Source organism: Streptomyces sp. NPDC045846 (assembly GCF_056431605.1).
This window is the reverse complement of sequence record NZ_JBWKKJ010000003.1, coordinates 168,819-396,415: the sequence shown is the minus strand read 5'-3', so window position 1 is coordinate 396,415 and position 227,597 is coordinate 168,819. Positions and strand designations below refer to the sequence as shown.

Genomic DNA, 227,597 nt, shown 5'->3' with positions numbered 1-227,597 from the left:
GAGGCGGAGGGCCAGCAGATCGGCCTGGTGCCGGGCGGCGCGGACCAGGGCATGACCGGTCCCGTGGCCTACTGGCACGTGCCCGACATCGAGGCGAAGCTGGCCGAGGTCACCGCCGCCGGCGCCAAGGTCAAGGAGCCCGCGCACGACGTGGGCGGCGGCCGCCTGGTGGCCACCTTCACCGACCCCGATGGCAACGTGCTCGGCCTGCTCCAGGACCGGTGAGCTCCGGCTCCGCTCCGGCCGCGGGAGTACCGATCCGCGGCCGGTCCCGCGGCACGCGCCGGACCGTTGCCGCGACCGTGCCGACGACGTAGAACCGTACCTACTGCTCGCAGCCGGGCCGATCCAGTCGGGCGCCCCCGGCAGGGAGCGCGATGACGCCCCCGCCCGAAAGATGGAGAACACGATCCGCATGGCCAAGAGGACGGGCCCGCAGCCGCCCGCAGCGCACGCCGCCGACCGTCACGACCTGATCCGGGTGCACGGCGCACGCGTGAACAATCTCAAGGACGTGAGCATCGAGATCCCCAAGCGCCGTTTGACGGTGTTCACGGGTGTCTCCGGCTCGGGCAAGAGCTCGCTGGTGTTCGACACCATCGCCGCCGAGTCGCAGCGGCTGATCAACGAGACGTACAGCGCCTTCGTGCAGGGCTTCATGCCGACGCTCGGGCGGCCCGAGGTCGACGTGCTCGACGGACTGACCACCGCGATCACCGTCGACCAGCAGCGGATGGGCGGCGACCCGCGCTCCACGGTCGGCACCGCCACCGACGTCAACGCCATGCTGCGGATCCTGTTCAGCCGACTCGGCAAGCCGCACATCGGCTCGCCCAAGGCGTTCTCCTTCAACGTCGCCTCGATCAGCGGGGCCGGCGCGGTCACCGTGCGGCGCGGCGGCCAGGAGGTGAAGGAGCGGCGCAGCTTCAGCATCACGGGCGGCATGTGCCCGCGCTGCGAGGGCCGCGGCGCGGTCAGCGACATCGACCTGACCCAGCTCTACGACGACAGCAAGTCGCTGAACGAGGGCGCGTTCACCATCCCCGGCTACACCGGCGGCGGCTGGAACTCCCGGCTCTACATCGAGTCCGGCTTCTTCGACCCGGACAAGCCGATCGCCAAGTTCACCAAGAAGGAGCTGCGGGACCTCCTGCACCGCGAACCGACCCGGATGAAGATCGCTGGCATCAACATGACGTACGAGGGCCTGATCCCGCGCGTCACGAAGTCGATGCTGTCCAAGGACACCGAGTCGATGCAGCCGCACGTCCGGGCGTTCGTCGAGCGGGCGGTCACCTTCACCACCTGCCCCGACTGCGAGGGCACCCGGCTGAACGAGGGCGCGCGCTCCTCGAAGATCAAGCGGAAGAACATCGCGGACCTGTGCGCCATGGAGATCAGGGACCTGGCCGAGTGGATCCGCGGCCTGAAGGAACCCTCGGTCGCGCCGCTCCTTACGACGCTCCTGGAGACGCTCGACTCGTTCGTCGAGATCGGCCTCGGCTACCTCTCGCTCGACCGGCCTTCGGGCACGCTGTCGGGCGGCGAGGCGCAGCGCGTCAAGATGATCCGCCACCTCGGGTCCTCACTCACCGATGTCACCTACGTCTTCGACGAACCCACCATCGGGCTGCACCCGCACGACATCCAGCGGATGAACGACCTGCTGCTCCGGCTGCGGGACAAGGGCAACACGGTGCTCGTCGTGGAGCACAAGCCGGAGACGATCGCGATCGCGGACCACGTCGTCGACCTCGGCCCCGGCGCCGGTTCCGGCGGCGGCACCGTCTGCTTCGAGGGCACCGTCGAGCAGCTGCGCACCGGAGGCACCATCACCGGCCGCCACTTCGACGACCGGGCCGCCGTCAAGGACAGCGTGCGCAAGCCCACCGGCACGCTGGAGATCCGGGGCGCGAAGGCGCACAACCTGAAGGACGTCGACGTCGACATCCCGCTCGGGGTGCTGACGGTCATCACCGGCGTGGCCGGCTCCGGCAAGAGCTCGCTCGTGCACGGATCGATCCCGGCGGGCGAGGGCGTGATCTCCGTCGACCAGGGCGCGATCCGCGGCTCGCGGCGCAGCAACCCGGCGACGTACACCGGACTGCTCGACCCGATCCGCAAGGCGTTCGCCAAGGCCAACGACGTGAAGCCCGCGCTGTTCAGCGCCAACTCCGAGGGCGCCTGCCCCACGTGCAACGGTGCGGGCGTCGTATACACCGACCTGGCGATGATGGCCGGGGTCGCCACGACCTGCGAGGAGTGCGACGGCAAGCGGTTCGAGGCGTCGGTGCTCGACTACCACCTCGCGGGCCGAGACATCAGCGAGGTGCTCGCGATGTCGGTGACCGAGGCGGAGGAGTTCTTCGCCCAGGGCGACGCGGCGACACCGGCCGCCCACCGCATCCTCACCCGGCTCGCCGACGTGGGCCTCGGCTACCTCAGCCTCGGCCAGCCCCTGACCACCCTGTCCGGCGGCGAGCGGCAGCGGCTCAAGCTGGCCACCCACATGGCGGAGAAGGGTGGCGTCTACGTCCTGGACGAGCCGACGGCGGGCCTCCACCTCGCCGACGTCGAGCAACTGCTCGGCCTGCTCGACCGGCTCGTCGACTCCGGGAAGTCGGTCATCGTCGTCGAGCACCACCAGGCGGTCATGGCCCATGCCGACTGGATCATCGACCTCGGGCCGGGCGCGGGTCACGACGGCGGCCGGATCGTCTTCGAGGGCACTCCGGCCGATCTGGTGGCGGCCCGGCCCACCCTCACGGGCGAGCACCTCGCGGCGTACGTGGGTCGCTGACCGCGCGCTCGCCCCACTCGCCGCGCCCCGCCGCCGACGAGCAGGCCGGGTGCGGGGCGAGTAGCGAGCGGTGGGCCGGGCTCCGATGGCAGAGCCGGTTGCCTACGCCGCCTTCTCGTGATGCCGCTCGATCACGAGGAAGGCATCGCTGTCGAGATCCATCACGACCGTGGCCGCCCGGCCCCGCCTCCTGAGCTGAGCCGCCAACTCCTCGGCCGGCCATGACCCGCGCGGTCCACCGGCAGGAAAACGCCCTAGCACCGACATGGAAGCTACCTCCCCTTCGAACCGTGGCCTGTAGTGTGCGCCTGCCCCGGCGCCACCGGATCATGCGCGTCGAGCGGGGAGGGACAGTGGGGCGGCTTCGTCAACCCGCCGTCGGCGCGCGGTAGTTGATCCCCGCTACGGCCCGCACGGGCGGCGTCGGCGCGGATCGGCTCGTGTCCTGTCGGCAGGGCCGAAACGCCGGGTGGCGGGCGCTCGCGCGGGAGGAACCCGACATACCTATACGATCTCGGCCGCATGGGATGTCCGGCAACCGGCCGCCTTCCTGCGCCGCCGCGGTCCGGCGGGTGAGAGAAGGGCTGCTCCACGATGAGAACCAGGCTCGCGCGTTCGGTGACCACTGCCGCCGTCACGGTGGCTCTGCTGATGGGGAGCGCGATGGGCGCGTGCGGCGAGCAGACGCGGACCGCGCCGGACACGGCCGGGGTGCGTGCCGCGCTCGGGCGGGTGCTGAGGGCCGGGGCGCCGGGCGCGTTCGCCGTGATCCGGGATCACCGGGACCCGGCGCTGACCTGGTCGCAGCCCGTCGGCGAGGCCGACCTGAGCGGCGTCCCCATGACGGTCGACGCGCGGTTCAGGGTCGGCAGCAACAGCAAGATGTTCACCTCGGTCCTCCTGATGCGCCTCGCGGAACAGGGCCGCGTCGACTTGGACCGGCCGCTGCGCGACTATCTGCCGGGCGGGACGATCCCGGAGGGCTGGCCGATCACCGCACGGCAGGTCCTCGAACACCGGGCGGGGGTGTACGACCACATCAACGACCTCTTGGAACAGGGGGGCGAGGAAACCACCGCCGCCTTCGAGCAGCGCATCCGCACCCGCGTGTACGACCCCCGGGAACTGGTGGCCCTGTCCGTTCGGCACGGGCTGCAGTACACCCCGGGAACTTCCTACGCGTACTCCAACACGGGTTTCGTGCTGCTGGCCCTGGCCGCCGAGCACGTCACCGGACGCCCCTACGCCGAGCTGCTGCGCGAGCAGATCTTCGGGCCGCTCAAGCTGCGCCGTACGTCGTTCACCGTGCCCCGCCAACGGATCGGGGGCCGTCACATCACCGGATACCTGACCCCCGACGACCGCCGCCGTCCGCTCCTCGACGCGACCGAGCAGACCGGGTCCTGGATCTGGAGCGCGGGAGGCATCGTCTCCTCGGCCCGGGATCTCGATCGCTTCCTGACCGCTCTGCTCGCCGGGAGCGCCGGAGGGCTGGTCTCCGACGACTCGTTGCGGCAGATGACGGCGGCGCTCCCCACCGGCGCGAGGAACGTCGGCTACGGGCTTGGCGTGCGGCAGATCGCCCTGTCCTGCGGGAAGGTGTTCGGGCACGGCGGCATCGTCCAGGGGTACCAGTCGCAGGCGTTCTCCACGCCGGGAGGCGAGCGCACGGTCGTCGTCTTCGCCAACGCGTCCAACAACGGGGCGGTCACGGAAGGCCTGATGGACGCGCTGGAACCGGCCTTCTGCGGCGCCGCCCCGTCAGGATCACGCGTGGCCCGCCCTGCCCTCCCGGCCGTCGAGGACCCGCGCGTCTGAGCGGTGGACGTGGCTGCGGCGACAGGGCCGGGCGGGCCGCTGCCCGGCCCGTCGTCGCTACCGGCCCAGGGGATCGATTCCGGCGGGGACTTCGTAGATCTTGCCGTCCACGCCGGACCGGTAGAGCCTGCCCGCCGAGAAGCCGCGTTCGCCGTGTCCGTACGTGATCTGCGTCGAGAGGTGCAGGCCCGACTGCACCGAGCACAGGGCGCCCCGTTCGGCCCGCCAGATCTGACCGGCGGCGTGGGTGGCGATCAGGGGTCGGCCCCGGCTGTCGAGCGTGAGCCCGTCGGGCAGGCCGAGGGTGTCGGCCAGGGCGGTGGGGATCCAGCGTTGAGGGTGCGTCGGGTCGCCGACGGGGATGCGGTAGAGCGCCGGGGCCACCGTGGTCTGGATGACGTAGACCTCATCGCCCTGGGGCGAGACGGCGATGCCGTTGGGCATGAGGACGTGGGCCCACGCGGGGTCGACCCGGCCGTCGGGTGTGACGCGGCCGATGTTCCGGCCGCCCACGGTGGTGGTGTACACGGTGCCGTCGGGCGCCAGGGCCACACCGTCGATGCCGCCGAGCCCCGAGGCGTACGTGCTGACCTCGCCGGAGTCGGGGTCCACCAGCAGGAGTTTTGAGACCGGCAGGACGTCGCCGGTGAGCGAGTGGCCGAGGTCGTTGCCGGTGCCGACGAGCAGCCGGCCGTCCTCGCGGACGACGACGCCGCCGTTGGCACCGATGTCGCCCGTGAGGGCGACCGGGGCGCTGCCCGGTGCGTCGATGCGGTAGACACGCCCCGTGAAGTAGGCGGTCGCGAACATCCGCCCCTTCTTGTCGACGACGATCGACTCGGCCCAGTCCGGTATTCGCGCGACCTGGACCGGCGGCGCGGTGGAGGTCGTTTCGCAGGCGGGGGCCGCGTGGGCGGGGGTCGGTGCCATCAGGGCCGTGGCCGCGGCCAGCACGACCGCGAGCAGGGCGCTCCCGCGTCGCCCTCGTGCCGTGGTGCGGGGCGTGTTCGTCGGCCTCATCAATTCCCTTCCCGGCGCGGTCAGTTGGTCGGTACGTCGGCTTGGGGATCTTCCAGTACTGCCGAGTACGCGTCAACAGGGCGCCGGGCGCGGGGAGTTCGAAGAGGTCGATGGTGGCTCGATGAGGTGGAGGACGGGGGGCGGCCCGCAAGCCTGGGGGCGGGCCGCCGCGCCCGGTCCTCAGCGGTTGCGGTTGCCGATGAGCAGGCGGTACAGGGCGAGCACGATGACCGAGCCGACGATGGCGGCGATCCACGTCGAGAGGTGGAAGAAGCCCTGGATGGAGTGGACGTGGAAGATGACCTTCCCGAGCCATCCGCCGAGGAGGCCTCCCACGATTCCGATCAGCATGGTGATGACGCAGCCGCCCGGGTCCCGGCCCGGCATGAGGGCTTTGGCGATGGCTCCGGCGAGAAGGCCGATCAGGATCCAGGCGATGATGCTCATGGTGTGTTTCCGTCCCGGGGTCGGTGTGCCCGCGCCATGGGCGGCGCGGGCACGGATGATGGGTTGTTCCAGGTGGCCGGGGGGCCTTGTCTGGAAGAGTGCCCAGGTCGGGGAGGGCTATGCCAGTCGCATCGGCCATTGGGGGGCCATCGGGAGCGCATGCGGAGCAGTCGCGCCCGCGGGAGGTCGCCGCTTCGGCGGTGCGTCCGCTCAGCCGTGCGCGACCGTGAGTTTGTAGAAGGCCACGCGGGCACCCCTGGTCGTGCTGTTGGAGGACGACTGATTGTACGAGCCCGCCTTGAAGTACTGCCGGTAGCCGTCGAAGGAGGACGGGATCGGATAGTGGGTCGTGCTTCCGTTGACCGTCAGGTCGATGGTGTGACCGCCCGAGACGCCGATCGTGTAGCTCCACTTCGTGCCGAGGGGCACATGGCCCACGGGGTGGCTCGTCTGGCCGCCCGAGGGAGAGTTCTCGGTACCCAGCACGATGTCGCCGTTGGCGCGGTAGTAGAGCTCCACCAGCGGTTTCGTGGACGATCCGCCCGTGCCGAGGTGGATCTGGCCGACGCAGACGTGGTCGGTCACCGACACCACGCGCAGGGCTGCGTCGAGCCGGTGGGTGCCCGCCAGCGGCCAGTTCGCGGTGCTGCCGTCGCGGTTCATCTCGCGCAGTTCCGAGCGGGCGTAGTTGGAGTTCGGCGTGGTCACGCCCTTCTCGGGGGCCCAGAACGTCATGGCGCCGTCGTGGGGGTCGCTGTAGAAGTACGTGTCCTGGAACCCGTTGGCCCCCTGGAGCCGGGACGAGGGGATGGTGGTCGGTGAGCCGGGGGATCCCACCGGCTCCTGGAGTTCCCACACCGACAGGTCGAAGGTGCCCCCGGGTGCGGCGGTCGCCGCCGCGAGGGGATCGAGGGCGACCGCGCTGTGGACGCCAACGTCCTTGCTGTGTGCGGAGGTTGAGAGGGAGGGGGCCACCAGGGCGAGGCTGGCGACGGTGGCGGCTGTCGTCGCGAGGGGGAGGAGCACGGTGCGTATGCGCATCAGCGGGACCTTCTCGTGGGGGGAGTCTCGACGGGCTGGGCACGGAACCGCTTCACATCGTTCATAATGGTGAACGATGTGCTCTGATGTGAACGGGGAAACCGTAGGACCCTGCCGTGGGCGCGTCAAGGGAGGCGTGCGCGGGAAGAGGCCGGGTACCCGGGGTGACATGGCATCAGGACCTCGGCTCCAACGCGGTACTTGGCAGGCGACGCTGGCCCGGGCCATCGTGCTGATCGTGGGGTTCGTCTGCATGGTGGCCTTCGCGGTGCTCCTCGCCCGCGCCACACTGGTCCCCTCACCGGCGTCCGTCCGGCTGATCCACACCAACCTTCACCCGGGCGCCTCGATACGCGCCTACTTCGCCCAGCCCGACTGGCGGGACACGGTGAAGCAGGTCGGCGGCAACATCGTCCTGGGCATGCCCTTCGGTGTGCTGCTGCCGGTGCTGTTCCCCAGAACACGCGGCCTGGTGCGCGTGGTGCTCATGACGGCTTTCGTGATGCTGACCGTGGAGACGGCCCAGGGCCTGCTGGTCACCGGCCGCGCCTTCGACATCGACGACGTCATCCTCAACTCCCTCGGCGCGTTCACCGGGTACCTGCTCCTGGGCCGTCGGCTCGGCCGCGCCCTGCACCCCCGGCGCCACCACTGGTGGCAGGGCCGTCCGGTCGAGGACGCGGAGGAGCCCCCTCCGGCCAGGACGCGGCCCCGGCTGCCCGCGATGCTGAGGGCGGCGCGCAAGCCCGGGTCGGCCAAGGGCGGGCCGGACGCGGCGCCGCCCTCAGCCTGAGAGCGCGTTCACTCCTTGGTGATGCCGGTGATGACGGCGTCGCCCAGCGGCGCCTCGTCCTCTGCGTAGCCCGCGGTGCGCAGGGCGGCGGCGACCGTCCGGCGCGCCTCCTGCTCCGCGGTCCCGGTGTCGTCGGCCTCCACCTCCAGGCGGACGCTGAAGGCCGACGACCCGCTGTAGAAGGTGAGCATCTCCAGGTGCTCGGCCTCGCCGAGGCGGGTTCCGCGCGGGTCGGCGGGGCGCAGCGCACGTTCGAGGGTCTGGGTCCTCTCCTCGGTGCGCTCGGCGAGGAGGGTTCCGGGGATCGTCACGACGTAGGTGGTCATAGAGCTACGGGGTGCCCACAGCGCTCCCTTCGTACACCCACCCGTGCAGCGAACGGGGTGCGTCGCCCGGTCTGAGGGGCGCCAAAGGAAGCGGCCCGGCCGCCATGGAGCGGTGCGGGAGTGCCGGTGCGGGGCTCGTCAGCCGCCGGAGGGCGGCGTCGCGGCGACCTCGGCGATGAGCAGGGCGATGTCGTCGTGGCCCTGGGGCGGGGGGAGTGCGGCCAGGAGCCGGTCGCAGGTCGCCTCCAGGGGCAGACGGTGGTGGGTGAGCGCGTCGAGCAGGGCGCGCAGCCGGTCGTCGATGGGCTGGTCGCGGGTCTCGACGAGGCCGTCGGTGTACAGGACCAGCCGGTCGCCGGGGGCGCAGTCGACCGTGGTGGCCCGGAAGGGGACCCCGCCGACGCCCAGCGGTGCTCCGGTGGGGAGTTGGAGGAAGCGCGGGGCGCGGCCCGGACGGTCCCAGATGGGCGGCAGGTGGCCCGCGAGGGCGATGCGGCAGTGCATGCGGTGCGGGTCGTACACGGCGTAGACGCAGGTGGCGGTGGTCTCGTCGAGCTCGGAGGTGATGCGGTCGAGGTGGTGCAGCACATCGGCGGGGTCGAGGTCGAGGCCGGCCAGCGTCCGCGTGGCGGTGCGCAACTGGCCCATCGTCGCGGCCGCGTTGATGCCGTGGCCCATGACGTCGCCGACGACGAGGGCGGTCTTGTCACCGGCCACGGGGATGGCGTCGAACCAGTCGCCGCCGGCCTCGCCGATCGCGGCGGCGGGCTGGTAGCGGTAGGCGACGTCGAGCCCGGTGGGCTGCGGCGGCTGGCGGGGCAGGAGGTGGCGCTGGAGCGCTAGGGCGGCGTGGCGCTGCTGCTGGAACCAGCGGGCGTTGTCGATGCAGACGGCGGCCCGGGTGGCGAGTTCGAGGGCCAGGACGGCGTCGTCGTGGGTGAAGGGCTGCGGGTTGCGGGCCCGCTTGAGGTCCAGGGCGCCCAGGACCTCGCCGCGCGCGATGAGCGGGACCGCCAGGTAGGAGTGCAGGCCCGCGCGGGCCAGGAGGGCTTCGGCCTCCTCGTCGCGCGCGATGTTCGCCAGGTCGGCGGGGCCGACCCGGCTGACCAGGACGGGTCTGGCGCTCGTGACGCACCGCGTGACCAGGCGTTCCGCGTTGTACTTCGCGATGTTTCCCGGGGGGTCGGCCGCCCGCAGGGCGTCGGTGGGGTAGGCCGCCGCGACGGCGAGGGCACGGATGACCACGGGCCCGGTCGCGGGCTCGTCCGTGGTGCCGCGGCCGTCGAGGACGGAGTCCAGGAGGTCGACGGCGGCGATGTCGGCGAGGTCGGTCACCACGAGGTCGGCCAGTTCGTGGGCGGTGCGGTTCAGGTCGAGCGTGGTGCCGATGCGCACCGAGGCGCGGGCGATGAGGTCGAGGCGTCTGCGGGCCTCGGCCGCCTCGTTCGCGGCGTGGTACTGCTCGCTGACGTCCACGATGGACGTCGCGACCCCCAGCACGCGGCCCGCCGGGTCCTCCAGGCGGTAGTACGACACGTTCCAGGCGTGCTCGGTCGGATCGCCCGGGGTGCGGCCGATGGCCGTCTGGTCGAGCAGCGGCACACCGGTCTCCAGGACGCGGCGCATCGCGGACTCGATGGGCACGGTGTCCAGGAACGGCAGGGCGTCACGGACGGTGCGCCCCATGTGTTCGGCGGCGGGCACGCCGTTGATGCGGGCCAGGGCGGGATTCACCAGGACGTAGCGCAGCTCGGTGTCGAGCACGGCGAGACCGATCGGGGACTGCGAGACCAGGCGCACCGACAGGGCCAGGTCGCGCTCCACGGCCCGCAGCGTCGGCTCGTCGGTCGCGATGCCCAGCGCGTACAGGCCGCCGTGCTCGTCCTGGAGCCGCATGTTGCGGAACTCCACCAGCCGCGTGCGCCCGTCCTTGTGCCGGACCGGGAAGACGCCCGCCCAGGTCCCCCCGCCACCCATCACCCGGGCGAACAGGTCGAGGACCAGCGGGCGGTCCTCCTCGGAGACCAGGAGCTTGGCGGCGGAGCGGCCGAGGGCCTCGTGGGCGGTCCAGCCGAACAGCTCCTGGGCCGGTGGGCTCCACAGCGCGATCCGCCCGGACTCGTCCAGCACTATGGCGGCGACGCCCAGCACGTCGAGCAGGCCGCCGGGCTCGGTCGCGGCGACCCGCTGGGGCCCGAGCCGCTCCTCGAATACCTCGGATGCGTTCATCGTCGGCCCTTCGTCAGCCTGACCGGTACCTCACTCCTGTCCCAGCGCCTTCCCCATCTTCTCCCCGTCCGGCCCGATCGGCAGACCAGGAGGGAGAAAGGGAAGCCGGGGGCGCACGGTGAGTGACCCCCGGGTTCCGGTTGGTGTCCGGGTCGAGGGCCCGGCTCAGCGGGACGGGCCGGTTTCCGCCTCGCGCTTGCGGGACGGCGAGGGGCGCCCCTGTGCGGGGGGCTCCTTGCCGCGCTGCTCGTCGTGCTGGGCGAGGACCGCGAGGAGGGTGGCCACGGTCAGGCCCGCCTCGGCGGGGTGCCGCAGGGGAGTGCTCGGTTCGATGCGGTAGGTGTTCGAGCGCCCCTGGCGGGTGTGGGAGAGGTAGCCCGCCTCCTCCAGATCGGAGATGATCCGCTGGACGGCGCGCTCGGTGAGTCTGCAGTGCGCGGCGATGTCGCGGATGCGGGTGGAGGGATTGTCGGCGATTGCGGCCAGCACGCGGGCATGGTTGGTCAGAAACGTCCAGCCCGCATGTGGTTCAGGTACGGCACCCATTCCCTCAGGGTAGGACGCCGCATTCACGCAAACAATCGGGCGAAACAATTTTCATGTATCGCCAGACGTTATTGGCCGCTCGCGGGGACCCCCATCACCCTCCGTCGCCGCTGTGAAGCGAATCACAGGGGTGCGGGGGTACGTTCTGCCGCGGCCGTGTGTCTCGATGGGGGTGCGTGGACAGGGAAGAGGGCGAAGGGGAGAGCGGGATGTCTCGCTGTGCCTGCGCATGCGTGAGGGAGGAGCGGCGTGGCCGAGGACGCCTTCAGCGAGCATCGCGCGCTGTTGTTCACCATCGCCTACGAGATGCTGGGCAGCGCCGCCGATGCCGAGGACGTGTTGCAGGAGAGCTATCTGCGGTGGAGCGCGGTCGACCGTGCCGAGGTGGAGCACCCGCGCGCCTACCTGGTGCGGGTGGTGACCCGGCAGGCGCTCAACCATCTGCGTACCGTCAAGGCGCGCCGCGAGGAGTACATCGGCACCTGGCTGCCCGAGCCGATCCGTACCGGGCCCGCGGTGGGCGACGACGCGATCCTGGCCGAGTCGGTGTCGATGGCCCTCATGCTGGTCCTGGAGACGCTGAACCCGACCGAGCGCGCGGTGTTCGTGCTGCACGACGTGTTCGGCTACAGCCACCGCGAGATCGCCGACTCGATCAGCAAGTCAGAGGTGACGGTCCGTCAAATCGCCCACCGGGCACGGCAGCACGTGCACGCCAGACGCCGCCGCTTCGATCCCGACTCCGAGGCCACCCGTGAGATCGTCGACCGTTTCCTGTTCGCCACGTCCACCGGTGAGATCCAGGCGCTGATGGATCTGATGGCCCCCGACGTCGTCCAGATCGCCGACGGCGGTGGGAAGGTGACCGCCGCCCGCCGTCCGGTCACCGGCAGCGAGGAGGTCGCCCGGTTCGTCCTCGGTGTGGCCCGCACCAGCATCACGCCCGCGACCCGGATCGAGCACGCCACGTACAACGGCATGCCCGCGGCGCGGTTCCTCACCGACGGTGTACTCGACTGGCTGGTGGCCTTCGAGATCCACGACGGGCGGATCACCGGCCTCTACGCCGTGCGCAACCCGGACAAGCTGCACCGCGCCGACACGGTGCGCCCGCTCGACAGAGGGGAGCACCGGGCTCCGGGGCTCTAGGGCTGGACGTTGGGGCTCGGTGAGCACTCCAGCTGCTTCTGGCTCGGGATGGCCCCGCAGATCGTCACGGACTCCGCCGGTGCGTCGGCGGTGACCGCGAGCATCTGCGTGTAGGTGTCCCGATCGGTCCGGATCGTGGCCTGGAGTTCCAGGCCGGTCCGGTCCTTGATCTTGACGACGTCGCCGACGGCGCCGTTCTCTATGCGCCCCCACACCGCGTGGCAGGCGGGGCTGTAGCGCAACTCGATGTGCATGCCGCGCAGCCAGGTGTCGTGGGACGTGGTCGCGTCCCACTGGCAGTCCATGGCCTGGGGGTCGCGGCGCAGGCAGGTGTCGCCGGAGCAGCGGACGTCCACCTTGCCGCCCGCGGGCACCGGGGCCCCTTGGGCCGTTCCGGTGCCCGACGCCTGGGCGCCGGAGGGCGTGTCGCCGCCGTGCGCGCCGGACGCGGTCCCCATGACCACCACGGTGGCGACCGTGCCCATGACCGCGCCGGACGCGATGTAGCCCACGGCCGCGAGGCGGCGCCGCCAGGGCCGGTGCCGCGCGAACAACGGGGGAAGCCACCTGCGCGTTCGGGACGCGACCGGTGCGGGCGCGGCGGGCTCAGCGGGCTCGGCCGTGGCCTGCAAAACCTCCGCCACCACGGTGGCCGCCCCGGACGTTTCGGGGCTCCGAGGCTCGGGCTCGGGTGTCAACGCCTCGTCCGCGGCCGGTTCCTGGATGGGAGGGAGCGGGGTCTGACCCACCGTGTCGAGCAGGGTGAGCAGCGGCCGCGGGTCCGCGCCCGTGGCGGCCGCGAACTGCTCGACGGCGACCTTGGAAGGGAGTTGCTTCCCGTTCAGGAAGCGCTCCCAGGAGGAGCGGCTGTAGTGGGTCCTGTCAGCCAGTTGCCCGTAGCTGAACCCGGACTCCTGCTTGATGTGGCGCAGTTCCACGAAGAGCTGTTCCTGCGCCCCCGCAGGTGCATCGGTCTGGTCCGACACGTGCTTCCCCCCGTCATCACTCGCGGCGTACGGCAACACCCTGGCCGTCGCGCGGACCACAGAGTAACCGGACCTTTGAACGGTTTCCGGACGCTCTTGGGGTCAGGCCTGCCGCGCCCCGCGCAGGGGCACTTCGGGGACGAGGCGCGGTCACCGGCCGGCGGTGACCCGTACCGGAATTCACCGTGTGTCCGGCGGAAATGCGTCCGTGCTCCGTTGCTCCGCACTGACCTGCGCGCCGGTTCGTGTGCGCCGTTCTCTCCGATTGGTCGGGTGAAGGTGATGGGTGGCTACCGCACCCTTCGTGTGGAATTTCCACGGAGACAGGCCTCGAATGGTCGGCTCCATGCTGCCGTTCAGGCCCGGAGGAGAGGGCGGGACGGGTCTGGGGATCACGTCGGGAGAGTTCTTCGCGGTGCGGGAATTGAGTTTCTCCGGTGTGCCCGGAAAGCCGACCGCCCGACCGGTCGGTGTGCTAGGGAATTCTTCGGCGGCGATCAGCCGAGGTCACGGGCGGGCCGATCGGTATTCGTTCGCGCCCGGCCCTGCGACCGCTTCCAGGAATACGCCTTCGCGCGCACCGCGCCGGAGGTTCCCGTACCGCCGGGCCGAATCATGTGTGGATCACCACACTCCTGCCTCACCCGGCGTTTCGCCGGAAGGCGGCACGGTAGTCCCGGGGGCGCCGTCCGGTGTGCCGGGCGAAGAGCGCGGCGAAGGTTCCGGGGTCGCGGTACCCGACCGCCGTGGAGATCGCGGCGACGGTGCGGTCCGTGGTCTCCAGGAGGTGGCGGGCGCGGCGCACGCGGGCCCCCTGGAGGTACTCCAGCGGACTGCGGCCGGTCTCGCCCGCGAAGCGCCGCAGCAGCGTTCGCGTGCTGACGTGGAAGGTGTCGGACAGTGCGGCGAGGTCGTACGGGGCGGCGAGGTTCTGGTCGAGCCACCGCATGACCCGGCGGGAGAACTCGTCCCCCGGCCGGGGCAGGAGGCGGAGGTCGACATAGGGGGTCTGTGAGGACCGGGCGTCGTCGAGGAGCGCCACCCGTGCGGTGGTCCGCGCCACGCGGGCGCCGCTGTGCTCGCGGATCAGGCCGAGGGCGAAGTCGTACATGGCGCTGAAGGCGGCCGTCGTCGTCACGCCCCGGTCGGTGATGACGAGGTGCTCCGGCCGGATCTCGGCGGCCGGGCAGCGCCGCGCCAGCTCGTCCGCCAGGAGCCAGGCGGTCGTCGCCCGGCGGGAGTCGAGCAGGCCGGCCTCGGCGAGCAGAAAGGCGCCCACACAGATCGAGACCACGACGTGGCCCGAGGCCGCGTGGGAGCGGATCACCTCGATTTCGGGGCCGAGGCGGGCGAGCCTTTCGTCCACGCCCCGGCCCGGCTCCGGCCCGGACCCCGGCATGAGCGCGAACCCGGGGACGACGAGGACGTCGACCTCGCGCGGTGGCGAGACGGCCAACCGCACGCCGCCCGACGCGGTCACGTGACGGCGGGGCGAGACGACGCAGACCTCGTATCCGGCACGGTCCGGACCCGCGACATGCGCGGCCATCGTCAACAGGTCCGGTACACCGAAGACTTCGGAGGCGAAGCAGCCCGGATAGGCCAGCACCCCCACGCGCAGTGCGGTCACGCTCGCTCCCCTCGCCGCCGGGTGCTGGCGAGATTACCCCTGTCTCTGGCGATCTCGCCCGTCGTGTTGTGGGTGATGCCGGTCCACGCTGCCGTCATGAGTGCTGACAACGGATGTCCCGACGACCCGGTCTCCGACTTCTCCCGCCAACTCGTCGACGTGGACGGGGTGGTGAAGACGGTGTACGTCTCCGGCGCCGGGCCGGCGGTGGTGCTGATGCCGGAGATGCCCGGCATCAGCCCCGACGTGCTCCGCCTGGCCCGCTGGGTGCGCGACGCGGGATTCACCGTCCACGTGCCCTCGCTGTTCGGGGTCGACGGCGCCTGGCCCACGGTCGAGAGCGGACAGGAGATCGTCCGCCGCGCGTGTGTGAGCGCCGAGTTCCGCGCGTTCGCCGGGGGTGGCACGAGTCCGGTGACGGCCTGGCTGCGGGGGCTGGCCCGCCAGGCGCACGCCGCCTGCGGCGGGGTGGGTGTCGGCGCGATCGGGCTGTGCTTCACCGGCAACTTCGCCCTCACCATGACGCTGGAGCCCGCCGTCGTCGCGCCGGTGCTCGGCCATCCGTCGCTGCCCCTCGACGACCCGGCGGGTCTCGAACTGGACGCCGAGGACGCGCACGCGGTCCGGGACCGTGTCACGCGTGACGGCCTGAAGGTGCTCGCCTACCGCTTCGAGGGCGACCGCTGGTGCACGGGGCAGCGCTTCGCCGCCTACCGGGCCCTGCTCGGCGACGCCTTCGACGGCCGCGTCCTGCCCGACGGCGCCGCGCACACGAGCCCGCCGCCGTTCTTCCGCGACGTGGTCGGGACCCCGCACAGCGTGGTCACCGCGCACCTCGTCGACGAGGAGGGGCACCCCACCGTGCGGGCCAGGGACGAGATCCTGGCCTTCCTCGCCGAACGGCTGGGGACGCGCGTCTGAGCTCCGCCGCGGGGGAGCGGCAGCCGCCGTTCCCCCGCCGACCCGGCCTTGCCCGCGGTCCGCCGCGGAGGACGGGTGGGGCCCTCCGCGGCGGCGCCGTACGACGTCAGCCGTCGATGCGGTGCTGGGTCCAGAACGAGGTCAGGTCCGTGCTGGTGACCGCCTGGGCGGCCGCCTTGAACTCGGCCGTGGTCGACACGCCGTACCAGTGCGCGGTGGCGTAGTCCTTGAGCAGCTTGGCCATGACGCTGTCACCGAGCACGCGGCGCAGGTCGTGCAGGGCGCACTTGCCGTAGCCGTACACGACGGTCGAGTACCGGGACGAGTGCGCGTCCCAGTAGGCCATCGAGTTGGTGATCTTCTCGGCCGACGAGGCCCACGAGACGCTGTTCCAGCAGCCCGTGCCGGTCTTGTTCTGCGCCAGGTCGGTGGCGTAGTCGGTGAACGCCTCGTCCAGCCAGGGGCTGTTGTACTCGTCGTCGCCCACGATGCCGTACCACCACTGGTGCCCGATCTCGTGGGTGAGCGCCGTGGTGGAGACCAGGTCGAGGACGAATCCCGGGTACTCCATGCCGCCGAACCAGTAGTTGTTGTCGATCACCGCGTCCAGTTCGCCGTACGGATAGGCGCCGAAGCGGGCCGCGTGCGTGTCCACGGCGGACTTGGCGGTGGCCAGCATCGACTGGGCGTCGGCGGAGCTGATGTCCGAGACGGAGTAGATGTTGACCGCGGTGCCGGCGGCCGAGTTGCCGGAGATCTTGTTGAACGGGCCGGCCGCCCAGGCGAAGTCGCGGACCTTGGAGGCGGTGGCGGTGGTGACGGTGCGTCCGCTGGAGCCGGGGGCGTCGACCGAGGTGCCGGTGGCCGGGACCAGCAGGCTGGTGGGGTGGTCGAGGGTCACCTTGAAGTCGGCGGCCAGCGAGTAGAACGACTCGCCGTTGTTGGTGTATGGGTCCAGGTGCCAGCCCGCGGCGTCGCGAATGGCCAGTACGGGCAGGGCGTTGCCGATGTTGCTGAAGGCACCGTCGTAGCCGAACCGGTCGGCACCGCTGGGCACCGTGATGCCGAGGTCGAAGCCGATGGTCGCGCTCTGCCCCTGGGCCAGCGGGGTGGGCAGGTCGATCCTGAGGGCGGTGCAGTCGACGGAGAGGTCTCCGGCGGTGCCGCCGGTGACGTTGCCGACCGTGATCGGCATGGCGGAGCAACTGCCGTGGTAGTTGTCCCACAGCCTCAGGTACACCTCGCTCAGCGGGGTGGGCGAGGCGTTGGTGAAGGTCGTGCTCTCGTGTCCGCTCCAGCTGGTGCCGCTCGTGTCGCTGGTCAGGTCGACGGTGTACGCGGGCGAGGCCGGGGTGCGGGTGGAGTCGCCGGGCGGGGTGGAGCCGCCGGAGGTGGCCAGCGCGATGTCGTCGACCACGAAGCTTGTCTGGAGGCTGGAGTCCTCCTTGCCGGTGAAGGCCACGGTGACGGTCTGCCCCGCGAAGCCGGAGACGTCGAACGACTTCTGCACGTACCCGGTGTTCTTGTCGAGGTTCGAGTACGTGGCCAGTGTCGTGCTGCCGATCTTCGCCGTCAGCTTGTCGTACGCGGTCGACGTGGTCGTCTCGTCGGTGTCGATGTGCAGCCAGAACGTGAGGGTGGCGGTGCTGCATCCGGAGGGGATGGTGACGCTCTGGGAGAGCGTGTCGGTGTGGGTGCTGCCCACACCGTTCAGCCAGGCGAAGTGGGTGCCGCCGTGGGCGTTCTCACCGGCGCGGTTGGTGATCACACTGGTCGACGACTGGCTCCAGGGTGAAGTGCCGTTCTCGAAGCCGCCGTTGGCGACCACCTGGGCCGGAGTGCAGGCGGCGGTGGGGGCCGCGGCCGACGCCGGGGTGGCGGGGAGGGAGAGGGCGGTCAGCGCGGCGGCGGCACACGCGGCCACCGCGAGGGACTTGTGGGGGGTGGATCTCACACGGAACTCCTTTGAAGCGGCCGCGATCGCGGCCTGCTCGGTGGCCGTCCGGCCCGGCCGGGGTGCGCCGGGGGACGGCCGCGGACTGTGTGCGGCACGTACACGATCACTGCGGTGGAGCAGCTGCCGCTGTCCTCATGGGATCGGGGCGGCAGTTGGGGGGAAGCTTCGCAGGTCTGACCGGGGCATGCCAAGGGAAGGGAGGCGCGGTCAGCGGGAAATTGACAGGCTCCCGCCAGGAAGACCATGATTCCACTAGTTGACTAGTGGAATCGGGCGGGAGGGGGAGCATGAACGGCACGGCCACTTCTGGTGGGAACGGCGGTCGGTGGGCCCTGGAGGCGTACGGACTCGGCAAGAAGTACCGCCGGGGGTGGGCGCTGCGGGAGGAGTCCTTCCGGATTCCGGCGGGCCGGGTCTGCGGCCTGGTCGGGCCCAACGGGGCTGGAAAGAGCACCCTGTTGGGGATGGCGGCGCGGCTCGTCGAGCCGACGCGGGGCGAGCTGCGGATCTTCGGACGACCGGTCGGCGACCCGTCCGTGATGCCCCGGTTCGCCTACCTCGGCCAGGACAAGCCGCTGTTCAAGAGGTTCACCGTGGCCGAGTGCCTGCGGATGGGCCAGGAGCTCAACCCCGGCTGGGACCAGGCGGCGGCCGAGCGGATCGTACGGGAGGGACGGCTGCCCCTGTCGGCCAGGATCGGCAGCCTGTCGGGCGGCCAGCGCACCCGGGTGGCGTTCGCGCTCGCCTTCGGCAAGCGGCCCGAACTGCTGCTCCTGGACGAGCCGATGTCCGACCTGGATCCGCTCGCCCGCGACGAGATCGGCTCGCTGCTCATGTCGGAGGTGGCCGAACGCGGCACCACCGTCCTGATGTCGTCCCACATGCTCTCCGAGCTGGAGCACATGTGTGACTACCTCCTGGTGATGGCCGAGGGGCGCGTCCGCATGGCCGGTGACGCCGACGAACTGGTGCCGCTGCACACCGTCGTCACCGGCCTCACCGTGGACGGCGCGCTGCCCGACGCCCTCGCCTCCCACACCGTCATCGATGTCCGCACCGCGGGACGGCAGTTCACCGCGCTCGTGCGGCACGAGGTGCCGCTCGACCCCGCGTGGCAGCTCGCCGAACCCAGCCTGGAGGAGGTGCTGCTCGGCTACCTCCGTCATCCGGAGGCGCCCGCGCTGCTCTCCCCGACCGCCGTCCCCGACCTCCGAGAGGAGCGCGTGGCATGAGCACCCTGACCCGCGTACCGCAGGAACGCTCGTCCGCCACCCGTCGGCGGCTGCGCGGGCTCGCATGGCTGATGGTGCGTCAGCACCGGGCCGCTCTCATCGCCTGCGCCGCCGTGACCGTCATCGGCGCCGCCTGGATGATCCACGAGCGCGGCACCATGCTGGACAGCCTGCACGCCGCGGGCTGGCCCGCGAAGCCGGTGGGCGCCCTCGACGGCGCCATGATCCAGCGCTTCGACAACTCCTTCGGCGACGCCGCGCGGTACCTCGGCTTTCTGCCCGTCCTGTTCGGCGTGTTCGTCGGCGCCCCGCTCATCTCCTCCGACCACGAGCAGGGCACCCTCCGCCTGGTCTCCACCCAGTCGGTGCCCCGCATGCGCTGGCTGCTCTGGAAGCTGGGATTCGCGCTGGGACTGACCGTGGTGACCGCCGCGGTCCTGGGAGGGGTGTTCGGCTGGTGGTGGCGCGGCGTACGTCCCGTGGTGTCCAGCAACTGGCTCGACGCCGCGGTCTTCGACAACACCCTGCCGGTACTGATCGCGCTGTCGCTGCTCACCACGTCGCTCGGCATCGCGATCGGCACGTTCGTACGGCGCGCGGTGTCCGCGATGACCCTCACGTTCTTCTCCTCGGCGGCCCTCCTGCTGGTCGCCGACCACTTCAGAAACCGGCTCGCCACCCCGCGCCGGGTCGCCTTCCCGCTGGACGGCGCCCATCCCGCGGTGCTCACCGGCGCGGCCGAGGTCGACCAGTGGGTCGGCACCGCGATTGGCAAGGTGTACGGGTGGGGTACGTGTGTGAGCGACGCCGTCCCCGATGCCTGCCGCGCCAGGCTGGGGATCGTCAACTCGGTGTGGGACTACTTCGGTTACGACCAGATGCCCGCACTCCAGTGGATCGCGGCGGGCTACCTGTTCGGCGCGACCGCCCTCCTGGTGGCCCTCGTCGTCTGGCGCACCCGGCGCCAGGCCTGCTAGCCGGTGCGGGGCTCCGTATGATCCAGGACGCGGGAGGCGGTCCGGGCGCGCCGGGTGCGGTGTGTGCTCGGCCGGTCGCCCCGACGAGACGGGGAAGGGGGCGGGTGTGATGGTGGTGTTCCGTATCGAGCGACGCGGAGGTGTGCCCGCGTACCTCCAGATCGTGCACCAGGTGGAGCAGGCGCTGCGCATGGGGGCGCTGGGCGAGGGGGACCGGCTGCCCACCGCGGCCCAGGTCGCGGCCGACACGAAGGTCAACCCCAACACCACGCTCAAGGCCTACCGGGAGTTGGAGCGGTCGGGCCTGGTCGAGGTGCGCCAGGGGGCGGGCACCTTCATCACCCGCTCCCTCGCGCCGGCGCAGGACGAGCCCGAGTCGCCCCTGAGGGCCCGGCTCGCCGACTGGATGCGGGAGGCCGTTGCCGCGGGGCTGACGGAGCAGGAGGTCAACCTCCTCTTCGAGACGGTCCGCGCGCTGACGTACGCCGCGCCGTCCGCCCCCTTCGAGCGGCCCCGACTCGTGACGGGGCCGGCCTAGCCGCTCGCGGTGCCGGCTTCCGCCGCCCTGGACGCGGTGCCGGTTTCGGCGACGGCGGCGGCCAGGTGTTCGCGGACGGATTCGGGCAGGGCGTGCCCGTCGCTGAGTCCACCACCTGCTCGGCGAGGCGACGGAGCTTGGTGTTCGTGTGCTGGGAGGTGGCGACCAGCACCCTCCAGGCGTCGTCCGGGGTGAGGGCGAAGGCGGCCATGAGGATGCCCCGGGCCAGGTCGATGGTGCCCCGGCTCAGCATGGCCTGGCGCAGCTGACCGAGTTCGAGGCGGAGGTCCGCGTCGGGATCCGGGTCCGTGGCCGGGGGCACGGTGTCGCCGTGGTCCGGGGCGAGGGTGGCCTGGGCCAGGGCCTGCTCCCTGACGTGCAGCAGGATGGTGACGGCGGAGCAGTCGCAGAATTCGACGCCGCTGACGTCGAGCCGGATGGGGCTCTGCGTCCCGGTCGGGCCGGGACGCAGGGCGTGGTGCAGCGGGTGGTCCGCGGTGAGGTCGAGGTCGCCGCACACGCTGACGACGGTCCGGTCGCCGTCGGGGCGGCCGAAGAGGGTCAGTCCGGACAGTCGCTGTGTGCCCGCGGTGCCCGTCAGTTTGGTGCACGTGCCGACCTGTCCGGAGCCGGACGGTTCACAGTGCGGCATGGCCATCTCCCCTGAGTGCCAAGGCAGTTCCTCCATCCCCAGATTCGCGCCTCCGGACAACACACGTCAAGTGATACATGAAGACAACTTCGCGTATTCTCCAACACGAACTGTGGGGCCTGCGATGCGTTCCTGGGCGGAGCGCCGAAGCCGGCGCCGCCGCCGTCCGGTCTCCGTGCTACGGCTGGTTCTAGCGGGTCACGCTGGCCGATTGCGCGCTGGCCGTGGGACCCGCGCGCCGCGAGGATGCTCCCCGGCCCGATGGGGCGATCGAGAGGGCGGGGAGCAGATGAGGTTACGACGAAGAGGCGTGCGGAGCCCTGGGGCGGGCGCGCTGATGCGGGGCGTGGTCGCGGTGGCGATCGCCTGTGCGGGGGTGGCGGGAGTGCCCGCCGCGGCACAGGCGGCACCGGCCGCGACGACGGCCGCGTGCAGTACGGACACGGGAGCCAAGGGGCTGGCGAGTTCGCCGGTCTCCGGCAGCCTGGTGTCCGTGGACCGTGCGGACGGCCGGATCGCGCAGTTCCAGCTTTTCTACGACACGACGGCGACCGGGGGCCTGCCCTTCGTCTGGCACCGTGAACAGGACGCGCCGGGCGGCGCCTACGGGGCCTGGCAGCGGGTGAGCGCGGCGACCGTCGGCCCGAAGAGCTACTACATCACCGCGATGGAGAACTCCGCGGGTGACCTGGAACTTCTGTTCTCCACGTACGGCACGTTCTGCCACGCCGTGGAGAGCGACACCGCGGGCGGCTGGAGCACTCCGGACGCGTTCGGGCTCGCCCCGACCCCGTACCACGGCGGAGTCGTGCTGTTCAAAGAGCGTGACGGCAGCATCGACGCCTTCGCGTCCGGGCAGAACAACGGCAACACCATGGAAGTGCGCCACCAGCAGGACGCGAACTCCGGCTGGGGCCCGGTGCAGAGCACGGGCCAGGTCCCCGATCCCAACGTGGGGCTGAGCCAGCCGAGCACCGTGGAGCAACTCCCCGACGGCAGGCTCCACTTGACGGCCCGCGAGTGGAACCGGAACCGCACGTGGGAGGTCTACCAGTCCCTTCCCGGGGGCGGCTGGGGCCCGTGGCAGCTGATGACCGCCGCAGCGGCACCGGCGGCGGCCGTGCCGGCCGTCGCCGCAGGCCCGCAGCTGAACGTGAGCCGCACCACCGGTCTCCGGGACGGCGACATCGTCAAGTTCACCATCGCGGGCGGCCCGCCGAAGGCCTACGTCTGGGTCAAGGAGTGCGGCCCCTCGGCGTCCACGACCACCTGTGACGAGGCCACGGGCCGCCAGTTCCGGGTATACCCGGACGGCACCTACCAGCTCTCGCCCAAGAAGCTGTACGCCCAACTGGCCACGACGGCGGGCGCGTTCGACTGCCGCACGGTGTCGCCGAGCAATCCGTGCTCGCTCGCGCTCACCGACAACACCGGGGCCCTGCTCACCACCGTCCCGCTGCGCTTCGAGGCGCACGGGCGCAGTGAGGCGCCGCCCACCTTGCACGTGGACCCGGACCAGGGCCTCGTGGACGGCCAGGCGGTGCGGGCGACCGGCAAGGGTTACGAACCGCAGTACCACGTGCTGATCATGGAGTGCGCCACCGGTTCCACCGACACGTTCGGCTGCCGCCCCCGCTCCAGGCCGCCGGCCACCAGCGACAGCGGGCGGGTGGACGAGACGGTCACCCTGTCGGCGACTTTCACCGCGATCGACGGCCGCACCGTCGACTGCCGCGCCGCGGCCGCGTGCGAGCTGGTGGTGTTCGGTACGAGGGTGCGCGGCCCGGAAACGGTCCGCCGTCCCCTCGGATTCGCCCCGGCGGCCACGCCGGGGAGCTGATCGCTCTCACGTGACCACCGCCGCCGAGCGGCGGGCGGCAGGGCCGGCCCGGGTGTGTGCACCCGGGCCGGCCGCTTGTCCGGCGGTCCCGATCGCGCGCGTCCGCGAGGGCGCCCGTCACCCGTTGGCGACGGGGCGCGGGGGCCGTCCCGGCGAGGCGCGCGGCCTCGTCCAGGAGCGCGTCGACGATCCCCGACTCCGTTACGGTGCGCACGACTTGACCGCGGACGGAGATCTGCCCCTTCCCGTTGCCGCACGGGACCCCGATGTCGGGTGCGTCTGCCCGGACAGGCCGGGCCCCGCCTCGCGGCCCGTGGGCTCAGTCGGCTCCCGGCAGGCCCGAGCGGTAGGGGCGGAAGAACGCGCGCAGCTCCGCCGCGTAGGACTCCGGCTCCTCGAACGCCGCGAAGTGACCACCGCGCACCGGTTCGGTCACGTACGCCACGTTCGCCGTGCGTTCGAGCCATGCCCGCGGCGGGCGGACGACATCGCCCTGGAAGAGCGAGAACCCGGACGGCACTTCGACCCGGCGGGCGAGCTGGGCGGGCGGGATCGCGGCGTTCGCCCGGTACATGCGCATCGACGAGCCGATCGTCCCGGTGAGCCAGTAGAGCGTGACGTTCGTGAGGATCTCGTCCTTGGTGAAGCTCCGCTCGATGTCGCCGCCGCAGTCGCTCCACGACCGGAGCTTCTCGACGATCCAGGCGGCGAGGCCGGCCGGTGAGTCGTTGAGCGCCGCGGCGGCCGTCTGCGGCTTCGTTCTGTGCATGGCGGCGTACGCCCCTTCCGCGCCGCCCCAGGCCGCGACGTCCGCCATCCACGCGCGTTCCTCCGGCGTCAGGTCGGCCGGGTCGCCGGAGTAGAGGGGCAGACCGGCGTCGGTGCGGTGGACCGCCACGATCCGGTCGGGGTGGTCGAGCGCGAGATAGCGGCTGACGTGGCTGCCCAGGTCCCCGCCCGAGGCGCCGAACCGCTCGTACCCCAGGACGCTCATGAGCTCGGCCCACAGACCGGCGACGGCGATCGAGTCCAGCGGCGGGCCGGTGGGGCGGTCGGAGTACCCGAAGCCCGGCAGGTCGGGGACGACCACGTCGAAGGCGTCGGCCGGATCGGCGCCGTGGGCACCGGGATCGGTGAGCATCGGGATGATCTTGGAGTAGCGCCAGAACGAGTCCGGCCAGCCGTGGCTGAGGAGCAGCGGCAGCACGGGCCCCCTCGGCGCGACGGCCCGGGCGTGCACGAAGTGGATGCCGAGGCCGCCGAGCGGGACGCGGAAGTGGGGGAGTCGGGCGAGCGCCGCCTCCTGCGCCGGCCAGTCGAACTCGTCGGCCCAGTACGCGACGAGTTCGCGCAGATACCCGATCTCGGTCCCCAACTCCCAGCCCGCGTCGGCGGGTTCGTCCGGCCAGCGCGTCGCGCGCAGTCGCGTGCGCAGGTCTTCGAGCGCGGTAGGGGCGGTTCGCGGAATGAACGACTCGGGGCGAGGCGACGCGTGTGGCATGAGAGGCACCCTACCTACCGTGGTGCCCGCGGGCGGAGGGCTCGGGACGGCTTCCGATCTGCTGGCTGTTGCCGCTGAGCACGTGGTGCTCGGCCAGCACCCCGCACAGCCCCACGTGGACACCGATCCCGGCGCAGTCGTCGTCGGCGGTCGGTGCGGCGGGCCCGGCGTGGGCGGCGCCGGCGAGTGCGAGGCCGGTGCAGGCGGCGAAGGCGACCAGGGCAACGGCGGTGCGAGTCAAGAACATGCGCTGCCCAACGACCGGCCCGGCACTCCGACACTCGGTACGTGGCCCGGGTTTGACGGGGCGCCGGGAGGCCGAGGGGTCACGCGTGGGCGGTCCACCCCGGGATGGTGGGGAGCACCTGCTCGGTGACGCGGAGCAGTACCGCGTCGTCCGGCACCAAACCGTCCGCGCGCCACAGCGTCACTTCGAACGATCCGCCGCTGTCCTTCGCGTCCTGGGCGACGCTGACGGTGCGGGCCGGGACGCCGGGACCGGTGTCGGCGTCGTGGCCGCCGAGCCGGAAGCGGATGCTGATGGTGTGGTCCGCGTAGATCACCGCGGGGCGGCCCAGGACCGTTTGCTGCTGAGCGCCGTTCCCCAGGAGTGCGGCCGACCCGGCCACCGGAAGCCGGTCGTAGGTGGCCGTGAGGGTGACGGTGTAGGTCTCGAACTCGACCCGGGCCGAGGGGGTGGTGATGTTCTTGCCCAGGAGGTTCATCGAGCCGTCGCCGCCACTGGCGGTCTTCGCGATCTGCCCCGGCGTGCCCAGGAGTTGGGCGAGGTCGGGCCGGTTCAGCGCCGCGCACAGACGTGCTCCGGAGACATGGTCCTGTTCGCTCTTGCCCGGGGTCTTGTCCGGTTTCCCGTCCGGACACGTGGCGGGCTTGGCGGCACTGCTGGAGGACGAGGTCTCCCCGGACGCCCACACCCCGGCGCAGAGCGCCGCCACGAGCGCCACCGCCGCGAGCGCCTGCCGCCACGGGCTGCCGCCCTCCGTGGGCGCGTCGAAGTCTTCTGCCATGTCCCCCGCCTGCGATGTTTCCCCCCGATACGTGCCCGCGGACCCTAACCCTTGGCCGCCCGGCGTACAAGGGGCGCCCTCCGTCCCGCCGGGGCAGATCCGACGCGGCGCCGCGTGGGCCCGCGTCCACGGGACGGACGAGCGCGTGCGGTTTCCGCGGTGCGGCTCGGCGGTCGCCCGCATGGTCCGCGGCGGGGCCGACTTGAACGGCGGCGGCCTCGCCGGGTTCGCCTGGAGCCTTGGGGAGGGCGCGGCTACAGCGGGCGCCGGTAGCGCAGTTCGGTGAGCGTCGCGTCACCGTAGGAGTCGCTCTGCTCGCCGCCGTCGGCCGTGTAGCCGGCCCGTTCGTAGAAGCGGCGGGCCGCTCTGTTGTCGTCGAGGACCCACAGCGCCGTCGAGCCGAACCCCGCGGCCCCGGCGCGCTCGTGCGCGGCGGCCAGCAGGGCGCGCCCGGCGCCCTGGCCGATCCGGTCCGGGTGGATGTAGAGGGCGAACACCTCGGCCACGCGTGCTCCGGGCTCCATGGCTTCCCCGCGGTACGGCCCGAGGCTCAGCCATCCGACGGGAGTGGCGTCGGCCTCAACCACCAGGTCCACTCCCTGCCGTCGGGGATCCGACAGCCGCTCCCTGTGCCGACGGGCGCCGTCCTCGATCGACATGGCGTCCAGATACGCCCGCGGGACGATGCCCGCGTACGCGCTCTGCCAGCCCCGGACCCGTATCGCGGACACGGCCTCGACATCGGCCTCGTTCATTTCTCGCACGCGCCACATCACGACACCGTAGGTGACCGAAGGGGCGCCGGGCACGGCCATTTCGGCGCGCGGCGACGCGTGCGCGGCCCCTGGTGCGACCATGGCGACGGATCTTTCTAAAGAACTTGCTGCAACTTTCAGAAGGTCTTTGCGCCAATCTCTTGACGCGGTATCGGCCAGGACGGGATCGTCTTCCTCGCGCAGCCCAGCCCGACCGCCCCGGCGGGCCGAGCGCCGAACACCGCTGTTCCCCGCGGGTGCTCGGCGCGGGACACTGGTGCGCCGGGTCCCGGGACGGATCCGGCACGGGTGGTGCCGGGGGCGGCCGACAGGTTGTGCCGCGCCGTGGTGTCGGCCGACGCCACGGAGCACCTCCCCGCAGCGCCACCGCGCCCGGCGGCCACCCTCCCCAGGGCCGCCACAGGGTGCGGATCAGCGCTGCCCCCACCAGCCCAGGGAGCCGCCATGACCGCGCCGTCCAACCCCAGAGCCTCCACCGCCCCGCCCCTCACCCGCCGCCGAGCCTCGGCCGGTCTCCTCGCGGCGGGCGCCCTGCTCGCAGGGGCCGTACTGCCCGTCGCCCTCCAGGGCACCGCGCAGGCGGCCGCCACCGCCAACGGCGGCGACGTCATCGCCAACCTCTTCGAGTGGAACTGGAAATCGGTCGGCCAGGAGTGCGCCACCGTGCTCGGCCCCAAGGGGTACGGAGCCGTCCAGGTCGCCCCGCCCGAGGACTCGATCCGGGTCGGCAACGGCGCCCACCCCTGGTGGGACGTCTACCAGCCGGTGGGCTACGACCTGAACAGCCGGATGGGCACGGAGGCGCAGTTCGCCGCCATGGTGACGGCCTGCCACAACGCGGGCGTCAAGGTCTACGCCGACGCGGTCGTCAACCACACCGCCGGAGCCAACCAGACCAGCACCGACTCCTACGGCGGCGCGAGTTTCAACCCGGCTGCCTACAGCTACGGCAGCATCGGCTACGACCGCTCCAGCTTCCACGACTACCCGGCCAACTGCCCCAACTCCGGGAACACCATCAACGACTGGAACAGCGTCCAGCAGGTCCAGGAGTGCCAGCTGGTGTCGCTGTCCGACCTGTACACCGAGAAGGACGACGTCCGCTCCAAGATCGCCGGGTACCTCAACAAACTGGAGGGGTACGGCGTCGACGGCTTCCGGGTGGACGCCGCCAAGCACATCGCCCAGGCCGACATGGCGGCCATCCTCGCCAAGGTCGACGACACCCAGTGGGGCGGGCGGCCCTACGTCTACCAGGAGGTCATCCCGGGCGGCAGCGGACAGCTCGCCCCCAGCGCGTTCGAGGGCAACGGCAGCGTCCTCGAGTTCACCTACGCCCACAAGCTCAAGGACCAGTTCAACGGCAACATCGCCAACTTGAGGACGTTCGGGCAGAGTTGGGGCTTCGAACCCAGCGACAAGTCCGCGGTCATGGTGACCAACCACGACCTGGAACGCGACAACAGCACGCTCACCTACAAGGACGGCTCCAAGTACACCCTGGCCCACATCTTCGAACTGGCCTGGGGCTACGGCACCCCGCAGGTCTACGCGGGATTCCGCTTCAACGGCAACGACGACTCCCCGCCCGCCGACGCCAACGGCTACGTCACCGACACCGACTGCTCCTCCGCCGCCTGGACCTGCGCCGACCGCGACCAGGGCATCGCCAACATGGTCGGCTGGCACAACGCCGCCAAGGGGCAGAACGCCGCCAACTGGTGGGACAACGGTGCCAACGCCATCGCGTTCAGCCGAGGCAACGCCGCCTGGGTGGCCCTCAACAACAGCGGCGCCGCCGTCACCCAGACCTTCACGACCGGTCTCGCGGCCGGCACGTACTGCGACGTCATCCACGGCGCCCCGCCCGCCAAGGGGGCCTGCTCCGGTCCCGCGGTGACGGTCAACTCCTCGGGCCAGGCCACCGTCACCGTCAAGGCGGGCGACGCGGTGGCCCTGTACGCGACGGGAGCCCCCTGTGCGGGCGGCTGCCCGACGGCCTCGCCCACGCCCACGACGTCCGGCACGGTCAGCGAGACGTTCCACGAGAACAAGACCACGGTATGGGGCCAGAACGTGTACGTGGTCGGCTCGATCCCGGCCCTCGGGAACTGGGACCCGAACGCCGCCGTGGCGCTGTCCTCGGCGTCCTACCCGGTGTGGTCGGCCACCGTCAGCACCCCGGCGAATACCCGCTTCGAGTACAAGTACATCGTGAAGGACGGGTCGGGGAACGTCACTTGGGAGTCCGGCGACAACCGCGTGCACACCAGCGCCGCGTCCGGCTCGGAGACCCTCGACGACACCTGGAAGTGACCGCGCCGCCCGGGCCGGTCCGGCTACTGGATCGGCACGGGCAGCGCCAGGTCCACCGTCACCCGCCCCTCGCCTCCATGGTGGGTGGCCGAGGAAGCCAGGGGCGCGTGGCCAGCGGCCGTCGCGGCCAGGACGTACGCGCCGCCCCGCGGGACCGGCACCGCGTAGTGGCCCGCCTCGTCGGTGTGGGCTGAGCCCGCCTGGCGGCCGTGGCGGTCGATCAGGGTGACCTTGGCGTGCGCCACCGGGGCGCCGGACGCGGCGAGGACCCGGCCGTGGAAGGCGGCCAGCGCCTCGGTGGCCCGCTCCAGCGCGGCGTCCTCCTCACTGCTGGCGCGCAGCTGCGGCTTGACGGCGGGGCGGCCCTTGGGCAGGAACACGGCGAGCAGCAGCCCACCGGCGACCGCGGCGGTCGCGATCAGGAACGAGACGCGGAAGCCGTGCATGGTCGGGACCTCGACCGGTCCCATCTTCTGCGCGGTGTTCGCGAGCACCATGCCGATGACGGCACTGGACACCGACGTACCGATAGAGCGCATCAGGGTGTTGAGGCCGTTGGCCGCGCCCGTCTCGGACGGGTCGACCGCGCCGATGATGAGCGCGGGCAGGGAGGAGTAGGCGAGGCCGATGCCCGCGCCGACGACTACCGAGATCACGATGGTCTGCCAGGCCGCGTCCATCAGGCCGAGCCCGGCCCCGTACCCGATCGCGATGACCAGCATGCCGAGGATGAGGGTGGTCTTCGGCCCGTACTTGGCCGAGAGGCGGGCGTACACGGGCGCGGTCAGCATCATCGTCAGGCCGAGCGGCGCGACGCACAGACCGGCGACGACCATCGACTGGCCGAGGCCGTACCCGGTGGCCTTCGGCAGCTGGAGGAGTTGCGGCAGCACGAGCGAGATGGCGTAGAAGGCGACGCCGACCATGGTCGAGGCGAGGTTGGTGAGCAGGACCTCGCGCCGGGCGGTGGTGCGCAGGTTCACCAGCGGAGCCTTGATGCGCAGCTCCATCACGCCCCACAGCAGGAGGACGAGCACCGCCGCGCCGAACAGGCTGAGCGTGGTGGTCGAGCCCCAGCCCCAGTCGCTGCCCTTGGTGATCGGAAGCAGCAGCAGGACCAGACCGGCCGAGAGGCCGATCGCGCCGAGCACGTCGAAGGTGCCCTCGGCCTTGACGGCGCTTTCCGGGACGAACAGGAGGGTGAGCGCGATGGCCACCACGCCCAGGCCCGCCGAGCCGAAGAAGAGGGCGTGCCAGTCGGCGTGCTGGGCGACCAGGGCGGCGAGCGGCAGGGCGAGTCCGCCGCCGACGCCGATGCTGGAGCTCATCAGGGCCATGGCCGAGCCGAGCTTCTCGCGGGGCAGCTCGTCGCGCATCAGGCCGATGCCGAGCGGGATCGCACCCATGGCGAAGCCCTGCAGGGCGCGTCCGGCGATCATCACGAGGAGCTGGCTGGTGAAGCCGGCGATCAGCGAGCCGACCACCATGATGGCGAGGCTGGTCAGGAGCATGCGGCGCTTGCCGTACAGATCGCCGAGCCGCCCCATGATCGGGGTGGCCACGGCGCCGGCGAGCAGGGTCGAGGTCATGACCCAGGTGGCGTTGGAGGGCGAGGTGCTGAGCAGCGTCGGCAGGTCCTTGATGACCGGGACGAGCAGCGTCTGCATCACCGCGACCGTGATGCCGGCGAAGGCGAGGACGGGGACGACACCGCGTATGCCGCGGGGTGCGGCCTGCTGGTGGGTCGTCGGCAGGGACATGGCGGGGCCTCCGGAGGCGGGAGAGGTCGGCGGCGGCACCCGTGCGGGGTACGTGCGGCATAAACCTGTTTCCCGAGGCGACTATTCCACCGGGGACCGTCCCGTCCCTTATGTGCGCCAGTCTTGACCTGGATGGGAAACGCTTGACCGTTTCATTGCCCGGCCCCCTGAGGGGCAGCCGCGGGTGAGCCGGTGATCACGGCCCCGGCGCCGCCGCCGGGGCCGTGATCCTGGAGGCGGGACGGTCAGTTAACCGTCCACGAGGCGGCTGCCGCGGGGTCCGTGATGCTCGGCGCGCCCGTCTCCAGGTGCCCGGCGAGGCGGCGCAGGAGGCCGTCGGTGGTGTTCGCCGTGACCGTCAGGTCGTACCAGCCGCCTGCCGTGGCGAAGGACGCGGTGACCGGCGCGGAGGTGTGAGCCGGGACCGAGTAGGTCCAGGGTCCACCGGTCGCGTACGCGTTGTCGGTGACCGTCACCGTGGCCGGGGCGCCGCCGGAGTTGGCGAGGTCCAGGATCACGTTGCCGCCGGTGGTGTCGTAACGGACGGCCGCCTCCACCGAGGCGGCGGATCCCGCGCAGGCGGTGACGCGGTTGCCCGCGAAGCGGCGGTGGAAGCCGTTGGGCCCGTACAGCGACAGGTCGTACGCCCCAGTGGGGGTGCCCGCGACCCAGTAGTCGGACACGGTGGCCCCGGCGCCGACGGTGTACAGCCAGGGGCCGTCCGTGCGATGGGCGTTGGGATGGACGGAGTACGTCACGCCCGCCGTACCGGTGTTGGTCATGTCGATCCAGAACCGGCCGCCCGCGCAGTCGGTCCTGCCGTTCGCGTTCGGCTGCCAGGGCAGCGCCCGTGCCGGTCTGGTCCCGGGCTCCTGCACGGGCAGGGACTGCTGGGCGGGGACCCGGGGCGCGGGCAGGGTGGAGCACTGGGTGTCGGCGCCCGAGACGTAGCCACTGGTGTCGGGCAGGGACGGCCAGGACGTGTCGGCCGCGGTGAAGGCGAAGGCTGACGTCAGGTCGCCGCTCACGGCCCGGCGCCAGGCGCTGATGTTGGGCTCGTGGACGCCGAACCGCTGCTCCAGGAAGCGGATCACCGAGGTGTGGTCGAAGACCTGGGAGCAGACGTAACCGCCACGCGACCACGGTGAGACGACGATGAGCGGGACGCGCGGGCCCATGCCGATCGCCTTGCCGCCGGAGATCTCGCCCGCCGTGCCGACGGAGCTGATGCCCTGGCCGGTGGAGGCGGGCGGGACGGGCGGCGGCATGTGGTCGAAGAAGCCGCCGTTCTCGTCGTAGTTGAGGATGAAGGCGGTCTTGGACCACACGCTCTGGTTGGCGGCCAGCACCGAAAGGAGCCGGGCCGACAGGTCCTCGCCCCACGCGGGCTTGTAGTTGGCGTGCTCGGACTGTGCCGCCGGGGCGATGATCCACGAGACCTGGGGCAGGGTGCCCGCCGCGATGTCGTTCCCGAAGGCCGTCACCAGGTCGGGGACGGTGGCCATGCCCTTGTCGTGCAGGGCCGAACCGGGCTTGGCGTTCTTGAAGTTGGCGAACCAGGCCAGGGCGTTGTCGTCGAAGTTGTCGCTCTGCTGGTAGATCTTCCAGCTGACTCCCGCCGCCTCCAGGCGTTCCGCGTACGTGGTCCAGGTGAACCCGGCGCTCGGCTCGGTGTTGTCGAGGACCGCGCTCTTGCCCACCGAGAGGCCGTTGGAACCGGTGAACAGGTGCAGCCGGTTCGGGTTGGTCTGGGTCAGCGTCGAGCAGAAGTAGTGGTCGCACAGGGTGAACGCGTCGGCGAGCGCGTAGTAGAAGGGCAGGTCCGCCCGCTGGAAGTAGCCCATGCCGAGGCCGGGCGTGCGGGCGGTGTTCCAGGCGTCGTACTTGCCGTTGTTCCAGATGGCCGTGTCCACCGGGTAGCTCATCGCCGGGGCGTCGGCGCAGATGGCGCTGGTCGTGGCGGTGTCCATGTGGAACGGCAGGATGTAACCGTCCGAGTTGGCGTACGGCTGGTGGAAGACGGACCTGCCGCCCGGCAGGTTGATGGCGTTGCGGTCGGCGAAGCCGCGGACGCCCCGCAGCGTCCCGTAGTAGTGGTCGAAGGCCCGGTTCTCCTGCATGAAGACGACCACGTGCTGGATGTCGCCGATGCTGCCGCCGGTGACGGGCGCGGCGAGCGCCTGCTGGAGGGCGTCCGGCAGGGCGGACAGCGCGGCGGCGGAGCCGGTGGCGCCCGCCGCCAGGCTGATGAATCTGCGTCGCGACACGGGACTCATGGGCACTCCTTGAGGTGAGGGCAGCCGACCCCGCCCTGCTTGAACGGGCAGGCGTGGGAAGGGAGTTGGCGAGTTGTTGGGGTGCCGGGCCCTGTGGCTCCCGGCCAGCCGAGCCTGGCGCCGCCGGGTGGCCGAGGGCTGCGGGTTGCCTGTCCGGCGCTCTAACAGGCCCTGAAATTTGGGCTAGTCCCGTTATTCGTTGGTTACTTTCCAGCGGGGGGAAGGCCGGCGAAGTGCCGTACGGCCTCATCTCATTGGGGGATAGCCGCGCGCTTCCTGTCATGGAAAGGATGGGTAAGTCAGACATGCGCTGGAGGGGTGCCGGCCGAGGTCGTGGCCCCTGTGGGAGGGAGATTCGTCATGCGCCGTCGTATCGCCGTGCTCGGCACGCTGGTCGCTGCCGGTGTGCTCGCGCTCGCCGTACCCGCTCAGGCGGCGACCGGATTCCTGGTCGTCAACGGGGTGCTTCACCAGAACCCGAGCCGGGGTTGCTACGCGACGTCGTCCCCGGTGTCCGTCCAGAACCACACGAACTCCGTGGTGCTGGTGCACGCCGCGGGGAACTGCCAGGGTCCGGTGACGGCGGAGGTGGACCCCGGACAGTCGGCGACGACGTTCGGGGCGAGCTACTTCGTCTTCTGAGGCGCGGTCGGCTTCCGGGCCGGGCCCGGACGGCCGGGCGTTCGCGGGCGGAGCGCTCGTCGTGGCGGTCCCGTCACGAGGGCGGGACCGGCACGGAGAGGTCCGTGGGGCCGGGGGCGCTTCGCTACTCGTCGTCCCAGGACATGGAGCTCATCCTCCAGCCGGCGGGTGTCCGCACGAACTGGGTGGTCTTGTGGCCGGAGCCCTCGAACCATGCGCCGTTGAGGCGGCCGGACTTGCGGTACGCGCTGAACCGCTGGGCGACCGACCCGAAGACCTCGGTCCGCTCGGCGACCTCCCACTCCGAGAACTCCGTCAGGGTCCCGTCGGTGAGGATCTTCTCCCGGGGCGCCACGAAGGAGTCGAGGTCGTACACCACGGGCTCGTCTCCGGCGTTGCTGATGATCAGCCCCTGCGGAATGAAGACCTCCCGGACGACGCCGACGTCGGGCCGACCACCCCCGGTGTTGGTGAACGCGCCGAGGAAGGTGGTCATCAGGCGGTCGAGCTCCGCCTTGACCTCGGGCGAGGGCGGGGCGAAGGCGGTGTCGGCCGACCGGTCCGCGCGGCCCCCGTCCGCGGGCGGCCACTCCTCGGCGAGGACCGCCCAGACCTCCGAGTCGTGCCGGACGTCCCGGTACGGGTAACGCCGGCGCAGCACGCCCTCGCGGGTCATTCCGAGTCGGCGTGCGGCCTGGATGCTGCGGGTGTTGTCGGACGTGACCCACCATTCGACGCGGCTCATGCCCCGCTCGGTGAACGCCCAGTCGATCAGTGCCCGGCACGCCCGTGTCACCAGGCCTCGGCCGGCGCCCTTCTCCTCGAGCCAGCAGCCGATCTCGCACACGCCCGACGCCGTGTCGAAGCTCGTGAACATGACCCCGCCGACCAGGGTGCCGTCGAGCCAGATCCCGTAGATCCGGCGGGAGTCCTCGGCCTGCCGGTCCGCGTAGCGCCGCAAGGTGGCCTCGGCGCCGGCGAGGTCGGTGCTGAACGTGGCCCACGGTATCCACGGGTCGACATAGGGACGGGCGCGGTCCATGTGTGCCAGGAACTCCGGCGCCTGCCAGGGTTCCAGGGGGCGAAGCTCGGCGTCGTCGCCGAGCGGCAGTGCGAACACGGGATACCTCATTCCATGGGTACGTAACAAGCGTTCGGTATGTAAGGTAGCAGCATGCCACCCGCTCCCGGAGACCGTGAAGCACGCCGCGAAGACGTATCCCAGGCGGTGTGGGAAGTGCTGGCCGACCGCGGGTTCGGCGGCCTCACCCTGCGGGCAGTCGCCTCCGCCATGGACGTGTCCACCGGCATGCTCATGCACTACTTCCCGACGAAGCGGGCCCTGGTCGCGCACGCCCTGCAACTGCTGGAGACCCGTACGGCGGAGCGGCCCCGGCGGGAGCGTCCCGCCGAGGGGATCGCCGCGCTGCGGGCGGTGCTCCTCGACATCCTGCCGCTGACCCCGGACGACACGGCCCGCAACCGGATCTGGGTCAGCTCCTGGGACCTCGCCCTCGCCGACGAGGCTCTGGGCGTGGAGCAGGCGGACCGCTATGCGCGGATGCGCTCGGCGATCAGCCCGCACCTGGAGGCGGCGCGCGCCGCGGGCGAGCTGCCGGCGTCGGCCGACCCCGAGCAACTGGCCGCCACCGCCGTGGCGTTCACCCACGGCCTCGTGGTCCAGGCCCTCTTCGACCCGGCCCGCTTCCCCGAGCAGGTGCAGATCGCCCTGCTCGACGACTTCCTCGCGTCGATCACGGAGCGGCCCGGCCGGGACCGGTAGGGGGCCGCGAGCCGCCGTCGGCCGGGTGGCGCCGCCGTAATTGGCTGGCGCGCTCCGGGCGCGCGGCGGATGATGCGCTGCGTACGGAGGCGGTGCGGCCTCCACCCTCGCGCAGGGGAGCCACGATGACTGGTGCCGGGTCCGAGCCGTTTGCCTCACGGCCCGAAGTGCGCTCCTCTCATGGGGTGTTGCGCGGCACCCGGGAGGCCGGGGTCGCGGTCTTCCGGGGCATCCCGTTCGCCGAGCCACCGGTCGGCGCGCTGCGCTTCGCCGCGCCGCGGCCCGTAGGTGGCTGGAGCGGCGTGCGGGAGGCGGTCTCCTACGGCCCGCCGCCACCACAGGCCGCCCACTTCGGCATGGATGCCCTGGCGCGCGACCCGGCGGACCACGACTGGCTCACGGTCAACGTCTGGTCACCCGTACCCGAGACCGGCGCGGGGCTCCCGGTGATGGTGTGGATCCACGGTGGTGCCTATGTGATCGGCATGTCCGGCCTGCCGGAGTACGACGGCACCCGGCTGGCCCGGGACGGCCAGGTCGTCGTGGTCACCTTCAACTACCGCGTGGGCATGGAGGGTTACGCGCAGATCGAGGGAGCCCCGGCCAATCGGGGCCTGCTCGACCAGGTGGCCGCCCTGGAGTGGGTGCGCGACCACATCGAGGCCTTCGGCGGCGATCCGGGGCGGGTGGCCGTCTTCGGCCAGTCGGCGGGCGGGGGATCGGTGGCCGCGCTCCTCGCCACGGACCGTGCGGCCGGGCTGTTCCGCCGTGCCGTCGCGCAGAGCGCACAGGGCACCTACTTCTCACCGGAGCTCGCGGCCGACATCGCGGCCGCCTGCGCCGCCGAGCTCGGACTGCGCCCGACGGCGGCCGACCTGGCGGACGTGGACCCGCGGCGGTTGTCCGCCGCCGCTGACGCGGTCGCCGCGAAGGCCGGTCAGAGGGGGCATCGCTGGGGCCGCGCCGCGCGACGGTCGGTGTTCTTCGCGCCCGTCGTGGACGGCGAGACGCTGAGGACCACGCCGTGGCAGGCGCTGGACGACGGCGCCGGGCGTGCCGTCGACCTCATGGCCGGCCACACCCGCGAGGAACAACGCCTGTTCACCGTGCTCGACGGGCTCCTCGGCCAGGTGACCGAGGAGCAGGCGGCGGCCGCCCTCGATGCCTTCGCCCCGGAACCGGACGGAGCACGCCGGTACCGCGACGCGTTCCCCGCCGCGAGCCCGGACGAGCTGTACGAACTGGTCCAGTCCGACTGGCTGTTCCGCATGCCGACCCTCCGCCTGGCCGAAGCCCAGGTGGCCGGGGGCGGCCGGGCGCACCTGTACGAACTGACCTGGCCCGCGCCCGGCATGGGCGGTGCCTTCGGCGCCTGCCACGGCCTGGACGTGCCCCTGGTCTTCGGCACCCTGGACCGCGGCCGGCCCGCCGCGCTGATCGGGGAAGCTCCGTATCCGCGGGCGGAAGCCCTGTCCGCGCGCATGCGCGCCGCGTGGACGGCCTTCGCCGCGCACGGAGACCCCGGCTGGCCCGCGTACGACACCCAGCGACGCCGGACCCGACTCTTCGACGCCGAGCCCACCGTCGTTTCGTACCCGGAGGAAGCCTCCCGCCGGATCTGGCGCGACCACACCTTTCCCGCGCTGCCGCTGACCGGTGGCTAGTGCCGCATCATGCAACGTTCGCCCCGCTGAACCCGGTCGGGGGTAGAGACGACATGCCGGAGCGAGATGCCCACTGTGTGCGGCAGTGAGCTCTGCCGGAGTTCCAGCCGTGGGCTCTCACTCGAAGTTACGGGCAGATGTAAGGCCTTCGATGAAGGACCGGAAGTCCGGGGCGAGGGCGAGATCGGTGTCGAAGTCCGCATCGAACTAGGCAACGGAGGGTTCCCGGTGTCGGCCACAGGCGCGGTAGTCGAGTCCGATCCAGCAGTGCCCGTCCCCCGAGAACAGCACGATTCCGGTTGGAAGTCCCCACTCCCCGACCAAATACGGACTGTCGAGCAGGGAGGTCGTTCCCCTGCGACGGCCGATGCCCAACATGGTGTCGAAGGGGACGTGGTCGGTGCTCCAGGAGGTCGGCTGACTGGTGGGGAAGGCATTCCATTCGTCGGCGACCTCGCCGCCATTCCGATGGCGCAAGAGATCGAGCAGGGAATTGGGAAGCGTGACATCGAGCAATCGCTGGGCCTCCACGACCGCCCGGTCGGTTAGCGCCGGCTGCACCGTGTACTCGCTACTCGTGTCCCACAGGGAGCGCTGGACATCTTCAAAGCGTGCCATGGCCAGCATCGTAGGAGCGGTGTCCCACAGGTTCCCTCCCGCCCGGTCGCGGACGACCAGAATGATCACGTGGCTGAACGCGTGCAGGTCCGGAAGATCGATGACAACGAGGGCAAACGGTTGGTACGGATCGTCCGCCGGTGCACCGGGTCGGTGGTGACCTGGCGCCGGGCCCAGATGGTGCTGCTGTCCGCCCAGCACATGCCGGTGGCGCAATGCCTCCCGAAGGCCTGTGGGCGGGGCTCAGGCGGAGCGGGGTTTGCGGTTGGTGGCCTTCGTGGTGGCGTGCTTCTTCGCGGCGTCCTTCTTGGGCGGCGCGCCGGCTTCTTCGCGGCCCGCTTCTTCGGCAGGTCGCGCACGGTGGCGACCGGGCCGCCCAGCTCGCCGCGGTCGGCTTTCGCGGAGGCCACGCTGGCGTTCAGTGTTGCCATCAGGTCGACCACCTCTCCGGGGCTCTCGCGGGTTGTGCCCACGCGCCGACGGCGAGGTTGCCGTTAAGACGACTTCGGGCTCGCCGTCCTCCGGTATGACAAGGTCGCGCACTCCGCGACCCCCAGCTCGGACAGCACCGCCCGAAGCCGATCCAGGGCCACAGCACGGTTCGAGCCCTCCGCGATTTCGAGGTCGAGATGACAGCTACCCATGCCGCTTCCCGCGCCGGTGACCTCGCCGTCGAGCTCGAACGCCGCCTCCAGTGCCTCCTCGACCTCGTCACGATCGATTGGCAGCCCCACGAACACGATCTCGACGAACACCCCGGTCCTCCTCCTCAAGCCGGCGAACCATAGCGGTCACAGCACTAGCGGCATGCCTTGCGCTGACAGCAGCACCATCTGGGACCGCCGCCAGGTCACCACCGACCCAGTGCCCCGGCGGATGATCCGCAGCAGCCGCCGACCCTCATCATCATCGATCTCACGTACACGTACTCGTTCAGCCACCCGGACACAATGACGATCACGCGCCGCCCGGCACAGCACCCCGAACGGCGCGGCACATCACAACAGGGCCGCCTGATCAAGCATCAGCTGTACCTCGGACGGGGCGTGGACAACCGCCACTACGGCACATTCCACCCGAGTACGACCGGCAGCCCATGCTCGTAACCCAGCGTATTGATCGTCCCCGGATACGGGTGCCCGAACTGCCGTGCGGCTGACGCGTCGAGCCCGAGTCAGCGCGCGGTGAGGATGCGTGACAGATGGCCGTGCGCGACAACGGCCACGTCACCCTTGTCCAGCACCGGCCGGACCCGGCCGAGAAAGGCGTCGACCCGCACAGTCACGTGCCCGAGGTCCTCGCCCGCGTCCACGCCGTCACGCCACAACTCCCAGCCGGGCTTGAGCTCCTGGATCTGCTCGGCGGTCAGCCCCTCGTAGCGGCCGTAGTCCCACTCGATCAGGTCGGCGTCGGGCTCCGCGCCGCTCAGCCCCGCCAGCTCGGCCGTCCGCACGGCCCGAGTCAGCGGGCTGCTGTAGACGGCGGCGAACTCCCGTCCGGCCAGCCGAGGCGCGAGCGCACGCGCCGCTTCCTCCCCCGCCTCGGTCAACAGCAGGTCGGTGCGGCCGGCATGCTGGCCGGTCCGGCTCCACGCAGTCTCACCGTGCCTGATCAATATCAACTCGCCCATGGCCGAGAAACGTATCTCACACCGCACACAGGGCGAACGTTGCCTGACCCGGTACTAGCGTCGTGGGCTCGGCACGGGGCGGAGGACGAACCGCGGTGAGGCGTCGCGACGGTCGCGGCTACAGCGGCGGGACCAGTTGGAAGTAGCGCTCCAAAAGGGCGCCGTCGCCCCGGACCTCCAGGCCGTCGGCGGGGATGCGGTGCCACAGGAAGAGCATCAGGTCCGATGCCGTGGCCGTCAGCTCGACGTCACAGCATTGGGTGCCCGTGTCCAGGCGGACGCCGTCCGGATCCAGCTGTGCGATCCAGACGCCGGAGCCGTCGGACTGCCGGAACCGGAGCCGTTCGCCCTGCCCCTCCGGGGCGTTGTGGCGGGCGCGGCGGGCGGGGGCCATGACGTCGAAGGTGTGGCGCACGGCGTCGGCGGCGAGCAGGCGGTCGACGGGCCGGGCCTCACCCAGGGCGTTCTGGAGGTCCCAGAGGTGTACGGCCGCCTCGATGGCCTGCATGCGCTGCCAGAAGCCCACGGACTGCTCCTGGGACCAGGACCACACCCGCTCGGTGGGATCGTGCTCGGTGAACAGGGTCGCCAGCCGGGAGGCCCCCTCGTGGAGCCACGCGAGGAGACCGGAGGGGAACGCGGCCTGGTTCGGGGCGTGTCGGGGATCGGGCCAGCCCTTCGGGTCCGCAGGGAGCGACAGGAACGTGAAGTCGGTGTCGTCGGGCTGGTCGAGGAGCCCTTCGCCGATCACCCGGCTCACATAGCGGTGCACGGCACCCAGATGGAACACGAGATCGGCGACCGACCAGCCCGGGCATGAGGGCACCAGCGGAATCCCGTCGGCCTCGGCCTTTCCCGCTGCGTCGAGCGCGGCGTTCTCGAAAGCCTCGATGTCACGACGGAACTGACTCACATGGTCCATGTCCCCGAGCACTCCTCACCCAGCAGGGGTCGACTGTGTCGCCAACGGGCCCGCGGTGAGCGGGGGTTGAGCGCGGACGGGACCGCGCTCCCCGCGTCCGTGGGGCGTCGCCCCAGTCCAGCACCGTGATCACCCGTTCCGCAAGGCGGCGCTCGGGAAGGCCGCCCCCGTCCGGGAAGGGCGGGGGCGGCGGTGCGTCACGGCGTGCGGGCCGTTCGGCGGGGGCGCGTGGGGCTCACCAGGTCACGGGGATCTCGGCGGCCATGATGGCCATGCGGTTGGGGTGCCAGGGGACCTCCGCGGGCGGGACGGCGAGACGGATGCCGGGCAGCCGGTCCAGGAGGGTGCGGAAGGCGACCTCGGACTGGCGCCGCACCAGGTGGGCGCCGGGGCAGTGATGGCGTCCGTAGCCGAAGCGGAGGTGCGGGTTGGGCGAGCGGGCGGGGTCGAAGGTCTCGGCGTCGGAAAACGCCGCCGGGTCGTAGTTCACCGCGTCCAGGGAGAGCAGGATCATCTCGCCCTCCGTCACCCGGGCGGAGCCGAGCTGGGCGTCGCGGGTGACGAAACGCGGGATGGCGTTGCCCAGGACGACACTGCAGCGCAGCAGCTCCTCCACGCACTGCGGCATGGTCTCCGGGCGTGCCCTGACCCTGCTCATGGCCTCGGGATGGCGCAGCAGATTCAGGGAGGCGACGCCCAGAAAGCTCGCGAAGTCCTCGTAGCCGCTCACGAAGAGGACGGACACGATGTTGGAGAGCTGACGCTCCGTAAGGCCCTGCTGGGGGGAGTTGAGGTCGGCCAGCCGGTCGGCCAGGCCACGGGGGCTGCCCGGGTCGCGGGCGGCCATGTGCTCCTGCATGTACTGGCGTATCTCCTCCCAGTTGCGGGCCAGTTCCTCGTGGGTGGGGGTGACCATGGTCAGGTCCAGGTCGGCCCGGTGGGCCAGCCACGCGTGGTCCTCGAAGGGCAGGCCGAGGAGGCGGCACATGCACTGGGCGGCGACCCACTCCGCGAAGTGGCGCTGGAGGTCGCCGGGGGCGCCGTCGCGGACCATCGCGTCCAGGCCCTCGCGGGTCACGCCTTCGACCCAGTCGGCGGGAAGGGCGGGCTGGTCGCGGCCGAGGGCCTTGAGGACCTCGTCGCGCAGGCCCGCCTTCTGGAGGTGGTTCATGGCGTCGAGCAGTTCGGGCGCCATGATCGGCGCGTCCTGTGCGGGGCTGGTCGCCTCCGCGAGCACGGAGCGTCCGAAGGCGCGGTCGCGCAGCACGTGCTGGGTGAGCTCGTATCCGGTAACCAGCCAGGCCTGATCGCCGGAGTTGGTGCGGACCCGCGCCACCGGGCAGCCGCCGCGCAGCTCGGTGAGTTCCGGGGCGAGCCGGTCGCCCCGGGTGCTGAACGGATAGTGCGGGAGGGAGCCGTCGTGCGGGGTCGCCCCGGTGGTGGGTGCGTGCGGTGCGGTCACGGGATGCGGGCCTTTCTCATCGGGTCGCGTACGGTTCGGCGGAGCGGGCGGAGTCACCACCGCACGGGCAATCGGGCCGGGGCGCGCAGCGGGGTGGACTCGTCCCAGGCGATGGCCTCGTGCGGCACGGCCAGCTCGATCCCGGGCAGCCGTTCCAGCAACACCTCGATGGCGGTGGCGAGTTGCAGGCGGGTCAGATGCCCGCCCAGGCACGCGTGCGGGCCGTGTCCGAACGCGAGGTGCGCGTTGGGGGACCGGGTGAGGTCGAGACGGTCGGCGGTGGCGAACGCCTCCGGGTCGCGGTTGGCGGACGCGGGCACCGGGACGACCGCGTCTCCGGCCCGGATGCGCTGCCCGTGCAGGGTGAGGTCCTCGGTCGCGACGAGGATGTTGATGGCGTTCATCAGCGGGACGTACCGCAGCAGCTCCTCCACCGCGGTGTCGATCCGCTCGGGTGCCTCGCGCAGGCCGCGTAGCTGGTCGGGGTGGGTGAGCAGCACGAGCAGGGCGTTGGCGGTGTGCTGGATGTTGGTCTTGTAGCCCGCCATGAGCATGGTGACGACGAAGCTGACGACGTCGTCCCGGCTCAGCCTGCCGCCCGGTCGCCTGGCCTCCGCCAGGAGTTCCCCGATGTAGTCGTCGCCCTTGCCGTTCTTCTCCCGGACGGAGATGAGTTCGTCGGCGTAGTCCTGGAGCGCCTGGAGCGCCGCGAGCACCTCCTCCATCGTGAGCCCCGCCGCGCCGAGGAGCGTGAGGGTGTGCGGCAGGTAGATGTCGCGGTCCTCGTAGGGCAGGCCGGTGGTCTCGCACAGCACGCGCAGCGGCAGCGGATCCGCGTAGGACGCGACGAGATCAGCCGTTCCGTGCGCACCCGCCCCGGCCACCATCGCGTCGACGAGTTCCCCGGCCATCGCCCGGATCCGGGGCCGCATGCCTGCGAGACGGCGCCGGCCGAACATCGGCAGGACGGCGCGGCGCACGCGCTCGTGGTGCTCGCCGGTCATCTCCAGGAAGGTCGGCAGGGCGGGCGGCGGCGCGTCGGCCCCCTCGCGAGGCGGCCAGGCCGACAGGAGGGGCCGGACGAGCCGGGAGTCGGCGAACGCGGCACGCGCGTCCTCGTACCGGCTGATCAGCCAGCCGCTCTCGCCGTTGGGCAACTCTGCTTTGACGACGGGCCGTTCGGCCCGCAACCGGGCGTACGCGCAGGGCGGGCCCGCCGTACCGGGTTCGGCCTCCGGTACCGGGATGAGGGCTTTGGGGCTGCTCATGCGGCGTTCTCCGATCCCGCATCGGGCGTGTACGGCGTGTCGTGGTGCGGCGGGTGGCCCGGGCGCGCGATGTAGCCGGACGTGAAGAAGTACTCCAGGTACCGGTCGAGGAGCTCCGCGTCGACCGGCGGGCAGTGCAGCCCGCTGCCGGCCAGTGCCCCCTCGGCGTTGCTTCGGCCGAGGACCGGGAAGGTGCCCTTGAGGTACATCTCCTTGACGGACATGTCGGCGTCGCGGCCGCGGTCCACACACAGGGACACGAAGGGTGCCGTGGCGCTCGTCGGGTTCTCGGCGACGTACCGGACCAGCTCGCCGACCCACTGTGCGTACGGCAGGGTCCGCAGGGTGATGCCCGTGGCGCGCATGCGGTCCAGGACGTCCGACAGCATCGCCGGGCGGGGGTTGGTGAGGTGGTAGACGCGGCCGTCGGCCGGCTGGTGGGTGGCGATGTGGACCACCGACTCGGCGAGGTGGTCCACGGGGACGAAGTCCATCGGCAGCTCGATGTCGGGGGCCAGGCCCGTCTCGGCGATGGTCTTGAACAGGGAGCAGATGGCCGTCTCGGTGTTGCACGCGCCGTGCTCGCGGTCGCCGGTCACCTCGTAGGGCCGGTACACGGCCACCGGCAGGCCCTGCTGGGCGGCCTTGCGCAGGACGCCCTCGGCGACCCACTTGCTCTCCGCGTAGCCCATGGTGAGCCGGTCGGCGTGGGCGAGCGGCAGGTCCTCGGGCACCTCGCGCACCCTGGCGGTGCCGAATCCGGCGGCGACGGCGACGGTCGAGACGAAGTGCACCGGCACCCGGCGCGGGGCCGCGAGCCGGATGACCTCCCGGGTCCCGTCGACGTTCGCCGGGCGCAACTGCTCGTATGGGTAGAGGAAGTTGACCCGGGCGCCGTTGTGCAGGATCAGGTCGAGGTGACGGCTCAGGGTGGCCGCGTGGGAGGCCGAGAGGCCCAGTCGCGGATGGGTCAGGTCCCCGGGGAAGCACGCCACGCGCCGCCACTCGGCCTCGTCCAGGCGCAGCCCGTAGCGGTCGAGAGCGGTGCGTACGCGCTGCTCGGCGTGGGCCGGGTCCGACGCCCGTACGGGGCAGTGGACGCGGGCGGCGGTCGTGCGCAGGAGGCGGTGCAACAGGAACACTCCGACGAACCCCGACGCTCCGGTGAGCAGCACCTCCTTGGGGTTCTGAGGGGTGGGCGCCGGACCTTCGGCGGGCGGCAGGGTGAAGCCGAGCCCGCTCTCGCGTACGAAGTCGACGACGGGCCCGGGACCCGCGCCGGCGCCGCCGCGGGCCTCGCGTACGGCGGTGGCGAAGCCCTCCAGCGTAGGGGTGGCCAGCAGGGCCCTGATCAAGGTCGAGCCGAGTGCGGCGTCCAGCCCCAGCACGGCCAGGGTGCGGGTGACGGCCTCCGAGGCGAGCAGGGAATCACCGCCGAGGAGGAAGAAGTCGTCCTGGGGCGCTGGACGTACGCGCAGGACCTGCTGCCACACCTCGGCGAGCGCGTCGAGCAGCCCCTCGATCTTCGGCCCGCCCCGCTCGGGAGCGATCACCGCGTCGGTGCCCGGGCCGGGCGGCGGGGTGACGGACTTGAGCCGGGCGCGGTCGACCTTGCCGCCGCTGGTCACCGGGAGGTGGTCCAGGGGCACCAGAGCCGGGACGGCCTGCGGGGGCAGCCACTGGGCGCAGTAGGCACGCAGGGCGGCGAGCGGCGGGGTGCGGCCGGGGGCCGTGGGGGTGACGTAGGCGGTCAAGGTGTCCGATCCGGCTTCGACGGCGGCCTCACCGACCTCGGGGTGGGCCCGCAACCGGGCCTCCACCTCGTCGAGTTCGATGCGGGCTCCGCGCAGCTTGACCTGGCGGTCCAGGCGGCCGCGGTATTCCAGGAGCCCGTCGGCGTCCCAGCGGGCCCGGTCACCGGTCCGGTACAGCAGTCCGCCGGGTTCGACGGCGGGCAGCGAGACGAACCGCTCGGCGGTCAGCCGGGCATCGCCGAGGTACCCCAGGGCCAGGCCGTCCCCGCCGACGTACAACTCCCCTTCCTCGCCCGGCCGCGCGACCGACCCGTCGGCGCGCAGGACGTGGCAGGTGGTGGCGCCGAAGGGGCGGCCGAGGGGGACGTGTGCGGCGTCGTGCGGAAGGGGGCTCAGGACGTGCGCGGTGGACACCACCGCGTTCTCGGTCGGGCCGTAGAAGTTCACCACCGTGGTGTCGGGGCAGGCCGCGAGGACGGCGTTCGCGAGGTGTGCGTCCATCGCCTCGCCGCCGGCGGAGACGAAACGCAGCGGGGCCAGCGCGGCGGGGCGGGTCCGGGCGACCAGGTGGAACACGCTCGTCGTCAGATAGGCCACCGTCACCTGGGCCGTGCGGAAGAGCCGTTCCAGCGCTGCGGGGGAGAGCAGTTCCGCGCGGTCGGCGATGACCAGGCAGGCGCCGGTGAGCAGCGCGCCCCAGATCTCGATCGTCGAGGCGTCGGAGGACAGTCCGTACGCGTGCAGTATCCCGTCGCCCGGCCCCGGCGGGGGGAGTTCGGGGTCGGACAGGACGAGGCGCACCACGCCACGGTGCGGCACGGCGACCGGCTTGGGGCGGCCGGTCGTCCCCGAGGTGAAGGCCACGTACGCGCAGTCCGTCGCGGAGCCGGTCCGCGCGAGGGCGGGCCGGTCGGCGGCGGCCACGGCCCGGTCGAGCGGGCCGACCTCGACCGACGCGCGTAGACCACGCACGCGGCGGGTGCTGCCGGGCAGGGTGACCGCGGCGCTCAGCCCCGCGTCCTCGGCCATGGCCCGCAGCCGGGCCGGTGGGAGGTCCTCGTCGAGCGGCACGTACGCGCAGCCCGCCTTGAGGATCCCGAGCAGTGCCACCAGTGCCTCGAGCGAGCGGCTGCCGCACACGCCTATCAGGTCGCCGGGGCGGACGCCGCGTGCGAGCAGGCGGTCCGCCAACGCGTCGGCGTGGGCGTCGAGTTGGCCATAGGTCACGACGCGCTCGCCGTGCCGGGCGGCCGGTGCGTCGGGCCGGGCCGCGGCCTGGGCCTCGAAGAGCTCAGGGATGAGGCTGTCCCGGGGGTAGGCGGGCGCGGGTGTCCCGGCCGCCCGGGGCGTGGACGCGGCTGAGGGTCGTGACGGGGATAACGGAACGTCGGTGTTGTTCATGAGGTCCTTCTTGCTCGAACGGTGTACGTGCGCGGGGCCGGCGCGGCCCGTGCGGGGATCTCGGGGCGGTGGCGCTCAGCCGCTGCTGCCGCCCGAGCCCTCCTCGGCGAAGTCGGCGGCGAACGCGGCGAAGTCCGCGCTGCGCCAGCGCTCGGGACGCATGCGGAACAGGACGTCGTCCGTGAGCTGGGCCGAGGTCGCCGCCAGATAGGCGCGTGCCTCCTCGGGATCCAGGTACCGGTGCGCCAGCGCGTCCCGGACGGCCGGGGCTATCGGGTCCTCGACCGCGGTGACCGGCCCTTCGACGCTGACGTACCGGTACGGCCGCGTCTCGTCCTGCACGCAGAGGCTGAACCGCCCCGCGGCGCGCAGGAGCCGCGCCTTGATGTTCTCCCGGCCGGTGCCGACGACGACGTCGCCGCCGGGCTCGTACCCGTACCAGACCGGTACGAGCAGGGGCGCGCGGTCGCCGCCCCGGGAGTCGGCGACGCCCAGGACGCCGACGCGTGGTTCGGCGAGGAAGTGTTCGCGGGCGTGGCGTGGCATGGAGGGCAGCATGGGTGGAGCTCCCGTCTGGGTGACTTGGCCGGGGTGACGCCGTCGGGGGCGCCACCACGGTGAGCGATCGTGCGAACGAGTGATCACTCCCCGACCAAATAGCCACTAAAACAGAGGGTTTAGGCCGTTTTGAGCCGGTTTTATGCGGAGTCTCGGTCCAGCCGTGAACGGCCCGGCGCGGGGCCTTCGGCGAAGCCGTCCGGTAGGCGGGAGAGCCCGGGAACCGGCACAGGGGCAGAGGTCACCCCACGGCTCGCACCCTAGGCGCGGGGATGTGCCGGGCGAATGGGCCGCTCCTCGGCGTCGGCTGAAAACACGGGGGTCACCGGCGTGACCCGCGGGTCCGGCCCGGCCCTGTCGCGAGAAGGCGCAGCAGCCCGCACCGACCCACCTCGCCCGCCCCTGCCCCCGCCCGAGTCCTGCCCGGAAAGTGTGCTGTGGAGGTGTGTCGTCAGCTCCCGGTGGCCCGCAGTGCTGTCGCGTCCTTCGGCAGGGGAGTTGTTCGTTCTTACCCTCCGGGCTATCCGGGGTTCATCGGCCATGGCTAATGTGGTGCGTTCATGTGTGGTGCGGCAGTGGGCTGACACCGACCAACCGGAGGGGGGCCGGAGTTGACCGATCAGGGGGCGTACGCGGAGGGGCCGGAGACCGCGCCGATACCGGAGGGGGTGGCCGAAGCGGCGGGCCGGGCGCGGCTCGGCGCCCATGTGGCCGCCTACGGGGGCCGTCAGGATCCCAGCGGGATGGGATGCATGACGATCCTGGCCATCCTGCTCGGCGTGGTCGCGTTGGTCCTGCTGGTGGCCGGCATGGCGGGCGGGGCGCTCGTGCTCGCTGTGCTGGCCGGTCTTTCGTTGCTCGGCCGCTCGTGGGAGCGGGCCGGGTCGCGGCGCAACGCGACTCTAAGGCTGGACCTCTACCGGGACGGCTGCGTCGTCTCGAGTGACGGGCGGCTGAGTGTCGTGCGCTACGACGCGACCTCTGTCTGGCAGAACAACGTGCGGCACACCGGTGCGTTCGGGCACACGGACTACGAGTACACCCTCCTCGACGTCGACGGGGCGAAGGTCGTGCTGCGCGGCCGCTCGGACCGGACGGTGGCGCGCGGGGTCCTGGAGGGCTTCGACGCCTGGGGCAAGGCGATACAACTGGGCGTCACCGACGCCCAGTTGCCGCGTGCCGTCGCGGCCGTCCAGGCGGGGGAGCGGCTCGACTTCGGCCACCTGTGGATGAGCGCCGAGCGGATCGGCTCCCAGAAGGAGTCCCTGTCCTGGCAGGAGATCCAGGCGGTCGAAGTCGTCAACGGGTACCTGAAGATCCAGGTCACCGGACGGTGGCGCACGCTGAGCAACCGTTCCGTGGCCGTCGTCCCAAACCTCTTCGTCTTCCTGACCCTCGCCGACCGTCTGCTGCGCAGGGCCCGCCGCTGACAGCCGCGGGCCGAGAAGTCCCGGGCACCGGTCCGGTCAGGACCGCGCGGGCAGCGTCCGTACCTCGACGTCCACCTGGGGAAGCTTCGCCCACCAATGTTGGTAGCGGCCGTACGGAGCCGACTCGCGCCCGGCGAGCAGAGTCGCCAGTGACCGGGCCTCGGAGGCCAGGCCGTCCCAGGCGGCGGTCGGCAGCGGGTGGAAGGCGGTGGCCTCGATGCCGCCGTCGACCGGCCGCCACACTCCGGCGACATAGCCGTCCACCAGCAGGGTGGGCAGCACGTCGCCGTTGTTCCGGATCACCGAAGACCGGTAGGGCGCCGGGATCAGACGCCCCCGGTCCGCGTAGGCGAGCAGGATGCTGTCCCACATCGCCATGAGCCGGGGTGGAGCAGGGGTGTCCGGCGGTGGCCGGTCGGCATCCGGAAGGTCGAACAGTGGGACACCTCCCGGCCCCTGGAGGCGTACGACGGCACCGTCCAGGGCGGCCAGCGCTTCGCTCACCAGGGGCCGCCGCACCAGCGCGAACTGCGCCACATCGGCCACGGAGGCGGGCCCGAACCCGGCCAGATAGCGCAGGATCAGGGTGCGCAGGGCTTTCGGGTCCCCCGCCCGCCCGGCGACAGGCGGCTCGATTCCGGAGCTGATGTAGGACGGCCGGACACCGAACGACCAGGGCGCGCCCGTCGGTACGTGCTGCAAGGGCGCGTAGGCCTTGAGCCCCCACCACCCCCCGTCCTTCTTCGCGGCCCCGAGCCGCTCCTCGACCCAGGCCTGCATCTCGGCCGCGCTGCGAGGCCGCTCCGCGAAGGCCAGCAGCCGCGGCACCAGCTCTTCGGCGTCCGCGGGCGTCAGCCCCGCGGCGGCGAAGCGGTAACCGAGCCGGGAGCTGTACAGCGTCGACTCCATCGCCGCACGGAAGACCGGATAGTCCTGCGCCGCCACGGCGTGCAGGGTGATGCGCATGAGCGTCGCCTTGACGACGGTGCGCCGGGCGAAGGCTTCGTCCAGCTCGGCCGGGGCGAAACCGGCGAGCCGGTTCCAGAGCGCGAGATACGGCGAGGCCGGCTGCTGTGCCTGGAGCGCGACAAGACGCCGAACGCCGTCCGGCACGGACAACGGCTCACGCGCCAGCAGTAGTTGCCGACTCAGGGTCGCCCGGTTGAGCCCGCGTTCGGTGATCTCCATGGCCCGGAATTCTGCCCCGCCCCACCGGCGCCCGCCAGCTTCCGGCCTCCCACGCGAACCGCGGCGGCCGGGCCGAGCCGACACCCTGTGACACGTGGCGCGTTCAGTGCTCCGCGATCAGCGGGAGCACCATGGCCGCGGACCAGCTGAAGTTGGGTGAGTTGAGGGGGGCTCCGGTCAGCGGGTCGTAGTTCTCCATCAGGGGTGCGTCGCCGCTGAGCCCGGCAGCACCGTCGAGCAGGCGCGCGGACAGGGCGTCCGCGTCGCCGCCGTATCCGTAGCGGCGCAGTGAGGCGAGGGCGAAGTACGCCTGGTCGAGCCACACGGGCCCGCGCCAGTACTGCCGCGCAGCGAAGTACGGCGAGCTTCTGGAGACCGTGGGCAGAGGCAGGGGAGTGGCGAACTCGGCCGGGTCCAGCAGCCGTTCGCGCACGGCTGCCGCCTGGTTCTGGGTGGCGGCCCCGGCCCACACCGGGATCGCGCCCTCGATCCCGCGCCCCCGCTCCGTCAGCCGGGTGCCCGTGCCGAGCGCGGTGTCATAGAACCAGCCGGTGGCCGGGTCGTACATCCTCTCCCGTACGGCCCGCGCGGTGGCGGCGGCCCTGGCCCGCCAGTCCCGCGCCGCCGCCCGGTCGCCCACCTCCGCGGCGATCCGGCCCAGGTACTCCTGGTCGGCGGAGAGATAGGCGTTGAGGTCCACGGACTCCTGGGTCAGCGAGTAGCCGGTCACCCGGCCCGCGCCGTCCCGGTTGGGGACGACCGAGGTGCCAAGGGCGGCGTCGAAGCGCGGCGCGTTGTCCATGCCGCTCTCCCATGCCGCCGCCTGCCGCTGGTGCTCGGCGGTGTCGTTGGCGGGGTCCACCGTCGCGCCGTACTCCGCGAGCCCGTTGTGATCGTGGTCCCGGTTGCGGTACCACCAGTTCTGGTAGGCGGCCAGCTTGGGGTACACCTCGCGCAGGAAGTCCTTGTCCCCGCTCCGGCGGTAGACCTGCCACACCGACCAGGCGCCCAACGGGGGCTTGCTGTGCCGCTCGTTCCAGTTCGTCCCGCCCCGCCGCGGGTCGTTGTAGAAGACGACGTCCGGGATCATCCCGGCGTCCTGCGGCCGGGTCGTGGAGCCGGGCGGTATCTGGTGGTCGAGCACCGAGCGGATCTGCGACTGGGCGAGCCCCGCGTCGAAGCGTGCCGTGCCGACCGCCTGTTTCCAGGTGTCCCAGGCCCAGAAGCCGCCCGCGAACCACTTGTACGAGAGGGACGGCGTGATCCCGTCGTGTGCGAGGCAGCCCGCGGCGCTGCGCCAGTTGGTCACCAGCGTCTCCAGCGCCTTGACGGCGAGGCGCCGCCGCGCGGCCGGGACCCCGGCGGTCACGCCGTCGACGTACCGCCGCCAGCGGGCCTCTGCGGCCCGGACGGTCCGTGCCGGGTCGGCGAGCGTCAGCCGGACCGCACCGGCCTCGGCGGCGCGCTCGGCCCCGGTGAAGGTGAAGCTCTCGGTCCAGTCCAGGAAGCGCTCCGCGCCGGGCGCGACGGTGAAGGGCCGGGTCAGTTCCGTACGGTAGGAGTCACCGGTCACGGCCGTGCGGACCGGGTCGGCGTGCCGCACCTCGAACCGCTCGGTGCCGTCGGTGAGGAAGTCGTCGGGTGCGCGCACCTTGGCGAAGTCGACGGCCACACCCCCGGGCGCGACGGCCAGGTGAGGGGCCTGGCGCATGGGGGCCTCGGCGGGCCGCAGCAGGGCCCCCGTCCAGTCGGCACCCAGGGTGCGGGCCGCCCGGCCGGTGTTGCGCACGGCGGCGCGGACCAGCGCGGTGCGATGGGTGGCGTACCGCAGTTCAAGGGTGAGCCGCAGGCCGCCGCCGATGTCGTACGTCTGGATCAGGGAGCCCGGGCGGGAGGTGAAGCGGGGCTCGGCGCCGCCTGCCAGGTCCAGCGTGCGGCCGCCTTCGCTCAGCCGGATGCGGCTGAAGGAGGTGCTGAGCCACCAGGGATACTCCTGGGCGATGTAGAGCGGGCCCGTGAAGCCGCCGTAGCCGCCCGGGGCTTCGGCCGAGGGCAGGGCGTAGGCATGCCAAGCCCCTTGATCGGCGAAGACGTTGACGGGGTTGTTGTCCCGCGCGTCGCCGGGCAGCGCCGTGACGGGAGTGCCGCGCAGGTCGAGCACGTCGTCGTAACGGGAGCCGTATCCGGCGGAGGCGCCGCGCGGGGCCGGGGCGGCGGCGGTGGGCTGGACGCAGGTGGCGGCCACGGCCAGGACGAGCGCGAGGACATACAGGGCGCGCGGGTACGGCCGCATCGGCGAACTCCGTTCTTCCGCGATCCGGGGGCGTGATCCGAAGAGTGCAGCATGGACCGGACCCCGCGCCGAGGCCAGACCTTCACCCGCTCCGGCCTGAACTCGCCGCAGGTGCACCGGAGTTCGGCGGCGAAGAGCGGCCCCGGGAACGTCATTCACCTGGCCGCCTGGTTCTCCGGCCGTCGCGGGTGTGTGACCATGCTGGGCATGACGCCTGGCAGGATCATCTTCCTCAATGGCACGTCGAGTTCAGGGAAGTCGAGCATCGCGCGGGAGCTCCTGGAGATCCTGGACGACGGTGTCTACTCCCACTTGGCGGTGGACGGCTTCAACGCGATGCGCACCAAGCGGGCGCTCGGACCGGCGGAGCTCGACCGGGCCTTGCGCAGGACCAGGATGGGCTTCCACCGGGCGGTCGCGGGCATGGCCCGGGCGGGCAACGACCTCGTGGTCGACCACGTGCTGAGCGAGCCGTGGCGGCTGCGGGACTGCCTGAGGGTGCTGCGCCCGCAGGACGTGCTGTTCGTCGGCGTGCACTGCCCGCCGGAGGAGCTGGCCCGGCGGGAACTGGCCCGGGGCGACCGGCCGCCGGGCCTCGCGGCGCACCAGTACAACCTGGTGCACACGCACGGCGACTACGACATGGAGTGCGACACCGGCACGGCGACCGCACGCCAATGCGCGCAGCGGATCAAGGAGTTCCTCCCGCACCGCCCCAGCCCCACGGCGTTCACACGCCTGCGCCTGCGCCATCTGGGGAGCGGCTCGGCGTCGGAGCTCTCAGACCACGCCGATGTCGGAGAAGAACTGGTACCGGACCGGATCGTCGGGCAGGAACCAGTGGAAGCCCTCCTCCAGGAAGACGGCGACCAGGTTCACGGCGATGATCAGTGCGACGAAGCCGATGGCCAGGTTCCCGAGCAGCCGGTTCGGTGACGCAGGAATCGTGGAGTCGGCGGTGATGTGCGCCAAGGCCATCACCACCCCGACGGCGGCCACGGACGCCACGAAGAGGATCCACGCCCAGACGTACATGTGCAGTCCGAGCACGGGGTCGCCGTAGCCCTTGTCGCCCGGCAGGATGTGCAGCATCGTCTGTCGCCAGGCCGTGAAACCGCCGCCGACGCAGGCGATCAGGGCGAGGCCCCAGCCGGTCATGTAGTCGCGTCCGGACACCGTGCCGGTCATGCCCCTGCGGACGACGGTCGCGGCGCCCAGCGCCGCGAGCAGCATGAACATCCGCTGGATCATGCACAACGGGCAGGGATAGTCCCAGCTGATGAACTGCACGCCGAGGCCCGCGCACACGACGCCGGTCCAGCCGACGGCGAAGAAGCAGGCGAACCAGAACTGCACCTGGCCGAGGACCGGGAGCCTTCGGCCCGCGTCGAGCGGGGGAGTCGTCGGGTCCGTCATGTCAGTAGCTCAGTCCCAGGCCGAGGCTGCTGGTGATGTGGTGGTTCAACAGCACGGCGACCAGCACGATCACGACCGCCCAGCCGCCGAGGACCACGGCTCTGGACCGCTGCTGCCAGATGGTCACGAGCGTGCCGAGCAGGCCCGCGAAGATGATGGTGTCCATGGGCGCGAACCGTACGTACGGATCCGGTGGGTTTCGAGCCGCCGCGCACGCGTGACCTGGCCGTACGTCCGTACGGCGCACCCGCGGGGCGGCAGTCCCTTCCTGCCGCCGTCAAGGCTTGGGCGGAGTTCCGCGGGGCCGCTGCTATCGGACGCCGTCGGCGCGGCCCGTCACCACGAAGGCGCCGTCGGGGGTGCGTCGCGCGAGGTGGCCGGTGTGGAAGTAGCCGTCGGCGGTGAAGGAGTTCGCGTGATGGTCCGGGGCCCGGTAGTAACCGCGCGGAGTGTAGGGGCCGCGGGCCAGCATCTCGCCGGATGCGCCGTCGGCCACGTCCTCGCCGTCGGAGTCGACCAGGCGGACCTCGTCGTCGGGGGAGAGCGGGCGGCCCTGTGTGGCGAGCACGGTCTCGTCCGGATCGGTGGGCCGGGTCAGGATGAGCGGACCCTCGGCCGGGGCGAAGACCTGCTGGAGGCGGCAGCCCAGCTCCGGGCCGACCCGTTCGGCGGTGGCCCGGGGCAGGGGTGGACCGCCGACCTGGAGCAGGCGCAGGCTGCTCAACTCGGCCGGGCGGGTGGCGAGTTCATCGAGCCAGCGCTGGAGGGTCGGGGGCGCCAGCGAGGTGAACGTGACTCCCTCCCGTTCGATCAACGGCAGGCATGCGGCGGGTTCCGGGTCCTTTGCCAGGACGACGGTGCCGCCGACGGAGAGGGTGCCGATGACGCCGGGACAGCCGAGGGCGAAGGCCGACGCGGCCGGGAGGGCGGCGAGGTACACGTCGTCCTCGGTGAGGGCGACCGCTTCGGCGGCGGCCTGTGCCTGGTAGCCGTAGTCGTTGTGGGTGCGCGGAACGAGCCGGGGAGCGGCGGTGCCGCCGTCGCCGGAGAGCAGGAGGAACGCCACCTGGTCCGCGCTCTGGGCGAGCGCCGGCTCGGGCGCGGCGTCGAGGGAGCCCAGCGGTGAGTACTGGCAGCCCGAAGGGTCGGTGGTGAGACCGCCGTAGGGGGACTCGGTGCCCGGCGCCTCCCATGTGAACACCCGTCGCAGGAACGGCCACCGGGCCGCGATGTCCGCCGCCATCGCCGTGTGGTCGACACCGCGGTGCGTCGCGGGACCGACGTACCCGACCGCCTGGGTGATCCGCACGAGCTCGGGCACCTCGGAGGCGGGGTGTGCCAGGGGGCAGAGCACGGGAATCGCCCCGGCGCGCATCAGCGCGAAAACGGTGGTGACGAACTCGGGGACGTTCGGCAGCTGGACGACGACCCGCTGGCGGGGCCGGATGCCGCGCAGCCGGAAACCGGCGGCCATGCGGTCCACCTGCCGGTTCAGCTTCGCGTAGGTGAGCCGTGTGGTGCCGTGCACGAGCGCGGTCCGCGGCCCGTGCTGGAGGGCCCAGCCGCGCAGCAGGTTGTCCAGTGTGTTGCCGCGCCAGTACCCGGCCGCCCAGTAGCGGTCGACGAACTCCTTGGGCCAGGGCGTGCACCCGTCGAGTAGGGATGTCATGCGCTTCCTTCTGTACCGGCGCGGGAACGGAGGCCGTGCGGATCGCGCCGCGCCCGCCGGGTGGTGGTCCCGACGGCGCGCGTCCCGACCCCGAGGTCGGGACCGGCCCCGCCGAGGCGATCTCGGCAATCCAATCCGTCGCCCTGCGCCCCGCACAAGGCGCCGTCCCGACCATGGACGCCGCCTGCCCTCGGCAGAAGGTCCAAGGAGTGAGGGCGACCAGGAGGGACGCCGGGGCCCGCGCCGGTCGACCAGGCCGACGGCCGGCCCCTCCCCGTGCGGAGGGAAGGGGCCGGCCGGTGAAAGCAGGTCCGTGCGGCCTCTGTTACCGCAGGAGGCCGCGCACGGCTTCCGGGTCGGTGGGGGTGAGCGGAGTGGCCGCAGCGGCGGTCTTGGCGGTGAGGGACGGCTCGCTCACGTACGTGGGAGTGGGATCGGGCTCCGGGGCGCAGGTCTTGGCGATGCGGCCGCGGGCCGTCGGCAGAGTCCCGTCGCGGAGGTAGTCGGCGAAGGTGTCGTCCAGGCAGGCGTTGCCGTGGAAGAGGATCTCGTGGAAGCTGCCGCCGTTCTGGACGACGAGCTTCGAGCCGGGCAGCGCGTCGTGCATGGCGAGCCCGCCCTGGTAGGGGGTGGCGGCGTCCTCGGTGGCCTGGAAGAGCAGCACGGGCGGCAGGCCCTTGCCCGTGATCTTCATGCGGCCCGCCGGGTTGCCCTGGTAGGGCCAGAACATGCAAGCCGCGTTGTACCACATGTTGTTGTACGTGTAGAAGGGTGCGACGGCGTTGACCTTGGCCTGGTCCTTCTTCCAGAACTCCCAGTCGCGCGGCCAGGCGTTCTCGGTGCACTGGGCCGCGTTGTACGCGGGGAAGGCGCCGTCGTCGCCGCTCGGCGCGGCGTACTTGTTGTAGGCGGTGTTCAGCGCCCGGGTGTCGTGGTGGGTGAGGTAGGCCGAGAGCACGGTGGCCATCCGGGGCCAGCGCAGGAAGTTGTAGCCACCCCCGTAGAAGGTGTCCTCGAACTCGGCCGGGCCGATCTTGCCGGGGGCGGGCGCCGCGTCCACCGGGTGCGTCCGCAGATCGGCTTCGACCTGCTGGTACGCCTTCTCGACCGCGGCGGCGTCGGTGCCCAGGTGGTACACGGAGTCGGCCTTCGCCGTCCAGGCCGCGAAGGCGTCGAACCGGCGCTGGTGCTCCTTGTCCTGGAGGATGTTGTGGTCGTACCAGCTGATGGTGGGGCCGACGATGCTGTCGAGGACCATGCGCCGCACGTGCGACGGGAAGAGCTGGCCGTAGGTGGAGCCCAGCGAGGTCCCCCAGGAGCCGCCGTAGAAGTTGATCTTCTGTGCTCCCAGGGCCCGCCGGATGCTGTCCATGTCGCGCGCGTTGTCGACGGTGGTCATGTGCGGCATCAGCCAGGACCAGTCGGCCGCACAGTCGGCGGCGTACCCGGCCGCCTTCGTCAGCCAGGCCTTCGAAGTGCCCTGGCCCACCTGGTAGTCCGGGCGCTCGCCGTCGAAGTAGTGCGCGTCGCACACGACATGGGGCTCGCTGCTGTTGGTGCCCCGCGGGTCGAAGCCGATCCAGTCGTAGGTCGACGCGACGTCCTTGGGGATCTGCCCGGCGATGTAGGCGGGCATCCAGAGCCCGGAGTCGCCGGGGCCGCCGGGGTTGAGCAGGATCGGCCCCTGCCGCTTGCTCTGCGGCGCGGTGGCGGGCAGGCGGTTCACCTTGATCTTGATCTTGCGGCCGTGCGGGTCGGCGTAGTCCACCGGCACGTCGAGCATCGCGCACTGGAGCGTGGGCGTGGTGGCGTCGTTGCAGGAGCTCCAGACGAGCTTTCCCTGCCCGGTGTCCTCGGGGGCGGCGGGCGCGGCGCCGGCGGACGTGCCGGTGAGGGCTGTGACGGCCGCGGCCGCCGAGAGCAGAGCCAGGACTTTTCTCATGCGGAGCAGCATGTGATATGTGAAATGTTACTGGCTAGAGGAGCGGCGGGACGTTATCAAGCTGTGACTCACCGGCCGAGTCGCCGGACCCGCCCGCCGTCGAGAGATCGCGGTACGGCGCGACCGGCCCCGGCTCGGAGCGCCGCCGCTACCCGTAAGGGTGGTTTACCGTCCCTCCCGGCCCCCGCCCCCGCTCGCGCAGGATGCTTGCCACCCGAGGTGTTCGTGCGACTGCGGGTGGAGATGGTCATGGCGAACGGAAGTGTCCTGCTGGCCCTGCGTGAGGACCCCCTGGGCGGCGGGATCGGGGCCGAGCAACTGCGCCGGATCGGCAAGGAGTTGGAGGAGCGCGGCCTGGAGGTGCGGTGGGCCCGGACGGCCGAGGGCGCCTGCGCGGCCCTGCGGACCGAAGCGGGCCTGAGCGCCGCCATGGTGGCGTGGGAACTGCCCGCCGAGAGCGGCCCCAAGCCCTCCGACGGGGCGGAGCCGGGCGGCGCGGCCGTCCTGCGGCAGCTCTACCGCCGGTTCAAGGACCTGCCGGTCTTCGTCGTCATGGCCGAGGACTCCGACCACGGACTGGACCAGCTGCCCCTGTGGGTCGCGGAGACCGTCGTCGGGTACGTCTGGCCGCTGGAGGACACTCCCTCCTTCATCGCCGGCCGGGTCGCGCACGCGGCGCTCGCCTACAAGGACGCGATCCTGCCGCCGTTCTTCAAGGCGCTCCGGCGCTTCGACGACGCCCACGAGTACTCCTGGCACACACCCGCCCACTCCGGCGGGGTGGCGTTCCTGAAGTCACCGGTCGGGCGGGCGTTCTTCGACTACTACGGTGAGCGCCTCTTCCGCACCGATCTCTCCATCTCCGTGGGGGAGTTGGGCTCGCTCTTCGAGCACAACGGTCCCATTGGCGACGCGGAGCGCAACGCCGCCAGGGTCTTCGGCGCCGAGCGCACCTACTTCGTCCTGCACGGCGACTCCACCGCGGACCGCATGGTCGGCCACTACTGTGTCACAACCGACGAGATCGCCCTGGTGGACCGCAACTGCCACAAGTCGGTGCTGCACGGCCTGGTGATCTCGGGCGCCCGCCCCGTCTACCTCGTGCCGACACGCAACGGCTACGGCCTCGCGGGCCCCCTGCCCGCCCGGGAGACCGCTCCCGACGCGGTCGCCGCGCGCATCGCCGCCCATCCCTTGACGCCCGGAGCGGTCTCCACCGACGCCCAGTACGCCGTCGTCACCAACTCCACCTACGACGGCCTGTGTTACGACACCGTGCAGACGGCGCGGGCCCTCGCCCCCAGCGCCCCGCGGCTCCACTTCGACGAGGCATGGTTCGCCTACGCGCGCTTCCACCCCCTGTACGCAGGGCGGTACGGCATGGCGGTGAACTCGGACACCTTCGAGGGCGAGGACCGTCCCACCGTCTTCGCCACCCAGTCCACCCACAAGCTGCTGGCCGCCCTGTCCCAGACCGCCATGGTCCACGTGAGGTCCTCACCCCGCGCCCCCGTCGAACACGCCCGGTTCAACGAGGCGTTCATGATGCACGGCACCACCTCCCCGCTGTACCCCGCCATCGCCTCCCTCGACGTGGCTGCGGCGATGATGGACGGCTCGCAGGGCGAGTGGCTGATCACCGAGGCCGTCACCGAGGCGATCCGGTTCCGGCAGGCGGTGGTGCGCACCGGCCGCCGCATCGCCGCCGCCGGTGACCGCCCGGCCTGGTTCTTCGGCGTGTGGCAGCCCGAGACCGTCGGTGACCCCGCCACCGGATCCCGCACACCGTTCGCGGACGCCGCCCCGGCCCTGCTGGCCACCGACCCGGCGTGCTGGGAGCTCGACCCCGACGCCGACTGGCACGGCTTCCCTGGCCTGAGCCGGGGCCAGTGCATGCTGGACCCCATCAAGGTGACCTTGACCTGCCCCGGCGTGACGGCGCAGGGCCGGAGCGAACCGTGGGGCATCCCCGCCCGCGTCCTCACGGCCTACCTCGCCGAGCGCGGCATCGTCGTGGAGAAGACCGACACCTACACCACGCTCATCCTCTTCTCCATGGGCATCACGAAGGGCAAGTGGGGCACGTTGATGGACGCCCTGATGGACTTCAAGGCCCTCCACGACGCCGAAACCCCACTGCGCCAGGTCCTGCCGCAACTGGTCGAGCGCCACCCCCGGCGCTACGGGCACACCACTCTGCGCGGCCTGTGCCAGGACATGCACGAACACCTCACCCACGCCGACCTGATCGACGCCCTGGACACCGCCTTCCAGCAACCGCCCCACCCCGTCGTGCCGCCCCAGCGCTGCTACCAGCAGCTGATCCGGGGCGGTACGGAACGCCTCCGCCTCGCGGAGGCCTCGGGCCGGGTGGCCGCCGCGATGGTCACGGTCACCCCGCCAGGCATCCCGGTCCTGATGCCCGGAGAGGCACTCGGCGCCCCCGACGGGCCGGTGCTCCGCTACCTCGGCGCCCTGGAGGCGTTCGACCGGGCCTTCCCCGGCTTCCACAGCGAGGCACACGGCGTGGTCGTCGACGCGGACACGGGTGAGTACCTCATCGAGTGCGTGCGGGAGGAGGCACCGCACCGAGGCTGACACGCAGGGCGGGCAGGGGCGATGATCCGTACTGCCCGCCCCCGAGCGGGTGTTGAGGTGGGCAGACCCTAGGCGCGCGGCAGCGCGAGCCAGGCCTCCCAGCTGATGTCCCGGCCCAGGCAGCGGGGCCGCCGGAAGGGCCAGTCGGTCGCGATCCACTGCGGCACGAGCGCGTCGAGCGCGCGCTCCGCCTCACCGCCGGCGAGTGCGTCCACCACCCACCAGGCCACCTCCCCGTCGGCACCGGTGCGCTCGGGCGGGTCGATGTAGACACAGCCGAGGAGTGACGTCTCCTGTTCGTCGAGGAGCGCGTAGTTGAACGACTGGTGCGCGGCGATCTCCTTCTCGTGCCGCAGCAGGTCGACGCGGTTCTCTTCGTACGTCATCGTCTCACTGGGCCACGCCCAAGCCGGACCGAAGACCTCCCACAGGCGCTCTCGGGAGCCCATGACCGCGGGGTAGTCGAGCGCGCAGTCCGCCTCCCGGATCGGCCGTAGGTGAAGCGTCGTACGGGGCACGGGCACATGCACGGGGTGGACGAAGTCGTCAGGCAGCCAATTCACAAGGGCCGAGGCTACAGCCGTCCTGCGCGTGACTCGCTGGCCGGTCGGCCGTCCAACTGCCCACGGCGCGGGCTCAGTACGAGTCGTGGGCCTGCCAGTACGTCCAGGCGCCGCAGGGGCTGCCGTAGCGCTCGTTCATGTAGTTGAGGCCCCACTTGATCTGGGTGGCCGGGTTGGTCTGCCAGTCGGATCCCACGGAGCTCATCTTGGAGCCGGGCAGTGCCTGGACGAGGCCGTAGGCGGTGCCGTTGGTGGCCCGGTAGTTCCAGCTCGACTCGTTGTCCACGATGTTGCTGAAGCACTGGAACTGGCCCGCGGGGATGATCTGGCGGGCGATCGCCTGGACCTCGGAGACCGAGTAGGAGCTCTGGACCTGGAAGGTGGTCCGACTGGTCGAACGGCTGGCGGTCTGGGTCTCCAGGTCGCGGGCCTTGGCATCCTTGTCGGCCTTGGTGGCTTTGTCCTTGTCGGCGGCGCTCTTCTTGGCCTTGGCGTCTTGGGCGGCCCTCAGGCGCGCGGCCTCCTCGGCGGACTTCTTCGCCGCGGCGTTGGCCTGGGCCGACTGAGCGTCCGCCTGCTGCGCGAGAGACGCGGTCTGCACCTGGGCCTGCTGGCCGGCGGGTATGTCGGCGAGGAGCGTCGTGTCGGCGGCGCCGGCCTCGACGTTGTCGTTCGAGGCGGCAGCGGGGCTCCCCGCGGCAACGCCGACCACGGCGCCAACGGCGGTGACCGCGGTGGCAGACGCCACCGCGAATCCCCGGATCGGGATCCGGCTCACACGAGTTCCTTCCAGGAGGATGCGCACGGGTGACCTCGCGGGCGCGATCGTGCCCCTTGCTTGTTCCTCCCAACTGCCGGTCACGGAGGACGGAACCCGATGGGCAACTTCCCGGGGGGAAGATCCGGGTGATGCGCGGGCGGCATACGGCTCGGCTATTGAGTTGTACGAGTACGAGGTACCCGGGGGACGGGGGTGGCCGTATGCGGGGCCTGACGGTTGTAGAACTCTGCGGGAAGCCGACACCGCCAGGCAATTCCCCGCAGCGTGTGAAACCTCACACCTCGTTCAGCCCTAGAATTTCTGCGATCACCCACCCAGGAGGGTGTCACGGGGTTAGGATGCCACGCTTCGGTGACCGTCCAACGGGGGCACCATGAACCGCAGTTGACGGCCGTTCAGCGCCCCGGCGCACGGAGTGAGCTGCGAAGACGTGGCCCGGCCAACAGCGGGGCGCCGACACGTTAGTGGAACGTTAGCGGCTGGTGCGAGACTCGGCGCAGGCGTTCTCCTGTTCAGGAGCTCAGGCCGGAGATCGGTCTGCCGAATGAACCGTACGGTGCAGCACTTTTCGCCTTCCGCCAACCCCGTGCCGGAGCGCTGTATTTCGACTGGCCTTTCCCGGAGGGCCTTTGATCGGCGTTCACTGTGTTGTGCACGGGAATTCCCCTCCGATTCGCCGGGAAGGGCCGCGCTCCCCGTCACCGGGCAGGGTGACGATGCTCATCTCCAGGGGATGGCGGGATGGGTGCATGGCTCATCAGCCCTGGTCGGGCCTTCACTGCGACCTGCTGGCGGCGCGGGCGCTGGTGTACGTCCCGAGCGGCTTCGACTGCTCGCACCCGGAGCCCGAAGCGGAAGGCGCGGAGTACGGGGCGCACCGGTTCACCCTCGACGGGCAGGCTGTCAGATTCCGTGTGGCCAAGACCACCTCGACGAAGGTGGGTCAGTTCGTCACGGTGTGGTGTTCTGCTCCGGCGGCCTCGTCCGGCTGCGAGTCACCTCGTGTCCGGCGGGCCTTGACTGCGTTGATCGCGCTCGGAGTTGACGACATGGACTGCGGCCGGGGTCGGCTTACGGACGTCGTTCCGGCGGTGGCTGGAGTGCGGGCCAATGGGCGAGCATGGCGGTCCGCATTGCCGTGGACAACTGTCCCAGACGGGTCAAGTCGCCGCCGTCGCCGGAGGCCATGCGGCCGATGACTCCGAGCCGATGGGCGAGCCGTTGCCGTGCCGTGACGGTGCCCCAGTGCCAGTCCTGGCGGGGAACTCTGGCCAGGTGATCCGTGGTGCCGCGCCGGGCCCGTTCGACCAGAGCGTCCCCGCGCAGGAGCCAGCCCGCACACGCGTCGGTGAGATCGCCCGTGATGTCGGTGCCCGTCGCCCGGCGCCAGGCGAGACGGTAGGCGGCCTCCGCCGTCTCCAGCAGCGGCTGGGCGGGGACGGTGACACACCAGCAGGTCGGAAACCCGATGCGCAGGTACGCCAGTTCCACCAACCCGTTGCCCAGCGCGGCCTGTTCGAAGTCGATGAAGCGGACACCACCGTCGGTGTGCAGGTCGTTGCCTGGACAGGGATCGCCGTGCAGCAGGGCGCGCCCGGGCAGGCGAGCCAGGCGGTCCACGAGGCCGTCCAGCTCGGCCCGGGCCGAGGAGGTCGTCGCGACGCCAAGTGCGGCGGCAAGTCCCAGGAAGGAGTCGACGTCGTCGTGTGTCGGACCCGACCAGAGGGGGAGGTCGCCCGTGGCGTCGGCGGAGGGCGCCGCATGGAGCCGGGCGAGCGCGGTGGCGTAGTCGATCACCCAGTCCTCGCGCGGCTTTTGGTGTGTCACGTACTCCAGGACCAGCATGCGCTCGTCCGGATCGGTGCCGAGGAGCGTCGGCACGACGGGTGGGGCGACACGTGAGGCGAGCGTCAGCGCGGCCACCTCGCGCGCGTACCTCTCCGCCGCTTCCGGGGCGTCGACGAGTTGCTTGACCACCACGGGGGTTCCGGCCAGCTCGGCCTGCCAGACCCGTGATCGAGGGCTGCTTTCGAGCCGCCGAGCGTTTCGGGGTGAGCCCAGCTCGGCCCGCAGTCTGTCCCCGAACGGAGGTTGTGCGCGCATGGCTCATCTTCGCATGAGGAGTGAACTGCCGTGTGCGTTGTGCAAGTTGGTGTGAAGTGTTGGCGTTGCGGAGGGGGGTGGCCGCGCGGTGGGCGCCGCGGCGGTGGTCTGCCCGGCCTGCGGCTGTACGCCCGGGGCACCGGCGGGTGTGCGGCACGGGGGACCGGTGGCCGGGCTCTCATCCAGCCGCGGAGAATCGCTCCACGGACGTCAGCTTGCTGGTGATGTCGCCGGTCGCCTGAGTGGGACTGCTGGCTGTGTCCTCGGCTGTCTCTCCTGGCGCCACATGTGTCTGCAACGTTCCGCCCTCGCCCACGCGTGTTCCGTTCGGGGCGAGGAACTCCACGGAGATGCTGTAGTCCGAGGGTTTCGTGCTGTGGTTGATGATCCTTAGCTTGGCGCTGGCGAAGGAAGTGGCGGGATCGAGTTCGCAGGACGTGATGGACACGTCCGCGGCGGGAGGGTGCGCCCCTCCGCTGGATCGGACGCCACTGTTCGTGGTGGGACTGGGCGGCCTGTTCTTGCCGCTGCTGCCGACGAAGACCAGGACGACGACCGCGCCGATCGCGATGAGCAGCACGACGGCGCTGAGGCAGCCGACCAGGACGCCTCGGCCGAAGCGGCGTCCGGGAGGGGCGGGAGGCTGTCGGCCCCAGGCGGGCGGGGGTGTCCCTCCGGGCGGCTGTCGCTGCCCCCACCTCGGGGCCGCGCCGCTCTGCCCGCCCGATGGGGTGCCCCCCTGGGGGTCCTGATCGGGCGGCCGCTGTTCGGTCATGGCTCGTCTCCCTGCGAAAGCGTGGCTCTCTCAGGTAAGCGCTGCGGGTCGCTCGCGCACGCCGGGCCGAGGGCCGGCTGCGCCGAATGGGCGGGGCGCTGGTCAGGACCCGGGATGCGACAGGCGGCTGAGCAGCGTCACGGCTTCGTCGAGCGGGACCGGCTGGAAGAACTCGGCGTCGACCCGCTCGACGGCGGCGATGGCGCGGGGGGCCAGTTCGGCGCCGAGGGCGGTGACGCGCAGGCGCTTGGCCCGGGTGTCGGACGGGTCCACCTCGCGTTCGACCAAGCCCTTGTTCTCCAGGGTGCGGAGCACCTGGGAGGTCATCTTGACGTCGGTTCCCGCCTGCCGTGCGAGCGCCAACTGGTTGGGACGGTGGCCCTGTTCGTTGAGCCACCAGGCGCAGGCGAGCAGCACGAACTGGACGTGGGTCAGGCCGAGGGGCGCCAAGGCGGTGGCGATGCCACGCTGCCAGCGCAGCGTGGCGTGCCACAGCAGGAACCCGGGGCTGGCTTCGGGGTTCACTGCCCTCAGCCCCGTGCGGCGAGGCCGACGAGCGCGGCCATGGTCTCGGGCCAGTCGGAGGTGATGCCGGGGCCGATCCGGGGGCCGAGCTCATCGGCTCCCTCGCCGGTGATCTCCATCCGGTACACCACCCGGGTACGCCCGTGGTCGAGCGGTACGAGCCGGTGGGTGGTGCGCAGGACCAGACCCTCGAAGCGGGCCTCGTCGACGAACATCGTGTCCTTCTCGGCCTCGGTCACCCACAGCTCCACCGGGTCCTGGCCGGGCGGGGTCATCGAGATCTCGGCGCCCGCGGCGAACGGGCCGCGGAGTTCGATCTTCTCGATCTCCGCGTTCCAGGCGGGCCAGTTCTCGACGTCGGCCCAGAGCCGCCAGATCGCCGCGCGTGCGACGTCGGTCTCGATGCTGTGCTCGTACACCCACATGATGGCCTCCTGGAAAGACGATGTGCCCACAGACTATCTACGCGCAGACTATCTGTCCAGAGGTGACGGCTCAGGTGATCCGGGGCGAGTGGTGAGGCCTCGGGGCCTGGGGGGGCGGGGGATTGTCAGACCCGGCCCTTACCGTCGATCGTGTGGGCCGGATCCAGCCGGCCGCGCAACGACGGGAGGCGATCACATGGGCACCATCAGCATCGACGCGAGCGCCCTGCCGAGGCTGCTGGCCGACAGCAGCGACCCCCACGGCTCCACATACCAGCGAGCCTTCACCGCTCTCGCCTCCACCCACCGCGGCCGGCCGCCCGCACAGATCGTCCCCCTGCTGCGCCGCGCGGCCGACCAGGCGCTGCTCGGCTTCACCGCGGCCGACCTGCGCGAGCAGGCCGAGGCGATCAGTGCGGGCCGCCTCTACGAACTGCGGATCACCCTGTCCTGACGGGGTCTGGGCCGGAGGAAATTGGTGTGACAGCCGGCCCACGCGGGCTCAGGCTGGCGGTGTGAGTACACACCCGCATGTGTTCGGTATCGACGTGATCCCTTCGGACCCGAGGAACGCTGATGACCACCCCGAAGTACGCCCGCTGATCGATGGCTCGGACTTCATCGCGCAGCAGTACCCCGGGGCGGTCTGCGGGGACGCGCGCAGGTGGCTGCTTCCTGACGGGCCGTTCTCCGTGGGGGAGGAACCGCACGAAGTGGAGATGGCGGCCTGGTGCTGTTGCCGCTCCGCGCTCGATGTCGCGATGCGGCGCGAAGGCGACACGGTGGTCTGGACGTGCATGGAGCCCGGCGTGCCCTCCGCGAACTCCCTCACGTACCGCTTCGACGCGGGGCAGTACGACACCGAGGTGGCGCGGGCCCTGCGGGAACGCGCGTGGGAATGGCCTTCCGCGGCCGTCGCGCGGGAGCTCGAGGGTGCCCTCCGCATGCACAGCGCATGGCTCGACACCTGGACGTGCGAAGTCGACCAGGTCTGGGCGACGCCAGGCGTCCTCGACGAAATCCGCCTGTCCCTGCGGAATTACGAGCTCCAGCCCGACGGCGCCTGGCGTTCCCTGGGACGTATGGGGCTCGTACGACCGGTGACCGACGAGCATCCCGTGGCGCAGGCCGAGCGGCTCGCGTGCGAGATCATGGCGGGTGATCCGCGGAAGGCGGACGGCATGCGCAGCGACACTCCCCAGGCGTCCCTCGCGGAATGGCTCGGCGGCCCACGGGAGTTCGGGCCCGACAGTTACAAGTGGCACTGAGAGCCGCACCCCGCCGGTGCCGCGGGGCCGCCCGGTGGACCGGCAGGGAAGCGGTCCGGAGGTGGCCCAGGGCAGTACTGGCGTGCGCCAGGCCCACGTCCTGGGCGAGGAATCCTTTTCGACGCAGGGTTATTGCGCGCTCGCGGCGGGGCGCACGATCACCTCGTTGACATCGACCTGGGGTGGCTGGGACACGGCGTAGGCGATGGCGTCCGCGATGGCCGAGGCCGGCAGGGCCACGGCCCGGTAGTCCCGCATGGCCGCTCTCGCCGCCGGGTCGGAAATGCTGTCGGCGAGTTCGGACTCGGTCACTCCCGGGGAGACCAGGGTGACCCGGATGTCCCCGGTCGACTCCTGGCGCAGGCCCTCGGAGATCGCCCGGACGGCGAACTTGGTGGCGCAGTACACGGCGGCGGTGGGGGAGACCTCGTACGCGCCGACGGAGGCGGTGTTCACGAAGTGCCCGCTGCCCTGCGCCCGCATCGTGGGCAGCGCGGCGGCGATGCCGTGCAGGACTCCGCGGACGTTCACGTCGATCATGCGGTCCCACTCCTCGATCCTGAGTGCCTCCAGCGGGGAGAGCGGCATCACCCCGGCGTTGTTGACCATCACGTCCAGGCGCCCGTAGCGCTCGCGAGCGGCGGAGACGAAGGCTTGGACGTCGGCGGCATCCGTGACGTCGAGCCGTTGGAACGAGGCGGTGCCGCCCGCGGCGGTGATCTCCTCGGTGAGCGCGGCGAGACGCTCGGTGCGCCGCGCTCCGAGCAGCAGACGGTGGCCGTCCGCCGCGAGCCTTCGTGCGGTCGCCTCACCGATTCCGCTGCTCGCTCCGGTGACCGCCACCACCTTCACTGCGGTCCGCCCGGCAACCTCCGCATGGGTGACGTTCGTGTTCCTCGGCATGGTGAAACCCTCTGTCCTCGGTCTGATCGTTGCTCGGAGCGAGTCTCGGACGGTTGAACTCCGCCTGCCAGGGCGTGTGTTGCCTGGGTGCACCACACCCGGGCAGCACGCGAGGCCGACGGCGGAGGCGATCCGGCAGGTGCCCGGGGGTGGGCGGGGAGGTGGGTCGTCACGCGCGGCCCACGGTGGACCCGGTGGCCGTCGCCGCGTGCACCGAGATTCCGCTCGTCCCGGAGGGCGCCGCGCGGGTGCTCCCGGTCGTCGACTCGACCGAGGCCCTGGTGGAGACCGCCCTGGCGCGGCTGTGGCGGCCCTCTCACCGGGCGTTCGTTCCTGGCGACGGAAAGCGTCACGTATTCTCGTTCGCACATACGGACGCGTGGGGCCGCACCGGTTCTAACCTGCGGAGATGATCAGGCACATGTCGGAGCACCCGGCCCGGAGTCTGGGCCGGGTCCTCGACGACCTCGGACCCACCCTTCTCGATCTGCTCTACGGCGACCCCGCCCGGGCGGGCGAGCTCGGCGGGGTCGGCATCCATGATCCGCACGACGAGCAGCACTACCCGGAGCACGCCATCGTGCTCGGCAACGGTGTCCACGGGCCGGAACGGATGGCCCGCCTGCTGCACGAGCTGGCGCGCGCGGGCGCGGCCGCACTGGTGGTCCGCGGACCGGTCGAGGAGTGCGCCGCACTCGAAGCCGCGGCCGCCGAGACGGGCGTCGTCCTGCTGGGGCTGACCCGTGGCGCCTCATGGGCGCAACTGGCCGCCATGCTGCGGACGTTGCTGTCCGAGGACGACGTGGGCGAGATCGGCGAGCAGACCCTGGGCGGCGTGCCCTCCGGTGATCTGTTCGCGCTGGCGAACGCGATCGCCACGCTCCTCGACGCACCCGTCACCATCGAAGACCGCCGCTCACGCATCCTGGCCTTCTCCGGACGCCAGGACGAGGCCGATCCGCCCCGGGTGGCCAGCATCCTGGCCCGACGGGTACCGGAGCGGTACCTGAGGATCCACGAGGAGCAGGGGGTCTTCAAGGAGCTGTACCGCCGCGAGGGCCCGCTGCACATTCCGCCGCCCACGCTGGGGGACGAGATCGCGCTGCCGCGCGTGGCGATCGCCGTGCGCGCCGGGGACGAGATCCTGGGGTCCGTGTGGGCGGCGCTGCGCGAGCCGCTCACCAAGGAGCGCGAGGAGGCGTTCCGGGAGGCGGCCAAGCTCGCCGCCCTCCACATGCTGCGCTTCCGCGCGGGCGCCGACGCGCAGAACCGGCTCCGGGCCGACCTGGTGACGACGGCGCTGGAGGGCGGCGTCGGCGCGGTCCCGGCGCTGGGCCGCCTGGGCCTCGCCGATGGTCCGCTGCTCGTCATGGCCCTCGGCCTCCAGCCGGCGGAGGGCGACCATGCCCAGGTCACGGCAGAGCGTCAGCGGCTGGCGAGTGCGCTGGGCGTGCATCTGACGGCGGTGCAGCCGAGGTCCGCGGTGGCGCTCCTCGGCGACGTGGCGTACGCACTGTTCCCGGTCTCGGACACCTCGGCATCGGCCCGGGAGCGTGCCGTGCAGGTGGCGTCGAACTTCCTGGAACGCACCGGCACGCGCACGGGGGCGGTCGTCGGGATCGGCTCCGTGGCGGACGACCCCGCCGCTCTCGCCCGGTCGCGGGTCAACGCCGACCGGGTGCTGCGCGTCCTGCTCAGCAGGCGAGGGTCGCGGCGGGTCGCCGCGATCGGGGACGTGCACATCGACGCCCTGCTGCTCGAAATGCGGGACCTGGTGGCCGCCAACCGGGACGAACTGGCCGGTCCCATCGCGCGGTTGGCGGACTACGACGCTCGTCACCATGCCCATCTGGTCGAGACCCTGCGGGCGTGGCTGGACGCCTTCGGCGACGTGATCGCGGCGTCGGCGAGCGTCTTCGTCCACCCCAACACCTTCCGCTACCGCATCCGCCGGGTGGCGGAGGTGGGAGGGATCGACTTGCAGGACCCGAACGCGCGGTTCGCGGCGATGCTGCAGCTGCGCCTGATGGGTCTCTACGACGGCGCGGACGACCCGGGGTGGCGCGCCGCCGCGCAGTGAGCGCGGCCCCGGCGCCCATGGGCGTGCGCGACGACCGGTTCAGAGGCGTACGCCGGGTGGCACCAGCTGGTCGGCGTGGGTGTCGTGGACGGTGTGCGCAGGCCCGGGGCCTCGCCGAAGTGGGCATCCTCAAGGTCCTCGGCGGCAACCTCAAGCGCGTCACGAGCACACACATGGGCTGACGCCCACCGCCGTACGCCATGGCGCGCGGGACCGGTTGGGGCCGCCGTACGAAAGCGGCCCCGATGTTGTCACTCGCGTACCAACTCCGGCTCCGGCGGCGTGCCTACCGTGGCGGTCATCCACTCAGGACACCCCCGCAGAAGCCCCCCAGGAGAACGCACTCGTGCAGGCCCAGCCCGTTTCCCGTCCCGCTCCGCCGCCGCTCGGCGCGATGCTCGAAGACCTCGAAGAGCTCGTGTCGTGCGAGTCGTACTCCGCCGACCACGAGGCGGTCGCCCGCAGTGCCCGCGTCGTCGCCGCTCAGGGCAGCCGACTGCTCGGTGGCACGCCGCGGATCCATGTGATCGACGGGGTGAGCCACCTCCAGTGGTCGTTCGGCACCCCGCGCGTCCTGCTTCTCGGTCATCACGACACCGTCTGGCCGATCGGCACGCTCACGTCGCACCCCTTCACGGTGCGGGACGGTGTCGTCCGCGGCCCCGGTGTCTTCGACATGAAGGCCGGACTGGTCCAGCTCTTCCACGCGCTGGCCGCGCTGCCTTCCCTGGACGGGCTGTGCGTGCTGGTCACCGGGGACGAGGAGGTCGGCTCGGACACCTCCCGCGCCCTCATCGAGGACACCGCACGATCCTGCCGGGCCGCGCTGGTCCTGGAGCCCTCGGCTCCCGGCGGCGCCCTGAAGACCAGCCGCAAGGGCGTGTCCAACTACCACCTCAGCGTCGAGGGCCGCGCCGCCCACTCCGGACTCGACCCGGAGAAGGGCATCAACGCGGCCACCGAACTCGCCCGCCACCTGCTCGCTCTGGAACGCGTCACCGAAGCGGTCACCGCCCGCACCGGACCGGGCACCACGATCACCCCGACCGTGATGCGGGCCGGTACCACCACCAACACCGTGCCGGCCCGCGCGGAACTGAGCATCGACGCCCGCGTCCCCACCCCGGCGGCGCAGGAAGCGGTGCACGAGCTCATCTCGGCCCTGCGACCGCACCACCCCGGAGCCCGACTGCGTCTCGACGGCGGCCCCAACCGGCCACCCCTGGACGCCGATCGCTCCGAGGAGCTGTTCAGACTGGCCGCGGACATCGCCTCCGGCCTGGGCATGGGTGAACTGCGCCGGGCGGCGGTCGGCGGCGCGTCCGACGGCAACTACACCGCGGGCGCCGGCTGCCCCACCCTCGACGGTCTCGGGGCGGTGGGCGACGGGGCGCACGCCGACCACGAACACGTGCTGGCCGCCACCATGCCGCCCCGCGCGCGGCTGCTGGCCGAGCTCGTCGGAGCGGTGCTGTGACCGGCCTCGACATCCGTGAGCTCCACACGATGGCGGAGTTCGAGGCCGTCGGCCGTCTCTATGCCGAGATCTGGGGGACGCGTCCCGACGCGCCGCCGATCTCCGCCGAGGTCATGCGCGCCTTGAGTCACGCGGGGAACTACGCGGTCGGGGCGTACGAGGACGGCCGACTCGCGGGGGCGTCGCTGGCGTTCTTCGGCGAACCCGCGGGCAGCACTCTGCACTCCCACATCACGGGCGCCGCCATGGGCCGGGGCATCGGTCTGGCGCTCAAACTGCACCAGCGCCAATGGGCCCTGGACCGCGGCCTCAAGCGCATCACCTGGACCTACGACCCGCTGGTCCGTCGCAACGCCCACTTCAACCTCACCAAACTGGGCGCCCGCCCCGAGGAGTACCTCCAGTCCTTCTACGGCGTCATGGACGACACCATCAACGGCGGCGACGAGTCGGACCGGATCCTGGCGGCCTGGGACATCACCGCGCCCCTGCCCGCCGCCGGAGAGGGCGACCGGGCGATGCCGGAAGGCGCCGTGTACGGCGTGCGCTGTGTCGACGGGCGCCCCGAACCGGGCCCCACCGACGCGGAGTTCGTCCTGATCGAACTGCCCGACGACATCGAGGCCCTGCGCCGCAGCGACGCCCCCGCCGCCCATGCGTGGCGGCTCGCCGTCCGCCACACCCTCGGCGGCCTGCTCGCCGACGGGGCCCAGGTGGTCGGCCTGTACGACCGCCGCGGCTACGTCGTCCGCCGCACACCCACCGCGATCCCCGCCCGACCCGCCTCCGGGAGCCACCTGTGACCACGATGAAGATCTCCGGCATCGAACTGCGCCGCATCGCGATGCCGCTCGTCGCCCCGTTCCGCACCTCCTTCGGCGTCGAGACCCGCCGGGACGTCCTTCTCGTGCGGGTCGTCACCGCGGACGGCGAGGGGTGGGCCGAGTGCGCCGCCATGTCCGAGCCCCGCTACTGCGGCGAGTACGTCGACGGCGCCCAGGACGTCCTGCGCAAGTTCCTCATCCCGGCCCTGCCCAAGGACGGCGTCGACGCCGAGAGCGTGGGCCGGGTGCTGGAACCCTTCACCGGCCACCACATGGCCAAGTCCGCCCTTCAGAGCGCGGTGCTCGACGCACAACTCCGGGTGAGCGGAGAGTCGTTCGGCTCGTACCTCGGTGCGGCCCGCGACCGCGTGCCGTGCGGGGTCTCGGTCGGCATCATGGACTCCGTGCCGCACCTCCTCGACGCGGTGGAGCGGTACGTGGCGGAAGGGTACGTCCGCATCAAGCTGAAGATCGAGCCCGGTTGGGACATCGAGCCGGTCCGCGCCGTGCGCGAGCGCTTCGGGGACGATCTGCTCCTCCAGGTCGACGCCAACGCCGCCTACACCCTGGTGGACGCCCAGCACCTCGCCAAGCTCGATGCCTTCGACCTGCTCCTGATCGAGCAGCCCCTGGCCAACGACGACCTGGTGCAGCACGCCAAGCTGGCCAGGATCCTGCGCACCCCGATCTGCCTCGACGAGTCCATCGAGTCGGCGGCGCACGCCGCGGCGGCCATCTCCCTGGGCGCCTGCTCCATCATCAACGTCAAACCGGCCCGCGTGGGCGGCTACCTGGAAGCCCGCCGCATCCACGACCTCGCCCGCGCCCACGGCGTACCCGTCTGGTGCGGCGGCATGCTCGAGACGGGCATCGGCCGCGCCGCCAACATCGCCCTGGCCGCGCTGCCCGGCTTCACCCTGCCCGGCGACACCTCGGGCTCCCACCGCTACTTCGCCACCGACATCACCACGCCGTTCGTCCTGGCGGACGGACACCTCGACGTGCCCACCGGCCCCGGCCTGGGTATCGAGCCGCTGCCCGACGTCCTCGACGAAGTGACCACGTCGAGTGAGTGGATAGCCCTCTAGGCCGGGGCCCGTCCGGCGCTCCCCATGTACTCAACCGCCGTACGGGCATGAGTCGTTCAGGCGCGGTACGCGGCCGTCGCGATCTCGGCGAAGGAGCGGATCAGCGGATTGGTGTCGCCCTCGTTCCACGCCACCACCACCCGGCTCGGTGGCATGTCCGACAGCGGCACGACGGCGAGCCCCCGCGTCGGCCGGTGGACCAGGGGCGCCAAGCCGATCGTGCCGTTCCACAGAACGGCCTGCTGGCACTCCTGAACGGCGCGCACCACCGGTCCCTCGCGGGTTTCCCCGCCGTTCCAGTACGCCTGCCAGTCGGGGTCGGTGCCCTGCGGAAACCGGAACCAGCGCCGGTCCGCCAGGTCGGCCAGCTTCAACTGCGCGCGGCCGGCCAGCGGATCGTCCGCGCGCAGCAGCGCCCCCACCGGGTCGCTGCGCACCTCGTGGACCTTCAGGCCGGTCTCGTCGAAGGGGGCGCGGGTGAGGGCGACGTCGACCAGTCCGGCGTGCAGTCCGCAGGTGGGATCCGTCAGGTCGGTCTCGCGGACGCGGACCTCCACGCGCGGGTGCCGCCGGCGGTAGGCGTCGGCGAGGAGGAGGGCGGCGCGGTCGCCGCCGTCGCCCAGGATGCCGACGGTGAGCGTCGCGGCTCCGGCGGCCGCGGCCACGCGGACGCGCAGCCGGTCGGCCCGGTCGAGCAGGGCCCGCGCCTCCTCAAGGAGTACCGCGCCCACCGGAGTCAGCGTGACACCGGCGGACGACCGGTCGAGCAGGGTGGCGCCGACCTCGCCCTCCAGCTGTCTGATCGCCCGGCTCAGGGGCGGCTGGCTCATGTGCAGCCGCGTTGCGGCCCGCCCGAAGTGGAGTTCCTCGGCGACCGCCACGAAGTAGCGCAGCGTCCGTAGCTCCATGTTGCGACGATACCCGGACGGTATCGAGGTCGGAGAACGGGTCTTGGACAGCCCCAGGGCCCCGGCCGTGGAATCGGGTCATGACTGACGCATCGAAAACCAGCGAACCCACCGCCGACCCCGTCGTCTCGGTGGTCGGGCCGGGCGACGGCGAGACGATCGTTCTCGGCACCACCCGCCTGCGCATCCTGGAAGACGGCAGCAACACCGGGCACCGCCTCGGGCTCGCGGAGTCCGTCCTCGCGCCGCACACGCCCGGCCCGCCGCAACACCGCCACGCCCAGCACGACGAGGGCTTCTACGTGATCTCCGGATCGGTGCGGTTCACCGTGGGCGACCAGGACCACGACGCCACGGCGGGCACGCTCGTCATGGTCCCGGCCGGCGCCCCGCACACGTTCGCCAACGTCACGGACCAACCCGCCGTCATGCTCAGCACGTTCACGCCCGACCTGTACGTGCAGTACTTCCGCGACCTTCAGGACATGATCGCCGGCGGACAGGCCCTGAGCCCGCGGGCCACCCTGCGCACGATGAGCCGGTACGCCACCGAGCCCGCCACCGACTTCACGCCGCGGCCGGCGTCCGGTGGCACCGTACGGGAATCGTGAACGCCGCACACACGTGCGGCGGGCCCCGCTCACCTCGGGCGGTGGGCCGGTCGGCCGGCGGCGGCCTCCATGAGGGAGAACGGGGCTGCTCCCTCAAGAGGGACCACCGAGGTGACGGCCAGGCCCGCACGGTGGCACACCTCCTCGAACTCCTCGCGGGTGCGCTCCCGGCCGCCCACGTTCACCAGCATGTTGAGGTCGCTGAGATAGGTGACTCCGTGGTCGCGGGCACGGTCGCCGTCCTGGGCGGCGACGGTCTCGGGCAGCACGGGCTCCACGATCAGGACACGGCCCTCGGGCGGCAGCACCTCGCGGCAGTGGCTCAGGATGGTGACCACCTGGTCGTCCGTCCAGTCGTGCAGGACGCTCTTGATCAGGAACAGGTCCGAGCCCTCGGGCACCGAGCAGAAGAAGTCTCCGGCGATCAGCGTGCAGCGTTCCGTGAGTCCCTGCCGCCGCAGCGTCTTCGGCGCCTCGGCCAGGCCCTGCGCCGTGTCGTGGACGACGCCGGTGAGGTGGGGGTGTGCGGCGAGGACGGCGGACAGGAGGGTCGCGTTCCCGCCGCCTATGTCCGTGACCGAGGTGAACCGGCCGAAGTCGAAGGCGTGGGGCAGCGCGGTGGCGGTCGCCATGGTGGCCTGACTCATCGCGGCGTTGAACTCCGTGGACAGTTCGGGGTGTTGGGCGAGGTGGCTGAAGAAGTCCGTGCCGAACACGGCGTCGAAGGCCACGTCACCAGTGCGGATGCCGGTGTCCAGGTGCTCCCAGGCGCGTAGGGCCACCGGGTCGGTGAACACCCGCACGAAGGCGGTGAGGGAGCCGGGCGCGCGGGAGTCGAGCAGGGTGCCCGCCCGGGTGACGGCGAACAAGCCGGGTGCCTGTTCCGCGAGGAGCCCGAGCCCGGCCAGGGCGCGCAGCAGCCGGGTCATGGACCGCGGGTCGGCCTCGGCGTCGGCCGCGATGTCGTCGGCCCGGCGGGGTGTGTCCCCGATCAACTCGATCACCCTCAACCGCACGGCGGCGCGCAGGGTTTGCGCGGCCATGCCGCCGAAGGCGGTCCGGAGGATCAGGCCACGATCGGCCAGGGTCGTTGTTCGGGCATCGGTAGTCGCCACGGGTGTTCCTTCCGTTGGAGGTCGGGGAGGTACGCGGACCTTCCCGGAGCGAGATGGGTGTTTCGGGGCGCCCGTCAGCCGCTGGTCGTCGCCTGTGCGGCCAGGGCGCCCGGCGTGCATCCGGCGAAGTCCAGGACGTCGCGATGCAGATGTGGCTGGTCGGCGTATCCGCAGGCCAGGGCGGTCTCGGTGGCGCTGTGACCCGCGCGCAGGGCACGGGCCGCGTGGTCGAAGCGGACCAGCATGGCCGCGCGTTTGGGGCTGAGGCCGATCTGCGCGCTGAACCTGGACCACAGCTGTTTGCGGCTCCAGCCGCAGGACGCGGCGAGTTCACTGATCCGCACCCGCCCCCGGCAGGCCACGATGTGGTCCCAGACCGCTCTCACCTCGGGCGCCATGACCGGCGCCCGGGAGGCCCGCCGCACGAGGAACGCGTCCACCAGGGCGAGGCGCTCCTGCCACGTCGCGGCTTCGGGGAGCTGCTCGCCCAGGCACTGTCCGTGCCGTCCCCACAGCTCTTCGAGGCTGATGACCGACCGGCCGAGTTCGCTCGGCGAGACGCCGAGCAGCGCGTACGCGGCCGGGGGTGACAGACGCATTTCGATGCACTCGACGTGTCGGCCGCGGATACGGGCCGGTCCGGGTGCCAGCGTGGCGGCGAAGCTCCTCAGGGACTGCCCTCCGCTGCCGCCCTCGACCGTGAACGGGTCGTCCCCGAGCCCGATGACGACGACCACGGCGGGTTGGGGGAGCACCTTCTTGTCGAGCCCGGCGGCGGTACGGTCGCGGAACCCCGCCATCCGTACGCCGCCGAGGGACGTGCCTCCGTGGGGGAGTGCGACCTCCCAGCCGGTCCCCGCGTCGCGTTCCAGGGCGTCCGGCCCCGCTTCGTCACTGCGCATGCCTCTACGGTCGCCGACTTCGGCCGCTCTGTCTTGGACGAAAGTTCCGCGGCCGGGCCGTCCGGCCGACGCGATGGGGGCCGTGTCCGGGTGGCGCCGCGGGCCGGGGAACGCGGCGCCACCCGGGAAGGGGTCCGCCGGGGGCGGTTCACACCTCCAGTTCTGCCTCGATCTTCTTCAACTGGTGGCGCGCCATCGCGAGGTTGGCCCGGGACTTGTCGAGGGCCAGATAGAGGAAGAGACCGGTGTGGCCCCGCCCCGTCAGGAGCCGGATCAGGTGGTACTGGGAGCCCAGGGTGATCAGGATGTCCTCGATCTCGTCCTTGAGGCCGAGCAGTTCCATGGTGCGCACCTTCGCGCGCACCACGTCGGTGTTCCCGGCGGCGGCCACCGAGAGGTCGAGGTCCTTGCTGCCGCCCAGGGTGCCGAGGGCCATGCCGCTGCTGTAGTCGACGAGCGCCACGCCGATGGTCCCCTCGATCGTGGTCATCGATTCCTTGAGCGCGGCTTCCGTGTTGGCCATGGGATTCGTGCTTCCTTTCCGCTGTTTTCCGGTGGGTGTGGTCCCGGGCCGGTCGGCCCGGGTGCGTGGGGGAGTCATGGGGTCTCCAGTCGGCCGAGGCTGCCGTCGACCAGGTCGCCGATCCGGGCGCTCGCCCGGCGGGCTTCGAGATGCAGCCGTCCCACGTTGATGCGGGGCTGGGCGAGGAGGGTGAGCACGGCGGAGGAGCCCGCCGCATAGGTGGCGACGTATCCTTCGTCGCCCCGCAGGAGCAGTTCGTGGAAGGCGCCCCGGCCGGCCGCGTGGGTCAGGCGCTGGGCCACGCCGAGGGCGGCCGCGGTGAGCGCGGCCAGTGGTTCCGCCTCGCCCGTGGCGTCCTGCGCGAGTACGAGCCCGTCGACGCTGGCCGCCAACGCTCCGTTCAGCTGCGGCAGTTGGACCCGGAGCCTGCGCAGCTCGGCGAGGACCTCGGCCTCGGCCGTCATCATCTGTCTCCTTTCGGCCCGCTGCCTGCGGACGCGGATCACAGCGCGGTCTCCAGACCGTCGCGCAGCCTGCGCAGCAGGGCCACGTCCGCGACCGTCTCCGCCTCGGCGGACGCCCGCGCCAGGGGGGCGGGCATGCCGAGCTGCGGTGCTGGCGCCAGTGGAGTCTCGATCGCGCCCGCGGCCGCCAGCCTGCGGACGTCGACCAGGGTGTGGAAGGCCGGACGCCCCAGCAGGCGCGCGATGTCCTGAGGGGTGCGGGCGCCGTCGGCCAGGGCGAGCAGGGCGCGTTGGCGGCCCGTGAGGGATGCCGCGGGCGGGCCCGGGGCGAGCGTCACCGGAGCGGTGTCGATCTCCGGGTGCGGCCAGAGCCGCCCGAGCAGCTCCCGGCGCCGCGCGGCCTCACGGGCCACCGCCTGGGCCGGAACGGGCGACACCGCGCCGATCCAGTGCGCCACCCCGTAGCGGAAGCGGGTGGGGCCGCTGCCGGGGGAGAGCGTGAAGAACGCGGCGTCGAACAGCGCGCCCAGGTGGCACAGTTCGAGTTCGCCGCCGGGGACCTGGCCGCTGTCCACGAGGAAGCGGCCCACCGAACCGTGCGCGCCCGCCTGGTCGACGGCCCACTGCCAGCTCTCGGGGCGCAGCCGTCCGCCCACCGTGAGCAGGATGTCGATGCCCGGCGCGGAGGGGCTCTCGGCGTGCACCACCTGGCCGTCGACGAGGTAGAGCGTGCCGCTGTGGCGGAGCAGCGCCCCGGTCGCGCGCTCGGCCACCAACCGGCGGAGCATCGGCGAGAGTTGGTGACCGCCGGCCGGTTGCGTGCCGCGGTTCACGCCAGCACCAGCCGCTCGGCCAGATCACCCAGCCGCAACCGGGCGAGCGCGAGATTGCCCTGATCGCGATCGAGCCAGAGGTAGAGGAAGATGCTGCTGTCGTAGCCGGTGCGTATGAAGCGCAGCAGATGGTAGCCGCCGTGCGCGGTGACGAGTACGTCCTCCACCGGCAGCGACCCGCCGAAGGCGTCGGCGGTGGCGGGTGCGAACGCCGGGTGCTCCGCGGCGCTCCTGGCGAACTCGGCGGCTTCCGCGGCCGCCGCCTCGTGGTCACCGCCTGGTGAGTCGCCGATGGTGCCGAGTGCGAGCCCGCTGGTCCAGTCGACGAGTGCCGCCCCGAGCGCGCCGGGCAGCCGCATCGTCTCCAGCAGGCACTCGTCGATTCCGGGCACGCGGAACTCCCCTCCCTGGGGGTCGCTTGAGGACTGGTCCCACGGCTCGACTCCGGTGCCGCGGTGACGGAGAAGTTACGCCCGGTGTAGCGAGAAGGGGGAAGTTATGGCAATTTCCAGTGGAACATGCCGTGGAAGGCTACGATCCGTCCGCACACGGCGCCGGTCAGGGCCGCTTCCCGTGCAGCCGGGCCGAGTTCGCGCCCGGCCTCGTCCGGGCCGGGCAGGCTACCGGCCGCGGTGGCAGACTGCCGTAGGCGGTGCGGTGTGCGAGGCGGGGGAGAGCGTGAGGGACGATCTGCGGGACGGGGCGGCCCGTGAGGCGGGAAAGGGCGGGCCGGGCCGGGCGAGCGACCGTGCGTCGATCCGGCGGACCAACCTCGGCGTCGTGCTGCGGCTGCTGCGCGACCGCGGCCCCCGCTCGCGCGCCCAGATCGCCACGGACACGGGACTGCCCCGCCCCACCGTCACCAACCTGGTCGCCGAACTCGTGGGCCTGCGCCTGGTCCGTGAGGGCCACTCCCAGCGCGACGGATCGGTCGGACGGCCGGGTCTCGCCGTCGAGATCGACGGCCGCGCGGTCTGCGGGCTCGGCCTGGAGATCACCGCCGACTACGTCACGGCGGTCGCCCTGTCCCTCGGCGGCGATGCCCTCTTCGAACGCCGGGTCCCGCTCGACGTCCGCGCCCTCGGGCCGACGGCCGTGCTGGACGCGACGGCGGAACTGATCCGCGAGGCCGACGCGGCGGTGACAGCCGCCGGTGCCCGCCTGGTGGGCGCCGCGCTGGGAGCGCCGGGACACGTGGACCTGGCCACCGGCCAGGTCGGCTACGCCCCGAACATCGGCTGGCGCGACATCGCGGCCCTGGGCGAACTCCGCCGACGCCTGGGCCGCGACGCGCCCCCGCTCCACCTGGAGAACGACGCGAAGCTGGCGGCCGTCGCCGAGTACGTCATCGCCTCCGCCGCCGACATCCACGACCTCATCTCCGTCACGGGCGGGACCGGCGTCGGCGGCGGCATCATCTCCGGCGGTCAACTGCTGCGCGGGGCACGGGGGTTCGCGGGCGAGATCGGTCACATGCCGCTCGCTCCGGGCGGTCGGCGCTGCAACTGCGGCCGACGGGGCTGCTGGGAGACCATGGTCGGGCTCGGCGCCCTGCTGCGCCACGCCGCCGACCCGCACGACCGCGTCCACGACGCCTCGCTCGACGTCGCCTCGCGCCTCGACGACCTGCGCGCACGCGCCGACGCCGGCGATGTCCGCACGCTGGCTGCGCTCAAGCGCCTTGCCTACGACCTGAGCCTCGGCATCGCCCTCCTCGCCGACGTCCTCAACCCCCGCGCGGTCGTGCTCGGCGGCTACTTCCCGGTCTTCGCGGACCACCTCCTCGACCGCGTCCGCGAGGGCGTCGCCCAGCGCGTCATGGCTCCCGACGCGGGCGGCTGCGACATCGTCCCCTCGACGCTGGGCCTGAACGCCCCGGCCCGCGGCGGCGCCCACCTCGCCCTGGACGCCGTCTACCAGGACCCGAGCGCCGTCGCCGGGTGAGGGCCCGCGCCCCGGGCGGCGGGGGAGCCCTCACGCCTCAGGGGCCGTACACCTGGAGCGACCAGAGGGAGTAGCCGTACCCCGTGGCGCGCTGCGTTCCGTAGACCCGCAGGTAACGCCCGCTGCCCGACAGCCCGTTGAGGTCGTCGACGCCTCCGTCCGAGGCGGCCGTCGCCCCGATGGTGGTCCACTGCTTGGCGTCGTCGGAGACCTGGACCCGATAGGCCCGCCCGTAGGCGGCCTCCCAGGTGAGCTTCACCTCGGACACGCCGCGGACCGCGCCCAGGTCGACCTGGATCCACTGCGGATCGGAGAACTGGCTGGACCACCGGGTGGCCCCGTCCCCGTCGACCGCGGCGCTCGCCGGGGTGGCCGCGGACTGGACGCTCGACGCGCTCGTCGGCCGGTTGAGGGCCAGGTCGGCGCGGGAGGTGGGAACGAGGCTCAGCAGCTGCCCGGCCGAGGGGCGGGTGTCGCCTCCGGTGCCGGGGTTGTCCCAGGCGCGGACCGGCGCGGTGCTCACCGCCTGGGCGCCCGATCCGAGGCTGAGCACCAGCCCGCTGTACCGGTTGACCAGCCGGTACGCTCCGGTGGGCGCGGACGGGCCGCTTCCGTTCGAGGCGTTGACGACGGGCTGCACGGACCACTGCAGGCCGGGCGCCGGCTTCGCGGCGGGTTTCGCGGCGGTCACGGCCGCTCCCCAGGCCCGGCCCGCGTCGCCGTCGGCCACGGCCAGCATCTGGTTCGAAGCGGCGTTGCTGACGGTGAAGAAGCCGTCGCCGGTGGGGTCGAACCGCCACTGCTGCGCGGGCGCCGAGGCGTCCGGGGCGGCCGTGGTCAGGCCCGACCCGCTCTGCGTGAGGGACAGGCCGCCGCCCGCGCCGATCCGGTAGGACGCACCGGGGCTCACCGGAGCCGGCAGGTCCGAGGGCGTCCTCGGGGTGATGGTGATGTCGGCGTACTCGCTGGTGTAGGTCGAGCAGTAGAACGCGCAGTACGAGCGGAAGGTCCTGCCGACGACGGTCGAGCTCGTCAGGTTGGCGGGATCCAGCATCCAGCGGTACCACGCCGCGTTCGGCTGGTCGGCGACCAGGCCCATATCGGTCCACTTCTGGGTGGCCAGGTCGTCGGTGACGTAGAAGTGCAGGGGTGTCCTGGTGTCGGTGGCCTGAGCGACGTTGTTCTGCGGGGTGCCGATGTACTTGCCCAGGTACGCGCTCCAGGCGACGTTCATCACCGCGAGCTGTGAGTGGTCCGGCATGGCTCCGCGGGCCACTTGGTCGGTGACGGTGCCGGAGGTGGCCGGTCGGTAGTCCTCGCCGGGCGCGAGGTAGCCGGACCCGAGGCCCTCGGACGGGATGATGTCGCTCTCGGCGCCGCCCACCCCCGGGGATTGCCAGGCGCCGTCGTACCACTTGCTCCAGGAGGCGGAGGCCATCTTCTGCGCCATGGGAGCCCGGGCGACGTGCTGGAGCCAGATGGTGCCGCCGCCGGACTTGTCCAGGACCCGCGTGGCGTAGAAGACGTAGAAGTAGCCGGAGGCGTTGTCGACGAAGAGGCGCTGGTCGCCGTCGCCGTAGTAGTACGTCTCGTGGGGGAAGGCGGTGGTGTCGCCGCGGGCCGTGCTGTAGGGCGAGGTGACCGCGTGCCCCTGGATCGTCCAGGTTGCTCCCCGGTCCTTGGAGAGCGCGTAGTCGATCGCGTCGTAGTGCAGGCCGTCGCCGAACGGCTGCGGGGTGAACTCGTTGTGCACCAGGCCGTACCACCAGCCGGTGTCCGGATCGACCCACACCCCGCTCAGGTCGCAGTAGTTGCGCTGCGAATAGCCGGAGGAGGCCGGGGCGTTGGTGGCGGTCCGGCCGGTCGGGCTGTTGTCGCAGCGCCAGGTGGTGTCGGCGTTGCTGTCGGCCGGGTTGGCGGGGTCGGAGGCGTTGCTGACCGGGGCGAGGCTGACGTGGTCGAAGTCCGTGCCGGTGTAGAAGTCCCACTGGCGGCTGTCCTTGGCGCCGTACAGGGCGTGGGACTGCTGGTAGTAGAACTGTCCGTTGCGGTCGGTGAACGGGACGGCGGGGATGTCGTCGGGGTTGGCGAACTCGACCGTCCTTCCGGACGACAGGGTGTATCCGGAGGTCGGCGCGGCCGGTGCGCCCCACACCTCCGCCGCCTTGGAAGGGTCGCAGGGTGCGAGGCCGACGCGGGCGAGTTGAGCCGTGGCCCCTTGGACGGCAAGGCACTTGCCGGACTTGACGCTGTAGATCGTCTTGTCCGGCAGGTACTTGAACTTCTGCTGCGGGGCCCCGCTCGCGCAGCCGTAGAGCTGCACCAGGGCGCCGCTGGCGTTGGAGGCGCCCGTCACGTCCAGACACTTGCCGAGGACGGTCACCGTGCCGTCGCCGCGCCAGGTGAACTGCTGGGCGGAGGTGCCGTTGCACCCGTACAGGCGGATCGGGTTGCCGTCGCCCGTCGCGGCGTCGGCGTCGTCCAGGCACCATCCGCCCGTCGTGATGGTGCCCGTGTCGGTGCTCGCCGCCGCGCCGCTCCCGGCGACGGCCGCAGCGGCCGACGCGGGAGCGAGCGGCAGCCCGGCGGCCGCGAGGACCGTGACCGCGCCGAGCACCAGCCGTGCGCCCCACGATCCGGGCCGTGATCCCCACCGTCTCATGGCTGTCGCCCTCCTCAATTAGTTTGATTAGGATCAGAACTAATCGAGGCTCCCGTCAACCCCCGTGCACAGCGGCCCTGTTCGGGGTGGTGGAACGCTGAACGGCCGAAGGCCGGCACCCCGAGCGGGTGCCGGCCTTCGCCTGCCGGGTGTTCCGGCGGCGGCATCGCGGCGGGGGAGCCCGGCCATCACGTCACGGAGTCCACCATCCCCGTGGCCGCCCCGCCGAGGACTACTTCCGGACGAGGGCGCGGGCCGCGTCGGCGATGTGGGTGGGGGAGATGCCCGCGGCGTCCATGAGTTCGTCGGTCGTGCCGGAGCCCGGCAGGCCGACGGCGGCGAGGTGAGTGACGGCGGGGGAGACGCCCGCCGCGCTCAGGGCCGACAGGACCGCCTCGCCGATACCGCCTTCGGGGTGGTGGTCCTCGACGACGACCAGCGCCCCGGTGTCCCGCGCGGCGCGGCTGAGGGCGTCGGTGTCGATGGGCTTGATGGAGTACAGGTCGATGACACGCGCCCGGACGCCGTCCGCCGCGAGGCGTTCGGCGGCGTCGAGGCAGGCGTGCAGGGTGACGCCGGCGCCGATGAGGGTGACCTGGTCGTCGTTGCCGTGGCGCAGGGTCTTGGAGCCGCCCACCGGGAACGTCTCCTCGCTGGCGTAGAGGACGGGGTAGGCGCCGCGGGTGGTGCGCAGGTAGGAGATGCCGTCGAGGTCGGCCATGGCGGCGGTGAGGGAGGCCGCCGAGGTGGCGTCGCTGGGGTACAGGACGGTGGAGCCGCGGACGGAGCGCATCATGGCGAGGTCTTCGAGGCCCATCTGGGAGGGGCCGTCCGCACCGATCTCGACACCGCTGTGGGTGCCGCACAGCGCCATGGTGATCTCGGAGACGGCCGCCATGCGGATGAAGTCGTGGGCCCGGGTGAGGAAGGCCGCGAACGTGGTGGCGTACGGCCGGTAGCCGCGGACGGCCATCCCCACGGCGTCGGCGATCATCTGCTGCTCGGCGATGTAGGTCTGGAAGTACCGCTCGGGGTGGGCCTTTTCGAAGTCCTCCGCGTGGGTGGAGTTGCCGACCTCCGCGTCCAGCGCCACCACCTCCGGGCGGACGCCGAGCGCGGCGAGGGCGCCTCCGAACGCGACGCGGGTGGCGACCTTGTCGCCGACGTCGAAGCGGGGCAGTTCCACGGGTCCGGCGGCCCGGGCGGGCGTGCGCTCGGCGGCGGGCGGCCGCGGGCCGCGCACGCTCAGGTCCCGGATGCCGCCCAGCTCCTCGATGGCCCGCTGAGCCATGTCCTCGGGCAGGGGCTTGCCGTGCCAGCCCTCCTTGTCGGCGACCTCGCTCACGCCCTGCCCCTTGACGGTCCTGGCCACGATGACGGTGGGGGCCTGCCCGTCGGCGGCGGTCGTCAAGGCCTGGTCGATCGCTTCGACGTCATGCCCGTCGATCACGATCGCGCGGCAGCCGAACGCCTCGACGCGGCGGGCATAGGTGTCGGTGTCCCATTCCAGCTCGGTCGGGCCGCTCTGCCCGAGGCGGTTGACGTCGATGAGCGCGATGAAGTTGGCCAGGCGGTGCTGGCCCGCCTTGTCCAGCGCCTCCCACACCGAGCCTTCGGCCATCTCGCTGTCCCCGCACAGCACCCACACCCGGTAGGGCTGCTTCTCCAGGTCCCGGCCGGCCAGCGCGATGCCGACGCCGTACGCGATGCCCTGGCCCAGGGAACCGGTCGCGACATCGACCCAGGGCAGGACCGGCGTGGGGTGGCCCTGGAGACGCGCGCCGAAGCGGCGGTAGGTCTTCATCAGCTCGTCGTCACTGACGGCGCCGACCGCCTTGAACATCGCGTACAGCAGGGGAGAGGCATGCCCCTTGGAGAAGATCAGGTGGTCGCCCGCCGGGTTGTCGGGCGCCTCCCAGTCGTAGCGCAGGTGCCGGGTCATGAGCACGGCCATCAGGTCGGCCGCGGACAGACTCGAGGTGGGGTGCCCGGACCCCGCCGACGTACTGGCGCGCACCGAGTCCACGCGCAGCTGCTGCGCGAGTTCGCGGACCTGGGGCAGGTCGGATTCGGGACCGAGGGTGGTGGTGTGCGCTGTGGTCATGGTGAGGGCCTTTCCTGGATGGCCGGTCAGTGCCGGGTGGCGGGTACCCGGTCAGGGCGGCCGATCACAACCCGGGGCAAGGTGTCCGCTGTGAACGGCGTGGTGTCGCGGGGTCACAGAGGTGCGCCCGCCGGGGCGGCGGCCCGGGGTCGAGCCGGGCGACCGCGTCACTTCTCGCCGAGCGCCCGCTTGAGCTGCGACTTGTCCATGCTGGAACGGCCATGGATGTTGCGGCGCTGGGCTTCCGCATAGAGCTGGTCGTACGTCGGACCCTGCGACCCGCTGTGCGAGCGCTGCCCGCCGCGCTTCGACGAGGACATGTCCTGGGTCGAACTCTTGCTGGCGGTCTTCGACTCGCCCGACCGGGCGCGCTCCTTGTTGACCGTCCTGGCGGCGATCTCCTTGGCGCGCTTGGTGCCCTCGCCGCGCTGCTCGGCGCTCTCCTTGATGTGCTCGTACTGGCGCTCCCGCTTGGGACTCGATCCCCTGGGCATCTCTTCCTCCTTGGCTCATGGTGATCACTCGGTCACTCTCAGACTCTGCCGCGTGCGGCCGCTCCGCAATCGGGGGAGGCGCGCGGAACGGGTGGCCGCTTCGGAAGGACCGGTTCGGAAGGACCGGCGCCGCCGCGAGGGCAATCACGGAGCGCGGGTACCCCGGGTCTGCGGCCCGATGCGGGGCGGCGTGCCCCCGGCCGATTTCTTTATGCCTCCGCATTCCTGTTCCGCCAAACAGTCCGGGTAAATGAATGGAGAGGTGCAATGGGGGAACACGAACACCTGGAGGTCGATTGCCATGGTTCCTTTGCTCCTCGTACTGCTTCTCGCGCTGATCCTTTTCGGCGTCGGGTTCGCGGTGAAAATCCTGTGGTGGGTCGCGATCGTGGTTCTGATCCTGTGGCTCATCGGATTCGTCGCACGGCCCAAGGGCGGAGGCGGACGCTGGTATCGCTGGTAGCCGGTAGGGGAATACCGGGCGGTACGGTTCCGTAAAGTCGCGAAGGCCCGACGGTACGGGTCGGGAAACTGCGGGGATCCGGTCCGTCGGTGACGAATGCGGGTTGACGGGGCTGCCCAGGACACGTTCTGGGCGGCCCCCTTCGTGTGTCACTCCCGCACGCTGCGGGGGATGTCGCACCAGGCGATGGCATCCTCCACGAGACTGCCCAGAACCAGCCGCCCCGCGTGCTCGGCCACGGCGGTCGTCATGCGGAACTGCCTTCCCGTACCGCGCAGTTGGCGTACCACCCGGCCGTACCCGTCCACCTCGACCACCCGCGCGGGGCTCGGCGGGACCGGCGGAAGGCGCCGGGCCGCGGCGGCCGCCGCGCGGCGCACGCGCGGAGCGGCGCGATGCAGCCAGGCGAGCGGCGGTGTCCGGGGCCCGGCGAGCGCCACCCAGAATCCCCCGCCCGGGCTGCGCGACGCGTTGTCGGGAAAGCCCGGAAGATCGTCGGCCAGGGTGTCGTGGCGTCCAGCGGCGGGGCCGGTCAGCCAGAGCCTGGTGAGGCGCCACGCCCCGGTCTCGGCGACCATCACGAACGACTCGTCGGGCGCGAGCGCCACCCCGTTCGCGAACTGGAGCCCGTCGAGCAGCACTTGGGGCTCGCCGCCCGGGGCCAGCCGCACCAGCAGGCCGGTGGGCTCGTGTTCCACGATGTCCGAGAGCCAGTCCTGGAGGCCGTGGCGGCGGCTGGACACCGTGAAGTACACCGTGCCGTCCGCAGCGGCCACCGCATTGCTGCAGAAGCGCAGGGGCGACCCGGCCACGGCATCGGCCAGGACCTCGACACCCTGCCCGCCGTCCGGGTCGAGCCGCAGCAGCCCGCGCTCCGCGTCGCACACCAACAGGCGCCCGTCGGCGAGGACTTCGAGCCCGAGCGGCCTGCCTCCGGTGCGTCCGACCTCCTGGACCTCGGCGGCCCGGCGGGAGCCCGGCAGGGTGATCCGCAGGACGCGGCCGTCCCCGACGCCGGTCACCACCCGTCCGGAGCCGTCGAAGACGACGTCCTCGGGGCCCGTGCCATCCACCGCGACGCGGTGGAGCTCGGGTAACGGCGCGGGGCGCGGGCGCGCTCCCGCGCGGCCCGGACTCACGCCGCGCGCCGCAGGCGGCGGGCCCGCAGGCAGCGCTTCATCTCCTCGGCGTAGGGAAGGCCCACGCCGAGGCCGATCGTGACGCCCAGCGCCGCGAGGTACCGCGCGGGCAGCGGCCTCTCCTTCGGCAGCAGCTTCCAGTCGTCGGCGCCGGGGCCGCCCCGCAGCGTCGCGCGGACGGCCTCGGGGTGCAGACAGGCCGCGAAGGCCATCGCGGTCAGGGGCAGCACTTCGAGGAAGCTGTGGATGTGCTGTTCGATCGGCCGGACCTCGCGGCGTCCGGTGGCGAAGCTGACGTCGTACAGGGCGGTGGCGCCATGGGCCAGCGCGGCGCCGCCCATGACGGACAGCACCAGCGGGTTGATCTTCGCCAGGAGGCCGACGGCGACGGGGATGCCCGCCTCGGTCATCATCAGCGCGTGCACGGCCGACTCATGGGCTCCCGAGGTGTCCTCGATCTTCGTCCGCCGGTGCATCCACCAGTCGGCCACGCCCGGCAGCACCCACATGGGCAGGACGCCGTACAGCAGGAACCGCCGGTTGGCGTCCTCGACCCCGGACGCGGACGAGGAGATCGGGAGATCGCTCCCCCGGCGCCAGCGGGCCCAGGCGCGGGCGGGCAGGCCCGCGGGTACGGGTGCGGTGGGAGTCGGCATGGCAACCCTTCTCGTCGCTGCTCGTGGTTGGTCGTACGCGCGCGCGTCCCTCGCGCGGTCCACGCGGACCGCCGGGACAAGCCTCTCCCCGTGTGACCGGCGCCGCCTTCCGAAAACGTGCGCGTGATCATCCGGGTCCCCCATGGCCTGAGTCTTCTCATCCGGTTCGGCGGGAGGGGGTCGGGGGACATGGTCGCTGTTTTGCTCGGGGGCTGAGGGGCACCCGGGCCTACGTGACACCGTCGGCCCCGAAAGCGGGCCGAGAGCGGTCAGGCGCCCCCGTCTGCCGGAAAAGGCCCACCGGGATCAGAAATCTTGCCCGGGCGCGGAAACGCGACGAGGCCGAAAATGACCGGAGACGGCGGTGACGCATACACAGGGCCGCGACCCACGCGGCGCATCGAAGAAGGGAGCGGAGCCATGCAGGTGGCATTTCTCGTGGCGACAGAGGGCATCGAACAGATCGAGCTGACGGAACCGTGGAAGGCCGTCACCGGCGCGGGTCACACCGCGAAGCTCGTGTCGACCGACTCCGGGAAGGTGCAGGCCTTCAACCACCTGGACAAGGCCGATACGTTCCCCGTCGACGTGACCGTGGCTCAGGCCCGGCCGGACGACTTCGCCGCTCTGGTCCTGCCCGGCGGCGTCGCCAACCCCGACGCGCTGCGCATGGACGAGGACGCGGTCGCCTTCGCGAAGGGGTTCTTCGACGCGGGCAAGCCGGTCGCCGCCATCTGCCACGCGCCCTGGACGCTCGTCGAGGCCGACGTACTGCGCGGTCGCACCCTGACCTCCTGGCCGAGCCTGCGGACCGACATCACCAACGCGGGCGGCACCTGGGTCGACGAGCCGGTGAAGGTCTGCACCAGCGGCCCCAACACCCTGATCACCAGCCGCAAGCCGGACGACCTCGAGGTCTTCTGCGACACCGTCCTCAAGACGCTGCGGGAGCTGGCGGGTTGACCCCTCGGGGGCCCGGCCCGTTCCCGGCGCATCGATGAGCCGGAGGCCGCAGCGGGGTGCCCGGCAACCAAGCGAAGGACCGGGCCCCGCCGTCCGACCGGGGCGGGAGCGGCAGAAAAGGAGACACCCGTGCCCAGCGCGGCCAAGGGAGAGGCGACGGACGCATGAGCAACCCCGAGCAGACACACCACGACGCCCTCCGCACGGGGGACCACGTGCGCGGCGACGGCGCGCTGCGCACCCGCCGGATCGCGGCCCTGGTCACCGACGGGGTGGACGCGGAGCGATTCACCGCCGTACGGGAGCGGCTGGCCGCCGAGGGCGCCATCGTCGAGGCCGTCGCCTCACACGGAGGCGAGGACGGGGGTGCCGGGCCCCTGGTGGACCGGGCAATGCCCACGCTCTCCTCGGACCTCTACGACGCGGTGCTGCTGCCGGACGGGGCGGACCCGGACGTCCTCACGGCCGATCCGTATGCCATGGGCTTCCTGCGGGACTGCTATCTGCACGGCAGGGCGGTGGGCGCGCTGGGCTCCGGCATCCTGGTCCTCGCGGCGCTCGGCGGCGTCGTGCCCGGCGCCGGCGCGGACCCCGAGGAATCGGGCAGCGGGCTCGCGGCGCAGCTCGACGGCGTGGTCACCGGATCGGCCCGGGGAGCGCACGGGACGGACGCCGAGTTCACCGACGCCTTCGCCGAGGCGGTAGCCGCCGACCGCCACTGGAACCGGCCGCCGCTGCCCTCCCCCTGAGCCCGGAGTACCCGGCCAGGGGGGCGCTCCGGCGGAGCCCACCTTTCACGGAAACGCGTTGCTCCAGCTGGCCGCACGCAGGACAGGGCCCCGTTTCCCACAGCGGACTCAGGGGCAGTGGGGGCGTCATGGATCAGTCGAAGGCGCCCGTCCTGGAGGCTCTTCAGGCCGCCCCCGGGACGCCTTCTTCGCCCGCACCGAACAGGTGCCGTGGCAGCAGGCGGAGGGGCGGGTCAGCGCGGAGATGCTCACTCCTTATCCGCCGGGGATCCCCGCGGCGCTGCCCGGCGAGCGGCTCAACGCCGAGGTTCTGAGGTATCTGCGGCAGCGGCATCGACGCGGGCATGGTCGTCCCGGACGCGGCGGACTCGAAGGTGTGCGGCGTGCGGGTCGTGGCGGAAGACTGGGCCTCGGCGGAGCACGCTCCGCACTGCCCGGTGGGCCCGCGGGCAGAGGCACGTCAACAGCTCCACCCGTCCCGTCGAACCGGTCCGGGTCTGAACGCAAGGGACCAGGGTGACCCGCACATCCGTATCGTCGAGCTCCGCGCACCCTCCCCCTCCGCAGACGCTGCGCGAGTACGCGCTGATCGCGGACGGGGAGCGGGGCGCCCTCATCGGCCCGCACGGGGACATCGCCTGGATGTGCATGCCGCGCTGGGACTCCGACGCCGTCTTCAGCACGCTCATCGGCGGGCCCGGCCACTATGCGCTCGGTCCCGTGGGCCGGTACGTGTGGGGCGGCTACTACGAGAACGGCAGCCTCATCTGGCGCAGCCGCTGGATCACCGAGAACGGCATCGTGGAGTGCCGCGAGGCCCTCGCCCTCCCCGCGGACCCGCACCGGGCGGTCCTGCTGCGCCGCATCCACGCCGTCACCGGGGAGGCCCGCCTCACCGTCAGCCTGGCCCCCGCCGCGGGCTTCGGCTCCGACCGGTCCCAGCAGCCGCACTGCGACGAGGACGGCACGTGGAGCGCCCGCACCGGAAGCCTTCGCTGGCGCTGGAGCGGCGTACCGCAGGCGCGCCCCGCCCGGTTCGGCCACCGCGGCGGCCTGACGGCGACGCTGACGCTCCAGCCGGGCGAGCGGCGCGACCTCGTCCTGGAGATGTCGGAGCACGCCCTGCCGGACCCCCCTGACGCGGGCGGCCTGTGGGACGCCACGAAAGAGGCCTGGGCCCGCGAGGTCCCCACACTCGAACACACCCTCGCCCCCGAGGACGCACGGCACGCCTACACCGTGATGCGCGGCCTCACCAGCGCCTCGGGCGGCATGGCCGCGGCCGTCACCACCAGCCTTCCCGAACGGGCCGAGGCCGGTCGCAACTACGACTACCGCTACGTCTGGATCCGCGACCAGTGCTATGCCGGGCAGGCGGCCGCCGCCGCGGGCGGCCACCCCCTGCTGGCCGGCGCCGTCCGGTTCGTCGCGGCCCGCCTGCACCAGGACGGGCCCACGATGGCGCCCGCCTACACGGTCGCCGGAGAGCCCGTGCCCGCCCAGCGCGAGCTCGGTCTGCCGGGCTACCCCGGCGGCGGCAGCCGGGTGGGCAACCGGGTCAACCGCCAGTTCCAGCTCGACGTCTTCGGCGAGGCGCTGCTCCTGTTCGCCGCCGCCCACCGGCACGGCCGCCTGGACGCCGACGGCTGGCGGGCGGTGGACATCGCGGCCGACGCCGTCGTCCGGCGCCGCGGCGAAGCCGACGCGGGCATCTGGGAACTCGATGAGCAGCACTGGACCCACAGCAGGCTGATCTGTGTGGCCGGGCTGCGGGCCGTCGCCCAGGTGGCCCCGTCCGCCGGCAAAGCCGCAGCGTGGGCGTCGCTCGCCGACACCATCCTCGCGGAGACGACGGCCGACAGCCTTCATCCGTCGGGCCGTTGGCAGCGCTCCACGAACGACGGCGCCCTGGACGCCGCGCTGCTCCTGCCGCCGCTGCGCGGAGCGCTGGCGGCCGACGACCCGCGGACCGTCAGCACCCTGCGGTCCTACGCCGAGGAGCTCACCCGCGACCACTACGCCTACCGCTTCCGCCATGACGAGCGCCCGCTGGAGGAGGCCGAAGGCGCCTTCCTGCTCTGCGGCCATCTGATGGCGCTCGCCGAACACCAACAGGGCAACCAGGTCGAGGCCGTGCGATGGTTCGAACGCAACCGTTCCGCCTGTGGTCCGCCCGGACTGTTCGCCGAGGAGTACGACATCAGCCAGCGCCAGCTCCGCGGCAACCTGCCCCAGGCCTTCGTGCACGCGATCATGCTGGAGAGCGCCGTCCGCCTCGCTGCCCCACCGGATCCCGGCCGATGACGAGGGAAGGTGTGGAGGGTGCCCGAGTTCGCTGACCCTCTCCTCGATTTCGCGCGCCGTCGCCGGGAACCGGCGGTGGTGCAGACGCTGCGCTCCACGGCGGCCGCGGTCATCTCCTATGTGGTGGCCCTCCATCTGAGCAGCGAACCCGCCCCGCTCACCGCCCCGCTGACGGCCCTGCTCGTCGTGCAGGTCACCCTCTTCACCACCCTGGTCACCGCCGTGCGCAGGGTGAACTCCGTGGTGGTGGGCGTGCTCCTGGCCATCGGCTTCAGTGCCCTGGTGGGCCTGACCTGGTGGAGCCTGGGGCTGATCATCCTGGTGGCGCTGGTGGTCGGGCGCTATGTGAAGGCGGGCGAGTTCGTCCCCGAGGTGGCGATCAGCGCGATGCTCGTCCTCGGTGTGACACGGGTGTCGGCGACCGCCTGGGACCGCGTCTTGGAGACGCTGATCGGCGCGGGCGTCGGCATGCTGTTCAACGTGCTGCTCGCGCCGCCCGTCTGGGTCGAGTCCGCGGCCGGAGCCATCGAGGAGCTCGCCGCGCGGATGCGGCGGCTGCTGCTGGACCTGGGGGAGGAGGTCGGCGGCCACACGCCGGTCGCCCAGGCGGCCGCCCGGCTGCACGAAGCGCGCCGGCTCGACCACGACATCGTGCGGGTGGACGCCTCGCTGCGGCAGGCCGAGGACAGCCTCCGGCTCAACCCGCGCGTCAAGGAAGGGCTGCTGTCACGGGTGGTGCTGCGCACCGGCCTGGACGCCCTGGAGATCTCGGCGGTGGTGCTGCGGGTGGTGTGCCGGTCGTTCACCGACCTCGCCAAGGAGCGTACGGGGGAACGGCTCTTCGAACCGGAGGTGGGGCACGCCCTGAAGGACGTCTTCGAGCATCTGGCCCGGGCCGTGGAGAGTTTCGCCGTACTGATCACCACGCAGGTCAGCGCGAACGCCGAGGAGGCGGAGGACCGGCTGGCGGCGGAGCTGACGGCGGGGCGCGTGAGCCGGGACCGCGTCGCCGACCTGCTGCTCGCCCAGGTGCAGCGGCACCCCCGGCAGTGGCAGCTGCACGGCGCGCTGCTCGCGGAGATCGACCGGATCCTCGACGAACTCGACGTCGAGAAGCGCTCCCAGCGCCTGGTCGAGGAGCTCGACCGGCAGTCGCGGGAACAGCGCGAGCGCTACCGTCTGGTCGGCCGCGTCCGCCAGCGCCTGCGGGCGCGGGAGCCCGAGGAGGAGCGGAGCGTGTGACCCCGCCGCGCCGCGCGAGCTATCGGGCGTACGGGTCGGGGACGGCGCCGGGACGGGCCAGGAAGGCGAGGTCGCAGCCGGTGTCGGCCTGGGTGACCTGATCGGCGTACAGGGCCGCGTACCCGCGCTCGAACCGGGCGGGCGGTGGCGCCCACGCGGCCCGGCGGTGGCTCAACTCCTCGTTCGCCACGAGTAGTTGGAGGCTTCTGGCCTCGATGTCGAGGGTGATGAGGTCGTCGGTGCGGACGAGGGCGAGTGGTCCGCCCACATGGGACTCGGGAGTTCGCGGTAGTCGTCGAAGACGACCGCCGGGCCGGTGTGTCTGAGCAGGCGCGGCTCGCAGGCGATGCGCTTGATCACCGCGCCGTCCGGGCACAGGTTTCCGCGCAGCACCGTGAGGCCGCCCTCGGCCGGTCTCGGGGCCGGATGACGTCGTCGTCGTGGACCTCGGCCGCGGCGAGCTGGGAGCGCAGGGTGTCGTGGGCTGGATCCGCGAGAGCAGCCCGGGCAGCCCGCCCGCGAGGGGGAAGTCCTCCATGAGGTGGGTGTCGCCGCCGGGCCGCACGTGGCGGGAGGGGTACTGCGTCCGGCGGGAGGGTGACGGACCATACTGGTCGGGCCCTGATCTCCGACAGAACGATTCCATGGCCAAGAACAGTTCTTTTGCGACCACTGTCCCTGATTCCGTGTGGCTGGGGCGCGGGCGTCATGTGGGGCCTGAGCCCGAGCGTGATGTGCGGCGCAACCTGATCGCTTTGAGGGCGGCGGGGGTGATTGATGATTTCGTGGAGCTGGATCCGGTGGAGGCGGCGGCTTCGTCGGTGTTGTATCCGCGGGGGGAGGAGGCGGATGCGGGTCCGTTGGCGCGGCGGGTGTTCGAGGCGCGGTGGCGGGCCGGCGGGGTGGTGGTGCGGGCGCAGCTGACCTTGTTCGGGGCGGAGGGGCGGCGGCGTGAGGACGAGGGTGTGGGCTGGGTGCTGGCCGCGGAGGCGGAGGGTGCGTGGCAGGAGGGCTGGGCCTCGCCTGCGACGGTGTTCTGGCCGGACAGTGATCAGGTCGCCTGGGATCATGATGTGGTGGCGGGGGTGCGGCTGCGGTCGGCCAATGCGCTGCCCCGGGATGATGACGCGTTGCGGCGCCGGGTGCGGGAGTGTGTGCGGGACAGCTGGTTTGTGCATGTGGTGGTGCATGAGGCGATGACGCCGGATGTGGTGGGGCAGCGGCCGGTGTCGGTGTTCTTGCCGCCGGGGTTGCGGCATCGGGTGGTGGAGCACCGGGCGTCGCCGGAGCTGGCGCAGATCGCGGATTTCGCGTTGAAGCGGGAGCTGGGGGTGCGGCTGCCGCGGGGTGGGGCGGTGGTGCTGCCGTCGGCGGGGCTGGGTGCGGATTATGATCCGGGGCGTTTTTCGGTGCGCAATGTGTTTCTGGATGGTTCGGAGCCGGTGGAGTTGGTGGGGCGGATCCGGGAGTTCGCGGTGTTGCCGCGGGCGTTGGGTGAGGAGGCGCAGGGGGCGCTGGGGCGGTTGCGGCGGGGCTGGCATCTTCTGACGGAGCAGGAGGAGCTGGTGCATGCGCGGGCGATGGTGGAGCGGTACGCGCAGGCGTTGGAGGCGATGACGGACTCGCGGGACCGTTATCGCGAGGCGGCCGAGGCCGCGCATGCCGCGCTCGCCGAGGCGAGCGGCGGGGAGGGGATGCCGCTGCTGGGCGGACCCAAGCCCCTCAAGGGCGAGGCGTCCCCGCTCGGCGCCCTCACCAAGGCACTGGGCCGCCTGCGAGGACCGAACAAGTAGAACGACGCCGAGCTGGGCACCGTACAGCGCTCATGGGGTGCGGTGGCCCAGTGTGAGCGCCAACTCCCGTTGGCCCGGGTCGAGATCAGCCCGAGCCGTGAGGACCACCGGGCCTCTGGGGGGTCGTCAGGCGCGGCAGGGCAGCATCTCCAGCAGGGGATTGCTGAGGCGGTCCGCCCGGAAGTCCGCGCCGACCTTCGCCACGCCGGCGCGGGGTCCCTTCAGTGAAACCCACGTCACTCTGCCGAGCCAACTACCCGCAGGGCAGTGCTGGCACGGGATGGACCGCCATCGGGCTCCCCGAGCGGTGCGGCCCTCGCGGACAAGGGCGGGCTAACCTGCCTGCCTCAGGGGGTGGGCGGCCAGGAAATCCAGGACGGCGCTGCCGGCTTCCGCGCGCCTCTCCAGGAAGTACGCGTGGCGTGCCCCGGTGAGCAGACGCAGGGTCGCGCCCGGGATGCGTCCGGCGAGCAGGGCGCCGTTGGCGGAAGGCGTCAGCCGGTCGTCGGTCCCGTGCAGGACCAGGGTCGGCGCGCTGACGCGCGGCAGCAGCGCCCATGCGTCGTGCTGGGCGCTGGCGCGGCGGTGCGCGCGTCGCGCACGGTCGCTCATGGCGGGGTCGCCGAGCACCGGGAGCGGGCCGGGATGGGACTGCCGCCACTGCGGGCCCACCATCAGATCCGTGAGCGTCTCGGCCGTGTCGTCCCTGGTCAGCGCGGTGGTCACCGCGGCATCACTGGCCACCGTGCCGTCTCCACCGCCGCTGGTGCAGCCCAGGACAAGGGCGCCGACCCGGTGGGGGTGGTCGACGGCGAGCCACTGCGCGACCCGCCCGCCCATCGACGTGCCGTACACGTGAGCGCGCTCGACTCCGAGTTCGTCGAGTACCGCGATCACGTCGCGGGCGAACCGGCGCGTGCTCCACTCGGCGTCGCGCGGGCTGTCGCTGGTCCCGGTGCCGAGGCAGTCGAGGGTGACCGTGGTGTAGGCGGACGAGAAGTCGGCCCGGACGGTGTCCCACCACCGGCGGGAGTTCGCCTGTCCCGCGAGCAGGACGAGCGGTTCGCCGGAGCCGCAGGAGTCGAAACCGATCCGGGCTCCGTCAGCGGCCGTCGCATGTCCGTCGCGGGTCGGGGGCTGGGTGGACACGTGGGGGTTCTCCTCGGTTGTTCGGGCCGGCTGGCGCGGACGGTCCGCCGTTGCAGCGGGGCCGAGCCCGGGTGTGTTGCTCCCGGCCGCGCGGGGTTTAGGCAGCAAAGCCCCGGGTGCGTACGGGAGTTGGGGCTCAGTCGATCCGCGCCGGAAGCGGGGCGAACGTCAGGTCGGCGGCACGGGCGATGACCTCGACGTCGCGGCCGAGGGCCCATTGGCAACGCGGGAGACGGTGGCGGCCGGGATCGCGTCGCTGATGCCGGGCGCCGCGGGGATGTTCTGCGTCGCGTGGGCGTCGTGCGGAAGGACCACGCGGTAGCCCCGTTCCAGCGCCGTCCGGGCGGTCGCCTGGACGCACATCTCGGACATCATTCCGCAGACGGCGAGCGCCTCGACCCGGGTCGCGGTCAACAGGCTCCCCAGCGATGTTCCGGCGAACCCGTCGTCCCTGGTCTTGCGGATCACGACTTCGGTGGGGCCGGTCTCGATCGGATGGTGGAGCTCCCAGCCGGGCGTCAGTGGTTCGTCGTCCGCCTCGGGCTGCCCGTCGTTCTGGAGGTGGACCACCAGCGCCCCGGCCTTACGGGCCCGGGCGATGAGGTCGGCCGTGCGGTCGAGCAGCCGGGCGGCGTCGGGCACCGCCCCTGGCCCGTCGACCGAAGCCGACTGGACATCCACCACGAGCAGGGCTTGGACGGGAACCACGTGATCACTCATGGCGTCATCATGTCCCGTCGGGGCGGCCGTCTCCACAGGGTTACGGTGGAGCGTGCGACCGCCCACGGGCGCCCGGCGGCTCGATGCGCGAGAGACACGGCTGTGTGACGCTGCATCAGCAAAAGGCGTTCGGCTCGGGCGGGATCAGCCGGCCTCGTCGGCGATCGGGCACATCGCCTCGTCGCGCAGTTGCTCGCAGCACTGTCTGAGCAGGCGGCACACCTGCATCTGGGAGATGCCGAGCTCGCGGCCGATGTTCTTCTGGGTCATGCCCTGGAAGTAGCGCAGGTACAGGATCCGCCGTTCGCGGGCGGGCAGTGCGTGGAGTCCGGGTTTGACGGACTCGCGCTCCACGAGGGTGTCGAGCGCCGGGTCGTCCGCGCCGATCGCGTCGCCCAGGGTGCAGGGCGCCTCGGTGGCGCTCTGCTCGGCATCGAGGGAGAGGGCGCTGAAACTGTGCAGGGCTTCCAGGCCCGTGCGCACCTCGCTCTCGGTCAGGCCGGTGTGCCGGGCGAGGTCCGGGGCGCTGGGCTCGTCGGTCCCCGCCGCCTGGAGCTCATGGCGGGCTTCGCGGACCTGGTTGCGGAGTTCCTGTACGCGGCGCGGCACGTGGAGCGTCCACATGTGGTCCCGGAAATGGCGCTTGATCTCGCCGGTGATGGTCGGTATCGCATAGCCGATGAACGCGGTGCCGTGCTCGGGATCGAACCCGTCGACGGCCTTGAGCAGGCCGACCGCCGCGATCTGGCACAGATCCTGCGGAGACTCGCCCCGGTTGCGGTAGCGTCCGGCGAGCCGCCGCGACAGGGGCAGCCACGCGGTGACCAACTCCTCGCGCAGAGCGGCCCGTTCATCTCCCTCGGGGAGGGCCGCGAGCCGTCCGAAAGCCTCATCGGTGTGCGGGGTGTCGTCGTACCTGCGGCGGGCGGCACAGCGAGTGGACATGGCTTCCGCTCCTCGGCGCGAGGTTTTCCGGAGGAAGGAACGTGGTGCGCGCAAAAGGTCCCGGCGCTGTTCATTCCGTCGGGGCGTATGTCCGCTGGAGCGGGCCTTATACATTCCGCGGGGCGCGACTCGCGGCGCGGCGGAACAATTAGCGGTGTGTGTGCGGCGGATTGCGTACGGTGTCTCGCGGAATTCCCCGTACAGGGCCGCCAGATGCGAGCGCTGGGGAGCTTGGTGCTTCAGGCGGTGTGGGTTCGGTCCGTGATCAGGTCGAGCACGGCGGGCATGCCGCCCTCGGCGAAGGCCTGGAGTTGCCGGTCCGCTCCGGTTCCTTCGCGCAGGAGCCGGTGCAGCAAGGAGTTGACTTCGCGGGCGTCGCCCGCCGCTTCCAGGGCGGGGCCGATGTGCGAGGCGAGCATGCACAGCACGTCGCCGCATCTGCGCAGCCGGCCGGTGGGATCGATGAGCTTGCCGCTGAGCCCGTCGCGGGCGGCGCGCCAGGTTGCCGCTTGGAGGAGTTCCTGCGGGATCTCCGGGACGGGCTCGCCGTCCTTCTGCTCGCGCATCGCCGTCGCCACCAGGGCCCGTACGACACCGGCGAGCATCACGGCCTCGTCCACCTTCAACTGGACGTCCAGACAGCGGATTTCGACGGTGGGGTAGCGCTCGGACAGCCGGGCATGCCAGTAGAGCTGGCCGTTGTCCAGGACCGCTCCGGCGGTGTTGAGCGCGTTCACGCGGGACTCGTAGTCGTCGATGTCGGCGAAGCGCGGCGGAGGGCCGCTCACCGGCCAGCGGCCGAAGACCAGGGTGCGCCAGCTGGCGAACCCGGTGGCGCGGCCGTCCCACAGCGGCGAGTTGGCCGACAGGGCGAGCAGGGTGGGCAGCCAGACCCGGATCCGGTTCAGCACGGCGACGCCCACCTCGCGGTCCGGGACCGCGACGTGGACGTGCATGCCGTTGATCAGCTGCTCGTCGACGAGCTGCGCGGCGCTGGTGTGCATGGCCTGGTAGCGCGGCCGATCGGTGACGGGCACCGGTGCCGCGCCGAGGTGGGGCGCGGCCGCGACCGGTGCCAACCGGCAGCCGAGTTCCTCGGCCGCGGCCGCAACGGCGTGCCGCAGCCGCAGCAGGTGGCCGCCGGCCTCCTCCAGCGCCATGCAGATGGGCGTGGCCACCTCCACCTGCGCCTGGAGCAGTTCCGGTTGCACCTCCTCCTCGTCGGCGACGGGGCCGAGGTCCGCGGCGGCGCGTACTTCTTCGGAGCGCGCGACGGGGAGGCCTGTGACGGGGTCCACCAGCAGATACTCTTCTTCGACCCCAAACGTGATCATGGTGTCCAGATACCCCGTGGGCACCGTGTGAACCGGATTCACCGTGTCAGCTCCGGCGTCGGTGGCTGGTGTCGCACCACGGGTAGCGGCGGCTGCGCCGACAGGTGCACAGCGCGACCACACAGCGCTCCGAGACGGCGGTGGTGCCGTCTTCGAGCACGACTTCCACGGGGCCCTCGACGAGGAGCGGCCCCTCGCGGCGCAGCTGGATGCGCCGGTTCTCGTCAGACGGGACGTTCGGCACGGATCACCACCAGCTCCTCTGTCGTCTCGCCGTCCTCGATCAGGCCCTGCCCCGCGAGCCACGCGCTGCGCGAGCGCAGCACCGGCCCGAACGGGATGGACCGGCGGGCCGCCACCGACGCCTTGAGCCCTTCCTCCCGCAGCTCGGCGAGCGTCGACTCGGCGCCGCTGAGCGCGGAGTGGACGAGCAGGAGCACGCCACCGGGCCGCAGCCGCAGGGGGGCCTCGCGGCAGATGCGGCGCAGCAGGAGGCGGCCGTCCCCTCCCGCGTCCCAGGCCTGGGCGGGGCCGTGCCTGGGGGCGGTGGGGCGGTCCGCCGGTACGTAGGGCGGGTTGCTCAGGATGAGGTCGTAGGAGCGTTCCGCCACCGGCGCCAGCAGGTTGCCCCGCAGCACGTTGACGGGCAGCCCGGCCAGTCGCGCGTTGAGACGGGTGCTGAGCACCGCGCGCCACGAGATGTCGACCGCCGTGACCCGGGCGCCGCGGCGGGCCGCCGCCAGGGCGAGCGCGCCGGTGCCGGTGCCGATGTCGAGGACTTCGGCGCCCTGCGGCACCGGCTCGTCGCGCAGCGTCTCCGCCAGCAGGGCGGTGTCGTCCTGCGGGCCGTACACACCAGGGAGAGCGATAAGATTCACCTTCCCCGCGTACCCGGCAATTCGGGATAGATCTATTGAATTCGATGTTTATTGCGCCGGGGTGCCTGCCGGGGCGGGAAGCGGGATCCGCAGCGAGGTGTTGCCGGCCCGCCAGCATGCGAGCAGGTGGTCGCCGAAACGGTCCTCGAGGAACACGGTGGCGTCGATGCCGAACACGATGTCCGCCGCGAGCCGCGGCTCCTCCTCCAGCAGACCGCCGACCACCTCGTGGCGCACGACCTGTTCGTGCACCGCGTCGGCCTCCACGTGCTCGGTGTAGAAGAACTCGGCGGCCGGGCCCGCGCCGGCCCGCTTCATGGCCAGCGCCAGCCGTCGCGAGGCGGGCGACGAGGTGACCTCCAGGGTGGCGAAGTGGCCGACGAGCGCGCCGCGCAGGGAGCGGCGCAGCCCGAACAGCGACATGAGGTTCACCGTGGCCAGCATCTGGGCCGACGCGGCCTCCAGGTAGTGGCCGTACTCGGTGTCCAGGCCGAGGTCGTCCATGAGGTCGGCGAAGAGCCGGGCGTGCACCCGCTCGGCGCGTCCGCCTCCGAACTCGTCGAACTCCACCGCGGCCATCCCCGCCTTCGCCCGGCCCCACAGCCGCGGGAGCACCCAGGCGTGTGGATCGGCCTCCTTCAGGTGGTACAGCGAACGCTGGGCGGCGTACTCGCGCAGCTGCCACAGCTCGCCCTCGTCCTGGAGGTGGTGCGAGACGCCGGTGCCGTGGACCGGCTCCACGAGCAGTTCGCCGAAGGCTTCGTCGACGTCGTCGTGCCCGCGTGCCGCGTCGTGGCGCAGCGCCGTGAGGAACCGATCCTCCAGCAGGCGGCGCGCCCCGATCAGGGCCGGATCCCACTCGCACTCCTCGTCCACCCCGGCGAAGCCGCGGTAGTGCGGCTCGTAGGAGACGTACAGGGCGAGCTGCAGATCGTCGCCGTAGGGCTGCGCCCGTGCGGCGGCTTTCTCGTCGGGGAGGGGGGTGACACCGCCGCGCAGGTGATCGATCAGTGCCGCGGAGAGTTCACCGCGGGCCTCTGGCAGGGCGGGGCCGTGTTGCTGGGTGGTCATGGTCTACGCCTACCCGGTGCGGGCCGCGCGCAACGCTCACCCGTCGGTCGGTCCCGCTGATTCAGAAGAGCCGCACCGGGTACTGATGCGGCACCGCCCGTGCACCCCGCGGGCGGCGCGGTGCGGAGTGCGGGAGGACGCCATGCGGACGGACGACGACGGGAACCGGCAGTTCGACGACGGGCGCGACGAGTCACCGGCCGGGCGCGCGGACCGCAAGTGGGGCGACCTCATCCAGGAGGTCAGGGTGGCGCAGACGGGCGTGCAGATCCTGTTCGGCTTCCTCCTCACTGTGGCGTTCACCCCCGTCTTCCACCAGCTGGGCCACACCGACCGGACCATCTACGTGTGCACGGTGGTGCTCGGCTCGGTGACCACCGGCGCCCTGGTCGCGCCGGTGTCCTTCCACCGTCTGCTGGCGGGGCGCCACATCAAACCGACCGCCGTGCGGTGGGCGTCCCGGCTCACGGTCACGGGCCTGGTGCTGCTCCTCGCCACGATGACCTCGGCGCTGATCCTGGTCCTGCGGGTCGCCTCCGAGGGCGACTACTGGGGCTGGCTGGTGGGCGCCGTCGTCGTTTGGTACCTGGTGTGCTGGTTCGCGCTGCCCCTGTGGGTGCGGCACCGGCACACGGATGAGGACCAGACCTGAGGGCTCTGCCGACCTGGGTTCTCGACACCCCGCAGCCGCGGGCTCCCTGCCTGGCAGCGTTTCCTACGGCTCGGTTTCCGGCAGGCGGATCTCGAACCAGACGGTCTTGCCCCGGCCGCGTGGCACCCAGCCCCAGGCAGCGGAGAGCCGCTGGAGCAGATACAGACCGTGGCCGGAGGCCCTGGCGGCACGGTGCCGGCCGTGCGGGCGCGGGCGTTCGGGGCTGTGGTCGCTGACCTGTACCCACACCCTGCTGCCGACGTGGTCCAGGCGCAGCTCATAGGGGGAGTCACCGTGCGTGCAGGCGTTGGTGACCAGTTCGGACACCAGCAGCAGCGCGTCCTCGGTCGCGGCGCTGTCCAGCGGGCCGCGTGGGCCGAACCACTCGTCGAGGACGCCGCGTGTGAGGTCCCGGCTCCGGGCCACCACACCGGGGCCGCCGTCAAGGCCGAACCGGCGGGTCGCCGAGAGCTCCTTCGTGACGTGTCCGCCATCCATGACAGGCGACTGCCCGAGAACCCGGAACCGAATCGCATTCGGTATGAAAGAGGCGTAAAACGGGCATCAAATGTGCAGGACCGCTCGGACGACGGACCTCCTGCCACCGGGCAGGGCGCCCCCGCCCCGTCGAAGGAGCCCCATGCGTACCGCCTCCGCAGGACCGATCCGTACCGCACCGCCGCAACCGCCCGCCTCCGACGTGCGGCGCCGGGCGCTGGACGGCATCGCCGAGGTGGAGCGCCCCCAGACGCTGAGCACCGGCGAGGCCCAGTCGCTCTCGGCGGCCCTGTTCGCGCGTCTCGGCGCACTGGAGGAGGGCACCCCGGAGCACGCCTACGTCCGCAACACCCTGGTAGAGCTCAACCTCAGCCTGGTGAGGTTCGCGGCGCGGCGCTTCCGCAACCGCGTGGAGCCGATGGACGACATCGTCCAGGTCGGCACGATCGGCCTGATCAAGGCGATCAACCGCTTCGAGGCGGAGCGCGGAGTGGAGTTCTCCTCGTTCGCGCTGCCGACCATCACCGGGGAGATGAAGCGGTTCTTCCGTGACACCAGCTGGGCGGTCCAGGTGCCGCGCAGGCTCCAGGAGCTGCGGCTGCGGCTGGCCGGAGCCCAGGCGGCGCTCGGGCAGGAACTCGGCCGGGCGCCCACCACGGCCGAGCTGGCGGCGCGCCTGGGTGTGCCCGAGGCCGAAGTCGTCGAGGGCGAGCAGGCCGCCAACGCCTACACCACGCGCTCGCTCGACATCGCGGACGACGTGGACGCGGGCGCCAGCGCGGTGATGCGTTCGCTCGGCCGGGAGGACGAGGCGTTCGACGTCGTCGAGTCCCTGGAGTCCCTCAAGCCGCTCATCGCGGCCCTCACCGACCGTGAGCGCACCCTGCTCTCGCTGCGTTTCGGCGAGGAGCTGACGCAGTCCGAGATCGGCGCCCGGGTGGGGCTCTCCCAGATGCACGTCTCGCGCCTGCTGGCGCAGATCCTGGACCGGCTGCGCTCGGGCCTCCTGGAGGACGCGAGCGACGAGGCCTGAGGGGCCTACGCCCCGCCCCGCGAGGGCAGGACGACCTCCACCCACACCACCTTGCCCGCCCCCGCGGACACCGTGCCCCAGCTCCCCGCGAGCCGGTCGAGCACCATCAGGCCGTGGCCGCCGGGCAGGGAGGGGGCGCGGGGGCGGCGGACGGGCACGGCGGGATTGTCGTCGAGCACCTCCACCCGCAGACGGCCGTCCGCGTGCCGCAGGACCAGCTCCCGGGGCCCGCCCGCGTGCAGACAGGCGTTGGTGACGACCTCGGACACCAGCAGGAGCACATCGTCGACCCGCTGCGCGTCGGCCATCTCGACGGCCGACGTCCAGCCCCAGTCGTTCAGGGCGCGGGCCGTGAAATCGCGGCAGCGGGTGACCGCGCCCTTGACGCCGAACAGCGCCAGGCGGCGGATCTGGCCGTGCCCGAGGGGTTGCGTGCCGCCCATGTCGCGCCCCGCTACGCCGCGGGCCCGGCCGCGAGCGCCGCGTCCAGGTCGGCGTGGGTGCGGAAGACGGCATGCGCCCCGGTGATCTCGAACATCCGGGCCACGGGGGGCTGGAGCGCGGCGAGCTCCACACTGCCGCCCGCCGTCTGTGCCGCCGCCCTGGCCCGCAACAGCGCGTTGAGGCCGGTCGAATCGCAGAACCGCAGGCCCAGGCAGTCGACCACGATCCGCTCCGGAGCCCCCGCGATCTGCTCGGCGAGGGCGGCGCGCAGCGGTTCGGCGGTGTCGTGGTCCAGCTCGCCGGACAGTGAGAGGACCGCGGCCTCGGGAAGGCGCCGCGTCACGACCGCGAAGCGCCCGCCGCCGGCGGTGCGCTCGCGGGGCGCGTCGGTCGATTCCGTCGGCATGGGTACACCCACCTCCTTCGCTGTCACTCGCCGCGCGCGGAGCGGTGTCCGGCTGTACACGGGAGAGACCCATGGGGAGAGTGCCCCGTCGAAGCCGCTCTACTTGCCCGGGCCGCCGGAAGTCAGTGACCCGGTGTCCCGCCCCGGGGTAGGACGCAGCGCGGCCCCGCCCAGATAGCGCTCGGCGGCGCGGATCGCCTGGTGCGCCGTGCGCTCGCCCATCAGCACGCACAGCGTGTATGCGGTGTCCTCGAAGGTCCTGCGCAGGCTCGGTGCGTGCGGATTGGCCAGTACCAGGCGTTCCTGCTCGCGATAGTGGGCGAGAAGACGGGCGAGGGTCACCTTGTCGGGCAGCAGCATCGAGTCCTCCTGGCCGTGGGCGCCGCGCCCAGCCCACCCATGGTGCCCGCACCTGGCGGGCTCCGCGATCCGGGCGGCTGCGGCGCGTGGGGCGGGCTGGGAGACCCGGCGCCGGTGAGGTGGAGCGAGGGATGTTTCCATCCAGGGAACGCGGCTAGTCATTACATATGGTGCAAATCGGCTACACAATGATGACCGAGCAGACCGGCCCGCGCGAACTCGTGACGGACCTGGTCGCCGCAGAGCGTGCGGGGTTCGACTTCTCCGTCACCTCCGACCACTACTTCCCCTGGCTCGACAGCCAGGGACACGCCTCGTACGCGTGGAGCGTGCTCGGCGCGGCGGCGCAGGCGACCACGCGCATCCCCCTCATGACGTACGTGACCTGTCCGACGGTGCGCTACCACCCCGTGGTCGTGGCCCAGAAGGCGGCGACCATGCAGATCCTGTCCGAGGGCAGGTTCCGCCTCGGGCTGGGGTCCGGGGAGAACCTCAACGAGCATGTGGTGGGCGCCGGTTGGCCCGCTCCCCAGGTGCGCCTGGAGATGCTCGACGAGGCCGTCGACATCATCCGCGCGCTCTTCGAGGGCGGCAACGTCAACCACGAGGGTGCGCACTTCGCCGTCTCCAACGCCCGGCTCTGGGACCTGCCCGACGAGCTCCCGCCGATCGGCGTCGCGGTGTCCGGGGAGCGCTCCTGCGCCCTGGCCGGGCGCAGCGCCGACCTCCTCATCGCCACCGAACCCAAGCGGGAGCTCGTCGAGTCCTTCGACCGGCACGGCGGCGCGGGCAAGCCCCGCGTGGGCCAGCTGCCGGTCTGCTTCGACACGGACCGCGACGCGGCGGTCGCCCGCGCCCACGACCAGTTCCGCTGGTTCGGCGGCGGCTGGCCGGTGAACTCGGAACTCCCGGGCCCGTCCGGCTTCGCCGGGGCGACGCAGTTCGTCACCCCGCAGGACGTGGCCGAAGCCATCCCGTGCGGCGACGACGTCAGCGCGTTCGTCGAGGCGGTGCGCCCCTTCGTCGACGCGGGCTTCACCGAGGTCGCCCTCGTGCAGATCGGCGGAGAACACCAACTGCCCTTCATCGACTGGGCCGAGAAGAAGCTGCTGCCGGCGCTCCGCGACCTGTGACCGGGCGTGGCCGGCGCGGCGGTCAGTGAGCGGCATCGAGCAGCGCCCGCTGCGGAACCACCGTGTACTGGGGGTCCTCGGCCGAGGCGATCCCGGCGGCGAACACACCGAAACGGGTGCACACCGAGCCCGCGAGCAGGGCGAGCCCGCCCGCCACGGCCACCGGACGGCGGTGCCCGGCCACCGCGCCGGCCACCGCCCCGGCCGCCGTGAGGATCTCGGCGGCCTTGAGCAGCCCGCCCGCCCGGCCCCGCTCGTACGTCTCGGCCACCATGCCCAGGCGGCGCCGCACGCACCGGTGGGCGGCCGTCTCGGCGAGGGCGGCGAGCGGCGCGGCGCAGCGGGCCGGGCCGTTCTCGTGCGGCGGCCCCACGGCCAGGGCCATCCCGGCGGCCGCGGCGGTGGCCGACGCCACGAAGAGGTAGGGCAGTTCGCGGTGGGCGCCGTGCCACGCGGGCACGGCGGTGTCGGCGGCGAGGACCGCCGTGTACGAGGCCACGGCGGGCCCCAGCAGCGCGGCCCCCGCCGTGGCGGCCGCGCCGACCCGGGGCAGTCGCCCCGTCGCGGCGGTGAGGGCGGCGGCGCCCGCGGCGGGGCCGTAGGCCGACAGCAGCCAGGAGCCGACGCTCATCGGCGAGGTCGGCTTGAACACCCGCAGCATGTTCGCGAAGCGGCTCGGCATGCCCAGGTCGTTGACGAGGGCGGCCGCGGAGAGCGACACGGCCGCGAGGGAGGACACCTTCATGGCGGTGGCCGTGGCCGGGCGCCCCGTCAGGTGGGCGCCCGCGGCGAGCACCGAGCCCGCCCCCGCGAGTCCGCCGAGGAAGAAGTACCCGGCGATGTCCCGCGCCGCCCACGACGGCGCCTTGACGACGGGCCTTCCGTAGTACGAGTCGAACTCGGCGCGCGGCACCATGAGTTGCTCGCCGCGCCGACCCCGCCGCCCCCCTGTCCCGCGCCCGCCGTCGGGGCGCGCGGTGCTCGCCTCACTCATCGTGACCTCCGTCGGGTGATCGCGGGCAGCGCGAAGGACGCGGCCATCCCGCCGAGCAGGGCGAGGGCGGCCGCGCCCGCGTGCTTCCACATGGCGGGAAGATCGCGGGTGGTGACCACTGGCGCGGGCGGCAGGCCGTAGACCTCGGGCTCGTCGAGCAGCAGGAAGAAGGCGCCGTCGCCGCCGACGCCGTTGTCGGGCTCGTGGCCGTAGAGCCGGGCCCCGGCCACGCCGGCGTCCTGCAACTGTCCGACGCGCAGCGCCGCGCGCTCGCGCAGCTCCTCCAGCGGCCCGAACTGGATGGAGTCCGTCGGGCAGGCCTTGGCGCACGCGGGCTCCTGCCCGGCGCCCAGCCGGTCGTAGCACAGCGTGCACTTGAACGCCCGTCCGTCGCCCGGGCGTTGCTCGATGACACCGTAGGGACAGGCGGGCACGCAGTAGCCGCAGCCGTTGCAGATGTCCTCCTGGACGACGACCGTGCCGAACTCGGTGCGGAACAGCGAGCCGGTGGGGCACACGTCCAGGCAGGCTGCGTGCGTGCAGTGCTTGCACACGTCGGACGACATCAGCCAGCGCAGCTCGGACGGCTCGGCCGGCTCCTTCGACTCACCTTCGACGAGGGGGAGTTGGGGCCTGCCGTCCGGTGCGGGCACCTTTTGTTCGATGAAGGCGACGTGCCGCCAGGTCGAGGCGCCCAGGCCTGCGGTGTTGTCATAGCTCATGCCGGTCAGCGACAGGCCGTCCTCGGGGATGGCGTTCCACTCCTTGCACGCCACTTCGCAGGCCTTGCAGCCGATGCACACGGAGGTGTCGGTGAAGAAGCCGACGCGTGGCGGCGGGTCGGCGTGCCCCGCGTCGAGGGCCGGGTCCGGCTCCGGACCACTCAAGAGATGACGGTCCGTCATGTACGTACCTCCGTGCCGGTCGAGCCGGTGATGCCCGCTCGCCTGCGGTAATCGGCCACGAGTTTCGGCAGGTCGGGGCCGCGCGGCCGACGTCCCGGGCGGATGTCGGCGGTGAGCGCCTTGTCCTCCTGGATGTGGGAGTTGGGGTCGAGCGCGATCGCCATCAGCTCGTTGGCGGCGTCCCCGGTGACCATGCCGTTGGGTCCCCAGTGGAAGGGCAGACCGATCTGGTGCACGGTGCGCTCGTGCACGGTCAGCGGCCGGATCCGGTCCGTGACCAGGACGCGGGCCTCGATCGCGTTGCGGGCCGTGACGATGGTGGCCCAGCCCGTGTGTTCCAGACCGCGCTCGGCGGCCAGCTGCGGGGAGACCTCGCAGAACAACTCGGGCTGGAGCTCGGCGAGATGAGAGGACCAGCGGCTCATCCCGCCCGCCGTGAAGTGCTCGGTGAGCCGGTAGGTGGTGACGATGTACGGGAAGACCTCGGCGCCCTTCTCCTCGCCGCTGGGGTGGTAGCGGTTTCCCTCCCGGGGCAGCAGCTGGCGGACGGGGGAGCGCGACACCGACGGGTAGAGCGCGTTGGTGAACGGCGAGTCCTGCGGCTCGTAGTGCGTGGGCAGCGGACCGTCCTCCAGGCCCGCGGGCGCGTACAGCCAGCCCTTGCCGTCGGCCTGCATGATGAACGGGTCGTCGCCGCGCAGCGCGTCGGGGCCCTTCGCGTCCTTGGGCGGCACGTGGTCGGGTGCCCGGTCGGGGACGAAGTCCGGAACGTCGCGGCCGGTCCACTTCCGCTCGGCCGCGTCCCACCACACGTACGCCTTGCGTTCGCTCCACGGGGCGCCGTCCGGTGCCGCCGAGGCGCGGTTGTAGAGGATGCGCCGGTTGGCGGGCCAGGCCCAGGCCCACTCGGCCGCCACCCAGTCCTGCTCGGCGCCGGGCTTGCGGCGGGCGGCCTGGTTGACGCCGTCGGCGTACACCCCGCAGTAGATCCAGCAGCCGCACCGCGTCGAGCCGTCGTCCTTGAGCTGGGTGTACGCGGACAGCGGGGCCCCGTCCGGGCCGTGCCCGTTGATCTCGGCGAGAACGTGGTCGGCGACCGGCTCCCGCAACGGCCCGTCCACGGGATAGTCCCAGGTCAGATCCTGAACGGGCCGGTCCATCGGGTCGGTGGAGCCGGCCAGTGCCGCCTTGATGCGCCGGCCCAGGTGGTACATGAACCACAGATCGCTGCGGGCGTCGCCCTCGGGCTCGACCGCGGCGTGGTGCCACTGGAGCCATCGGTTGGTGTTGGTGAAGGAGCCCGACTTCTCGGTGTGGGAGGCGGCCGGGAAGAAGAACACCTCGGTGGCGATGTCCCGCGTCCGCAGCTCGCCCGTCTCGATCTCGGGGCCGTCCTGCCACCAGGTCGCCGACTCGATGAGCGAGAAGTCACGCACGACCAGCCACTCCAACCGCGCCATGCCCAGCCGCTGCAGCCGGGTGTTGGCCGAGCCGACGGCGGGGTTCTCGCCCAGCAGGAAATACCCCTTGCACACGCCGTCGAGCTGCGCCATCACCGTGTCGTACGTCGAGTGCGAACCGGTCAGCCGCGGCAGGTGGTCGAAGCAGTAGTCGTTGTCCGCTGTGGCCGCGTCGCCGTAGTAGGCCTTGAGCAGGCTGACGAAGTACGCCCGCATCTCGGCCCAGAAGCCCTTCTCGGTGCGGCTGGCATCGACGAACGCGTCCAGCGTCTCGTGCGCGTGGGCGTGCGGCATCGGAAGGTAGCCCGGCAGCAGGTTGTAGAGGGTGGGGATGTCGCTGGAGCCCTGGATGGAGGCGTGGCCGCGCAGCGCCTGGATGCCGCCGCCGGGCCGGCCGATGTTGCCGAGCAGTAGTTGGAGCACGCTCGCCGCGCGGATGTACTGCGAGCCGACCGAATGCTGGGTCCAGCCCACCGCGTACACGAAGGCACTCGTCCGCTCGCGGCCCGAGTTCGAGGTGAGGTCCTCGCATACCCGCAGGAACGTCTCGCGCGGGACGCCGCAGGTGCGCTCCACCAACTCCGGTGTGTAGCGGGCGTAGTGGCGTTTGAGGATCTGGTACACGCAGCGCGGGTGGGTGAGCGTCTCGTCGCGCGGTGCCAGGTGCCCGGTGCGCGCGCCGCCCGAGCCGTGCGTCTCGGGGTCGCCGGATCCGCGCGTGCGCTCCTCGTACTGTTCGTCCACGTCACCGGCGGGCGCCTGCACCCGCGCCCCCTCGTACTGCCAGCTCGACGGGTCGTAGTGGTGCGCGTCCTCGTCGAGACCGGAGAAGACCCCGTCGAGGTCCTCGGTGTCGCGGAAGTCCTCGCCGACCAGCGTGGCCGCGTTGGTGTAGGCGAGGACGTACTCGCGGAAGTCCTTCTCCTCGGTCAGGACGTGGTTGATGATCCCGCCGAGGAACGCGATGTCACTGCCCGCACGGATCGGCACGTGCAGGTCGGCGAGCGCGCTGGTGCGGGTGTAGCGCGGGTCCACATGGATGATCCGGGCGCCGCGCGCCTTCGCCTCCATCACCCACTGGAAGCCGACCGGGTGCGCCTCGGCGAAGTTGGAGCCCTGGATGACGATGCAGTCGGAGTGCTGGAGGTCCTGCATGAACGTGGTCGCCCCACCGCGTCCGAAGGACGTGCCGAGCCCGCTGACCGTGGAGCTGTGGCAGACCCGCGCCTGGTTCTCCACCTGGACCACGCCGAGCCCCGTGAGGAGCTTCTTGATGAGGTAGTTCTCCTCGTTGTCCAGGGTCGCGCCGCCCAGGCTCGCGATGCCGAGGGTGCGGGCGGTCCGCTTCCCCTCGTGCTCCCACTCCCAGGTGCGGCGCCGCGTCTCGATCACCCGGTCGGCCACCATGTCCATGGCCGTCTCCAGATCCAGCGGCTCCCAGTCGGTGGCGTAGGGGCGGCGGTAGAGCACCTGGTGGCGGCGGGCGGAGCCGGTGGTGAGCTGGAGCGTCGCCGAGCCCTTGGGGCACAGCCGGCCCCGGCTGACCGGGGAGTCCGGGTCGCCCTCGACCTGGACGACCTTGTCGTCCTTGACGTAGACCTGCTGGCCGCAGCCGACCGCGCAGTACGGACAGATGGACGGGACCACACGGTCGGCGGTCTCGGTACGGGGCCTGAGCCGTTCGGTGTGCTCCGACATGGCGGCGCGGCCGCGGCCGAGCGGGTCGGCGCCGGTGAGCTGACGGTAGACCGGCCAGCGTCCGGCCCGCTTGCGCACACCCATGGAGCTTCCTCCTCGACGTCCCGCCCGTGACCGGTGCCCTCCCAGGCTCACCCGCCGCGCCCGCCACGGCGACCGGAGCGGCGCGGGGGCGCTCCCGGGGCGCGACGCAGGGCGGCGAAGTCCATGGCCGCGCCGCCGCGGACGCGGTCGGTTACTTGCCGCGGCCGGTGACGTGGTCGCGCACGCGGTCCACGAACCCGGTCCCGGGGGCCAGGAGCTTGTTGAGCGGGGGCGTGTTCGGCGCGCCGGGGTGCGGGCGGGTCGGCGCCGCCTTCTTCGCCGAGCGGATCTTGTCGCCCAGCTCCTCCAGGCGCTCGGCCGAGCAGGTCCGGCGGAGCTTCACGAACAGGTTCGTCTCCTCGTCGTGCACATGCGAGGTGACCTCGAACCTGAGCTCGGCCACGATCTTGTCGAAGTCGTGGGCGTCGGCGTCACGGTGTTCGAGCTGCTTGAGGAGCTGCTCCACCTTGGAGTGGTCGGTCAGCTCCTTGTCCGCGATCGCGTCGCCCTGGGGGAGGTACTCCCGTACCGCGGGATAGAGGTGCTCCTCCTCCGCGACGGAGTGCCGCACCAGCTCGATCGTGAGCCGGTCGGCGAGCTTCTTGCGTTCCTCGCTGCCGGCCGGGGCCTTCTCGATCTCGGCGAACAGGTCGTCGACCTCCCGGTGGTCGGTCGTCAGCTCCGCGATCACATCTCCGCCATGGCCCATGACGTACCTCGCTTCCGTGGCTTCGATCTCGGCGGCCGGTGTGTGTCCGGCCGGCCCCCGGGTGCCCGCTCGCCCGGGTCCCTAACCGGGCGCCGGGCTCAGAAGCGAAGGTCGGCGGCGACCGGGATGTGCGCCCCCATGTTGCGCTCCATCATGCGCAGGGCCGCCGCCGCGAGGTCCTCGTGGATGTGCGCGACGGCGTCGCTGGGCACGGTCACCTTCAGGTGCCGGATGTGGGCGTCGAGCGCCGAGTACAGCACGCACTGCTCGGTGACCTGGCCGCACAGCACCACGTGGTCGACATCCTGCTGGCTCAGCAGATAGCCGAGCGGTGTCTCGTAGAAGATGGAGTGGCGTGCCTTGACGACGAACATGGACGCCTTGTCGGGCGCGATGGGCCGCACCAGGTCGGCATGCGGCCCGCGCAGCGCCGTCTCGACGATCTCGCCGTGGTGCGAGCGCCACTCGCCGAAGTTGTCGTTGACGTAGATGACGGGGATGTCGCTCCGGCGCGCACGGTCGACCAGCTCCGCCACGGTCGGCAGGACCGCCTTCACCGAGGGCAGCAGCAACTGCGCGTCCTCGTGGTCATAGGTGTTGATCATGTCGATGACGATGAGCGCGGTCTTTGCCATGCGCCCATCCTGCGTCGCCGCCCCTCGGATCCGGACGCGGCATGCCTTGACGCGACGGAGTTCGTCCTGAGCAGTTGGGCGATCACTGCCGTCGGCCGATTCCGGGGCAGTGCCCGCCCCGCCGTCACGCCGACCTGGATGGACGGCGACCTCGGCGCGGGCGCACACTGCGGGCACCCGTCCGCGCAGGGTCCCATCGAGGCGGGGGTGCTCCGGCTGCTCGGCTGACGAGGAAGCCAGCAATCCCGCGGGTCGGAGGCCCGACGGGCTCGCGTGGTCCAAAGAGAATGAATCGCCATGAAGCGGATACGTTGCCGCTATGCGCTCTCATGACCTGATCGTTGTCGGAGCGGGGTCGGGCAACGCCCTCATCGACGACCGCTTTGCCCATCTGGACGTCGCCATCGTCTCCGAGGGGCCCTTCGGAGGAACCTGCCTGAACGCCGGCTGCATCCCGAGCAAGATGCTCGCCGCGACCGCCGACGTCGCCGACGCCGTAGGCGAGGCCGGGCGGCACAACGTGGACGCGGAGCTGCGGCGGATCCACTGGCCCGCCGTCCACGACCGTGTTTTCGGCCGCCTGGACAGCACCTCCACGGAGGGCGAACAGGGCCGGCGCGCCTCGGACCACATCACCGTGTACCGCGGGCGGGCCCGCTTCACCGGCGACCGCCGACTGCGCGTCGAGACCGCGACGGGGCCGGTGGACCTCTACGCCGACCGGGTCGTCCTCGCCGCCGGTGGCCGGCCCGTCGTCCCGCCGGTGATCGCCGGCTCCGGGCTGCCCTACGAGACGTCCGACACCGTCATGCGCGTCGCCACCCCGCCCGACCGTCTGGTCGTGGTCGGCGGCGGGTACATCGCAGCGGAACTGGCACACGTCTTCCACGCCGCGGGCAGCGACGTGACCGTGGTCGAACAGCAGGACCGGCTGCTGAGCCAGCAGGACGCATCGATCTCCGAGGCCTTCACCGAGGCGATGCGCGCTCACTGGGACCTGCGCCTCGGGCGCGAGGTGACCGGGCTGTCGGGCGAGCCGGGCGATCTCCTGGTCACGCTGGACGACGGCACCGAGCTGCGAACCGAGGCCCTGCTCGTGGCTGTCGGGCGCCGCCCCAACAGCGACCTGCTCGACCTGGACCGGAGCGGCGTCGAGGTGGGCGAGGACGGACGGATCACCGTCGACGCGCAGTTGCGCACCAGCGCCGAGGGCGTATGGGCGCTGGGCGACGTGTCCAGCCCGCAGCCGCTCAAACACGTCGCCAACCGTGAGGCCGAGGTGGTCGCCCACAATCTCCTGCACCCCGGCCGGGAGCGGACGATGAGCTACGAGGCGGTCCCCTCCGCCGTGTTCACCCGCCCCCAGATCGCGCAGGTCGGCCTCACCGAGCAGGAAGCACGCGACCAGGGTCTCGACTACGTCGTTGCGGTGCACCGCTACGCGGACGTGGCCTACGGCTGGGCCCTGGAGGAGACGGAGGGCTTCTGCAAGGTCCTCGCCGACCGGGGCACCGGCCGCCTGATCGGCGCCCACCTGCTCGGGCCGCAGGCCGCCACCCTCGTCCAGCCCCTCGTCCTCGCCCTGACCTTCAGGATGACCGCGCGGGAGCTCGCGGAGAAGCCGCTGTGGATCCACCCGGCCCTCACGGAGGTCGTGGAGAACGCGCTGCGCGACCTGGACACGCCGACGGAAGAGCCGTCGCCGAGCTGACCGGCCCGGTGTCTCCTCAGCCCGTGGCCAGCGCGCGCTCGAGGAGCGGAAGCAGCCGGTCCCAATGGCGGCGCAGCGCGGCGGAGTCGAAGGCATCGGTGTCGGCCATGGTGAAGCCGTGCACGGCGCCCGGGTAGACCTCGCAGGTGTGGCTGACACCCGCGGCGTCCAGAGCCCGGTCGAGTTCGGCGACGGCCTCGGGCGTCATGTCCTTCTCGGCGAGACCGAGGTGGATCTGCTGCCCCTTCAACTGGGGAGCGAGGCGGTGCGGGCTGTCGGGTGCGTCGGTGACCAGGGGGCCGGGGTGGAATCCGGCGACGGCGGTCACTTGGTCGGGGTGCGCCGCCGCGGTGCGCAGCGCGAGCGCCGCACCCATGCAGTAGCCGACCACCGCGACCGGGCCGGCCGCGACCTCGGGCTGGGTGGTGAGGAACTGGAGGTAGGCGTCCGCGTCGCGCAGCGCGTGCTCCGGGGTGTGCGCGTTGATCAGCGGCATCAGCTGCGCGAAGAGTGCGGGCCTGTCGTCATGGCCGATGTGCTCGGGGAGTTCGACGACCGGCGCCGGACCGTGCCGGTAGAAGACGTTCGGCACGAGCACGTAGTACCCGTGCCCGGCCAGCTCGCGGGCCATCTCCTCCAGTACGGGCCGCACGCCGAAGGCGTCCATGTACAAGAGCACCGCCGGGTGCCGCTCGCCGTCGTCGGGGAAGGCGGCGAAGGCGTCGGCCTGGCCGTCGGGGGTGGGGATGTGAAACGTCCTGCTGAGAATGGCGGATCTTCCTTCCACGGGCTGAGGCCAGGGCGCGGCGTCCAACGGGCCGCTGGCCATCCGGAGATCGACTTGGCGATCCCTACGATCACCCTCGCGGTCCGCGCGGTCAAGCCGCCACCGGCTCCGGCTCTGCCGCACCGCCCTACCTGACGGGGCATCACCAACGAGGGCTCCAGGCGCTCCAACTGTCGCGATCTCAACATGACTTCGGGATCAGGGTCGCTGGTAGCGCAGACTCACGGCCTGCGCGGGGTCCCCGTCGTGGATCAGGGCCCAGCGGACGGGATCGATGCCGGGACAGTCGAACAACCGCACCCCCGAGCCGAGCATGACGGGCGCGAGGTGGACGTAGAACTCGTCGATCAGGTCGCGCTCGACGCACTGCCGGGCGACGTCCTGTCCGTGGATCTCCAGGACCTTGCCTCCCGCGGCGGCGAGCCCGATCTCGACCGCCTCGGACACCTCGCAGTTCAGGAACGTGATGCCGGGATCGGGGGTGGCGTCCTCGGGATGGTGCGTCAGCACGAAGACCGGGCCGCTCCACGCCCCGCCGTACGGCTGCGCGCCGGCCCGGCCCGGGTGGCGTTCGGCGAGCGCGTCGTACCCGCGGCGACCACCCAGGACCGCGCCCAGGCCCGCGATGGATTCCTTGGGGACGGCCGGGTCCACCCGCACTCCCGACATCCAGCCCATCGCATGGCCGGGATCGGCCACATATCCGTCCAGCGACATCGTCACGTGCCACAGCACCTTGCCCATCGGGTTCTCCCTCCGGCCGACCCGCGTGCGGAACGCCCGGAGTGCGCTCTCGTCGGCGCGGCCTACCGAATAGACCGTCCGGCGTGCGCGAATTCATCGGGGGCGATCGAATCCCTGTGTATCGCGACCGGGTGCAGCGATGAGTTTCCGCGACCCGGCCGGTCCGTAACAGTGATGGCAGCGACTCAGGAGGAGCATGTGACTCAGCTGGTGAGGGTGCAGAACTTCACCGTCTCGCAGGACGGATTCGGCGCCGGTGAGGACCAGACCTTGGAGCACCCCTTCGGCCACGCCGATCCCGGGAGGCTGTTCTCCTGGGCCGGGGCTACGGCGAGCTGGCCCAATCGCACCGATCCCGGCGGGAGCCGGGGCCTGGACGACTACTTCACGCGGGACTTCGCCCGCAACATCGGTGCGGAGATCATGGGCCGCAACAAGTTCGGTCCGCAGCGCGGGCCCTGGAAGGACCACGACTGGCGGGGCTGGTGGGGGGAGGAGCCGCCCTTCCACACCCCGGTGTTCGTCATGACCCACCACCCTCGTCCTTCCTTCACGCTTTCCGACACCACGTTCCACTTCGTCGACGGCGACCCGGCCACCGTCCTCGGGCTGGCCAGGGAGGCGGCGCAGGGCAAGGACGTCCGCCTGGGCGGTGGTGCCAGCACGATCCGCGAGTTCCTCGACGCCGGTCTCGTCGACACCCTGCACGTGGTCGTGTCCCCGGAGAGACTCGGAACCGGCGTACGGCTGTGGGAGTCGCCCGACGATCTGCGCGACCGGTTCCACCTGGAGGTCGTGCCGAGCCCGAGCGGCGTGACGCACCACCTGTTCTGGCGGAAGTGAGGGCTGCCCGCCGCCGCCGTCGGCCGGTCGGGGCGCCGCTCGCCCGCGGCCTCCGCCCAGCCCGACGGCCCGGCGCCACCGCGGATGCTGTCGGTGCTGACCGAGATCTGTCGGCGTCCTGTCGACGACCTGTCGGTCGGACTTGCGACCTTGAGGGGGCCGGTGCTCGTCGTGAGCACACGGCCCGAGCACAAGGAGCCCTTCGCCGTGTCTTCCACATCCCAGAACCGACCGTGGGACGTCCACCGGCTGCCGTCCGCTGAGCACCAGAACATCCTGGTCACGGGCGGCAACGCCGGGATCGGCTACTTCGTCGCCGAGCAGCTCGCCGCCACCGGCGCCCTGGTCGTCCTGGGCAGCCGCGACGGCACCAAGGCCGAGGCGGCCATGGCGTCGATCCGCTCCCGGGTCCCCGAGGCCCGTCTGTGCCACCTTCCCCTGGACCTCGCCGACCTGACCTCCTTGAAGGCGGCCGCGGACGCACTGGAGCTCGGCCATCTGGACGCGGTAGTCCACAACGCCGGGGTCGCGCTCGACGATCCGCCGCGCAGGCAGACGGGCGACGGCCATGAGCTGATGTTCGCCACCAATCACCTCGGGCACTTCGCGCTCACGCGATGGCTGGCCCCGCTGCTGGCGGCGGCGCCGGCGGGGCGCGTCGTGACGGTGGGGAGCTTCGCGGCGCGGTCCGAACGGCTGGACCTGGACGATCTGCAGTCCACCCGGGACTACCGGCCCAAGCAGACCTACGGCCGGTCCAAGCTCGCCCAGATGTCCTTCGGCTTCGAGCTCGACCGCCGCCTGCGTGCCGTCGGCAGCACGGTGATCAGTGTGGTGGCCCATCCCGGCGGCGCGCTCGACGCCCTGACCCCCTCCCGCCCTCCGGTCCACGTGACCACCCCCGGCGACCGGTTGCGTGCCCTGCCCGCCGGACTGGTGATCCAGGGCAAGGACTCCGGGGCATGGCCCATCGTCCGTGCCGTGCTCGACCCGACGGTGCGGGGCGGCGACTTGTGGGGACCCCGGGTCTTCGGCCTGCGCGGCACCCCCAGGCGGGAGCCCGTGCACGCCCACATGGCCGACCCCGCGGTCGCCGCACGGCTGTGGGCCGCAGGCGTCGAACTGACCGGCACCGATCCGCAGCTGGGCTTCCGGTAGGCAGGGGCACCTTTCGGCCGGGTGGGAGGGGTTGCCGCAGCCGGGTGCGGCAACCCCTCCCCGAGGGACCTCGGCGGATGTCAGGTGGCCGTCGCCGGGGTGTCCCGCAGGGTGACGTTGGCGTGGCTCTCCTGGAAGCTCTGGTCCGAGACGAGCGTCAGGCGAGCCGTGGACTGGAACTCCGCCAGGTTGGCGGAACCGCAGGAGACCATGGTGGTCTTGAGCTTGGTGACGGTGAGGGCCAGCCCTTCGTCGAGGTCGCCCGCATAGGGGACGTAGCCGTCCACGCCCTCCTCGAAGACCAGCCCCTGACCGCCCTGGCCGTAGCGCTGCCAGTTGCGAGCCCGGTTCGAGCCCTCGCCCCAGTACTCCTTCACGAAGCCGTCGCGGGTGGGCAGCTTGGCGCCGGCCGCCTGGTCGAAGCGGGCGAAGTAGCGGCCCATCATGACGAAGTCGGCCCCCATCGCCAGTGCCAGCGCCACGTGGTAGTCGTGTACGAGCCCGCCGTCGGAGCAGATCGGCACGTACGCGCCGGTGCGTTCGCGGAACGCGTCGCGGGCCGCCGCGACGTCGAGCACGGCGCTGGCCTGGCCGCGGCCGATGCCCTTCTGGTCGCGGGTGATGCAGATGGACCCGCCGCCCACGCCGACCTTGACGAAGTCGGCTCCGGCCTCGGCGAGGAAGGTGAACGCCTCGCCGTCGACCACGTTGCCGCCGCCGACCGGGATCTCGGGATGGTGCTTCTTCACCCAGCTCAGCGCTCGCGCCTGCCAGTCGCTGTAGCCGTCGGACGAGTCGAAGCAGAGCGCGTCCACGCCCGCCTCCAGCAGGGCCGGGACGCGCTCCTCGTAGTCGTGGGTGTTGATGCCCGCACCCACCCGCAGGCGCTTGGCGGCGTCCACGAGTTGGTGCGGGAAGCGCTTGTTGTCGGTGTAGTCGGAGCGGAACACCAGATGTTGCAGGTGGCCCTCGCCGTCCAGCACCGGGAGGCAGTCCAGCCGCTCGTCCCACAGCCGCGCGTTGGCCTCCGAGAGCGTGATGTCGGGCCCGGCGTGGGCCAGTTCGGCGACGGCGGTCATCCGCCCGGCGACCGGCCCGTCCAGGCCGTGGCGGTGCGGGTGGAAGTCGCGGGAGGTCACGAGGCCCAGCAGGCGGCCCGTGGCGGTTCCGTCGTGGGTGACCGCGGCGGTGCTGTGGCCCGTGCGACGCATGACGTCGACCAGCACGCCGAGGCTGTCGTCGGGCCGGACGTTCGTGTCGCTGGTGACGAAACCGGCCTTGAAGTTCTTCACTTGACGGACCGCGGCGACCTGGTCCTGGATCGGCTGGTTGTGGTGCAGGAAGCTCAGTCCGCCGTTGCGGGCGAGCGCGATCGCGAGTTCCGGTGTGCTGACGGCCTGCATGATGGCGGACGTGAACGGGGTCTGCAGCTCGATCGCCGACGGCTCGCCCACGAGGTGCCGCACCAGGGGCGTGCGCAGTTCGACCGTCGCGGGTGAGCAGTCGGTCCTGGTCCGGTTCGGCAGAAGCAGAAACTCGTTGAACGTCCGTGAGACCTCGGCGATGATCTGTGCCACTCGTTCCTCCTGACCTGTCGGCCGGGCCCACTGCCCCGCCGTGAGATCGCCCCCGGTGTCCCGGGGCCAGGCAGGCAGAGGTCGGCACGGCAGTCGTGGAGGTGCCACCACTGCGGCAGAGCCCTGACCGGCCCGTGGATCGAACGGGGAGCGGTCGTGACCTGGCACCTTAGCGACTGCGCCGCCGTTGTACGAATCGGCGCCCGTCGCGGGGACGGGAAGGATCGGGCCGTGCCCCACCGTCGCCGGGGTGGTCGCCCGACAAGTACTGCGCCCTGTGAACGAGGCGCGATTCTCCGCCTGTTGGGATACGGCAGGAGCTGAGGGGGACGACTGTCGCGGACCGCGCGGCCAGGTGATCGTCATGCGCGCGGGCCTGCGAACCAGCGGGTGGCGGCCCGTATGAACCCCTCGACATCAGAGGCGTGTTCGTCTGCCCAGGCGACCGTGCCGTCGGGCCGGACCAGAACGGCGCCCAGCCCCAGGTCGTTCCTGGCGGCGCCCGCCGCGTACCGGATGCGGTCGGCCCAACCGCGCGCTGGACCGCGCAGGCGTTGGTCGGCGCTGAAATCGAGCACCACTCCCTGTCCGTCCCCCATCAGGTCGCCGAGGCGTGTGCCGTCCTCAAGGCGGAAGTCCGGTGCGCTGCGGCCTGTCAGGGGATGCCGACCGCCCAGGTCGTAGCGGATCGAGGCGCCTGACACCCGCTGGAACACGTAGGTCGTTCCGTCCCGGGTCCCGAGGAGATCGCGCACCACCGCCTGGAGCGCCTGGGAGTGCGGATCCGGTCGCATGGCCGCCACTTGGGCGCGTGACCAGTCGAGCACCCGCGCGCCGACCGGATGGCGCTCGCTGGTGTACGTGTCGAGAAGTCCGTCCGGTGCATGGCCGTGCACGGTTGCCGCGAGCTTCCATCCCAGGTTCATGACGTCGCCGATGCCGGTGTTGAGTCCCTGGCCGCCGAGGGGGGAGTGGATGTGGGCCGCGTCGCCCGCGAGCAGGACGCGCCCCCGCCGGTAGGTCGTCGCCTGCATCGCCCGATCGGTGAAGGTCGAGACGCGATGCACCTCGCTCAGCGTCACGCTCGTGCCGGACACCCGGCGCAGCACCGCCTGGAGGTGCTCGCGGGTCGGCAGCCGAGAGCGGTCGTACGCCCCGCCGTCGAAGTCCGCCATGCCCAGGTGCCCTTCCGAGAGCCAGAGGTACATGCCCGTCGGCGTCAGGGTGAACCCGGGACGCAGCTTCTCGGGATCGGCGACGGTGGCGTGCAGGGCGTACCCGGTGAACTGCGGCTCGGTGCCGACGAATTCGAACCCGGCGGCCTTGCGTACGGCGCTGCGTCCGCCGTCGCAGCCCACCACGTAGCGCGCCGTGTACGCGTGCTCCCCGGCCGCCAGGGTCACGCTCTCCCCGTTCTGCGTGACGGAGGAGACGGCGGCGCCGCGCCTTATGTCGACGCCGAGCTTGTCGGCTCGTTCGGACAACACGCGCTCGACAACATCGAGGTAGGTGAGCATGCTTCCCGGCACCGGGCTGGGCAGCCGGTAGGCCAGGGCGGTCGTGTCGAGCTGAGCCGGGTCGAGCATCATGCCCGCGAAATGGCCCACCGCGCGCGGAGGCGGATCGTGTGCCTCGCCCTCGGCGGCGGGTAAGTCGTGGGCGCCCGCTGCCGTCAGGAGCTCGCGCAGCATCCCGCGGCGGTAGAACGTCTCGAGGGACGCGTGGGACAGGCCCCGCGTTCCGAGCGGCCTCGCCTTGAACGGGGAGTGAGCCTCGGGCTCCCGTTCGAGCACCAGGACGGAGCAGCCCGCGAGGCCGAGCTCACAGGCGAGGAACAGACCGACCGGGCCGGCGCCCGCGATCGCTATGTCGTACAAGAGAGGTCCCTTCCCTGACCCCGGCCGGATGGGGCACCCGGCCGGACCTCTCCCACGGTGCCGCATGCCACCGACACCCGGCCGACAGCGGTGGCGCGCCACCGACACCGGGCCGACAAACTCCCGCCGTGCAGGCGGGAGTTCGACGATCGCGCGGCGGACTCAAAGCGGCCCGCTGTAGGACAACCAATCTGGGGAGCAGGCCGGTTGAGAGGGTTTGCTCAGGAGATGCCGAGCTTGGCGAGTGCGGTGGTCCAGTCGGTGGCGATGGCGCTCTGGGCGGCTTTCAGCTGCACCTTTCCGGAGCACACGGCCTTGGACAGCTTCGCTTCGACGGTGTCCTTGGGGTTGTTGGGGCCGCCCCCGGGCTTGTGGTCGGGCGACGGCGGTTCGACCCACAGGTTGCGGGGGTCGTCCGGGTCGCCGCCGAGGACGAGGGAGATGAGGTGGTCGTACTCGCCGTCACCCAAGGCGCCGGTGTAGTCGTACGACCGGGCGTTCGCGGCCTTCTCCGGGCCGGTGACGGACACGGGGGGCCGGATGGTGCCGGTGTAGCCGGACTTGCAGACCGTGGAGGCCAGGTTCTCCTGGGTGACCTTCGGGTTGAGGGCCCCCGGAGTGCACTTCGGGTCGGGCAGGGGCTGCTTGGCGGCGGTGTAGCGGTAATGGCACGTTCCGGGCGATGGCTGGGCCGCCACCGTGTACTTGGCCTGCGGTCCGGGACCGTATTGCAGGGCGCCCGGCGCGCCGGGCGCCGGTGGCGCGGAAGTGCCGCCGGCGGAGTGGCTCGCGGCGGGGGTTGTGGGGTGTTTGGTGTCGGAGGAGCCCTTGCCGCCGGAGCAGCTGGTGAGGGCGGCGGCGATCAGGCAGGTGGCGACGGCGGTGGTGGCGAGACTCGGACAACGGCGCATGGTCACGGCGGCTCCCGGCTGGGCGGCGGTGCTGGGCGATGTCGCAGCGTTTCTACCCATAATGTCCTCAAGTCGCCTTTCGTGTGGGGGAGTTGGCCCGAACGAGGGATGCCCGGGGGTATTACCACCAAAATGGCTTGAAGCTACGGTCATGCCTGTCCCAAGGGCAGGCAAGGATCGCGCAGGTCGCTCACTGTTTACCTCACGGTTCTACTCGCATAGAACCCGGGGGTGGTGTCATGCCGTCAGTCGCCCGGCGGATCCCGGCCGGGCCTGAATTCGACGGAGACCCCCACATGTCCGCGATACGCCGAATCGCCCCCACCCTGGGCGCGTTCACCCTCGCCTCCGGCGCTCTGGTCCTCGGCACGGGCAGCGCCCACGCCGCCCCCGCCGTCGTTTCCGCCGCCCCGGCGGCCGCCACGTCGTCCTGTTCGCAGTCGTTCCTGCCGCTGCCCGACCCGGTCTGCCAGCCCGGCGCGTACAACCCCTCCGTGACGCAGTCCACGATCGGCTCGACGATCTGTGTGTCGGGCTGGACGTCGACGGTGCGCCCGCCCACCAGCTACACCAACCCGCTCAAGGTCCAGCAGATCGCGGCGTACGGCTACAGCGACACCAGCACGGCCGACTACGAGGAGGACCACCTCGTGCCGCTGGAGCTGGGCGGTGCGCCGCGCGACCCGAAGAACCTGTGGCCCGAGCCGCGTTACAGCACCGGCGGCGAGACCGCGGGCAACAAGGACACCGTCGAGAACAAGCTCAAGACCGCGGTCTGCAACCACCAGGTCACCCTCGACGCCGCCCGCAGCGCGATCGCTTCCGACTGGACCACGGCGCTGGCCGCCGTCGGCCTGGGCTGACCCATCGAGGATGCCCGGCGGCCCGTACACCCACCGGGCCGCCGGGCGCCCTCCGCCGTCGCCCCGCGGCCCCACGGGTTGGTCAGATGGCGTAGTGCCAGGTGGTGAGCATGTAGGCGCCGTACCAGCAGCCGAACAGCGAGGCACCCGACAGGACGATGGCCGCGGTGCGGACTTGAGTGCGGCCGAGGGCCCGGGCGAGGGGGACGAGGAAGACCAGAGCGGGGACCACCAGGCGCAGTTTGGAGTGGTAGTAGTTGCTCTGGGCGAGGGTGAGCACGAGGATCCCGGTGCCGTAGACCAGGAGCGGCGGCCAGGCGCCGCGCTGCCAGGCGAGGGCGGTGGCGACGATGAGCGCGAGGAGCAGGACCGCCGTGCTGACGGGGACCCAGCCGTCGGCGTCGGTGAAGGTGTCGCCGAGGAAGCCCCAGAAGGCCCGGCCGTTGTCCCAGCGGGTGTCCCAGCCGGCCTGCTGTATCGCAAACCAGGCGTCCGGCTGGTGGAGCCGCTGACCGACCCACGCCAGGTAGGCGGGGGTTCCGGCGCAGGCCAGGACGACGGCGGTGATCGGCCGCCAGGCCAGGCGGCGTTCGCGTACGAGGTGCAACAGGACGGCCACACCCACGGCTAGGGCCACGGCCGCGGCCGCGGGCCGGGTCAGACCGGTGAGCAGAGCGAGGAACCCGGCGGTGAGCCATGCCTTGCGGTGCGCGGCGAGCAGCGAGGCGGCGGCCAGGGCCAGGAACAGGGACTCGCTGTAGGCCATGAAGAAGGCCAGGGCCATGGGCTGGGCGCAGGCCAGCAGGATGGCGGCGACCGTGGCCGTACGGCGGTCGTAGATCCGGCGCAGGAGGTGGTGCACGGCTACCAGCGCGGCGATCAACGAGAGGTGGGCGGCGACTATGGCGGCGGTGCCGTACCCGAGTCCCGTCAGGGTGTGGACGATGCGGATGAGAGCCGGATAGGCGGGAAAGAAGGCCAGGTTGTTGCCGGTCAGTTCGCCGCTCGGGGTGTGGGCGAAGCTGTCGGGGTAGCCGTCCTGGGCGATGTCGCGGTAGAGACCGCCGTCCCACGAGAGCAGCTTGGCGTGGACGCCCGGACCGTCTGCTGGGCTCATGACCGCCAGCAGGACGAGATGGAGGACGGCGGACGCGCCGTAGATCGCCAATGCGGGCCACGTCGCGTCCCAGGCTCGGCGCGGCCAGGTGGTCCGGCCCCGGCGTGGGTCGTCGGGGACCTCGGCCGACGGGCGTGGGGTGTCTGGAGCGGCGGGTTGGGCTTGCGCCGGTATTCGGCGGGGGCTGACGGCCGTGGTGGTCGAGGCGTTCATGGGTCTTTCTTGGTCGGCGGTCAGCGGGGTCCGGTGTCGGACGATGGCGGCGATCGGCTGTGTAGTGGGCCGGGGGACCGAGCGGGTGGGTCGGGCGGCGGACTTCTCCTCGGTCAACAACGGCTCCTCGCATGGTCGGTCCTTTGACACGTCTACGCCTGGGAGCGGGCGCCGGGTTGACATGCGAGACGCACGTCACACTCCGGTCGGTCGCCGTTGAGAAGGTCCGCATGGCCCGGTGTGCGGCATGTGTGGCTCAACCGGGCGGTGCCCGGCGGGAGATGTGGGTGTCGGTCGGTACGCCGCGGATCCGCTGTCCACACACCCGGGTGCGAAATCGTGCCCTCCACGCTGAGGAACCCCGATCGGCAGCCCGACTCCCGGTCGATCAGAGGGAGGTCACCCCGGAGCCGCCCCCTGTCTACGGCCATACGGGAGGTCATGGCGGCCTCGGCCAGGGCGCGGAGAAGTCCTCTCTTGGTGTGGCGGAGAAGTCTCCTCTTGGCGCGCAAGTGCCATGAGACCGGGGGTTGTTGAGCACCCGACCGTCGCGCGAGCCGCCTTGTACGCATGCCGCCGAGCCCGACCTCGTCGAGGAGGTCGAGCGCCTCGACGGTCTCACGCTTCGCTTGTGCCACCGCGACAACCTATCGCCGATAGGTGGATCTGACGAAGAGCCGGTTGCCGAGGGGCCCGGGGCCGGGCGGGAACCGGCCCGTTCAGGAGGGGGTCCGCGCCGACGGGAGCGCGAGCGCGCTCCCGTCGAAAGAGGCGCTGACCAGGCACTTCGGGTGCGTACGTAACGGTGGGTGATCTGGACGGGCGGGCGCCGGGAGGCGGACCTAGGATGTCTCGGGTTGAGCCATTGCCCGGACCGACATCAGTGGTCCGGATGCCGAAGTGGCCCTCACCCGGCCCACGGACACGTGGAGGTCTCATGCGTTTCACTCACACATGCGTGACAGCGGCTGCCGCCGCCGGAGTGCTCGCCCTCACGGGGACGGCGACCGCGTTCGGCGCGGCCAGCCCCGCAGCCGGTTCGGACGCCGTCTTTCTCCAGACGATCCACCAGGCCAACCTGGCGGAGATCGCCGCGGGCAAGGATGCCCGCACCCACGCCACCACCGACTGCGTGAAACAGGTCGCCGACATCATCGTGCGCGACCACACCACCCTTGACTCCAAGGGCGCGGACCTGGCCAAGACCAAGGGCATCACCATGGCGAAGGACCCCAGTGCCGCCCAGCAGAAGCAGCTGTCCGCGCTGAAGTCGAAGAACGGCACCGCGGCGTACGACAGCGCGTGGCTGAAGGACCAGAGCAGCGGCCACCAGCAGGCGCTCGCGCTGATCGACAAGGAGTTGAACTCCGGCAAGGACAGCCAGATCCGGGCGGCCGCCCAGGCGGCGAGGCCGGTGGTGGCGGCGCACCTGAAGATGGTGGAGGGCGGGGTGTGCCACGCGCCCATGGAGAGCGGCTCGCCGCAGCGGTGACGCGGTCGACTCGCCCGCGAGGCAGCCGACGGCCCGCGCCCACGGGTTGGGCGCGGGCCGCCGGTTGCCCGCGTGACGGGAGGCCGGGCGTGGGCGCCCGGGTGCGACCGCTGGCGCGCAACGGGGCGCGGCGCCCGCGGATGGGACGGCGTTCATCCGGTGTGCGGGAGACGGTCGGTCACGCGCCCGCGGTGGTCCGCAGTGTCGCGACGGCGATCTCCAGGAAGTCGCGCAGCGGCTTGGCGTGTGGGTCCCCGGCGACCGCCAGACATGTCTCGACCGGGGGCGCGTCGGTGACGGTGAGGTGGACGAGGCCGGGGCGGGAGTAGGAGACCGCGACGCTCAAGGGCAGGAGCGCGATGCCCTGTCCCGAGGCGATCAGCTCGATCTTCTCCTCGAGCGAGGCGGTCCGCCGCTGCGGCGAGCCGAGCATGGGCTCGCCGTCGAGGTCCGCGGAAGTGAGCGAGTCGCGGTGTGCCAGCGGGTGTGCCGCGGGCAGGCAGGCGACCCGGGGCTCCTGGCCGATGGGGATGGTGTGGAGCCCGGTGTCGGTGAACGGGCGCCGCAGGTAACCCACTTGGGCCCGGCCGTCCCGCAGGGATGCGTCCGGCTCCCACCAGCGGGCCGGAACGACGTCGGTCTCGACGTGGGGATGGCGCGCGGTGAAGGCCCGGATCACCTCGGAGACGCGCAACCCGGGGGAGAAGGCGACCACGAGTCGCTGGACCCCGCGATCGACGTCGTGCACGCGGCCCACGGACGCCGCGACGGTCGCGAGGATCCCCCGCGCCTCCTCGTGGAGCTGCCGACCCGCCGCTGTCAACTCCACGCTGCGGGTGGACCGCACGAGCAGCGAGCACCCCAACTCGCGCTCGAATGCCTTGATTTGGCGGCTGAGCACCGGTTGGGCGATGTAGAGCTGTTCCGCCGCCCGGCCGAAGTGCCGGTGCTCGGCCACGGCGACGAAGTAGCGGAGCTTGCGCAGGTCGAGATCCATGCCTTCAAGGTATCAATCGGCCGGAAGGGTATTGGACGCCCGCGGGCGGGCGCCCCGAGACTCGAAGCATGATCGTCATCACCGCTCCCACCGGCCAGATCGGCAGCCGAGTCCTGGACGTCCTGCTCAACGGGGCGCCCGCGCACGGCGAGGAACTGCGCGTCATCGTGCGCGACCCCGACAAACTCCCCGACGCCGTCCGCTCCCGCGTGGACGTCGTGACCGGCTCGCACGGCGACGCCGAGGTGGTCGACCGGGCCTTCGCGGGCGCGGACGCCGTCTTCTGGCTGGCCCCGCCGGACCCGCGCGCACCGAGCCTGGACGCCGTCTACCGCGACTTCACCCGCCCCGCGGCGAAGGCGCTCACCGCCCACGGCGTGGGACACGTCGTCGGAGTCTCGGCGCTCGGTCGCGGCACACCCGTCGCCGACCGCGCCGGACACGTGACGGCGTCCCTGGACATGGACGACCTCATCGCGGATACCGGCGTCGCCTTCCGTGCGCTCGCCAACCCCTCCTTCATGGACAACCTGCTGTGGCAGGTCGCCTCGATCCGCGACCACGGTGTGTTCACGGGCACCGACGCGGCCGACCGCCGGGCCCCGCTGGCCGCCGTCCAGGACATCGCCGAGGCCGCGGCCGGCCTGCTGCTCGACCGCTCCTGGACGGGGGTGGGCGAGGTCCCGGTGCTGGGCCCGGAGGACCTTTCCGGGAACGACATGGCCCGCATCATGTCCGACGTGCTCGGCCGCCCGGTCCGCTACGAGCGCCAGTCGCTCGACGATCTGTGTGCCCAGCTCGCCGGACGCGGCATGAGCGACGCGCTCGTGCAGGGCTACGTCGCCATGATGTGGGCCAAGGGCGAAGGCCTCGACGACGGCGTGCGGCGCACCCCGGAGACCGGGAGCCCGACGACGTTCCGCGAGTGGTGCGCACGGGTCCTCAAGCCGGCGGTCCAGGCTTGAGCGGACGTACGCACCGGGCCCGTTGACGTGACCGCCGTCCTCGCCGGGCGACGTGGGCGAGAGGTCGGGCGACGGATTCGGACAGATGTGACGCCTGCGCCGCCTTGACGCGTACCGCGTCCGAGGACGGCCGGGACCCTCCGGCCGGGTCCTGCCGGAGGAAGTTGCCGCCGGTATCCAGCCAGCGGCACTCCTGCCTCTCCGCCCGCATGCGGCAGGCTGGCACTTGCACCATTCGGCACGCATTACATCCAGTAAGCGAGGAATCATATGCAATTCATCGCCCGTACAGGACTTGCCACCGTTTTGGCCGTCGGGGCTTTCGCCGCCGCCGTCGCACCCGCCTCCGCCGCCGTCGCCGTTGACGGCGCGCATGCGGTGAACGCCGCGCACGCGGTGGCCGCCAACCCGAAGACCATCAAGCCCGCGGCGTACAACCAGGCGCGCAGCATCCTGGCCAACGCCGGGAGCCAGACCGCGGCCAAGTCCCACCCCGTTCACGGCAAGGACGACGTGCCCGTCAGCTACGGCACGAGCCTGCTGGCCGCCGCGCGGGACGAGTTCCGGCACGACGACCGGAACCTCCCCGCGAAGCAGAAGAAGTCGGACATGTCGATCCCGCACTACAACGCGGTGCACAGCGCCGCGAAGACGATGGGCATCGACCGCTGGTGAGCCGACGGGCGTCCCCCCGAACCGTCCGGCCCTGAGCGACAGAGCCCACCCGGGGGCCGCACGGCCACGACGCCGCCCGCACCACCCCGGCGCCCCCGCAGCCATCCGGCGGGGGCGCCGTGCCGTGGCCCGGAACGGTCGACCGGCAACTGCCCGACCTGGTCAGGACTCGGCCGCGCCGGGCGTGGGGGTGGCCGCATTGATCAGTTCCGTGAGCCGTACCGGATCACACAGCGTGCCGGGCGCCTCCATGGGCACGGCCCAGTAACTCGCGTGTGACTCGTCCGGCTCGGTGCAGTCCACCCGGGGCACACCCAGGTAGCTGCCGAGACCGAGATAGGCCGCGCCCGGTCCGAGACACAGCTTGGGCGGTGAGGGCGGCACGAGGGCGTAGAAGCGGCGCCCGTACGGGTCATGAATAACAGGCCCACCTAGGCCGCGCAGGACAGTGACAGGGAGCGCCGGTACCTGGTCTGCCGCCGCGGCGTACACCATCCCGTCGGTCAAGCGGACGGCTGAGAAGCGGCGGCCGAGTGCGAGGCACGCCAGGTGATGGCGCTGCCACTCCTGGTGTGCGTAGCTCGGCCTCTTGAGGTCGGCGGTGAGCCAAGCCCCGACGGCGGCGTCTCTGACGGCATTGGTGGCGGTGTGCACGGTGCGCTCCTCGGTCGGTGGGCGATGACCATCGACCGTAGGAGCGTTTGCCGGATGTAAGGGGCCGGGATTCGGCCCCCTGCCTCAGGCTGCCAACATGCCGATCTTGACGGCGAGTTCTGCTGCGCGACGTCGGCGCTCGGGCGTGCGAGAGTCCGTTTCCTCGAGTACCAGGCGCCGCGCATAGCCGTTGTACCTGATCGTCTCGGGAGCGGCGGCATGAGCCAGTTCCAGCGTGGCCAGCGCCGTCTCGTGCTGCCCGTCCAGGTAATACGCGCGGGCCTGCTCGATCCGGTGCCGAGCCCGTCGGGGCCGCGACGGAATCGTGTGTGCCTCGGCGCGCGTGGCCTGCCGCACCGACTCGCCGCCGGCCCGCAGCTCGACGGCCACCGTAACCGCGTGGGCACCCATGATGGCCTGCCCGAAAGACGTGACCGGGTGGTAGTAGTCCGGCGACAGGGTGCGAGCCGAGCGCATGGCCTTGTCCCACCACCCCCACGCCGACCCGGTTTCCGCGCGCCGGGCCGCGGTGTAGCCCGCTTCGAACTGCAACGCGCCGGCGATGGCACGCACGTTGTCCGGAGCGTCGGGGAGAAGTGGTGAGAGGTAGCGCAGGGTGGTGAGGGCGAGATCGTCCGCCGCGTCGAAATGCGCCGGACCGCTGTCGCGATGGGCTTGGACGGCCAGCCACGCGGCTACGCCGATCGCGTGCGGATCCTCGCTCTCCTGCGCGGCGACCATGCCTCGCTCGGCCACCCGCCAGAGCAGCGCGGAGTCGGGCTGGTAGGCGACGAAGAACTGGCTGAGGCTGTACACCTCGGACAGAACGGCTTGCGCGGCGCGGCGTGCCGGGACCGTCTCGCTCTGACGGACTGCCAGTTGAGCATCCTGAATCAACTCCGGTAGCAAGGTGCCCAGTACTTCACGATGGTTGGCCGCCTGGTGGCGTGCCGCCCACGCGGTTGTCAGACGTGCACGCAGGTGCGCGGGTCCGGGCGCGGCGCGGTCGCTGCCCAGGGGATAGGCGTTGATCGCCTTGGCCACCTCCGGCAGCTTGGGGTGCCCGGGGCCGACGAACAAGTCGATCTCAGGGCTGTTGTCCCCCCCGACCAGATCGTTGAGGGTGCGTACGCGGAGTACCTCCGCGATGCGCAGGATCTCGGGCAGTCGTGGCATCTTCAGCTGCCCGCCCTCGATCTTCTTCACCCATGAGGAGTGGTGGCCCAGGAGACCGGCCAACTGCTCGCGGGTCATACCGCGGCGGGTCCGGAAGATCTGGACCCGTTGACCGAAGCGCACAGGATCCTCGTACGGGTCCGGGGTGGCGTCAGGAGACATAACGCGTTGCCTCTCTCTGAGCAGCTCGTCACCGTCAGGGTAGGGGGCGAGGCCTGCCCTCTGCGCCTCTCTTCGCGCGGGACGCCTGCGATCCGTCAGGAGTGTCCGGTCAATGCCCTGCCGCAGCCTGGCGCGGGGCGTAACGCGCGCCGGCCGAGAAGGCCGGGATGGCGATGTACGGACCGCGCGGTGCTTGCGCGGGTGTCAGACGCCGCGGGCCCGCTCGAAACGGGCGCGGCCCTCGGCCAGGTCCACGATCGGGTCGGGGTAGTCGGTCCCGGCGCGGTCCGCCGCCTTCAATTTCCACGGCTCGTGGATGAACTTGCGGTCCAGGCCCGCGAGTTCGGGCACCCAGCGCGTTACGTAAGTGCCCTGCGGGTCGAAGCGCTTGCCTTGGACGACCGGGTTCAGGACCCGGTTGGGGCGGGTGTCGGTGCCGGTTCCGGCCACCCACTGCCAGTTGAGCTGGTTGTTGGCGATGTCCCCGTCGACCAGGAGGTCCAGGAAGTGGCGGGCCCCGATCCGCCAGTCGGCGTAGAGCGTCTTGGTGAGGAAGCTCGCCACCAGCATCCGGCCCCGGTTGTGCATCCACCCCTCGTGGGCGAGCTGCCGCATCGCCGCGTCCACCAGCGGGTAGCCGGTGCGCCCCTCGCGCCACGCGGTGACCTCCCGCTCGTCGGCACGCCACCGGTCACCGCGCGGCCGGTAGTCCTCCCGCGACGTGTCCGGGCGGGCCGCGAGCACCTGGTGGTGGAAGTCCCGCCAGGCCAACTGCCTGATGAACGCCTGCGCGCCCGGTGACCCCTCGCGCTTCGCGAGGTGGACGAGCTCGGTGGAGGACAGCGCGCCGAAGTGGAGGAAGGGGGACAGCCGGGACGTGGCGTCGCCCGCGAGGTCGTCGTGGCCGTCCTCGTATCCGGCGATGCCGCCGGACAGCCACTGCTCAAGCTGCCGCCTGCCCGCCGTCTCCCCGCCCTCCATGAGGCCGGGCGACACCCGGGCCGCCCCAGGGCGTCGGGGCAGGGTGCCCGCCGCGACCCGGGGAACGGCGATCTTTCGCGGCACCGTGACCACCTCGCGGACGCCCTCCTCGCTCCAGCGGCGCAGATACGGCGTGAACACGGCGTAGTGGTCGCTGCTGGCCGGGGTGACAGCTCCCGGCGCCACCGCGGTCACCACCGCGTCATGTGCGGACAGCTCACAGCCGATTCCCTCGAGCGCCGTGCGCAGGCGTTCCTCGCGGCGCGCAGCGTACCGGCTGACGCCTCCCGCGACATGCACCCGCACCGCGCGCGTCTGGGTCACCACGGCGCACACCTGCTCCACCACGTCGCCGGCTCGCACCACGAGATGACCGCCGCGGGCCCGGAGCGAGGCATCGAGGTCGGCCAGACAGTCGGCGAGGAACGCGCGTCGGTTGGGGGCGTCGAACCCGGCCGCCCGCACCCCGTCGTCATCCACGAACAGCGGCACCACCTGCTCGCCCTCACGTGCGGCCGCGGCCAGCACGGGATTGTCGTGCAGGCGCAGATCGGATGTGAACAGGGCTACGGACACCGGCACTTGGTGGCCTCCTCGGAGGTGCGCTCTTCTTCGACGGGGTGACTGCGGGGCTGGGGGAGGAGGGAGGGAAGCGGATGCGGTGATCCTCCTCGACGTGGGCTCGATCCTCCTGGATGGCGGGCTTCCCGGGGGTGATCCGGAGCGGGCGTGGCGAAGGATTGGTCCGACCGCCCGGGAGAGTGAGGGCGCGCCCGCACGGAGGTCCCGCCCCTTCAAAGGGCCACCGGGTGCGGAGCTGGATCGGGGGACGTGGCAGCCTTGGACGAAGCGCGTATGTTCGGCTCTGACGAATGTGGGCAGAAGCCCCTGCGCATCCACATCGAACGAGCACACCTCAGGGGGTTCCGAAATGGCTCGCCCGCTTGCCGGCACGCGTCCCGCGGCGGTCTCCGCCGTGCGGGACACGCGTCCGGCCACGGCCGCCGCGGCCCGCGACGCGGCCCGCGTCTTCCTTGCCGCACTGGCACCCCTGCCGTCCAGAGAATGTGCCGAGAACGTGGTACTCGTCGTCTCCGAGCTCGTCACGAACGCGCTGCGGCACGCGGGCGGGGTCACGGCGCTGCGGTTCGCCGCCGAGGCCGGCACGCTGCACGTCAGTGTGCGCGACCCCAGCCCCGTACCCCCGGGGGAGCGGCCGCCGGACCTCAGCGGGCGCGAGGGCGGCTTCGGCTGGCCGCTGGTGCGCCACCTCGCTCGCGAGGTGACTGTCACCCCTTCCAGTGACGGCGGTAAGGACGTCCGCGTCGCTCTCCCGCGCTAGACACCCCGCGCGGTGACCCTGCGGGCGGTGCCCTCGGCCAGCCGGTAGGCGAGGCCCGCGATGGCGGTGCGGCCGCTCGCCACCTGGTCGGCGAGGATCCGGGAGCGGTCGAGGAGCAGGTCGACGGTGTGCCGCAGATGGGCGTCCACGAGGTCGCTGTCGGATTCGAGCCCTTCGGCACGTGCCGCCAGCACGCTGGGCATGACGCGTTCGACGACGTCCCGCACATGTCCGGCCGCGGGCATCCCCCCTTCGACGGCGGCGCGAGCCGCGGCGACGGCGCCGCACGAGTCGTGCCCGAGCACCACCACGAGGCGGCAGTCCAGCACGCTCGTGCCGTATTCGATGCTGCCGAGCACTTCGGGGCCCAGTACGTGGCCCGCGGTGCGGACGACGAACAGGTCACCGAGGCCCTGGTCGAAGATGATCTCGGCGGCGAGGCGGGAGTCGGAACAGCCGAGCAGCACGGCGAACGGCTGCTGGCCCGGAGCCAGCTCCGCGCGCCGCGCGGCGTCCTGGTTCGGGTGTCCCGGCGTGCCCTCCACGAAGCGGCGGTTGCCCGCCAGCAGAGTGTCGAGAGCCTGGGCGGGAGTGGAAGGGCGATCAAGCATGAGCGCAGCATAGGAGCACGTCAGCGCCCCCTGTGCGCCGTCCCCGCACGAGGCGGCCGTCCCGGGCCTCTGACGTCGGGACCTTCGTCCCTTTGTCGAACGCGGATGCATGATTCGCGGCGACGGGGGCAGACGGAGGCTGCGATGCAGTTACGCGACTAGGGAGGACGTCTTCATGCCAGCGGCGCGGGTGACGGGACGAGAGCGGGCGGACCGGACGGCGACCTCGGCGGTGGGCCTCGGGGAGGGGGAACTGCCCTGGGTGGAGGATGCGGGGAAGGTCGCGCCGAAGGATGCGCGGGAGTTGTCGAAGGTTTTCTTCGAGCGGCTTCAGGTGCTGGAGGAGGGTACGTCCGAGTACCAGTACGCGCGGAACACGTTGATTGAGATGAATCTGTCGTTGGTGCGGTTTGCCGCGGGGCGGTTCCGTAATCGGGGCAGTGGTGAGATGGAGGACGTGGTCCAGGTCGGGACCATTGGTCTGATCAAGGCGATCGACCGGTTCGATCTGTCGCGTGAGGTGGAGTTCACCTCTTTCGCGGTGCCGTACATCGTGGGGGAGATCAAGCGGTTCTTCCGCGACACCACGTGGGCCGTGCACGTGCCGCGCCGTTTGCAGGAGCTGCGCGTGGACATCGCCAAGGCCAAGGAGAGCCTCGCCCTCGAACTCGACCGCGACCCCACCGTGCGCGAGGTCGCCGCCCACTTGGGGCTCGACGAGGAGCAGGTCGTCGAGGGTCTCGTCGCGGCCAACGGCTACACCGCCGGCTCCCTCGACACCTCCGCCGACTCCGACGACTCCGGCCCGGCCGCCGGCGGCAGGAGCCGTACCCTCGTCGACTTCATCGGCGAGGAGGATCCGGGCATGGAGAAGGTGGAGAACCTTCATGCGCTGGCTCCGCTGATGGGTGAGTTGTCCGAGCGGGAGCGGCGGATCGTGAGCATGCGGTTCGGGCGGGAGCTGACGCAGGCCGAGATCGGTGCGGAGCTCGGTGTCTCGCAGATGCAGGTCTCCCGGCTGCTGTCGCGCATCTTGACCAAGCTGCGTGCCGGAATGGCCGAGGAACCCGTCACCAGCGCCTGACCGCCGCAGGGGTCGCACTGGTCCCGGTCGTGGCGCCAGCGGTGTACGCGGCGCCCGTCCGTGGTCTCAACGGGCTTATGGGCGCGGCGTATTCAGCCTGCCCACAAGGGCTCGGCATTCGCGTCCCGGAAGGGCGTAGGGCCCGTTTGAAATCGGCCGGAGCGGCCAGGCGACCTTTCGTCCGCGCGATTGATCCATGCTGGAGGCGAAGCGAATGTCTGCTGACAAGAAGGCCCGGGCGAAGACCGAACAGGCCAAGGGCAAGGTCAAGGAAGCGCTCGGCCGCATGACGGGCAATGAACGGCTCACCGCCGAAGGGCGCATCGACCAGGTCAAGGGCGAAACGCGCGAGGCGAAGGAGAAGGCCAACGAGGCCTTCAAGCACTGATCTCCGAGGGCCCGGCCAGGTGACCGAGCGCGGCGGGAGCCGCGCGGACCGCCGGGCCGCAAACGCGGCGCGACACGAACGGAAAGGGGAAATCCCTCCGATGAACAAGGATCTCTGGGGTTACCAGGACACGAGCGGTCATCTCGCCGGTGCGGATCTGCGCGGGTGGAAGGTCGAAGCCGCCGACGGAAGCATCGGCAAGGTCGACGTCCACTCCGACGAGGTCGGCTCCGCCTACCTCGTGGTCGACACCGGGCCGTGGATCTTCGGCAAACGCGTTCTGCTGCCCGCGGGCACCGTCACCAGGCTCGACCAGGACGAGCAGAAGATTCATGTGGCCCTCACCCGGGACCAGGTCAAGGGCTCGCCGGAGTTCGAGCCGGCCACCCATCTCGACGATCCCACCTACCGCGACCTGATCGGCCGCTATTACGGCGGTCCGTTCGGCTGAGCGCGGACGCTCCCCCTTTCGGGTGGCCCGCCGGAATCCGGCGGGCCACCCGTTTTTCTGCCCGGAGTCGGGACCTTCGTCCGTTTCGGACGCGCATTTTGAGGAAGGCGACATACAGGTACCGATGAACGGTCCAGGCGGATAGCAGCCGCGTGCGAAATGGAGTGAAGAAGTGTCTGTCGTGAAGAGTTCGCTGTCCGACAAGCAGCTGAAGACGGTCGGCTCGGCCCTGCAAGGGGCCCTCGTCGATCTGGTCGATCTGTCGCTCGCGGCCAAGCAGGTGCACTGGAACGTGGTCGGCCCGCGCTTCCGCTCCGTACACCTCCAGCTCGACGACGTGGTGACCACGGCCCGCCAGCACTCGGACACCGTGGCGGAGCGTGCCGCGGCGCTCGGCGTCAACCCGGATGGCCGTGCCGCGCGCGTGGCCGCCGACAGCGCGATCGGCACCGTGCCCGAGGGCTGGATCAAGGACTCCGAGGCCGTGGAGGTCATGGTCGTGGCGCTGGGCAGGATCGTGGAGCGGATGCGTGAGCGCATCGCGGCCACCGACGAGCCCGACCCGGTGAGCCAGGACCTGCTCATCGCCCTGACCGCGGACCTGGAGAAGCACGCCTGGATGTTCCAGGCGGAGAACAGCTGAAGGCGCGAGACCACATGAGTGGGGCGGCCCGGGCGGGCCGCCCCACTCATGTCACGGGGCGCGGACGATGTCGAGATGCCGGGCGGGCCGAGCTGTATCAGGGTGGGTGTGCGGTCAGCCGCCGCCGACCATCCGGATCGAGGAACAGGCAACGATGGACAGCAGCGAGGAACCCCACGCCGGCGAATCGGGCCAGGCGGTGCGGCCTGAGCCCTGGCCCCGCCCCGCGGATGCGCCGCCCGGTCCCACCGCGTCACAGATGACCCTGCGGGTGAACGGGTCCGCCCACACCGTCGAGGTGGATCACCGAACCACCCTGCTCGACCTGCTGCGCGAGCGGCTCGTCCTGACCGGGTCGAAGAAGGGCTGCGACCACGGCCAGTGCGGGGCGTGCACGGTCCTCGTGGACGGTCGCCGGGTCAACAGCTGTCTGCTGCTGGCGGTGACGCTCGACGGCGCCGAGGTCGTGACCGTGGAGGGGCTCGCCGACCTGGCCGGCGAGGACGGCGACCTCCATCCGTTGCAGCGGGCGTTCCTGGACCGCGACGCGTTCCAGTGCGGGTACTGCACGCCCGGCCAGCTGTGTTCGGCCGTCGGCATGCTGGAGGAGGCCAAGGCGGGCGCGCCCTCCCTGGTCACCGACCCGCAGCAGGCGCCGGATGGTCCCGTGCGGCTGACCGGCGAGGAGATCCGGGAGCGGCTGAGCGGCAACCTGTGCCGGTGCGGCGCCTATCCCCACATCGTCGAGGCAGTGCGGGACGTGATCGCGTGAAGCCGGTGTCGTACGTGCGCGTCCGCAGCGTGGAGGAGGCCACCGCCGCCCACGCCGGCCGGGACGAGGCCCGCTACCTGGGCGGTGGAACCAACCTGGTCGACCTGATGAAGCTCGGGGTGGAGCGCCCCGAGGTCCTCGTCGACATCACACGTCTCCCTCTGGACGAGGTGGAGGAGCGGCCGGGCGGCGCTCTCCGGATCGGCGCGACCGTACGCAACAGCGACCTCGCCGCACACCCCTTGCTGCGGGAGCGGTATCCCGTGGTGTCGCAGGCCGTCCTCAGTGGCGCCTCCGGCCAGTTGCGCAACGCCGCGACCACCGGCGGGAACCTGCTTCAGCGCACCCGGTGCGCCTACTTCCAGGACGTGTCCAAGCCCTGCAACAAGCGTGTGCCGGGAAGCGGTTGCGCGGCGCTCGACGGCATCAACCACGACCACGCCGTCCTCGGCCACTCGCCGCACTGCGTGGCGACCCACCCCTCCGATCTCGCCGTGGCGCTCGCGGCGGTCGACGCCGTCGTCGAACTCTCCGGCCCCGGGGGCGGCCGTACGGTGCCGGTCGCGGACTTCCTGCGCCTGCCGGAGGACGCCCCCGAGCGTGACACCGTGATCAGCCACGGCGAGCTCATCACCGCCGTGGTGTTGCCGCCGCTTCCGCCCGGCTCGGTGTCCCACTACCGCAAGGCACGGGAGAGAGCCTCGTACGCCTTCGCGCTGGCCTCCGTGGCCGCCGTCCTCCAGCTGGAGGACGGAGAGGTGCGCCACATCGGCCTAGCCTTCGGCGGCCTCGCCCACCGCCCCTGGCGCGCCCGGCGTACCGAGGCCGCCCTCATGGGCTCTCGGCCGACCCCCGAAGCCGTCGCGCGGGCCCTCGACGCGGAGCTGGACCAGGCCGTGCCGCTGCGGGACAACGCGTACAAGGTGGCGCTCGCCCGCGATCTCGCCGCGCAGGTGCTCGGCTCGCTCACCGCTACGGCCTGAACCCCTCCGAGGAGGCATGCCGCGCCCGGTTCGACCCGCTAGGAGACCCGTCATGGCTTCGCAAGCGCACAACGCAGTCGGCTCGCCCATCGAGCGCCGTGAGGGCGGGGCGAAGGTGAGCGGAGGCGCCCGGTACGCCACGGAGTACACGCCGCCCGGCTGTGTGTACGCCTGGCTGGTGCCGGCCACCGTCCCCAAAGGCAGGGTCGTCTCCCTGGACACGGCCGCCGCGCTGAAGGTGCCCGGCGTGCTGGCCGTGCTCACCCCCGACTCGGCGCCCCGGCTCGCCGACACGGACGACGCCACTCTCGCCGTGCTGCAGGACTCCCGAGTGCCGCACCACGGATGGCCGGTGGCCCTGGCGGTCGCCGAAACCCTGGAAGCGGCCCGCGCCGCAGCCGAGTCGGTGGGCGTCGGATACGAGACCGAGCCCCACGAGTCCGTCCTGACCGAGGACCCGCCCGGCGCCTACACCCCCGAGGAGGCCAACGGCGGCCACCCCGCCGAGCGCCGGAGGGGCGATCCCGAGGGACAGTTCGCCGCGGCACCGGTCAAGGTCGACGTGCGCTACCGGGTGCCACCCCTGCACAACCACCCCATGGAGCCGCACGGGGCGACCGCGAGCTGGCAGGACGGCCGCCTCACGGTGTACGACACCAACCAGGGCTCCGACCCGGTGCGGGCCGTCCTGGCCGAGGTGTTCGAGCTGCCCGAGGAACGGGTGACCGTCGTATGCGAACACGTCGGCGGCGGGTTCGGCTCCAAGGGCACGCCCCGGCCGCACGTGGTGCTCGCCGCGATGGCGTCCCTGCACGTGGGGCGTCCCGTCAAACTCGCCCTGACCAGGCGGCAGTTGACGGAACTCGTCGGCCACCGCGCGCCGACCGACCACCGCCTGCGGCTCGGCGCGGAGCCGGACGGCACGCTCACCTCGCTGATCCACGAGGTGACCACGCACACCTCCCGGGTCAAGGAGTTCGTCGAGCAGGCGGCGGTGCCCGGGCGCGTGATGTACGCCGGAGCGAACAGTCTCACCGCCCACCGGGTGGCCGCGCTGGACGTGCCCACCCCGTCCTGGATGCGGGCGCCGGGGGAGGCCCCGGGCATGTACGCCCTGGAGTCCGCCATCGACGAACTCGCCTGCGCGCTCGACATGGACCCCATCGAGCTGCGGGCGCGCAACGAGCCGGGCGAAGAGCCCGACAGCGGCCGTCCGTTCAGCAGTCGGCACGTCGTGGAGTGTCTGCGCGAGGGCGCGCAGCGCTTCGGCTGGGTCGAGCGCGACCCCCGTGCCGGGGTGCGGCGTTCGGGAGCGTGGCTGACCGGCACCGGTGTGGCCTCCGCCACCTATCCGGTGATCGTCTCGCCCAGCCGCGCGACCGTCACCGCCCACCCCGACGGGCTCCACGTGGTGCGGATCAATGCCACCGACATCGGCACCGGCGCCCGTACCGTGCTGGCGCAGATCGCGGCCGACGCGCTCGGCGTCGGAGCCGAAACGGTCCGTACGGAGATCGGCACCACGGGGCTTCCCAAGGCTCCGCTCGCGGGAGGCTCGGCCGGCACGGCGTCCTGGGGCTGGGCCGTGCACGAGGCGTGCCGCTCCCTGGCCCGCCAACTCCGGGAGCGCTCCGGCCCGTTGCCCCCCGAGGGGCTGACGGCCTCCGCGGACACCGCGGGTACGGCGGACGCGGAGACCCCCTACGCGCGCCACGCCTTCGGTGCCCACTTCGCCGAGGTGGGCGTCGACACGGTCACGGGGGAGGTGCGGGTGCGGCGCCTGCTCGGGGTGTACGCGGCCGGACGCATCCTCAATCCGCGGACCGCCAGGTCGCAGTTCATCGGCGGCATGGTGATGGGGCTCGGTATGGCGCTCACCGAAGGAGGCCGTGTGGACCCGGCGTCGGGCGCGTTCCTCGGCAGTGACCTCGCGGGCTACCACGTCCCGGCACACGCCGACGTGCCCGAGGTCGAGGCCCACTGGATCGATGAGGAGGACGCCCACCTCAACCCGATGGGAAGCAAGGGCATCGGGGAGATCGGCATCGTCGGGACCGCGGCCGCGATCGGCAACGCGGTGCACCACGCCACCGGCGTCCGCTTCAGGGAACTGCCGCTCACGCCGGATCGGGTGCACGCCGCCGGGCGAGGACTGGTCTAGCGTGGCCGCCCCTGTCGGTCGGGCCGGCCCACGGGGAGGTGGACCGGCCCGACCTGGCACGAAGGCAGTGCCTAGTCCTTGAAGACGTCCTTGATCTTTTCCTTAGCCTGGCGCGCGTCGCCCTTGGCCTTCTCGGCGCGGCCTTCGGCTTCCTTGCTCTCGTTGCCGACCGCGCGTCCGGCCGTCTTCTTCACTTTGCCCTTCGCCTGCTCGACCTTGGACTTGGCCTTCTCATCGCCGGCCATGGGGTCAACTCCCTTGATCTGATGGGGAAATGTCCGTCCGGCTGGGGCGGGTCTCCCCGAAACGCGCCGCCAAACCGACGGCCTCGTATCCCCGCGCGCCCGGCGGCTCAGACCTGTGCGGTTCCGGCCACGTCGACGGCTTCGAAGCCCTCGCGGCGGATCCGCTCCACTCCCCAGGCGCCCAGGGAACGGAGCGCCTGGTTGAGCGTCTGTCCATGCTCCGTCAGGGAGTACTCCACCCGCGGCGGCACTTCGGCGTAGACCTCCCGGTGCACCAGGGCGTCGGCCTCCAACTCCCGCAGATGCTGGGTGAGCATCTTCTCGCTCACGCCCGGCAGAGCGCGCCTCAGCTCGGCGAAGCGGCGTACGCCATGCGTGGCCAGTTCCCACAGGATCAGGCCCTTCCACTTGCCGCTGACCACGTCGAGGGCGGCATCGATGCCGCAGATGTACGGGCCGCGTCTCGGCGCCTTGGACATCGAGATCCCCTTACGAAAAGGTAAGTACCGCAGAAAACAGTGGGTACTTCCGAGACTAGCGGCGCCCGCCCAGCATGGAGGTGTGAACCAACGACACGCCACCACCAGCCAGAACATCCCCGTCACCGTGATCGGCCTCGGCCCGATGGGCCAGGCGATGACACGCTCGCTCCTCACCGCCGGGCATCCGGTCACCGTCTGGAACCGCACCGCGAGCCGGGCCGACGGGGCCGTCGCCGCCGGAGCGGTGCTCGCGGCGACGCCCCGCGGGGCGATCGAGGCGAGCGACCTCGTGATCCTCAGCCTCACCGACTACCAGGCCATGTACGACGTCCTCGAAACCGCCGGGGAAGCACTGACCGGCCGCACGCTGGTCAACCTGAGCTCCGACACCCCCGACCGCACCCGTGAGGCCGCGGCATGGGCGGCGAGCCGGGGCGCGGCCTTCCTCACCGGAGGCGTCATGGTCCCCGCGCCGATGGTCGGCACGGCGGCGGCCCACGTCTACTACAGCGGGCCCGCCGAGGAGATGGACCGGCACCGCGCCACGCTGACGCTGCTCGGCGAGCCCCGGTACCTGGGCGCGGACCCGGGCCTCGCCCAGATGATGTACCAAGCCCAACTCGCGGTGTTCCTCACCACGTTGTCCGCCCTGATGCACGCCACCGCGATGCTGGGCACCGCGGGGATGAAGGCCGCTGACGCGCTTCCGGAACTGTTGGCCGCTGCCGACTCGATCGGCACCATCCTGAGGGCCGGGGAGGAGAGCCCCGGCGCGGCGCTCGACGCGGGCCAGCACCCGGGCGACCTCAGCACGGTCACCATGATGGGCGCGACGGCCGACCACATCGTCGAGACCAGCACCTCACTCGGCCTCGACCTCGCGCTGCCGCTGGCCGTGCGGGCCCACTACCGGCGCGCGATCGGGGACGGCCACGGCGGCGACAACTGGACGCGCATCATCGACGGCATCCGCGCACCGCGCTGACGGGATGTCGGGCGTTCTACGACCGCGCCCGGCCCTGTGGCCCGACACGGGGAGCGGGTCGGGACACAGAGCCGGGCGATGAAGGGTGGCCTCCGCTTCCCGCAGCGAAGGCCGGGCCGCGCGGCGGCCTCAGGGGGCGACCGCTTCCAGCACGGAGTCGTCGAAGGTGCGGGCCCCGGGCAGCCCGTGCCGGGCCGCGATCACGGCGGCGTCGATGTCCCGGGTCCCGGTGGCCACGCACAGGGTGTACGCCACGTCGTCCAGGCGCTGGCGGGTGGCCTCGCTCCCTTCGCCCGCGTCCAGCGCGTGAAGGACGTCGTACTCGTCGAGGAGTTCGCGAAGCACCGCGGGGTGAGCCATCAACATGAGTAGGTTTCCTCCAGTCGACACCGTTACGGCTTGAAGGCTCTGCTGCCCCCGTTCCGCAGTCCTACACGCCGGGCGGAACCACCGCGTCCCGCGCCCCGTATGGCCCAGGCGGGCGCGGCTCGTCCCCGGTGTGCCCGGCGCTGCGCAGGCCGGGGGCCGGGGCTGCGTCGGCCGGGCCAGGGGGTGGCACCCGCGCCGACGGGGGAGTGTTCGCGGGGGCGGGACAGGGGACGGGGTGTGAGACTGCCTGGTAGGAGGTGGCCGGCCATGGGCAAGGACGCGGACGAGGGCTCCGATTGCGGCGAGCGATTGCTGGAGGACCTGCTGGCCCAGGCGCACACCGCGACGCCGATGGACCTCCCGGCGCTGGTGAACCGCTGCGCCGAGGCGTTCGGCCTGGGGGAGGTCGTCATCTACCTGACCGATCTTCAGCAGCGCCGACTGGTCTCGCTCACCGAGGGGCTGCCGACCCTGGACGTCGACTCGTCCATCGCGGGCTGGTGCTACCGGACGGTTTCGCTCCGCATGGAGGACGTGGACACCGGCATCCTGTGCGTCTGGCTCCCCGTCGTGGACGGCGCCGAGCGGCTGGGGGTGCTGGGCGTGCGGACACGGAGCGTGGACGCCGCGCGGCTGCGCCGCTGCCGCATGCTGACGCAGGTCGTGGCGATGGCCATCACCTCGAAGCGCGCCTACAGCGACAGCTTCGCCCGCAAGGCCCGGGCCGAGCGCATGCAACTGCCCGCGGAGATGCTCCGCGCCTTCCTTCCGCCGCGCACCATCGGCAACACCCACGTCGTGTCCACCGCCGTACTGGAGCCGGCGTACGAGATCGGCGGCGATGCCTTCGATCACTCGCTCACCCAGTCCACCCTGCACGCGACGATCCTCGACGCCATGGGCCACGACCTCGCCTCGGGCCTGACGACCTCGGTCGCCCTGGCCGGCTGCCGCAACGCCCGGCGGGCCGGTGCGGGACTGCTCGACCTCGTCGAGACCATCGACCAGGCACTCGCCCAATGGCTGCCCGACAAGTTCTGCACCGGCATCCTCACCCAGCTCGACCTGTCCACGGGAGTGTTCAGCTGGTGCAACTGCGGGCACCCCCCGCCCGTGCTGATCCGGGACGGACGGGTGGTGGCGGGGGCCCTCGAACGCAGCGCCCAGCCGCCCATGGGGCTGCCCGCCCGGTTCAGCGACGAACCGAGGGCCATCCACGAGATGACGCTGGAACCCGGCGACCGCGTCCTGCTCTACACCGACGGCGTGACCGAGGCGCGGACCGCCGGGGGCGGCGAGTTCGGCATGGATCGCTTCACGGACTCCATCATCCTCGCCACCGCCGCGGGCGAACTGGCCGCCGAGACACTGCGCCGTCTCATCCACTCCATCCTCGACAGCGAGGACAGCGACCTGCGCGACGACGCCACCCTGCTCCTCATCGAGTGGTGGGCGCCCGAGACGAAGCCGACGCCCCGCAGGGGATGAGACGGGCGGGGCATGTCCTCCGGATGGCCGTGGCCCGGGCCGGACTTCCTCGGCAGTCGTGTGCCGTGCGATGGCGTACGGGTGACACCGCGTTTCCTGTGTACAGAAGGCCGGGGAGAGCTGAGGTGTCCCCCCACCTCTTTCATCGGGAGCGTTCATGCGTATGCGAACCACTCTGGCCGCCGGTCTTCTCGCCGTGGCGGCGGTCCTGGGCGGCGCCGGCTCGGCCCTGGCGCACGACCACTACGACGACCACCGTTCCGAGGGCGACATGAAGGCCTGCGGCACGTTCGCCGGAGCCATCAAGGGCAACGCCTTCTACGGCGACGGGTGTGCCCAGGGTCACTGGCAGGGCAACCACCAGAACAGCCGCTTCCCGTTCTGACCGGCGGCTGAGCACAGCCCCGCCACGCGTACCGGCCCCACCTCGTGGGGCCGGTACGCGCGCGTCCGCCCGGCGGGCGAGTGCGGGTTGACCCTCCCCCTACGTCAGGCTTGAGGCTGTCTGCAGACGAGAGGGCGGGAGCGATGAGTTACTCCGTGGGTCAGGTCGCGGCTTTTGCCGGGGTGACGGTGCGTACGCTGCACCACTACGACAAGGCGGGACTGCTCGCGCCCAGCGGCCGCAGTCACGCCGGCTACCGGCTCTACAGCGACGCAGACCTGGCCCGCCTCCAGCAGATCCTGTTCTACCGCGAACTCGGCTTCTCGGTGGAGGAGACCGCCGCCGTGCTGAAGGACCCGCACGTCGACGTGCTGGAACTGCTGCAGGCCCGGCAGCGGCAGCTGCACGAGGAGATCGCCCGGCTGCAACGCCTGGCCGAGGTGACCCAACAAGCCATCGACGTACAGCAGAACGGGGTGGCCCTGACACCCCAGGAGCGCTTCGACGTCTTCGGCGAGGTCACCTTCGACCTCAGCTATGCCACCGAGGCGCAACTGAAGTGGCAACGGTCGGAAGGTCAGCGCGAGTCGATGGCGCGCGCCGCGGCCCACACCAAGGAGGACTGGCGCCGCCTCATGGCGGAAGCCGCCGCCTGGCGTGCAGAGCTGCTCGCGGCCTTCGACGAGGGGGAGCCGTGCGACGGCGAACGGGCCATGGGCATCGCCGAGGAGCACCGTCGGCACATCGAGCGCTGGTTCACCGCCTGCCCGCCCGATCGGCATCGGCGCATCGCGGACGACTTCGCCGCCGATCCGCGCGCTTTCGCTCTCGTCGTCCCCCCGTCCGAGCAGCGACCGGACCTCGACGCCTACTTGAGCAAGGCGGTGCACGCCAACGCCTCCCGCATCGAGGCCCTGCCCACCGACCTTGAGGAAGAACGATGAAAATCCTGATAGCCGCGGCCGGTTCGCGCGGCGACGTCGCGCCCTACACCGGCCTGGGTGCCGAACTGCGGCGCGCCGGACACGAGGTGGCCATCGCCGCCACGGACGCCTTCGCACCCCTCATACGCGGGGCGGGGCTTGAGTTCCGCAACCTGCCCGCCGAGACGCGAGGGCGCGGAGCCGTCACGAACAAGCGCGAACTGATGCGCCGGGCCGGGGAGTTCATGACCCAACTGGGCCAGGGGTTCGCCGACGCGGCGGCCGACGGAGCCGATCTGCTGCTGCTTTCGGCGACCACCGCCCCGCTGGGCTGGCACATCACCGAAGCGACCGGCACCCCGAGCCTGGGCGTGTACCTCCAACCCACCGCGCCCACGGGCGACTTCCCTCCGGTCATCACCGGCGCCCGTTCACTGGGCCGGGTCGGCAACCGCGCCGCGGCCCACTTCTCCCTCCGCATGGCTGACCGCATCAGCGAGCAGGCGGTCACCGACCTGCGCCGCCGCCTCCAGCTGCCCCCGGTCTCCGCCTCCACCACGCGTCGGCTCCAGGAGCAGGCCAACTGGCCCATCCTGCACGGTTTCAGTACGGCTCTGGTGCCCCGTCCGGCCGACTGGCGCTCCGGTCTGGAGGTCGTGGGCACCTGGTGGCCGCACGTCGATCCCGGCGACCGGCTGCCGGACCTCGTGGAGGATTTCCTCCAGGCAGGCTCCCGGCCCGTCTTCATCGGCTTCGGAAGCATGGCCTCCGGGCACGGGGAACGATTGAGCGAGCTCGCCGTACGGGCCCTGCGCCGGGCGGGGCTGCGCGGCATCCTTCAGTCCGGCAGCGCCGAACTGGCCGCCGACGCGGACGACGTCCTCACCGTGGGGGACCTGCCTCATTCCCTGCTCTTTCCGCGGATGGCCGCGGTGGTCCACCACGCCGGGGCGGGCACCACGGCGGCGGCGCTGCGTGCCGCGGTGCCCGCGGTCACCGTGCCGGTGACGGCCGACCAGCCCTTCTGGGCGGCCCGCCTCGCGGCCATCGGCGCCGCCGCCGATCCCGTCCCGTTCCGGTCCCTGAGCGCCGAACGCCTCGCCGACGCGCTCGTCCGCGTCGTCGAGCAGCCGATGTACGGCCAGGCCGCGGAGGCCGCCGCGAAACACCTGGCTGCCGAGGACGGAGCGGGCCGGGTCATCGACGCGATCGAGCGGATGACCGGCCACTGACCCGAGAAGGCGGCGTCAGACCGTGCTTTCCGGGCCCGCCTGAAGCGAGTCGTTGGCGCAGCCTGGCACGCGGGGTTCGCCGGTGCGGCCTCCGGTCCGAAGGCTGGTGCCGGAAGTCGGCTCCGGGCAGGCCCAGTTGGCCCCTGGCACACGCGGGCCCCGCGCGCAGCGGAATCCCCGAATCCAGGACGGGGACACCCGGGGCCCGGCCAGGATGGGGTCATGGATTCTGGGGACGCGGGGCTGGGTGGGGCGCGGCGCATCGTGGTGCGGGTACCGGTGGATCCCGTGGAGGCCGCCGTTGAGGCCGACGCCGTCGACGCGGCGGCGCGGACGGGCGGGTTCGTGGTGCGGGGCCCGCTGTTCGGGGTGGCGACGCGGGACGACAGGGACGGACCCGGGTGGCGGGTCGTTGTCGCGGTCACGGCGGGGTGTCCGCAGCAGGCCCGCGACAGCCTGAACTCGAAGCTGTGGTTCCGCGCGAAGGACGAAGCCCGCAGCAGAGCGGAACGACGGGCGCTGCTCGCGGCCGTCGCCCGGCTGGAGACCGAGCGGGTCGACGAACTCGCCGTGGACGGCACCCGCTACCGCGTGGTGCGTGCCGAGGAGTACGCGATGTCCGGCCCCGAAGGGCTGGAAGGGCCGCGCCCCACCGACCCGGAACCCCTGGTGCCCGACTGGTCCCGCGGGGTCCGCGGCCCGGAGATCGACGACGGTCTGGTCCTGGACGTGGAGGCGCCGGTCACCCCGACCCAGGCCCTGGAGCAACTCGCCTTGCGGGACCTGCGGTACAGCGGCGACCGGTACCCCGACGCGGTGCGGGCCGACTCGCGCCGGGCCCTCGATCTGCATCCGGATGTGGTCCTGCTGCCCCCGACGTTCACGGTCGTGGAGCGGACGACGGGCGCCTGGACGCCGGCCAGTGGGCAGCACGCGACCGTGCACGCCGCCCGCCGGTCGCTGGACTTCTCCCTGACCTGGCTGTGGCCGCGTACCCAGGGCCTCATCCCGACCGACGCCGAGATGGACGTCGATGCCCGCAGCGTGAGCACCGGCGGCAAGGACGTACCGCATGCCGCGGTCCTCGCCGAGCACGCGGAGGCCGCCGACGCGCTCCGCGCGGGCCGCGTCAACCGCCTGGAGTTCCGCGACACGGTCTACCAGATCGCCCGCATCCGCCGCCTGATGCGGTGGGGACCGGACGGACCCGAGGGCCCGCGCCCGTCCGACGTCAACACGCAGGACCCCGTTCGCCTTCACCCGCCGCTCGACGAGGACGGGACCATCGGCCGCGAGACCTGAGACCCGGTGCTCCCGCCTCTGTTCCATCGGGATTTCATCGCTCCGCCCTACCGTGTCCGCGTTCAGACAAGGGTCTGGGTCCGAGGGGAAGGACGGCTCGATGGCGCGGAGGAGACTGAGAGCGCGGCTGCCGATGGCGGTCATGGCCGCGGTGGCGGTGATGGGCACCATGGTGGCCGCCGGGCCACCGGCCGACGGGCAGGCGCCGGACAAGCCGACGATCCGCTACACGGAATACGGGATCCCCCACATCATCGCCTCCGACTGGGCGGGGCTGGGCACGGGCTACGGCTACGCCGCGGCCAAGGACAACATCTGCACCCTGGCCGACACGTACCTGATGGTCGACGCCCAGCGCTCCCGCTATCTGGGGCCCGACGGCAAGGCCAGCCCCGGCGAGAACCAGAACACCACCACCAACCTCAACAGCGACCTGTACTTCCAGCGGATCAACGACAACCGCGTGGTGGAGCGACTCGTCGACCAGCCCGCCCCCAACGGTCCTGAGCCGGAGGTCAAGGACGCCATCCGCGGCTATGTCCAGGGCTACAACCGGTACCTGGCCGAGACGGGCGTGAACAACATCTCGGACCCCACCTGCCGCGGCAAGGCCTGGGTGCGCCCCATCACGGAGCTGGACGTCTACCGGCACGCCCACGCCGAGATCATCATGGGCAGCGCCGATGCCCTGCTGGACGGCGAGGTCAACGTCGCGCCCCCGGGGGCGTCGAAGGCCGCGCCGCCCGCGGCCTCACCCGAGGAGACCGCGAAGAAGATCCGCGACGCGATGGCGGTCAGCCGTCAGCAGAGCATGGGCAGCAATGCCCTCGCCGTCGGTTCGCAGGGCGTGTCCGGAGGCACCGGAATGCTGCTGGCCAACCCGCACTTTCCCTGGCAGGGCAAGAACCGGATGTGGCAGAGCCAGCTGACGATCCCGGGGAAGGTCAACGTCTCCGGGGCCAGCCTGCTCGGCTTCCCCGCGGTGAACATCGGCCACAACGACGACGTGGCCTGGAGCCACACGATCGCCACGGTGGCCCCGTTCGGACTGTTCGACGTGCAGGTGGACCCGCTCAACCCGACCAACTACCTGGTGGACGGCGCCTGGCAGAAGATGACCTCGCAGCAGGTCGGCGTCGACGTGCTCAACGCCGACGGCTCTGTCGGCAAGGTCACCCGGACGATGTGGTCCACCCGGTACGGACCGATCACCACGTCCTTGCAGGGTGTCCCGCTGCCGTGGGTGGTCAGCGCGCACGCGGTGCGCGATGTGAACATGGACAACCTGCGGGCCTTGAACACCTGGTTCCACCTGGATCAGGCCAAGGACGTCAACGGTGTCGTGGACACCCTGGAGTCCACGGAAGGCGTGCCCTTCTTCAACACCATCGCCTCCGACCGCAAGGGCAATGCCCTGTACGCGGACATCCAGGCCACCCCCAACATCACCGACGACCACGCCCAGTCGTGTCTCACCCTGACCGGTCAGCAGCTGTTCAACCAGAACCTCAGGCTGCCGAACGTGCCACCGATCTCCATCTTCGACGGCAAGCGCAGCGAGTGCGACTGGCCCGACGATCCGAACGCGGTCGCGCCGGGCCTCCTCGACCCGCACAAGCAGCCGCGCCTGATCCGCTCCGACTTCGTGGGCAACGCCAACGACAGCGCCTGGCTGGCCAACCCCGACCAGCCGCTGAGCTTCCCCCGGGTCATGGGCGACGCGGCCCAGCCCCGGTCGCTGCGTACCCAGGAGCTGATCCTGACCGCGCAGAACCGGATCAACGGCACCGACGGCCTGCCCGGCCGGGGATTCACGCCGGACACCATGCGGCAGTCGCTGTTCGCCGACAACAGCAGGGCCGCCGATCTGGCCCTGGACGCCACGGTCCGGGCATGCCAGGGCGTCCCCTTCGGACTCGTCCTGGTGGACGGCAATCTGGTCAATGTGAGCGAGGCATGCCCGATCCTGGCCGCGTGGAAGGACCACAAGTACAGCTCCGGCAGCCGGGGTTCGTGGCTGTTCGAGAACTACTGGGCCTATCTGCAGAACGGTCAGGCGATCGAGAAGCTGCCGTGGAAGGTGCCCTTCGACCCCAAGGACCCGGTACACACGCCGAATTCACTGGACCCGGGGAACTCGGCCGTCCGTGATGCGTTGGCCCGCGCGGTGCTCGCACTGCGCAATGCGGGAATTCCGCTGAACGCACAGCTGTCGGACGTCCAGAAGATCACGCGGAACGGCGAGCAGATCCCGATCCATGGCGCGATCAGCGAACTGGGGGTGCTGAACGTGGTCACGCCCGGCATGGTCGACGGAAAGCTGGACATCGTCTTCGGGTCGAGCTTCATCCAGCAGGTGCTCTTCACCGCCGACGGCCCGCCCCAGGCGTCCTCGGTCCTGACCTACTCCCAGTCGGCCGACCCGAGTTCACCGCACTTCGCCGATCAGACGAAGCTGTTCTCGGCGGGCCAGTGGGTGACCGAGCGGTACACCGAGGCGCAGATCGCCGCCTCACCGGAACTGCAGATCAAGGTCCTGTCCTGAGCCTGCCGCACCGGCACGCCGGAGCGTCGACGACGGCATCCGGCGTGCCCCTTCACCGGTATTTCACCGCCTTCCGATACCTTTCGCGCCGCGCAACGGCCGAACTCCCCAGGGGTAAAATCATGTTGAGCACGATGAGCAGATGGCGAACAGTGCTGGCCTTGATGGTCGCCGTCGTAGGAATCGCCCTGCCGACTGGTTCGGCACAAGCGGCTGACGCCACCACGCCGCCGCCGATGACGGACGGATTCGGCCTGACCCAGGTCGAGCGGGCGACCGGCGGCCCCACCAACTTCTACCTCACCGTGACCACCCCCGAGGTCGCGGGCAGCCACCACATCAAAATCATTCTGCCGAGCGGCTATTACGACGACCCGGCCAAGCGCTATCCCGTGCTGTATTTCCTGCACGGTTCCCCGGACGACCCGATTCAGCAGAACTATCCCGCGCTGACCACCTCCAACGCGATGATCACCGTCATTCCGGACGGCGGCGCACGGGGCTGGTATGCCAACTGGCTCAACCAGAAGACCCCGGCCGGAGCCCAGAACTGGGAGAACTTCCACCTCAAGCAGGTGATCCCCTTCATCGACGCGAACCTGCGCACCATCGCCACGAAGAAGGCCAGGGCCATCGCCGGTGTGTCCATGGGCGGGTTCGGCGCCTTCCACTACGCCCAGGACCACCCCGAGCTGTTCAGCCAGACCGCGTCCCTGTCGGGGGACATCGACCTGTCGGCCGACTCCATGGACCTGCGGCTGGCGGTCGTCGCCTCCCTCATCGACGCGCAGGGCGTGATCTGCGGCTCGTCGTCCGGTGCCTGCGACCCCAACAATGATCCCTACAAGCCCGCCGTGGACAGCGACGCCCTGTTCGGCTCGCCCTACCCCGTGTTCAACGCGGACTGGCGGTGGAACGAGGTCGACCCCTCCCAGCACATGGACAAACTCAAGGCGGGCGGGGTCGGGGTCTCGGTCTACGTGGGCAACGGACGCGGAGTGGCCACCGAGCCGGAATTCTGGCTCGAAGGCGCGTCCAAGCACGTCAAGGACAGGATGGACGCCCTGGGCATGTCCTACACGTACGTCGACTACGGCGACGGCGCCGCCTGGGGCACCCAGTGCAACGGCGGCCACAACGGGGGCTGCTGGGAACAGGACCTCCGGGACCTGATCCCCAGGCTGGAAAGGGCCTTCGCCTCCTGACGTTCCGCACAGTCGGGGGAGGTGGGTGGCACGGCCTCGAAAGCAGGCCGTGCCACCCACAGTCGCGTTCCGGGAATCTGCTGCGGAGCCGCTGCCCGCAACGGCCAGGCGGTCAACTCCCTTGATCAGCAAGCTCCTTGGAAGGCCGCAGAGGTCGTCGATCCGGTCCCTTCGGGTTCGATCCCGCTGTCACTCCCGATCGTTCCGGATGTCCCACCCGGCGCTCCCGCCGCTACTTTGTCGGCGGCGTCCGCCAAGACGAACACCGGGGAGTTGCGATGCCGACGTCCGCCGCCATGTGCCGGCCACCCGCCCCGCTCGGGGACCTGGAGCGCAGGGTGCTCTACGGGGTCGGGTGCGGCCTGCGGGACGAGGAGATAGCGGCCGCGCTGGCCGTGCCCGAGGGCGCGGTGGCCGGGCACCTCGCCCGCGTCCTCGCGAAGCTCGGGTTGCGTGACCGGGCCGCCGCCATCGCCCATGCCTTCGACTGCGGCCTCGTCGTGGCCGGCCGTGGCCCTCGCCCGCAGCCCGGGAGCCCGGCCCGCTCGGGCGCCTCCGGCCGGACTGCCGGGCCACGAGTGCGGATCTCCCTGCTGGGGCCGCCGCAGGCGTGGCGGGACGGGCGGCCTCTGAACCTGGGGCATCTGCGTCAGCAGGCCGTACTGGCGGCGCTGGCGTTGTGCCCGGGACGGACCGTCAGCAGACAGGAACTCCTGGACGGGGTGTGGGGGATGGAGCCGCCCACCACGAACGTGGTGCCGGTGTACGTCTACCGCCTGCGCAAGACCCTGCGCATGGGGGACCGGCCGGACTCGGTGATCGAGCACGACCGGGGCGGCTACCGCCTGGCCTCCGACGCCGTCGACGTGGACGTGGCCCGCATGGAGCAGCTGGCCGCCGACGCCGCGGCAGCCAGCCGCGCGAACGAACCGGCCGAGGCGGTACGGCTGTGTGCTCAGGCCCTGGACCTGTTTGGCGGAGAGCTGTTGGCCGGTCTGCCCGGACCGCTCGCGGAGCTGGAGCGGTTGCGCCTCACCGAACGCAGGACCGCCCTCGTGCAGCGGAAGGTGGAGTGGCAGCTGCGGCTGGGCCGTCATACCGAGGCGATCGCGGAACTGTTCGCGCTGTCGAGGGAGCAGCCCCTGAACGAACCGGTGGCCGGGACCTTGATGCGCGTGCTGTACCGCAGCGGCAGGCAGGCCGACGCGCTGGCCGTGTTCCACCGGGTCCGCCACCGTCTGGCGGAAGACCTGGGGGTCTCGCCGAGTGCGCTGCTGCGGCAGACCCACCAGATGATGCTGCGCGGGGACGAGGCCGGTCTGGGCCTCGCCGTAACCTCGCATGGACCCGGGACGAGCCGCCGAGGCCACGGTCACGACAGCCGGGTGTGACACAGGCTTCGCGGCAGGCGAACTCACCCGCCGGCTGGGGTTCAGGGGTGATGACGATCGGGCCGCCGTCGTCGGAGTGCTGGCACTTGGCGGCCACCGAGACGAGCTGGTCGTCGGGGGGAGCGCCATAGGTCTGCGTCGATGCCGTACCTGGCGTCCTCGATTGCCGTCAAGGTGCGTTCCAGCGCGGCGGCGTTGAACCGGCCGGGGTCGGGCCGTTCGGGAAGGTGGCGCACGAACCCGCCGAGCCGGGCGCACAGGTACCGTGAGGATGCGTGCCGCGAGGTCGGGCTCCATGCCCGGGTTGTCGGTGGGAAGGTGCTTGCTTGACCCTGTCCTGGTCGCGGTCCTGCCAGCGGGGTGTTCGGCCGGGACGGGGAGTCAGTGGGGGCTGCGGTGGCAGGAGCAGGCGCACGTAAGCACTTCGAGAACGCCTGATCCTGACGATGGCCGTACGTCGAGCGGGCCGGGGCAGTGACGGTGTCCGACCGCCCATCGGAGTTTGTTGGCCTCGCGGCATTCGGGAGTCACGTATCCCTGCTGGGTCTGCGTCGAGGTCACGAGTCGGCCGCCTTCTCCTGGTTCAGCAGCCCAGTACCACCGGTGATCATGCTGTGCACGCGGCCGGGGTCGCACAGATCGCCGGGGGCACGCATGGGGACGGCCCAGTAGCTGGCGTGGGTGCCGTTCGGCTCGTGGTCGCCCACGCGCGGAACGCCCACGTAGTGGCCAAGCCCCAAGTGCTTGGCGTACGGGCCGAGGTCCGAGCCCGGTGAGGACGGAACCAGGGCATAGAACCGGTGCCCGTACGGGTCGTGGATGACGGGGCCGTTCAGCGTGCGGAGGACCGTGATCGCGGTCGCGCCCTCGGCCGCAGCCATGGCCTGGACCAGCTCCTCAGTCAAGCGGACGGCTGAGAAGCGGCGTCCGAGGGCGAGGACCGCGACATGGCTCTCCTGCCACTCCTGGCGGGCGTTGCCGGGGCGGTTCAGGCTCTCGGCGAGCCAAGCTGTCACGGCTTCTCTCTGTGCGGCGTCGGTCGCGCTGCTCACGACGCCTTCTCTCGCGGACCGGTCTGGACGGGTACGGCGAGGATGTGGGCGATGCCCTCGGCGCAGCTGGCCTCGTGGCCGCGCTCGCCGATTTCGTAGCCGGACGATGTGACGTAGCACCTGTCGGTCGTGGCAATCTGCTCGGTGAGGTGTGCACTGAGGGGGTTGGCCGCCCGCAGGGTGGTCTCGCTGTCGTCGAGGACGGCATGGAGTCCGCGTTTCTGCAGGTGGCCTGCGAGTTTCTGCAGGTCGGTGTCCATGCAGAGACGATCTCAACGGGGCAGGCTGGGCGGGATATGACACCCTATGACACGGAGTTGATCATGCGGACGGTGGCGATTACCGGGACCCGGGCGACCGGGCACCGCAGCCTGAACGAGTACGCGGCCCTGTTCACGGCGTACCTCCAGCCGTTCGCCGACAGCCACTTCTACATCGGCGGCGCCAAGGGCATCGACAGCCTGACCCTGGTTTGGCTCGCCGGGAACACTTCGGCGGAGCTCACCGTCGTCGTGCCGGGCACTGTCGACCAGCAGCCTGCCGACGCACGGCAGGCCATCGCCCAAACGAGGGACCGCATCAAGGAGATCGTCGAGCTGGGAGCGGTCGAGCTGTGCACCCCCGCCTACCACGCCCGGAACCGGTGGATGGTCGACCATGCTTCCATGACCATCGGCTTCCCGCACGCCGACGAGTCGACAGGAGGGACGTGGCAGGCCCTCAACTACACGGCAGAGCAGGGGAAACCGCGGCTGATCGTGCCCGTGTAGCCGGGTTTTGCGCCACGATGGCGTGATGGACGATGGAGCGACGGGCGGGGCGATGCTGAAAGCGCTGCGAAAACGCCGCGGCCTGTCGCTCGCGGAGACGGCCCGCGCCCTGATCTCCATCGCAGAGCGCCTCGGTCAGCCCCGCATGTCCCTGCCCGTCCATCGCCGGGCTGCAACGCTCCGTCGCCCGTTGGGAGTCCGCGCGTCGCACCCGTCCCGACGAGCGCCACCAACTGCTCCTCGCCCACCTGTATGGCCGCACCCCCGCCGGGACGGTCGCGCTCGGCGCGGGATCGGACTTCGCCGAACTCATCGACGCGCTCGCTCATCTCGGCGAGAACAAAGCCCAGTTGGCGATGCTGCGCTCGGCACTCGCGCGGTCGGCAACGGAGCAGGGCGGTGGCATGCTGGCCCTGCTCTCCACCGGCGTCCAGGCCGGGCTCGCCGCGGCCATGGCCGACCCGTCCCGCACCGACGACAACCTTGTGACGGGCCTGGCGGGCGTGGTGTCCGACGTCAACGCGCAGGTGAGCTCGCTTCCGTTCGTGCGGCTCCAGTTGATGCTCGCCCCCGCCCTGGAAGCATGCCGCCAGCTCCTGGCCGGCCCGCTGCCCGACGAATTGGCCCCCCAACTGCGGGGTGTGTCCGTCGCCGCCCACACCCTCGCCGGACGGCTGGCGTTCGAGACCCGTGACGACACCGCCTCCCGTGGCCTGTACGCGGCAGCGACCCGCGAGGCAGGGCTGCTTCCGGACCCATGGCGGCGGGCGACCGTCCACATGAGCCACGCCCTGACCACCCTGTATTCGACCCAAGGTCTCGACGGGGCGCGCCAGTTGGTGGACGCGGCCGTGCGAGATGCTCGGACCGGGGGCAGCGTTGTCGTGCGGGCCCGCGCTCACGCTCTCCAAGCGGAGATCGCCGCCCGCGCCGGCCAGCAGAGACAGGCGGAGGCCGCCCTCGGGCTGGCCTGGTTCGACATGGAGCGCGACCACAGCGGCGACCCGTCGGTGACGTCGTTCGCGGCCGGGCATCTGCGGGGTTTCGAGGGCGTCTGTCAGCTGTGGGTGGGCGACCCTGCTCTGGCGCATGACCGTTTCGCCGCATCGGCCGCCGTGTTGTCGGCGCCGCGGGAGCAGGTGCAGCGGGCGATCGTGCGTACCGATCAGGCGTTGGCGCGGATCCGTATGGGCGAGCCGCGTTCGGCGGCGGAGCTGCTACACGAGTGCGTGCTGGCCGCTGCGTCGACGGGCGGCAGGGTTCCGGCGATCCGGTTGCGGCGGGCCCGGCAGGAGTTGCGGCCGTGGCGGCGGGCGGACTGGGTCGCCGACCTCGATGATCACTTGACGGACGTTCTAGGTTCCTGAAGCGGCAGCTTCATTGTCAGTGCCCAGCGGTAATCTTGATCCATGTCTCCCACTCCCTCGCCTTATGGCTTCGTGCGCCCCGCGTCGGTGATCAATGAGGAGATTCGTGCCCTGATCGAGGGCGGTGGGCTCGGCTCGGACGCGTACCTGGAGCTGCTGGTGGAGTGGGCTGCGGCAATGCGCGGCGAGGCGACCCGGGACGATCTCAGTCCCGCCGCTTAAGATCCCGGCCGAGGAGCCGGACGAAAACTGATCAGAGCGCGGACTGGAACGCGGACGCAGACGGCACGTTGTCGGCGGCCGTGGTGATGCGGTCGAGGGCGGTCGGTGCGCGTCTGGCACGCTGGGCTGCGGCCCGGTCGGCGAGCGCCGGTCGGCGGGTGGTCGCGGCCGGAGTGGCTGGTCGCGCGGCGGCGGAGACGAGCGTGGTGGTCATGGCTCATTGTGCATGGCTGACGCTCGGGGTGCGGTCGTATGTGCCTTGGCGCAGGCTGGGTCCGTGGCCAAGGTGATCGTCGTCTATCCGCCGGACCAGACCGGCGCCCGCCGTGTGCGCGTCGACGGGAAGATCCTCGGCCGCGCCGTCGACCTGCGTGATCTCACGGAGTACCTCCGCCGAGCCGGACTCGAAGGGATCGACGACCTTGACGTTGTCAGGTCGCCGCTCATCGAATGGCGCGGCGGTGGCCCGGAGGACTGGGACCCCAGGTGACGCCGGGCGTAGTCCGGCGTCTGAAACAGGCCCGGGATGCGGGCGACTTCCAGGCCCCGGATCACCTTGGTGTCCGCCGTCTCCGCAATGGCCAACTCCTGTCGGGCGCGGTGCCCGGTTGCCAACTGCCGACGCCAGGAACGGTACTTGGTTTCGGCGCCCGACAGGTGCCCCGTCAGCTCGCCCGCGAGCTCCGGTCGGCCGACGGCCTGCGCCCATGCGCCGAGGTCGTCTGGGGTGGGGGTCTGCTTTCCGAGCTCCAAGCGGGACACCTTGGAGCGCTGCCAGCCGAGTCGTTCCGCGATCCCTTTTCCATCGAAGCCCGCTGCAGTACGCAGCTCGCGCAGCCGCGAGCCCAAGGCGATCCTGGCGTTCTGAAAGTCCGTGCTCACATGGTGGAACGTACCTGCCTCTGGAACTCCTCGGTACGGATCGCGTAGTGCCATGCCTTGTCTCGTGCCTGGCAGGCGGCCACGACTTCGGCAGGATCTTCACTGACGACCACTCCGAGGGTGTTGTCTTGGTCGTCGAAGACGAAGCGGACCAGAGTGCGGGAGTCGAAGAGCCAGAAGTCCCAGTCGGGCAGGCCCAGCTTTTCGGCGTCCGCGCGGGAAAGGTTACGGATGTCCTCGCCCGCGGCCACGTTGCCGAGCCCAGAGGCGAGGAGGTACCGCTGCCCCTCCGTCGGCGGGGCGTCGACCAAGCGTACTCGCTCGAACCGCTTACCTTGTCCGGTCTGCTCGCGGACGTTGGTCCGCCAGTCGTCGAACGGCTCGGCGGCGATGTCCCCGCCTGCCTGCCAGCGCTGCCACTTGGTGCCCTCGCGGTCCGAGGCGTACCCGCGGCGCGTCTCCAGGCGCCAGGCCGTGTGCTTGAAGTCCGAGAACATGTGGGCCACGTCGGAGAACGGGATGAGGCCCTTCGCCTCAGCTCGGGGAGCGAACCGGGCGAGCAGGTCCCGGGGCACGGTGACGAGGGATTCGGACTCCTTCACGTCGCGCAATTGGGCCAGGTGCTCTGGGTCCGTGACTCGCTCCCCTTGTACGAGGACGTTTTCGGTCCCTTCGACCTCGTACAGCGTGGAGCAGTCGCCGTCGTCGCTGGTCGTGCCGATGAACCGGAGCGTCATATCGCCCTCCATCCAATCGTGTTGGGGAACCAGGATGTGATGTTCGGCCCCGTGCGCGCTCGACGATTGCGAAAGATTGCGAATGACCCGCGTAACACGCTCGGATTGCTGGCAATGTCGCCGCAGGATGCGCCCCTGCACGAACCGAAGGCCAGCTACGGGGCTCGTGGGGCTACAGGGCGGACTGGAACGCCGAAGTGCTCGGCACGGTGGCGGCGGCCGTGGTGACGCGGTCGAAGACGGCGGGCGTGCGGCCGGCGTGCTGGGCTGTGGCCCGGGCGGCGAGCGATGGTCGGCGGGAAGATCCTCGGCCGCGCCGTCGACCTGTGTGATCTCGCGGAGTACCTCCGCCGAGCCGGACTCGATGGCATCGACGACCTTGACGTTGTCAGGTCGCCGCTCATCGAATGGCGCGGCGGTGGCCCGGAGGACTGGGACCCCAGTTGACCTCCCCGCCGAGCCGCCGGTACACCGACGACATCGCCAGCACGCCCACCCCAAGCAGGCCCCGCCGCGACGCAAGCAACGGAGACGCTGCCCCGCCTGCTGCCGCGCACCGGTAGCGCGGCACTGCCGGATCAAGCCCATCGACCGGTGTGCACGAGTACGTCACGCCCCGCGGGTCCGTATACGTCCACCCTGCAGGCCATCGGAACCCGCATCCGCGCCGGACGTCTCAACGCACAGCTCACACAGATTGGACTCGCCGAACGCGTCAGCGTCGATCACAGCAATCCACCGCATCGAGTACGCGACGACCGATCCCAGCCTCAGCCTGCTGCATCGCATCGCCGGCACCATCAGCGTCCCTCCCGCAGGCCTCGTTAGGCAGTGGGAAGCCCCGGCCCGCCTAGCAGACCGGGGCAGTGCGCGTCAGGCCTCGGACTTCGGTACGAGGAAGCCCCGTCCTGGACGCTCTCCCCGCGGTTCCCGTTGCGCTCGCCGCCAGTTCTCGACGAGCTTCGCGTACCGGGGGTCCGTCCACTCCTCTGGTTCGTCGTTCTCCACTGTTACCTCCTGACGCACAGGCTAGACGCTACGGCCATTCAGGCTTCGGCATCGGGCGTATCGCGCATGTCGGGGCGTGCTGGCATTTCGTCGCTACCGGCACCAGTTCGTCATCGGGGCCCCGCCACAGATCCTCGTCGATGGCGCCGCCCGCGGCCTCCATGAGGCTGCGGGTCCGCTCAAGGATTTGCGGGTCGTAGTTCGTGGGGTCGTAGCCCGGAAAGTGGTGGACGTACGAGCCGAACCGTTCGCACAGCTGCATGTAGGCGAACGAGTGCCCAAGCAAGGCGTGCCAACCCTCGTCCACGACACGGGACGGCGCGGTGTAGACGTCGGGATTCTGCGCGCTCGCGACGACGAACAGCACACCCTGAGCAGCGATCCGCGCGGCCATCTCCTCGGCCATGCCAGGGTTGTTGTCCACGATGGTGCGGATGACGCTGCGGTACGTGTCCTCGCCGAGGAGGGATTGCGGATCGAGTGTCGTGGTATTCACGTGGTGCCTCCGTTCGTTGGATGGAGGTGCGGGCCCCCGTCCCGGCCGCGGTCCTGCCAGGGAGTGTTCGGCCGGGACGGGGAGTCAGTGGGCCTTGCCGTGGCAGGGGCAGGTGCACTTGAGGACTTCGAGAGGCACCGGTCCCGAACGCTGCCGTACGTCGAGCGGGCCTGGGCAGTGCAAGTGGCCCTTGGCCCAGCTAAGTTTGCGGGCCTCGCGGCACTCGGGTGTCACGTAGGCCGGACTGGTCCGGGACTGAGTCACGACCTGTCTCCGCCGTCGATCGCTGCGGCGCCGACCCCGATAAGCCCGACCACGCGGCCCGGGTCGCACAGGTGGCCAGGCGCCCGCATGGGGACGGCCCAGTAGCTGGCGTGGGTCCCGTTCGGCTCGTGGTCGCCGACGCACGGGACGCCGACGTAGTGTCCGAGGCCCAGATGCTTCGCGTACGGGCCAAGGTCCGAGCAGGGCGACGAGGGGACCAGGGCGTAGAAGCGGTGGCTATAGGGGTCGTGGATGACGGGGCCGTTCAGCGTGCGCAGAATCATGGTCTCGGTTGCGCCTTCGGCGACGGCCACCGCATGTACCAGCTCCTCCGTGAGGCGGACGGCTGAGAAGCGGCGCCCAAGAGCGAGGACCGCGACACGGCTCTCCTTCCACTCCTGATGGGCGTTGCCGGGCCTTGGCAGGCTTCCAGCAAGCCACTCTGCGACCGCTCTTTCGGTCTCGGTGCAGGGATGCGAGATGTGCGCGCTCATGAGGGTCTCCGCCGTCGACTGCTGTTATGGCAGCCAGGCTTCTGTGACATGCAGTGCCCGCTCGATACCCAAGCGGTAATCTCACGGTGAGATGGATTCCTATCCCGTTCACGGATAAGGGAGTTGAGCCGTGCAACCGATGCACCCCGGAATCGACCTGCCGACGTGGGCATGGGAGCGGGCCGAGGTGCGCCAGGCATTGCGCCGCCGCGACATTGGCAGCGTCTTCCGGCACGTGCAGCAGTACTCCGGCGCCAGTCAGGCGAAGATCGGCGTTGCCACCGGCATGACCCAGGCCCGCGTCAACGAAATCATCAACGGCCGCCGTGAGGTATCCCGCCTCGATGTGTACGAGCGTATCGCTGACGGTCTCGACATGCCCGACGACGCCCGCCATCTTCTCGGCCTGGCGGCCAGCCGCGAGAAGCGGTCCGGCGGCGCAGCCTTCGACCTGGCCGCGTTCCCCGAGGTCGTGCGCGTCTACGCCTCCCAAGCGTCTGCCCGCGAGGAGATCCAACAACAGGCCCGCGCCGCCCAGGAACTCGACGTCTTGGCCGTCCGCGGGCTTGGCCTCATCGGGCTGAACGACTCCCTCCTCCGGGCTTGCCTGCCGCGCGAGCAGGGCGGCCACGGCCTGCGCGTCCGCTTGCTACTCCTCGATCCGGAGTCCGACGCCATCGCCCAACGGGCCGCCGAGATCGGGGAGTCCGTCGAGTCCCTTGCCAGCGGCGTACGGCTCGCCGAGGCCCGGCTGCGCGAGCTGGCCGGTACCTGTGATGTGCAGGTCTACCGCTACGGGATGCTGCCCACCTGGAGGGTCATCCGCACCGATTCCACCATGTTCGTGGGGGCTTTTGACGCAGGCTGGGAAGGGCACGAGTCGGCGTGCTACAAGGTAATGGAGACACCGCACGGGCCGCTGTACCGGGGGTTCCGGCGGATGGTTCAGGCGATCGTCGACGGAGCCGAGCGCACGGTTTGAGGAAGGGGATCGCCCGTGATCGAGGCGGAACTGAAAGCGCACGTCCATGCACCCGAGACGGTGCTGCGCCGTCTCGACGAGCGAGCCAAGGGCCGCGCCGAGGTGTACCAGGACACGTATTACGACGACCCCGCCGGCCGCCTGGAGCGCGGCGACGAGGAGCTTCGGGTACGAACGGTCCACGGCACAGACGAGACTCGTACATTGCTGACCTACAAGGGCGCAAAGGTTGACGCCGCGTCCGGGTCCAAGCCCGAGCACGAGACCCGCGTCGACGACCCTGAGGCCATTCACGCCATGCTCCGCGGCCTCGGCTACGTGCCGGTCGTCGCCTTCGAGAAGCGGTGCCGTAACTACGGCTTCGAGGCGAACGGCCGCAAGATGCTCGCGACTTTGGTGCGCGTCCCTGAGATCGATGGGACCTTCATCGAGCTGGAGACGATGGTGGATGAGTCCGATCTGCGTGCGGCACTGGACGACGTCCGAACGGTCCTTGGGGAACTGGGCATCGAGGAGTCGGACTTGACCACCGAGCTGTATACCGACGCCGTGCGGGCACGGCGCGGTTGACCCTGGCATGGTACGGCGGCGGGCACCGGCCGGGGGATGGCGGAAGAGCCGCGGGCTACAGGGCGGACTGGAACGCTGACGCGCTCGGTACGTTCGCGGTCGCCGCGGTGACGCGATCCAGGACAGCCGGGACACGGCCAGCGTGCTGGGCTGCGGCCCGTGCGGCGAGCGGGACCCTGCGGGTAGGCATGGCCGGCATGGTGGGCCGCGCGGCCGCGGAGACGAACATGGTCATGCGGTCATTGTGCACGGCAGACGCTCGGGGTGCGGTGGTATCCGGCTTGTCGCAGGCTGGGTCCATGGCCAAGGTGATCGTCGTCTATCCGCCGGACCAGACCGGCGCCCGCCGTGTGCGCGTCGACGGGAAGATCCTCGGCCGAGCCCAGGATCTGCGGGATCTCACCGAATACCTGCGACGGGCAGGCATGGAGGGGCTTGACGACCTCGACGTCATCCGGTCCCCGCTCATCGAATGGCGCGGCGGCGGCCCCGAGGACTGGGAACCTAGCTGACCCCGCCGAGACGCCGATACCCCGCCGACATCGCCAGCGCCCCCACTCCGAGCAGTCCCCGCCGCGTGGCCGGGGACGGCGTCGTCGACGACCCGCTCACCGGACGGCACACGTAGCGAGGCGCAGCCGGATCGAACCCGTCGACCGGGCCGCACGAGTACGTCACGCCCTGCGGATCCGTGTACGTCCACCCCGCAGGCGGCCGCCCATCCGCGCCGTCCCGGCCTGCCGCACCGTCCGCGCCGTCCTTCCCCGCCGGGCCGGTCGGTCCGATGGGGCCGACGGGACCGGGAACGGTCGAGTCAGCGCCGTCCTTGCCTGCCGCGCCGGACGGGCCCGGGCTCGGCGTCAGCGTCGGCCCCGGCTTCCCCGCGGCGCAGGATCCCCCCTCGGGCCGGGCGGCCCCGGGATCGGTACTGGCACCTCGGCCCGATCCTCAAGGTTCTTCACGGCCTTGTGGGGTCCGGAGCCACGGGCGTGCCTCCCTTCTCCGTGACCTGCTGCCGCAGCGCCCGCACGTCCCCGGCAAGTGTCGACACGGCCGTGCCCCTCAGGCCCGCCTCGGCGGCGAGCTTGTCGGCGCGCTGCTCGGCCCGGTCGATCTGGAGGTACGCCAGTGCCACTGCGCCGCAGAGGAAGAGCAGGGCCGCGGCGATCCACAGCAGGTGGCGGCTGTGGTCCAGGAACCGCTCAGCGTGCGTCACGGCGCGCCCCCCAGCTGCACCACGGAGTGCCTTGAGCCGAGCCACCTCGGCCCGCTCGGCCGCCAGCTCGGCCCGCACCGCGGTGAGTTCGCCGCCCTGCTCGGCTCGTTCCTCCTGGAGGTGGTCCGTGAGGCTGTTGTAGCCGGTCAATGCGCTGCCCTCCCGGGCCGCCCCGCGATGCGCCGCGGGTGCCGTACATGGCGGCCGCCGCGGCCACGGGTCCCGCAACGAGTGCGGCTAGCGCCGTGACGATGGCGGCATTCAGGTGCGCTGTTGCGGCAAGGCCTACCAGATGATGCCGCGCAGGGACGAGGCTGGTCTGGGCCTCGCTGAACCTCGCATTGACCTGGGACGAGCCGCCGAGGCTACGGTCACGGCAGCCCGGTGTGACACAGGCTTCGCAGCAGCCGAAACACAACACCACCTGTCAGCGGCCGTTGGTTCTGGGCCGTTGACAGATGGCGAGGTAATGCGGCTGTGGTACGTCGTCGCGAGCTCGGCGTGACTACCAGGGGTACCAAGCGCCGTTGTACCACTGCTCGTTGGCGCTGTCGTTGTGGTGGTCCATGTTGAAATCTTCGGGGTAGTTCTTCACGTGGTTGTTCGGGTAGGTCCAGATGCCGGCGGACTCGTCGCAGACGTAGTCCCAGTGGCAGATCGACTTGACGGGGACGTTGCCGAAGAACCGGTCTGCCCCGGCGAGCGGCGGACCGACGATGCCGCCGAACGGGACCGATCCGCCGTTGGCGCCGGGAGGGCCCTGGCGCTTGGGGTCCGCGACGAGAATGGCGTTGACGTTGTCGAACGTCTGCCAGTTCTCGGTCACCCAGATGTGCACCACCGCGGCGCCCAGGGAGTACCCGGCCATCTTGACGTGCTGGCCGGGACACGCGGCCCGCTGGTCGCGGACGAGCCGGTTCAGCTCGTTGACGCCTGCCCGGGCACTCGCCCCGTTGGGAATCTGGGTGGGGTAGCCGACGTGCTGCTGGATGTTGCCGTAGAAGCCGTCGTTGTTCCACGAGCTGCCGGTGCCACCGACGACGATCGTGTAGGTGCCGTCACATGAAGCCGCCGCCTGTGCAGTGGACTCCTGCGCCGCCGAAAGGCCGGCGGTCAAGAGGAGCCCGGCCAGCGCGGCCGAGACCTTCCTTGTTCGCATGCGATCCTCCCCATCGAGTGGGTCCGTGCGTCCGCTGCCGACGCGGGACGCGTCGACCAAGGTCACTTCACGACACTGGCAGCAGCCGATGACATCCTGATGAAACGTGCGGAGTTGGGCCTGGGCGTCGCAATGCGGCCCTGGGTGACGGCGAGGACTCCGAGGGTTCTGCCCCGAGGGGTGCCGTACGTCGAGCGAGCTGCTGAAGCCCTGGCGAGGAGGCACTCGACCCGGGGCCTTCAGGTGTCCGCCCCCCTTTCGGTATGCTCACCCGCTCGCGCTGTGCATGGACGTGACAGGGGGCGTTCCGTGGCCGATGACAGAAGTCGCGACGGACTGCGCTGGTGGGCGGCGGCGGGGACGGCCGTAACCGTCCTCACGTTCCTCGGCGTGCACAACGCCGCACAGTTGGAGTCCATACTCACCCACGCAGCGGCTGCTCCGTCCACCAAAACCCCACAGCCTGGACCCACCTCCTCGCCGCCGATTGCCCCTGTCCACGTCGCACCTTCTATTGCCAAGGCCCATTTCGTCGCGACGGCCGAGGAGTTCGACGGTGCATGCAGTCACACCCAATGCCCCGTGACCGGGACGTTCATCAACGAGGGCCAGGCCGCCGGGTCGGTGACGGTGGACTTCTTCCTCAAGGGAGCGGTCGGCGGATTGTGCGTGACGACCATCCCCATGACAGACCCCGGCGAGACGGCCACCGCCGGGTGCTCCGCCGTCTTCACCGCACCGGCTCCCGCATCCGGAGGGTCGGAAAACATCAGCACGGTCATCCTCAACCCGGTCGGCTGAGCGTCGAGTTGTGAGGCATGGGCCCCGCGACGGGCCTGCAGCGCTGGGAGCGCTGATCAAGCGTCAGGATCAGCCGGGACCGGCAGCCGGGGGCCCTGCTGTGGCAAGGGCAGGTGCAGTGGAGTACTTCAGTCGCCACCGCGCGCGACGTCTGACGCACTTCGAGGGAGCTGGGGGCCGTGCAAGTTGACCTTGTCCCAGCCGAGTTGGGGGCCTCGCGGCTCGGGTGTCACGTAGGCCGGGTTGGTCCGGTACTGGGTCATGACTCGTCCTCGCCGCCGAGTGCCGCGGTACCCGCTTCGACGAGTGCCGTCAGACAGGCCGGGTCCCGCACAGGTCGCCTGGTGCTTGCATGGGGACGGCCCGGTAGCTGGCGGGCGTTGCTGGGACGGTTCAGGCTCGAGGGGTACGCGGATCTCGGTCAGGTAACGGGACGCCAGATGTCAGGCGGCTCCGGAAACCTTGGCCTCCGGGGGCCTCGCCTTGGGGCGCTTTCGCTGAACGAACCAGCCGTGCTCAATCGCCTGGCGGGGTTCCTCGGACGCCCAGACGATCTCTTCTGCTTCGTAGTGCGACGTACACATCAGCAGGAGCAACTGCATTGGATGGGTGGACTTTTGCCTGACTCATGCGGCGTTGTCGACAGCGCACTGTGCGTCAAGGAAGGGTCTTTTCCAAGTTCAGTCTGATCTGGTCAGGTGCAGAGTGAGGACGGCTTGGACGTGGCTGCTGATACGTGGGGGGCGAGGCGTATCCCGCGTGGTGGTGTCTGTGGTTGCGGTGGGTCAGGATTTGAGGTGGCTCAGGGCGTTGATCACGGCAGCGATGGCGGGCTCGGTGGCGCGTTCGCGGTGGTGGGCAGCCATGAGGGGGACATGCCATTCGGGCATGTCGCTCACGTCGAGTTCGACCAGGGTGCGGGCGGCGAGGTCGCGTTCGACCGTGGCGCGGGTGAGAACGGCGACCGCCTGCCCGGAGCGCGCGAGATCGGCTGCCGTCTCGGCGGAACTGACGCGGTAGAGCTGATGTGCGCGGGTGGGGGCGTCCAGGAGCATTTCGTGGAAGAGGTGCGCGCCGCTGCCCCAGAGGTTCACGGCGAGGGGGTGGCCGCTCAGCTCCGCAGTGTCGCAAGGGCGTCCTGTGAGCGGGTGGTCGGGGTGACAGACCGCGATGACCGGCTCGCTGCGGAACGGGTGCAGCCGCACCTCGTGAGCGTGCGGCATCGGCAGTGTGATGGCGATGTCGGTCGCGCCCACGGCCACCCGCTGGAGGGCGTCCTGACTGTGCTGGTCGTCGACCACGACGGCGTATCCGAGCGGCTGCAGGGCGCCGATGACGAAGGGGACGGCCAGCGGGGCGTAGCTGGCGTGGGTGGTTACGTGCAGGGTGCCCTGGGTGTCGTCTTCCCGTGCGATGTCCAGGGCCCGGGCCGCCAGATCCAGACACCGCTGTGCGTGGGGCAGCAGCCGTTCCCCCGCGGGCGTCAGTGACACTCCTCGGCTGGAGCGGTCGAGCAGTGGCCGACCGACGAGCCGTTCCAGTCGGCGCAGCCGCTCGCTGACGGACGGCTGCGCAATGCGCAGCTCACGTGCTGCGGCGGACAGAGAGCCGGTGGATGCGGCGGTGACGAGGACGCGCAGGTCCGCGAGTTCCAGGGCCATAGGTGCAGCCTATGGCCAGCACCCTTGGATCATGGGGTTCTCTGGGGCCGACGGCGTCTCTAGCGTGCCGGTATGACATCCCCGTGAGGTGAGGAGCCTCTCTTGCACGAGATTTACGAGACCACTGTTGAACTCGTCCCTGCGACTACGGATGATCTGCCCGGGATCGTCGCCATCCAGAATCACACCGCCGCCACCTCACACGCCCGGTTCGCCACCGGACCGCATCGCATGGAGGAGCGGCGGGAGTGGTTCGCTCAGTTCGCCAAGACGGGTCCGTACCGGATGCTCGTCGCCCGGCGCGGCAACCAGGTTCTCGGTTATGCCTGCAGCCAGTGCTACCGCGATCAGGACGCTTTCCGGGAAACGGTCGAGGTGAGCATCGGACTCGGCGAGAACAGCAGAGGACAGGGGCTGGGAACCGCCCTCTACCGTGCGCTCTTCGGTCTCTTGGCCGACGAACCGGTGCATGTCGCCCTCGCCGGCATCGCCCTGCCGAACGACGTGTCGGTGGCCCTGCACCGCAAGTTCGGCTTCGTCGAAATCGGAACCTTCCATGAGTACGCCGTGAAGAACGGCCAGTACCTGAGCTCCCTGTGGATGCAACGCCTGCAGTCCACTCCGCTCCCGGGACCGGACCGCAGCTGACGGGTCCTGGGCATGTGTGCCAGGAGTCAACGGTGTCCTGGGTGGGGCCCGCAAGAGGTGTGCGGTAGCCGCAGGCGGCCGCATGTTCGTCGTCCCTGGGACGGGCCTGGCGGGAAAGCGGCTTCGAAGGGCCCGGTGCCGCCAACGACCGGCGGGGCAGGTGATCTCTCTCCAACCTGCTGTGCATGTTCGGACAGTTGGCGTGACAGGCTGGTGAAACCCCGGGTGAGTGGGCTTTCGACCAGGAGGACCGCCTCCACCACTGGCTTCGCATGTTTGTGTACCCGTCCAACATCATCGTGCCCGGGAGCGGCAGCCGCAGCTCGCTGACGACGAGCTCGTAACGTTGGCGGCGAAGGAAAAGGCCCCAACTCCCTTGGGAGTCAGGGCCGTTCGACATGGCGGCGGTTGCCGGGATGGCTCTGTTGGATCTTTGTCGGTGCGGGTGGTCGGCGGACGGCTTTAGCCGCGCTCGGGCCAGATGGGGCCCTGGTCGGTCCAGGTGACGCCCTTGTTGCGGCACAGGCAGAAGGGGTGACCGATCGGGTCGGTGTAGACCTGCCAGCCGTAGCCCTCGGGGCCGATGGAGTCCTGCTGCAATGTCGCGCCGAGGTCGAGTACACGGCGCTGCTCGGGCTCGATCTCGTCCACTTCGAAGTCAAGGTGGAACTGCTTGGGGTGCTCGCTGTCGGGCCACTGCGGAGCGCGGTAGTCGTCGACCCGGATGAAGGCGAGCTCGATCTCGCCGAACTGGATGCCGGCCCACTCCTCGTTGCTGCCTTCCTTGATCGGGCGGCCGGTCACTTCGGAGTAGAAGGCCGCCAGCTTCATCGTGTCAGGGCAGTCGATGATGAAATCGGTAAGTCGCAGCATCCGACGATCTTGCCACAAGATCAAGAAGGTGCTGGGTGCGACTGGCGCTGCCCCACCGCTGGACCAGCGGGTCTGGCATTGACTTCGCTCGGCATACCGGACGTGACTATCACTGTGATTGCGGATAGTCGTCGAGCCGCCCGTGAGATTGCGCAGCGGCGGAGGCGCCTGCGCCGCCAGGCGCTCGGATTCGCAGTCACCGTGGCAGGCCGCCGAGGCGTGCACCTGCGCGACGGATGGGTCGCGGTCCTCGCAGGAGACCCCGACAACGGGCTCGTACCGACCTCAAGGCAACGGCTGAGATTTGTCGCTGGGCTTCTTCTTCGCCGCCATGGGGTTGCGCCGCAGGGGGGGCAGTTCGGCCGGCATGGGTGCCGGTCGACTGGCTCCTCCTGTCCGTGCAGTCAGCCACCGCGTGCGCCCGCCGAGCGCCCCGGAGTACGGCCGCCGAGGCCCCCAGGAGACGGCGGATCGCCCCGCGTGGATGAACACCCGCATCGCGGCGACGTACGCGAGGAGCGCGGCGCAGCCGGGCCAGATGCTCTGGGGCCGTGAGTGGCTAACAGCCGGCGTCCCGCTCGGCCTGTTCCAGAGCCGCGATCGTTCGCTTGCGCCAGCACCCGGACAGAATCACCGCCGCCAGGCCCAGCAGCATCAACACGGCTACGCCAAGTGTGGCGACCACCAGGCCGATCACGGCCAAGACGAGCATGCTTCCCATGACACACCTCCCCTTGATCGCAAAGGGTAGCGGGGTGCTGGACCTGTGATATCCGGATGTGCGGCGCACCCACGGCGCATGGCCGAGCCGATCCTCGCCAACCCGACCGACGAGCAGGGGCGATCGACGATCGCGGGGTCGGTGCAGGGGCCCGGCCGATCCCCAGGGCCGAGGGCATCCCGGTTGGATGCCGGGAGTTGGGGCCGGGTGACGCCATGGGGGGCTCGGTGTCAGGGGAGTCGTGGCCTCACCAGCGCACCGCCGTGAAGTCGATCGGTCGGGGCTGGAGGAGTTGGGCGCGTTCGGCCAGGGCGCGCAGGCGGCGGGACATTTCGTCGGCGGGCAGGTGTCGGCGGTCTCCGTGGCCCGGCAGGACCCACTCGAACCGGAGCCGATCGGCCGTCCTGGCCAGGGAGGCCGCCAGCTCCTCGATGGAGTACCAGGTCACGCTCTCCGCGACCTCCAGATCACCGGTCGCGCGTGACCAGTAGAAACTGTCCCCGGTGAAGCAGTACCGGTCATCGGCCAGGTAGAGCACGCTGCCTCGGGTGTGGCCGGGGAGGGGCTGGGCGGTGACGCCGTCTGCGATCTCCACGGGGTCGATGCCCCGGATCACCTGGTCGGCGTCGGGTGCCGCGTCGAGGTCGCCCTCATGGATCCACAGTCGAGCGCCGTAGTGATCCGCGTAGCGGCGGCCGTGCGCCGCGTGGTCCCGGTGCGTCAGGAGTACGTCGGTGACCCGGCCGGATGCCGCGTACCGGTCGGCCAGCGCGGGGTTCCAGCGAGGGGTGTCGATCATCATGGCCGTACCGGAGGGCCGGAGCAGCAGGTAGGAGTTGGCTCCGGCGGTGTGCTGCGAGTTGTGCCCGCAGAACAGGACGCCGTCGTCGAGGGGCATCGGGTACGGGTCGAGTGCCTTGTCGGGCTGTCCGGACGCGGGGCGGATGGAGCGGGTCGGGCAGGCGAAGACGGCCGCGTGCAGGCGTCGTGTCTCGGCTTCGTCGCCGGGCTGGCGCAGGATCCGCGACTGCCCGCCTATCTCGCCGATCAGGTCGGGTGCGAGCTGTCGGGCGACGTCGCAGTTGGTGCAGCGGTCGTCCACGTACCAGTCGTCCATGGGGCAGAGCTCCTTCTGTAAGGCGGACCGGAGCAGGGGGGCGCAACCTCCCCCTCCTCAGCCGCAGAAGCAACGCGTCGGATAGATTGGCTTCATAGTCAAGTATCTTGATCGCGAAGGTAAATGGGACGCCGCATGCCCGTCAAACCGCAGGACGACCAGCCGCAGGAACCGGCCAACCAGATCATCGCCTCGATGACGGACCTCGCCGGGTCCCTGGGGCGTCTGAACGACCTGATCGCCCAGCAACTGGGCATCGCCCAGACCGACTTGCTCTGCCTGCACGTACTCGACCGTGCCGGGGTGACGACCGCCGGGGAGCTGGGCTCTCAACTGGGGCGCTCCACCGGCGCGGTCACGCACATGATCGACCGCCTGGAGAAGGCCGGATACGTTCGGCGCAAACCCGACCCGAGCGACCGTCGCCGCGTGCTCGTCGAGGCTTCGCGGCCGGGACTCGACCGCATCGCTTCTTTCTACGCGGACATCGACGCCCGCACGCGGCGGCTGATGACGACCTTCACCGACGACCAGCTGTCCGCGATCCAGACGTTCCTCCGCGGCAGTTACGACATCACCGCCGAGGAGTGCGACCGTCTGATCCGGTAGTGCGTACCCGAATGGGGCCGCCTCGGTGAGCGCAGCCGGGTTCTGGGCAGGGTCGCTACAAGCGACTACTCACCAGGAGTTCACCGTGCACCAGTCCCTCCCTGTCCCGCGGGTGGCAAGCGCCGTGCTCAGTGCCCGGCGCCGGAGGCGTCTGCCGGTGTGGGTGCTGGGCTGGGCGGCCGTGCTCTTCGCCGTAGCGGGGTGTTCGACGCACGACGCCATCTGCGGCGGCGGCGAGTACCCCGTGCTGACCGTGGGATCGACGGGCAGGGCCTGCATTGACAACGGGCAGCAGCCGCCCAAGGGCTACACCCGCTTCCCCGAGGGCAAGGTGCCCCAGCACGTCGACGACCAGTGGGACCGGTACTGGCGGAGTCACACCGTGGACGAGCACGGGAAGATCATCGAGGTGTCGCAGGGCTGACCGGAACGGAGCCGGACCGCGCCGATGGGAAGCGGGCCGGTCAGCCGTCCGACCGGCCTGGGCGACACGCCGCGACGTCGCATGCGCCGCGTCTGCTGGGGCAAGCGGTGGGAAGTTGATGTCAGCACGCCGTGCACCGGACCCCGGTACCGGCGTTCGGCAGCACTCCGCGCAGCGCACGAAGCGTGGCGGAACCACCGACGACGACGCGCAGGTACCCATGAAATCAATCAGGCGGGGGCCCGAACAGCCGGGTCGCCGAGGTCGTGGATTCGGCTCGGGAAGCGTGCAGACCGAACGCATGGTGCGTACGTTGCTGCGCCGGCGGAAGAAGACCCTGGGCGCGGGCGACGTCAAGGTGGCCGACAAACCCGCCGTGCGCCGCGCGGTGTCCGCGGCCGCGCTCGGCAACACGATGGAGTGGTTCGACTTCGGCGTCTACGCGTACGTCGCCGCCACCCTGGGCAAGGTGTTCTTCCCGTCGAGTTCGCCCGGGGCGCAGGTCATCTCGACGTTCGCCACCTTCGCGGCGGCCTTCCTCGTCCGGCCGCTCGGCGGGCTCGTGTTCGGGCCGCTCGGCGACCGGGTGGGGCGCCAGAAGGTGCTCGCCGTCACCATGATCATGATGGCGATCAGCACCTTCGCGGTGGGCTTCCTGCCGGGGTACGGCTCGATCGGGATGGCCGCGCCGATCCTGCTCCTGGTGTGCCGACTGGTGCAGGGCTTCTCCACCGGCGGTGAGTACGCCGGAGCCACCACGTACATCGCCGAGTACTCGCCCGACCGGATGCGCGGCTTCCTGGGCAGCTGGCTCGACTTCGGCACCTTCATCGGCTACTCGCTCGGTTCCGGCCTGGTCACCGTCCTGACCGGGGTCCTGTCCGAGGACCAGATGATCGACTGGGGTTGGAGGATCCCGTTCTACGTCGCCGGGCCGCTCGGGCTCATCGGCCTCTACATGCGGCTCAGGCTGGAGGAGACGCCCGCGTTCCAGGAGGCCGAGGAACGCGGACGCCAGGCGGCGGCCAAGGGTGGCGCCGCTTCCGAGGAGGACGAGCGCCTGGAGCAGGCCCGTATGTCGGGCAAGGGCCGCCTCAAGGAGGTCTTCACCCACCACTGGCAGGCCATGCTGGTCTGTATCGGCCTCGTCCTGCTCTACAACGTCACCAACTACATGGTGACGTCCTATCTTCCGACGTACATGAGCTCCACACTGGGTGAACCCGCGCTCACCGCCCAACTCCTCGTGCTCGGCACGATGGTGCTCGTCGTTCTCACCATCACCGCCGTCGGCCGCTCGTCCGACCGCTACGGCCGACGGCCGCTGTTCCTGTGGGGCGGAGGCGCGATGGTGGTCTTCTCCGTGCCGGTGTTCCTGCTCATCCGCCAGGGCGGCATCCTGCTTCCCGCCATCGGCTGCGCCATCCTCGGCCTGTTCCTGGTGTGCTTCGCGGGGACGAGCGCCGCGACGCTGCCCGCCCTCTTCCCGACCCACTTGCGCTACGGCGGTCTTTCACTCGCCTACAACTTCTCCGTGTCCCTGTTCGGCGGCACGACCCCGCTGATCGCCTCCGCCCTGGTGAACACGACCGGCAACGACCTCGTACCCGCCTACTACCTCATGGTGGCGGGAGTGATCGGGGTCATCGCCGCCCTGTATCTGCGCGAGACGGCGGGCAAGCCACTGCGGGGCTCGTCGGCCATGGCCGAGTCCGAGGAAGAGGCACGCGAGATGGTGGCGCACAGCCGAACTCATGCGGGCCGGCGCGCACGTGACATCTGGCTCCAGCTGCGCCAGGGACACCTGCCGCATGTGACACACCGCTCCGAGCGGCGCGGCAAGGGCGACCGGCACGACTGACGCGACGGCCTCGCGGGCGCGGACCTCGGCCTTCCTCGTCGTGGACCGGATTCGGCAACCGTACGACACTGTCATAGGTTGCGGCTCATGACACATGCGAGGGAAGCCGGTCCGGAGGACCTCTTGTGAGCCGATGGTGGGGCTACTTGGAGGACCGGACTCGCCGCGAGGTGGACACCAACCTGATGGGCGGCCGCCGGATCATGGCGGTCAAGGTCGTGTGGGAGGCGCTGCGTCCGCTCGACGTGGGCCTGCACGACGCGGAGTTGGTGGTCCAGGCGCGGTACGAAGCGCTGGGCGACCAGGTGCGCAGGCAGCCCGAGCCGCTCGACGTTCCCTCACTCGCGGGGCGCGCCGCGACCTTCCCCGGCCGGGTGGTGGCGGTCGAGGCACTCTGGGAGGGCGACACGGTCCACGACTGGTTCGTGCTGCTGGTCGCGGTGCTCGACGACCCGGTGGGGGAGGGCGAGCTGGCGACCGTGTATCGCGGCGCGCATGAGAGTGCGCCCGGCTTCGTGGCTGCCGCGGTCGGCCGGGCGTTGGCGGACCACCTCGGAGTGCCGTTCCACTTCGCCTCGCCGGACGTGCCCGACGACCGGGCCCCCCGCTGGCGGACGCGCCGGGTCGAGGGGCCTCGCGGGCACCGGTGAGGGCCGGTTCAGCCGAACCGTACGCTGTTGGGCCTGTACGTGCCCCAGGTCAGCCCCGTGCGCGGGGGCACGTATTCGGTGATGCCGCTGCACGCCAGGCCCGTGTAGAGGGTGGCGCCGGTGTCCGTCTGGTTGTCGACGCCGACGGCTGTCCGGTTGAAGCCGATGCAGGGGCCGTCTGGCGGGTTGAAGATCGCGCTGGGTACGCCGTCGGTGCCGGTGTAGTCGAACCTGCCGGTGGCGGCCTGGGAAGAGGTGGGCAGGGCCACGGTGAGCAGCAGGGCCGCGGTCAGGATGCCCAGGGCGGTGGGAAGTCGTCGCATGGTGTGCTCGCTCTCGCGTACTCGAACGGCAGTTACGGGTGCGACACGAGCATGGACCGGGCGGCGGGCGGAGCGTGATGGCGCACGGGTGTGAGAGCGGGGGCGTGTGGGAGCACCGGCCCCAGGCGCCCGTACTGGGAACGGGCGCGTGGGGGTGGTGTGCGCGGCGAGCGGTCCCTCAGGACGGCCGGGTGCTCCGGGCAGGGGGCCGGGTTCGGGGGACGGCGCGCATCAGCGTGTGCAGTACGGCGTCGAGCGTGTCGCGGGGTGGTTCGTCGGCGACGTGGGTCAGCAGGCGGGCGAGGGCCCGCAGCAGGGTCGGTGAGGCCATGACGCGCGGGTGGAGGACGGGCCGGTAGCCGTAGCGGCCCAGGACGAGATCACCGGCCAGGTTGCCGAGCCGGTAGTGGCGGCCCCAGCGGCGGTTGATCTCCGCCGGGTACTGCCGCAGGGCGTGTTCCCGCCCGGCCCCGGCGGGCCTGGCCAGCGCCAGCGCGATCGTCTCCGCGGCGACCTCGGCCGCTTCCAGGGCCTGCCCGATGCCCTCGCCGCTCCAGGGGCTCACCATGCCCGCGCTGTCCCCGACCAGCAACAGCCCACGGTGGTACTGGGGATGCCGGTTGAAGCCCATCGGCAGGGCGGCACTGCGCAACGGGGAGGTGGCGTTCTCCTCGGTCACGCCCCACTCCCGGGGGAGGCGCCCCAGCCATCGGTCCATCGTCGTGCGCAGGTCGATCGGGCCGTGGCGGCGGTGGGGCATGGCGCCGAGACCGACGTTGATCCGGCCGTCCCCGAGCGGGAAGACCCAGCCGTACCCGGGCAGGTCGCGGCCGGTCCTGCTGCACAACAGGTCGGCCCACAGCTCCAGATAGGGATCCTGGGAGCGGTCCTCGCTCTGGTAGTAGCGGCGGGCGGCGGTGGCGATGACGCGTCGCGGGTCGCGCTCCAGCCCCAGCTGCACGGCGGTCCGCGCCGAGGCGCCGTCCGCGGCGACCACCAGCGGAGCCCGGAAGCGGACGGGCCGCTTGTCGGGTCCTGCCAGGGCGGTCACCCCGGTGATCCGTCCCGCCCGGTCGGTCAGCGGGGCGGTGACCCGCATCCCGGTGCGCAGCCGGGCTCCGGCCGCGACCGCCTGATGGGCCAGGATGTCGTCGAAGTCCCGGCGGCTGCGCGTGAGCCCGAAGTCGGGATGGCTGCCGAGGCGGGGCCAGTCGATGTCGACCTGTCGACCTTCGCACACCCAGCGCATGCCGCGGTTGCGCATCCACCCGGGTGCGTTGATGTCGATGCCCATGCGCACCAGTTGGTGCACGCCGCGTGGGGTGAGCCCGTCCCCGCACACCTTGTCGCGGGGGAAGCCACTCTTCTCCAGGAGCACGACTTCGACGCCGGCCCGGGCCAGATGGAGCGCGGCCGCGGACCCTGCCGGTCCCGCTCCCACCACCAGGACCTGCGCTTCCTCGCCGTCCTGCTGCTCGGCCTGTCGGCCGTCCGGTCCGGCGGGGTCGCCCGTGCCATCGTCTCGTGTGATCACTCTTCCACTATGGGCGATTCTCGGCCGCGACACCGGGAACTGGCGGATGTCCGCGAGAAGAGGACCAGGCGACCGGATCGAGGGGAAGAGGCAGCCCCTTCACCCCGATGTGACCCGCGGTCAGTCCAGCGGGGTACCCGTCTCCTGGGCCAGAACGCTCAGGAGACGGTCCTGGAACGCCTCGTCACCCACCGCGTCATGGGGCTGCTGTCGCTGGTGGTGGTACCAGTACCCCGCGCTCGTCAGGGCTTCGGGGTCAGTGCTGGAGGCCAGCCACTCCTGCGTCCGATGGCCGAGTTCGAGGTCGTCCGGTGCGCCCGGCCCGCCCATCTTGGTGGGCACCCATCCCGGATCAACGGCGTTGCTCAGCACGTCGGGGCGCAGCCGGGCGACCGCGACGGCGAGCGTCGTGACGAACAGCTTGCTGTCGGCGTACGAACCCGCGCTCGCGCCGCGCCAGTCGACGCCGGTCAGCGAGGGCCGGCCGTCGAAGTGCGAGCCGCTGCTCAGGTAGACATGGCGGCGCGGCCCGCGCAGCAGGGCCGTGAGCAAGTACGGGGCGATGATGTTGACCGGCATGACCGCCGGTCCGCTCCACACCCCGGCGTTGTGAATGACCGCGTCGAGCGGCTTGGCGGCGTTGAGCTCGGTGGCGATGCGCCGCACGGCGTCGCGATCCGCGAAATCGCCCACGACGATGCCCGCTCCGCGGTCGACCAGAGGCTGCGTGTCGGCCGCGCGCTCCTCGTTCCGGGCATGCACCACGACGTCGTGACCGGCGCTCAGCAAGGCGTCCGCCGCGGCCCGCCCCAGTCCGTCCGCGGAACCGGTCACCAGGATCCGGCTCATGATCGCACCGCTGTGCGCATGGAAGGCTCTCCTTGATTCGGGTCGTGCTCACGGTGACGGGCGGTTTCAGCCTGTCATGGATTGTCGGGCGGATGGGGTGGACAGGACGGATGGGGCGCACGGGGAGACGGCCGAGAGGGTGCCGCGCTTGAGCAGGAGCACTGGAACGGCGCTTCACCCCACCGGTTGATGGTCCACCTCGCGATCAAAGAAGCCGACGCCGAGCACGATGTCGTGCACCGGCTGACGCCCGTCACAGACGCCGAGTGCGCCTTTGCCCCGGCGGCCGACCGACACTCCAACCCGCGCCGTCGCCCCAGGCGGAGGCCTCGGAAACGCGTCGGCCCGCACGGCCTGCGGGATGGCCGGCAGGTGGCATGGCACGGTCCAGTCGACGCCAGTTCACCCTGGGGCGCGCTGTCGGTCGGTTCACCTTCGCACCCGATGTGGACGTGTCCCCGCGTACCTATGTGGGGTGGTGGCGCGTGTTCGACGGGTGGGGACGGGGGGCTCGGTGTAGCGTCGAATTCAGCTGTCATGGTTCCGAAGTATGTGTCGCCCGTGGGTTCAGCTCATGGGCGATTGTGCTGTTCAGATTCTCTGCGGGCCAGGCAATTCACCTTGGGTCTCCGCAGAGTGCGGGCACCGTCTCCAGCTCCCTAATAGGAGGACACAGTGGCCAGTGGAACCGTGAAGTGGTTCAACTCGGAAAAGGGCTTCGGATTCATCGAGCAGGACGGCGGCGGACCCGACGTCTTCGCTCACTATTCCAGCATCGCGGCCATGGGATTTCGCGAGCTCCAGGAAGGCCAGAAGGTCACCTTCGACGTGACGCAGGGACAGAAGGGGCTCCAGGCGGAGAACATCGTCACCGCCTGACCGGCCCCGGCTTCTCCCGCGGCTCCTGAGCTGCTTGACGGAGCGAGCCGTGGGCCCACGGAGGGGTGGTCGACTCTGTCCGCCCCTCGCGCCCGCTTCGCGGCACTGCGCCCCGCCGAACGAATCGGCGGGGCGCAGTGCCAGGGGTCGCAACCCTTATGACGTGAGAGCCCTGCGGGTTGTCTTGTGACCGATGTGTCGCGTTACCAGCGATACCATCGGGCGCTCCCGCCACGCGGGCGGGCGACGAATCCGATGAGCCACAGGACCAGCACCACGATGGCGATCCACCACAGTGCCTTGAGTGCGAATCCTGCGCCGAACAGGATCAGGGCGAGCAGGAGAACGAGAAGCAGGGGAACCATAGTTATCAACCTCCAGACCGCCGTGTGCCCGGGAATGCACACGCCAATCGCTCGCGGGAAAGTGGTTCGAATTCTTCGTACGGGGCACCCGTAGTCGATTGCCGGGATGCGGAAGACGCCCCAGATCACCCCAGATCAAGGACATGGTTGGGCGTGGACGCACGAGTGGGGCCCGGCCGGAACCTACGGCCGGGCCCCACCGTGTGCCCGGAGGCAGCGCTCGCGGGCAGACGGCCTCTGGGGGGAGCGGCTCGCGCCGCGTCAGCGCCCCGAGGAAGGCCGGGTGTCGGGACAGCAGCTCAGTGCTGCGGGCCCCGCCGGTCGCCGCGGCCCCGCTCGTTGCCGCGTCGGCCGCCCTTGCCCGTACCGTCGTCGTATTCGATCTGCTCCTTGCGGACCTTCTCGGAGACCTCCTGCTGCTCGGTCACCTTCTCGGTCTCCAGGCGGACGCGTTCGACGGCGACCTTCTCCTTGCCCACGACCGGGCGTTCGGCGTGCAGGGTCACCTCGGTCTCGGCCTCACCGATGTCGGCGCGGACCGGGTCGCCGTCACGGATCGGCTCGCGCACGACCCGGACCTCCTCGTGGCTGACGGGGACGGTGGTGACCACGTTCTCCGTCACCACGACCTTCCGCAGGCGTGCCCGGCCGACCTCCTGCTCCTCGGTTCCGACGTGCAAACGCTCCTCGGAACGCACGAGCTCTTCGTCGCCGCGCCGGGTGCCGGCCGCCGCGGTGCCCGTCTTGCCGGTGCCGCGTGCGGTGTCCCCGTGGAGGCCGTAGTGGCGGTACAGGTCGCGCTCTTCGTCCGCGTCCAGGTGCTGGTCGGCGTCGACGTGAGGGGCGTCGTGGACGACGGACTTGGGGTGCATGATCGTGAGGGTGTCACCGTCGCTGCGGGCGCCGGACAGGGGAACGAAGGTCTCCTTCATTCCGAAGAGTCCCGTCTTGACGGTCACCCACTCCGGCTGGCCCGTGCGGTCGTCGAGCCAGACCTGCTCGACGGTGCCGACCTTGGCGCCGTCGCGGTCACGAACGGTGAGGTCCTTGAGCTGGCCGGTATGGAGAAACGCTGTGGTCATGCTTTCCTCGCTCCTTGACGGCTACGGCCGGGGGTTCCGTGCGCCCCATGGGGAAGCCGCGCCCTGTCCCCACTCCCGCCCCTACCGACGGGTCACGCAAACGCAGTCCCCCGCCGTGAGCCGCCGCTGCCCCCGCGCACGCCGGGAAGGCAGAGGGCCCGCGTGTGCCGGTTTCGTACGGGAGTGCTGTGCTGGGCTGCCCTGACGGGTGGGGCGGGCAGCGGGGAGGGGGGAACGTCGGCCCTCGTTCGGCCGATGGTGGGAAGGCCGCGGTCCATATGTGCTGGGACCCCGAAGAGCGCTGAGCTGTTTGCTGCGCCAGGCGCCCGTCGGCGCCGGGAGCCGATGGCCGGTCGACGGTACGGCGTGGTCATGCCATACGTCCTGCCTTCGCCCACCGGTTGTCCCGCCGACCGAGGGGCCTGCCCCCGCTGTCACAGCTCCAGGTCGCGCTCCATCTCGTGGAGCCGGGCCCGTGGGCGCGTGGTGCGTCCGGGGCCGCTGGGTTCCGGCCCGCCGCGGCGGACGGGCAGGGGTTCCGCATGTCCCGGAACACGCGCGGCCGCATATATGCGCTGATCGGGGTACTCGCTCTGTGGTTCCGGGAAGAGTCTCCGAGCCAGAGGTGCCCCAGGATGTGACCGGGGCCCGCCGGAGACCGCCCGCGCCGGTGGTCCGTACGCCTCCATGGAGCCGGAGCGTTCAGCGACGTGGAGCCGCACTCGGCACCCGCGGCGGCCGGGTCGTGTTCCCGCGGCACCTCGCGCCGCGGGTTTGCGGCCGCCCCCCCCGGGACCGTGGTTGTCCCCCTTGGAGAAAGGCGCCCCATGACAGACCCGATCGGTCCGCAGGACCCGACCGAGAAGTACCCGCAGCCGGATCTGCCCCAGCAGGACCAACAGCACCCCGGCTGGACCGGGCCGATGGACCCGCCGCCGGATCACGGCGAGCAGACGTACCGGGGCAGCGGGCTCCTCGCCGGCCGCAAGGCCGTCCTGACGGGGGGTGACTCCGGCATCGGGCGGGCGGTGGCGCTCGCCTACGCCCGCGAAGGCGCCGACGTGCTGTTCACCCATCTGCCGGAAGAGCAGGACGATGCCCGCGAGACCGTGGACCTGGTGGAGGCGGCGGGGCGCCGGGCCGTCGCGGTGAGCTGCGACATCCGCGAGGAGCAGCAGTGCCGTGACCTGATCGACCGCGCGGTCGCGGAGTTCGGGCGCATCGACGTACTGGTCAACAACGCGGCGTACCAGATGTCCCAGCCCGACGGCATCGAAGCCATCACCACCGAGCAGTTCGACCGGGTCCTGCGCACCAACCTGTACGGGATGTTCTGGCTGACGAAGATGGCCGTGCCGCACATCCCGGCCGGTGGGTCCGTCATCAACACGACCTCGGTGCAGGCGTACCAGCCCAGTCCCCATCTGCTGGACTACGCGATGACGAAGGGGGCGATCGTCACCTTCACCAAGGGCCTGGCGCAGATGCTGGCCGAACGGGGAATCCGCGTCAACGCCGTCGCGCCGGGTCCCGTGTGGACACCCCTCATCCCGGCGACACTGCCGGACACGGCCGAGTTCGGGAAGCAGGCCCCGCTGGGAAGGCCGGCGCAGCCCGCCGAGATGGCGCCCGCCTACGTCTTCCTCGCCTCCGAGCGCGCCAGTTTCATCACCGCGGAAGTACTGAACGCCACCGGTGGCTCCCCGCTTCCGTAGGCCCGGGCAGGCACCGCAGGTGGCCCTGCCCGGCATGGTCCGCCGCGGCGGGCGGGACGACAGGACGGAACGTTGAGAGATCTGAGTCAGGCCGCCGTGCAGTGGTGGCAGTGGGCGGGCTGGGAGTGTGCGGCCGTGGCCCGGTCGACGCGGCGGGCGCTGCGCGGGCCGGGGCCCGAACGTGACACCGCCGTCCAGGCGTTGAAGGCCGCCGCGGCGGCGCTGATCGCCTGGGCGCTGGCGGGTTGGTGGTGGAAGGCGCCGATGGCGCTGCTCGCACCCTGGACGGCGATCTTCCTGGTGCAGAGCACGGTCTACCGGTCGCTCAAAACGGCCTTGCAGCAGTTCGTGGTCGTGGTCATGGGAACGCTGCTCGCGGCCGGTGCCGGTGTGCTCACCGGCGACACCATGCTGGCCATGGTCATCGTGCTGCCGGTGACGATGCTCTTCGGCTCGTACGCCCGGTTCGGCGCCCAGGGTCTCAACGCGCCGACAGCTGCCCTGTTCGTCCTGGTCTATGGCACGTACTCGGGGTTCGACATCCTGCACCGGCTCCTGGAGACGCTGCTGGGGGCGGCCATCGGGCTCGCCGTCAACGCGCTGGTGCTGCCTCCGGTGCACTCCCGCAGCGTGCGCCACCTGCGCGGACACCTGCCGGATGAGAGCGCCGCGCTGCTGCACACCATCGCGGACGGCCTCGGCGGCGACGGCCTGACCCGCGAGGAGGCGCAGGCCTGGCACGACCGGGCCCGGCGGCTCACCGATCGCGTCACCGACCTGCGCACCGCCCGCAGTTGGTCGGACGAGAGCTACCGCTTCAATCCGGGTCACAGGTTGCGCCGCTCCGCCCCGGTGCCGCCCGCCGCGGACTGGGACTTCACCTGGGACCGGATCACGAGCCATGTCGAAGCGATCACCCGGACGCTGACCGAGGCCGCCGAAGGCAGGTCCGACCACGCCGTCCTTCCGGATCCGGCGCTCGCCATCGTCGCCGAGCTGCTGCGGGCCGCGGGGGACGTGTGCGAGCTGGACGACACACTGGAGCGCTCCACCGCCGACGCGTCGCAGGCGGACGATACGGCGAGCGAGCGCGGCCGGGACCGGCGGGAAGCGCTGAGGACGGCGTACGCCGCTCAGGCCCGGCTCAGTGCGGTCTTCCGTGAGCGCAGCGGGGAGTTGCCGGACGCGCTCGCGGCCGTCACCGCCGACACGATCCGGCTGCTCGGTGACCTGTCGGAGATCGCGGGACGTGCGCCCGACGAGGAGCCGGACAACGAGGGCGGCAGTTTCGAACCGTCCGAGGACCGCTCTGAGCCGGACCGATGCCGAGGCGACGGCGCATGAGCGCGCCGTGGGTTCAGGCGGCCTGGCGCCGGTCGCCGAGGGCCTGGATCAGCTCGTCACGCGTCATGGTGGAGCGGCCCTCGATTCCGGCCGCCGTCGCCTTCTTGTAGAGCTCGGCCTTGTTCATCGTCCGCGGGTCGGCCCCCTTCTTCGAGGACTGGACGCGCTTCTTCCCGGACGGCTTCTTCGCCGTGTGCCGGGCGGCGCGCTTGGACCCGCTGCCTCGTGCGGTGGCCTTGTCACGGCTGTCCTTGGGGCTGCGCGCCCCTTCCACGCTGGCGCGCAGGGCTTCCATCAGGTCGAGGGCGGGCGACGGCTTCGGAGCGGGCCCGGCCTTCTCGACGCTCTCGCCGGCCTTCTTCGCCTCGATGAGGGCGCTGACCTTCTCCTGGAACGTGTCGTGGAAGCGCCCGGGGTCCCAGCTCATGCTGAGCGCTTCGATGAGCTGCTCGGCCATGCGCAGCTCCTTGCTCGAGGCGGAGGTTCTCCCGGGGAGGTCGCCGATCTCCTCCTTCGGGTTCCGGATCTCGTCGGCCCAGTGCAGCGTGTGCAGGGTGATGAGGCCGTCCTCGGCCTTCACTGCGACGAGGTATTCGTGCTGGCGCATGACGAAGGTGGCGATGCCCGCCTTCGCCGACCGTTCCAGGGCCTGCTCCAGCAGGCTGTAGATCTTGGCGTAGCCCTTGCCGCGCGGGGCGAGGTAGTACGTCCGGTCGAAGTAGATCGGCTCGATCTCGTCGAGGTCCACGAACCCGGTGATCTCCAGGGCCTGGGAGCGGCCGGGCGCGATGTCGTCGAGTTCGGCGGGCTCGACGATGACGTACTCCTCGCCGGTGTCGTAGCCCTTGACGATGTCCTTCGCGTCGACTTCCTCGCCGGTGCGTTCGTTCACCCGCCGGTCTCGGATCCGGTCCGAAGTGCCGCGCTGGAGCTGGTGGAAGTGGATGGTGTGGGTGTCGGTCGCGGTGTACAGGCCCACCGGGATGCTGACCAGGCCGAAACTGAGGACTCCTGACCACACGGGTCTGGCCACCGCGCCACCGCCTTCGTCGTCAGCCCCCTTTTCCGTAGGTTCTCAACCCGCCGGTGACCTGTCGCGCCGGCGCCGTCCCACGGATGCTGTCCGGTGGTGCCCGTGCCATCGCCGACGCGGCGGCCGCTCGCCGGGGCCGGGAGGGCGGCGCCGTTCATCCGCGGGGGAGGTCGGCGTCCACGACGAAGGGCCTTGCCGACGGGGGAGGCGGCAAGGCCCTTCAATCGTCAACAATACGTCATCCGGGGTCGTGTGCCCGGAGGGTGGGCGGTGCCCGGCCGGTGCCATCCCCTTCGCTCGCCGGGGATTACCTGGACGGGGCCGGATCGGCGCTGGGGTGCCGCTCGCCTTCATCCTGGAGGAGGCGGGCCTTCTCCAGGAGGCGTCGACGCAGTTCGGGGTCCCGGGCGCGTGCCGCGGCGGCGTTGAGTGCGTCCACCTGGTCCCGCAGCTGTCGGATGCGTAGGTCGCCTGCTTCGTCCGTGGTGCTCACGGTGATTCTCCTAGGTGGTTCGAGAGGCCGGGGTGCGGGTGCACTCTGCGCGGTCACCGCGATTACCCCGCACCCGTGACGGCGGGCGCCGACCGGGCCGGTGTGCGAACAGGACCCGATCGGGGGTCAGGCGGCTGCGTCGCGTTCGGCGAGGGCCTGGTTCCGCACCCGGGTGCAGGTACGGGCGATGAGGCGTGAGACGTGCATCTGGGAGATGCCCAGTTCGTCGGCGATCTGGTGCTGGGTCATCTCCTGGAAGAACCGCATGTAGAGGATCTTCGACTCGCGCTCGGGCAGCGCCTGGAGAGCGGGCCGGACGGCCTCGCGGTCGATGACGTGGTCGAAGCCGGGTTCGGTGGTCCCGAGCGTGTCGGACAGGGACGGTCCCTCGCCGTCGCTGGTGCCGTCGGTGCCGGATTCGGCCTCCAGGGAGAGGCTCCTGAAGGACTGGAGGGCTTCGAGCCCGTCACGGACCTCGTCCTCCTCCAGCCCGGTGTGGGCGGCGAGCTCGGCGATGGTCGGCTCGCCCGGCTGGGCGGACTTGAGCTCGCTGCGCGCCGCGCGGACCTTGTTGCGCAGTTCCTGGACCCGGCGCGGGACGTGCACGGACCACAGGGCGTCCCTGAAGTGCCGCTTGATCTCACCGTTGATGGTGGGAATGGCATAGGCCTCGAAGGCCCCGCGGGCCGCCTCGTAGCGGTCGACGGCCTTGATCAGGCCCATGGCGGCGACCTGGCGGAGGTCCTCGATGTCGGCGCCCCGGTTGCGGTACTTGCCCGCCAGCCGTTCGGACATGGGCAGCCACTGGGTGACGAGGTCGTCGCGCAGGGCGTCGTGCTCGGGGCCGTTTGCGAGGGAGTTGAGGCGGGTGAAGGCGGCCTGGGTGTCGGGCGCGTCGTGGTGGCGCGAGAGAACGGTGGTGGGCATCGGAGGGGGCTCCTGCACGTCGGTCAGCTGGGTGACAGCCGCGGAACCTCATGCGTGAAGGGCACAACCGGAGTCGGCGCGCCCAGGACACAGCGGTCCCACGGGCGTGCCTCCGGTCCGAAGCACGTGGGGCGCCTGCCCCCGTTCCCACCCCGCAAACGGGGGTCATCGCCCCGTTCACACGTTTCACACGTTCGGGTTGCAGGTGGGACCGGATGCCCGGCCGCGGCGGCGGGCGGACGTTCGTGCAGGTGGAGCGCAGGGGCGCGGGCTACGCGGTGGGCTGGGCCATCACCATGCGGGTGATCTCCACGCGTGACTTGGCGCCCAGCTTGCGGTAGGCGCGGGTGAGGGCCGCTTCGACCGTCTTCACGCTGAGCACGAGACCGGACGCGATCTCGCGGTTGGTGGCGCCCTGTGCGACGCGGGCGACGACGCTGCGTTCGGTCGACGTGAGGGGTGCCGACCAGCCCTCTTCCGGCAGGCAGGCCGGACTGTCCTGCGCGCGGTCGCGTTCGGCGCGGGTCATCGCGGACCAGGGGCGGGCGTCGGCCTTGGTGAAGATCCGCTGCGCGCCCGCGAAGGCGGCGCGCGCGGCGGCCTCTTCGCCGAGCAGGCGCCGCACCCGGCCCAGGGCCACCCTGGTCCGTGCCTCCTCCAGCGGATACCCGGCGGCCTGGAGCCGCGCTGCCGCGCTCTCCAGCCCCGCGGCCGCCCGGGGGAGTCGGCCGCGGGCCGCGTCGACGGCCCCTGCCGCCCGGTCGAGCGTGGCCAGGACACCGGGCCGCCCGAGGCGCGTGGCCTGGTGGCGGGCGGGCCGGATGACCGCTTCCGCCTCGTCCGGGGCGCCGACGGCGGCCAGGGCCTCGGCGAGGTCGGCGTGCCAGCGCCGGGTCGCGGGGTCGCGCTGACCCTGTGCGGTCTCCAACTCCCCGGTACGGCGCAGGAGTTCGACCGCCTGCTCGCTCTGGCCGCTGAACAGCCGGATCCTTCCCTCGGCGTGCAGGGCCCGGGGCAGGAAGAGCCGGTCGTCGTCGTCCTCGCTGTGGCGCCTGGCCGCCTCCGCCGCGGTGAGCGCCCGACCGAGGGTGCCGCCGGCCGTCTCGGCGAGGGAGACCGCGTACCAGGCGGGCCCCTGGCTCAGCCCCGCCTCTTCGGTCATGCGCAGGCTCTGCCGGGCGATGGACAGGGCGGGGCGGCAGCGGCCGCGCTGGATCTCGACCTGCGCGAGACCGATGAGGCACTGGCTCAGGCTGTCGGCCGAGCCGCGCTGGCGCAGCCTGTAGACGAGGGTGCGCAGTTCGGCGCGGGCCTCGTCCAGCTCGTCGCGCACCAGGTGGAACCGGTGCTTGAGGTAGAAGGGCCCGTTGTGGTGCGTCATGGCGTGCACGTCGTGCGGGGGAGTCAGGGCGGCTGCCAGCGTCGCCTGCGCCTGGGGGAGCCCCAGGAAGAGTTCCAGGGCCGCCTGTTGGGTCAGGGCCAGCAGTTCGGTCCGCCGGTCGCCGGCCCCCGCCGCGAGCCGGGCGGCCCGGACGGCATGGCCGTGCGCGCGGGCCGCCGATCCGCCCACCATCCACTCCCGCCAGCTCATCCGGTAGTGGAGCTGGGCGAGCAGTCCGGGCTCGCCTGCCGCGTCGCGTACCGCTTCCGGGAAGACGTCGGCGATCTCGGCCATCGCCTGGCCGCACGAGTCGATCACGACGTTCCAGGCACGCACGCGCTCGGCCGGGCGCCGGGCGTCACCCAGAACCTCGTGCGCGAGCTGCCGGGCGAAGCCGAGGTCTCCGGCCTCGATGCCGTCCTCGGCGGCGGTGAGTCTGCGGTCGATGTCGACCTGTGCCTGCTCGGCAGGGGTGTACTCGGCGGCCAGGCGGCCCAGACGCGCGGCGGTCCTGGGGGCACCCCGGCGGCGGGCCGCCGCAGCGGCGGCGTCGAGCCGCGCCGCCACGACGGGGTCCGGGCCCGCCGCGAGCCGCGCGATGTGGTGGGCGCGCTCGACCGCGTCGTCGGACGCGTCGGCCAGCGCGCGGTGAGCGTCCAGCAGACGTGCGCAGGAGGTTCCCGACTGGAGCACCATCGGCGTCAGGGGATCCAGGAAGGCGATGGTCGCGTGGTCCGACGCGCCTCTGACGCGGATGATGCCCTGCCTGACGCACGTGTCCAGATCGGCCGCGGCGTGGCGGCGGCCCGCGCGTCGCAGCAACTCCACCGTGGGGCGCACGGCGGCGCTCGCGACGACCAGGGTCTGCCGGGCGCCGGCGGGCAGGGCATCGATCCGGTCGAGGATCGGTCGGCGCAGGGAGCCGGGCACGGGCAGCGGTTCGGTGGGGTCGGGCAGGTCCGCCCCCTCGACCCGTACGCGTTCGTCGAGCGCGGAACTGAGCTCCAGCGCCGTGCGCGGGTTGCCGCCGCTGGCCTGGTGCAGGCGCGCGAGGAGCGGGCGGGGCCACGCCGGGTGGTCGTGCTGTTCGAGGAGTTCGGCCACTTCGTTGGCGGTCAGGGGTGGGACCGGCATCCGGCGGACCGGCCGGGGGCAGAGCTCCAGGGCGCCGTCGTCGGAGCAGGGTCTGGGCTCGTCGTCGGTGTCGTCCGCGACCCCGGTCCGCACGGTGGCGAGCACCCCCAGGCCGGGGTCGGCGCGGCGGGCGAGATAGGTGAGGATCTCGGCCGTCTGCCGGTCGAGCCACGGTGCGTCGTCGATGACCAGCAGGAGGGGACCGGTCTCGCCGAGCAGTGCGAAGACCTTGCGGACGGCGATGCGCAGCACGAGTGCGTCCCGCCCGGTCACCGTGCCCGCGTCGGCCTCGACGGCGGGCGTGCTGCGCAGCAGGGCCCTTTCGAGGGCGGCTCTTTCGTGTGCGGCCAAGGCGGCCAGGTCGTCCTCGTCGACGCCGGTCAGCAGGTCGATGAGGCCGAGGAAGGGGCTGTTGCGTTCGGCGGGGGAGGGCGAGCAGCGCAGCACCCGGTGGCCGCGGTCACGCAGGTCCGCCACCACCTGGCAGGCCACCGTGGTTCTGCCGATGCCCGGCGGGCCGGTGAGCACGACTCCGCCGCCGCGGTGGAGATGGGTGCGTACGGTGTCGTGGAAGGCGCCGCGTTCGACGGCGGACGGGAGGGCGTTCGCCGGGCCGTCCGGCGCCAGGAGGGTCGGCTCGGTCATCGCAAGCCCCTTCGGACACAGCCTTGTTCATGCCTCAGGCAGTGGACACGCGCCTGTCGTTCATTTCGTTGTGCCGCGCCGAATGTAGGACCGCCCTCGGTGAAAGGTCAAGACCAATCGAAGGGTGACCGGCCAAGCCGTCGGGCAGACGGAACGGGCCGCCGGTCGGATGACCAACGGCCCGTCCATAAAGGGCAGTTGCTGGAAGGCGCCAGGTGGTGGGATCAGCAGGCGCCGCCGTCCTTCCAGACGGCCCAGGAGCCGGGCGCCCCGGGCTCGGCTCCGGTCGAGTACCACTGCGAGGACCACTTGTGGCCCTTGTACGCGACCTGGTCGCCCGGCACATAGCTGGTGGAGGCACTCCATGCCGGGAGGTTGCCGCAGCCTCCCGGCGGGTTGCCGCCGCCGGTGATGGTCCAGGTGAAGGAGGCCGTGCCGGTGGCGTTGTCCGGGTTCTTCGCGGTGACGGTCACCGACGAGGTCCCGGCGGTGGTCGGGGTGCCGGTGATGAGTCCGGTGGAGGAGTTGATGGTCAGCCCCGCGGGCAGTCCGGTCGCGCTGTAGGTGAGCGTCTTGCCGCCGGGGTCGCTGGCCTGGATCTGCAGGGAGACCGCGGTGCCGACGGTGCCGTTCTGGTTGCCCGGGTTGGTGACCGAGGGGGAGCCCGGCTGCCCGTTGCAGCTGCCGGGCACGGGGTCGGCGCCGGTGACGCTGACCGCCGCCCAGGCGGCGTTGATGGTGTTGTACTCCGTGCAGTGCGCGCCGTAGAGGTCGGCGGCGGCCTTCAGTGAATCGGTGCGGGCCTGGTGGTAGTTCTCGCTGCTGTTGGCGTACGACGCGAGCGCCTTGTACCAGATCTTGGCGGCCTTGTCGTTGCCGATGCCGGTGACCGTCGAGTTGTCACAGGTGGGGCTGTTGCCGTAGCCGTGGTCGCCGCTGCCCACGGCGGCCAGGAAGAACCAGTGGTTCAGCGGGCCCATCGAGTAGTGCGGGTCCAGGCTGCCGTTGCTGCTGTCCCAGCAGTTGGGCGAGTGGCCGTCGAGGGAGGGGTCGTACATGTAGCGCAGCGGCCGGCCGTCGCCGTTGATGTTGATGAGTTCGCCCATGGTGTAGTCGGGGGTGTCGACCGGGTTGTTGGCGTAGAACTCGACCATGGTGCCGAAGATGTCGCTGGTGCCCTCGTTCATGCCGCCGGTCTCGCCGGTCTCGTCCCAGCCGGTGAGGGCGCCGCTCACGCCGTGGCTCATCTCGTGGCCCGCGACGTCGAGTTCGACCAGCGGGCGGGCATTGCTCTGGCCGTCGCCGTAGGTCATCTGGGTGCCGTCCCAGAAGGCGTTCACGTACGCGTTGCCGTAGTGGGTGCGCGACGGCACGCCGCGGCCGTCGCCGAAGATGCCGTTGCGGCCCTGAACGTTCTTGTAGTAGTCGAACGTCTCCGCCGCGCCGTAGTGGGCGTCGGCACCGGCCGATGCGGGATCACTGGTGGAGCCGTTGCCGAAGGTGCCGCTGGAGCTGGTGAAGACCGAACCCGTGCCGCTGGTGGCGTGGTTGAGGTTGGTCGTGTAGCCGTTGCCGTGCGACGGGTCCTGCATCGAGTAGCCGCCGCCGCTCTGGGTGACGTCGAGGGAGACCCTGCCGCTGTAGATGGTCTGCCCCGTGCCGGCGACGGTCGGTGCGGCGGGCCGCGCCGCCGCACCGACCTTCGAGGCGGTGGCGTGCGCGGCCCCCTCGGCCGCGAACGTGCTCACCTCGTCATTGGTCCGTACGACCTTGCCGGTACGGGCGTTCACCAGGACGTGCAGACGGCTGGGGGTCTGGTCGGGGCGCGTGCCGCTGACGACGGTCTCCCAGACCAGGGTGGCCGCCGCGCCCTCCATCTGCACCGCCAGGTGCGCGGCGGAGACCGAGTCGACGTGGCCCTTGAACGCCGCTGTCGACACCTTCGCCGCGCTGGGGGCGGCCAGTTGGGGTGTCGTGGAGACCGCCGCGGAAGTCTGCGCTCCGGTGGCGAGTGACTGGTAGGTGCCGTCCTGCTTCAGGCGCACGACGACGTCGCCGCCGTAGGTGGGCAGTCCTTTGTACGTGCGGTCGAAGCGGACGGAGGCGGAGCCGTCGCGGTCGACCACCAGGTTCCGGACCGCGAAGGCGTCTCCGTCGGTGTGGTGGGCCGCACCGGAATGGGCCGCCAGCGCCTTCTGCGCGGCGTCGACGACGCGGCTGCGCACGGCCGGCGTCGGATCGGCCGTATAGGGAGCGGCGGCGAAGGCGCCCGGACCTGCGGGGGTGGGATGCGGCTGCGGAGCCGGAGCCGCCATGGCGGCGGGCAGGGCGATGGCGGACATGGACACACAGGCCAGCGTGACCGTCAGGAGTCTCGCGGCTCTTCGTATCTCCATAGGAGTGGGGGTTCCTTTCGCTTCGGGCAGGGGGGCGTCCGCCGCTGCCGCGCGGGGAAGTCGAGGGAGGCAGCGGACGCCGGGGGCTGTGCTGACGACGCCGCTCTTGGCAGGAGCCGCACCGACGCACGAGTGTCCGCGAGGGCGGCGACGGCGGACAGGCACTGGCCGGAGTGCGAGGGGTTTCCCTATCCCGGCGGCCGGTTGGCCGGGCTTGCCCCGCGGGCGCCCCTGCGCCCGCCACCGTACGTACGTCCACCCGGGCTCGGGGGGAAGCCCCGGGCAGGGCCCGGGGTCTGGATCGTTGATCCCGGCGTGGGTAGGCTGCCCGCCGGATGATCTTGACTCGTCGAGGTGGGGGACCTCGTTCCTCACCTCGACGCCCTTCGTGGGTCCGCCGGGACGCTCGCCATGGACCGGGGGGCCGCGACCGAATCGTCGTACGGGAGATGCCGCAGCATGAGCACGCCACCATCGCCGCCTGGAACGGCACCGGTTGACGGGCGATCCGTCCGGATCGGTGCTCTCGTCCCGCTGACCCCGCCCGGCTGGGTCGAAGCGGGCCGACACCTGCTCGCCGGACTCGAGTTGGCCGTACGCGACGTCAACGACACCGGCGGCATTGATGGGCGTCCCCTTGAGCTGGTGGTGCGGGACACCGCGGCCGATCCGCGCCGGGCCGCGGCGGCCGTGGACGAACTCGCCGCCCTCGGCGTGGCTGCCGTGGCAGGGGAGTACCACAGCGTCGTCGCGCGCGCCGCCGCTGCCCGGGCCGACGCCCTCGGCCTGCCGTTCCTCTGCTCGTCAGCGGTGCTCGACGCGCTCACCGACCGGCCGACGCAGTGGGTCGCACGCCTGCCCCCGGCCCAGTCCCACGGCTGGGAGATCTACGCGGACTTCCTGCTCGGCGAGGGCCACCGCCGTATCGCGGTCGCGGCGGAGCCGAGTGTCTACTGGGCGACGGGGACCCGGATTCTGCGGGACCACCTCGCCCCGCGCGGCGCCACTCTCATCGAACTCGACGCGCGCGGGCTCACCCCCGCCGCCTTGAGCGACGCCCTCGTCGACCGTGGCGCGACGGCCCTCCTTCTGCTGGTCGGCTTCCCGGAGCCGGCGGTTCCGATCGTCAAGTCCGTCCGCGCTGACCAGCGCCTCGCGGGCCTCAGGATCGGCGCGCCGGCAGGGCAACCGGAGTTCGCCGGGTGGGCAGGACTGTTGGGCGAGGACGGCACCGCGGTCCCGTTCCTGCGCTACCGGCCCGACCGGCTCACCCCGCTCGGCGCGCGAGTCGAGCAGGTCCTCGGCGAGCGGCTGGCCCAAGAGCCTTCCTTCGTGGCCTTCGAGGGCTACGACACGATCACCGTGCTCGCCGATGTGCTCCGTTCCCAGGGTGACGACCGTGCGCGCATCGCCGAATCCTGGCCGGGCGTCGCGGTCGAGGGCACCCGCGGGCAGATCCGGTTCTCCCGCACGCCGGACATCAGCGTGTGGCAATGGGTCTGGCCGGCGGTCCAGGTGGTCGAGCGCGACCCGGCGGACCCCGACCGCTTTCGCGTCCTTCACACGGGCTGAGAAGCGGGAAGGGTTCAACTGGGCTGTGCCCGTGGCGACTTGAGGCAGCGGGGCCGCCCCACCGCGGCGTTGGTGATTCACCGTAACGGCCTTGGCCGCGCCGGATGCCGCTGCCAGACTGCGGCGGTGGACATTCGGGGGGATGGGCGGCTCGGGCCGAGGCCGTTCGCGGTGCGGCCGGTCGTGGCGGTGGCGGGGGCTCTCGCCGTGGTGCTGATCGCGTTGTCCGGGCGGTACGGCTTTCACCGCGACGAGCTCTACTTCCTGCTCGCCGGCCGGCACCCGGCCTGGGGCTATGTGGATCAGCCGCCGTTGACCCCGTTGCTCGCCCGGGCGGGTGCCGCGGTCTTCGGCGCGAGCCCGACGGGGCTGCGCGTCGTCCCCGCGCTGCTGTCCGCCTGCTCGGTGGTGCTGACCGCGCTGCTGGCGCGCGAGGTGGGGGCCGGGCGGGGCGGGCAGATTCTCGCGGCGGCGTGCTGCGCGTGCTCGGGTTACGTCCTGGCCATCGGCCACCTGCTGTCCACCAGCACCTTCGACCTCACCGCGCAGCTGGCGGTCCTGCTCGTGACGCTCCGGCTGCTGCGCACCCGCGACGGCCGCTGGTGGCCGGTGCTGGGCGTGCTGGTCGGGGTGACCCTGCTGAACAAGCAGCTCGTCGTGTCCCTGCTCCTCGCCCTGATCCTCGCGCTCGCCCTGGGGGTCCTGTCGGGCCGCCCCTGGCGCGACCTCGCGCGACGTCCCCGGAAGGAAAGCGCGCGGAGGCTGCTCGGACCGCTGCTCGCGCTGTTCCTCGCGCTCCTCGTCAGTGCGCCCACGCTCTGGTGGCAGGCGGCGAACGGCTGGCCCGAGTTGAAGGTGGCCCGGGTGCTCAGCCACGTCAACGGGGTGTCGGGACGGTTGCTCTTCCTGCCGCTCCACCTGCTCCAGTTCTCCCCGGTCCTGGTGCCGGTCGCGATCGTGGGCCTGCGTCGGCTGCTGCGCGATGACGAGCTGCGCTGGGCCCGCCCGCTGGCGCCGGCCTACCCCCTGCTCTGCGTCCTGGTACTGGTCGGCGGAGGCAAGCCGTACTACCCGCTCCCGTTGCTGCTCGCCGTGACGGCGGCGGGATGCGAACCCGTTTTACGGCGTGCCCGCCGCTCCTGGCGAACCCTCGCCCCCTTCCTGCTCCTGGCTGCGGCCACCAGCGCCCTGGCCGCCCTGCCGGTACTGCCGGTGTCCGCGGTCGCGGTGACCAACGCCGTCGACATCGACCAGGGCGAACAGGTCGGCTGGCTCCGCTTCACCCGTACCGTGGCCGCCGCCTGGACCGCGATCCCCCCACCACGGCGCACCCATGCCGTCCTGCTCACCTCGAACTACGGCGAGGCAGGCGCACTCGCCCGGTACGGGTCCGCGTACGGGCTCCCCGTCGCGTACTCCGGTCACATGAGTCTGTACGACTGGGGGCCGCCCCCGAATGGCGACGACGGTCCCGTCCTGCTCGTCGAGCAGGCCGACGGCCGCCACCGCCCGCGACAGCCCTTCGCCGACTGCCGCACCGTCGGCCTGATCGACAACGGACACGGCATCGGCAACCAGGAGCAGCACGCGCAGATCGCGCTGTGCGAAGGCCCCCACGAGCCGTGGTCCCGGCTCTGGCCCTCTCTGCGCCAGTACTGACCTTTCACCGGTCGCGAGCTCCCGCTGCCCGCCGGTCCAGGAGGACGCGGGACCGCCGAAACCGCCTCCCCCGGAACTCCCCGCACCGGGCGGTGCGTTGACCGAAGAGAGTCCTGGGGCACACGGACACGGAACCCGCATCGAGCAGAGAGTAGGACAGGTATGGCGTACGAGCAGCCGCTGAGTGAGCCGGATCCGGAAGCGGCGGGGCCCACGGAGGCGGAGAGGGCCGGGCGGGAGGCGGTGCGTCGGCAGGCGCAGGGGATGGGGCATCACGAGGCCGCCCAGGCGTTCCGTCTTCTCGCCGCCGCCCCGGACAGCCCCTCGGAGGACGAGCCGGACAGCCCGGCCGCCAGGAAGGACGGCGGCCGCCGCTGGGCCGAACTCGCCGAGTGGGAGCGCATTGTGGGGCAGCTGTCCCTCCACGCGGGAACGTACGACGTGGCCTCGGACCCGTACGTCCAGGGGGAGCGGGCGGCGCACTGACGGGACGCACGGGGTGGGTGCGGTGAACGTCCCCGAGGAAGAAGTGGAACGCGGCCGCAACGTCTGGCGCTCGCGCCGCGGTTGAGCGCCTTGAGGGGGGTGTTCATGTGGTGCACGGTGACCGGTTCAGGGGATTTCGGGCGGCTTGGCAGCCGGCCACGAGTCATCGAGCGGCATCACAGCGTGTTCCACCGTTCGGGGTGCGCGGCGTGTGGGACGCGTCGGTCATTCCGGCGGGTTCAGCGACGATTTGTGCGTTATGGGGCAGATAAGGGCCGAGGTCGGCCCACCCGTGTGCGCGGAGTATGTTGATTCGGCTTGCCTTCTGGATGCGAGGGCCTGCGGACTTGTCGGAAGGCGAATGCGGGAGCAAGTGCGATGACCGATCTGCTCGGTAGACCCGAGCCCGGAGCGGACGATTCGGCGGCGGAGAGAGAGCGGCTCCGCCAGGAAGTGCGGGAGCTGCGGGCCAAGGTCCGCTCGCGGGCGTTGATCGCCCAGGCGCAGGGAGTGCTGATGGAGCGCTACCGCCTGCGAGGGCCCGAGGCGGCGTTCGCGTTGATGCAGCAGGCCTCGCAGCGCTTCAACATCAAGCTCCGGACCGTGGCCGAGGCCGTGCTCACGGCCCCCCGGCCGGAGCCGGGCCGGGCGCTGTGGTTCCCGGGCAGGGCCCGGCGGGGCGCCCCGCCGCTGGACACGCTGGGGCTGGACGGGGCCGACCGCGCCCACCACAGCGAGGTGCTGAGCGCGGTCCTGACCCAGACACTGGCGATCACCAACACCCCGATGGGCAACGTACAGCTGGCCGACCCTGCCGAGCGGGCTCTGCGCATCGAGAAGCACACCGGCCTGAGCGCCGATTTCGTCGACTTCTTCGCCGTGGTCGGCGACCAGGGGACATCCTGCGCGAAGGCGGCCATGGAGGTCGCCCAGACCACGGTGCGCGACGTCGCCACCGACCCGGTCTTCACCGCGGCGGCGCGCCAGGCGATCCTGGAGGCAGGCAGCCGCGCGTGCCACAGCGTGCCGCTCGTCACCGCCGACGGGACCTGCGTCGGCATGGTCTCGGCCCATCTGGAGCGCCCCATCCAGGATCTGCACCCGGCGCAGCTCAAAGCACTCGCACAGACTGGTCGGCAGGCCGGCGAGTGGCTGGCCTGGCACCGGCGCACCATTGTCGGGGACGCGCTGGAACACCTCCACGCGATCGCCCGCGACCCCGCCGCCATACCCGAAGCCCGCCGCCCCTGACCCCGAGCGGCACCGGGCGGTGACCGGAGGCGTGGAGGAGGGGAGCCTCACCCAGCCCTCATGTCCAGGCGCCTCAGACCTGAGGCGTGGACATGTGCAGGCGCAGGGTGAGGCCGGTGTGGAGCGCGCGGACCTCGACGAGGTCGCAGAGCTGGTGAATCATCCACAGGCCGCGGCCGCCGTTGCTCGATGTGAGGGTGGGGCGGCGGCGTCCCGCCAGGGGGTTGGTCAGTCGGCCGCTGTCCCGCAGCTCCGCCACCGCCGTACCGGAGTGGGTCCACCACAGGCGCAGGATGCCGCTTCCGCCGCCGTGGACAACGGAGTTGGCGGCGGCCTCGCTGATGGCGATGACGAGGTCGTCACGCCGCCGCTGGTCCAGGGGCGTACGCCGGGCCCAGGCGTCGGCCTGCTCCCGCACCTGGCCCAGCTCGCCGGCGGTGTACTCCAGGCGCACCTCGGTAGCGTCCGGTTCCGGCAGCGGCCCATCACACCCGGCGCACACCACATCGGCCAGGGTGTAGACGGAACTGGACCGGGTGTGACCGTCCTCGATCAGGGTGGGGTGCGTGCGTCTGGCGTCGGCGATCACCTCGGGCGGGAGGGTGCTCGTGTCGTACGGGCACAGAATGCTGGCCGTGCGGCCGGTGAACGCGGTGTTGATCAGGGCCTCGTGCCGGGTCGCCTCCACGATCTCGGCCGGTGAGCGGCCCGCCCAGATGGGCTCGCCTATGATGCGCACCGCCTGCCCCGGATGGGCGTCGGCGAAGCCCTGAAGGGCGGCCAGAATGCGGCCGGGGTTGCGGCCCAGTTCGGTCATGTCCGCGAAGTCGACGGCGGTGCCGTCCGCTCCGAGGTCCTGGCGCAGCGCGTCGAGGCGCGGCCCGGGGACGGCGACGAACACCGGCTCCTCGGCTTCGAGGGCGCTGCGGACGAAGCTGCCGGTCTCCCGCACGTACTCGTCGAGGTCCGCGTAGAAGAGCGCGGGATGGAAGAACGGTTCGTTGTCGGGGCCCGCGGCGACGGCGATGGTCATGACAGCACCTCCAACGCGGCGCACTCGTCCGGGAACAACTGGGCAACCCTCCGCAGTGAGTAGGGCGGCTCGTGGAGCAGCAGGCGCCGCCCCTGACGGCGCAGCCGGTGCGTCGCCTCGACGAGGGCGGCGACCGCCTCCGTGTCGAGGAACATCGCACGGGACAGGTCGAGTTGGAGTGTCGCGCCGGGGATCCTGGTCACCGCGGCCAACGCCTCGGTGAGGGCGGATCGGCTGTCGAGGTCGGCGCTGCCGGTGAGGCGGGCGCCCGCGCGGTCGCGCAGCGGGGTGACCGCGAAGGGCAGGGGCCGCCAGTCCGAGGCCGGTGCGTGGGCGTGGTGCGCCCCGCTCAGAAGCCCGGCCGTTCCGGAGGGCACGACCCGGCGGTCGAACATGCACAGTCCCGTCACCGGCAGCTCCGCGTACACCTCGCGGTCCAGGCGGAGTTCGTACTCCAGAAGCCGCTCGGCTCCGGGGACCTCACGGGCGCACCAGGACTTCTCGCCGATGATCGTCAGCCCGGTGAACCCGTCGGCCAACGCCTCCGCGCACGCGGAGCGCACCAGGGAGATGACGCGGTCGGGGTCGAAGGGGAGGTACTGGAGGAAGAACGCGTTCGACGGAAGAACGCGCAGCTGTCCGCGTTTCTGCGCGGCGCTCACGTCCACGCCGCCCCGGCCCAGCACCTCGTGCAGCAGGTCCGGCGCCGAACCGTCGATGTCGCACAGGACGCGGCGGCCCCTGTCGAGGCCCGTGCGCACGCAGCGCACCACGGTCTCGGCCCAGTCGGTGTCGTCGCCGTAGGCGAAGAAGGCGTGTTCACCGCGACCGAACGGTACGGCGGGGCCGTGGGCTGCGGGCACGGGGGACTCCCTTCGCGTTGTCGGGGCTGGGGATGAGCGGTGACGAGCCTAGCGGGTGCGGTGTGAGGGCGCTCCGGAGTATGCCTGGTCACGCGAGTTCCGTCCGCCGGGCATGGGGCGGGGACCAGTGGGATAACCTCCTCGGCGGTGCGTGTGCGCGCGGTGTGGATCTCGTGAGGGTCCCGGCGGGTGGCCCGCTCCGACCGGGCGAGGATGGCGGGCCAGTGGCCTGGCGTACGACGGAGGCGAAGTTCGATGGCTGGCTCACCGAAACCCAGCGTTGCTCAGCAGCGGGCACCGGAGACGGCGGGGCCGGCGCAGGCCGGAGAGTCGGAACTGCGCCGGCTGCTCGCGGGTCTGACCGCGGTGCGGGACGGCGACTTCGGCACCCAGCTGCCCGCCGAGACGGACGGGCTGCTCGGCGAGATCGCCACGGTCTTCAACGGGATGGTCGAGCAGCTCTCGCTGTTCACGTCCGAGGTGACCCGGGTGGCCCGTGAGGTCGGCACCGAGGGACGGCTCGGCGGCCAGGCCGAGGTGCCCGGCGTCTCCGGAACCTGGAAGGACCTGACCGACTCGGTCAACGCGATGGCCGGCAACCTCACCACCCAGGTCCGCGACATCGCCCAGGTGGCCACGGCCGTGGCCCAGGGTGACCTGTCGCAGAAGATCGACGTGGCGGCCCGCGGCGAGATCCTGGAGCTGAAGAACACCGTCAACACGATGGTGGACCAGCTGTCCTCCTTCGCCGACGAAGTCACCCGGGTCGCCCGCGAAGTGGGCAGCGAGGGCCGCCTGGGCGGCCAGGCGCAGGTCCCCGGCGTGGGCGGCACCTGGCGGGACCTGACGGACTCGGTCAACTTCATGGCCGGAAACCTGACGGACCAGGTCCGCAACATCGCGCAGGTGACCACGGCCGTGGCCCGGGGCGACCTGTCGCAGAAGATCACGGTGGATGCGCGGGGCGAGATCCTGGAGTTGAAGAACACCGTCAACACGATGGTCGACCAGTTGTCCGCGTTCGCCGACGAGGTGACGCGGATGGCCCGCGAGGTCGGAACCGAGGGGATCCTCGGCGGGCAGGCCGACGTCAAGGGCGTCTCCGGCACCTGGCGGGACCTGACCGACTCCGTCAACTTCATGGCGGGCAACCTCACCGCGCAGGTCCGCTCCATCGCGCAGGTCGCCACCGCCGTGGCGAAGGGCGACCTGTCGCAGAAGATCACGGTCACCGCCCGGGGCGAGGTCCTGGAGCTGAAGGACACCATCAACACGATGGTCGACCAGCTCTCCTCGTTCGCCGAGGAGGTCACCCGGGTCGCCCGGGAGGTCGGCACCGAGGGCAGGCTGGGCGGCCAGGCGGATGTCCGCGACGTCTCCGGCACCTGGCGGGACCTGACCGAGTCGGTCAACGTGATGGCCGACAACCTCACCGCGCAGGTCCGCTCCATCGCCGAGGTGACGACGGCCGTCGCCAAGGGAGACCTGTCGCAGAAGATCAGGGTGGACGCCCGCGGCGAGATCCTGGAGCTCAAGGAGACCATCAACACGATGGTCGACCAGCTCGGCGGGTTCGCCGACGAGGTCACCCGCGTGGCCCGTGAGGTCGGCACCGAGGGCAACCTGGGGGGCCAGGCCACGGTGCGGGGCGTCTCGGGTACGTGGAAGGACCTCACCGACAACGTCAACGTGATGGCGTCCAACCTCACCGGTCAGGTCCGCTCGATCGCCCAGGTGGCCACGGCCGTGGCCCGGGGTGACCTCTCTCAGAAGATCAATGTCGAGGCCAAGGGCGAGGTCGCCGCACTGGCGGGCGTCATCAACACGATGGTCGACACCCTGTCCGCGTTCGCGGACGAGGTCACCCGCGTGGCCCGCGAGGTCGGCACCGAGGGGACCCTCGGCGGCCAGGCCCGGGTGCCGAACGTCGCCGGTACGTGGAAGGACCTCACCGACAACGTCAACTTCATGGCGCACAACCTGACCAGCCAGGTGCGCAACATCGCCCAGGTCACCACGGCCGTCGCGCAGGGCGACCTCACGCGCAAGATCGACGTGGACGCCCGCGGCGAGATCCTGGAGCTCAAGACCACCATCAACACGATGGTCGACCAGCTCTCCTCGTTCGCCGCCGAAGTCACCCGCGTCGCCCGCGAGGTCGGCAGTGAGGGACGGCTCGGCGGCCAGGCCGAGGTCGAAGGCGTCTCGGGCACCTGGAAGCGCCTCACCGAGAACGTCAACGAGCTCGCCGGGAACCTCACCCGCCAGGTCCGTGCCATCGCCGAGGTCACCGGCGCCGTCGCCGAGGGCGACCTCACCCGCTCCATCACGGTGGACGCCTCCGGCGAGGTGGCCGACCTCAAGGACAACATCAACTTCATGGTGGAGTCGCTGCGCGAGACCACCCGGGCCAACGAGGAACAGGACTGGCTCAAGTCCAACCTGGCCCGGATCTCCGGCCTGATGCAGGGCCGCCGCGACCTCGCCGTCGTCGCCGAACTCATCATGGACGAGCTCACCCCGCTCGTCTCCGCCCAGTACGGCGCGTTCTACCTGGCCGACGAGGCGCCCGACGGGGTCCACCTCAACCTCATCGGCTCGTACGCGTGGCCGGACGCCGCGCCGGGGGCCCGCTTCAAACTCGGCCAGTCCTTCGTGGGGCAGGCGGCCCGCAGCAGGCGGACCATCGCCGTCGACAACCTCCCGCCCGGTTACGTGTCCGTCTCCTCGGGTCTGGGAAGCACCGAACCCGTCTGCCTGATGGTGCTGCCCATCGTCGTCGAGGAGCAGGTGCTCGGCGTCATCGAACTCGCCACCGTCCACGCCTTCACCCCCATCCACCGCGACTTCCTCGAACAGCTCATGGAAGCCATCGGCGTGAACGTCAACACCATCATCGCCAATGCCCGCACCGACGAACTGCTCGACGAGTCGCAGCGCCTGACGGCGGAACTGCAGACCCGGTCCCAGGAGTTGCAGGCCCGCCAGGAGGAACTCCAGTCCTCCAACGCCGAGTTGGAGGAGAAAGCTGAGCTCCTCGTCGCGCAGAACCGCGACATCGAGACGAAGAACCTGGAGATCGAGCAGGCCCGCCAGGAGCTGGAGGACCGTGCGCACCAGCTGTCGCTGGCCTCCACGTACAAGTCGGAGTTCCTGGCCAACATGAGCCACGAGCTGCGCACCCCGCTCAACAGCCTGCTGATCCTGGCCCAGTTGCTCGCCCAGAACCCGGGCCGCAACCTCACCCCCAAGCAGGTCGAATACGCCGGCATCATCCACTCGGCCGGCTCCGACCTGCTCCAGCTGATCAACGACATCCTCGACCTGTCCAAGGTCGAGGCGGGCAAGATGGACGTCAACCCCGAGCAGATCTCGCTGCGCAAACTGCTCGACTACATCGAGGCCACCTTCCGGCCGGTCACCAGCCAGAAGAGCCTGACCTTCACGGTGAAGACCGCCGACACGCTGCCCACCGAACTGCTCACCGACGACTACCGGCTGCGCCAGGTACTGCGCAACCTGCTCTCCAACGCCGTCAAGTTCACCGAGAAGGGCGGTGTCGAGCTGCGGATCGAGCTGCTCTCCGAACAGCTCGCCCCCGAGGCCGCCCGGCGCGGCGGCCCGGTGATCGCCTTCCACGTGGTGGACACCGGGATCGGCATCGCACCGGAGCACCTCGAAACCGTCTTCGGCGCCTTCCAGCAGGCGGACGGCACGATGAGCCGCAAGTACGGCGGCACGGGCCTCGGCCTGTCGATCAGCCGGGAGATCGCCTTCCTGCTCGGCGGCGCGATCACGGCCGAGAGCACCCTGGGCCGGGGCAGTACCTTCACGTTCTACCTGCCGGTCGCCCGGCCGGACTACGCGGAGCTCAACACGCAGAGCGGCCACCTTCCGGCCGCCGCACCCCAGGAGGAGGCCGCCGCCGAGCCCGATCCGCGCTACGCGCTCGCGCCCGCCCCGGACGTCGTGCAGCCCAAGCGGCTGCTGGTCGTCGAGGAGCGCTCGCGCGGCCTGCTGTCGCTGGTCGCGGAGAGCGCCGTCCGCGATCTGGCCGCCCACCCCGACCTCGGCGATCCCCGCGGACCGGTGGAGATCACCGCGGCCGTCGGGGTCAACGAGGCGGCGGCGGCGCTGGCCGCGACGCCCTGCCACTGCGTGGTCCTGGAACTGGACCTGCCCGACGACGCGGCGCTGCGGTTCCTGGAGGACATGGCGCATGACGCCGCGCTGCGCGGTGTGCCGGTGCTGGCCCACAACAACCGCCGGCTCGGCTCGGACCAGGAGCTGGCCCTCCAGCAGCGGGCGGTCTCGCAGCCCTTGGAGCTCATCTCCAGCCTCGACGAACTGCGTGAGCGCATCGCGTTGCACCTGAGCGCGGACCAGCCCGGCGACGTGCTCCCGCTGGTGCGGGCCGACGAGCCGACCGTGGTCAGCCCCACCATCGACAAGTCGCTCGCCGGTCACACGGTCCTGGTGGTGGACGACGACGACCGCAACCTGTACGCCATCACGGGGATCCTCGAACTGCACGGCATGGCCGTCCTGCAGGCCGAGAACGGCAGGGTCGCCCTCGACACCCTCGCCTCCCATCCCCGGATCGACCTGATCCTGATGGACGTGATGATGCCGGAGATGGACGGGTACACGGCCACCGCGGCCATCCGCGCCATGCCCGAGCACGCCGAGCTGCCCATCATCGCCGTGACCGCCAAGGCGATGATCGGCGACCGGGAGAAGAGTCTGGCCTCCGGGGCCAGCGACTACGTCACCAAGCCAGTGGACGCGCACGAACTGGTCGCACGCATCAAGCGGCAGTTGAGCGCCTGACGGCACCCCGCGTCACCGAACGTCCACCTCCTGAGGAGCGAGCTTGTGTCCAGGTCCCATCAGCCCGGGGGAGAACAAGGGAGCAGCCAGGACCTCCAGCCGGGGCACCCCATACCGGCGCAGCCGACAGCCCGAGCCCTGAGCCGTCGGCCGGAGGGCGAGGAGCCGGGCCCGGTGCCCTCGGTGTCCGGCGACGCCATCGCCGTGGGCCGGCTCGCGGACACCGTGCACCGGCTGCGCCACCAACTCCGGCGCGCCCACGCCGAGGCGGAAGGCCGTGCCCTGGTCGAGCTGGCGAGCGGGGTCCTGGTGGAGCGCCTGACCTGTAGCCCCACCGAAGCCGCCGCGCAGCTGGAGAGCCTGGCCGCGCAGGCCGGGCTCTCCACGCTGGAACTGGCCGCCGATCTCGTCAACCAGGCGACCCGCGACAAGATCGCCGACCTGGCTCGCGACTTCGTCGCCGAAGCGGGCCTCCCCGCCAAGGCGTCCGTGGGCCTGCGCCTGCGCAGCGCGGAGGCGGGCGCCCTCGCGGCGGGCGATGCGCAGGCCGTGGCCCAGTCGATCCTCCAGCACGCGCTGGCACCGCTGGGCGCCGTCGCCGTGGCGATCTGGGCCGCGCACGCCGACCAGTCCCTGTCCCTGGCCGGAAGCGCCGGTTTCGCGGACGGCGAGGCCGCCCGCTGGCGCCATGTGCCGCCCGGCGTTCCCACGCCTGCCCGCCGCGCCCTCGACGACCGGGCCGTCACGAGCTACGACACGCTCGCCGGGGCGGCGCTGCCGTCCATCGGCCTGCGGGAACTGGACGGCGGCCGCATCGCGGTCCCGGCCGGTACCGGTGGGCGCATCATCGGCGTACTCGAAATCTGCTGGCACGACCGACTGCCCGCCCAGTCGCAGTCCATCGAGCGGCAGGTGCAGGTGCTGGCCGAGCTGTGCGCGGTGGCCCTGGAGACCCACCCCCTTCCCGACCCCGATCCCGTCACCGGCCGGCCCGCCGACCCCCGGCTGACCGAACTGCTCGACCTCACCGACGGGCTCAACGACCCCTGTCTCGTCCTTGAGCCCCTCCTCGACTCGGCGGACACCCCTGCCGACTTCCTGATTCGGCACGTCAACCCGAGCTTCGTCGACTTCGCCGGCCGGCCGCGGAACCTGATCGCGGGCGCCCGACTGCTGGACGCCTACCCGCTGGTGGCCGAGCCCGGTGGCCTCTTCGACAAGGTGGAGCACGTCCTGGCCACCGGCGAGCCCTTCCGTGCCGAGCGCATGCGGCTCGCGGCCGTCGTCGACACCGTCTCGCTGACCACCCAGGCCCAAGTCAGCATCAGCCGCCAGGGAACCCACGTCCTGGTGGTCTGGCGCCTCGACGAGGGAACCCCGAGGGTCGCCAGCCTGTTGCAGCACGCCCAACGCCTGGGCCGGATCGGCGGGTTCGAGGAGAACCTCCTCACCGGCGACATCGCCTGGAACGAGACCCTCTTCGACCTGCACGGCCTGCCGCCCTCCGCCAAACCGATCCCCCTGGACCAACTGGCCGCCCACGTCCACCCCGACGACGCGCACTCCCTCGACCGGTTCCTGCGCTCGTTGCTGCACCACCAGCGGCCCGCCTCTACCGCCTTCAGGCTCCAGCGCGCCGACAGCGTGCCCCGGCACATCCGGGTGGTCGCCGAGCCCGTCCTCGACGACAACGCCCGGGTCACCGCGGTGCGCGGCGCCTATCAGGACGTCTCCGCCCAGCACTGGACCGAGGTCGCCCTGGCGGCCACCCGGGACCAACTCGCCCAGAGCCAGCAGGAGACGGCCGAACGCAACCGGCTCGCCCTCCGCCTGCAGCACGCCATCATGCCGCCCAACCACGGCCCCGTGGACCTGCACAACCTGAGTGTGGCCGTCCGCTACCGGCCCGCCGAGAAGGACCACCTCGTCGGGGGCGACTGGTACGACGCCGTGGCGCTGCCCTCGGGACAGGTGCTCCTGTGCGTGGGCGACGTGGCCGGGCACGGCATCGAGGCGGCCACCGGCATGGTCGCCCTGCGCAACGCGCTGCGCGGCCTCGCCACCACCGGCGCCGGTCCCGCACAGCTCCTGGCCTGGCTGAACACCGTCACCCACCACCTCACCGACAACGTGACGGCCACCGCGGTCTGCGGCCTCTACGACCCGGACTCGCGCCAACTGCGCTGGGCCCGAGCCGGACACCTGCCGCCCGTCCTGCTGCGCGACGGCCAGGCCGACGCCCTGCCCAAGCTCAGCGGGATCCTCCTCGGAGCCACCAGCCACGCCCGGTACGAGGAGGGGCGGACCCAGCTGGAGATCGGCGACACCCTGTTGATGTACACCGACGGGCTGATCGAGCGGCGGGACCGGTCGGTGCAGGACTCCCTGGAGGGCCTGCTCCAAGTCGCCGAGAAACCCAGTCTGTTGGTCCGGGACGGCCACCTGGAGGACCAGCTCGACCACCTGCTGCGGTACACGAACGCGGACACGGACGACGACACGTGCCTGATCGGGGTCACCGTGCGGTGACGGGCGCCGTGCCCGAGGGGGACCGGACATGGTGCGGCCCCGCGCATCCGGGAGAGGGGGGTGGATGCCGGGGCCGCGAGCCCGGACCAGGTCGGGGGGTGCCTGGCCCTGAGGGGGCTTGCCAGTCGAGTGCCCCCGCCCCGCGATGCCATGCATGTGATCTGGGTAACATCCGTGACGCCGGATCCGGCCCTGCCGAGGAACCACCGGGACGCCGGACCGCTCCGGCTCCTCACGACCGGCCCCCGCGTGGTGTCCGGCCCTCCCGGCGCCCCGGATGTCACGGTGTACCCGTCGACAGCGGCGCCCTCGTGCCCGGCGCACGGTCCGGAACACAGGCGGGGGCGCCCGTAGGGAGAGCGGGTGCCCGGTGGAGGCAGCGGACGGCACGAGGCGGCAGCAGCGGCAGGTCACCTGTCTGGTGACCGGAGCCACGGGGTACGTGGGCGGGCGTCTGGTGCCCGAGCTGCTGAAGGCGGGCCATCACGTGCGGTGCCTGGCACGCTCGCCCGACAAGCTGCGCGACCAGCCGTGGGCCTCACAGGTCGAGGTGGTGCGCGGCGACGTCACGGACCCGGACTCGGTGGCGGACGCGCTGCGCGGCATGGACGTCGCGTACTACCTGGTGCACGCGCTCGGTTCGGGAGGCGACTTCGAGGAGACCGACCGCCGGGCCGCCCACCTCTTCGCCGACGCGGCCGCCGAGGCCGGGGTGCGGCGGATCGTCTACCTCGGCGGGCTCACCCCGCCCGGCGTGCCCGTGCGGGAGCTGTCGCCCCATCTGCGCTCGCGCGCCGAGGTGGGCGAGATCTTCCTCGCCTCCCCGGTGCCCTCGACCGTGCTGCGCGCGGCCGTCGTCATCGGTTCGGGCTCGGCCTCCTTCGAGATGCTGCGCTATCTGACCGAGCGCCTGCCGGTGATGGTGACCCCCAGCTGGGTCTCGACCCGCATCCAGCCGATCGCCATCCGCGACGTGCTGCGGTACCTGGTGGCCGGTGCCCGGATGCCCCAGGAGTCCAACCGGGCCTTCGACATCGGGGGACCCGACGTCATGACGTACCGGGACATGATGGAGCGGTACGCGAAGGTCGCCGGCCTGCGGCACCGGCTGATCCTGCCCGTGCCGATGCTCAGCCCCGGACTCTCCAGCCACTGGATCGGCCTGGTCACCCCGGTGCCGCCGTCGATCGCCCGGCCACTGGCGGAGTCCTTGCGCTACGAAGTGGTCTGCGGCGAACGCGACATCGCCGCGTACGTGCCCGACGAACCCGGCGCGCCGCTCGGATTCGACGAGGCCCTCGAACTCGCTCTGCGGCGGGTGCGCGAGGCCCAGGTCGTGACGCGCTGGTCGAACGCCTCCGTGCCCGGCGCCCCCAGCGATCCCCTGCCCAGCGACCCCGACTGGGCGGGCGGCAGCCTCTACACCGACGTACGCGAGCGTGCCGTCGAGGCTCCGGCCGCGGCGCTGTGGCGGGTGGTCGAAGGGATCGGCGGCGAACACGGTTGGTACTCCTTCCCCTTGGCGTGGTCGGCGCGCGGCTGGCTCGACCGGATCGCGGGCGGCGTAGGGCTCCGGCGCGGGCGCCGCGACGCCCATCGGCTGCGGGTCGGCGACTCGCTGGACTTCTGGCGGGTCGAGGAGCTCGTGCCCGGTCGGCTCCTGCGTCTGCGGGCCGAGATGAGGCTGCCAGGGCTCGCCTGGCTGGAAATGAGCATCGAGGAGGACGGAGGCCGGCGCAGCCGCTACCGGCAGAGGGCGGTGTTCCATCCGCGCGGACTGCTCGGTCACGCCTACTGGTGGAGTGTCTCCCCGTTCCACGCCGTCGTCTTCGGCGGGATGGCCCGCAATGTCGCGAAAGCCGCCGAAGCGGACGGCGGTGGATCTCCGCAGGCGCCGGTTCCGGACGCCTGAACCGCGCCCCGACCGAGGTGGCGAGGGATCAGAACCGGCCGGAATCCGGCCTGGAGCGCACACGTTCGGCCAAGACGATGCGGGGCAGAAGGCTCAGTACACCTATATCCACGGGCAAATCCCCAGGGGGTTTCGATCATGGCGCGCCCGCTTGTCAGCACCAGCCACTCGCCAGGCTCCGCCCAACGGACCACAGGACCGGCCACCCCGGCCGAGGCCCGTGACGCGGCTCGCAGCTTCCTCTCCACCTTGGTGCCCCGGCCATCGCGTGAGAACGCCGAGAACGTGGTGCTCGTCGTCTCCGAACTCGTCACGAACGCGCTGCGGCACGCGGGCGGAGCCCTCGCCCTGCGATTCGCCGCCGACCGGAGCATGCTGCACGTCAGCGTGCGCGACCCCAGCCCCGATCCGCCGAGGGAGCGCCCGCCCGACCTCACCGGGTACGAGGGCGGATTCGGCTGGCCGCTGGTCCGCCATCTCGCGCGCAGCGTGGCCGTCATCCCCTGCGTGGACGGAGGCAAGGCCGTGTGCGTGGCACTGCCCCGCTGACGTGCGACGCCCTGTCAGGAGCGAATTCGTGAAGTGACCTTCAGCCAGTCGGGGGACATGACGCATGATCCGGATCGTCGGGGGCACCCGGTGGCTTCGACAGGTGGAGCACGGTGACTAGGGAGGTTGTCCTCATGGCAGCGGCGCGGGTGACGGGACGAGAGCAGACGGACCGGGCAGCGGCCACAACCATGGAGCCCGGGGTGGAGGAGTTGCCCTGGGTGGAGGATGCGGGGAAGGTCGCGCCGAAGGATGCGCGGGAGTTGTCGAAGGTTTTCTTCGAGCGGCTTCAGGTGCTGGAGGAGGGTACGCCCGAGTACCAGTACGCGCGGAACACGTTGATTGAGATGAATCTGTCGTTGGTGCGGTTTGCCGCGGGGCGGTTCCGTAATCGGGGCAGTGGTGAGATGGAGGACGTGGTCCAGGTCGGGACCATTGGTCTGATCAAGGCGATCGACCGGTTCGATCTGTCGCGTGAGGTGGAGTTCACCTCGTTCGCGGTGCCGTACATCGTGGGGGAGATCAAGCGGTTCTTCCGCGACACCACGTGGGCCGTGCACGTGCCGCGCCGTTTGCAGGAACTGCGCGTGGACATCGCCAAGGCCAAGGAGAGCCTGGCGCGTGACCTGGACCGCGATCCGACGGTGCGCGAACTGGCGGCTCACCTGAAGCTGGACGAGGAGGAGGTCGTCGAAGGCCTCGTCGCGGCCAACGGCTACACAGCGGGCTCCCTCGACATGTCCGCCGACGCGGAAGAGACGGGCGGGACGGCGCACAGCCGCAGCCGCACGTTCGTCGACTTCATCGGTGAGGAGGATCCGGGCATAGAGAAGGTGGAGAACCTTCATGCGCTGGCTCCGCTGATGGGTGAGCTGTCCGAGCGGGAGCGGCGGATCGTGAGCATGCGGTTCGGGCGGGAGCTGACGCAGGCCGAGATCGGTGCGGAGCTCGGTGTCTCGCAGATGCAGGTCTCCCGGCTGCTGTCGCGCATCTTGGCCAAGCTGCGTGCCGGAATGGCCGAGGAGCCCTTGACGGACGCCTGACCGGGGCCGGGGCGCGGCGAGTTCCGAGGTGGGCCGGGCCCCGCCGCCGCTTCCGGGTTCCCCCGAGGACCTGTTCCCGTCTGCCCGGGCCCGAGTGCTGGAGGCGATCTGTGAGTTCGTTGTGCGAGACCGTGTTCATGAATCTCGAAGTCGAAGGGGCCGAGCGGCTCCCGCTGGTCACCCAGTTGCTGTACGAGGAGCAGGATCCCTATGCGATCCGGGTCTCCTTCGAGTTGCAGGAGGACGTCGCCGTCACCTGGACCATCGAGCGCGACCTGCTCGACCGGGGCCTGACGCAGGAGGTCGGCGACGGAGACGTACGCATCGCCCCCCGGGTCGAGGCGAACCGGCGTGAGGCCCGTATCGAACTCGCGGGCTGCGGCCTTGACGGCGTGTGGGGCCGCGCGGTCTTCTTCGCCTGGGAACCCGCTCTGCGGGGCTTCCTGGACCGGACGTACGAAGCCGTGCCCCCGGGAGCGGAGGAGATCGACGTGGACGCCTTCCTCGCCGAGGTGCTGACCGCGGGATGATCCGGCGGGCGGCGCGAGGAAGCCAACTCCTCTCCCGTCGAGCCCCGTCGAAGCCGGGCCTTCACGCGGAGCTCACCTCGGCGCAGCCCAGGCCACGGCCGATGTTTCGACCGCGGTGCGAGCATGCGGGACACCGCCGCTGGTCGAACCCGCCCGAAAGGCTCCCGCCGTGAAGCGCACCGCCTCCCTGGCCGCCGCCATGGCCGTGTCCCTCGCCGTCACCGTGGTCCTCTCCGGTGGCGCCTCCGCGCACGACCGGCCCGGCGCATCCCCCTGGGGGCAGGGCCTCTACGGGACGAAGACCCCGTACGCCCCGCAGCAGGCCGCCGACCGCTATCAGCGCGTGCCCAAGGGGTTCACGCCGGTCTTCACGGAGACCGTGACCCGGCACGGTTCGCGCGCCATGACGGACAGCGGCGACGGCGACGCGGTGCTCGCGGTGCTCCGTCGCGCGCAGGACCAGAACGGGCTGACCCCGCTCGGTTCCCGGCTTGCTCCTCAGGTGCACACCCTCCTGAACGCGGCGGCCCGGCTCGGCTACGGCAGCCTCTCCGGGCGCGGCGCCCAGGAACAGCGGCAGATGGCCCGGCGCATGGAGCAGCGGGTGCCCGAGTTGTTCCGGGCCATCGCGGCCAAGGGAGAGCCGATCGAGGTCGAGACGTCGGGGGTGCCCCGCGCCGTCGCCAGCGCCCAGGCCTTCGCCGACGGGCTCGCCGCAGGGGACCCGGCGGTGGCGGGCCTGATCAAGCCGCCCGTCACCAAGAAGGATCTGCTGTACTTCCACAAGCAGCCGCAGAACGCCGACTACCAGGCCTATTTGGCACACGATCCCCAGCTGGCCGCGGTCCTGGAGCGGATCGACGCTCAGCCCCGTACCGCGGACACCGCCCGGCACGTCGTCTCGCGCCTGTTCCGCGCCGACTTCGTCTCCACGATGGCCGCCGGAGACCGGATCGCCTTCGCCCGGTCCCTCTACTCGCTCTTCAGCGCAGCCCCCGATCTGGCCGCGGAAGCGCCGACCGTGGATCTCGGCCCGTTCCTGACGCCCGCCGACGCACACTGGCTCGCCTACCTCGACGACGCGGAGGAGTTCTACGAGAAGGGCCCCGCTTTCGCGGGCCGCACCATCACCTACAAGATGGCCGGGGTGCTGTTGGACGACCTGCTGGCCCGCGCCGAGACTAAGGCCGCGGGCTCCGGCGGCGCCGGCGCCGTGCTCCGGTTCACCCACGCCGAGGAGATCGAGCCGCTGGCCGCCCTGATGGGACTGCCCGGCAGCACCCGGCCCGCGCAGCCCGGTCGGCCCTACTCCTACGCCACCAACCCCTGGCGTGGCGCCCGGGTCGCCCCGATGGCGGCCAACATCCAGTGGGACCTCTACGCGAGCACCCCCCAGGACGGCAAGCCCGCCCGTTACCTGGTCCGGATGCTCTACAACGAGAAGCAGACGGCCTTCAAGGCCGCCTGTGAGCCGACCGGCAAGGGCAGCTACTTCTACGACCTGACCGAGCTGAAGAGCTGCCTCAACCGAAGCTGACACACGCTGACACAGCATCAAGTCACCTGTGTTGAGGACTACTTGCGGCTTCCGTGCCGACGGACTCAGAGGGCGAGGCCGTCGGCGATGGCCCGGCCGGTGGTGGGAGCCGTCAGGTAGCGGACCATGGAGTGCATCTCGACGCCGTTGTCGATCTCGTGATCGTGGATCTCCGGCCCGAAGCGGGGGGCGAGCTCCTTGGCGAGGGCGACGACGTCGCACGCGTCGGCGATGTTCGTCCAGCTGCGGATTCCGGACGGCCAGAGCCCGTTGCCCCGCCGGGGCGCAGGGACCAGTCGGTCGAAGATCAGGCCGCGCAGCCCCAGAGGGGAGCCGAGCGTGACCAGTGTGGAGATCTGCCCTGGGGGCAGCGCGGCCCGCAGGGCCTCGTTGCAGAGCAGCTCGTACGCCGCCACCGTGCCCAGCGAGTGCGCCACCAGGATGCGGGTGTCCGGCTCGATGGCCCCGGCCACCGCCTCCTGTACGCGCTCGCGCAGGCCCGGTTCGCCGAAGTAACGGCGCACCTGCTTGAGGCCGAAGATCAGCAGGGGCTCGGCGACGCGTGCGAAGTAGGGGGCATGGGTCAGGGCGTTGAGTGCCCGGCGCACCATGGGGCGCTTCAACGGGCGGCCGGCCAGATATCCGGCCGTGCCGCGGGACTTGGCGTCGGGACCGAGCACTTCCGGATAGACGCGCGCCGCTTCGAGCCACCACTCCAGCAGCAGCTCCGACTCGTAGTCGGGTTCGACGTCCGCCTCGTCGTAGGCCGGGACCGTCGTCGCGCGGGTGCCGGGCCGCACGAACGCGTCGCCGTAGAAGGCGCAGGCGATGTCGTCGTCGCCCAGCTCCGGCCCGGCCGCACCGACGGCGGCCGTCACCCCGTCACGCAGGGCGGGCGCGACCTCGGCATGCAGGGTCCGAGCCCCTTTGAACTGCTGGGCCACTCCGTGCACCACGACGATCCGCGCCATCTGTACTCCTCGGATCCCCGCCGCAGCGGTCACCTTACGAAGCGGTCAGCCCAACGACTATAGTCCCTGCGCCACGCCGTCGTGGTGATCCGTCAGATCGTTTGCCTGATAAGGGAGTTGGGATGCGGGTAGCGGTGACCGGGGGGCTGGGCCGGATCGGCCGGGCGGTGGTGGCGGAGCTCGCCGGGCACGGTTTCGGGACGGTTCAGGTGGACGTCGCGCCGATGCGCGGTCAGGGCCCCGGCTACCGGCGGGCCGATCTGCGCGAACTGTGGCAGGCCGTGGACGCTCTCGACGGGGTGGACGCGGTGGTTCACCTCGCCGCGACGGGCGTGCCCGACTCGCACACGCTGCACCCGGAACTGGCGGAGGGGGCCACCTACACGGCGAATTCCGCCTCCACGTACAACGTGTTCCAGGCGGCGGCCGTGCACGGCGTGCGGCGCGTCGTGTGGGCCTCCAGCGAGACCGTGCTCGGCCCGCCCTTCCGGGTCGGGGGGCCCGCCCAACTGCCCCTGGACGAGGCCCACCCGGTCCGTCCCGAGACCTCCTACGCCCTGTCGAAGGCGACGGGCGAGGCGATCGCCCACCATTTCGCTCGCCGCTGTGCGATGACGTCAGTGGCCCTGCGCTTCTCGGTCGTCATGGACCACGCGGAGTACGCGGCCCTGCCGGAGTACTGGGCCGAGCCCGAACGCGGTCGATGGAACCTGTGGAGTTACGTGGACCTCGCGGATGTGGCGGAGAGTTGTCGGCTCGCCCTGACGGCCGGGCTCACCGGTGCGACGGCGCTGACCGTCGCGGCTCCTGACACGCTGTCGGACAGGCCCACGGCGGAATTGCTCGACACGTTCTTCCCGGGAGTGCGGGTCACCCGGCCCCTGGGGGACTACGAGGCGCTCCAGTGTTCCGCGAAATCCGAGCGATTGCTCGGCCTGCGCCCGTCCCGCTCCTGGCGGGACCGAGCCCGGTGAGCATTCATGTACCGCCCTTTTCCACGCCGGAGGGATGGTGGCCGTGCGGCAGATCGGTGAAGAGTTCCCTGAACGCCGGCGAGAGCCGCATGAAGTCATAGGCGGGCTCATAACCGAGCAGCTCGCGGGTCGCCGTGATGTCCAGGCGTTTGAACCAGTTGTTGCTGACGCCGTGGAAAATGCCGAAACCGATTCCCTGGACCCGGATGGCGCGTTCCATGAGGCGGTACAGATCCTGGTCCGCCACGAACGTGCCGATCATCCACTCGGAATCCGGCTCCATGGCCGCCTCGGGTTTCTGGAAGGCGCCGATGCGGACCGCCATCACCGTGAGTCCGCCGCGCTCGGCCATGTAGCGTCCCAGCGCCTCGCCGAAGCATTTCGTGACGCCATAGAGGTTTCCCGGGTTCACCGGGGCGTCCGCCGTGATCTGGCGACCAGGCGCGTAGCCCGAGACGGCGTGCACCGATGAGGCGAAGACGACCCGCGGGCAGCGGGCCGACCGGCTCGCGGCGAACACGTGATAGGTGCCCACGATGTTGGCGGCGAGCAAGCTGTCCCATTCCGCGGCGGTGTTCGAGTCCGCGGCGAGATGCAGTACGCAGTCGGCGCCGCGGCAGAGTTCCGTGAGGCGGGGCAGGTCCGCCAAGTCGCAGTGCGCGGTCCTCCCATAGGCGTCGAGTCCGGTGAGATCGACTCCGGGGCGGTCGAGCAGGAGCAGTTCGAACCGGTCCGCCGCGAATTTCGCGAATCCGCTGCCGATGCGTCCGGCCGCACCGGTGACGATCACTTTGAGGCGGCCCTCGGTGAATGGCAAGGGTGTTTGAATGGTGACCGCATCGCCCATTTCTGTCCCAGCTGTTGTGCCGACCTTGGGATCAGTGTGTTCCCGCGCGCGGTGAAATGCTACCGATTCGAACGTGGTGGGCGTATCGTGCGGGCTCAAGACGTGGGTTCCGAGGGGGCGGAAGCAGTCGAATGATCTCGCACGAGTCAACGGGGGCCGACTGCGGGGAGCCCCGCAGATATGTGATCGCCGCGGGAACCGGCCGCTATACGCAACCGGGCATCGACGACCTTCCCGGTGTCGAGGGCGATGTCGAACTCATGGCGGGTCTGTTCGCCTCCCTCGGCTACGAACGCGTCCTGCGGGACCGGAGCAGGAATCCGACCGCCCGGGAGCTGATCTCCGGTCTGGAGGAGTGGCTCGGGTCCGAGGACCGCCGCCCCGACGACATCGTGGTGCTCTACTACGCCGGTCACGGCGTGCGCGCCAGCGGCGGGCGCCACTACCTGCTGTGCACCGACAGCGCCGAGAACCGCCTGGTGTCGACCGCCATCAGGACCGACGACCTGGCCCTGATGTTCGCGGACGACACGGTGCACGCCCGGGTGCTCATCGTCCTCGACACCTGTTACGCGGGGGCGGGAACGACCGACATCGCCATGGTGGCCAACCAGTTGGCGGCCGGGCGGACGACGGTGGCCGGCAATCTGTGGCTGCTCGCGGGCGCCCGGGCCCGGGACGAGGCGGGCGAGGGCGTGCTGACCGGGGCGCTGACCGACACCCTCGCCGCGCCGAGGGCCGGCGCCCACCAGCAGTACATTGACCTGTCGGAGATCACCGAGCGGATCAACGAGCACTTCCGCACGAACCATCCCTACCAGCACGCCAGTTGCACCTCCGTGGACACCGCCGGAGTGCCGCCGTTCTTCCCCAACCGCAACTTCGTGCCCGGTCTGTTCGGCGGGGAGCTGGACGTCGAGACGCTGACCCGGATGCGGCGGGAGCGCTCCGCGCACTTCGATCCCCGCGCGCGCGGGGTGGAGTACGTCGGGGAGGTGGGCTCGTACTTCACCGGGAGGGTCGCCGCCCTCACGGAGCTGGCCCGCTGGCTGTCCAACCCGTCCCACGACCGGCGCGCCCGGGTCGTCACCGGCGGCCCGGGCTCGGGCAAGTCGGCTCTGCTGGGGCGGCTCCTGTATCTCGCGGACACGCCGGGGGCCGATGACCGGACTCCCCCCGAGACCGTTCCGCCGACCGGCTGCGTCACCACCCACCTGCACCTGCGCCGCCGCACCCTGGACGACGTCGTCGCCGAGCTGGGGCGCGCCGCGGGCTGCGTGGCCACCACGCCGGATGATCTGCTGGGCTTCCTGCGGGACCGCTCCGCCCGCTTCACGGTGCTCCTCGACGCCCTGGACGAGGCCGGCATCGTCGGCGACCAGGCCGAAGCGACGCTGATCGCACGGGCGTTGCTGCGGCCGATGTCGACGATGGCGCAGGTGCGGCTCATCATCGGCACCCGGCGGGACCCGATCGATGCCCTGGGCACCGCCGTCGAGCTCATCGACCTGGACCAGCCGTCGTACGCAGGGGTCGAGGACGTCGCCGACTATGTGAGGGCCCTGCTGCTGGCCGAGGACGATCCCGACAGCCTCTCGCCGTACCGGGGCCACTCGACCCTCGCCGCCGCGGTGGCCCGCGGGGTCGCGGCCCGCGCCGGACAGTCCTTTCTCGTGGCCAACATGACGGCACGCTCGTTGATCAACCGCCAGGTCCAGGTGGATCCGACGCGGGCCGGCTGGCACCGCCAACTGCCCAACGAGGTGAAGGACGTCTTCGCCGCGTACCTGTCCCGTTTCGGAGCCAACGAGTGGCGGGTGCGCCGCCTGCTCACCCCGCTCGCCTACGCGGAAGGGCAGGGCCTTCCCTGGGACAACCTGTGGGCGGCGCTGGCTTCGGTCCTGGCCGGGCTGCGCTGCTCGGACGAGGACATCGACTGGCTGCTGGGAAACGCCGGAGCCTACATCGTCGAGGTGCGTGTGGGGGACCGGTCGGTGTTCCGGCTCTACCACGAGACCCTCGCGGAGTTCCTCCGGGACTCCCGCCGCGACAAGGAGGTCCACCGCCGGATCACCACGACCCTGCTCGACCAGGTGCCCCTCTCCGGCGGGCGCCGTTCCTGGGGCGACGCCCACCTCTACATACGCAGCCACCTGGCCAGCCACGCGGCGATCGCCGGCACCCTGGACGACCTGCTGGCCGACCCGGAGTTCCTGGTGCACGCCGACCCCGGGGTCCTGGCACCCGCGCTGCGCTGGGTCAGCGGCGAGCAGGCCCGTATGGTGCGTTCGATCTACCGGGCCTCGCTCGCCCTGCATCGCCAGTCCGCTCCCGTGGTCCGCCGCCAGATCCTGGCGTTCGACGCCGCCAGCCACCAAGTGCGCTCCCTGGCCAAGGAGTTGAGCGCCGATCTGCCCTGGCGGGTGCGCTGGGCGACCGGCTCTCAGGTGAATCCCGCGCTGCAGATGTCCTTCGTGGACCATTCCCACGGAGTCAAGAGCGCCGACTGCTTCGAGCTCGACCAGCAGCCCTATGCCGTCACCGCGGACACGGACGGCGTGCTGCGCCTGTGGGACCTGGGCAACGGCAACCTGCACGGGATGCTGCGCGGACACATGGCCGAAGTGAACTCCGTGCACCACCTCTGGTTCGGGGGCGAGCCGCTCGGCTTCAGCGCGAGCAGCGACGGCACGGCCCGGGTGTGGAACCTGCGGGACGAGAGCGAACGCGCCGTGTTCAGCGGGCACGTGGGACGAGTCGGGGTGGCGGCGGGGCTGGTGGTCGCGGATCGTCTGATGCTGGTGAGCGGCGGCGACGACCGCACCATCCGGCTCTGGGACGTGGCCTCGGGGCGGGAGGAGCAGCGCCTGGTCGGCCACACGGGCGCGGTGCGGGCACTGGCGTGCGGACAGGTGGACGGCAGCGCGGTGGTCGCCAGCGGCGGGAGCGACGGCAGCGTACGGCTGTGGGAGCCGCGCGGACCCTTGCCTCCCCGGGCGGGGGCCGAGCGGGCCGCGTGCCGCTGGGGGTCGCGGGCGGTGCTGACCGGGCATTCCGGCGAGGTCAACACGGTGGCCTTCGCCGAACTGGACGGCTCACCCGTGGTGATCAGCGGTGGGGACGACCGCACCGTCCGCGTCTGGGACGTCAGGAGCCGCGAGCAGAGGTGCCTGTTCTCCGGTGACATGGGCTGGGTCCGGGCGGTGGCGTGCATGACGCTCGACGGCCGCAGCGTGGTGGTGTGCGGCACCGACAGCGGTCACGCCCACATTTGGGATCTGCACCGCGAGGTCGAGCTGAGCGTGCTGATCGGGCACACGCACTGGGTGCGCGCCGTGGCGGGTGTGAAGATCGAAGGGCGTACCGCGGTGGTCACCGGCGCCAGCGACGGCACCATGTGCGTGTGGGACCCCAGCGTGGAGGGCAAGTCGAAGGACGTGGTGGGACACGCGGGCGGCGTGAACGCGGTCAGCGCCCTGAGTGTGCAGGGCCGCGCCGTCGCCGTCAGTGGCGGCGACGACCGCACGGTACGCGCCTGGGACATCGAGTCCGGCCGTCAGCGCGGCGTCATCAAGGGGCACACCGGGTTCGTGCGGGCGGTGGCCTGTGCGCAGCTCGACGATGCGCCCGTGGTGGTCAGCGGGGCCAGTGACGGAACGGTCCGGGTGTGGGACCTGATGAGCCAGCGTCAGCGCGCGGTCCTGACCGGCCACACCGACTGGGTCAGCTCGGTGGCGTGCACACACATAAGGGGCAGAACCGTGGCCGTCAGTGCCAGCGACGACTGCACCCTGCGGGTGTGGGACCTGCACAACAACAGCGAGCGCGACGTCCTGTCCGGGCACACCGGCGGGATCAACACGGTGGCGTGCACCACGCTGGACGGCCGACCGGTGGCCCTGACCGGGTCGTTCGACGGCTCGATCCGGCTGTGGGACCTGGAGACGGGGCGGGTCTGTGCGGTGTTCACCGGGCACACGGGCTGGGTGCGGGCGCTGGACTGCGCCACGCTCGACGGACGGCCGGTGGTGGTCAGTGTGGACGACGACGGCGGCGTGTTCGTGTGGGACCTGAAGGACCGCAGGAGGTGCCTGCGCCTCAGCGACGCGGGGGCCGGCACCAACGCCATCGCCTGCATGCGCCTGCGGAACCGGACGGTCGTGGTGACGGCCGGGGACGACCGGATCGTACGGTTCTGGGATCTGCACACCCGCGAGCGCCAGGAGGGGTTCGTGCTTCCCGCCCCGGGCTGGTCCCTGGCCGCGGCGCCCGACAACCGGCTGGTGGTGGGGACGGGGCGGGAGGTGTGCGTGTTCGACCACTACGGCGACGGTGTGCCGGACTGAGACGGGCACACCAGCCGCTCCAGGTCCTGGAGTTGGTGCGCGAGCCAGCGCACCGGATCACCCCCGGCCACCGCGGCGCGCAGCCCGGCCGCACGTCGCCGGCGCTCGTCGGGGGACAAGGTGAGGGCACTGCGCAGCGCCCTCGCGGTGAGGTGGACGTCGCGCGGGTCGTGCACGAGCTCGGCCCGGTGACCGAGCAGGTCGCTGCTGCCCGCGCCGCTGGAGAGCACCAGTGCTCCGTGGCGGGTGTTGAGCTGGGGCCCCTCCTGCGACACGAGGTTCATGCCGTCGCGTACGGGGTTCACCAGCAGCACGTCGTAGGACTTGAGCGCCGCCACGCACCGGGGGACGTCGTGCCCCAGGTGCACGCGGAGACACCCGGGGAAGCGGTGGTTCAGGTGCTCGGTCATGTGGTGGATGCGCTCGGCGTGGGCGCGGTACTCGGGGATGCGTTCCCTGGAGGGCGTCAGACAGGCGGTCATGGCCACGCGGCCGCGGAGTTCGGGCGCGTGCTCCAGGAGGAGCTCGAACGCGTGGAGGCCGCGCAGGATGTTCTTGGACGGGTCGACCCGGTCCACCCTGACGATGTGCTGGACCGCCGGATCCAGACCGAGCCCGCGCTCCCATGCTCTGGTCTCCGCGCTGCGGGCGTTCGCGGCGAGCAGCGCCGAGTCGGCGCGCACGGGATAGCAGCGGACGGCGGTGGTGCGCACGGGGCCCGCCGCCCCCGGACGCCTGCTCTCCACCACTCCGAGCAGGCCGTCTTCCCGTCTGCCGAGCCTCACCCGGTGTCCCCAACTCGCGCAACAGGCAAAAAAGTTGGATGCCCAGCGGGGGGACTGGAAGCCGATCAGGTTCGCGGCGAGCATGCCGTCAAGGACGGCTGTGGAGACGGGACGGGGGAGGCGGGCCAGCTCCTCGGGAGTGCTGAACGGCGTGTGCAGGAAGAGCCCGATGGGCTGGTTCGGCCGAGTGGCGCGAACGAAGCCGGGGGTGGTGGCCAGTTGGTAGTCCTGGACGAGCACGGGGGTCCGGGGCGTGGTCTGCCGCACGAGCTGTTCCGCCACGCTCCGGTTCACCTGCTGGTAGGAGCGGGTGAAGGTGTGCGCTTCGGGCGGCGGGGCGCTCGTGCCCGCGACATCCGGCCACAGCCCGTGCAGGGCCAGCCAGAGCATGCGCACCCCTACGTCGTCGTAGTACTCGCGGTAGGGGCGCTCGCCGACCGGCACGGGGGTGTAGCGGTAGCCCAGGTGGCGGGCGATGGCCGCCTGCGCGGCGGGACCGAGGGCCTCGCGATCGGCTTCGGCATCGGAGGGTGCGACCCACAGGGTGTGCCGGGAGAGTCCGCGGGCGGCGGTGTCGAGCAGGGAGGTGACGCTTCCGGGGCGGCGTTCCATCCGTGGTCGCGGCCCCGAGCCGAGGAGGGCGACGGGGCCGCGGTCGGAGGCGATCGCGAGGTCCGGCGTCACGGCGGAGGGCCCATGGCGAGGTCGGCCGCTTCCGCGGCGACCGTCCGCGGCGCCGTCAGCGGATGGCCGCGCAGGGCGTTCGCCAGGGCGTGCACCAGGCCGAGGTGGACGGTTTCGACCACGCCGTAGTCCCAACTCGGCACGTGCAGGGCCACATCGACCCGGTGCAGGGCGCGGCCGCCGTCGGAGCCGAGCAGTCCGATGGTGGCCGCGCCGAGCTCCCGCGCCGTGTCAAGACCGGCCAGGACGTTGTCCGAATTCCCGCTGACGCTGACGGCGATCACCACGTCCTGCGGGTCGAGCAGGGTGTCCAACTGGCCGGAGAACCCCTGGGCGCTGCCGTTGTCATTGGTCCATGCGGTGAGTAGCGAGGTGTTGTCGGCGAGTGCGATGGCGCGCAACCGCTCGTGCCGGGTGCGGCCGATTCCCTTGGCCAGGTCGCAGGCCATGTGACTGGCGGTCGCCGCGCTGCCGCCGTTGCCCATGACGTAGACGCGCGCGCGGCGCCGCCTGGCCCTTGCCAGCAGGGTCACGGCCTGGTTCACGGCGCGCGCGTCGACCGCGTCGAATCCGTTGGCGGCGTCATGGCGGAAGAGTTCGTAGACGTGCCGGACGGACGGCGTGTGGTGGCTGGATGGTGGTGGGTTGTTTCGTGCTTGACCGCTTCGGAGAACTGTCGGGTCATCCGACACGTTCGGCAGACCCTGTTCGGAAACGACGGTCACAGGTTGCGCTTTGGTGTCGGAGGACCCGGGACATAGGCGGTGGACTCCTAGCAAGCGACGACGTTGACGTGCGAACTTGCCGTGCGTGCCAAGGATGTTAGCTCAGCGGTCACTCCTTCGCAGGAGTGTTGTCGGCTTTAGTGGAGCGCGGCGGATTCCTGCTCCGCGGCCCGGCGGGTGAGCGCGAACGCGCCTCGCACCGCCACCTGACGGTCCGTCACCGCATAGAGGGGGATCTCCCGCATGAGCTCCGCGTGTTCCGCGCCCATCGCGACGAAGCGCTCCAGGAAGGCGGTGTCCGAGATGAGCAGATCGCAGACTCCGGGCGCTTGGAGGACCCCGCTCGTCAGCCAGACGGAACCTCCCTCGCTCATGCAGGTCAGCACGATGTTGCGGAGGAACTGCCCCAGGACGGCGCCGAACAGCCGCATGATCTCGCGGCAGCAGGCGTCCCCGCCCACGGCGGCCGCGGTGATCACTGGTCCGATGCCCCGGTGTTCGCGCCGGAAGCGGTCGACGTGCTCCTGGATGTAGGGGCCCGGCTTCTTGCGCGTGGTCATGAAGTCGTACATGTGGTCGATTCCGCGCAGTCCGCCGATGGACAGCTCGACCGAGATCGGGATGCCCGGCCGGAGCCGCTGCAACGAGCGGAGGTAGTCCTCCTCCAGGACGGTCACCGGCTGCCAGGCCACGTGGCCCGACTCGGCGGGGCGGGCCTGGCCCGTCCTGTCCACCGACGCGCTGCCGACGCCGGTGCCGACCGACACGGCCAGCAGGGCGGGGCCGGGATGGGGTGCGACCTGCGGCGTCAGGGCGACCCAGTCGGACTCGTCGAGGTCGGCGACCCCGGCCGTCGTGGCCACCATGTCGTTGATGGTGACCAGTTCCATGCCCAGGTCCGCCGCGAAGGCGCGACGCCGGAAGGTCGGCCACTGGGGGTGGTTGGTGATCCTGACGTCACCGTCGCGCCCGGGCCGCCCGGCCACGCCCGCGACCAGGGAGCGCGGCAGACAGCCCGCCATGTCGAAGCATCCGTAGAAGAGGTGCTCCAGAGAGTCGTAGTCGGCGGACCGCGCCTGGACGTGCCTGATCTCTCCGGTGTCCGGATCCAGGAACCGCATGTGTGTCTTGGTGCCACCGGCGTCGATCCCGGCGATCTCGGTGCGTGGAAGGCCGATGATCCGCTCTCGGGAAATATGCGGCATTGCATTCCTCATATGTAGGTGGCCGAATGCATCCGGCCACGGGCGTCGGGCAGTTGGCGGAAAGCTACTCGGCGCGACAGCCGCCCGGTGCCGAAGTGCCGGTGGCCTCAGCGGCGTTCTCGCTCGCGCCGGGGGGTGCTGAGGATCGTCAGGAGGCCCGCATCAGGGAAGCAGGTTCAGGCCGCGGTCAGGGGTTCCTTCTCCATAGCCAGGGTAGGGTCCGGGCGTCTCCCTTAGAATCCCTCTAATTGGCGAACTTCCAGTACGGTCAGGGCCTTTGCGCATCACCGTGTTCGTCCTCGCGTGGACGGCCATCGATCCCCGGGATTCCGGAGGGACGACGAACGATGCGTTTCGCCTTCGAGACACCGCAGGAGCACACCACGTGGGCCGATCTGCTGGCCGTGTGGCGGCAGGCGGACGCACTTGACGTCTTCGAGTCCGGCTGGCTCTACGACCACCTGGTGCCGGTACTCGGCGACGCCTCGGGGCCGTGCCTGGAGGGATGGACGGCGCTCTCCGCCCTGGCGCAGGCCACTGCCCGGCTGCGGCTCGGCATCCTGGTGACCGGCACCCACTTCCGGCACCCCGCGGTCCTCGCCAAGATGGCCACGACCCTGGACATCGTCTCCGGCGGGCGGCTGGAACTCGGGCTGGGCGCCGGCTGGAACCACGAGGAAGCCGACTCCCACGGCATCCGGCTCGGTGCACCCCGGGAACGCAGTGAACGGCTGGAGGAGACCTGCGCGGTGCTGACCGGACTCATGTCCCAGGAGACGTTCTCCTTCAACGGCACCCACTACCGCCTGACACGCGCCCGCCACGAACCCAAGGGACCCCAGCGCCCGCATCCACCCCTCTGCGTGGGCGGGGCAGGTGAGCACCGCACCCTGCGCACCGCCGCGCGCTACGCGCAGCACTGGAACTTCGGCGAGGACGACCCGGCCGAGTTCGCCCGCAAACGCGACGTGCTCTTCGGGCACTGCCGCGCGCTCGGGCGCGACCCGGCGGACATCACGCTGTCCGCCCACGTCCGGCTGGGCCCCGGCTACCGCCCGGGCGGCGCCGGCCGCCCCGATGCCCTGAGAAGCCGCCTGCGGGCGCTGGCGGACGAGGGCCTGGATCTGGCCGTCATCCAGCTCCTGCCGCCCCACTCACCGCAGACGGTGAGCGCGCTGGCCGATGCGCTGACGGATCTGCTTTGAGGCTCAACCACTGTCCCTCTCAGCTAGTTTGACGTTCCGTTAGGCTGCGGAAACCGAACACGGTGTCAGGACGGCGGGTTCGTGGCCGCCGGGTCACCGGTGTTTCGCGGCTGGTGGCGCGGGCTCGTGGGGGAGGGCGCGTCGGGGGCGCCCAGGCTGGCCAGCAGACGCAGATTGTCGTGGGCGGTGGTGCCGGGGGCGGCGGACTGCACGATCAGTTCCGTGCCCGTCGTGCCCGGCAGAGCGAAGTTCTCCTGATGCAGTTCCAGGCGGCCGACCGCAGCGTGGTTGTACACCTTGGTGCCGTGCGTGCGGGTACGGACATCGGCACGCGCCCACAGGCGGCGGAAGCGTTCGCTGCGCATGGCCAGCTCGCCGATCAGGGAGGCCAGTTCGGGGTCGTCGGGGTGGCGGCCCGCGGACAGGCGCAGATGGCCGACGGTGTCGAGGGTGCAGGCCTCCCAGTCGGCGAACAGGGCGTGTCCCTCCTCGGTCAGGAAGATGTGCCGGGCGAGGTTCAGCCCCTCGGCGCGACGCCCGTACAGCAGGTCCGCGAGCCGGTTCGCGCCCAGCACCGTCAGCCGGTGGTCGATGAGGAAGGCGGGAGCGTCGGCCACGAGGTCGAGGACCCGCAGCAGTTCGGGGCGCGGCCGTGCCGTGGACGGACGGCGCGCCGCCTGGGCGGGCCGGTGGGCCAGCCGGTGCAGATGCTCGCGTTCCACTTCGTCCAGACCGAGAGTCCGCGCGAGGGCGTCGAGGACCTGGGCCGAAGGCTGGCGCGCCCGCCCCTGTTCCAGGCGTACGTAGTAGTCGACGCTCACTCCCAACAGGTGCGCGACCTCCTCACGCCGCAACCCGCTCACACGGCGGCGCGCATCGGCCGGGATGCCGACGGTCTCGGGCAGGACGCGGGACCGCCGGGTGCGCAGAAAGTCAGCAAGATCGTCCATTGCTCCAGTATCCGCGTGCGAGCCGCGCGGATGGGTGGCCCTGGCAGTACCAGGAAGGCCGGACCTACGGAGGAGGCGCCCCTGAATGGCGCCGCCGGTTCCGGCGAGGATCGCATCCACACCGATTTGAGGAGCACAGATGAAGGTCTTCATCGTCCACGCCCACCCCGAGCGGCGGTCCCTGAACGGGGCGCTCACCGACATCGCGGTGGACACGCTGACGGACGCGGGGCACGAGGTGCGGGTCAGCGACCTGTACGCGATGCGCTGGAAGGCGACCGTCGATGCCGACGACTTCGGCGCCGCCGCCTCGGACCCGCTCCATACGGTCCACGATTCCGGGCGTGCCTACGAGAGCGGTGCGCTCAGCGCCGACATCCGGGCCGAACAGGAGAAGCTGCGGTGGGCCGACACCGTGATTCTCCAGTTCCCGCTGTGGTGGTACACGATGCCCGCGATCCTCAAGGGCTGGGTGGATCGCGTGTTCACCCACGGCTTCGGCTACGGCGTGGGTGAACACAGCGCCACCCGGTACGGGGACCGCTTCGGTGAGGGGACGCTCCAGGGCAAGCGCGCCATGGTGTCGGTGACCGTCGGCGGCCCGCAGGCGCACTACTCCGACCGCGGCATCAACGGCCCCATCGACGACCTGCTGTACCCGATTCAGCACGGCATCCTCTACTACCCGGGTCTGGAGGTGCTGCCTCCGTTCGTCCTGTATCGCGCGGACCGGATGTCGCCCGAGGTCTTCGCGGACGCGAGCGAGGAGTGGAAGAAGAGGCTGCTGACCCTCGAAGACACCGTCCCCGTCCCGTACCGCAGCCAGAACGGCGGTGACTACGAGATGCCCGCCGCACGCCTGCGCGAGGGACGGGAGGCGCCCGGCCGCAGCGGCTTCGGCCTGCACGTGCGCGCCTGATCCCCTCGGATCGCGGTGGTCCGGGCAGCCTCCCGCCGTTCACCAGCGAGGTGCGGGGTTCGGCAGGCCGCGCGGAGGGCCGATACCCGCTCCGGAACCGGCACGGATGGTGAGTATCCCAGCGGCAGATGCGTCAAGAGGGGACCGGTCTCTGGCGGCACCTCGACCTGAACTGACCGCCTGGCGACGGAAGTTGTCCACATCGTGGATGCGGCGGGGCCGTCCGCCGGATCGGTGGCCAGTGCCGTGGCGGAGCCACCACCAGTCCGGACGCCCCGTGAGGAGGTCGGTCCTCCGCTGTACCTCCACAAGAAGGGCGCAGGCTTCTCGCCGACCACCGGCGTCCGATCCAGCCAAAGAACGTAGCGGTGTATACGGCTCCTATGGCTGGGAACGCGTACCTCTACATACGAGTCGGCCGATGACCGAGCCGGCCTCCACACCGATTGCGCGACAGGTCCGACAGAACCTGGGGGCGGTCAGTGGGGAATGCCTGATGTTCAGGCCAGGGGACCAGGGCGACGCTCGCCCTCCCCGTATTCCTTGAACCCACTGAAGCGTTCGTTCAAGTCCCGGATGTCCCATGCCACTTCCGGGCGTCATACCTACTGCCATCAACGAGGAGCAACTCCATGTCCTTATTGGACGATCGGCTCAAAGAAGCGCCGACGATCGACCTGCTCGACTGCACGCTGCGCGACGGTTCCTACGCCGTCGACTTCCAGCTCGACGAACAGTTCGTGACGAATCTGCTGACCCGCTTGAACGACATTCCCGTGGCCAAGGTGGAAGTGGGCCACGGGATCGGCCTGGAGGCCGAACGCAAGGGCATCAAGGCGTGCAACATCGACCACTACCAGTGGGCCGAGATAGCCCGGACCACCCTGCCCGACAAGCCCTGGGGCATGTTCGCCCAGCCCGAGTTCACCCGCCTGGAGACCGTCGCGGAGCTGAGCGACCGCGGGATGTCCTTCATCCGGGTGGGCATGGAGCCGGACCGGGTCTCCGAGAACCTCGACTACCTGCGGAGCGCCACCGAGCTGTGCGGGCAGGTCTACCTGAACCTCATGAAGTCGAGCGCGACGCCCATCCGGGAGCTCGTCCAGCTTCTCGACGGGGTGACCCCCGACGTGGCGGGCGTCTACGTCGTCGACTCCTACGGCGCCATGCTCCCCGCCGACGTGCAGGCCTACGTGAGCGCGGTGGGCCAGCTCTTCCCGGTCGTCGGCTTCCACGGGCACGACAACCTCGGCATGGCCAACATCAACAGCATCACGGCCCTCCAGGCCGGAGCCAGCATCGTGGACGCCACGCTCGACGGCATCGGCCGCGGGTCGGGCAACGCGGCCATCGAGTCGCTGGCAGGCGTCGTCAAGATGCTCGGGTCCGACCTCTTCGACTACGAGGAGCTGGCGAAGCTCGCCGCGTACTGCCGGGACAACATGGACGCCATCCCCGAGGACCGCACCATGCAGGTGCTCGGCGCGGTGATCGGCATCCACTCGGGGTTCTTCCCGCTGGTGGAGGAGCTGGCCGAGGAGTACCAGGCCGATCCGGCCCGGCTGATGGAGACCGCGGTCGAGATCGCCGACCACAGCCCGCGCAAGGACGACTTCCGCACCGCCGCCACCAAGATCGCGACCTGATCCGCGGACCGGCCCGGTGCCGGTCCACCCGACCTGGGAGAGCAGCATGAGATTCACCAAGTCCCACCCGTCCGCCGCCGGCGACGGCATCGCCGTGGGGCATCAGGGCCAGTGGTACGCCCTGTCGGACCTCCAGGGCCACGAGAGCGCCACCCGGATCAGCGATCTGGTGGGGGAGGCGCGCCTGCGGGAGCTGGGCGGCGCCGTGGAACGGGAGGCCGCGGGGCTCACGCCCGTGCGTCCCGCGCTGGACCGCGCGCCTACGGTCCTGGACCCCGGAGCCGACATCTGGGGCGCCGGACTCAACTACCGTCGCCATTCCGAGGACCTGGAGTCCGAGCAGCCCAGGTCCGGACCCGGCTCCTATCTGCGCCCCGCCAACTGCCTCATCGGCAACGGCGACGCCATCGAACTGCCGCGGCAGTCCGGGCGCGTCACCGCGGAGGCGGAGCTGGGGCTGATCATCAAAACGCCCTGCAAGAACGTCGAACGCACCCAGTGGCGCTCGGTGGTCGCGGGCGTCACCGCGGTCCTCGACATGACGGCCGAGGACGTCATCCGGGAGAACCCGCGCCACATTCCGTGGGCCAAGGGATTCGACACGTTCTGCAGTGTCGGCCCCGTCCTGGTGACCCTGGACGAATTCAGCGACGACGACCTCGCCGCTCTCCGCATCGCGACCGTGCGCAATGGGGAGACCGTGGCCGAGGCCACCCCGGCCGACATGAAATTCGGGCTCGACCGTCTCGTGGAGTACTTCAGCGCCGGACGGACCCTCGAACCCGGCACGGTCATCTGCACCGGAACTCCCGGAGCCGCGCCGATCAGCGACGGCGACACGGTGCAGGCGGTCGTGGAGGGAGTGGGCACCCTGACGCATCCGGTCCGGCAGCACGCGACACACCCCCAGGAAATGCGGCGCCCCACAGTCCACAGCGAAGGAGGGTGACATGCCGAAAGAAAGCGAATCCGTGGTCGACGCGATAGATAGCGCCGTCCGGGAATTCCCGGACCACGACGCGCTGCGCACCGCGGACACGACCATGACCTACCAGGAGTTCGGCGCACGCAGCGACGCATTCGCGCGCCGATTACGGGAATCGACCGCGCCGGGCGAGTTCATCGCCCTTGAGGGCAGCAGGGGAACCGCATCGGTCATCGGCATGATCGGCGCCCTGAAGGCCGAACGGCCCTTCGTCTTCGTCGACCGGCGCGACAGTGACCGCTCCAACGCCGACAAGACACGTCTCCTGGGCGCGCGGCTGATGGCCCAGGACGCGCACGGGGACGGTTCGCCGGAGTTCGTCCCGGTCCCGGCCGCCTGGCACACCCTCGACGGCCCATCGGCACCGCCCCCTCAACTCCCCTTCGCGCAGGGCGAGATCGCGTACGCGATCCACACCTCCGGTTCGACCGGCACGCCCAAGTGCGTCCTGGCCCGGACGGCTCCGCTCGCCCCGGTGATCCGTGACCACGTCGACCGGCTCCGCGTCGGCCCGGACAGCAGGACCCTCCAGTTCGCGCGGCTGACCTTCGACGGCTGCGTCACCGAAATCCTCTGGACGCTCACCGCGGGCGGCTGCCTGGTGGTGCTGGACGAGGCGCATCTGGCCCCCGGCGCCGTTCTGGCCGACACCCTGGAACGGTTCGCCGTCACCCACCTCAAGACGACCCCGTTCGCCCTGACGGTGACCGAACCCAGCGACGCGATGCGCCTGGAGCACGTCGTCAACGGAGGCGGCCCCTGCCGACCGGCGGTGATCCGCACCTGGTCGAAGGTGGCGAGCTTCCACAACGCGTACGGCCTCACCGAGACCACGGTGTGCAATCTGCTCAGCGACGCGCTCGACCCGGACGACTGCCGCGACGGCGTGCCCCTCGGGGATGTGGTCGGCGACTGCGGATACGTGATCAGGGATCCGGCCACCGGCGCCACCGGGGCCCGGCGCGGCGAACTCGTCGTCACCGGCCCCAGCGTCACGGCGGGATACCTCACGGCAGACGGCGTACGCCCCTTCCTCGGGCCGGACGGCACGAACGCCTACCCCACCGGCGACCTCGTCGAACTCCGCGACGGGCAACTCCACTTCGTGGAACGCCTCGACCGGCAGGTGAAGGTCCGCGGCTACCGGCTCGATCCCGGGGAGATCGAGGCCGCGGTGTGCCGGCACCCCGACGTGCGCGACGCGGTGGTGGTGGCCGAGGCGCACGACGACGGCGACCCCTCGGACCTCGACACCCTGGTCTGCTACTACCAGGGCGATCCGGACCCCCGCGCCGTACGGCAGCATCTGGAGGGCTTCCTCGACCCGTACAAGATCCCCTCGGTGCTCGAACGCGTCGACGCCTTCCCCCACACCGTGAACGGCAAGGTCGACCGGGACGCCTTGCGGGCGAGCCGGCGCGCACAGACCGCCGAGGCCGCGTCGGGCTCGCCGGACGAGCAGGTGCTGCGCCTGGTGCGCGGCCTCACCGGCGTGCGGGACGCGCGGCTGGACGACAACTTCTTCGACGTGGGCGGCGATTCGGCCTCGGCCGTCGTCCTGGTGACCGGGCTGAAGAAGCTCGGCTGGACCGACGCCGGGGTCCGCGACGTGCTGCGGGCGGAGAACCTGCGCGATCTCGCCGACCGGCTACGGGAACGGAGCGTGTGACGCGATGTGTGGCCTGTGCGGGACCTACGCCCCGGACAAGACCTTGGACCGGGCCGTCGTCGCCGCGATGCACACCCGGCTGGTCCACCGCGGACCGGACGAGACCTACTCCCTCAACACGCCCACCCTCTCCGTGAAACTCGGCCGGCTCGGGATGACCGCGCTGAAGGACGGCTGGCAGCCGGCCGAGGACGCCAGCGGCCGGTACGTGGCCATGACCAACGGCGAGATCTACAACGGCGCCGAGCTGCGCGCCCTGCTGGGCGGCGCACGCCCCGACAACCGGGTCGACGTTGCGGTGCTGCCGGAGCTGTTCGCCCGCTACGGGCCCGCCGGACTCGAACGGGTCGACGGGCAGTTCGCCACCGCCATCCACGACCGGACCGAGAACACCCTCTACCTGGGCCGGGACCGCTTCGGCATCTGCCCGCTGTTCTACGCGGTCGTCGGAGGCCACGTGCACTTCTGCTCCGAGCTGAAGCCGCTCGTGCGGAGCGTGCCGCGCGCCTGGCGGCTCGACATCGGCGCGGTCGACCAGTACCTGGCACTCGGCAACATCGTCGCCCCCCGGACCCTCGTGGAGGGGGTGCGCGCCGTGCCGCCCGGATGCGTGGTCCGCTTCGGCACCAGTGCGCCGGAGACCGTACGGTACTGGCGTTACGGCGAGTTCGAGGCGGCGGACCGCCCCGTCGGAGCGCAGGAGATCCGCGACGCGGTCCAGGGTTCGGTGGCGGACCGGCTGCGCGCGGACGTGGAGATCGGCGCCTATCTGAGCGGCGGATTCGACTCGACCGCCCTGGTCCTGGAGGCAGCCCGCCTGCGGCAGGATGCCACCCGCACGTTCTCCGTGCTCTTCGACGACGTCGCCCTGGACGAGGGGCGGTTCCAGCGCGAGGTCGCCGACAGCGTGGGCAGCGAGCACCACCAGATCCGCTGCACCCCGGCCCATGTGACCGACCGGTTCGAGGAGATGGTGCGCCACTGCTGCTATCCGCAGCGCGAGACGTACAACGTGGCGGCCCTGATGCTGGCCCGCGAGGCCAGCCGCACCGGACTCAAGGGCGTGATCTCGGGCGAGGGAGCCGACGAGCTGTTCTACGGCTACGACTCCTACGCGTTCGACGGCGCCCGCAGAACACCGGTCACCGGCCACGGCGAGAACGAACAGGCCTGGGGCAGGGCGGACTTCTCCTGGGAGGTCGACCGGGCCAGGACGCTGCGCCGGCGGGAGATGTGCCTGACCCCGCGGGCGAGGGAGGCGCTGACCGGCCAGGAGTACTGGCGCGACCGGCTGATCCCCTTCGACGAGCAGGAAGCCGCCGAGCTGTCCCCGATGCAACTGCGCTCGATCGCCGACGTGTACGTGCAGCTGAGCGGCCATCTGCTCGGCGACCACGGCGACATGATGCTGATGGCGAACTCGGTGGAGGGCCGCTACCCCTTCCTCGGGAACGCCGTGGTCGCCCTGGGCCTGCGCGTCCCCGACGACCAGAAGGTCGCGGACTTCGAGGGCAAGGCGTGCCTGAAGAAGGCCTACGCCGGGATCGTCCCGCGCACCGTGCTCGACCGCGCCAAGCAGGGCTTCACGGCGTACGGGCTGGCGGAGACGGCGGACGACCGGACGCTGTCGCGATGGCGTGACCTCGTCGCGGCCGGCGGCGTGTTCCGGCCGGACGCCCTGGACGCCCTCGGCGCCGACCCCACGCCCGACAAGTGGGACGTCCGGCTGAGCCTGATCAGCATCAGCGCCGTGATCGACGAGTTGGGACTGACGTCATGACCGACGCATGGCACGACCTGATCCACGGCGACCAGTGGGCCTCGCCGTCGACGCTGTGGGTCGAGGACGGCATCGAGTACAGCTGGGCGCAGGTCGGAGAGCTGGCCTCGCGGATCGAGGAGGCCGTCCGCGCCCACGGCACCGCCCGTGTGGTGAGCGTGCGCTCGAACGACAAACTCGGCTGCTTCGCCGGGCAGTTGGGCAGCTGGCGGGCCGGTTGCGTGGCCGTGGCCGACGACTACACCCTCACCGGGGGCGACTTCGACCGGGTGCGGCCCGACCTCACCCTGACGGTCCGCGCCGGAGCCTTGCCGTCCGTCGACTCCGAGCCGGCGCCGGGGCCACAGCTGCCTCGGGAGCGCATCCCCGAGGAGGTCGTGGCCGTCAACTTCACCTCCGGCAGCACCGGCCGGCGCAAGGCGGTCGCGGTGACCCGCGGCAATCTGCTCGCCCTCTTCGACTGCCGGGACCTGGACGTGCCCGTGGCCGGCCGCCTCACGGCGGGCAGCTTCGCCACGCCCACCTACGACGGCTGGTGGTTCGACACCTGGCACACGGTGGCGGCGGGCGGACGGGTGGTGGCGCTGCCGCACATCAACGACGACATCTTCGCGTGGCCCGACCTCGTGGAGACCTACGGCATCGGCCGCCTCCTGCTGCCGGCCGCCGTCATCACGACCGTCGTCGACGTCGCCCCCGACTGCGTCGCCGCCATCCCGTGGCTGTTCAGCGGCGGCGAGCAGTTCCGCAGGTCGACCTACCAGCAGGCCCGGCGGGCAGGACTGCGGGGGCGCTTCGTCAACCTGTACGGGCCGACCGAAGCGACCTTCGCCACCCACCACTACCGGTTGCCCGAGGACTTCGCGGCACCCACCATCCCCATCGGCCGTCCCCTCGACGGGTGCCGTCAGACGCTGCGCGCGACGGCGGACGGCCCGGAAGACGCCCAGGA

At 71.4% G+C, this 227,597-nt stretch carries 202 protein-coding genes and 8 pseudogenes (2 of these 210 cut by a window edge); 96 read left to right on the top strand and 114 right to left on the bottom strand.

Going from position 1 to position 227,597, the window contains the following annotated elements; genetic code table 11:
- From AC07F3_RS10840 to AC07F3_RS10830, 3 genes are all read left to right on the top strand, one after another.
- Positions 1-225, top strand: partial view of a VOC family protein gene (locus tag AC07F3_RS10840; RefSeq protein ID WP_479112576.1) — the 3' portion only. The gene continues 135 nt to the left of window position 1, outside the view; the window shows 225 of its 360 coding nt (coding positions 136-360); the start codon falls outside the window, past its left edge; the stop codon is at positions 223-225.
- 190 nt (positions 226-415) lie between these two features.
- Positions 416-2,800, top strand: coding sequence for an ATP-binding cassette domain-containing protein (locus AC07F3_RS10835; RefSeq protein ID WP_479112574.1), 2,385 nt, complete (start codon positions 416-418; stop codon positions 2,798-2,800).
- 618 nt (positions 2,801-3,418) lie between these two features.
- The gene (locus AC07F3_RS10830; protein WP_479112572.1) at positions 3,419-4,618 is read left to right on the top strand and encodes a serine hydrolase domain-containing protein; all 1,200 of its coding nucleotides are present in this window, start codon (positions 3,419-3,421) and stop codon (positions 4,616-4,618) included.
- A gap of 57 nt (positions 4,619-4,675) precedes the next feature.
- Here AC07F3_RS10830 and AC07F3_RS10825 read toward each other — a convergent pair whose 3' ends face one another.
- The 3 genes from AC07F3_RS10825 to AC07F3_RS10815 all read right to left on the bottom strand — a co-directional run bounded on the left by AC07F3_RS10825 (position 4,676) and on the right by AC07F3_RS10815 (position 7,126).
- Complete coding sequence (locus AC07F3_RS10825; RefSeq protein ID WP_479112570.1) at positions 4,676-5,638, bottom strand: SMP-30/gluconolactonase/LRE family protein; 963 nt, start codon at positions 5,636-5,638, stop codon at positions 4,676-4,678.
- A gap of 180 nt (positions 5,639-5,818) precedes the next feature.
- Entirely contained in the window at positions 5,819-6,085 is a 267-nt protein-coding gene (locus AC07F3_RS10820) for a GlsB/YeaQ/YmgE family stress response membrane protein (protein ID WP_114034509.1), read from the bottom strand.
- Between the two features lie 210 nt (positions 6,086-6,295).
- Positions 6,296-7,126, bottom strand: coding sequence for a polysaccharide lyase family 7 protein (locus AC07F3_RS10815; RefSeq protein ID WP_479112568.1), 831 nt, complete (start codon positions 7,124-7,126; stop codon positions 6,296-6,298).
- A 169-nt stretch (positions 7,127-7,295) separates the two neighbouring features.
- Here AC07F3_RS10815 and AC07F3_RS10810 point away from each other — a divergent pair, with 169 nt between their 5' ends.
- The gene (locus AC07F3_RS10810; RefSeq protein ID WP_479112566.1) at positions 7,296-7,919 is read left to right on the top strand and encodes a VanZ family protein; all 624 of its coding nucleotides are present in this window, start codon (positions 7,296-7,298) and stop codon (positions 7,917-7,919) included.
- Positions 7,920-7,927: 8 nt separating this feature from the next.
- Here the strand turns inward: AC07F3_RS10810 and AC07F3_RS10805 are convergent, their stop codons facing one another.
- The 3 genes from AC07F3_RS10805 to AC07F3_RS10795 all read right to left on the bottom strand — a co-directional run bounded on the left by AC07F3_RS10805 (position 7,928) and on the right by AC07F3_RS10795 (position 11,020).
- Entirely contained in the window at positions 7,928-8,245 is a 318-nt protein-coding gene (locus tag AC07F3_RS10805) for a hypothetical protein (RefSeq protein WP_114034508.1), read from the bottom strand.
- Between the two features lie 138 nt (positions 8,246-8,383).
- Positions 8,384-10,474 (bottom strand): SpoIIE family protein phosphatase, encoded by a 2,091-nt coding sequence (locus AC07F3_RS10800; protein WP_479112564.1) that lies wholly within the window; start codon positions 10,472-10,474, stop codon positions 8,384-8,386.
- Positions 10,475-10,639: 165 nt separating this feature from the next.
- On the bottom strand, positions 10,640-11,020 hold the full coding sequence (locus tag AC07F3_RS10795; RefSeq protein WP_479112562.1) for a helix-turn-helix transcriptional regulator: 381 nt from the start codon (positions 11,018-11,020) through the stop codon (positions 10,640-10,642).
- 249 nt (positions 11,021-11,269) lie between these two features.
- On the opposite strand from AC07F3_RS10795, the gene AC07F3_RS10790 reads away from it, so the two are divergent.
- Positions 11,270-12,169: an RNA polymerase sigma-70 factor gene (locus AC07F3_RS10790; protein ID WP_479112560.1), complete on the top strand. Its 900-nt coding sequence runs from the start codon at positions 11,270-11,272 to the stop codon at positions 12,167-12,169.
- Here the strand turns inward: AC07F3_RS10790 and AC07F3_RS10785 are convergent.
- Together AC07F3_RS10785 and AC07F3_RS10780 are read right to left on the bottom strand one after the other, a co-directional pair.
- Positions 12,166-13,155 carry a helix-turn-helix domain-containing protein gene (locus AC07F3_RS10785; RefSeq protein WP_479112558.1) on the bottom strand — a complete coding sequence of 330 codons (990 nt, stop codon included), beginning with the start codon at positions 13,153-13,155 and terminating at the stop codon, positions 12,166-12,168. The two genes, AC07F3_RS10790 and AC07F3_RS10785, sit on opposite strands and share 4 nt — an antisense overlap.
- A 640-nt stretch (positions 13,156-13,795) precedes the next feature.
- On the bottom strand, positions 13,796-14,785 hold the full coding sequence (locus AC07F3_RS10780; protein ID WP_479112556.1) for a GlxA family transcriptional regulator: 990 nt from the start codon (positions 14,783-14,785) through the stop codon (positions 13,796-13,798).
- A gap of 96 nt (positions 14,786-14,881) precedes the next feature.
- Between AC07F3_RS10780 and AC07F3_RS10775 the strand changes: the two genes are divergently transcribed.
- A complete protein-coding gene (locus AC07F3_RS10775) occupies positions 14,882-15,706 on the top strand; it encodes a dienelactone hydrolase family protein (RefSeq protein WP_479112554.1) in 825 nt (274 codons plus the stop codon).
- 106 nt (positions 15,707-15,812) lie between these two features.
- Here AC07F3_RS10775 and AC07F3_RS10770 read toward each other — a convergent pair whose 3' ends face one another.
- A complete protein-coding gene (locus tag AC07F3_RS10770) occupies positions 15,813-17,660 on the bottom strand; it encodes a M1 family metallopeptidase (protein ID WP_479112552.1) in 1,848 nt (615 codons plus the stop codon).
- Between the two features lie 290 nt (positions 17,661-17,950).
- Here AC07F3_RS10770 and AC07F3_RS10765 point away from each other — a divergent pair, with 290 nt between their 5' ends.
- From AC07F3_RS10765 to AC07F3_RS10755, 3 genes are all read left to right on the top strand, one after another.
- Positions 17,951-18,895 carry an ABC transporter ATP-binding protein gene (locus tag AC07F3_RS10765; RefSeq protein WP_479112551.1) on the top strand — a complete coding sequence of 315 codons (945 nt, stop codon included), beginning with the start codon at positions 17,951-17,953 and terminating at the stop codon, positions 18,893-18,895.
- A complete protein-coding gene (locus AC07F3_RS10760) occupies positions 18,892-19,872 on the top strand; it encodes an ABC transporter permease (protein WP_479112549.1) in 981 nt (326 codons plus the stop codon). The genes AC07F3_RS10765 and AC07F3_RS10760 overlap by 4 nt, the downstream gene beginning before the upstream one ends.
- 109 nt (positions 19,873-19,981) lie before the next feature.
- The gene (locus tag AC07F3_RS10755) at positions 19,982-20,410 is read left to right on the top strand and encodes a GntR family transcriptional regulator (protein WP_479112547.1); all 429 of its coding nucleotides are present in this window, start codon (positions 19,982-19,984) and stop codon (positions 20,408-20,410) included.
- Here AC07F3_RS10755 and AC07F3_RS10750 read toward each other — a convergent pair.
- Entirely contained in the window at positions 20,319-21,062 is a 744-nt protein-coding gene (locus AC07F3_RS10750; protein ID WP_479112546.1) for an ANTAR domain-containing protein, read from the bottom strand. The genes AC07F3_RS10755 and AC07F3_RS10750 overlap by 92 nt on opposite strands.
- A 310-nt stretch (positions 21,063-21,372) precedes the next feature.
- Here AC07F3_RS10750 and AC07F3_RS10745 point away from each other — a divergent pair, with 310 nt between their 5' ends.
- Positions 21,373-22,902, top strand: coding sequence for a neocarzinostatin apoprotein domain-containing protein (locus AC07F3_RS10745; protein WP_479112544.1), 1,530 nt, complete (start codon positions 21,373-21,375; stop codon positions 22,900-22,902).
- Positions 22,903-23,221: 319 nt separating this feature from the next.
- Here the strand turns inward: AC07F3_RS10745 and AC07F3_RS10740 are convergent, their stop codons facing one another.
- The 4 genes from AC07F3_RS10740 to AC07F3_RS10725 all read right to left on the bottom strand — a co-directional run bounded on the left by AC07F3_RS10740 (position 23,222) and on the right by AC07F3_RS10725 (position 26,288).
- Positions 23,222-24,403, bottom strand: a complete 1,182-nt coding sequence (locus AC07F3_RS10740) for an epoxide hydrolase family protein (RefSeq protein ID WP_479112542.1) — start codon at positions 24,401-24,403, stop codon at positions 23,222-23,224.
- Between the two features lie 10 nt (positions 24,404-24,413).
- Positions 24,414-24,650, bottom strand: a complete 237-nt coding sequence (locus AC07F3_RS10735) for a hypothetical protein (protein ID WP_479112540.1) — start codon at positions 24,648-24,650, stop codon at positions 24,414-24,416.
- Positions 24,651-24,729: 79 nt separating this feature from the next.
- Positions 24,730-25,431 (bottom strand): DUF6215 domain-containing protein, encoded by a 702-nt coding sequence (locus AC07F3_RS10730; RefSeq protein WP_479112538.1) that lies wholly within the window; start codon positions 25,429-25,431, stop codon positions 24,730-24,732.
- 254 nt (positions 25,432-25,685) lie between these two features.
- Positions 25,686-26,288 carry an N-acetyltransferase family protein gene (locus tag AC07F3_RS10725; protein WP_479112536.1) on the bottom strand — a complete coding sequence of 201 codons (603 nt, stop codon included), beginning with the start codon at positions 26,286-26,288 and terminating at the stop codon, positions 25,686-25,688.
- A 363-nt stretch (positions 26,289-26,651) separates the two neighbouring features.
- Here AC07F3_RS10725 and AC07F3_RS10720 point away from each other — a divergent pair, with 363 nt between their 5' ends.
- Positions 26,652-28,523: a carbohydrate-binding module family 20 domain-containing protein gene (locus tag AC07F3_RS10720; RefSeq protein WP_479112535.1), complete on the top strand. Its 1,872-nt coding sequence runs from the start codon at positions 26,652-26,654 to the stop codon at positions 28,521-28,523.
- A gap of 23 nt (positions 28,524-28,546) precedes the next feature.
- Here AC07F3_RS10720 and AC07F3_RS10715 read toward each other — a convergent pair whose 3' ends face one another.
- Positions 28,547-30,283, bottom strand: coding sequence for an MFS transporter (locus AC07F3_RS10715; RefSeq protein ID WP_479112533.1), 1,737 nt, complete (start codon positions 30,281-30,283; stop codon positions 28,547-28,549).
- Between the two features lie 245 nt (positions 30,284-30,528).
- On the bottom strand, positions 30,529-32,559 hold the full coding sequence (locus AC07F3_RS10710; RefSeq protein ID WP_479112531.1) for a phosphocholine-specific phospholipase C: 2,031 nt from the start codon (positions 32,557-32,559) through the stop codon (positions 30,529-30,531).
- A 360-nt stretch (positions 32,560-32,919) separates the two neighbouring features.
- Between AC07F3_RS10710 and AC07F3_RS10705 the strand changes: the two genes are divergently transcribed.
- Positions 32,920-33,201, top strand: a complete 282-nt coding sequence (locus tag AC07F3_RS10705; protein WP_479112529.1) for a hypothetical protein — start codon at positions 32,920-32,922, stop codon at positions 33,199-33,201.
- A 124-nt stretch (positions 33,202-33,325) separates the two neighbouring features.
- On the opposite strand, the gene AC07F3_RS10700 is transcribed toward AC07F3_RS10705, so the two are convergent.
- On the bottom strand, positions 33,326-34,321 hold the full coding sequence (locus AC07F3_RS10700) for a GNAT family N-acetyltransferase (protein WP_479112527.1): 996 nt from the start codon (positions 34,319-34,321) through the stop codon (positions 33,326-33,328).
- Positions 34,322-34,375: 54 nt separating this feature from the next.
- Between AC07F3_RS10700 and AC07F3_RS10695 the strand changes: the two genes are divergently transcribed.
- Complete coding sequence (locus tag AC07F3_RS10695) at positions 34,376-34,984, top strand: TetR/AcrR family transcriptional regulator (protein WP_479112525.1); 609 nt, start codon at positions 34,376-34,378, stop codon at positions 34,982-34,984.
- A 125-nt stretch (positions 34,985-35,109) separates the two neighbouring features.
- Positions 35,110-36,648 (top strand): carboxylesterase/lipase family protein, encoded by a 1,539-nt coding sequence (locus AC07F3_RS10690; RefSeq protein WP_479112523.1) that lies wholly within the window; start codon positions 35,110-35,112, stop codon positions 36,646-36,648.
- Between the two features lie 207 nt (positions 36,649-36,855).
- Here the strand turns inward: AC07F3_RS10690 and AC07F3_RS10685 are convergent, their stop codons facing one another.
- Complete coding sequence (locus AC07F3_RS10685) at positions 36,856-37,266, bottom strand: SMI1/KNR4 family protein (RefSeq protein ID WP_479113081.1); 411 nt, start codon at positions 37,264-37,266, stop codon at positions 36,856-36,858.
- A 69-nt stretch (positions 37,267-37,335) separates the two neighbouring features.
- Here AC07F3_RS10685 and AC07F3_RS10680 point away from each other — a divergent pair.
- Positions 37,336-37,482: pseudogene (locus AC07F3_RS10680) on the top strand (IS630 family transposase); the annotation flags it as partial.
- 278 nt (positions 37,483-37,760) lie between these two features.
- On the opposite strand, the gene AC07F3_RS10675 reads toward AC07F3_RS10680, so the two are convergent.
- The 8 genes and pseudogenes from AC07F3_RS10675 to AC07F3_RS10640 all read right to left on the bottom strand — a co-directional run bounded on the left by AC07F3_RS10675 (position 37,761) and on the right by AC07F3_RS10640 (position 46,249).
- Positions 37,761-38,021, bottom strand: a complete 261-nt coding sequence (locus tag AC07F3_RS10675) for a hypothetical protein (protein WP_479112522.1) — start codon at positions 38,019-38,021, stop codon at positions 37,761-37,763.
- Between the two features lie 45 nt (positions 38,022-38,066).
- Positions 38,067-38,207: pseudogene (locus AC07F3_RS10670) on the bottom strand (IS630 family transposase); the annotation flags it as partial.
- Between the two features lie 119 nt (positions 38,208-38,326).
- Positions 38,327-38,896 (bottom strand): annotated as a pseudogene (locus AC07F3_RS10665) (histidine phosphatase family protein).
- A gap of 118 nt (positions 38,897-39,014) precedes the next feature.
- Complete coding sequence (locus AC07F3_RS10660; RefSeq protein ID WP_479112520.1) at positions 39,015-39,818, bottom strand: maleylpyruvate isomerase family mycothiol-dependent enzyme; 804 nt, start codon at positions 39,816-39,818, stop codon at positions 39,015-39,017.
- Positions 39,819-40,053: 235 nt separating this feature from the next.
- On the bottom strand, positions 40,054-41,280 hold the full coding sequence (locus tag AC07F3_RS10655) for a cytochrome P450 (RefSeq protein ID WP_479112518.1): 1,227 nt from the start codon (positions 41,278-41,280) through the stop codon (positions 40,054-40,056).
- A 53-nt stretch (positions 41,281-41,333) separates the two neighbouring features.
- Complete coding sequence (locus tag AC07F3_RS10650; protein ID WP_479112516.1) at positions 41,334-42,548, bottom strand: cytochrome P450 family protein; 1,215 nt, start codon at positions 42,546-42,548, stop codon at positions 41,334-41,336.
- Positions 42,545-45,703, bottom strand: coding sequence for an amino acid adenylation domain-containing protein (locus AC07F3_RS10645; RefSeq protein ID WP_479112514.1), 3,159 nt, complete (start codon positions 45,701-45,703; stop codon positions 42,545-42,547). The genes AC07F3_RS10650 and AC07F3_RS10645 overlap by 4 nt, the downstream gene beginning before the upstream one ends.
- Before the next feature lie 75 nt (positions 45,704-45,778).
- Positions 45,779-46,249, bottom strand: coding sequence for a pyridoxamine 5'-phosphate oxidase family protein (locus AC07F3_RS10640; RefSeq protein WP_479112512.1), 471 nt, complete (start codon positions 46,247-46,249; stop codon positions 45,779-45,781).
- 623 nt (positions 46,250-46,872) lie between these two features.
- On the opposite strand from AC07F3_RS10640, the gene AC07F3_RS10635 reads away from it, so the two are divergent.
- Positions 46,873-47,691 carry a DUF6585 family protein gene (locus AC07F3_RS10635; protein ID WP_479112511.1) on the top strand — a complete coding sequence of 273 codons (819 nt, stop codon included), beginning with the start codon at positions 46,873-46,875 and terminating at the stop codon, positions 47,689-47,691.
- A gap of 36 nt (positions 47,692-47,727) precedes the next feature.
- Here the strand turns inward: AC07F3_RS10635 and AC07F3_RS10630 are convergent, their stop codons facing one another.
- Together AC07F3_RS10630 and AC07F3_RS10625 are read right to left on the bottom strand one after the other, a co-directional pair.
- The gene (locus AC07F3_RS10630; RefSeq protein WP_479112509.1) at positions 47,728-48,879 is read right to left on the bottom strand and encodes a winged helix DNA-binding domain-containing protein; all 1,152 of its coding nucleotides are present in this window, start codon (positions 48,877-48,879) and stop codon (positions 47,728-47,730) included.
- A 103-nt stretch (positions 48,880-48,982) separates the two neighbouring features.
- Positions 48,983-51,172 carry an MGH1-like glycoside hydrolase domain-containing protein gene (locus AC07F3_RS10625; RefSeq protein ID WP_479112507.1) on the bottom strand — a complete coding sequence of 730 codons (2,190 nt, stop codon included), beginning with the start codon at positions 51,170-51,172 and terminating at the stop codon, positions 48,983-48,985.
- A gap of 207 nt (positions 51,173-51,379) precedes the next feature.
- Here AC07F3_RS10625 and AC07F3_RS10620 point away from each other — a divergent pair.
- Positions 51,380-51,937 (top strand): annotated as a pseudogene (locus tag AC07F3_RS10620) (chloramphenicol phosphotransferase CPT family protein); the annotation flags it as partial.
- Positions 51,938-51,952: 15 nt separating this feature from the next.
- On the opposite strand, the gene AC07F3_RS10615 reads toward AC07F3_RS10620, so the two are convergent.
- The 4 genes from AC07F3_RS10615 to AC07F3_RS10600 all read right to left on the bottom strand — a co-directional run bounded on the left by AC07F3_RS10615 (position 51,953) and on the right by AC07F3_RS10600 (position 56,199).
- Positions 51,953-52,588 (bottom strand): disulfide bond formation protein B, encoded by a 636-nt coding sequence (locus tag AC07F3_RS10615; protein ID WP_479112505.1) that lies wholly within the window; start codon positions 52,586-52,588, stop codon positions 51,953-51,955.
- Between the two features lies 1 nt (position 52,589).
- Positions 52,590-52,754 (bottom strand): DUF5993 family protein, encoded by a 165-nt coding sequence (locus AC07F3_RS10610; protein ID WP_479112503.1) that lies wholly within the window; start codon positions 52,752-52,754, stop codon positions 52,590-52,592.
- Positions 52,755-52,898: 144 nt separating this feature from the next.
- Positions 52,899-54,257, bottom strand: a complete 1,359-nt coding sequence (locus AC07F3_RS10605) for an AMP-binding protein (RefSeq protein ID WP_479112502.1) — start codon at positions 54,255-54,257, stop codon at positions 52,899-52,901.
- 325 nt (positions 54,258-54,582) lie between these two features.
- A complete protein-coding gene (locus AC07F3_RS10600; RefSeq protein ID WP_479112500.1) occupies positions 54,583-56,199 on the bottom strand; it encodes an alpha/beta hydrolase in 1,617 nt (538 codons plus the stop codon).
- Positions 56,200-56,448: 249 nt separating this feature from the next.
- On the opposite strand from AC07F3_RS10600, the gene AC07F3_RS10595 reads away from it, so the two are divergent.
- The gene (locus tag AC07F3_RS10595) at positions 56,449-58,797 is read left to right on the top strand and encodes an Orn/Lys/Arg family decarboxylase (RefSeq protein ID WP_479112498.1); all 2,349 of its coding nucleotides are present in this window, start codon (positions 56,449-56,451) and stop codon (positions 58,795-58,797) included.
- A gap of 68 nt (positions 58,798-58,865) precedes the next feature.
- On the opposite strand, the gene AC07F3_RS10590 is transcribed toward AC07F3_RS10595, so the two are convergent.
- A complete protein-coding gene (locus tag AC07F3_RS10590; protein WP_479112496.1) occupies positions 58,866-59,360 on the bottom strand; it encodes a GNAT family N-acetyltransferase in 495 nt (164 codons plus the stop codon).
- A gap of 73 nt (positions 59,361-59,433) precedes the next feature.
- The gene (locus tag AC07F3_RS10585; RefSeq protein ID WP_479112495.1) at positions 59,434-60,138 is read right to left on the bottom strand and encodes an aggregation-promoting factor C-terminal-like domain-containing protein; all 705 of its coding nucleotides are present in this window, start codon (positions 60,136-60,138) and stop codon (positions 59,434-59,436) included.
- 752 nt (positions 60,139-60,890) lie between these two features.
- Here AC07F3_RS10585 and AC07F3_RS10580 point away from each other — a divergent pair.
- Positions 60,891-61,103 (top strand): annotated as a pseudogene (locus AC07F3_RS10580) (MepB family protein); the annotation flags it as partial.
- A gap of 109 nt (positions 61,104-61,212) precedes the next feature.
- Here the strand turns inward: AC07F3_RS10580 and AC07F3_RS10575 are convergent.
- The 4 genes from AC07F3_RS10575 to AC07F3_RS10560 all read right to left on the bottom strand — a co-directional run bounded on the left by AC07F3_RS10575 (position 61,213) and on the right by AC07F3_RS10560 (position 63,969).
- Positions 61,213-62,244 carry an aminoglycoside phosphotransferase family protein gene (locus AC07F3_RS10575; RefSeq protein WP_479112493.1) on the bottom strand — a complete coding sequence of 344 codons (1,032 nt, stop codon included), beginning with the start codon at positions 62,242-62,244 and terminating at the stop codon, positions 61,213-61,215.
- A 178-nt stretch (positions 62,245-62,422) separates the two neighbouring features.
- The gene (locus AC07F3_RS10570) at positions 62,423-63,019 is read right to left on the bottom strand and encodes a hypothetical protein (protein WP_479112491.1); all 597 of its coding nucleotides are present in this window, start codon (positions 63,017-63,019) and stop codon (positions 62,423-62,425) included.
- A 102-nt stretch (positions 63,020-63,121) separates the two neighbouring features.
- A complete protein-coding gene (locus AC07F3_RS10565) occupies positions 63,122-63,544 on the bottom strand; it encodes a MarR family winged helix-turn-helix transcriptional regulator (RefSeq protein ID WP_479112489.1) in 423 nt (140 codons plus the stop codon).
- Between the two features lie 5 nt (positions 63,545-63,549).
- A complete protein-coding gene (locus AC07F3_RS10560; protein ID WP_479112487.1) occupies positions 63,550-63,969 on the bottom strand; it encodes an SRPBCC family protein in 420 nt (139 codons plus the stop codon).
- Positions 63,970-64,165: 196 nt separating this feature from the next.
- Here AC07F3_RS10560 and AC07F3_RS10555 point away from each other — a divergent pair, with 196 nt between their 5' ends.
- Positions 64,166-64,423 carry a hypothetical protein gene (locus AC07F3_RS10555; protein ID WP_479112485.1) on the top strand — a complete coding sequence of 86 codons (258 nt, stop codon included), beginning with the start codon at positions 64,166-64,168 and terminating at the stop codon, positions 64,421-64,423.
- Between the two features lie 61 nt (positions 64,424-64,484).
- Positions 64,485-65,237, top strand: a complete 753-nt coding sequence (locus AC07F3_RS10550; RefSeq protein WP_479112483.1) for a hypothetical protein — start codon at positions 64,485-64,487, stop codon at positions 65,235-65,237.
- 129 nt (positions 65,238-65,366) lie between these two features.
- Here AC07F3_RS10550 and AC07F3_RS10545 read toward each other — a convergent pair whose 3' ends face one another.
- A complete protein-coding gene (locus AC07F3_RS10545) occupies positions 65,367-66,140 on the bottom strand; it encodes an SDR family oxidoreductase (protein WP_479112481.1) in 774 nt (257 codons plus the stop codon).
- Between the two features lie 409 nt (positions 66,141-66,549).
- Between AC07F3_RS10545 and AC07F3_RS10540 the strand changes: the two genes are divergently transcribed.
- The 4 genes from AC07F3_RS10540 to menC all read left to right on the top strand — a co-directional run bounded on the left by AC07F3_RS10540 (position 66,550) and on the right by menC (position 71,609).
- On the top strand, positions 66,550-68,220 hold the full coding sequence (locus AC07F3_RS10540) for a PucR family transcriptional regulator (RefSeq protein WP_479112479.1): 1,671 nt from the start codon (positions 66,550-66,552) through the stop codon (positions 68,218-68,220).
- A 394-nt stretch (positions 68,221-68,614) separates the two neighbouring features.
- Entirely contained in the window at positions 68,615-69,697 is a 1,083-nt protein-coding gene (locus AC07F3_RS10535; RefSeq protein WP_479113079.1) for a M20 family metallopeptidase, read from the top strand.
- Positions 69,694-70,500 (top strand): GNAT family N-acetyltransferase, encoded by an 807-nt coding sequence (locus AC07F3_RS10530; protein WP_479112477.1) that lies wholly within the window; start codon positions 69,694-69,696, stop codon positions 70,498-70,500. Before AC07F3_RS10535 ends, AC07F3_RS10530 begins: the two co-directional genes overlap by 4 nt.
- 5 nt (positions 70,501-70,505) lie before the next feature.
- Positions 70,506-71,609 (top strand): o-succinylbenzoate synthase, encoded by a 1,104-nt coding sequence (menC, locus tag AC07F3_RS10525; RefSeq protein WP_479113077.1) that lies wholly within the window; start codon positions 70,506-70,508, stop codon positions 71,607-71,609.
- Between the two features lie 56 nt (positions 71,610-71,665).
- Here menC and AC07F3_RS10520 read toward each other — a convergent pair whose 3' ends face one another.
- On the bottom strand, positions 71,666-72,517 hold the full coding sequence (locus AC07F3_RS10520) for a LysR family transcriptional regulator (RefSeq protein WP_479112475.1): 852 nt from the start codon (positions 72,515-72,517) through the stop codon (positions 71,666-71,668).
- Positions 72,518-72,597: 80 nt separating this feature from the next.
- On the opposite strand from AC07F3_RS10520, the gene AC07F3_RS10515 reads away from it, so the two are divergent.
- On the top strand, positions 72,598-73,128 hold the full coding sequence (locus AC07F3_RS10515; RefSeq protein WP_479112473.1) for a cupin domain-containing protein: 531 nt from the start codon (positions 72,598-72,600) through the stop codon (positions 73,126-73,128).
- Between the two features lie 29 nt (positions 73,129-73,157).
- Here AC07F3_RS10515 and AC07F3_RS10510 read toward each other — a convergent pair whose 3' ends face one another.
- The 6 genes from AC07F3_RS10510 to AC07F3_RS10485 form a co-directional block, all read right to left on the bottom strand.
- Positions 73,158-74,171 (bottom strand): methyltransferase, encoded by a 1,014-nt coding sequence (locus AC07F3_RS10510; protein ID WP_479113075.1) that lies wholly within the window; start codon positions 74,169-74,171, stop codon positions 73,158-73,160.
- 146 nt (positions 74,172-74,317) lie between these two features.
- Complete coding sequence (locus AC07F3_RS10505) at positions 74,318-75,145, bottom strand: helix-turn-helix domain-containing protein (RefSeq protein WP_479112471.1); 828 nt, start codon at positions 75,143-75,145, stop codon at positions 74,318-74,320.
- A gap of 148 nt (positions 75,146-75,293) precedes the next feature.
- Positions 75,294-75,668 (bottom strand): hypothetical protein, encoded by a 375-nt coding sequence (locus tag AC07F3_RS10500; RefSeq protein WP_479112469.1) that lies wholly within the window; start codon positions 75,666-75,668, stop codon positions 75,294-75,296.
- A 74-nt stretch (positions 75,669-75,742) separates the two neighbouring features.
- On the bottom strand, positions 75,743-76,132 hold the full coding sequence (locus AC07F3_RS10495; RefSeq protein ID WP_479113073.1) for a roadblock/LC7 domain-containing protein: 390 nt from the start codon (positions 76,130-76,132) through the stop codon (positions 75,743-75,745).
- 38 nt (positions 76,133-76,170) lie between these two features.
- Positions 76,171-76,920, bottom strand: a complete 750-nt coding sequence (locus AC07F3_RS10490) for a transcriptional regulator (protein ID WP_479113071.1) — start codon at positions 76,918-76,920, stop codon at positions 76,171-76,173.
- A gap of 41 nt (positions 76,921-76,961) precedes the next feature.
- Positions 76,962-77,357 carry a hypothetical protein gene (locus AC07F3_RS10485; RefSeq protein ID WP_479112467.1) on the bottom strand — a complete coding sequence of 132 codons (396 nt, stop codon included), beginning with the start codon at positions 77,355-77,357 and terminating at the stop codon, positions 76,962-76,964.
- Positions 77,358-77,643: 286 nt separating this feature from the next.
- Between AC07F3_RS10485 and AC07F3_RS10480 the strand changes: the two genes are divergently transcribed.
- Positions 77,644-78,909, top strand: a complete 1,266-nt coding sequence (locus AC07F3_RS10480; protein WP_479112465.1) for an ROK family transcriptional regulator — start codon at positions 77,644-77,646, stop codon at positions 78,907-78,909.
- Between the two features lie 37 nt (positions 78,910-78,946).
- Here the strand turns inward: AC07F3_RS10480 and AC07F3_RS10475 are convergent, their stop codons facing one another.
- From AC07F3_RS10475 to AC07F3_RS10465, 3 genes are all read right to left on the bottom strand, one after another.
- Complete coding sequence (locus AC07F3_RS10475; protein ID WP_479112463.1) at positions 78,947-81,571, bottom strand: ricin-type beta-trefoil lectin domain protein; 2,625 nt, start codon at positions 81,569-81,571, stop codon at positions 78,947-78,949.
- Positions 81,572-81,803: 232 nt separating this feature from the next.
- Complete coding sequence (locus AC07F3_RS10470; protein WP_479112461.1) at positions 81,804-83,675, bottom strand: transketolase; 1,872 nt, start codon at positions 83,673-83,675, stop codon at positions 81,804-81,806.
- 167 nt (positions 83,676-83,842) lie between these two features.
- The gene (locus AC07F3_RS10465; RefSeq protein WP_479112459.1) at positions 83,843-84,169 is read right to left on the bottom strand and encodes a plasmid stabilization protein; all 327 of its coding nucleotides are present in this window, start codon (positions 84,167-84,169) and stop codon (positions 83,843-83,845) included.
- Between the two features lie 301 nt (positions 84,170-84,470).
- Between AC07F3_RS10465 and AC07F3_RS10460 the strand changes: the two genes are divergently transcribed.
- A complete protein-coding gene (locus AC07F3_RS10460; protein ID WP_479112457.1) occupies positions 84,471-84,632 on the top strand; it encodes a hydrophobic protein in 162 nt (53 codons plus the stop codon).
- Positions 84,633-84,781: 149 nt separating this feature from the next.
- Here AC07F3_RS10460 and AC07F3_RS10455 read toward each other — a convergent pair whose 3' ends face one another.
- A complete protein-coding gene (locus AC07F3_RS10455) occupies positions 84,782-85,771 on the bottom strand; it encodes an SMP-30/gluconolactonase/LRE family protein (RefSeq protein ID WP_479112455.1) in 990 nt (329 codons plus the stop codon).
- Positions 85,768-86,427 carry a diguanylate cyclase gene (locus tag AC07F3_RS10450; protein WP_479112453.1) on the bottom strand — a complete coding sequence of 220 codons (660 nt, stop codon included), beginning with the start codon at positions 86,425-86,427 and terminating at the stop codon, positions 85,768-85,770. Before AC07F3_RS10450 ends, AC07F3_RS10455 begins: the two co-directional genes overlap by 4 nt.
- A gap of 420 nt (positions 86,428-86,847) precedes the next feature.
- On the opposite strand from AC07F3_RS10450, the gene AC07F3_RS10445 reads away from it, so the two are divergent.
- From AC07F3_RS10445 to AC07F3_RS10425, 5 genes and pseudogenes are all read left to right on the top strand, one after another.
- Positions 86,848-87,390 (top strand): type 1 glutamine amidotransferase domain-containing protein, encoded by a 543-nt coding sequence (locus AC07F3_RS10445; RefSeq protein ID WP_479112451.1) that lies wholly within the window; start codon positions 86,848-86,850, stop codon positions 87,388-87,390.
- Positions 87,391-87,554: 164 nt separating this feature from the next.
- Positions 87,555-88,139 (top strand): DJ-1/PfpI family protein, encoded by a 585-nt coding sequence (locus AC07F3_RS10440; protein WP_479112449.1) that lies wholly within the window; start codon positions 87,555-87,557, stop codon positions 88,137-88,139.
- A 172-nt stretch (positions 88,140-88,311) separates the two neighbouring features.
- Positions 88,312-88,540: pseudogene (locus tag AC07F3_RS10435) on the top strand (Orn/Lys/Arg family decarboxylase); the annotation flags it as partial.
- A gap of 115 nt (positions 88,541-88,655) precedes the next feature.
- On the top strand, positions 88,656-90,443 hold the full coding sequence (locus AC07F3_RS10430; protein WP_479112448.1) for a glycoside hydrolase family 15 protein: 1,788 nt from the start codon (positions 88,656-88,658) through the stop codon (positions 90,441-90,443).
- An 18-nt stretch (positions 90,444-90,461) separates the two neighbouring features.
- Entirely contained in the window at positions 90,462-91,685 is a 1,224-nt protein-coding gene (locus AC07F3_RS10425; RefSeq protein WP_479112446.1) for an FUSC family protein, read from the top strand.
- 19 nt (positions 91,686-91,704) lie between these two features.
- Here the strand turns inward: AC07F3_RS10425 and AC07F3_RS10420 are convergent.
- Positions 91,705-92,253: pseudogene (locus AC07F3_RS10420) on the bottom strand (dihydroxy-acid dehydratase); the annotation flags it as partial.
- A 76-nt stretch (positions 92,254-92,329) separates the two neighbouring features.
- On the opposite strand from AC07F3_RS10420, the gene AC07F3_RS10415 reads away from it, so the two are divergent.
- Entirely contained in the window at positions 92,330-93,478 is a 1,149-nt protein-coding gene (locus AC07F3_RS10415; RefSeq protein ID WP_479112444.1) for a hypothetical protein, read from the top strand.
- A 333-nt stretch (positions 93,479-93,811) separates the two neighbouring features.
- Here AC07F3_RS10415 and AC07F3_RS10410 read toward each other — a convergent pair whose 3' ends face one another.
- The 7 genes and pseudogenes from AC07F3_RS10410 to AC07F3_RS10380 all read right to left on the bottom strand — a co-directional run bounded on the left by AC07F3_RS10410 (position 93,812) and on the right by AC07F3_RS10380 (position 99,575).
- Positions 93,812-94,627, bottom strand: coding sequence for an alpha/beta fold hydrolase (locus tag AC07F3_RS10410; RefSeq protein WP_479112442.1), 816 nt, complete (start codon positions 94,625-94,627; stop codon positions 93,812-93,814).
- Between the two features lie 136 nt (positions 94,628-94,763).
- Positions 94,764-95,347, bottom strand: a pseudogene (locus tag AC07F3_RS10405) (isochorismatase family protein).
- A gap of 144 nt (positions 95,348-95,491) precedes the next feature.
- Positions 95,492-96,292 carry a SigB/SigF/SigG family RNA polymerase sigma factor gene (locus tag AC07F3_RS10400; protein ID WP_479112440.1) on the bottom strand — a complete coding sequence of 267 codons (801 nt, stop codon included), beginning with the start codon at positions 96,290-96,292 and terminating at the stop codon, positions 95,492-95,494.
- A gap of 239 nt (positions 96,293-96,531) precedes the next feature.
- On the bottom strand, positions 96,532-97,626 hold the full coding sequence (locus AC07F3_RS10395) for a carboxylate-amine ligase (protein WP_479112438.1): 1,095 nt from the start codon (positions 97,624-97,626) through the stop codon (positions 96,532-96,534).
- A 46-nt stretch (positions 97,627-97,672) separates the two neighbouring features.
- A complete protein-coding gene (locus tag AC07F3_RS10390; RefSeq protein ID WP_114037574.1) occupies positions 97,673-97,870 on the bottom strand; it encodes a CDGSH iron-sulfur domain-containing protein in 198 nt (65 codons plus the stop codon).
- Entirely contained in the window at positions 97,851-98,504 is a 654-nt protein-coding gene (locus AC07F3_RS10385) for a HemK2/MTQ2 family protein methyltransferase (protein WP_479112436.1), read from the bottom strand. The genes AC07F3_RS10390 and AC07F3_RS10385 overlap by 20 nt, the downstream gene beginning before the upstream one ends.
- 48 nt (positions 98,505-98,552) lie before the next feature.
- Complete coding sequence (locus AC07F3_RS10380) at positions 98,553-99,575, bottom strand: iron-containing redox enzyme family protein (RefSeq protein WP_479112434.1); 1,023 nt, start codon at positions 99,573-99,575, stop codon at positions 98,553-98,555.
- A 142-nt stretch (positions 99,576-99,717) separates the two neighbouring features.
- On the opposite strand from AC07F3_RS10380, the gene AC07F3_RS10375 reads away from it, so the two are divergent.
- Positions 99,718-100,227 (top strand): DUF6328 family protein, encoded by a 510-nt coding sequence (locus tag AC07F3_RS10375; RefSeq protein ID WP_479112432.1) that lies wholly within the window; start codon positions 99,718-99,720, stop codon positions 100,225-100,227.
- A gap of 63 nt (positions 100,228-100,290) precedes the next feature.
- Here the strand turns inward: AC07F3_RS10375 and AC07F3_RS10370 are convergent, their stop codons facing one another.
- Positions 100,291-100,725, bottom strand: coding sequence for an ATP-binding protein (locus AC07F3_RS10370; protein WP_479112430.1), 435 nt, complete (start codon positions 100,723-100,725; stop codon positions 100,291-100,293).
- Positions 100,726-100,867: 142 nt separating this feature from the next.
- Between AC07F3_RS10370 and AC07F3_RS10365 the strand changes: the two genes are divergently transcribed.
- Positions 100,868-101,758 carry a SigB/SigF/SigG family RNA polymerase sigma factor gene (locus tag AC07F3_RS10365; protein ID WP_479112428.1) on the top strand — a complete coding sequence of 297 codons (891 nt, stop codon included), beginning with the start codon at positions 100,868-100,870 and terminating at the stop codon, positions 101,756-101,758.
- A gap of 5 nt (positions 101,759-101,763) precedes the next feature.
- Here AC07F3_RS10365 and AC07F3_RS10360 read toward each other — a convergent pair whose 3' ends face one another.
- The 3 genes from AC07F3_RS10360 to AC07F3_RS10350 all read right to left on the bottom strand — a co-directional run bounded on the left by AC07F3_RS10360 (position 101,764) and on the right by AC07F3_RS10350 (position 102,968).
- Positions 101,764-102,201 (bottom strand): ATP-binding protein, encoded by a 438-nt coding sequence (locus AC07F3_RS10360; protein WP_479112426.1) that lies wholly within the window; start codon positions 102,199-102,201, stop codon positions 101,764-101,766.
- An 11-nt stretch (positions 102,202-102,212) separates the two neighbouring features.
- Positions 102,213-102,608, bottom strand: a complete 396-nt coding sequence (locus tag AC07F3_RS10355; RefSeq protein ID WP_479112424.1) for an STAS domain-containing protein — start codon at positions 102,606-102,608, stop codon at positions 102,213-102,215.
- 99 nt (positions 102,609-102,707) lie between these two features.
- A complete protein-coding gene (locus AC07F3_RS10350; RefSeq protein WP_479112422.1) occupies positions 102,708-102,968 on the bottom strand; it encodes a DUF5133 domain-containing protein in 261 nt (86 codons plus the stop codon).
- Positions 102,969-103,135: 167 nt separating this feature from the next.
- On the opposite strand from AC07F3_RS10350, the gene AC07F3_RS10345 reads away from it, so the two are divergent.
- A complete protein-coding gene (locus tag AC07F3_RS10345; protein ID WP_479112420.1) occupies positions 103,136-104,101 on the top strand; it encodes an LLM class F420-dependent oxidoreductase in 966 nt (321 codons plus the stop codon).
- A gap of 22 nt (positions 104,102-104,123) precedes the next feature.
- Here AC07F3_RS10345 and nrfD read toward each other — a convergent pair whose 3' ends face one another.
- The 5 genes from nrfD to AC07F3_RS10320 all read right to left on the bottom strand — a co-directional run bounded on the left by nrfD (position 104,124) and on the right by AC07F3_RS10320 (position 110,586).
- Positions 104,124-105,017: an NrfD/PsrC family molybdoenzyme membrane anchor subunit gene (gene nrfD / locus AC07F3_RS10340; protein WP_479113069.1), complete on the bottom strand. Its 894-nt coding sequence runs from the start codon at positions 105,015-105,017 to the stop codon at positions 104,124-104,126.
- A 74-nt stretch (positions 105,018-105,091) separates the two neighbouring features.
- A complete protein-coding gene (locus AC07F3_RS10335) occupies positions 105,092-106,000 on the bottom strand; it encodes a 4Fe-4S dicluster domain-containing protein (protein ID WP_479112418.1) in 909 nt (302 codons plus the stop codon).
- A complete protein-coding gene (gene fdh / locus AC07F3_RS10330) occupies positions 105,997-109,242 on the bottom strand; it encodes a formate dehydrogenase (RefSeq protein ID WP_479112416.1) in 3,246 nt (1,081 codons plus the stop codon). Before fdh ends, AC07F3_RS10335 begins: the two co-directional genes overlap by 4 nt.
- A 151-nt stretch (positions 109,243-109,393) precedes the next feature.
- On the bottom strand, positions 109,394-109,951 hold the full coding sequence (locus tag AC07F3_RS10325) for a hemerythrin domain-containing protein (RefSeq protein ID WP_479112415.1): 558 nt from the start codon (positions 109,949-109,951) through the stop codon (positions 109,394-109,396).
- Positions 109,952-110,049: 98 nt separating this feature from the next.
- Entirely contained in the window at positions 110,050-110,586 is a 537-nt protein-coding gene (locus tag AC07F3_RS10320) for a cysteine hydrolase family protein (RefSeq protein ID WP_479112414.1), read from the bottom strand.
- A gap of 319 nt (positions 110,587-110,905) precedes the next feature.
- Here AC07F3_RS10320 and AC07F3_RS10315 point away from each other — a divergent pair, with 319 nt between their 5' ends.
- A complete protein-coding gene (locus tag AC07F3_RS10315; protein WP_479112413.1) occupies positions 110,906-112,297 on the top strand; it encodes a mycothione reductase in 1,392 nt (463 codons plus the stop codon).
- 16 nt (positions 112,298-112,313) lie between these two features.
- Here the strand turns inward: AC07F3_RS10315 and AC07F3_RS10310 are convergent, their stop codons facing one another.
- Together AC07F3_RS10310 and AC07F3_RS10305 are read right to left on the bottom strand one after the other, a co-directional pair.
- On the bottom strand, positions 112,314-113,084 hold the full coding sequence (locus AC07F3_RS10310; protein WP_479112412.1) for a dienelactone hydrolase family protein: 771 nt from the start codon (positions 113,082-113,084) through the stop codon (positions 112,314-112,316).
- A gap of 198 nt (positions 113,085-113,282) precedes the next feature.
- Positions 113,283-113,828: a dihydrofolate reductase family protein gene (locus AC07F3_RS10305; protein ID WP_479112410.1), complete on the bottom strand. Its 546-nt coding sequence runs from the start codon at positions 113,826-113,828 to the stop codon at positions 113,283-113,285.
- A 198-nt stretch (positions 113,829-114,026) separates the two neighbouring features.
- Here AC07F3_RS10305 and AC07F3_RS10300 point away from each other — a divergent pair, with 198 nt between their 5' ends.
- Complete coding sequence (locus AC07F3_RS10300) at positions 114,027-114,671, top strand: dihydrofolate reductase family protein (RefSeq protein WP_479112408.1); 645 nt, start codon at positions 114,027-114,029, stop codon at positions 114,669-114,671.
- 207 nt (positions 114,672-114,878) lie between these two features.
- Entirely contained in the window at positions 114,879-115,829 is a 951-nt protein-coding gene (locus AC07F3_RS10295) for an SDR family NAD(P)-dependent oxidoreductase (protein ID WP_479112406.1), read from the top strand.
- A gap of 80 nt (positions 115,830-115,909) precedes the next feature.
- Here AC07F3_RS10295 and AC07F3_RS10290 read toward each other — a convergent pair whose 3' ends face one another.
- The 3 genes from AC07F3_RS10290 to AC07F3_RS10280 all read right to left on the bottom strand — a co-directional run bounded on the left by AC07F3_RS10290 (position 115,910) and on the right by AC07F3_RS10280 (position 120,194).
- Entirely contained in the window at positions 115,910-117,406 is a 1,497-nt protein-coding gene (locus tag AC07F3_RS10290; protein WP_479112405.1) for an IMP dehydrogenase, read from the bottom strand.
- A 362-nt stretch (positions 117,407-117,768) separates the two neighbouring features.
- Positions 117,769-119,283, bottom strand: a complete 1,515-nt coding sequence (locus AC07F3_RS10285; RefSeq protein ID WP_479112403.1) for an FAD-dependent oxidoreductase — start codon at positions 119,281-119,283, stop codon at positions 117,769-117,771.
- Between the two features lie 221 nt (positions 119,284-119,504).
- Positions 119,505-120,194, bottom strand: coding sequence for a hypothetical protein (locus AC07F3_RS10280; RefSeq protein ID WP_479113067.1), 690 nt, complete (start codon positions 120,192-120,194; stop codon positions 119,505-119,507).
- Positions 120,195-120,490: 296 nt separating this feature from the next.
- On the opposite strand from AC07F3_RS10280, the gene AC07F3_RS10275 reads away from it, so the two are divergent.
- On the top strand, positions 120,491-121,057 hold the full coding sequence (locus AC07F3_RS10275; RefSeq protein WP_479112402.1) for a hypothetical protein: 567 nt from the start codon (positions 120,491-120,493) through the stop codon (positions 121,055-121,057).
- 82 nt (positions 121,058-121,139) lie between these two features.
- On the opposite strand, the gene AC07F3_RS10270 is transcribed toward AC07F3_RS10275, so the two are convergent.
- Positions 121,140-122,387, bottom strand: coding sequence for a hypothetical protein (locus tag AC07F3_RS10270; protein ID WP_479112400.1), 1,248 nt, complete (start codon positions 122,385-122,387; stop codon positions 121,140-121,142).
- A 958-nt stretch (positions 122,388-123,345) separates the two neighbouring features.
- On the opposite strand from AC07F3_RS10270, the gene AC07F3_RS10265 reads away from it, so the two are divergent.
- Entirely contained in the window at positions 123,346-123,879 is a 534-nt protein-coding gene (locus AC07F3_RS10265) for a DUF4142 domain-containing protein (RefSeq protein ID WP_479112398.1), read from the top strand.
- A gap of 178 nt (positions 123,880-124,057) precedes the next feature.
- Here AC07F3_RS10265 and AC07F3_RS10260 read toward each other — a convergent pair whose 3' ends face one another.
- Positions 124,058-124,876 carry a LysR family transcriptional regulator gene (locus AC07F3_RS10260; RefSeq protein WP_479112396.1) on the bottom strand — a complete coding sequence of 273 codons (819 nt, stop codon included), beginning with the start codon at positions 124,874-124,876 and terminating at the stop codon, positions 124,058-124,060.
- A 68-nt stretch (positions 124,877-124,944) separates the two neighbouring features.
- Here AC07F3_RS10260 and AC07F3_RS10255 point away from each other — a divergent pair, with 68 nt between their 5' ends.
- Together AC07F3_RS10255 and AC07F3_RS10250 are read left to right on the top strand one after the other, a co-directional pair.
- Positions 124,945-125,841, top strand: a complete 897-nt coding sequence (locus AC07F3_RS10255; protein ID WP_479112395.1) for an NAD(P)H-binding protein — start codon at positions 124,945-124,947, stop codon at positions 125,839-125,841.
- Between the two features lie 270 nt (positions 125,842-126,111).
- Positions 126,112-126,516, top strand: coding sequence for a hypothetical protein (locus AC07F3_RS10250; RefSeq protein ID WP_479112394.1), 405 nt, complete (start codon positions 126,112-126,114; stop codon positions 126,514-126,516).
- Positions 126,517-126,678: 162 nt separating this feature from the next.
- Here the strand turns inward: AC07F3_RS10250 and AC07F3_RS10245 are convergent, their stop codons facing one another.
- The 3 genes from AC07F3_RS10245 to AC07F3_RS10235 all read right to left on the bottom strand — a co-directional run bounded on the left by AC07F3_RS10245 (position 126,679) and on the right by AC07F3_RS10235 (position 130,071).
- Positions 126,679-127,170 carry a hypothetical protein gene (locus tag AC07F3_RS10245; protein WP_479112393.1) on the bottom strand — a complete coding sequence of 164 codons (492 nt, stop codon included), beginning with the start codon at positions 127,168-127,170 and terminating at the stop codon, positions 126,679-126,681.
- 84 nt (positions 127,171-127,254) lie between these two features.
- Positions 127,255-128,508: a helix-turn-helix domain-containing protein gene (locus tag AC07F3_RS10240; protein WP_479112391.1), complete on the bottom strand. Its 1,254-nt coding sequence runs from the start codon at positions 128,506-128,508 to the stop codon at positions 127,255-127,257.
- Positions 128,509-128,712: 204 nt separating this feature from the next.
- Entirely contained in the window at positions 128,713-130,071 is a 1,359-nt protein-coding gene (locus AC07F3_RS10235) for a cryptochrome/photolyase family protein (protein ID WP_479112389.1), read from the bottom strand.
- 349 nt (positions 130,072-130,420) lie between these two features.
- Between AC07F3_RS10235 and AC07F3_RS10230 the strand changes: the two genes are divergently transcribed.
- Complete coding sequence (locus AC07F3_RS10230) at positions 130,421-130,831, top strand: ATP-binding protein (RefSeq protein WP_479112387.1); 411 nt, start codon at positions 130,421-130,423, stop codon at positions 130,829-130,831.
- Here AC07F3_RS10230 and AC07F3_RS10225 read toward each other — a convergent pair.
- The gene (locus tag AC07F3_RS10225) at positions 130,828-131,442 is read right to left on the bottom strand and encodes a carbonic anhydrase (protein WP_479112385.1); all 615 of its coding nucleotides are present in this window, start codon (positions 131,440-131,442) and stop codon (positions 130,828-130,830) included. The genes AC07F3_RS10230 and AC07F3_RS10225 overlap by 4 nt on opposite strands.
- Before the next feature lie 175 nt (positions 131,443-131,617).
- Between AC07F3_RS10225 and AC07F3_RS10220 the strand changes: the two genes are divergently transcribed.
- The 7 genes from AC07F3_RS10220 to AC07F3_RS10190 all read left to right on the top strand — a co-directional run bounded on the left by AC07F3_RS10220 (position 131,618) and on the right by AC07F3_RS10190 (position 137,924).
- Positions 131,618-132,526, top strand: coding sequence for an RNA polymerase sigma factor SigF (locus AC07F3_RS10220; protein WP_479112384.1), 909 nt, complete (start codon positions 131,618-131,620; stop codon positions 132,524-132,526).
- 214 nt (positions 132,527-132,740) lie between these two features.
- Entirely contained in the window at positions 132,741-132,914 is a 174-nt protein-coding gene (locus AC07F3_RS10215) for a CsbD family protein (protein ID WP_479112382.1), read from the top strand.
- A gap of 100 nt (positions 132,915-133,014) precedes the next feature.
- Entirely contained in the window at positions 133,015-133,365 is a 351-nt protein-coding gene (locus AC07F3_RS10210) for a PRC-barrel domain-containing protein (protein WP_479112380.1), read from the top strand.
- A gap of 172 nt (positions 133,366-133,537) precedes the next feature.
- Complete coding sequence (locus tag AC07F3_RS10205) at positions 133,538-134,008, top strand: Dps family protein (RefSeq protein ID WP_479112378.1); 471 nt, start codon at positions 133,538-133,540, stop codon at positions 134,006-134,008.
- A 259-nt stretch (positions 134,009-134,267) separates the two neighbouring features.
- Positions 134,268-134,780 (top strand): 2Fe-2S iron-sulfur cluster-binding protein, encoded by a 513-nt coding sequence (locus AC07F3_RS10200; RefSeq protein WP_479113065.1) that lies wholly within the window; start codon positions 134,268-134,270, stop codon positions 134,778-134,780.
- Positions 134,777-135,763, top strand: a complete 987-nt coding sequence (locus AC07F3_RS10195; protein ID WP_479112376.1) for an FAD binding domain-containing protein — start codon at positions 134,777-134,779, stop codon at positions 135,761-135,763. Before AC07F3_RS10200 ends, AC07F3_RS10195 begins: the two co-directional genes overlap by 4 nt.
- A 52-nt stretch (positions 135,764-135,815) precedes the next feature.
- Complete coding sequence (locus tag AC07F3_RS10190; RefSeq protein WP_479112374.1) at positions 135,816-137,924, top strand: xanthine dehydrogenase family protein molybdopterin-binding subunit; 2,109 nt, start codon at positions 135,816-135,818, stop codon at positions 137,922-137,924.
- A gap of 71 nt (positions 137,925-137,995) precedes the next feature.
- Here AC07F3_RS10190 and AC07F3_RS10185 read toward each other — a convergent pair whose 3' ends face one another.
- Both AC07F3_RS10185 and AC07F3_RS10180 read right to left on the bottom strand, forming a co-directional pair.
- Positions 137,996-138,169, bottom strand: a complete 174-nt coding sequence (locus AC07F3_RS10185) for a CsbD family protein (RefSeq protein ID WP_479112372.1) — start codon at positions 138,167-138,169, stop codon at positions 137,996-137,998.
- A gap of 107 nt (positions 138,170-138,276) precedes the next feature.
- The gene (locus AC07F3_RS10180; protein WP_479112370.1) at positions 138,277-138,648 is read right to left on the bottom strand and encodes a winged helix-turn-helix transcriptional regulator; all 372 of its coding nucleotides are present in this window, start codon (positions 138,646-138,648) and stop codon (positions 138,277-138,279) included.
- An 82-nt stretch (positions 138,649-138,730) separates the two neighbouring features.
- Between AC07F3_RS10180 and AC07F3_RS10175 the strand changes: the two genes are divergently transcribed.
- Positions 138,731-139,636: an NAD(P)-dependent oxidoreductase gene (locus AC07F3_RS10175; protein WP_479112369.1), complete on the top strand. Its 906-nt coding sequence runs from the start codon at positions 138,731-138,733 to the stop codon at positions 139,634-139,636.
- 129 nt (positions 139,637-139,765) lie between these two features.
- On the opposite strand, the gene AC07F3_RS10170 is transcribed toward AC07F3_RS10175, so the two are convergent.
- Complete coding sequence (locus tag AC07F3_RS10170; protein ID WP_479112367.1) at positions 139,766-140,002, bottom strand: DUF5133 domain-containing protein; 237 nt, start codon at positions 140,000-140,002, stop codon at positions 139,766-139,768.
- A 270-nt stretch (positions 140,003-140,272) separates the two neighbouring features.
- Here AC07F3_RS10170 and AC07F3_RS10165 point away from each other — a divergent pair, with 270 nt between their 5' ends.
- The 8 genes from AC07F3_RS10165 (at position 140,273) to AC07F3_RS10130 (ending at position 150,476) form a co-directional block, all read left to right on the top strand.
- Entirely contained in the window at positions 140,273-141,493 is a 1,221-nt protein-coding gene (locus AC07F3_RS10165; protein WP_479112365.1) for a PP2C family protein-serine/threonine phosphatase, read from the top strand.
- Between the two features lie 157 nt (positions 141,494-141,650).
- Positions 141,651-141,878: a hypothetical protein gene (locus AC07F3_RS10160; RefSeq protein WP_479112363.1), complete on the top strand. Its 228-nt coding sequence runs from the start codon at positions 141,651-141,653 to the stop codon at positions 141,876-141,878.
- 143 nt (positions 141,879-142,021) lie between these two features.
- Positions 142,022-142,822, top strand: coding sequence for a MerR family transcriptional regulator (locus AC07F3_RS10155; protein ID WP_479112361.1), 801 nt, complete (start codon positions 142,022-142,024; stop codon positions 142,820-142,822).
- Positions 142,819-144,033, top strand: a complete 1,215-nt coding sequence (locus tag AC07F3_RS10150) for a nucleotide disphospho-sugar-binding domain-containing protein (RefSeq protein ID WP_479112359.1) — start codon at positions 142,819-142,821, stop codon at positions 144,031-144,033. Before AC07F3_RS10155 ends, AC07F3_RS10150 begins: the two co-directional genes overlap by 4 nt.
- 222 nt (positions 144,034-144,255) lie before the next feature.
- A complete protein-coding gene (locus AC07F3_RS10145; RefSeq protein WP_479112357.1) occupies positions 144,256-145,335 on the top strand; it encodes a DUF5954 family protein in 1,080 nt (359 codons plus the stop codon).
- 100 nt (positions 145,336-145,435) lie between these two features.
- Positions 145,436-147,880 (top strand): penicillin acylase family protein, encoded by a 2,445-nt coding sequence (locus tag AC07F3_RS10140; protein WP_479112355.1) that lies wholly within the window; start codon positions 145,436-145,438, stop codon positions 147,878-147,880.
- 122 nt (positions 147,881-148,002) lie between these two features.
- On the top strand, positions 148,003-149,085 hold the full coding sequence (locus AC07F3_RS10135; RefSeq protein ID WP_479112353.1) for an alpha/beta hydrolase: 1,083 nt from the start codon (positions 148,003-148,005) through the stop codon (positions 149,083-149,085).
- A 278-nt stretch (positions 149,086-149,363) separates the two neighbouring features.
- On the top strand, positions 149,364-150,476 hold the full coding sequence (locus tag AC07F3_RS10130; protein WP_479112351.1) for an AfsR/SARP family transcriptional regulator: 1,113 nt from the start codon (positions 149,364-149,366) through the stop codon (positions 150,474-150,476).
- 557 nt (positions 150,477-151,033) lie between these two features.
- Here AC07F3_RS10130 and AC07F3_RS10125 read toward each other — a convergent pair.
- Together AC07F3_RS10125 and AC07F3_RS10120 are read right to left on the bottom strand one after the other, a co-directional pair.
- Complete coding sequence (locus tag AC07F3_RS10125; protein ID WP_479112349.1) at positions 151,034-151,528, bottom strand: hypothetical protein; 495 nt, start codon at positions 151,526-151,528, stop codon at positions 151,034-151,036.
- The gene (locus AC07F3_RS10120; protein ID WP_479112348.1) at positions 151,525-151,788 is read right to left on the bottom strand and encodes a hypothetical protein; all 264 of its coding nucleotides are present in this window, start codon (positions 151,786-151,788) and stop codon (positions 151,525-151,527) included. Before AC07F3_RS10120 ends, AC07F3_RS10125 begins: the two co-directional genes overlap by 4 nt.
- 63 nt (positions 151,789-151,851) lie before the next feature.
- Here AC07F3_RS10120 and AC07F3_RS10115 point away from each other — a divergent pair, with 63 nt between their 5' ends.
- The 3 genes from AC07F3_RS10115 (at position 151,852) to AC07F3_RS10105 (ending at position 153,887) form a co-directional block, all read left to right on the top strand.
- Positions 151,852-152,298: a hypothetical protein gene (locus AC07F3_RS10115; RefSeq protein ID WP_479113063.1), complete on the top strand. Its 447-nt coding sequence runs from the start codon at positions 151,852-151,854 to the stop codon at positions 152,296-152,298.
- Positions 152,299-152,654: 356 nt separating this feature from the next.
- Positions 152,655-153,665, top strand: coding sequence for a hypothetical protein (locus AC07F3_RS10110; protein ID WP_479113061.1), 1,011 nt, complete (start codon positions 152,655-152,657; stop codon positions 153,663-153,665).
- Positions 153,666-153,707: 42 nt separating this feature from the next.
- A complete protein-coding gene (locus AC07F3_RS10105; RefSeq protein WP_479112346.1) occupies positions 153,708-153,887 on the top strand; it encodes a hypothetical protein in 180 nt (59 codons plus the stop codon).
- Positions 153,888-153,918: 31 nt separating this feature from the next.
- Here the strand turns inward: AC07F3_RS10105 and AC07F3_RS10100 are convergent, their stop codons facing one another.
- From AC07F3_RS10100 to AC07F3_RS10080, 5 genes are all read right to left on the bottom strand, one after another.
- Positions 153,919-154,101 (bottom strand): hypothetical protein, encoded by a 183-nt coding sequence (locus tag AC07F3_RS10100; RefSeq protein ID WP_479112344.1) that lies wholly within the window; start codon positions 154,099-154,101, stop codon positions 153,919-153,921.
- Positions 154,102-154,184: 83 nt separating this feature from the next.
- Positions 154,185-154,769, bottom strand: a complete 585-nt coding sequence (locus AC07F3_RS10095) for a helix-turn-helix domain-containing protein (RefSeq protein WP_479112342.1) — start codon at positions 154,767-154,769, stop codon at positions 154,185-154,187.
- The gene (locus AC07F3_RS10090) at positions 154,766-155,506 is read right to left on the bottom strand and encodes a DUF6879 family protein (protein WP_479112340.1); all 741 of its coding nucleotides are present in this window, start codon (positions 155,504-155,506) and stop codon (positions 154,766-154,768) included. The genes AC07F3_RS10095 and AC07F3_RS10090 overlap by 4 nt, the downstream gene beginning before the upstream one ends.
- A gap of 1,036 nt (positions 155,507-156,542) precedes the next feature.
- On the bottom strand, positions 156,543-157,010 hold the full coding sequence (locus AC07F3_RS10085) for a hypothetical protein (protein WP_479112339.1): 468 nt from the start codon (positions 157,008-157,010) through the stop codon (positions 156,543-156,545).
- A 260-nt stretch (positions 157,011-157,270) separates the two neighbouring features.
- On the bottom strand, positions 157,271-157,768 hold the full coding sequence (locus AC07F3_RS10080) for a hypothetical protein (RefSeq protein ID WP_479112337.1): 498 nt from the start codon (positions 157,766-157,768) through the stop codon (positions 157,271-157,273).
- 139 nt (positions 157,769-157,907) lie between these two features.
- Here AC07F3_RS10080 and AC07F3_RS10075 point away from each other — a divergent pair, with 139 nt between their 5' ends.
- Together AC07F3_RS10075 and cyaB are read left to right on the top strand one after the other, a co-directional pair.
- On the top strand, positions 157,908-158,750 hold the full coding sequence (locus AC07F3_RS10075) for a helix-turn-helix domain-containing protein (RefSeq protein WP_479113059.1): 843 nt from the start codon (positions 157,908-157,910) through the stop codon (positions 158,748-158,750).
- 15 nt (positions 158,751-158,765) lie between these two features.
- Positions 158,766-159,320, top strand: coding sequence for a class IV adenylate cyclase (gene cyaB, locus AC07F3_RS10070; RefSeq protein WP_479112336.1), 555 nt, complete (start codon positions 158,766-158,768; stop codon positions 159,318-159,320).
- 55 nt (positions 159,321-159,375) lie between these two features.
- Here cyaB and AC07F3_RS10065 read toward each other — a convergent pair whose 3' ends face one another.
- Positions 159,376-159,555 carry a hypothetical protein gene (locus AC07F3_RS10065; RefSeq protein WP_479112334.1) on the bottom strand — a complete coding sequence of 60 codons (180 nt, stop codon included), beginning with the start codon at positions 159,553-159,555 and terminating at the stop codon, positions 159,376-159,378.
- Between the two features lie 64 nt (positions 159,556-159,619).
- Between AC07F3_RS10065 and AC07F3_RS10060 the strand changes: the two genes are divergently transcribed.
- Positions 159,620-159,832: a hypothetical protein gene (locus tag AC07F3_RS10060; protein WP_479112332.1), complete on the top strand. Its 213-nt coding sequence runs from the start codon at positions 159,620-159,622 to the stop codon at positions 159,830-159,832.
- Positions 159,833-160,278: 446 nt separating this feature from the next.
- Here the strand turns inward: AC07F3_RS10060 and AC07F3_RS10055 are convergent, their stop codons facing one another.
- Complete coding sequence (locus tag AC07F3_RS10055; protein ID WP_479112330.1) at positions 160,279-160,686, bottom strand: hypothetical protein; 408 nt, start codon at positions 160,684-160,686, stop codon at positions 160,279-160,281.
- A gap of 355 nt (positions 160,687-161,041) precedes the next feature.
- Positions 161,042-161,695, bottom strand: a complete 654-nt coding sequence (locus tag AC07F3_RS10050) for a cutinase family protein (protein WP_479112328.1) — start codon at positions 161,693-161,695, stop codon at positions 161,042-161,044.
- A 309-nt stretch (positions 161,696-162,004) separates the two neighbouring features.
- Between AC07F3_RS10050 and AC07F3_RS10045 the strand changes: the two genes are divergently transcribed.
- Positions 162,005-162,496: a hypothetical protein gene (locus tag AC07F3_RS10045; protein ID WP_479112326.1), complete on the top strand. Its 492-nt coding sequence runs from the start codon at positions 162,005-162,007 to the stop codon at positions 162,494-162,496.
- Positions 162,497-163,281: 785 nt separating this feature from the next.
- Here AC07F3_RS10045 and AC07F3_RS10040 read toward each other — a convergent pair.
- On the bottom strand, positions 163,282-164,157 hold the full coding sequence (locus AC07F3_RS10040; protein WP_479112324.1) for a LysR family transcriptional regulator: 876 nt from the start codon (positions 164,155-164,157) through the stop codon (positions 163,282-163,284).
- A gap of 102 nt (positions 164,158-164,259) precedes the next feature.
- On the opposite strand from AC07F3_RS10040, the gene AC07F3_RS10035 reads away from it, so the two are divergent.
- The gene (locus AC07F3_RS10035; RefSeq protein WP_479112322.1) at positions 164,260-164,805 is read left to right on the top strand and encodes an N-acetyltransferase family protein; all 546 of its coding nucleotides are present in this window, start codon (positions 164,260-164,262) and stop codon (positions 164,803-164,805) included.
- A gap of 462 nt (positions 164,806-165,267) precedes the next feature.
- On the opposite strand, the gene AC07F3_RS10030 is transcribed toward AC07F3_RS10035, so the two are convergent.
- From AC07F3_RS10030 to AC07F3_RS10020, 3 genes are all read right to left on the bottom strand, one after another.
- A complete protein-coding gene (locus tag AC07F3_RS10030) occupies positions 165,268-165,678 on the bottom strand; it encodes a VOC family protein (protein ID WP_479112320.1) in 411 nt (136 codons plus the stop codon).
- Positions 165,679-166,237: 559 nt separating this feature from the next.
- Positions 166,238-166,399, bottom strand: a complete 162-nt coding sequence (locus AC07F3_RS10025) for a hypothetical protein (protein WP_479112318.1) — start codon at positions 166,397-166,399, stop codon at positions 166,238-166,240.
- Between the two features lie 247 nt (positions 166,400-166,646).
- A complete protein-coding gene (locus AC07F3_RS10020; protein WP_479112316.1) occupies positions 166,647-167,516 on the bottom strand; it encodes an MBL fold metallo-hydrolase in 870 nt (289 codons plus the stop codon).
- 135 nt (positions 167,517-167,651) lie between these two features.
- On the opposite strand from AC07F3_RS10020, the gene AC07F3_RS10015 reads away from it, so the two are divergent.
- From AC07F3_RS10015 to AC07F3_RS10000, 4 genes are all read left to right on the top strand, one after another.
- Positions 167,652-168,125: a MarR family winged helix-turn-helix transcriptional regulator gene (locus AC07F3_RS10015; protein ID WP_479112315.1), complete on the top strand. Its 474-nt coding sequence runs from the start codon at positions 167,652-167,654 to the stop codon at positions 168,123-168,125.
- Between the two features lie 85 nt (positions 168,126-168,210).
- The gene (locus AC07F3_RS10010) at positions 168,211-168,549 is read left to right on the top strand and encodes an SCO0607 family lipoprotein (RefSeq protein WP_479112313.1); all 339 of its coding nucleotides are present in this window, start codon (positions 168,211-168,213) and stop codon (positions 168,547-168,549) included.
- A gap of 301 nt (positions 168,550-168,850) precedes the next feature.
- Complete coding sequence (gene proP / locus AC07F3_RS10005; RefSeq protein WP_479113057.1) at positions 168,851-170,410, top strand: glycine betaine/L-proline transporter ProP; 1,560 nt, start codon at positions 168,851-168,853, stop codon at positions 170,408-170,410.
- A 125-nt stretch (positions 170,411-170,535) separates the two neighbouring features.
- Complete coding sequence (locus AC07F3_RS10000; RefSeq protein WP_479112311.1) at positions 170,536-171,060, top strand: hypothetical protein; 525 nt, start codon at positions 170,536-170,538, stop codon at positions 171,058-171,060.
- An 8-nt stretch (positions 171,061-171,068) separates the two neighbouring features.
- Here AC07F3_RS10000 and AC07F3_RS09995 read toward each other — a convergent pair whose 3' ends face one another.
- The 3 genes from AC07F3_RS09995 to AC07F3_RS09985 form a co-directional block, all read right to left on the bottom strand.
- Positions 171,069-171,383, bottom strand: a complete 315-nt coding sequence (locus AC07F3_RS09995; protein ID WP_479112309.1) for a hypothetical protein — start codon at positions 171,381-171,383, stop codon at positions 171,069-171,071.
- 178 nt (positions 171,384-171,561) lie between these two features.
- Complete coding sequence (locus tag AC07F3_RS09990) at positions 171,562-172,830, bottom strand: geranylgeranyl reductase family protein (RefSeq protein ID WP_479113055.1); 1,269 nt, start codon at positions 172,828-172,830, stop codon at positions 171,562-171,564.
- Between the two features lie 207 nt (positions 172,831-173,037).
- Entirely contained in the window at positions 173,038-173,766 is a 729-nt protein-coding gene (locus tag AC07F3_RS09985) for an SDR family NAD(P)-dependent oxidoreductase (protein WP_479112307.1), read from the bottom strand.
- A 675-nt stretch (positions 173,767-174,441) separates the two neighbouring features.
- On the opposite strand from AC07F3_RS09985, the gene AC07F3_RS09980 reads away from it, so the two are divergent.
- A complete protein-coding gene (locus AC07F3_RS09980; RefSeq protein WP_479112305.1) occupies positions 174,442-174,645 on the top strand; it encodes a cold-shock protein in 204 nt (67 codons plus the stop codon).
- Positions 174,646-174,848: 203 nt separating this feature from the next.
- On the opposite strand, the gene AC07F3_RS09975 is transcribed toward AC07F3_RS09980, so the two are convergent.
- Positions 174,849-175,010, bottom strand: coding sequence for a DUF5670 family protein (locus AC07F3_RS09975; RefSeq protein WP_114037515.1), 162 nt, complete (start codon positions 175,008-175,010; stop codon positions 174,849-174,851).
- Positions 175,011-175,309: 299 nt separating this feature from the next.
- Positions 175,310-176,092, bottom strand: a complete 783-nt coding sequence (locus AC07F3_RS09970; RefSeq protein WP_479112304.1) for a DUF2382 domain-containing protein — start codon at positions 176,090-176,092, stop codon at positions 175,310-175,312.
- Between the two features lie 827 nt (positions 176,093-176,919).
- Here AC07F3_RS09970 and AC07F3_RS09965 point away from each other — a divergent pair.
- Positions 176,920-177,807: an SDR family oxidoreductase gene (locus tag AC07F3_RS09965; RefSeq protein WP_479112302.1), complete on the top strand. Its 888-nt coding sequence runs from the start codon at positions 176,920-176,922 to the stop codon at positions 177,805-177,807.
- A 72-nt stretch (positions 177,808-177,879) separates the two neighbouring features.
- Positions 177,880-179,151, top strand: coding sequence for an FUSC family protein (locus AC07F3_RS09960; RefSeq protein ID WP_479112300.1), 1,272 nt, complete (start codon positions 177,880-177,882; stop codon positions 179,149-179,151).
- Between the two features lie 13 nt (positions 179,152-179,164).
- Here AC07F3_RS09960 and ku read toward each other — a convergent pair whose 3' ends face one another.
- From ku to AC07F3_RS09935, 5 genes are all read right to left on the bottom strand, one after another.
- On the bottom strand, positions 179,165-180,184 hold the full coding sequence (ku, locus tag AC07F3_RS09955; protein WP_479112298.1) for a non-homologous end joining protein Ku: 1,020 nt from the start codon (positions 180,182-180,184) through the stop codon (positions 179,165-179,167).
- Between the two features lie 307 nt (positions 180,185-180,491).
- Positions 180,492-180,677: a DUF6381 family protein gene (locus AC07F3_RS09950; RefSeq protein ID WP_479112296.1), complete on the bottom strand. Its 186-nt coding sequence runs from the start codon at positions 180,675-180,677 to the stop codon at positions 180,492-180,494.
- 126 nt (positions 180,678-180,803) lie between these two features.
- Complete coding sequence (locus AC07F3_RS09945; RefSeq protein WP_479112294.1) at positions 180,804-181,604, bottom strand: SigB/SigF/SigG family RNA polymerase sigma factor; 801 nt, start codon at positions 181,602-181,604, stop codon at positions 180,804-180,806.
- Between the two features lie 271 nt (positions 181,605-181,875).
- Positions 181,876-184,764: an AAA family ATPase gene (locus AC07F3_RS09940; protein ID WP_479112292.1), complete on the bottom strand. Its 2,889-nt coding sequence runs from the start codon at positions 184,762-184,764 to the stop codon at positions 181,876-181,878.
- Between the two features lie 224 nt (positions 184,765-184,988).
- Complete coding sequence (locus AC07F3_RS09935) at positions 184,989-187,160, bottom strand: M4 family metallopeptidase (RefSeq protein WP_479112290.1); 2,172 nt, start codon at positions 187,158-187,160, stop codon at positions 184,989-184,991.
- A gap of 459 nt (positions 187,161-187,619) precedes the next feature.
- On the opposite strand from AC07F3_RS09935, the gene AC07F3_RS09930 reads away from it, so the two are divergent.
- From AC07F3_RS09930 to AC07F3_RS09915, 4 genes are all read left to right on the top strand, one after another.
- A complete protein-coding gene (locus AC07F3_RS09930; protein ID WP_479112288.1) occupies positions 187,620-188,732 on the top strand; it encodes an ABC transporter substrate-binding protein in 1,113 nt (370 codons plus the stop codon).
- Between the two features lie 126 nt (positions 188,733-188,858).
- On the top strand, positions 188,859-190,391 hold the full coding sequence (locus AC07F3_RS09925; RefSeq protein ID WP_479112286.1) for an ArnT family glycosyltransferase: 1,533 nt from the start codon (positions 188,859-188,861) through the stop codon (positions 190,389-190,391).
- Positions 190,392-190,553: 162 nt separating this feature from the next.
- Positions 190,554-190,877, top strand: a complete 324-nt coding sequence (locus AC07F3_RS09920) for a hypothetical protein (protein WP_479112284.1) — start codon at positions 190,554-190,556, stop codon at positions 190,875-190,877.
- Between the two features lie 378 nt (positions 190,878-191,255).
- Entirely contained in the window at positions 191,256-192,128 is an 873-nt protein-coding gene (locus AC07F3_RS09915) for an ANTAR domain-containing protein (protein ID WP_479112282.1), read from the top strand.
- Positions 192,129-192,201: 73 nt separating this feature from the next.
- Here the strand turns inward: AC07F3_RS09915 and AC07F3_RS09910 are convergent, their stop codons facing one another.
- Together AC07F3_RS09910 and AC07F3_RS09905 are read right to left on the bottom strand one after the other, a co-directional pair.
- On the bottom strand, positions 192,202-193,161 hold the full coding sequence (locus AC07F3_RS09910) for an anti-sigma factor RsbA family regulatory protein (protein WP_479112280.1): 960 nt from the start codon (positions 193,159-193,161) through the stop codon (positions 192,202-192,204).
- Entirely contained in the window at positions 193,158-194,024 is an 867-nt protein-coding gene (locus AC07F3_RS09905) for an MEDS domain-containing protein (protein WP_479112278.1), read from the bottom strand. Before AC07F3_RS09905 ends, AC07F3_RS09910 begins: the two co-directional genes overlap by 4 nt.
- Positions 194,025-194,612: 588 nt before the next feature.
- On the opposite strand from AC07F3_RS09905, the gene AC07F3_RS09900 reads away from it, so the two are divergent.
- From AC07F3_RS09900 to AC07F3_RS09870, 7 genes are all read left to right on the top strand, one after another.
- On the top strand, positions 194,613-198,854 hold the full coding sequence (locus AC07F3_RS09900; RefSeq protein ID WP_479113053.1) for a HAMP domain-containing protein: 4,242 nt from the start codon (positions 194,613-194,615) through the stop codon (positions 198,852-198,854).
- 45 nt (positions 198,855-198,899) lie between these two features.
- Positions 198,900-201,383, top strand: coding sequence for a SpoIIE family protein phosphatase (locus AC07F3_RS09895; protein WP_479112276.1), 2,484 nt, complete (start codon positions 198,900-198,902; stop codon positions 201,381-201,383).
- 277 nt (positions 201,384-201,660) lie between these two features.
- On the top strand, positions 201,661-203,295 hold the full coding sequence (locus AC07F3_RS09890; RefSeq protein ID WP_479112274.1) for an SDR family oxidoreductase: 1,635 nt from the start codon (positions 201,661-201,663) through the stop codon (positions 203,293-203,295).
- A 138-nt stretch (positions 203,296-203,433) separates the two neighbouring features.
- On the top strand, positions 203,434-203,844 hold the full coding sequence (locus AC07F3_RS09885; protein ID WP_479112272.1) for an ATP-binding protein: 411 nt from the start codon (positions 203,434-203,436) through the stop codon (positions 203,842-203,844).
- 191 nt (positions 203,845-204,035) lie between these two features.
- Positions 204,036-204,887 carry an RNA polymerase sigma factor SigF gene (locus AC07F3_RS09880; RefSeq protein WP_479113051.1) on the top strand — a complete coding sequence of 284 codons (852 nt, stop codon included), beginning with the start codon at positions 204,036-204,038 and terminating at the stop codon, positions 204,885-204,887.
- Between the two features lie 137 nt (positions 204,888-205,024).
- On the top strand, positions 205,025-205,417 hold the full coding sequence (locus AC07F3_RS09875; RefSeq protein ID WP_479112270.1) for an SsgA family sporulation/cell division regulator: 393 nt from the start codon (positions 205,025-205,027) through the stop codon (positions 205,415-205,417).
- A 169-nt stretch (positions 205,418-205,586) separates the two neighbouring features.
- On the top strand, positions 205,587-206,954 hold the full coding sequence (locus tag AC07F3_RS09870; RefSeq protein ID WP_479112268.1) for a histidine-type phosphatase: 1,368 nt from the start codon (positions 205,587-205,589) through the stop codon (positions 206,952-206,954).
- A gap of 65 nt (positions 206,955-207,019) precedes the next feature.
- On the opposite strand, the gene AC07F3_RS09865 is transcribed toward AC07F3_RS09870, so the two are convergent.
- A complete protein-coding gene (locus AC07F3_RS09865) occupies positions 207,020-207,925 on the bottom strand; it encodes an antibiotic ABC transporter ATP-binding protein (protein ID WP_479112266.1) in 906 nt (301 codons plus the stop codon).
- 122 nt (positions 207,926-208,047) lie between these two features.
- On the opposite strand from AC07F3_RS09865, the gene AC07F3_RS09860 reads away from it, so the two are divergent.
- Positions 208,048-208,899, top strand: coding sequence for an NAD-dependent epimerase/dehydratase family protein (locus AC07F3_RS09860; protein WP_479112264.1), 852 nt, complete (start codon positions 208,048-208,050; stop codon positions 208,897-208,899).
- A gap of 4 nt (positions 208,900-208,903) precedes the next feature.
- Here the strand turns inward: AC07F3_RS09860 and AC07F3_RS09855 are convergent, their stop codons facing one another.
- A complete protein-coding gene (locus AC07F3_RS09855; protein WP_479112262.1) occupies positions 208,904-209,746 on the bottom strand; it encodes an NAD-dependent epimerase/dehydratase family protein in 843 nt (280 codons plus the stop codon).
- Between the two features lie 182 nt (positions 209,747-209,928).
- Here AC07F3_RS09855 and AC07F3_RS09850 point away from each other — a divergent pair, with 182 nt between their 5' ends.
- Positions 209,929-214,092, top strand: a complete 4,164-nt coding sequence (locus AC07F3_RS09850) for a caspase family protein (protein ID WP_479112260.1) — start codon at positions 209,929-209,931, stop codon at positions 214,090-214,092.
- Here AC07F3_RS09850 and AC07F3_RS09845 read toward each other — a convergent pair.
- The 3 genes from AC07F3_RS09845 to AC07F3_RS09835 form a co-directional block, all read right to left on the bottom strand.
- Complete coding sequence (locus AC07F3_RS09845) at positions 214,068-215,561, bottom strand: trehalose-6-phosphate synthase (RefSeq protein WP_479112258.1); 1,494 nt, start codon at positions 215,559-215,561, stop codon at positions 214,068-214,070. The two genes, AC07F3_RS09850 and AC07F3_RS09845, sit on opposite strands and share 25 nt — an antisense overlap.
- A complete protein-coding gene (locus tag AC07F3_RS09840) occupies positions 215,558-216,106 on the bottom strand; it encodes an SIS domain-containing protein (protein ID WP_479112256.1) in 549 nt (182 codons plus the stop codon). Before AC07F3_RS09840 ends, AC07F3_RS09845 begins: the two co-directional genes overlap by 4 nt.
- Positions 216,107-216,423: 317 nt before the next feature.
- Positions 216,424-217,491, bottom strand: coding sequence for a glucokinase (locus tag AC07F3_RS09835; protein WP_479112254.1), 1,068 nt, complete (start codon positions 217,489-217,491; stop codon positions 216,424-216,426).
- Positions 217,492-217,838: 347 nt separating this feature from the next.
- Here AC07F3_RS09835 and AC07F3_RS09830 point away from each other — a divergent pair, with 347 nt between their 5' ends.
- Entirely contained in the window at positions 217,839-218,696 is an 858-nt protein-coding gene (locus AC07F3_RS09830) for a TIGR03560 family F420-dependent LLM class oxidoreductase (RefSeq protein WP_479112252.1), read from the top strand.
- Between the two features lie 65 nt (positions 218,697-218,761).
- On the opposite strand, the gene AC07F3_RS09825 is transcribed toward AC07F3_RS09830, so the two are convergent.
- Positions 218,762-219,646 carry a helix-turn-helix transcriptional regulator gene (locus AC07F3_RS09825; protein WP_479112250.1) on the bottom strand — a complete coding sequence of 295 codons (885 nt, stop codon included), beginning with the start codon at positions 219,644-219,646 and terminating at the stop codon, positions 218,762-218,764.
- A gap of 139 nt (positions 219,647-219,785) precedes the next feature.
- On the opposite strand from AC07F3_RS09825, the gene AC07F3_RS09820 reads away from it, so the two are divergent.
- The 6 genes from AC07F3_RS09820 to AC07F3_RS09795 all read left to right on the top strand — a co-directional run.
- Complete coding sequence (locus AC07F3_RS09820) at positions 219,786-220,565, top strand: NAD(P)H-dependent oxidoreductase (RefSeq protein ID WP_479112248.1); 780 nt, start codon at positions 219,786-219,788, stop codon at positions 220,563-220,565.
- 632 nt (positions 220,566-221,197) lie between these two features.
- Positions 221,198-222,211 carry a beta/alpha barrel domain-containing protein gene (locus tag AC07F3_RS09815; protein WP_479112246.1) on the top strand — a complete coding sequence of 338 codons (1,014 nt, stop codon included), beginning with the start codon at positions 221,198-221,200 and terminating at the stop codon, positions 222,209-222,211.
- 46 nt (positions 222,212-222,257) lie between these two features.
- Entirely contained in the window at positions 222,258-223,160 is a 903-nt protein-coding gene (locus tag AC07F3_RS09810) for a fumarylacetoacetate hydrolase family protein (RefSeq protein WP_479112244.1), read from the top strand.
- A gap of 1 nt (position 223,161) precedes the next feature.
- Entirely contained in the window at positions 223,162-224,865 is a 1,704-nt protein-coding gene (locus tag AC07F3_RS09805; RefSeq protein ID WP_479112243.1) for a non-ribosomal peptide synthetase, read from the top strand.
- Between the two features lie 4 nt (positions 224,866-224,869).
- On the top strand, positions 224,870-226,645 hold the full coding sequence (asnB, locus tag AC07F3_RS09800) for an asparagine synthase (glutamine-hydrolyzing) (protein ID WP_479112241.1): 1,776 nt from the start codon (positions 224,870-224,872) through the stop codon (positions 226,643-226,645).
- A protein-coding gene (locus AC07F3_RS09795; protein WP_479112239.1) for an AMP-binding protein crosses the window boundary here: on the top strand, positions 226,642-227,597 show its 5' portion. Its footprint extends 466 nt past the window's final position; the window shows 956 of its 1,422 coding nt (coding positions 1-956); it begins with the start codon at positions 226,642-226,644; its stop codon lies beyond the right edge, outside the window. Before asnB ends, AC07F3_RS09795 begins: the two co-directional genes overlap by 4 nt.

Coding starts and splice junctions, on each gene's coding strand:
- AC07F3_RS10695 (WP_479112525.1), top strand. CDS start 34,376: ATGCCACCCGCTCCCGGAGACCGTGAAGCACGCCGCGAAGACGTATCC.
- AC07F3_RS10210 (WP_479112380.1), top strand. CDS start 133,015: ATGAACAAGGATCTCTGGGGTTACCAGGACACGAGCGGTCATCTCGCC.
- AC07F3_RS10475 (WP_479112463.1), bottom strand. CDS start 81,571: ATGAGACGGTGGGGATCACGGCCCGGATCGTGGGGCGCACGGCTGGTG.
- AC07F3_RS10760 (WP_479112549.1), top strand. CDS start 18,892: ATGAGCACCCTGACCCGCGTACCGCAGGAACGCTCGTCCGCCACCCGT.
- AC07F3_RS09865 (WP_479112266.1), bottom strand. CDS start 207,925: ATGGCGCGGATCGTCGTGGTGCACGGAGTGGCCCAGCAGTTCAAAGGG.
- proP (WP_479113057.1), top strand. CDS start 168,851: ATGGTGCGTACGTTGCTGCGCCGGCGGAAGAAGACCCTGGGCGCGGGC.
- AC07F3_RS10725 (WP_479112536.1), bottom strand. CDS start 26,288: ATGGTCGCACCAGGGGCCGCGCACGCGTCGCCGCGCGCCGAAATGGCC.
- AC07F3_RS10835 (WP_479112574.1), top strand. CDS start 416: ATGGCCAAGAGGACGGGCCCGCAGCCGCCCGCAGCGCACGCCGCCGAC.
- AC07F3_RS10740 (WP_479112542.1), bottom strand. CDS start 24,403: ATGCCACACGCGTCGCCTCGCCCCGAGTCGTTCATTCCGCGAACCGCC.
- AC07F3_RS10720 (WP_479112535.1), top strand. CDS start 26,652: ATGACCGCGCCGTCCAACCCCAGAGCCTCCACCGCCCCGCCCCTCACC.
- AC07F3_RS10765 (WP_479112551.1), top strand. CDS start 17,951: ATGAACGGCACGGCCACTTCTGGTGGGAACGGCGGTCGGTGGGCCCTG.
- AC07F3_RS10090 (WP_479112340.1), bottom strand. CDS start 155,506: ATGACGCTCCGGTTCATCGGCACGACCAGCGACGACGGCGACTGCTCC.
- AC07F3_RS10470 (WP_479112461.1), bottom strand. CDS start 83,675: ATGACCACAGCGCACACCACCACCCTCGGTCCCGAATCCGACCTGCCC.
- AC07F3_RS10815 (WP_479112568.1), bottom strand. CDS start 7,126: ATGCGCATACGCACCGTGCTCCTCCCCCTCGCGACGACAGCCGCCACC.
- AC07F3_RS10775 (WP_479112554.1), top strand. CDS start 14,882: ATGAGTGCTGACAACGGATGTCCCGACGACCCGGTCTCCGACTTCTCC.
- AC07F3_RS10510 (WP_479113075.1), bottom strand. CDS start 74,171: ATGGCCGCGCAAACCCTGCGCGCCGCCGTGCGGTTGAGGGTGATCGAG.
- AC07F3_RS10540 (WP_479112479.1), top strand. CDS start 66,550: ATGATCAGGCACATGTCGGAGCACCCGGCCCGGAGTCTGGGCCGGGTC.
- AC07F3_RS10275 (WP_479112402.1), top strand. CDS start 120,491: ATGTCCGCGATACGCCGAATCGCCCCCACCCTGGGCGCGTTCACCCTC.
- AC07F3_RS09855 (WP_479112262.1), bottom strand. CDS start 209,746: ATGGGCGATGCGGTCACCATTCAAACACCCTTGCCATTCACCGAGGGC.
- AC07F3_RS10200 (WP_479113065.1), top strand. CDS start 134,268: ATGACCCTGCGGGTGAACGGGTCCGCCCACACCGTCGAGGTGGATCAC.
- menC (WP_479113077.1), top strand. CDS start 70,506: ATGAAGATCTCCGGCATCGAACTGCGCCGCATCGCGATGCCGCTCGTC.
- AC07F3_RS09885 (WP_479112272.1), top strand. CDS start 203,434: ATGGCGCGCCCGCTTGTCAGCACCAGCCACTCGCCAGGCTCCGCCCAA.
- AC07F3_RS10270 (WP_479112400.1), bottom strand. CDS start 122,387: ATGAACGCCTCGACCACCACGGCCGTCAGCCCCCGCCGAATACCGGCG.
- AC07F3_RS10495 (WP_479113073.1), bottom strand. CDS start 76,132: ATGACGGCCGAGGCCGAGGTCCTCGCCGAGCTGCGCAGGCTCCGGGTC.
- AC07F3_RS10355 (WP_479112424.1), bottom strand. CDS start 102,608: ATGCCGACGGAATCGACCGACGCGCCCCGCGAGCGCACCGCCGGCGGC.
- AC07F3_RS10810 (WP_479112566.1), top strand. CDS start 7,296: ATGGCATCAGGACCTCGGCTCCAACGCGGTACTTGGCAGGCGACGCTG.
- AC07F3_RS10545 (WP_479112481.1), bottom strand. CDS start 66,140: ATGCCGAGGAACACGAACGTCACCCATGCGGAGGTTGCCGGGCGGACC.
- AC07F3_RS10350 (WP_479112422.1), bottom strand. CDS start 102,968: ATGCTGCTGCCCGACAAGGTGACCCTCGCCCGTCTTCTCGCCCACTAT.
- AC07F3_RS09995 (WP_479112309.1), bottom strand. CDS start 171,383: ATGCGACGACTTCCCACCGCCCTGGGCATCCTGACCGCGGCCCTGCTG.
- AC07F3_RS10535 (WP_479113079.1), top strand. CDS start 68,615: ATGCTCGAAGACCTCGAAGAGCTCGTGTCGTGCGAGTCGTACTCCGCC.
- fdh (WP_479112416.1), bottom strand. CDS start 109,242: ATGGGTGTGCGCAAGCGGGCCGGACGCTGGCCGGTCTACCGTCAGCTC.
- AC07F3_RS10650 (WP_479112516.1), bottom strand. CDS start 42,548: ATGAGCAGCCCCAAAGCCCTCATCCCGGTACCGGAGGCCGAACCCGGT.
- AC07F3_RS09935 (WP_479112290.1), bottom strand. CDS start 187,160: ATGGAGATACGAAGAGCCGCGAGACTCCTGACGGTCACGCTGGCCTGT.
- AC07F3_RS10660 (WP_479112520.1), bottom strand. CDS start 39,818: ATGGACCATGTGAGTCAGTTCCGTCGTGACATCGAGGCTTTCGAGAAC.
- AC07F3_RS10640 (WP_479112512.1), bottom strand. CDS start 46,249: ATGCCACGCCACGCCCGCGAACACTTCCTCGCCGAACCACGCGTCGGC.
- AC07F3_RS09900 (WP_479113053.1), top strand. CDS start 194,613: ATGGCCGGCAACCTCACCACCCAGGTCCGCGACATCGCCCAGGTGGCC.
- AC07F3_RS10155 (WP_479112361.1), top strand. CDS start 142,022: ATGAGTTACTCCGTGGGTCAGGTCGCGGCTTTTGCCGGGGTGACGGTG.
- AC07F3_RS10020 (WP_479112316.1), bottom strand. CDS start 167,516: ATGGACGACTGGTACGTGGACGACCGCTGCACCAACTGCGACGTCGCC.
- AC07F3_RS10515 (WP_479112473.1), top strand. CDS start 72,598: ATGACTGACGCATCGAAAACCAGCGAACCCACCGCCGACCCCGTCGTC.
- AC07F3_RS09815 (WP_479112246.1), top strand. CDS start 221,198: ATGTCCTTATTGGACGATCGGCTCAAAGAAGCGCCGACGATCGACCTG.
- AC07F3_RS10805 (WP_114034508.1), bottom strand. CDS start 8,245: ATGACCACCTACGTCGTGACGATCCCCGGAACCCTCCTCGCCGAGCGC.
- AC07F3_RS10225 (WP_479112385.1), bottom strand. CDS start 131,442: ATGCTTGATCGCCCTTCCACTCCCGCCCAGGCTCTCGACACTCTGCTG.
- AC07F3_RS09875 (WP_479112270.1), top strand. CDS start 205,025: ATGAATCTCGAAGTCGAAGGGGCCGAGCGGCTCCCGCTGGTCACCCAG.
- AC07F3_RS09945 (WP_479112294.1), bottom strand. CDS start 181,604: ATGCCCACCACCGTTCTCTCGCGCCACCACGACGCGCCCGACACCCAG.
- AC07F3_RS10465 (WP_479112459.1), bottom strand. CDS start 84,169: ATGCCCAGGGGATCGAGTCCCAAGCGGGAGCGCCAGTACGAGCACATC.
- AC07F3_RS10600 (WP_479112500.1), bottom strand. CDS start 56,199: ATGAGAAAAGTCCTGGCTCTGCTCTCGGCGGCCGCGGCCGTCACAGCC.
- AC07F3_RS10050 (WP_479112328.1), bottom strand. CDS start 161,695: ATGCGAACAAGGAAGGTCTCGGCCGCGCTGGCCGGGCTCCTCTTGACC.
- AC07F3_RS09975 (WP_114037515.1), bottom strand. CDS start 175,010: ATGGTTCCCCTGCTTCTCGTTCTCCTGCTCGCCCTGATCCTGTTCGGC.
- AC07F3_RS10690 (WP_479112523.1), top strand. CDS start 35,110: ATGACTGGTGCCGGGTCCGAGCCGTTTGCCTCACGGCCCGAAGTGCGC.
- AC07F3_RS10250 (WP_479112394.1), top strand. CDS start 126,112: ATGCAATTCATCGCCCGTACAGGACTTGCCACCGTTTTGGCCGTCGGG.
- AC07F3_RS09830 (WP_479112252.1), top strand. CDS start 217,839: ATGCGTTTCGCCTTCGAGACACCGCAGGAGCACACCACGTGGGCCGAT.
- AC07F3_RS10490 (WP_479113071.1), bottom strand. CDS start 76,920: ATGCTCCGCCGGTTGGTGGCCGAGCGCGCGACCGGGGCGCTGCTCCGC.
- AC07F3_RS10685 (WP_479113081.1), bottom strand. CDS start 37,266: ATGGCACGCTTTGAAGATGTCCAGCGCTCCCTGTGGGACACGAGTAGC.
- AC07F3_RS10460 (WP_479112457.1), top strand. CDS start 84,471: ATGGTTCCTTTGCTCCTCGTACTGCTTCTCGCGCTGATCCTTTTCGGC.
- asnB (WP_479112241.1), top strand. CDS start 224,870: ATGTGTGGCCTGTGCGGGACCTACGCCCCGGACAAGACCTTGGACCGG.
- AC07F3_RS10825 (WP_479112570.1), bottom strand. CDS start 5,638: ATGAGGCCGACGAACACGCCCCGCACCACGGCACGAGGGCGACGCGGG.
- AC07F3_RS10135 (WP_479112353.1), top strand. CDS start 148,003: ATGTTGAGCACGATGAGCAGATGGCGAACAGTGCTGGCCTTGATGGTC.
- AC07F3_RS10570 (WP_479112491.1), bottom strand. CDS start 63,019: ATGACCGAACAGCGGCCGCCCGATCAGGACCCCCAGGGGGGCACCCCA.
- AC07F3_RS10320 (WP_479112414.1), bottom strand. CDS start 110,586: ATGGCAAAGACCGCGCTCATCGTCATCGACATGATCAACACCTATGAC.
- AC07F3_RS10520 (WP_479112475.1), bottom strand. CDS start 72,517: ATGGAGCTACGGACGCTGCGCTACTTCGTGGCGGTCGCCGAGGAACTC.
- AC07F3_RS10255 (WP_479112395.1), top strand. CDS start 124,945: ATGATCGTCATCACCGCTCCCACCGGCCAGATCGGCAGCCGAGTCCTG.
- AC07F3_RS10595 (WP_479112498.1), top strand. CDS start 56,449: ATGGCGAACGGAAGTGTCCTGCTGGCCCTGCGTGAGGACCCCCTGGGC.
- AC07F3_RS09820 (WP_479112248.1), top strand. CDS start 219,786: ATGAAGGTCTTCATCGTCCACGCCCACCCCGAGCGGCGGTCCCTGAAC.
- AC07F3_RS10820 (WP_114034509.1), bottom strand. CDS start 6,085: ATGAGCATCATCGCCTGGATCCTGATCGGCCTTCTCGCCGGAGCCATC.
- AC07F3_RS10795 (WP_479112562.1), bottom strand. CDS start 11,020: ATGGGTGCCGTACCTGAACCACATGCGGGCTGGACGTTTCTGACCAAC.
- AC07F3_RS10280 (WP_479113067.1), bottom strand. CDS start 120,194: ATGCGCCGTTGTCCGAGTCTCGCCACCACCGCCGTCGCCACCTGCCTG.
- AC07F3_RS10645 (WP_479112514.1), bottom strand. CDS start 45,703: ATGAACAACACCGACGTTCCGTTATCCCCGTCACGACCCTCAGCCGCG.
- AC07F3_RS10260 (WP_479112396.1), bottom strand. CDS start 124,876: ATGGATCTCGACCTGCGCAAGCTCCGCTACTTCGTCGCCGTGGCCGAG.
- AC07F3_RS10380 (WP_479112434.1), bottom strand. CDS start 99,575: ATGACCACCCAGCAACACGGCCCCGCCCTGCCAGAGGCCCGCGGTGAA.
- AC07F3_RS09825 (WP_479112250.1), bottom strand. CDS start 219,646: ATGGACGATCTTGCTGACTTTCTGCGCACCCGGCGGTCCCGCGTCCTG.
- AC07F3_RS10150 (WP_479112359.1), top strand. CDS start 142,819: ATGAAAATCCTGATAGCCGCGGCCGGTTCGCGCGGCGACGTCGCGCCC.
- AC07F3_RS09880 (WP_479113051.1), top strand. CDS start 204,036: ATGGAGCCCGGGGTGGAGGAGTTGCCCTGGGTGGAGGATGCGGGGAAG.
- AC07F3_RS09920 (WP_479112284.1), top strand. CDS start 190,554: ATGGCGTACGAGCAGCCGCTGAGTGAGCCGGATCCGGAAGCGGCGGGG.
- AC07F3_RS10400 (WP_479112440.1), bottom strand. CDS start 96,292: ATGTCCACTCGCTGTGCCGCCCGCCGCAGGTACGACGACACCCCGCAC.
- AC07F3_RS10140 (WP_479112355.1), top strand. CDS start 145,436: ATGGCGCGGAGGAGACTGAGAGCGCGGCTGCCGATGGCGGTCATGGCC.
- AC07F3_RS10505 (WP_479112471.1), bottom strand. CDS start 75,145: ATGCGCAGTGACGAAGCGGGGCCGGACGCCCTGGAACGCGACGCGGGG.
- AC07F3_RS10060 (WP_479112332.1), top strand. CDS start 159,620: ATGGCCAAGGTGATCGTCGTCTATCCGCCGGACCAGACCGGCGCCCGC.
- AC07F3_RS10160 (WP_479112363.1), top strand. CDS start 141,651: ATGCGTATGCGAACCACTCTGGCCGCCGGTCTTCTCGCCGTGGCGGCG.
- AC07F3_RS10145 (WP_479112357.1), top strand. CDS start 144,256: ATGGATTCTGGGGACGCGGGGCTGGGTGGGGCGCGGCGCATCGTGGTG.
- AC07F3_RS10560 (WP_479112487.1), bottom strand. CDS start 63,969: ATGTGGGTGTACGAGCACAGCATCGAGACCGACGTCGCACGCGCGGCG.
- AC07F3_RS10240 (WP_479112391.1), bottom strand. CDS start 128,508: ATGTCTCCTGACGCCACCCCGGACCCGTACGAGGATCCTGTGCGCTTC.
- AC07F3_RS09965 (WP_479112302.1), top strand. CDS start 176,920: ATGACAGACCCGATCGGTCCGCAGGACCCGACCGAGAAGTACCCGCAG.
- AC07F3_RS10715 (WP_479112533.1), bottom strand. CDS start 30,283: ATGTCCCTGCCGACGACCCACCAGCAGGCCGCACCCCGCGGCATACGC.
- AC07F3_RS09890 (WP_479112274.1), top strand. CDS start 201,661: ATGTCACGGTGTACCCGTCGACAGCGGCGCCCTCGTGCCCGGCGCACG.
- AC07F3_RS10215 (WP_479112382.1), top strand. CDS start 132,741: ATGTCTGCTGACAAGAAGGCCCGGGCGAAGACCGAACAGGCCAAGGGC.
- AC07F3_RS10450 (WP_479112453.1), bottom strand. CDS start 86,427: ATGCCGACTCCCACCGCACCCGTACCCGCGGGCCTGCCCGCCCGCGCC.
- AC07F3_RS09940 (WP_479112292.1), bottom strand. CDS start 184,764: ATGACCGAGCCGACCCTCCTGGCGCCGGACGGCCCGGCGAACGCCCTC.
- AC07F3_RS10705 (WP_479112529.1), top strand. CDS start 32,920: ATGCGCCGTCGTATCGCCGTGCTCGGCACGCTGGTCGCTGCCGGTGTG.
- AC07F3_RS10030 (WP_479112320.1), bottom strand. CDS start 165,678: ATGCTGCGACTTACCGATTTCATCATCGACTGCCCTGACACGATGAAG.
- AC07F3_RS10445 (WP_479112451.1), top strand. CDS start 86,848: ATGCAGGTGGCATTTCTCGTGGCGACAGAGGGCATCGAACAGATCGAG.
- AC07F3_RS10315 (WP_479112413.1), top strand. CDS start 110,906: ATGCGCTCTCATGACCTGATCGTTGTCGGAGCGGGGTCGGGCAACGCC.
- AC07F3_RS10625 (WP_479112507.1), bottom strand. CDS start 51,172: ATGCGGCCGTACCCGCGCGCCCTGTATGTCCTCGCGCTCGTCCTGGCC.
- AC07F3_RS10800 (WP_479112564.1), bottom strand. CDS start 10,474: ATGAACGCATCCGAGGTATTCGAGGAGCGGCTCGGGCCCCAGCGGGTC.
- AC07F3_RS10325 (WP_479112415.1), bottom strand. CDS start 109,951: ATGGGCCATGGCGGAGATGTGATCGCGGAGCTGACGACCGACCACCGG.
- AC07F3_RS10110 (WP_479113061.1), top strand. CDS start 152,655: ATGCTGCGCTCGGCACTCGCGCGGTCGGCAACGGAGCAGGGCGGTGGC.
- AC07F3_RS10605 (WP_479112502.1), bottom strand. CDS start 54,257: ATGACATCCCTACTCGACGGGTGCACGCCCTGGCCCAAGGAGTTCGTC.
- AC07F3_RS10170 (WP_479112367.1), bottom strand. CDS start 140,002: ATGTTGATGGCTCACCCCGCGGTGCTTCGCGAACTCCTCGACGAGTAC.
- AC07F3_RS10305 (WP_479112410.1), bottom strand. CDS start 113,828: ATGGGCAAGGTGCTGTGGCACGTGACGATGTCGCTGGACGGATATGTG.
- AC07F3_RS10750 (WP_479112546.1), bottom strand. CDS start 21,062: ATGCCGCACTGTGAACCGTCCGGCTCCGGACAGGTCGGCACGTGCACC.
- AC07F3_RS10735 (WP_479112540.1), bottom strand. CDS start 24,650: ATGTTCTTGACTCGCACCGCCGTTGCCCTGGTCGCCTTCGCCGCCTGC.
- AC07F3_RS10630 (WP_479112509.1), bottom strand. CDS start 48,879: ATGGAGATCACCGAACGCGGGCTCAACCGGGCGACCCTGAGTCGGCAA.
- AC07F3_RS10755 (WP_479112547.1), top strand. CDS start 19,982: ATGGTGGTGTTCCGTATCGAGCGACGCGGAGGTGTGCCCGCGTACCTC.
- AC07F3_RS10075 (WP_479113059.1), top strand. CDS start 157,908: ATGCACCCCGGAATCGACCTGCCGACGTGGGCATGGGAGCGGGCCGAG.
- AC07F3_RS10120 (WP_479112348.1), bottom strand. CDS start 151,788: ATGGACACCGACCTGCAGAAACTCGCAGGCCACCTGCAGAAACGCGGA.
- AC07F3_RS10365 (WP_479112428.1), top strand. CDS start 100,868: ATGCGTACCGCCTCCGCAGGACCGATCCGTACCGCACCGCCGCAACCG.
- AC07F3_RS10080 (WP_479112337.1), bottom strand. CDS start 157,768: ATGAGCGCGCACATCTCGCATCCCTGCACCGAGACCGAAAGAGCGGTC.
- AC07F3_RS10065 (WP_479112334.1), bottom strand. CDS start 159,555: ATGACCATGTTCGTCTCCGCGGCCGCGCGGCCCACCATGCCGGCCATG.
- AC07F3_RS10185 (WP_479112372.1), bottom strand. CDS start 138,169: ATGGCCGGCGATGAGAAGGCCAAGTCCAAGGTCGAGCAGGCGAAGGGC.
- AC07F3_RS09805 (WP_479112243.1), top strand. CDS start 223,162: ATGCCGAAAGAAAGCGAATCCGTGGTCGACGCGATAGATAGCGCCGTC.
- AC07F3_RS10360 (WP_479112426.1), bottom strand. CDS start 102,201: ATGGGCGGCACGCAACCCCTCGGGCACGGCCAGATCCGCCGCCTGGCG.
- AC07F3_RS10730 (WP_479112538.1), bottom strand. CDS start 25,431: ATGGCAGAAGACTTCGACGCGCCCACGGAGGGCGGCAGCCCGTGGCGG.
- AC07F3_RS10415 (WP_479112444.1), top strand. CDS start 92,330: ATGGCCAAGAACAGTTCTTTTGCGACCACTGTCCCTGATTCCGTGTGG.
- AC07F3_RS10555 (WP_479112485.1), top strand. CDS start 64,166: ATGGGCACCATCAGCATCGACGCGAGCGCCCTGCCGAGGCTGCTGGCC.
- AC07F3_RS10115 (WP_479113063.1), top strand. CDS start 151,852: ATGCGGACGGTGGCGATTACCGGGACCCGGGCGACCGGGCACCGCAGC.
- AC07F3_RS10615 (WP_479112505.1), bottom strand. CDS start 52,588: ATGACGGACCCGACGACTCCCCCGCTCGACGCGGGCCGAAGGCTCCCG.
- AC07F3_RS09915 (WP_479112282.1), top strand. CDS start 191,256: ATGACCGATCTGCTCGGTAGACCCGAGCCCGGAGCGGACGATTCGGCG.
- AC07F3_RS09910 (WP_479112280.1), bottom strand. CDS start 193,161: ATGACCATCGCCGTCGCCGCGGGCCCCGACAACGAACCGTTCTTCCAT.
- nrfD (WP_479113069.1), bottom strand. CDS start 105,017: ATGGTGCCGCGCGCCGAGTTCGACTCGTACTACGGAAGGCCCGTCGTC.
- AC07F3_RS10370 (WP_479112430.1), bottom strand. CDS start 100,725: ATGGATGGCGGACACGTCACGAAGGAGCTCTCGGCGACCCGCCGGTTC.
- AC07F3_RS10105 (WP_479112346.1), top strand. CDS start 153,708: ATGTCTCCCACTCCCTCGCCTTATGGCTTCGTGCGCCCCGCGTCGGTG.
- AC07F3_RS09970 (WP_479112304.1), bottom strand. CDS start 176,092: ATGACCACAGCGTTTCTCCATACCGGCCAGCTCAAGGACCTCACCGTT.
- AC07F3_RS09985 (WP_479112307.1), bottom strand. CDS start 173,766: ATGAGCCGGATCCTGGTGACCGGTTCCGCGGACGGACTGGGGCGGGCC.
- AC07F3_RS10440 (WP_479112449.1), top strand. CDS start 87,555: ATGAGCAACCCCGAGCAGACACACCACGACGCCCTCCGCACGGGGGAC.
- AC07F3_RS10375 (WP_479112432.1), top strand. CDS start 99,718: ATGCGGACGGACGACGACGGGAACCGGCAGTTCGACGACGGGCGCGAC.
- AC07F3_RS10395 (WP_479112438.1), bottom strand. CDS start 97,626: ATGATCACGTTTGGGGTCGAAGAAGAGTATCTGCTGGTGGACCCCGTC.
- AC07F3_RS10180 (WP_479112370.1), bottom strand. CDS start 138,648: ATGTCCAAGGCGCCGAGACGCGGCCCGTACATCTGCGGCATCGATGCC.
- AC07F3_RS10575 (WP_479112493.1), bottom strand. CDS start 62,244: ATGCGCGCACAACCTCCGTTCGGGGACAGACTGCGGGCCGAGCTGGGC.
- AC07F3_RS10335 (WP_479112418.1), bottom strand. CDS start 106,000: ATGACGGACCGTCATCTCTTGAGTGGTCCGGAGCCGGACCCGGCCCTC.
- AC07F3_RS09835 (WP_479112254.1), bottom strand. CDS start 217,491: ATGCCGCATATTTCCCGAGAGCGGATCATCGGCCTTCCACGCACCGAG.
- AC07F3_RS10040 (WP_479112324.1), bottom strand. CDS start 164,157: ATGGCCCTGGAACTCGCGGACCTGCGCGTCCTCGTCACCGCCGCATCC.
- AC07F3_RS10015 (WP_479112315.1), top strand. CDS start 167,652: ATGCCCGTCAAACCGCAGGACGACCAGCCGCAGGAACCGGCCAACCAG.
- AC07F3_RS10100 (WP_479112344.1), bottom strand. CDS start 154,101: ATGACCACCACGCTCGTCTCCGCCGCCGCGCGACCAGCCACTCCGGCC.
- AC07F3_RS10220 (WP_479112384.1), top strand. CDS start 131,618: ATGCCAGCGGCGCGGGTGACGGGACGAGAGCGGGCGGACCGGACGGCG.
- AC07F3_RS10500 (WP_479112469.1), bottom strand. CDS start 75,668: ATGGCCAACACGGAAGCCGCGCTCAAGGAATCGATGACCACGATCGAG.
- AC07F3_RS09930 (WP_479112288.1), top strand. CDS start 187,620: ATGAGCACGCCACCATCGCCGCCTGGAACGGCACCGGTTGACGGGCGA.
- AC07F3_RS10130 (WP_479112351.1), top strand. CDS start 149,364: ATGCCGACGTCCGCCGCCATGTGCCGGCCACCCGCCCCGCTCGGGGAC.
- AC07F3_RS10165 (WP_479112365.1), top strand. CDS start 140,273: ATGGGCAAGGACGCGGACGAGGGCTCCGATTGCGGCGAGCGATTGCTG.
- AC07F3_RS10190 (WP_479112374.1), top strand. CDS start 135,816: ATGGCTTCGCAAGCGCACAACGCAGTCGGCTCGCCCATCGAGCGCCGT.
- AC07F3_RS09860 (WP_479112264.1), top strand. CDS start 208,048: ATGCGGGTAGCGGTGACCGGGGGGCTGGGCCGGATCGGCCGGGCGGTG.
- AC07F3_RS10610 (WP_479112503.1), bottom strand. CDS start 52,754: ATGGACACCATCATCTTCGCGGGCCTGCTCGGCACGCTCGTGACCATC.
- AC07F3_RS10710 (WP_479112531.1), bottom strand. CDS start 32,559: ATGAGTCCCGTGTCGCGACGCAGATTCATCAGCCTGGCGGCGGGCGCC.
- AC07F3_RS09810 (WP_479112244.1), top strand. CDS start 222,258: ATGAGATTCACCAAGTCCCACCCGTCCGCCGCCGGCGACGGCATCGCC.
- AC07F3_RS10025 (WP_479112318.1), bottom strand. CDS start 166,399: ATGGGAAGCATGCTCGTCTTGGCCGTGATCGGCCTGGTGGTCGCCACA.
- AC07F3_RS10345 (WP_479112420.1), top strand. CDS start 103,136: ATGGTGCAAATCGGCTACACAATGATGACCGAGCAGACCGGCCCGCGC.
- AC07F3_RS10230 (WP_479112387.1), top strand. CDS start 130,421: ATGGCTCGCCCGCTTGCCGGCACGCGTCCCGCGGCGGTCTCCGCCGTG.